Annotated in this window: 196 protein-coding genes, 6 tRNA genes and 4 pseudogenes (2 of these 206 cut by a window edge); 106 read left to right on the forward strand and 100 right to left on the reverse strand. The window is 43.1% G+C overall.

Annotated elements, in window-relative coordinates; translation table 11 throughout:
- The 9 genes from tssF to J4N43_RS19270 all read left to right on the forward strand — a co-directional run.
- On the forward strand, positions 1 to 1,655 hold the 3' portion of the coding sequence (tssF, locus tag J4N43_RS19230; protein WP_053349936.1) for a type VI secretion system baseplate subunit TssF. 169 nt of this gene lie to the left of the window's left edge; only the last 1,655 of its 1,824 coding nucleotides appear in the window; its start codon lies beyond the left edge, outside the window; it ends in the stop codon at positions 1,653 to 1,655.
- On the forward strand, positions 1,652 to 2,617 hold the full coding sequence (gene tssG / locus J4N43_RS19235; RefSeq protein WP_053349935.1) for a type VI secretion system baseplate subunit TssG: 966 nt from the start codon (positions 1,652 to 1,654) through the stop codon (positions 2,615 to 2,617). The genes tssF and tssG overlap by 4 nt, the downstream gene beginning before the upstream one ends.
- A 10-nt stretch (positions 2,618 to 2,627) precedes the next feature.
- A complete protein-coding gene (tssH, locus tag J4N43_RS19240) occupies positions 2,628 to 5,195 on the forward strand; it encodes a type VI secretion system ATPase TssH (protein WP_053349934.1) in 2,568 nt (855 codons plus the stop codon).
- Between the two features lie 208 nt (positions 5,196 to 5,403).
- Positions 5,404 to 5,883 (forward strand): Hcp family type VI secretion system effector, encoded by a 480-nt coding sequence (locus tag J4N43_RS19245; RefSeq protein ID WP_005375967.1) that lies wholly within the window; start codon positions 5,404 to 5,406, stop codon positions 5,881 to 5,883.
- A gap of 49 nt (positions 5,884 to 5,932) precedes the next feature.
- Complete coding sequence (gene tssI, locus J4N43_RS19250) at positions 5,933 to 7,768, forward strand: type VI secretion system tip protein TssI/VgrG (RefSeq protein ID WP_053349933.1); 1,836 nt, start codon at positions 5,933 to 5,935, stop codon at positions 7,766 to 7,768.
- A gap of 11 nt (positions 7,769 to 7,779) precedes the next feature.
- On the forward strand, positions 7,780 to 8,070 hold the full coding sequence (locus J4N43_RS19255; RefSeq protein WP_005375969.1) for a PAAR domain-containing protein: 291 nt from the start codon (positions 7,780 to 7,782) through the stop codon (positions 8,068 to 8,070).
- On the forward strand, positions 8,071 to 8,910 hold the full coding sequence (locus J4N43_RS19260) for a hypothetical protein (RefSeq protein ID WP_025767716.1): 840 nt from the start codon (positions 8,071 to 8,073) through the stop codon (positions 8,908 to 8,910).
- A gap of 361 nt (positions 8,911 to 9,271) precedes the next feature.
- A complete protein-coding gene (locus J4N43_RS19265; protein ID WP_025767717.1) occupies positions 9,272 to 10,405 on the forward strand; it encodes an exonuclease SbcCD subunit D in 1,134 nt (377 codons plus the stop codon).
- A gap of 9 nt (positions 10,406 to 10,414) precedes the next feature.
- Positions 10,415 to 13,471: an AAA family ATPase gene (locus J4N43_RS19270; protein WP_053349932.1), complete on the forward strand. Its 3,057-nt coding sequence runs from the start codon at positions 10,415 to 10,417 to the stop codon at positions 13,469 to 13,471.
- Between the two features lie 58 nt (positions 13,472 to 13,529).
- Here J4N43_RS19270 and J4N43_RS19275 read toward each other — a convergent pair whose 3' ends face one another.
- The gene (locus J4N43_RS19275) at positions 13,530 to 13,910 is read right to left on the reverse strand and encodes a cystatin domain-containing protein (protein ID WP_017633640.1); all 381 of its coding nucleotides are present in this window, start codon (positions 13,908 to 13,910) and stop codon (positions 13,530 to 13,532) included.
- Positions 13,911 to 14,217: 307 nt separating this feature from the next.
- Between J4N43_RS19275 and J4N43_RS19280 the strand changes: the two genes are divergently transcribed.
- The gene (locus J4N43_RS19280; protein WP_005375974.1) at positions 14,218 to 14,751 is read left to right on the forward strand and encodes a lipocalin family protein; all 534 of its coding nucleotides are present in this window, start codon (positions 14,218 to 14,220) and stop codon (positions 14,749 to 14,751) included.
- Positions 14,752 to 14,958: 207 nt separating this feature from the next.
- On the opposite strand, the gene J4N43_RS19285 is transcribed toward J4N43_RS19280, so the two are convergent.
- The 5 genes and pseudogenes from J4N43_RS19285 to J4N43_RS19305 all read right to left on the reverse strand — a co-directional run bounded on the left by J4N43_RS19285 (position 14,959) and on the right by J4N43_RS19305 (position 19,752).
- A complete protein-coding gene (locus J4N43_RS19285; protein WP_053349931.1) occupies positions 14,959 to 15,954 on the reverse strand; it encodes a succinylglutamate desuccinylase/aspartoacylase family protein in 996 nt (331 codons plus the stop codon).
- Positions 15,955 to 16,064: 110 nt separating this feature from the next.
- On the reverse strand, positions 16,065 to 17,597 hold the full coding sequence (yfcC, locus tag J4N43_RS19290; protein WP_080996834.1) for a putative basic amino acid antiporter YfcC: 1,533 nt from the start codon (positions 17,595 to 17,597) through the stop codon (positions 16,065 to 16,067).
- A gap of 211 nt (positions 17,598 to 17,808) precedes the next feature.
- Complete coding sequence (locus J4N43_RS19295) at positions 17,809 to 18,129, reverse strand: c-type cytochrome (RefSeq protein ID WP_005375977.1); 321 nt, start codon at positions 18,127 to 18,129, stop codon at positions 17,809 to 17,811.
- 78 nt (positions 18,130 to 18,207) lie between these two features.
- Entirely contained in the window at positions 18,208 to 19,212 is a 1,005-nt protein-coding gene (ltaE, locus tag J4N43_RS19300; protein ID WP_062730971.1) for a low-specificity L-threonine aldolase, read from the reverse strand.
- A gap of 22 nt (positions 19,213 to 19,234) precedes the next feature.
- Positions 19,235 to 19,752: pseudogene (locus tag J4N43_RS19305) on the reverse strand (NUDIX hydrolase).
- 269 nt (positions 19,753 to 20,021) lie between these two features.
- Between J4N43_RS19305 and J4N43_RS19310 the strand changes: the two are divergent.
- The 6 genes from J4N43_RS19310 (at position 20,022) to dld (ending at position 26,769) form a co-directional block, all read left to right on the forward strand.
- Positions 20,022 to 21,683 (forward strand): ATPase RavA domain-containing protein, encoded by a 1,662-nt coding sequence (locus J4N43_RS19310; protein WP_005375980.1) that lies wholly within the window; start codon positions 20,022 to 20,024, stop codon positions 21,681 to 21,683.
- A 9-nt stretch (positions 21,684 to 21,692) separates the two neighbouring features.
- The gene (gene viaA / locus J4N43_RS19315) at positions 21,693 to 23,147 is read left to right on the forward strand and encodes an ATPase RavA stimulator ViaA (RefSeq protein ID WP_005375981.1); all 1,455 of its coding nucleotides are present in this window, start codon (positions 21,693 to 21,695) and stop codon (positions 23,145 to 23,147) included.
- A 204-nt stretch (positions 23,148 to 23,351) separates the two neighbouring features.
- Positions 23,352 to 23,425: transfer RNA gene (locus tag J4N43_RS19320), tRNA-Cys, on the forward strand.
- A 37-nt stretch (positions 23,426 to 23,462) separates the two neighbouring features.
- Positions 23,463 to 23,538: transfer RNA gene (locus tag J4N43_RS19325), tRNA-Gly, on the forward strand.
- Between the two features lie 239 nt (positions 23,539 to 23,777).
- On the forward strand, positions 23,778 to 24,680 hold the full coding sequence (locus J4N43_RS19330; RefSeq protein WP_017633645.1) for a LysR family transcriptional regulator: 903 nt from the start codon (positions 23,778 to 23,780) through the stop codon (positions 24,678 to 24,680).
- Positions 24,681 to 25,062: 382 nt separating this feature from the next.
- Positions 25,063 to 26,769: a D-lactate dehydrogenase gene (dld, locus tag J4N43_RS19335; RefSeq protein ID WP_062730972.1), complete on the forward strand. Its 1,707-nt coding sequence runs from the start codon at positions 25,063 to 25,065 to the stop codon at positions 26,767 to 26,769.
- 140 nt (positions 26,770 to 26,909) lie between these two features.
- Here dld and J4N43_RS19340 read toward each other — a convergent pair whose 3' ends face one another.
- From J4N43_RS19340 to J4N43_RS19355, 4 genes are all read right to left on the reverse strand, one after another.
- Positions 26,910 to 27,218, reverse strand: coding sequence for an AzlD family protein (locus tag J4N43_RS19340; protein ID WP_017820198.1), 309 nt, complete (start codon positions 27,216 to 27,218; stop codon positions 26,910 to 26,912).
- Positions 27,215 to 27,946 (reverse strand): AzlC family ABC transporter permease, encoded by a 732-nt coding sequence (locus tag J4N43_RS19345; RefSeq protein WP_062730973.1) that lies wholly within the window; start codon positions 27,944 to 27,946, stop codon positions 27,215 to 27,217. The genes J4N43_RS19340 and J4N43_RS19345 overlap by 4 nt, the downstream gene beginning before the upstream one ends.
- Positions 27,947 to 28,257: 311 nt before the next feature.
- On the reverse strand, positions 28,258 to 29,487 hold the full coding sequence (alr, locus tag J4N43_RS19350) for an alanine racemase (protein ID WP_062730974.1): 1,230 nt from the start codon (positions 29,485 to 29,487) through the stop codon (positions 28,258 to 28,260).
- Between the two features lie 201 nt (positions 29,488 to 29,688).
- Positions 29,689 to 31,320: a methyl-accepting chemotaxis protein gene (locus J4N43_RS19355; RefSeq protein ID WP_005375988.1), complete on the reverse strand. Its 1,632-nt coding sequence runs from the start codon at positions 31,318 to 31,320 to the stop codon at positions 29,689 to 29,691.
- Positions 31,321 to 31,870: 550 nt separating this feature from the next.
- On the opposite strand from J4N43_RS19355, the gene J4N43_RS19360 reads away from it, so the two are divergent.
- The 4 genes from J4N43_RS19360 to J4N43_RS19375 all read left to right on the forward strand — a co-directional run bounded on the left by J4N43_RS19360 (position 31,871) and on the right by J4N43_RS19375 (position 34,271).
- Positions 31,871 to 31,957: transfer RNA gene (locus J4N43_RS19360), tRNA-Leu, on the forward strand.
- A gap of 36 nt (positions 31,958 to 31,993) precedes the next feature.
- Positions 31,994 to 32,067 (forward strand) — tRNA-Cys (locus J4N43_RS19365).
- A 295-nt stretch (positions 32,068 to 32,362) separates the two neighbouring features.
- Positions 32,363 to 33,886, forward strand: coding sequence for an alpha-amylase (gene amyS / locus J4N43_RS19370; protein WP_053350850.1), 1,524 nt, complete (start codon positions 32,363 to 32,365; stop codon positions 33,884 to 33,886).
- Positions 33,887 to 34,016: 130 nt separating this feature from the next.
- The gene (locus tag J4N43_RS19375; RefSeq protein WP_005375990.1) at positions 34,017 to 34,271 is read left to right on the forward strand and encodes a hypothetical protein; all 255 of its coding nucleotides are present in this window, start codon (positions 34,017 to 34,019) and stop codon (positions 34,269 to 34,271) included.
- 74 nt (positions 34,272 to 34,345) lie between these two features.
- Here the strand turns inward: J4N43_RS19375 and J4N43_RS19380 are convergent, their stop codons facing one another.
- Positions 34,346 to 35,134: a lipase family protein gene (locus J4N43_RS19380; RefSeq protein WP_005375991.1), complete on the reverse strand. Its 789-nt coding sequence runs from the start codon at positions 35,132 to 35,134 to the stop codon at positions 34,346 to 34,348.
- Positions 35,135 to 35,203: 69 nt separating this feature from the next.
- The gene (locus J4N43_RS19385; RefSeq protein WP_053350851.1) at positions 35,204 to 36,133 is read right to left on the reverse strand and encodes a CHAD domain-containing protein; all 930 of its coding nucleotides are present in this window, start codon (positions 36,131 to 36,133) and stop codon (positions 35,204 to 35,206) included.
- A gap of 301 nt (positions 36,134 to 36,434) precedes the next feature.
- On the opposite strand from J4N43_RS19385, the gene J4N43_RS19390 reads away from it, so the two are divergent.
- Together J4N43_RS19390 and J4N43_RS19395 are read left to right on the forward strand one after the other, a co-directional pair.
- Positions 36,435 to 36,521: transfer RNA gene (locus J4N43_RS19390), tRNA-Leu, on the forward strand.
- Between the two features lie 36 nt (positions 36,522 to 36,557).
- Positions 36,558 to 36,631 (forward strand) — tRNA-Cys (locus tag J4N43_RS19395).
- A gap of 5 nt (positions 36,632 to 36,636) precedes the next feature.
- Here the strand turns inward: J4N43_RS19395 and J4N43_RS19400 are convergent.
- The 5 genes from J4N43_RS19400 to rnk all read right to left on the reverse strand — a co-directional run bounded on the left by J4N43_RS19400 (position 36,637) and on the right by rnk (position 42,023).
- Positions 36,637 to 37,629, reverse strand: coding sequence for an LLM class flavin-dependent oxidoreductase (locus J4N43_RS19400; protein WP_005376038.1), 993 nt, complete (start codon positions 37,627 to 37,629; stop codon positions 36,637 to 36,639).
- Between the two features lie 235 nt (positions 37,630 to 37,864).
- Entirely contained in the window at positions 37,865 to 38,905 is a 1,041-nt protein-coding gene (locus J4N43_RS19405; RefSeq protein ID WP_252094204.1) for a diguanylate cyclase domain-containing protein, read from the reverse strand.
- A 298-nt stretch (positions 38,906 to 39,203) separates the two neighbouring features.
- Positions 39,204 to 40,190 carry an ABC transporter substrate-binding protein gene (locus J4N43_RS19410; protein WP_005376042.1) on the reverse strand — a complete coding sequence of 329 codons (987 nt, stop codon included), beginning with the start codon at positions 40,188 to 40,190 and terminating at the stop codon, positions 39,204 to 39,206.
- 227 nt (positions 40,191 to 40,417) lie between these two features.
- Positions 40,418 to 41,377 (reverse strand): GGDEF domain-containing protein, encoded by a 960-nt coding sequence (locus tag J4N43_RS19415; protein ID WP_025767735.1) that lies wholly within the window; start codon positions 41,375 to 41,377, stop codon positions 40,418 to 40,420.
- A 238-nt stretch (positions 41,378 to 41,615) separates the two neighbouring features.
- Positions 41,616 to 42,023, reverse strand: a complete 408-nt coding sequence (gene rnk, locus J4N43_RS19420; RefSeq protein ID WP_053349925.1) for a nucleoside diphosphate kinase regulator — start codon at positions 42,021 to 42,023, stop codon at positions 41,616 to 41,618.
- Positions 42,024 to 42,549: 526 nt separating this feature from the next.
- On the opposite strand from rnk, the gene nirB reads away from it, so the two are divergent.
- From nirB to cobA, 4 genes are all read left to right on the forward strand, one after another.
- On the forward strand, positions 42,550 to 45,114 hold the full coding sequence (gene nirB / locus J4N43_RS19425) for a nitrite reductase large subunit NirB (RefSeq protein ID WP_053349924.1): 2,565 nt from the start codon (positions 42,550 to 42,552) through the stop codon (positions 45,112 to 45,114).
- A gap of 13 nt (positions 45,115 to 45,127) precedes the next feature.
- On the forward strand, positions 45,128 to 45,451 hold the full coding sequence (gene nirD / locus J4N43_RS19430; RefSeq protein WP_005387969.1) for a nitrite reductase small subunit NirD: 324 nt from the start codon (positions 45,128 to 45,130) through the stop codon (positions 45,449 to 45,451).
- A gap of 195 nt (positions 45,452 to 45,646) precedes the next feature.
- Positions 45,647 to 46,495 (forward strand): formate/nitrite transporter family protein, encoded by an 849-nt coding sequence (locus J4N43_RS19435; protein WP_005387971.1) that lies wholly within the window; start codon positions 45,647 to 45,649, stop codon positions 46,493 to 46,495.
- Between the two features lie 206 nt (positions 46,496 to 46,701).
- Positions 46,702 to 47,460 (forward strand): uroporphyrinogen-III C-methyltransferase, encoded by a 759-nt coding sequence (cobA, locus tag J4N43_RS19440; protein ID WP_053349923.1) that lies wholly within the window; start codon positions 46,702 to 46,704, stop codon positions 47,458 to 47,460.
- A 16-nt stretch (positions 47,461 to 47,476) separates the two neighbouring features.
- On the opposite strand, the gene J4N43_RS19445 is transcribed toward cobA, so the two are convergent.
- The gene (locus tag J4N43_RS19445) at positions 47,477 to 47,917 is read right to left on the reverse strand and encodes a DUF4174 domain-containing protein (protein WP_017820187.1); all 441 of its coding nucleotides are present in this window, start codon (positions 47,915 to 47,917) and stop codon (positions 47,477 to 47,479) included.
- A 119-nt stretch (positions 47,918 to 48,036) separates the two neighbouring features.
- Here J4N43_RS19445 and J4N43_RS19450 point away from each other — a divergent pair, with 119 nt between their 5' ends.
- Entirely contained in the window at positions 48,037 to 48,525 is a 489-nt protein-coding gene (locus J4N43_RS19450) for a LabA-like NYN domain-containing protein (protein ID WP_005387978.1), read from the forward strand.
- 86 nt (positions 48,526 to 48,611) lie between these two features.
- On the opposite strand, the gene J4N43_RS19455 is transcribed toward J4N43_RS19450, so the two are convergent.
- Positions 48,612 to 49,943 carry an anaerobic C4-dicarboxylate transporter gene (locus J4N43_RS19455; protein ID WP_053349922.1) on the reverse strand — a complete coding sequence of 444 codons (1,332 nt, stop codon included), beginning with the start codon at positions 49,941 to 49,943 and terminating at the stop codon, positions 48,612 to 48,614.
- 399 nt (positions 49,944 to 50,342) lie between these two features.
- Between J4N43_RS19455 and J4N43_RS19460 the strand changes: the two genes are divergently transcribed.
- Both J4N43_RS19460 and J4N43_RS19465 read left to right on the forward strand, forming a co-directional pair.
- Positions 50,343 to 51,080 (forward strand): siderophore ferric iron reductase, encoded by a 738-nt coding sequence (locus tag J4N43_RS19460; protein WP_053349921.1) that lies wholly within the window; start codon positions 50,343 to 50,345, stop codon positions 51,078 to 51,080.
- Positions 51,081 to 51,169: 89 nt separating this feature from the next.
- Complete coding sequence (locus J4N43_RS19465) at positions 51,170 to 53,341, forward strand: TonB-dependent receptor (protein ID WP_062730977.1); 2,172 nt, start codon at positions 51,170 to 51,172, stop codon at positions 53,339 to 53,341.
- Between the two features lie 49 nt (positions 53,342 to 53,390).
- On the opposite strand, the gene J4N43_RS19470 is transcribed toward J4N43_RS19465, so the two are convergent.
- Positions 53,391 to 53,582 carry a DUF2986 domain-containing protein gene (locus tag J4N43_RS19470; protein ID WP_053349920.1) on the reverse strand — a complete coding sequence of 64 codons (192 nt, stop codon included), beginning with the start codon at positions 53,580 to 53,582 and terminating at the stop codon, positions 53,391 to 53,393.
- Between the two features lie 136 nt (positions 53,583 to 53,718).
- On the opposite strand from J4N43_RS19470, the gene J4N43_RS19475 reads away from it, so the two are divergent.
- Positions 53,719 to 54,228: a GNAT family N-acetyltransferase gene (locus tag J4N43_RS19475; protein WP_053349919.1), complete on the forward strand. Its 510-nt coding sequence runs from the start codon at positions 53,719 to 53,721 to the stop codon at positions 54,226 to 54,228.
- A 14-nt stretch (positions 54,229 to 54,242) separates the two neighbouring features.
- Positions 54,243 to 54,632, forward strand: a complete 390-nt coding sequence (locus J4N43_RS19480; RefSeq protein WP_005387988.1) for a nitrous oxide-stimulated promoter family protein — start codon at positions 54,243 to 54,245, stop codon at positions 54,630 to 54,632.
- 49 nt (positions 54,633 to 54,681) lie between these two features.
- On the opposite strand, the gene J4N43_RS19485 is transcribed toward J4N43_RS19480, so the two are convergent.
- A complete protein-coding gene (locus tag J4N43_RS19485) occupies positions 54,682 to 55,842 on the reverse strand; it encodes an MFS transporter (RefSeq protein ID WP_053349918.1) in 1,161 nt (386 codons plus the stop codon).
- 176 nt (positions 55,843 to 56,018) lie between these two features.
- Positions 56,019 to 56,453: a thioredoxin TrxC gene (gene trxC, locus J4N43_RS19490; RefSeq protein WP_005376074.1), complete on the reverse strand. Its 435-nt coding sequence runs from the start codon at positions 56,451 to 56,453 to the stop codon at positions 56,019 to 56,021.
- Positions 56,454 to 56,615: 162 nt separating this feature from the next.
- On the opposite strand from trxC, the gene J4N43_RS19495 reads away from it, so the two are divergent.
- A complete protein-coding gene (locus tag J4N43_RS19495) occupies positions 56,616 to 57,710 on the forward strand; it encodes a ketoacyl-ACP synthase III (RefSeq protein ID WP_053349917.1) in 1,095 nt (364 codons plus the stop codon).
- An 86-nt stretch (positions 57,711 to 57,796) separates the two neighbouring features.
- On the opposite strand, the gene J4N43_RS19500 is transcribed toward J4N43_RS19495, so the two are convergent.
- The 10 genes from J4N43_RS19500 to J4N43_RS19545 form a co-directional block, all read right to left on the reverse strand.
- Positions 57,797 to 59,122 carry a DUF1501 domain-containing protein gene (locus J4N43_RS19500; RefSeq protein ID WP_053349916.1) on the reverse strand — a complete coding sequence of 442 codons (1,326 nt, stop codon included), beginning with the start codon at positions 59,120 to 59,122 and terminating at the stop codon, positions 57,797 to 57,799.
- Between the two features lie 9 nt (positions 59,123 to 59,131).
- Positions 59,132 to 60,700 carry a DUF1800 domain-containing protein gene (locus J4N43_RS19505; RefSeq protein WP_053349915.1) on the reverse strand — a complete coding sequence of 523 codons (1,569 nt, stop codon included), beginning with the start codon at positions 60,698 to 60,700 and terminating at the stop codon, positions 59,132 to 59,134.
- Between the two features lie 407 nt (positions 60,701 to 61,107).
- On the reverse strand, positions 61,108 to 62,370 hold the full coding sequence (locus J4N43_RS19510) for a hydroxymethylglutaryl-CoA reductase (protein WP_025767748.1): 1,263 nt from the start codon (positions 62,368 to 62,370) through the stop codon (positions 61,108 to 61,110).
- A gap of 351 nt (positions 62,371 to 62,721) precedes the next feature.
- Complete coding sequence (gene manA / locus J4N43_RS19515; protein WP_053349914.1) at positions 62,722 to 63,939, reverse strand: mannose-6-phosphate isomerase, class I; 1,218 nt, start codon at positions 63,937 to 63,939, stop codon at positions 62,722 to 62,724.
- A gap of 124 nt (positions 63,940 to 64,063) precedes the next feature.
- A complete protein-coding gene (locus J4N43_RS19520; RefSeq protein ID WP_158159364.1) occupies positions 64,064 to 65,404 on the reverse strand; it encodes an MFS transporter in 1,341 nt (446 codons plus the stop codon).
- Between the two features lie 6 nt (positions 65,405 to 65,410).
- Positions 65,411 to 66,913: a signal transduction histidine-protein kinase/phosphatase UhpB gene (uhpB, locus tag J4N43_RS19525; protein WP_053349913.1), complete on the reverse strand. Its 1,503-nt coding sequence runs from the start codon at positions 66,911 to 66,913 to the stop codon at positions 65,411 to 65,413.
- On the reverse strand, positions 66,913 to 67,521 hold the full coding sequence (gene uhpA / locus J4N43_RS19530) for a response regulator transcription factor UhpA (RefSeq protein ID WP_005388005.1): 609 nt from the start codon (positions 67,519 to 67,521) through the stop codon (positions 66,913 to 66,915). The genes uhpB and uhpA overlap by 1 nt, the downstream gene beginning before the upstream one ends.
- A 138-nt stretch (positions 67,522 to 67,659) precedes the next feature.
- On the reverse strand, positions 67,660 to 69,054 hold the full coding sequence (uhpT, locus tag J4N43_RS19535) for a hexose-6-phosphate:phosphate antiporter UhpT (RefSeq protein WP_005479317.1): 1,395 nt from the start codon (positions 69,052 to 69,054) through the stop codon (positions 67,660 to 67,662).
- 406 nt (positions 69,055 to 69,460) lie between these two features.
- The gene (fdhD, locus tag J4N43_RS19540; RefSeq protein ID WP_053349912.1) at positions 69,461 to 70,291 is read right to left on the reverse strand and encodes a formate dehydrogenase accessory sulfurtransferase FdhD; all 831 of its coding nucleotides are present in this window, start codon (positions 70,289 to 70,291) and stop codon (positions 69,461 to 69,463) included.
- A 53-nt stretch (positions 70,292 to 70,344) separates the two neighbouring features.
- The gene (locus J4N43_RS19545; RefSeq protein WP_017820178.1) at positions 70,345 to 71,229 is read right to left on the reverse strand and encodes a LysR family global transcriptional regulator AcsS; all 885 of its coding nucleotides are present in this window, start codon (positions 71,227 to 71,229) and stop codon (positions 70,345 to 70,347) included.
- A 666-nt stretch (positions 71,230 to 71,895) separates the two neighbouring features.
- On the opposite strand from J4N43_RS19545, the gene J4N43_RS19550 reads away from it, so the two are divergent.
- Both J4N43_RS19550 and J4N43_RS19555 read left to right on the forward strand, forming a co-directional pair.
- Positions 71,896 to 74,220 (forward strand): FdhF/YdeP family oxidoreductase, encoded by a 2,325-nt coding sequence (locus tag J4N43_RS19550; RefSeq protein WP_158159363.1) that lies wholly within the window; start codon positions 71,896 to 71,898, stop codon positions 74,218 to 74,220.
- A gap of 195 nt (positions 74,221 to 74,415) precedes the next feature.
- Positions 74,416 to 74,892 carry a DM13 domain-containing protein gene (locus J4N43_RS19555; protein ID WP_005376099.1) on the forward strand — a complete coding sequence of 159 codons (477 nt, stop codon included), beginning with the start codon at positions 74,416 to 74,418 and terminating at the stop codon, positions 74,890 to 74,892.
- Between the two features lie 198 nt (positions 74,893 to 75,090).
- Here the strand turns inward: J4N43_RS19555 and J4N43_RS19560 are convergent, their stop codons facing one another.
- Entirely contained in the window at positions 75,091 to 75,540 is a 450-nt protein-coding gene (locus tag J4N43_RS19560; protein ID WP_005376100.1) for a YkgB family protein, read from the reverse strand.
- A gap of 147 nt (positions 75,541 to 75,687) precedes the next feature.
- Here J4N43_RS19560 and J4N43_RS19565 point away from each other — a divergent pair, with 147 nt between their 5' ends.
- Both J4N43_RS19565 and J4N43_RS19570 read left to right on the forward strand, forming a co-directional pair.
- Complete coding sequence (locus tag J4N43_RS19565; protein ID WP_053349910.1) at positions 75,688 to 76,488, forward strand: PhzF family phenazine biosynthesis protein; 801 nt, start codon at positions 75,688 to 75,690, stop codon at positions 76,486 to 76,488.
- Between the two features lie 136 nt (positions 76,489 to 76,624).
- Positions 76,625 to 77,323: an aspartate/glutamate racemase family protein gene (locus J4N43_RS19570; protein WP_158159362.1), complete on the forward strand. Its 699-nt coding sequence runs from the start codon at positions 76,625 to 76,627 to the stop codon at positions 77,321 to 77,323.
- Between the two features lie 67 nt (positions 77,324 to 77,390).
- Here J4N43_RS19570 and J4N43_RS19575 read toward each other — a convergent pair whose 3' ends face one another.
- Positions 77,391 to 79,094 (reverse strand): FAD-dependent oxidoreductase, encoded by a 1,704-nt coding sequence (locus J4N43_RS19575; RefSeq protein ID WP_053349908.1) that lies wholly within the window; start codon positions 79,092 to 79,094, stop codon positions 77,391 to 77,393.
- A 151-nt stretch (positions 79,095 to 79,245) separates the two neighbouring features.
- Here J4N43_RS19575 and J4N43_RS19580 point away from each other — a divergent pair, with 151 nt between their 5' ends.
- Genes J4N43_RS19580 through J4N43_RS19590 form a run of 3 tightly spaced genes read left to right on the forward strand, consistent with a single transcriptional unit; the run spans position 79,246 to position 80,410 of the window.
- Entirely contained in the window at positions 79,246 to 79,536 is a 291-nt protein-coding gene (locus J4N43_RS19580; RefSeq protein WP_005376206.1) for an ArsR/SmtB family transcription factor, read from the forward strand.
- A 5-nt stretch (positions 79,537 to 79,541) separates the two neighbouring features.
- Positions 79,542 to 79,955, forward strand: coding sequence for a YeeE/YedE family protein (locus tag J4N43_RS19585; RefSeq protein ID WP_373921096.1), 414 nt, complete (start codon positions 79,542 to 79,544; stop codon positions 79,953 to 79,955).
- A 14-nt stretch (positions 79,956 to 79,969) separates the two neighbouring features.
- Positions 79,970 to 80,410, forward strand: coding sequence for a YeeE/YedE family protein (locus J4N43_RS19590; RefSeq protein WP_053349906.1), 441 nt, complete (start codon positions 79,970 to 79,972; stop codon positions 80,408 to 80,410).
- A 53-nt stretch (positions 80,411 to 80,463) separates the two neighbouring features.
- Here J4N43_RS19590 and J4N43_RS19595 read toward each other — a convergent pair whose 3' ends face one another.
- Positions 80,464 to 81,327, reverse strand: coding sequence for an endonuclease/exonuclease/phosphatase family protein (locus tag J4N43_RS19595; RefSeq protein ID WP_062730979.1), 864 nt, complete (start codon positions 81,325 to 81,327; stop codon positions 80,464 to 80,466).
- Between the two features lie 309 nt (positions 81,328 to 81,636).
- On the opposite strand from J4N43_RS19595, the gene nrdD reads away from it, so the two are divergent.
- Together nrdD and nrdG are read left to right on the forward strand one after the other, a co-directional pair.
- Positions 81,637 to 83,757 (forward strand): anaerobic ribonucleoside-triphosphate reductase, encoded by a 2,121-nt coding sequence (gene nrdD, locus J4N43_RS19600; RefSeq protein ID WP_005388026.1) that lies wholly within the window; start codon positions 81,637 to 81,639, stop codon positions 83,755 to 83,757.
- A gap of 84 nt (positions 83,758 to 83,841) precedes the next feature.
- Positions 83,842 to 84,312: an anaerobic ribonucleoside-triphosphate reductase-activating protein gene (gene nrdG, locus J4N43_RS19605; protein WP_017634628.1), complete on the forward strand. Its 471-nt coding sequence runs from the start codon at positions 83,842 to 83,844 to the stop codon at positions 84,310 to 84,312.
- A gap of 84 nt (positions 84,313 to 84,396) precedes the next feature.
- Here the strand turns inward: nrdG and J4N43_RS19610 are convergent, their stop codons facing one another.
- On the reverse strand, positions 84,397 to 85,782 hold the full coding sequence (locus tag J4N43_RS19610) for an MATE family efflux transporter (protein ID WP_005388027.1): 1,386 nt from the start codon (positions 85,780 to 85,782) through the stop codon (positions 84,397 to 84,399).
- A 120-nt stretch (positions 85,783 to 85,902) separates the two neighbouring features.
- On the opposite strand from J4N43_RS19610, the gene J4N43_RS19615 reads away from it, so the two are divergent.
- The 3 genes from J4N43_RS19615 to J4N43_RS19625 all read left to right on the forward strand — a co-directional run bounded on the left by J4N43_RS19615 (position 85,903) and on the right by J4N43_RS19625 (position 88,798).
- A complete protein-coding gene (locus J4N43_RS19615) occupies positions 85,903 to 86,760 on the forward strand; it encodes an AraC family transcriptional regulator (protein WP_025767758.1) in 858 nt (285 codons plus the stop codon).
- Positions 86,761 to 86,915: 155 nt separating this feature from the next.
- Complete coding sequence (locus J4N43_RS19620; RefSeq protein WP_047101084.1) at positions 86,916 to 88,103, forward strand: amino acid aminotransferase; 1,188 nt, start codon at positions 86,916 to 86,918, stop codon at positions 88,101 to 88,103.
- 11 nt (positions 88,104 to 88,114) lie between these two features.
- Complete coding sequence (locus J4N43_RS19625; protein WP_005388032.1) at positions 88,115 to 88,798, forward strand: ATP-dependent zinc protease family protein; 684 nt, start codon at positions 88,115 to 88,117, stop codon at positions 88,796 to 88,798.
- A 129-nt stretch (positions 88,799 to 88,927) separates the two neighbouring features.
- Here J4N43_RS19625 and J4N43_RS19630 read toward each other — a convergent pair whose 3' ends face one another.
- A complete protein-coding gene (locus J4N43_RS19630) occupies positions 88,928 to 89,464 on the reverse strand; it encodes a hypothetical protein (RefSeq protein WP_017634623.1) in 537 nt (178 codons plus the stop codon).
- Positions 89,465 to 89,618: 154 nt separating this feature from the next.
- Positions 89,619 to 89,993, reverse strand: coding sequence for a YgiW/YdeI family stress tolerance OB fold protein (locus J4N43_RS19635; protein WP_005376220.1), 375 nt, complete (start codon positions 89,991 to 89,993; stop codon positions 89,619 to 89,621).
- A gap of 155 nt (positions 89,994 to 90,148) precedes the next feature.
- Here J4N43_RS19635 and J4N43_RS19640 point away from each other — a divergent pair, with 155 nt between their 5' ends.
- The 4 genes from J4N43_RS19640 to modC all read left to right on the forward strand — a co-directional run bounded on the left by J4N43_RS19640 (position 90,149) and on the right by modC (position 94,245).
- Positions 90,149 to 91,600: a cobyric acid synthase gene (locus J4N43_RS19640; protein ID WP_017820165.1), complete on the forward strand. Its 1,452-nt coding sequence runs from the start codon at positions 90,149 to 90,151 to the stop codon at positions 91,598 to 91,600.
- A gap of 69 nt (positions 91,601 to 91,669) precedes the next feature.
- Positions 91,670 to 92,425 (forward strand): molybdate ABC transporter substrate-binding protein, encoded by a 756-nt coding sequence (gene modA / locus J4N43_RS19645; RefSeq protein WP_053349904.1) that lies wholly within the window; start codon positions 91,670 to 91,672, stop codon positions 92,423 to 92,425.
- Positions 92,426 to 92,452: 27 nt separating this feature from the next.
- A complete protein-coding gene (gene modB, locus J4N43_RS19650; RefSeq protein WP_017820163.1) occupies positions 92,453 to 93,142 on the forward strand; it encodes a molybdate ABC transporter permease subunit in 690 nt (229 codons plus the stop codon).
- Positions 93,139 to 94,245: a molybdenum ABC transporter ATP-binding protein ModC gene (modC, locus tag J4N43_RS19655; protein ID WP_005388041.1), complete on the forward strand. Its 1,107-nt coding sequence runs from the start codon at positions 93,139 to 93,141 to the stop codon at positions 94,243 to 94,245. Before modB ends, modC begins: the two co-directional genes overlap by 4 nt.
- 76 nt (positions 94,246 to 94,321) lie before the next feature.
- Here the strand turns inward: modC and J4N43_RS19660 are convergent, their stop codons facing one another.
- Positions 94,322 to 94,759 (reverse strand): DUF3069 domain-containing protein, encoded by a 438-nt coding sequence (locus J4N43_RS19660; protein WP_005376232.1) that lies wholly within the window; start codon positions 94,757 to 94,759, stop codon positions 94,322 to 94,324.
- 273 nt (positions 94,760 to 95,032) lie between these two features.
- Here J4N43_RS19660 and J4N43_RS19665 point away from each other — a divergent pair, with 273 nt between their 5' ends.
- A complete protein-coding gene (locus tag J4N43_RS19665) occupies positions 95,033 to 95,992 on the forward strand; it encodes a GGDEF domain-containing response regulator (protein WP_017634619.1) in 960 nt (319 codons plus the stop codon).
- Between the two features lie 250 nt (positions 95,993 to 96,242).
- Here J4N43_RS19665 and J4N43_RS19670 read toward each other — a convergent pair whose 3' ends face one another.
- Positions 96,243 to 97,481, reverse strand: coding sequence for a GGDEF domain-containing protein (locus J4N43_RS19670; protein WP_053349903.1), 1,239 nt, complete (start codon positions 97,479 to 97,481; stop codon positions 96,243 to 96,245).
- A 253-nt stretch (positions 97,482 to 97,734) separates the two neighbouring features.
- On the opposite strand from J4N43_RS19670, the gene J4N43_RS19675 reads away from it, so the two are divergent.
- From J4N43_RS19675 to J4N43_RS19720, 10 genes and pseudogenes are all read left to right on the forward strand, one after another.
- Entirely contained in the window at positions 97,735 to 98,103 is a 369-nt protein-coding gene (locus J4N43_RS19675) for a late competence development ComFB family protein (protein WP_005376241.1), read from the forward strand.
- Positions 98,104 to 98,144: 41 nt separating this feature from the next.
- Positions 98,145 to 98,426 (forward strand): HlyU family transcriptional regulator, encoded by a 282-nt coding sequence (locus J4N43_RS19680; RefSeq protein ID WP_005376244.1) that lies wholly within the window; start codon positions 98,145 to 98,147, stop codon positions 98,424 to 98,426.
- 434 nt (positions 98,427 to 98,860) lie between these two features.
- Complete coding sequence (locus J4N43_RS19685; protein WP_252094205.1) at positions 98,861 to 100,417, forward strand: Re/Si-specific NAD(P)(+) transhydrogenase subunit alpha; 1,557 nt, start codon at positions 98,861 to 98,863, stop codon at positions 100,415 to 100,417.
- Between the two features lie 8 nt (positions 100,418 to 100,425).
- Positions 100,426 to 101,802 carry a Re/Si-specific NAD(P)(+) transhydrogenase subunit beta gene (gene pntB / locus J4N43_RS19690; protein WP_005376248.1) on the forward strand — a complete coding sequence of 459 codons (1,377 nt, stop codon included), beginning with the start codon at positions 100,426 to 100,428 and terminating at the stop codon, positions 101,800 to 101,802.
- Positions 101,803 to 101,957: 155 nt separating this feature from the next.
- A pseudogene (gene vxrA, locus J4N43_RS19695) lies at positions 101,958 to 103,413 on the forward strand (sensor histidine kinase VxrA).
- Complete coding sequence (vxrB, locus tag J4N43_RS19700) at positions 103,388 to 104,050, forward strand: response regulator transcription factor VxrB (RefSeq protein ID WP_005376251.1); 663 nt, start codon at positions 103,388 to 103,390, stop codon at positions 104,048 to 104,050. The pseudogene vxrA and the gene vxrB overlap by 26 nt, the downstream one beginning before the upstream one ends.
- 6 nt (positions 104,051 to 104,056) lie before the next feature.
- Positions 104,057 to 104,938 (forward strand): DUF2861 family protein, encoded by an 882-nt coding sequence (locus J4N43_RS19705; protein ID WP_033907061.1) that lies wholly within the window; start codon positions 104,057 to 104,059, stop codon positions 104,936 to 104,938.
- Positions 104,939 to 104,998: 60 nt separating this feature from the next.
- Positions 104,999 to 106,120, forward strand: a complete 1,122-nt coding sequence (locus J4N43_RS19710; protein ID WP_053349901.1) for a conjugal transfer protein TraF — start codon at positions 104,999 to 105,001, stop codon at positions 106,118 to 106,120.
- A gap of 41 nt (positions 106,121 to 106,161) precedes the next feature.
- Complete coding sequence (locus J4N43_RS19715) at positions 106,162 to 106,323, forward strand: YoaH family protein (protein WP_005376257.1); 162 nt, start codon at positions 106,162 to 106,164, stop codon at positions 106,321 to 106,323.
- An 807-nt stretch (positions 106,324 to 107,130) separates the two neighbouring features.
- Positions 107,131 to 107,520, forward strand: coding sequence for a universal stress protein (locus J4N43_RS19720; RefSeq protein WP_053349900.1), 390 nt, complete (start codon positions 107,131 to 107,133; stop codon positions 107,518 to 107,520).
- Between the two features lie 90 nt (positions 107,521 to 107,610).
- Here the strand turns inward: J4N43_RS19720 and J4N43_RS19725 are convergent, their stop codons facing one another.
- Complete coding sequence (locus J4N43_RS19725; protein ID WP_053349899.1) at positions 107,611 to 107,826, reverse strand: hypothetical protein; 216 nt, start codon at positions 107,824 to 107,826, stop codon at positions 107,611 to 107,613.
- Positions 107,827 to 108,122: 296 nt separating this feature from the next.
- The gene (locus J4N43_RS19730) at positions 108,123 to 108,962 is read right to left on the reverse strand and encodes a LysR family transcriptional regulator (protein WP_053349988.1); all 840 of its coding nucleotides are present in this window, start codon (positions 108,960 to 108,962) and stop codon (positions 108,123 to 108,125) included.
- Between the two features lie 667 nt (positions 108,963 to 109,629).
- Here J4N43_RS19730 and J4N43_RS19735 point away from each other — a divergent pair.
- Positions 109,630 to 109,824 (forward strand): hypothetical protein, encoded by a 195-nt coding sequence (locus J4N43_RS19735; RefSeq protein ID WP_226082992.1) that lies wholly within the window; start codon positions 109,630 to 109,632, stop codon positions 109,822 to 109,824.
- Between the two features lie 386 nt (positions 109,825 to 110,210).
- Here the strand turns inward: J4N43_RS19735 and J4N43_RS19740 are convergent, their stop codons facing one another.
- The 3 genes from J4N43_RS19740 to J4N43_RS19750 all read right to left on the reverse strand — a co-directional run bounded on the left by J4N43_RS19740 (position 110,211) and on the right by J4N43_RS19750 (position 115,176).
- Positions 110,211 to 111,797: a HEPN domain-containing protein gene (locus tag J4N43_RS19740; protein ID WP_053349897.1), complete on the reverse strand. Its 1,587-nt coding sequence runs from the start codon at positions 111,795 to 111,797 to the stop codon at positions 110,211 to 110,213.
- Between the two features lie 500 nt (positions 111,798 to 112,297).
- The gene (locus J4N43_RS19745; RefSeq protein WP_199266786.1) at positions 112,298 to 113,641 is read right to left on the reverse strand and encodes an ATP-binding protein; all 1,344 of its coding nucleotides are present in this window, start codon (positions 113,639 to 113,641) and stop codon (positions 112,298 to 112,300) included.
- Between the two features lie 368 nt (positions 113,642 to 114,009).
- Positions 114,010 to 115,176, reverse strand: a complete 1,167-nt coding sequence (locus J4N43_RS19750; RefSeq protein WP_053349890.1) for a hypothetical protein — start codon at positions 115,174 to 115,176, stop codon at positions 114,010 to 114,012.
- A gap of 179 nt (positions 115,177 to 115,355) precedes the next feature.
- Between J4N43_RS19750 and J4N43_RS19755 the strand changes: the two genes are divergently transcribed.
- The gene (locus J4N43_RS19755) at positions 115,356 to 116,579 is read left to right on the forward strand and encodes a chromosome partitioning protein ParB (RefSeq protein ID WP_053349889.1); all 1,224 of its coding nucleotides are present in this window, start codon (positions 115,356 to 115,358) and stop codon (positions 116,577 to 116,579) included.
- A 517-nt stretch (positions 116,580 to 117,096) separates the two neighbouring features.
- Here the strand turns inward: J4N43_RS19755 and J4N43_RS19760 are convergent.
- The 7 genes from J4N43_RS19760 to J4N43_RS19795 all read right to left on the reverse strand — a co-directional run bounded on the left by J4N43_RS19760 (position 117,097) and on the right by J4N43_RS19795 (position 123,685).
- Positions 117,097 to 117,243, reverse strand: coding sequence for a hypothetical protein (locus tag J4N43_RS19760; protein WP_155487281.1), 147 nt, complete (start codon positions 117,241 to 117,243; stop codon positions 117,097 to 117,099).
- Between the two features lie 204 nt (positions 117,244 to 117,447).
- A complete protein-coding gene (locus tag J4N43_RS19770) occupies positions 117,448 to 118,707 on the reverse strand; it encodes a hypothetical protein (RefSeq protein ID WP_053349886.1) in 1,260 nt (419 codons plus the stop codon).
- 142 nt (positions 118,708 to 118,849) lie between these two features.
- Complete coding sequence (locus J4N43_RS19775; RefSeq protein WP_053349885.1) at positions 118,850 to 120,058, reverse strand: hypothetical protein; 1,209 nt, start codon at positions 120,056 to 120,058, stop codon at positions 118,850 to 118,852.
- 1,090 nt (positions 120,059 to 121,148) lie between these two features.
- The gene (gene yciH / locus J4N43_RS19780; protein WP_005376292.1) at positions 121,149 to 121,460 is read right to left on the reverse strand and encodes a stress response translation initiation inhibitor YciH; all 312 of its coding nucleotides are present in this window, start codon (positions 121,458 to 121,460) and stop codon (positions 121,149 to 121,151) included.
- Position 121,461: 1 nt separating this feature from the next.
- On the reverse strand, positions 121,462 to 121,848 hold the full coding sequence (locus J4N43_RS19785; RefSeq protein WP_005376294.1) for a DUF3319 domain-containing protein: 387 nt from the start codon (positions 121,846 to 121,848) through the stop codon (positions 121,462 to 121,464).
- A gap of 128 nt (positions 121,849 to 121,976) precedes the next feature.
- Entirely contained in the window at positions 121,977 to 122,966 is a 990-nt protein-coding gene (locus tag J4N43_RS19790) for a D-alanine--D-alanine ligase (RefSeq protein ID WP_085569029.1), read from the reverse strand.
- Between the two features lie 149 nt (positions 122,967 to 123,115).
- Entirely contained in the window at positions 123,116 to 123,685 is a 570-nt protein-coding gene (locus tag J4N43_RS19795; RefSeq protein ID WP_252094171.1) for an SPOR domain-containing protein, read from the reverse strand.
- Positions 123,686 to 123,921: 236 nt separating this feature from the next.
- On the opposite strand from J4N43_RS19795, the gene J4N43_RS19800 reads away from it, so the two are divergent.
- Complete coding sequence (locus J4N43_RS19800; protein ID WP_085569030.1) at positions 123,922 to 126,555, forward strand: bifunctional acetate--CoA ligase family protein/GNAT family N-acetyltransferase; 2,634 nt, start codon at positions 123,922 to 123,924, stop codon at positions 126,553 to 126,555.
- Positions 126,556 to 126,632: 77 nt separating this feature from the next.
- Here the strand turns inward: J4N43_RS19800 and J4N43_RS19805 are convergent, their stop codons facing one another.
- Positions 126,633 to 127,520 carry a LysR family transcriptional regulator gene (locus J4N43_RS19805; protein WP_017634152.1) on the reverse strand — a complete coding sequence of 296 codons (888 nt, stop codon included), beginning with the start codon at positions 127,518 to 127,520 and terminating at the stop codon, positions 126,633 to 126,635.
- Between the two features lie 231 nt (positions 127,521 to 127,751).
- Between J4N43_RS19805 and J4N43_RS19810 the strand changes: the two genes are divergently transcribed.
- Positions 127,752 to 129,893, forward strand: coding sequence for a TonB-dependent hemoglobin/transferrin/lactoferrin family receptor (locus tag J4N43_RS19810; protein ID WP_053349881.1), 2,142 nt, complete (start codon positions 127,752 to 127,754; stop codon positions 129,891 to 129,893).
- A 335-nt stretch (positions 129,894 to 130,228) separates the two neighbouring features.
- Here J4N43_RS19810 and galE read toward each other — a convergent pair whose 3' ends face one another.
- On the reverse strand, positions 130,229 to 131,245 hold the full coding sequence (galE, locus tag J4N43_RS19815) for a UDP-glucose 4-epimerase GalE (protein ID WP_005376309.1): 1,017 nt from the start codon (positions 131,243 to 131,245) through the stop codon (positions 130,229 to 130,231).
- Positions 131,246 to 131,299: 54 nt separating this feature from the next.
- Positions 131,300 to 133,258, reverse strand: coding sequence for a diguanylate cyclase domain-containing protein (locus J4N43_RS19820; protein WP_025767774.1), 1,959 nt, complete (start codon positions 133,256 to 133,258; stop codon positions 131,300 to 131,302).
- A gap of 319 nt (positions 133,259 to 133,577) precedes the next feature.
- Here J4N43_RS19820 and J4N43_RS19825 point away from each other — a divergent pair, with 319 nt between their 5' ends.
- Genes J4N43_RS19825 through J4N43_RS19835 form a run of 3 tightly spaced genes read left to right on the forward strand, consistent with a single transcriptional unit; the run spans position 133,578 to position 135,948 of the window.
- Entirely contained in the window at positions 133,578 to 134,333 is a 756-nt protein-coding gene (locus J4N43_RS19825; RefSeq protein ID WP_005386314.1) for a 5-oxoprolinase subunit PxpA, read from the forward strand.
- Entirely contained in the window at positions 134,333 to 135,016 is a 684-nt protein-coding gene (locus tag J4N43_RS19830) for a 5-oxoprolinase subunit B family protein (RefSeq protein ID WP_053349880.1), read from the forward strand. The genes J4N43_RS19825 and J4N43_RS19830 overlap by 1 nt, the downstream gene beginning before the upstream one ends.
- Positions 135,013 to 135,948: a 5-oxoprolinase subunit C family protein gene (locus J4N43_RS19835; RefSeq protein ID WP_053349879.1), complete on the forward strand. Its 936-nt coding sequence runs from the start codon at positions 135,013 to 135,015 to the stop codon at positions 135,946 to 135,948. The genes J4N43_RS19830 and J4N43_RS19835 overlap by 4 nt, the downstream gene beginning before the upstream one ends.
- Before the next feature lie 28 nt (positions 135,949 to 135,976).
- Here J4N43_RS19835 and J4N43_RS19840 read toward each other — a convergent pair whose 3' ends face one another.
- The 3 genes from J4N43_RS19840 to J4N43_RS19850 form a co-directional block, all read right to left on the reverse strand.
- On the reverse strand, positions 135,977 to 137,416 hold the full coding sequence (locus J4N43_RS19840; RefSeq protein WP_005376318.1) for an FAD-dependent oxidoreductase: 1,440 nt from the start codon (positions 137,414 to 137,416) through the stop codon (positions 135,977 to 135,979).
- 352 nt (positions 137,417 to 137,768) lie between these two features.
- Positions 137,769 to 140,225: an ABC transporter permease gene (locus J4N43_RS19845; protein ID WP_033907075.1), complete on the reverse strand. Its 2,457-nt coding sequence runs from the start codon at positions 140,223 to 140,225 to the stop codon at positions 137,769 to 137,771.
- The gene (locus tag J4N43_RS19850; RefSeq protein ID WP_033907076.1) at positions 140,225 to 140,917 is read right to left on the reverse strand and encodes an ABC transporter ATP-binding protein; all 693 of its coding nucleotides are present in this window, start codon (positions 140,915 to 140,917) and stop codon (positions 140,225 to 140,227) included. The genes J4N43_RS19845 and J4N43_RS19850 overlap by 1 nt, the downstream gene beginning before the upstream one ends.
- On the opposite strand from J4N43_RS19850, the gene J4N43_RS19855 reads away from it, so the two are divergent.
- From J4N43_RS19855 to J4N43_RS19870, 4 genes and pseudogenes are all read left to right on the forward strand, one after another.
- The gene (locus J4N43_RS19855) at positions 140,916 to 141,518 is read left to right on the forward strand and encodes an arylesterase (protein WP_033907077.1); all 603 of its coding nucleotides are present in this window, start codon (positions 140,916 to 140,918) and stop codon (positions 141,516 to 141,518) included. The genes J4N43_RS19850 and J4N43_RS19855 overlap by 2 nt on opposite strands.
- Positions 141,519 to 141,600: 82 nt before the next feature.
- The gene (gene fabV, locus J4N43_RS19860) at positions 141,601 to 142,800 is read left to right on the forward strand and encodes an enoyl-ACP reductase FabV (RefSeq protein ID WP_033907078.1); all 1,200 of its coding nucleotides are present in this window, start codon (positions 141,601 to 141,603) and stop codon (positions 142,798 to 142,800) included.
- Between the two features lie 180 nt (positions 142,801 to 142,980).
- Positions 142,981 to 144,891: pseudogene (locus J4N43_RS19865) on the forward strand (bifunctional diguanylate cyclase/phosphodiesterase).
- A 71-nt stretch (positions 144,892 to 144,962) separates the two neighbouring features.
- Positions 144,963 to 146,618: an ABC-ATPase domain-containing protein gene (locus tag J4N43_RS19870; protein WP_053349878.1), complete on the forward strand. Its 1,656-nt coding sequence runs from the start codon at positions 144,963 to 144,965 to the stop codon at positions 146,616 to 146,618.
- A 79-nt stretch (positions 146,619 to 146,697) separates the two neighbouring features.
- On the opposite strand, the gene J4N43_RS19875 is transcribed toward J4N43_RS19870, so the two are convergent.
- Both J4N43_RS19875 and J4N43_RS19880 read right to left on the reverse strand, forming a co-directional pair.
- The gene (locus tag J4N43_RS19875) at positions 146,698 to 147,318 is read right to left on the reverse strand and encodes a DNA-J related domain-containing protein (RefSeq protein ID WP_005376328.1); all 621 of its coding nucleotides are present in this window, start codon (positions 147,316 to 147,318) and stop codon (positions 146,698 to 146,700) included.
- 128 nt (positions 147,319 to 147,446) lie between these two features.
- Positions 147,447 to 148,286 (reverse strand): isopenicillin N synthase family dioxygenase, encoded by an 840-nt coding sequence (locus J4N43_RS19880; RefSeq protein ID WP_005376329.1) that lies wholly within the window; start codon positions 148,284 to 148,286, stop codon positions 147,447 to 147,449.
- 242 nt (positions 148,287 to 148,528) lie between these two features.
- On the opposite strand from J4N43_RS19880, the gene J4N43_RS19885 reads away from it, so the two are divergent.
- Complete coding sequence (locus J4N43_RS19885; protein ID WP_005376330.1) at positions 148,529 to 149,125, forward strand: DUF2238 domain-containing protein; 597 nt, start codon at positions 148,529 to 148,531, stop codon at positions 149,123 to 149,125.
- On the opposite strand, the gene cutA is transcribed toward J4N43_RS19885, so the two are convergent.
- The 5 genes from cutA to J4N43_RS19910 all read right to left on the reverse strand — a co-directional run bounded on the left by cutA (position 149,087) and on the right by J4N43_RS19910 (position 152,132).
- Positions 149,087 to 149,419, reverse strand: a complete 333-nt coding sequence (gene cutA / locus J4N43_RS19890) for a divalent-cation tolerance protein CutA (RefSeq protein WP_031780471.1) — start codon at positions 149,417 to 149,419, stop codon at positions 149,087 to 149,089. The genes J4N43_RS19885 and cutA overlap by 39 nt on opposite strands.
- A gap of 14 nt (positions 149,420 to 149,433) precedes the next feature.
- Positions 149,434 to 149,685, reverse strand: a complete 252-nt coding sequence (locus J4N43_RS19895) for a hypothetical protein (protein WP_053349877.1) — start codon at positions 149,683 to 149,685, stop codon at positions 149,434 to 149,436.
- On the reverse strand, positions 149,669 to 151,378 hold the full coding sequence (locus tag J4N43_RS19900) for an SgrR family transcriptional regulator (RefSeq protein ID WP_053349876.1): 1,710 nt from the start codon (positions 151,376 to 151,378) through the stop codon (positions 149,669 to 149,671). The genes J4N43_RS19895 and J4N43_RS19900 overlap by 17 nt, the downstream gene beginning before the upstream one ends.
- Before the next feature lie 79 nt (positions 151,379 to 151,457).
- Positions 151,458 to 151,691 carry a DUF3389 domain-containing protein gene (locus tag J4N43_RS19905; protein WP_005386281.1) on the reverse strand — a complete coding sequence of 78 codons (234 nt, stop codon included), beginning with the start codon at positions 151,689 to 151,691 and terminating at the stop codon, positions 151,458 to 151,460.
- A 6-nt stretch (positions 151,692 to 151,697) separates the two neighbouring features.
- Positions 151,698 to 152,132: a hotdog fold thioesterase gene (locus tag J4N43_RS19910; protein WP_005376340.1), complete on the reverse strand. Its 435-nt coding sequence runs from the start codon at positions 152,130 to 152,132 to the stop codon at positions 151,698 to 151,700.
- 201 nt (positions 152,133 to 152,333) lie between these two features.
- On the opposite strand from J4N43_RS19910, the gene J4N43_RS19915 reads away from it, so the two are divergent.
- Positions 152,334 to 153,122 (forward strand): M48 family metallopeptidase, encoded by a 789-nt coding sequence (locus J4N43_RS19915; protein ID WP_017634168.1) that lies wholly within the window; start codon positions 152,334 to 152,336, stop codon positions 153,120 to 153,122.
- A 74-nt stretch (positions 153,123 to 153,196) separates the two neighbouring features.
- Here the strand turns inward: J4N43_RS19915 and J4N43_RS19920 are convergent, their stop codons facing one another.
- On the reverse strand, positions 153,197 to 154,225 hold the full coding sequence (locus J4N43_RS19920; RefSeq protein WP_062730981.1) for a site-2 protease family protein: 1,029 nt from the start codon (positions 154,223 to 154,225) through the stop codon (positions 153,197 to 153,199).
- A 422-nt stretch (positions 154,226 to 154,647) separates the two neighbouring features.
- Here J4N43_RS19920 and J4N43_RS19925 point away from each other — a divergent pair, with 422 nt between their 5' ends.
- The 4 genes from J4N43_RS19925 to J4N43_RS19940 all read left to right on the forward strand — a co-directional run bounded on the left by J4N43_RS19925 (position 154,648) and on the right by J4N43_RS19940 (position 159,505).
- The gene (locus J4N43_RS19925) at positions 154,648 to 155,883 is read left to right on the forward strand and encodes an outer membrane protein transport protein (RefSeq protein ID WP_005376347.1); all 1,236 of its coding nucleotides are present in this window, start codon (positions 154,648 to 154,650) and stop codon (positions 155,881 to 155,883) included.
- A 20-nt stretch (positions 155,884 to 155,903) separates the two neighbouring features.
- Entirely contained in the window at positions 155,904 to 158,312 is a 2,409-nt protein-coding gene (locus tag J4N43_RS19930) for a VolA/Pla-1 family phospholipase (protein WP_062730982.1), read from the forward strand.
- 136 nt (positions 158,313 to 158,448) lie between these two features.
- Positions 158,449 to 158,658, forward strand: a complete 210-nt coding sequence (locus J4N43_RS19935) for a YgdI/YgdR family lipoprotein (protein ID WP_017634171.1) — start codon at positions 158,449 to 158,451, stop codon at positions 158,656 to 158,658.
- A 289-nt stretch (positions 158,659 to 158,947) separates the two neighbouring features.
- The gene (locus tag J4N43_RS19940; RefSeq protein ID WP_005376350.1) at positions 158,948 to 159,505 is read left to right on the forward strand and encodes a PhnA domain-containing protein; all 558 of its coding nucleotides are present in this window, start codon (positions 158,948 to 158,950) and stop codon (positions 159,503 to 159,505) included.
- Positions 159,506 to 159,690: 185 nt separating this feature from the next.
- Here the strand turns inward: J4N43_RS19940 and J4N43_RS19945 are convergent, their stop codons facing one another.
- The 3 genes from J4N43_RS19945 to J4N43_RS19955 all read right to left on the reverse strand — a co-directional run bounded on the left by J4N43_RS19945 (position 159,691) and on the right by J4N43_RS19955 (position 163,547).
- Positions 159,691 to 159,882, reverse strand: coding sequence for a hypothetical protein (locus J4N43_RS19945; protein WP_005376351.1), 192 nt, complete (start codon positions 159,880 to 159,882; stop codon positions 159,691 to 159,693).
- Between the two features lie 279 nt (positions 159,883 to 160,161).
- A complete protein-coding gene (locus J4N43_RS19950) occupies positions 160,162 to 161,181 on the reverse strand; it encodes a TerC/Alx family metal homeostasis membrane protein (RefSeq protein ID WP_158159352.1) in 1,020 nt (339 codons plus the stop codon).
- Between the two features lie 623 nt (positions 161,182 to 161,804).
- The gene (locus J4N43_RS19955) at positions 161,805 to 163,547 is read right to left on the reverse strand and encodes a bifunctional metallophosphatase/5'-nucleotidase (protein ID WP_005376363.1); all 1,743 of its coding nucleotides are present in this window, start codon (positions 163,545 to 163,547) and stop codon (positions 161,805 to 161,807) included.
- Positions 163,548 to 163,815: 268 nt separating this feature from the next.
- On the opposite strand from J4N43_RS19955, the gene J4N43_RS19960 reads away from it, so the two are divergent.
- Positions 163,816 to 165,450 carry an ATP-dependent endonuclease gene (locus tag J4N43_RS19960; protein WP_047103581.1) on the forward strand — a complete coding sequence of 545 codons (1,635 nt, stop codon included), beginning with the start codon at positions 163,816 to 163,818 and terminating at the stop codon, positions 165,448 to 165,450.
- 153 nt (positions 165,451 to 165,603) lie between these two features.
- Here J4N43_RS19960 and J4N43_RS19965 read toward each other — a convergent pair whose 3' ends face one another.
- Together J4N43_RS19965 and J4N43_RS19970 are read right to left on the reverse strand one after the other, a co-directional pair.
- Positions 165,604 to 166,086, reverse strand: coding sequence for a DUF1097 domain-containing protein (locus J4N43_RS19965; protein WP_017634175.1), 483 nt, complete (start codon positions 166,084 to 166,086; stop codon positions 165,604 to 165,606).
- Positions 166,087 to 166,314: 228 nt separating this feature from the next.
- Complete coding sequence (locus tag J4N43_RS19970; RefSeq protein ID WP_005376369.1) at positions 166,315 to 167,220, reverse strand: LysR substrate-binding domain-containing protein; 906 nt, start codon at positions 167,218 to 167,220, stop codon at positions 166,315 to 166,317.
- 301 nt (positions 167,221 to 167,521) lie between these two features.
- Between J4N43_RS19970 and focA the strand changes: the two genes are divergently transcribed.
- On the forward strand, positions 167,522 to 168,973 hold the full coding sequence (gene focA / locus J4N43_RS19975) for a formate transporter FocA (RefSeq protein WP_158159351.1): 1,452 nt from the start codon (positions 167,522 to 167,524) through the stop codon (positions 168,971 to 168,973).
- A 137-nt stretch (positions 168,974 to 169,110) separates the two neighbouring features.
- Here focA and J4N43_RS19980 read toward each other — a convergent pair whose 3' ends face one another.
- The 3 genes from J4N43_RS19980 to J4N43_RS19990 all read right to left on the reverse strand — a co-directional run bounded on the left by J4N43_RS19980 (position 169,111) and on the right by J4N43_RS19990 (position 170,633).
- Complete coding sequence (locus J4N43_RS19980; RefSeq protein WP_017634178.1) at positions 169,111 to 169,680, reverse strand: YceI family protein; 570 nt, start codon at positions 169,678 to 169,680, stop codon at positions 169,111 to 169,113.
- Complete coding sequence (locus tag J4N43_RS19985) at positions 169,677 to 170,216, reverse strand: cytochrome b (RefSeq protein WP_025767789.1); 540 nt, start codon at positions 170,214 to 170,216, stop codon at positions 169,677 to 169,679. Before J4N43_RS19985 ends, J4N43_RS19980 begins: the two co-directional genes overlap by 4 nt.
- A gap of 174 nt (positions 170,217 to 170,390) precedes the next feature.
- Complete coding sequence (locus J4N43_RS19990; protein WP_005390155.1) at positions 170,391 to 170,633, reverse strand: DUF2164 domain-containing protein; 243 nt, start codon at positions 170,631 to 170,633, stop codon at positions 170,391 to 170,393.
- A gap of 183 nt (positions 170,634 to 170,816) precedes the next feature.
- Between J4N43_RS19990 and J4N43_RS19995 the strand changes: the two genes are divergently transcribed.
- Together J4N43_RS19995 and J4N43_RS20000 are read left to right on the forward strand one after the other, a co-directional pair.
- Positions 170,817 to 171,449 carry a hypothetical protein gene (locus tag J4N43_RS19995; RefSeq protein ID WP_252094172.1) on the forward strand — a complete coding sequence of 211 codons (633 nt, stop codon included), beginning with the start codon at positions 170,817 to 170,819 and terminating at the stop codon, positions 171,447 to 171,449.
- Positions 171,450 to 171,636: 187 nt separating this feature from the next.
- Entirely contained in the window at positions 171,637 to 172,425 is a 789-nt protein-coding gene (locus J4N43_RS20000; protein ID WP_158159350.1) for an EAL domain-containing protein, read from the forward strand.
- Between the two features lie 27 nt (positions 172,426 to 172,452).
- Here the strand turns inward: J4N43_RS20000 and J4N43_RS20005 are convergent, their stop codons facing one another.
- From J4N43_RS20005 to J4N43_RS20015, 3 genes are all read right to left on the reverse strand, one after another.
- A complete protein-coding gene (locus J4N43_RS20005; RefSeq protein WP_005376383.1) occupies positions 172,453 to 173,712 on the reverse strand; it encodes a DEAD/DEAH box helicase in 1,260 nt (419 codons plus the stop codon).
- A 67-nt stretch (positions 173,713 to 173,779) separates the two neighbouring features.
- Positions 173,780 to 174,382, reverse strand: a complete 603-nt coding sequence (locus tag J4N43_RS20010) for an acyl carrier protein phosphodiesterase (protein WP_053303599.1) — start codon at positions 174,380 to 174,382, stop codon at positions 173,780 to 173,782.
- Between the two features lie 81 nt (positions 174,383 to 174,463).
- On the reverse strand, positions 174,464 to 174,637 hold the full coding sequence (locus J4N43_RS20015; RefSeq protein WP_017820948.1) for a hypothetical protein: 174 nt from the start codon (positions 174,635 to 174,637) through the stop codon (positions 174,464 to 174,466).
- A gap of 314 nt (positions 174,638 to 174,951) precedes the next feature.
- Between J4N43_RS20015 and J4N43_RS20020 the strand changes: the two genes are divergently transcribed.
- Positions 174,952 to 176,382, forward strand: a complete 1,431-nt coding sequence (locus tag J4N43_RS20020) for a methyl-accepting chemotaxis protein (protein ID WP_005376380.1) — start codon at positions 174,952 to 174,954, stop codon at positions 176,380 to 176,382.
- Between the two features lie 430 nt (positions 176,383 to 176,812).
- On the opposite strand, the gene J4N43_RS20025 is transcribed toward J4N43_RS20020, so the two are convergent.
- Both J4N43_RS20025 and J4N43_RS20030 read right to left on the reverse strand, forming a co-directional pair.
- Entirely contained in the window at positions 176,813 to 177,481 is a 669-nt protein-coding gene (locus tag J4N43_RS20025; RefSeq protein ID WP_054575167.1) for an HAD-IA family hydrolase, read from the reverse strand.
- 195 nt (positions 177,482 to 177,676) lie between these two features.
- Positions 177,677 to 178,186, reverse strand: a complete 510-nt coding sequence (locus J4N43_RS20030; protein WP_005376378.1) for a hypothetical protein — start codon at positions 178,184 to 178,186, stop codon at positions 177,677 to 177,679.
- A 145-nt stretch (positions 178,187 to 178,331) separates the two neighbouring features.
- Here J4N43_RS20030 and J4N43_RS20035 point away from each other — a divergent pair, with 145 nt between their 5' ends.
- The 4 genes from J4N43_RS20035 (at position 178,332) to glgC (ending at position 184,080) form a co-directional block, all read left to right on the forward strand.
- A complete protein-coding gene (locus tag J4N43_RS20035; RefSeq protein WP_005397614.1) occupies positions 178,332 to 178,802 on the forward strand; it encodes a CreA family protein in 471 nt (156 codons plus the stop codon).
- Positions 178,803 to 179,035: 233 nt separating this feature from the next.
- The gene (locus J4N43_RS20040; RefSeq protein ID WP_005376376.1) at positions 179,036 to 180,340 is read left to right on the forward strand and encodes an inosine/guanosine kinase; all 1,305 of its coding nucleotides are present in this window, start codon (positions 179,036 to 179,038) and stop codon (positions 180,338 to 180,340) included.
- Between the two features lie 236 nt (positions 180,341 to 180,576).
- Entirely contained in the window at positions 180,577 to 182,325 is a 1,749-nt protein-coding gene (locus tag J4N43_RS20045; RefSeq protein ID WP_054575166.1) for a formate--tetrahydrofolate ligase, read from the forward strand.
- A 537-nt stretch (positions 182,326 to 182,862) separates the two neighbouring features.
- Positions 182,863 to 184,080 (forward strand): glucose-1-phosphate adenylyltransferase, encoded by a 1,218-nt coding sequence (gene glgC, locus J4N43_RS20050; RefSeq protein WP_033906540.1) that lies wholly within the window; start codon positions 182,863 to 182,865, stop codon positions 184,078 to 184,080.
- A gap of 77 nt (positions 184,081 to 184,157) precedes the next feature.
- On the opposite strand, the gene tnpA is transcribed toward glgC, so the two are convergent.
- From tnpA to J4N43_RS20065, 3 genes are all read right to left on the reverse strand, one after another.
- Complete coding sequence (gene tnpA / locus J4N43_RS20055; protein ID WP_017633711.1) at positions 184,158 to 184,592, reverse strand: IS200/IS605 family transposase; 435 nt, start codon at positions 184,590 to 184,592, stop codon at positions 184,158 to 184,160.
- A 149-nt stretch (positions 184,593 to 184,741) separates the two neighbouring features.
- Positions 184,742 to 187,903: a chitinase C-terminal domain-containing protein gene (locus J4N43_RS20060; RefSeq protein WP_158159348.1), complete on the reverse strand. Its 3,162-nt coding sequence runs from the start codon at positions 187,901 to 187,903 to the stop codon at positions 184,742 to 184,744.
- Positions 187,904 to 188,180: 277 nt separating this feature from the next.
- Positions 188,181 to 189,062, reverse strand: a complete 882-nt coding sequence (locus J4N43_RS20065) for an AraC family transcriptional regulator (RefSeq protein ID WP_062730986.1) — start codon at positions 189,060 to 189,062, stop codon at positions 188,181 to 188,183.
- 206 nt (positions 189,063 to 189,268) lie between these two features.
- On the opposite strand from J4N43_RS20065, the gene J4N43_RS20070 reads away from it, so the two are divergent.
- From J4N43_RS20070 to J4N43_RS20100, 7 genes are all read left to right on the forward strand, one after another.
- A complete protein-coding gene (locus tag J4N43_RS20070; protein ID WP_062730987.1) occupies positions 189,269 to 190,417 on the forward strand; it encodes an iron-containing alcohol dehydrogenase in 1,149 nt (382 codons plus the stop codon).
- 294 nt (positions 190,418 to 190,711) lie between these two features.
- A complete protein-coding gene (locus tag J4N43_RS20075) occupies positions 190,712 to 191,368 on the forward strand; it encodes a lysoplasmalogenase (RefSeq protein WP_005376394.1) in 657 nt (218 codons plus the stop codon).
- A 169-nt stretch (positions 191,369 to 191,537) separates the two neighbouring features.
- Positions 191,538 to 192,272, forward strand: a complete 735-nt coding sequence (locus J4N43_RS20080) for an amino acid ABC transporter ATP-binding protein (RefSeq protein ID WP_062730988.1) — start codon at positions 191,538 to 191,540, stop codon at positions 192,270 to 192,272.
- Entirely contained in the window at positions 192,272 to 193,069 is a 798-nt protein-coding gene (locus J4N43_RS20085) for an amino acid ABC transporter permease (protein WP_062730989.1), read from the forward strand. Before J4N43_RS20080 ends, J4N43_RS20085 begins: the two co-directional genes overlap by 1 nt.
- 9 nt (positions 193,070 to 193,078) lie before the next feature.
- Complete coding sequence (locus tag J4N43_RS20090; protein WP_062730990.1) at positions 193,079 to 193,897, forward strand: transporter substrate-binding domain-containing protein; 819 nt, start codon at positions 193,079 to 193,081, stop codon at positions 193,895 to 193,897.
- Positions 193,898 to 193,978: 81 nt separating this feature from the next.
- The gene (locus J4N43_RS20095) at positions 193,979 to 194,899 is read left to right on the forward strand and encodes an amino acid ABC transporter permease (protein WP_062730991.1); all 921 of its coding nucleotides are present in this window, start codon (positions 193,979 to 193,981) and stop codon (positions 194,897 to 194,899) included.
- 92 nt (positions 194,900 to 194,991) lie between these two features.
- On the forward strand, positions 194,992 to 195,810 hold the full coding sequence (locus J4N43_RS20100) for an EAL domain-containing protein (protein ID WP_062730992.1): 819 nt from the start codon (positions 194,992 to 194,994) through the stop codon (positions 195,808 to 195,810).
- Positions 195,811 to 195,916: 106 nt separating this feature from the next.
- Here J4N43_RS20100 and J4N43_RS20105 read toward each other — a convergent pair whose 3' ends face one another.
- Positions 195,917 to 196,450, reverse strand: a complete 534-nt coding sequence (locus J4N43_RS20105) for an RNA-binding S4 domain-containing protein (RefSeq protein WP_158159347.1) — start codon at positions 196,448 to 196,450, stop codon at positions 195,917 to 195,919.
- A 226-nt stretch (positions 196,451 to 196,676) separates the two neighbouring features.
- Here J4N43_RS20105 and J4N43_RS20110 point away from each other — a divergent pair, with 226 nt between their 5' ends.
- Positions 196,677 to 197,630 (forward strand): endonuclease/exonuclease/phosphatase family protein, encoded by a 954-nt coding sequence (locus tag J4N43_RS20110; protein ID WP_062730993.1) that lies wholly within the window; start codon positions 196,677 to 196,679, stop codon positions 197,628 to 197,630.
- Between the two features lie 17 nt (positions 197,631 to 197,647).
- Here J4N43_RS20110 and cra read toward each other — a convergent pair whose 3' ends face one another.
- On the reverse strand, positions 197,648 to 198,628 hold the full coding sequence (gene cra / locus J4N43_RS20115; protein ID WP_062730994.1) for a catabolite repressor/activator: 981 nt from the start codon (positions 198,626 to 198,628) through the stop codon (positions 197,648 to 197,650).
- A gap of 373 nt (positions 198,629 to 199,001) precedes the next feature.
- On the opposite strand from cra, the gene fruB reads away from it, so the two are divergent.
- The 3 genes from fruB to fruA are packed head-to-tail and all read left to right on the forward strand — an operon-like array spanning position 199,002 to position 202,874.
- Positions 199,002 to 200,135, forward strand: a complete 1,134-nt coding sequence (gene fruB / locus J4N43_RS20120; protein WP_042520800.1) for a fused PTS fructose transporter subunit IIA/HPr protein — start codon at positions 199,002 to 199,004, stop codon at positions 200,133 to 200,135.
- Positions 200,136 to 200,144: 9 nt separating this feature from the next.
- Positions 200,145 to 201,116 carry a 1-phosphofructokinase gene (gene pfkB / locus J4N43_RS20125; protein WP_042520798.1) on the forward strand — a complete coding sequence of 324 codons (972 nt, stop codon included), beginning with the start codon at positions 200,145 to 200,147 and terminating at the stop codon, positions 201,114 to 201,116.
- Between the two features lie 18 nt (positions 201,117 to 201,134).
- The gene (fruA, locus tag J4N43_RS20130) at positions 201,135 to 202,874 is read left to right on the forward strand and encodes a PTS fructose transporter subunit IIBC (protein WP_062730996.1); all 1,740 of its coding nucleotides are present in this window, start codon (positions 201,135 to 201,137) and stop codon (positions 202,872 to 202,874) included.
- A gap of 82 nt (positions 202,875 to 202,956) precedes the next feature.
- Here the strand turns inward: fruA and J4N43_RS20135 are convergent, their stop codons facing one another.
- From J4N43_RS20135 to J4N43_RS20150, 4 genes are all read right to left on the reverse strand, one after another.
- Positions 202,957 to 203,667 carry a COG3650 family protein gene (locus tag J4N43_RS20135; RefSeq protein ID WP_062730997.1) on the reverse strand — a complete coding sequence of 237 codons (711 nt, stop codon included), beginning with the start codon at positions 203,665 to 203,667 and terminating at the stop codon, positions 202,957 to 202,959.
- Between the two features lie 175 nt (positions 203,668 to 203,842).
- Entirely contained in the window at positions 203,843 to 206,902 is a 3,060-nt protein-coding gene (locus J4N43_RS20140) for an efflux RND transporter permease subunit (RefSeq protein ID WP_053349132.1), read from the reverse strand.
- Entirely contained in the window at positions 206,902 to 207,963 is a 1,062-nt protein-coding gene (locus tag J4N43_RS20145) for an efflux RND transporter periplasmic adaptor subunit (protein WP_062730998.1), read from the reverse strand. Before J4N43_RS20145 ends, J4N43_RS20140 begins: the two co-directional genes overlap by 1 nt.
- Positions 207,963 to 209,036, reverse strand: a complete 1,074-nt coding sequence (locus tag J4N43_RS20150; protein ID WP_053349134.1) for an efflux RND transporter periplasmic adaptor subunit — start codon at positions 209,034 to 209,036, stop codon at positions 207,963 to 207,965. Before J4N43_RS20150 ends, J4N43_RS20145 begins: the two co-directional genes overlap by 1 nt.
- A gap of 160 nt (positions 209,037 to 209,196) precedes the next feature.
- Here J4N43_RS20150 and vdeR point away from each other — a divergent pair, with 160 nt between their 5' ends.
- Complete coding sequence (gene vdeR, locus J4N43_RS20155; protein ID WP_005376423.1) at positions 209,197 to 209,925, forward strand: efflux transporter transcriptional repressor VdeR; 729 nt, start codon at positions 209,197 to 209,199, stop codon at positions 209,923 to 209,925.
- Between the two features lie 70 nt (positions 209,926 to 209,995).
- Here the strand turns inward: vdeR and gcvT are convergent, their stop codons facing one another.
- Both gcvT and J4N43_RS20165 read right to left on the reverse strand, forming a co-directional pair.
- The gene (gene gcvT / locus J4N43_RS20160) at positions 209,996 to 211,114 is read right to left on the reverse strand and encodes a glycine cleavage system aminomethyltransferase GcvT (protein WP_053349135.1); all 1,119 of its coding nucleotides are present in this window, start codon (positions 211,112 to 211,114) and stop codon (positions 209,996 to 209,998) included.
- Positions 211,115 to 211,374: 260 nt separating this feature from the next.
- Positions 211,375 to 211,998, reverse strand: coding sequence for a helix-turn-helix domain-containing protein (locus tag J4N43_RS20165; RefSeq protein WP_005376429.1), 624 nt, complete (start codon positions 211,996 to 211,998; stop codon positions 211,375 to 211,377).
- Between the two features lie 379 nt (positions 211,999 to 212,377).
- Between J4N43_RS20165 and J4N43_RS20170 the strand changes: the two genes are divergently transcribed.
- The 3 genes from J4N43_RS20170 to gcvP all read left to right on the forward strand — a co-directional run bounded on the left by J4N43_RS20170 (position 212,378) and on the right by gcvP (position 217,098).
- Complete coding sequence (locus J4N43_RS20170) at positions 212,378 to 213,673, forward strand: serine hydroxymethyltransferase (protein WP_158173486.1); 1,296 nt, start codon at positions 212,378 to 212,380, stop codon at positions 213,671 to 213,673.
- 53 nt (positions 213,674 to 213,726) lie between these two features.
- Complete coding sequence (gcvH, locus tag J4N43_RS20175; protein ID WP_005376432.1) at positions 213,727 to 214,107, forward strand: glycine cleavage system protein GcvH; 381 nt, start codon at positions 213,727 to 213,729, stop codon at positions 214,105 to 214,107.
- A gap of 126 nt (positions 214,108 to 214,233) precedes the next feature.
- Entirely contained in the window at positions 214,234 to 217,098 is a 2,865-nt protein-coding gene (gcvP, locus tag J4N43_RS20180; protein WP_017820968.1) for an aminomethyl-transferring glycine dehydrogenase, read from the forward strand.
- A gap of 239 nt (positions 217,099 to 217,337) precedes the next feature.
- Here the strand turns inward: gcvP and J4N43_RS20185 are convergent, their stop codons facing one another.
- The 3 genes from J4N43_RS20185 to J4N43_RS20195 all read right to left on the reverse strand — a co-directional run bounded on the left by J4N43_RS20185 (position 217,338) and on the right by J4N43_RS20195 (position 219,989).
- Entirely contained in the window at positions 217,338 to 217,739 is a 402-nt protein-coding gene (locus J4N43_RS20185) for a VOC family protein (protein ID WP_005388788.1), read from the reverse strand.
- 250 nt (positions 217,740 to 217,989) lie between these two features.
- Complete coding sequence (locus J4N43_RS20190) at positions 217,990 to 218,817, reverse strand: MBL fold metallo-hydrolase (protein ID WP_171053570.1); 828 nt, start codon at positions 218,815 to 218,817, stop codon at positions 217,990 to 217,992.
- Positions 218,818 to 219,083: 266 nt separating this feature from the next.
- The gene (locus J4N43_RS20195; RefSeq protein WP_033906526.1) at positions 219,084 to 219,989 is read right to left on the reverse strand and encodes a LysR family transcriptional regulator; all 906 of its coding nucleotides are present in this window, start codon (positions 219,987 to 219,989) and stop codon (positions 219,084 to 219,086) included.
- 93 nt (positions 219,990 to 220,082) lie between these two features.
- On the opposite strand from J4N43_RS20195, the gene J4N43_RS20200 reads away from it, so the two are divergent.
- The 3 genes from J4N43_RS20200 to J4N43_RS20210 all read left to right on the forward strand — a co-directional run bounded on the left by J4N43_RS20200 (position 220,083) and on the right by J4N43_RS20210 (position 222,497).
- Positions 220,083 to 220,994: a DMT family transporter gene (locus tag J4N43_RS20200; RefSeq protein WP_047104114.1), complete on the forward strand. Its 912-nt coding sequence runs from the start codon at positions 220,083 to 220,085 to the stop codon at positions 220,992 to 220,994.
- A 196-nt stretch (positions 220,995 to 221,190) separates the two neighbouring features.
- Positions 221,191 to 221,652, forward strand: a complete 462-nt coding sequence (locus J4N43_RS20205) for a carboxymuconolactone decarboxylase family protein (protein ID WP_047104117.1) — start codon at positions 221,191 to 221,193, stop codon at positions 221,650 to 221,652.
- A 104-nt stretch (positions 221,653 to 221,756) separates the two neighbouring features.
- Positions 221,757 to 222,497 (forward strand): helix-turn-helix domain-containing protein, encoded by a 741-nt coding sequence (locus tag J4N43_RS20210; protein ID WP_196363361.1) that lies wholly within the window; start codon positions 221,757 to 221,759, stop codon positions 222,495 to 222,497.
- A gap of 119 nt (positions 222,498 to 222,616) precedes the next feature.
- On the opposite strand, the gene J4N43_RS20215 is transcribed toward J4N43_RS20210, so the two are convergent.
- From J4N43_RS20215 to J4N43_RS20230, 4 genes and pseudogenes are all read right to left on the reverse strand, one after another.
- Entirely contained in the window at positions 222,617 to 223,111 is a 495-nt protein-coding gene (locus tag J4N43_RS20215; RefSeq protein WP_005388773.1) for a YcxB family protein, read from the reverse strand.
- 223 nt (positions 223,112 to 223,334) lie between these two features.
- Positions 223,335 to 223,595: a DUF5062 family protein gene (locus tag J4N43_RS20220; protein ID WP_005376453.1), complete on the reverse strand. Its 261-nt coding sequence runs from the start codon at positions 223,593 to 223,595 to the stop codon at positions 223,335 to 223,337.
- Positions 223,596 to 223,677: 82 nt separating this feature from the next.
- Positions 223,678 to 223,902 (reverse strand): annotated as a pseudogene (locus J4N43_RS20225) (Low-specificity L-threonine aldolase); the annotation flags it as partial.
- Between the two features lie 52 nt (positions 223,903 to 223,954).
- The gene (locus J4N43_RS20230) at positions 223,955 to 224,815 is read right to left on the reverse strand and encodes an immunity 49 family protein (protein ID WP_252094173.1); all 861 of its coding nucleotides are present in this window, start codon (positions 224,813 to 224,815) and stop codon (positions 223,955 to 223,957) included.
- Positions 224,816 to 225,171: 356 nt separating this feature from the next.
- On the opposite strand from J4N43_RS20230, the gene J4N43_RS20235 reads away from it, so the two are divergent.
- The 3 genes from J4N43_RS20235 to J4N43_RS20245 all read left to right on the forward strand — a co-directional run bounded on the left by J4N43_RS20235 (position 225,172) and on the right by J4N43_RS20245 (position 228,612).
- Positions 225,172 to 225,786: a 3'-5' exonuclease gene (locus J4N43_RS20235; RefSeq protein WP_062731003.1), complete on the forward strand. Its 615-nt coding sequence runs from the start codon at positions 225,172 to 225,174 to the stop codon at positions 225,784 to 225,786.
- Positions 225,787 to 225,959: 173 nt separating this feature from the next.
- On the forward strand, positions 225,960 to 227,720 hold the full coding sequence (locus tag J4N43_RS20240; RefSeq protein ID WP_062731004.1) for an ABC transporter ATP-binding protein/permease: 1,761 nt from the start codon (positions 225,960 to 225,962) through the stop codon (positions 227,718 to 227,720).
- A 499-nt stretch (positions 227,721 to 228,219) separates the two neighbouring features.
- A complete protein-coding gene (locus tag J4N43_RS20245) occupies positions 228,220 to 228,612 on the forward strand; it encodes a hypothetical protein (RefSeq protein WP_005376463.1) in 393 nt (130 codons plus the stop codon).
- 40 nt (positions 228,613 to 228,652) lie between these two features.
- On the opposite strand, the gene J4N43_RS20250 is transcribed toward J4N43_RS20245, so the two are convergent.
- From J4N43_RS20250 to J4N43_RS20260, 3 genes are all read right to left on the reverse strand, one after another.
- On the reverse strand, positions 228,653 to 229,657 hold the full coding sequence (locus J4N43_RS20250) for a metal-dependent hydrolase (RefSeq protein ID WP_062731005.1): 1,005 nt from the start codon (positions 229,655 to 229,657) through the stop codon (positions 228,653 to 228,655).
- Between the two features lie 328 nt (positions 229,658 to 229,985).
- The gene (locus J4N43_RS20255; protein WP_005388759.1) at positions 229,986 to 230,444 is read right to left on the reverse strand and encodes a hypothetical protein; all 459 of its coding nucleotides are present in this window, start codon (positions 230,442 to 230,444) and stop codon (positions 229,986 to 229,988) included.
- A gap of 93 nt (positions 230,445 to 230,537) precedes the next feature.
- A protein-coding gene (locus J4N43_RS20260; RefSeq protein WP_062731006.1) for a phospholipase A crosses the window boundary here: on the reverse strand, positions 230,538 to 230,686 show its final stretch. The gene runs 880 nt beyond the window's last position; 149 of the gene's 1,029 nt are visible here — the last part of the coding sequence; its start codon lies beyond the right edge, outside the window; it ends in the stop codon at positions 230,538 to 230,540.

The raw sequence follows: 230,686 nt of genomic DNA on the forward strand, positions 1-230,686 counted from the left end.
CAGCAAGGATTAGACAAAGCTTAGACAATAGTTACCCTCAGTTTACAGAGTCTTTGATGGGACAGTTATATCCGGATTTTCACGCCCCAATCCCGTCAATGTCAGTCATTAAAATGAGCTGTTCTAACTCCACTTCCTCTTATTTTGATGTAGAAGAAGGCGAGCGAGTTGTTATCGGTGCTACTGGATATCATGAATGCGAGTTTAGAACTTGTTATCCGGTCAGAATGTATCCTGTTGATGTGACCTCTGGCGTTTTTAAAAATGCGCCTTTCAAGCCAGTTGGCTCACGATGGGAAAGCAATGCTCATTCAGTTTTGAAAGTACAGCTCACGGCTCAAGATGAAGAGACTCCTCTTGGTGAAATGGGGATAGAACGGCTGCGCTTCTATTTAAACGGTCAATCTCAATTGACTTTTAAGCTCTACCAAATGCTGTTTCAAAACCTAATTGGTTTATCTGTTGTTGTGGATGGCAAAGAAGTTCGTCCTTTAACCCAAAGACATCTTTCTGAAGTAGGATTTTCAGAAGATGAGAAAGTTGTGCCATACAGTAAAAGAAGCTTTTCAGGAGCAAGATTACTTGTTGAGTATTTGCACTTTCCTGAGAAGTTTATGTTCTTTGATATCACCGAACTTGGATTATCTGAGCTAGATCTTGGAGAGCAAGTCGAGCTGTATTTTTACTTTGATACCAACGATGACTGGCTTCCAAAGCAAGTGGACGAAGAAAGCTTAATGGTAGGTTGTGTGCCTGTAATCAACTTATTTAAAAGTATTATGGAGCCTAAGCGTATTCTACCAACTGAATACGATTACCACTTGTCTCCACAATACCAAGAAGCTGAAAGTAATGAGGTTGTCTCAATTTCTGACGTAACGTTGAGAAACTGGAACAAAACGTACCACAATTTGCCATGTTATCACGCTGGTGAGCACACGCATTATACGAACACTAGTGAGATTTATTGGTTGATGAGACGTGAGGATAAGAACTGGGCTGGTGGGTATGATGAGCCAGGTAGAGAAACTTACATTTCTTTTGTTGATAAAAAACATCAATTGTTCAGCCCGGATAGCCGGGAAAACTGGTTAATGTACGTGGAAGCTGAGTGCTGTAACCGCAACTTAGCGCAGAAACTTCCATTTGGAGGTGGGCTGCCGCAAGTATCTTTACCGGAGGTAAATGACAATTTCGAATCTGTTCGTTGTTTAGTTTCTTTATCAGAAACCATTCGGCCAGAAATGGATGAAAGCACACGATGGCAGTTAACTAAGCTTTTAACTTTAAACCATTTTACCGAGGAAGATGGTTTAGCAACTTTGAAGCAGACCCTTAATCTCTATGCATTTTCTGGGACAGCAGAAACGAAAGCGGTAATCGATGCTTTAACTAAGTTAGAGTTTGAGCCTACTACAGGAAGAATTAGTCAGAAAGGTAAAGTTGGATTTGCGCACGGTATAAAAATTATTTTGACGGTTTCTGATCAAATTTTACCTAAAGAGCAGATCTTTCTCTTAGGTAGTGTTTTATCTGTTTACTTCTCGCAATATGCTGAAATTAACATTTTTACGCAGTTAGAAATAAGACTTAAGTCCACGGGAAAGTCTTTCCACGTATGGCCCGCATTAACTGGCGATAAGGTGTTGCTATGAGCGCGGAACAGTTTTATCGAGAATTAAAGCAACATCCATTGTTTGAAGCGATTCATCTTATTGAACACGAAGTTCTGCAAGCAGAGGCGCAAATAGGAACAGATGCGTTACCGAAGCATGAAAAGCTAAACTTAAAGGTTAATCCATCATTAGGTTTTGAAAATGCTCAGCTTTGTGAACTGAAAAATATAGATGACAACAAGTTAGAGATTGAGACCAATTTAATTGGCCTAACGGGTGAGCAAGGTGTGCTTCCCCAGCACTATAGTGAATTAGCTTTACATCGCCAAAAAGAAGGCGATACGGCTATGGTGGACTTCTACGATATTTTCAATCATCGCTTATTATCTCTTTATTATCGATGTTGGCAACTGAGTCAGCTGACTGTTCAGTCTCGTGCGCATGCGCAGGGCGCGCGTTCGCCGTTAGAAAGCTGTAAATCGGCATTAACTGGGGAAGGGAGTTCACTGTCCCGGCACTATGGTGGTGTGTTTGCTTCACCAATGAGAAGTAAAGGTGGACTAAAAAGTATTCTTGAATGTTTATCTGGATGCCAAGTAAAAGTTCATGAATTTCAAGGACAATGGTTACACCTTACGAAAGAAGAGCAAACACGCCTTGCATCCCGAACTATGCCTGAAGGGCAGTTTGCTCAACTTGGTTTAGGAGCTTCTTTGGGTTCGAAAGCATGGAATATCAACGCGGGGACAACAATAGAATTTCTGCCAAAAGATAAACAGCTAGTTAGTAAATTGCTTCCTAACCAACCCAATATAGCAATCATTAAGAACGCTGCTTATGAGTTGATTGGAAAACATAAACAACTGAAGTGGCAGCTCACCACCAAACATAGTTTGCTACCACAAGCTTGTTTATCGAAACAGCAGGGGCAGTTAGGTATTGGTTCTGTGCTTAAAAAACACGAACGTACAAAAGATCGAACTATAACAATTACTATTTAAAGGAAATGTAATGGCTTCACTCTCACTTTCAGCGTTGGTCGAAAGATTGTCTCCTCAGGCTAAGGAAACACTTGAACAGGCAGCTGCGATGGCAAGCTCCCGAACTCATCACAGTATTGAAATGTCTCACTGGTTAATGATGATTATCCGCCATCCTGACGATATTTACTCTGAAGTTTTTGACGAATTTGATGTCGATAAAATCAAGATTGAAACCGATATTCAAAAGGCATTAGAAAAATACAAAACAGGATGCCAGTCGGTGCCTGGGCTATCAGCTCATACGGTGACTGTTATGCAAAATGCTTTGTTATCTGCAACCATTGAATTCAATCAAGAACAGTTGGGGTGCATCCATCTTTTATTTGCCTACTTGTCTGATGATACGTTAGTCAACATGGCTGGTTCGATTAGTCCTGAACTAAACAAGATAGAACCATCTCGCTTATTGAACTTTAAAGAAAGTAATGCGCCTCAATCAAGATCGAATGACTTAGCGCAGTCAAACGCGAATTCCGCCTTGAATCAATTTACAACAGACCTTACTGAGCAAGCTAGGGAAGGTAAAATAGATCCGGTGATTGGTAGAGATAATGAAATTCGCCTAATGATCGATATTTTATTAAGACGCCGACAAAACAACCCGATTCTTACGGGAGAAGCTGGTGTTGGAAAAACAGCCGTTGTTGAAGGTTTGGCGCAAAAGATCATTGATGGCGATGTACCTCCCGCTCTGCAAAATGTGGCAATTAAGTCTCTGGATTTGGCGTTACTGCAAGCCGGCGCAGGCATGAAAGGTGAGTTTGAAAACAGGCTTAAGAACCTTGTTAAGGAAGTAAACGACGCTCCACAGCCTATTATATTGTTCATTGATGAAGCTCATGGCCTAATTGGCGGTGGTGGGCAAGCGGGCCAAGGTGATGCGGCGAATATTCTGAAGCCAGCATTAGCGAGAGGTGAACTCAGAACGATCGCAGCAACAACGTGGGCAGAGTATAAAAAGTATTTTGAAAAAGATGCAGCTTTAACTAGGCGTTTTCAAGTCGTAAAGGTTGATGAGCCTGCCCCTGAACTCGCGATCGAAATGTTACGAGGCTTACTTGATGTAATGGCACAACACCACGATGTTCATATCACTAACCAAGCTCTCAATGCAGCGGTCCAACTCTCAGCTCGATACATTAATGGTCGTCAACTGCCAGATAAAGCGGTTTCTGTTTTGGATACGGCCTGCTCTCGAGTTGCGTTAAGTCAGTCATCTACACCGGGAGGCCTAGATGCGAAAAGAAATAAACTTAAAGCAAAGCAAGCTGAGTATGAGCATCTTAGCCAAGAGAATCGATTAGGAGCATCTCTTGATGTGCAGCTCCAAGGTGTCCGAAAAGAGATTGATGCGCTATCTAATGACATTATTGAATTAGAGGTACTTTGGGAAAAAGAAAAAGAATGGGTAAGTGAAGCTAAGTCACTTAGAACCCAAATAATCCAGGAGGGTTCTGAAACTGCTAGAGACAAGTTACAAGAGCTTGAAAATAACCTTTCCGCTAACTCACAGCCGTTAGTTTTTTCGCATGTAAATGAAGCGCTAATCGCAGAAGTTATTTCGGATTGGACCGGTATACCGCTGGGTAAACTTCAGGATGATGAAATCCAAGCAGTATTGGGTTTGAAAGAAAGTTTGTGTAAGCGAGTTGTCGGGCAGGATCACGCTTTAGAGCTCATGTCTGAAGTGATAAAAACCGCGAGTGCGCAGCTCACGGATGAGACACGACCAAATGGTGTATTTCTCCTAACCGGACCAAGCGGAGTGGGTAAAACCGAATCGGCTTTGGCGATTGCAGAGAAAGTGTATGGTAGTGAAGAAAATGTCACGACTATCAATATGTCGGAATTTAAGGAAGAGCATAAAGTCTCATTGCTATTAGGTTCTCCTCCTGGTTATGTCGGTTATGGAGAAGGAGGTGTACTGACTGAAGCTGTTAGACGTAAACCTTATAGTGTAATTCTCCTCGATGAAATGGAAAAAGCGCACCCTGGTGTTCAAGATATTTTTTATCAGGTATTTGATAAAGGCTCAATTAAAGACGGTGAAGGTAGAGATATAGACTTTAAAAACACTATTATTATTATGACCGCGAACACAGGGACCGAAACGACGATGTCTTTGTATTCTGATCCTGATTTAGCTCCTGAGCCGTCAGCACTAAAAGATGCTTTACGCGATGATTTGTTGGTTGACTTTAAACCAGCATTTTTAGGGCGTGTGAATGTATTACCTTATTTGCCTCTATCAAGAAAAGTATTGATAGAAATAACAAAATTAAAGTTGGATAAAATTACGACTCGTATTCGTAAGCACTATAACGCTGACCTGTTTTTTGATGAGGAACTAATTAATGATATTGTAGACAATAGCAATGAGTCTGGGAGTGGTGCGCGTGTGGTACAAACAACCATAGAAAATACATTGCTTCCGAAGATTTCTCATGAAATATTGCATGCAATTCTTAATGATAAGACGTTTGATGAAATTATTGTTAAAGGTACAACTAGTGGACTTGATGTCTCAATAGTTTAACATCCTTTACACTCTCAATAATAATTGGGAGTTGGTTCATATTAACTATTATTTTTTATAAAAAACGCTTAAATTAAATCTTATTTAAAGATATAACAGGGCGTATTTAAAATGAAGTTTTTGATACATTAATCACTAATTATCACCAAACGTCAGATAATTAAATTATTACGATATATGTCAATTAATAATGCTATAGGAGATTAGCATGCAGTCTAATACGTATCTTAAATACGCAGATATTAAGGGTGAGGCAACAGCCGAGCAATACAAAGATTTGATTACACTACTATCTGTAGATTGGAGTGTAGGTCGTGAGATCTCATCATACACTGGTACAGCGATGGACCGTGAAGCGAGCGCTACTCGTCTATATGATTTGACTATCACTAAACTTCAAGACCGTTCTTCTCCTGACTTATTTAAAGAAGCGACGATTGGTAAAGGTAAACCAGCGGTTTTCCATATTACTAAGCAGGGTGAGAAGGTTGAAGAGATCATGAAGATCGAACTGACTGATGCGATGATTTCTAACTACTCAGTTTCTATCCAAGACGATCGTCCAGTTGAAACTATCACAATTTCTTACACAGAAATGATGATGACAGTGACTCCTACTGACGATAAGAACAACACTTCTGCTCCATTGGTATACGGCTACAGTGGTGTTAAAGGTCAACAAATGTAATTTTCATGCGGGGGAGTATTCCTCCGCATTTTTTTGAAAGAAGTATTTAATGAAAAGAGCAACTCAAGATAACAATTTCATCCGAATTTCTTCGCCATTCGGTAAAGATGCCATCATACTAAACTCGTTTGAGTATAGAGAAGAGATCTCAGAACTTTTTTCATTGCGTGCTAAAGCTTACTTTAATGATCAACGAAGTGAATTAAACGAAATTATTGGTAAGGAAGTTACCATTACCCTTGAAAATAATGAGGATGTTTCTTCAAATCCTCGTTATATGCATGGTTATGTTTCTGCTGCAAGATTAGAAGGGAAAAGGGTTTCTAATACACATAAAGGCGAAAATTATAAAAACATAGAATTATTAATAGAGCCTAAATTACGTTTCGCTGAATATCGAAAAAATTGCAGAATATTTCAGCATAAAGATATAAAGGAAATTATCTCTGAAGTACTATCGGAGCATAGTGTTGCCTTTAGTTTTGAGTTAACCAAGTCCTATCCTAAATACACATACAAAGTACAATATGAAGAATCAGATCTTGAATTTGTTCGACGTCTGTTATCGGAGGAGGGGCTATCATTTTGTTTTACACATACTAAGTCTGCCCATACGCTCAATATTTTTGATGACATCAGTTTTTATAAGCCGGGTACTGAGTTTTTAGTCGATTTTGATACAGGTACGGCGAAATCTAGCCACATTTCTTCTTGGCATGAAACGCAAATTCTGACTACTAAAGCGAGTCAAAAGTCAGGCTATAACATGCTCAAGCCTTCTTCGAATCCTAAAAATGCTGCAAAGGGTGAAAGTGATTTTTTTACAGTACCTGGAAGCGAGTATTTTGAATACATGGGTGAAATGGAGAGCAATGATCAATACGCACTGAGAAACACGCATGCAATAGAAGCACTACAGCAAAATGCATATTTGTGTCGTGGCGAGGCTACGTGCAGAACATTCAGTGTGGGCAAGTGCTTCAAGTTTAAAAAGCATGAAGATAAATCTCGAGTCGGCAAAGAATATGTACTGTCTTCTGTTTTTTTGTCTGCTGCTGTTTATAACCAGACTGGTCAAGGTGGGACCGGTGCGCAAGGTGTCAAAGTCTCGTTTAGTTGTGTTGACTCAAAGACAATCCTGCGTCCTTCAGTTAACTACCCGAAACCTCAGATGAAAGGTTTGCAAACCGCAGTAGTTACGGGGAACAAAGATGGTGAAATTTACATAGACAAACATGGCCGTATCAAAGTTCAGTTTCACTGGGACCGTGTTGGTAAATACGATGTAAATAGTTCATGTTGGATTCGTGTTGCGCAAAATATTGCAGGTAACGGATGGGGGTCGGTGTTTCACCCTAGAGTCGGACAAGAGGTCATCGTCGAGTTTGTTAACGGAGACCCTGATCAACCAATCGTTACGGGGTCACTATATAACGGTAGTCAACTCCCTCCTTACGCTTTACCAGAGCAAAGTTCTCAGAGTGGTTATAAATCACGCTCTGTACAAAAAGGTACATCCAATTTTAATGAGTTGCGCTTCGATGATAAGCCTGGTGAAGAGCACATTTATCTTCATGCTGAAAAACTGTTCCAAATGCTAGTTGAAGACTGTGTTGATATCGCTGTTGAAAACAGTAAAACCGAAAAAGTGACCAATGATGTTAATCAAGAGGTTGGTCAGAACGCGAGCTTGAAAGTAGGTAAAAACTTTTCGAATGAAACGGGTGAAGTACTGTCTTTTAATGCAGGAAAGAGCGTCGAGATCAAAGTAGGTGGTGCTTCTATTCAGATGTCTAGCTCTGGAGAAATCAATATCAAAGGTAATAAAATATCCATTAACGGCTCAGCTATTGCTCTTAAAGCTGGGCAAATTTCATTGAACTAAGGTGATTTAAAGTGGGTAAACCAGCCGCAATTTTGGGCAGCTTTCATCTTTGCCCTAAAAAAACAGGAAAGATACCGCATGTCGGTGGTCCCGTCGTTGTTGGTTCACCAAACGTAACGATTGGCGGGATACCTGCGGCAAGACAAGGCGACAAGCTTATTTGTATCGGTCCTCCGGATAGTATCTCAGCAGGTTCTTCTAGCGTAACAATCAACGGTAAACCAGCCGCAAGAGTCGGCGATTCAACGTCTCATGGTGGCAAAATTCTATCTGGTATGCCTACGGTTTTAATCGGAGGCTAGATGCCACTCGCATTTCAAACGCATCTTCTATCCTTTAATGGCCGTTCACACACCGTTCGCGAGATAGCTGATGATTCTTTTAGATTGTCCGAGGAAATCCGACCCCCTGACTTTGCTCAATCAATAGATGAGCATATATTAAGCCTCGTGCGCTCTGAGCGCGAGAGTCTTGAGCAAGCTGATATCAAAGGGAATCTCTGTGTTCTTTTACCCTCTTCGGTAGACAAAAGCTTGCTTAAAGCATTGATAAGCGAGCTTTCTATTTTCGTTGACCAAACTGTCAATACTGAAATTTACTTTTATCCTTATGGCCAAGCTGCATTTTTGATGGCACTAAATCGGATAAATCGTGAAGTTAATGAAACGCAAGCGACTTGGATACTGGCTATAGAGGTTACGAGTGATGTAGAAGGGCATGTCAAACCTCAAAGCTCTATCATTTTAACCAAGTGTTTTTTTCGACATTCAGGTCTTGTGCCTGATGTTGTTCGAATTGACTTAGATGCCAAACAACAACGCATCGCCGTGGACAAGGTGTTTAAGCAATTAGGAGTAAGTTGTGAACATCCACTCAGTCAATTGTATTTATCCGTTAATAAGGAAGAACCGCAATGGTTAAACTCAATGCAATTCTTGTCTCCGTGGGTGACCGATCAAACTCAGTATCAATTTGTTGATATCAAACTTGGCGGATTGGGTGCATGTGGCGGCGTTTTAAAAGCGTTAGTGATTGATGAGCTTCAAAGAAGCAGCCCCTGCCCAGACTTTCACGTGTTGCAAGCGGACATCGAGTCAGATGGCTATGCGGTAGGAGTAATATACAATTGGCGTAGTGAATAGGTCTGGCTATTGCTTTTCCTTCTAGTAGTAGCTGAGGTTTTAGTGATGCAAATGTTATGGGGGATTGACTCGAAACTGGCCCTTTAATGATGTTTGGACAATGACTAGGCGCAGCTTGCTTTTCAAAATAGCTTTGCTCACCGCGTTTTTACAGTGTTCTTCTCGCTTTCTGATTAAATAGCCAGCCATAGAACACAAACCACATGAAAAGCTGTTCGACTCAAGATATCCTTACCGAAATAAAATAACTTGAGTTTTGGCTTGTTCGAGATCCCACCCGTGACGCATTCCTTTTTATAAACGGTACATGGACTCTGACAGAAGCAAGCCTACTCATAGAATTGGCGGAAAGTGAATTCGAATGAAGTTTATCCACACCTCAGATTGGCATCTTGGTCGACAATTCCACAACGTATCACTACTCGAAGATCAACAAGCAGTACTCGAACAACTGATTAACTATATTGAACGCAACCCCGTCGATGCAGTTGTAGTGGCGGGAGATATCTATGACCGTTCGGTGCCACCAACGGTTGCAATAGAACTGTTAAATCGAGTCGTGAAACGCATTTGTACCGAGTTAGAAACACCAATGATATTGATATCTGGCAACCATGATGGTGCAGAAAGGTTAGGTTTCGGCTCAGAGCAAATGAAAAATGCAGGTCTCCATATTGTTAGCAACTTTGAAGATATGCTCACTCCCATCATCATAAAAACGGACTCTGCGGATGAGGTCGCGTTTTATGGTATGCCTTATAACGACCCTGAACAGGTCAGGTTTGCCTACAAAGCCTCGGTATCCACTCATGATGAGGCTCATCAATTGCTTGTTGAGCAAATTAAAGAGCGCTTTATCTCTACGCAAAAGCGCGTGCTCGTGAGTCATTGTTTTGTTGATGGGGCCATCGAGTCAGACTCTGAACGACCATTATCTATTGGTGGCTCTGATCGCGTGAGTCATGAACACTTCTTAGATTTTGACTACGTCGCACTTGGTCATTTGCATCAGCCTCAAAAGAAAGGCGCAGAGCATATCCGCTACTCTGGCTCACTCATGAAGTATAGCTTTGGTGAACAGAACCAGAGAAAAGGTTTCACGTTAGTTGAACTGGACAAGAAAGGATTTGTTTCTGCAGAGCATATTGATCTTACGGCTCCTCATGAAATGCGCATTGTAGAGGGCGAGCTGGATAAAGTTATTGATCAAGGCAAAACAGACCCTAAGAATGAAGATTATTTGTTAGTTCGTTTGATGGATAAACATGCGATTTTAAACCCAATGGAAAAACTTCGTTCAGTGTATCCAAACGTTTTACACCTTGAGAAACCTGGCATGTTAATTGGGGTAGAGCAGGAAATGGCGCAAGCAAAGTTGGCGCGAAGCGAAATTGATATGTTCCGAGATTTTTTTATTGAGGCGCAAGATAGCCAGTTGTCTAAAGAGCAAGAGCAAGCTGTTACTGACATTATTAAGCAATTATCACAGCAATAGGGACCAAAGATGAAACCAATTAAACTTACCATGCAAGCCTTTGGTCCGTTTGCAAAAACCGAAGTCATTGACTTTGAAAAGCTTGGCCGTAACCCTCTGTTTTTGATTAATGGTCCTACAGGCTCAGGTAAAACGTCGATCTTAGATGCCATTTGCTTCGCCCTTTATGGTGAAACCACAGGTAATGAGCGACAAGGTATTCAGATGCGGTGTGACTTATCCGCGCAAGATTTACCAACCGAAGTAGTTCTCGAATTTTCGTTACACGGCAAACAATACCGAGTTGTTCGATCCCCTGAGCAGGAAGCGCCCAAGGCCCGTGGTGAAGGGATGACGATTAAAAAGCACACTGCGGCTCTTTATGAACTCGGTGAGACTGAAACGCTTATCACCAGCAAGACGACTCAGGTTAAAACTGAAGTTAGCAATATTATTGGCTTGAATGAAACTCAATTTCGTCAAGTTATGGTGTTGCCTCAAGGAAAATTCCGAGAACTGTTGCTTGCTAGCTCTAAAGAGCGTGAAGAAATTTTTGGCCAGCTCTTTCAAACTGACATATATAAAAAAATTGAGTACGCGCTCAAAGATAAAGCGAGTGCAATTAGTAAAGCGAAAGGCGAATTTGATAATCAAATTCGAGGTGCTTTACAAGTTGCAGAAGCGAGTTCTGAACAAGAACTATTACAACAACTGGAACAAGTAACTAAGCAATTAGAGTCTGATAAAAAGAATGAGCAAGCAGCGTTAGATAAGCTCAATACTGCTAAATCTGAATTGCAAAAAGCGGAAACCTTGAATGGAGAGTTTTCGAAACGAGAGCAAGCAGAAAGCGCACTCAAGCTGCATCTAGAACACTCAGATTCGATAAAAGCTCGTCAACAGCAATTAGAAAACGCTAAAAATGCCAATAAGATAGAGTTGCCCTATATCTCATTACAAAATGCAAAAGCTCAAACGCAAGAGCTTAGGCAAAAAATCGTAGCTTTGAAAGAGAGTCTCGAAAAAGCTCATGTCGTTGCGAGAGAACAAGAAAACTTGCAGCAAAGTGCAAAAGAGGCCGCGGCAAAGGTCCCGCAGTTAACGCAACTGCAGTATCAGCTTGAAAGTACGAAAAACAAGTTGGTCGAGAAAGACAATTTGGAAAGTAAAATAACGGCGGGTTATCAACAAAAACAACAATTTGAAGCAACGTTAAAACAGTACATAGAACTAAAAGATAAGTTAACGTTACAGGCCCAGCAGGGACAGAAGGAGCTAGAGAAAGCACGAGTTGATGTTGCGCTTATTGGAAGCATCGATGCGGAAATAAAACAAAAACAACGGCTGCTACAGGATCTAAAAAAGCTGCATGATCTTACTTTAGAGCTCTCTAAACTCAATGCGCTAACTGTAGGTAAGCAGCAGTCACTAAACGAAGCCAGTCAGCGCTATATGCAGTGTCAACAAGACGCTGATACGATAGAGCTTAAGTGGCACAACGCTCAAGCAGCAGTATTAGCGCAGCGACTAAAAGCAGGTGAAGCATGCCCGGTGTGTGGTAGCGAAACGCATCCTAACCCCGCAACGTTTGTTGAAGAAGCCGTGACAAAAGAGCAAGTTCAGGCGGCTAGAGCGAAAGAGCGAGAAGCTCAAACCTTGTTGAACCAACTAAGCAATCAGCTAGAACAACATAACGTTGTCATTAGTCAGTATCAGAATCAGTGTAACCAGTTGAAAGAGGAGTTGGGTGAGTATGCTACATCTGAGATCTCGACGGTTCAAAATGATTTGCAAGCGCTTAATGCTCAACTCCTACGTCTACAAGCTATTGATATTGAAAAAATAGAAAGGAACGTTGAACAGCTTAATCAACGCTGCGTCGTGGGTGAAAATAAAATTCATGAGTTACAGAATAAAATTGCGGCAAATGAATCAACCGTTAAAGCGAACCAAGAACAATTGGCTCAATTACAAGCTTCTATTGACCCAAAATACAGTTCCGCTGACTTGCTTGAACGTGAAATTTTGCTGACAAAAGAGCAAATTCTGAGTTTGAACACAGGCTTAGAAAAGGCGCAAACCGCTTTGCAGCAAGCGATATTGGAGAAATCAAATGCGGAAAGTCACTTAGCGACGAACAAGCAGTGGTTATCTGAGTCAGAGCAAAAACTTAGCCAAGCAGAATTAGCGTGGAATGAGGCACTACAGGCGAGTAAATTTGAGGATGAAAGCCATTATCTAAGTAGTCGAGTGGGAGATGATGAACTTCAAGCCTGGCAGCAAGAAATAGACAGCTTCAAACAGGCACAAACCAAGCTTGAGCAAACACTACATGATTTAAATCATGCATTGAAAGATCTTGAAAGGCCTAATTTAGAGTTGTTTAATGACAGGTTAACCACTCTGCAGGCGCAATATATTGAAGTAAGGAATCAACTTGATACCACACGCTCAATATTTGAACGTCTTGAAAAGGTTCGTAAAGATATTGCCGTGTTGCATGAGAAAAATAGTAAGTTAGAAGAAGAATACAAAGTCTTTGGTACGTTGTACGACGTTGCTAGTGGTAAAACAGGCAGCAGGGTTAGCCTACATCGCTTTGTTCTTGGTGTACTGTTGGATGATGTGCTGATTCAGGCCTCCCAACGTTTAAGCCTTATGAGTAAAGGGCGCTATATTCTTGCTCGAAAAACAGAGGGCTTCAAAGGTGCTGCGGGTCGCGGCTTAGATTTAATGGTTGAAGATGGCTACACAGGAAAAACGCGTGATGTTGCGACACTTTCCGGCGGTGAATCATTTATGGCAGCGCTTGCTCTGGCACTTGGTTTGTCGGATGTTGTGCAATCCTATAGTGGCGGTATTCGTTTAGACACTTTATTTATTGATGAGGGCTTCGGTAGTTTAGACCCAGAGTCTTTAGATCTTGCTATTCAAACGCTAGTGGACCTGCAACAGACTGGGCGCATGATCGGTGTTATTTCTCACGTTTCTGAGTTGAAAGAACAAATGGCGCAGAGGATTGATGTAGAACCATCAAGACTTGGTTCAACGGTGTCGATTAAATCTCAATGTCGCTTCGCTGTCTAATTCAGTGACTACTGTTAGATCAAAAAGCCCTTAATGTTGGGGCTTTCTGACTAAGTCGCTACTGTTCGCAAAAGTGGCCTTCTTTTGGCGATTGGGTAATCGCATATTCGCCATCGAGGTTGCGATAAACAATCGTGTTCCAAACAGAGCCATCATCCAATTCAAACTCAATAGCATAGTTGACGCCGCTAACGATTTGCGCGTGAACATTCAGTATTTGTTTAAACGACGCTATTGTGTCCATTTTCTTTAAAACAAAGGCCATTGCCTTTTGTGCATCAGGGGTCGCGTTAAACTCATTCCACCCACCTGGCATGTTTCCTTGTGCATTACATACATCTGCCGAGGTCGTTAATTGTGTCGTTGCGCTCGGCTTTTCCTGCTGACAACCTGCAAGTAACACCAAAAGTGCACAAACTGACACTGTTTTTAATTTCATAACAATAACCTCTGTCTATAACGCAACGTATTATAGGAGGGTGATATGCCTACGAATGTCTATGTTGTGCAAAGTTTCTATATGCATAGGGTTAAATGCTGACAAAATGTACAAGCATGGTCAGCTTGTAAGTCAAAAATAGAGCAATCTTGTTATCGATTTGCTGAGATGACGAGGTTTCGGTGTTCAGCGCGCTATTGATGATGAAGAATTGTGATGTGTACCTATTAGGGCGATGGTGCGGCTTAGTGATCGATTTGTTATCTTCTAGAGTAAAATCAATCACTAATTAAAATTTAGGTGTTGTATGAAATCGATAAAAATATTTTTACTTTTGTCACTTGCAACTTTATTTGGTTGTACCTCGAAGCCGGATGGGGTGGAACCCGTCAATAATTTCGATTTAGAGCCATATCTAGGTAAGTGGTACGAAATTGCACGCCTAGACCATTCATTTGAGCGAGGCTTATCCAACGTTACCGCTGAGTATCAGGTTCGCGAGGATGGTGGGGTTAAGGTGATAAACCGTGGATATTCCGAAGAAGAGCGACAGTGGTCAGAAGCTGAAGGCAAAGCTTATTTTGTTGAAGATAAAACGGTTGGACACTTAAAGGTTTCCTTTTTTGGGCCAATATACTCTTCTTACATTGTTTTTGAGCTAGGTGAAAACTATAACTATGCGTTTGTTTCCGGTTACAACCACGACTATTTGTGGCTATTGTCTAGAACGCCTAACGTTGATGAGAAAGTAGTGGAGCGCTTTAAGTACGTAGCTAAAGAGAAAGGTTTCGCTATAGACGAGCTCATTTTTGTTGAACAAGAGAAACAAAGACAGCTTTAAGTTCATCAGCGTGGCTGAAAAAGCGGACAGAGGGGAAGCTTCCTAATTAAGAGCTCAGTTTGTCATTTCGCTTAACAGTAATTTGTTACCGCGTAACTTAATGTGGTCAAAATGGATATAGCCCCATCATTTGTGATTACTCGTGATGGGGCTTATATAAATTTGAGTGAGCGTCGAAAGGTTGATCTATCAACAAACGGTTATGGTTTACTTAATCAAACGAACGATCAGGGAGCCTGGTGCTCGAATAGATTCAACATTGTGGCTAAGTACTGTGCCGCTTGTTGGGGCGGTGTAGCGTTTAATCTCAGCGCCAAAGCTGTCGTATTGAATCGCAAGAAGTTGACCTTGCTCGACAAAATCCATCAAACTAACATGAGGCAGTACAAAGCCGCCGTGTGTCGCTTTCACACTGACGATTTCGTTTCCTTCCAAGCATGACGTAATAGTGTCCACATCACCTTCAACAATGTTATGCTCTTTCAGCACATTAAAAATGCCTGTTACAGTTCGACTGATGAGCTCTTGCTCGGTGTATCGCCCCATACCTACTTCAACTGTAATGCTTGGGACACCGTGGTTATTCCAAACCGTTTCAAGGACGCCAGCATCTCCAGGATCATTTAAAATCGCATCAGGATTAATGAGACGAGCCATTTCTAATGATTGCTCGATTCGGAAATCTGCAAACACGTAAAGCGGATAGGCCGCACCACTGGTTTGAGTGTGAAGGTCAATGGCTAAATCAGCATTTGGTTTGAGCAAATCATTCCACAATGCATATAAGTAGCGTTGGGCTTCATTGCCGTTTTGGTCACCAGGAAAAAAGCGGTTTAAGTTTGCAGGAGACGCATCAGGGTCTGCGGAATAGAAATCACGGCTATGGTTTAGCATACCTGGCATGTTAACGGTTGGAACAATAGTGACAGTACCAGCGACTTCAGTGCCGATGAGCTCTCGAGCAGTTTGCTGCGCTGCTAACACACCATTGTACTCATCACCATGAACCCCTGCGGTAATCATGATTTTCTTGCCAGGTTTTTCACCTTTGAACACTAGTACAGGTAAGTGTTGCCACTGAGAGAGAGCATTCGTTGCGATGCGAAACCAAAACTTATGCTCGCCCGAATTTAGGTCTGCTACATTGAGAGATTGAATCACTTGATGACCCTGAATCACGTCATCGAGAAATTGTGTTGCCATTAAAGTTACCACTCCAAAACCATAAGCTAATCTAAAACCTTAGCGTGGTCATACCATGAATATTAATAAGGCGAGAACATGTCTCGCCTTAATTACCAATTGGTTTCGTTTTACGCAAAACCCATAATATGAGCTGCGATAACGACGATACTTGATAGGGTAAAGAGTAATAGAATAAATCGCCAGCAGAATTTTGCCCAGTCACCCCAGTCGATACGGCAGACACCAAGCGTTGCCATGAGAGATGCCGAAGTAGGGACGATAACGTTAGTAAAGCCATCGCCAAGTTGGAATGACAAAACTGCGACTTGGCGCGTAACTCCTGCAATGTCTGCCAGAGGGGCCAGTAGAGGCATCGTTAGTGCCGCTTGTCCAGAGCCCGAAGTGACAAAGAAGTTGAAGATAGATTGGAATACATACATTAACCATGCTGCAGCTACGTCAGGAAGCCCACTGATCACGCCGCCAGCACTGTTTAGAATTGAGTTCAGTACACTCGCTTCATCAGTTGTACCACCACCAAGGATCAACAATACCCCTTTTGCACAACCCACTAATAGGGCAGGTGCAAGCATAATAGCTGCACCTTCTTTAAATGCATCAGCTGCGCAGTTTAGCGTCATACCGTTCAGGCGGAAAATCGTACCGATGATCGCGACAACAAAGCCCATAGTGAAAAATTGAGACGCGATTTCTGGGATGTACCATGCGTTAGCGACTACGCCCCAAACGACCCACACCGTGGTCGCAATAACCGTAAGGATAACGAGTGTGTCACCTAGGTTCCAACGAGAATCTTGATTGCCAAGCTCTTGCTGACGGAAATACTGGTCTGTGCGATGGCTGTAAGAAAGTTTAGGATTTGACTTCACACGAGCGGCGTAGATCATTGTGAAAGCGATACCGATTAACGTAAAGCCAGCCCATAACCCCATGCGTACTGTCATGCCGGATAAAACAGGTACACCCGCAATGCCTTGCGCAATAGCGACGGAAAAAGGGTTCATCCAAGAAGTAGCGAAGCCAATTTGAGTCGCAACATAGGTAACCATTACCGTAGTGATACCATCATAACCAAGGCGAACCATAAGCGGCGCGATAATAATCGCAAACGCTACGGCTTCTTCACCCATACCAAATACCGCACCGCCTAGCGAGAACAGCAAAAATAGCACTGGAATGAATAGCGCTTCGTTACCTTTGGTCTTATCGATAAGGCGCAGGATACCGTTATCGATTGTGCCTGTGCGCATTACAACGCCGAAAGCACCGCCGATAACCAACATGAACATAATCACGCCGATTGCGCTGCCCCATTTAGAGCCAGAAACTAGCCCTTCGAAAGGGAAGTTCATCAGACCAATGCCACCACCAGAAGCAAACAGGCCAACCTTGTTGTAAACCAATTCACCGTTTTCGTCGGTTGCATAAGAGAAAGAAGAAGGATCGATAACTGTGCGAGTTTTTTCTGCACCGTCGACCATGTAGGTCACCTGTTGGCTATCAAAATGACCAGCAGGAATTAAGTAGGTAAGAATCGCAGCAAGAATACCAACAATGAAGATCAAAATGAGGGTATCTGGCATCTGCCACGACTTAGGGGTAGCAACCGAGTCTGCTAGTTGCGCATGTGTGTGAGACATAACTTACTTCACGTCAAATTCAATAAAGCATGAAATATCGATAAAATAGAATAAAAAGTCAATATTAATGCTTATGTTGAACTATAAATTCATCAAATATTTGAAGTGAAGTTAATTTGATTGTTTTGTGGTCAAATGTTGGGTTAATGTTTCAATATGCGTTGAGTTTGGATGATTCACGAGCTTTCATAGTCATCTACAGGTGATCTAATTACTTGATTTCTGTCTGTTCTGCATAAAAAGCAGCGACATCACGAAGGTCTTCATCATTTAACATTTTTAACTGTGCTGCCATCATTTCTGCAAGCGGCCCTTTACGCTCACCGGCTTGATAAGATTTCATTGCATTGTAAAGGTACTGAGAATTTTGACCAGCAAGGCTTGGATAGGTGTTGTTCGTTGCGATGCCTTTAACACCGTGACAATAGACACAGCTAGGTGATTTGATTTTACCTTTATCAGCATCACCAAACGGCTCGGCATGGATAGCGGAAGAGAAAATAAAAGAGATTAGAAGTACAAACCTGAGCATGGAGGTTATCTATTCGCTAAAAATCATGGCGATACAATAAAGCTTCCCCTTAGGGGAAGCTCAATGATCAAAATCAAATTAAAGTAGAGATTTTATACTTGATAAGAAAGTGTCGATGTCTTTCGCTGAAATATCTTTATGAGTTACAAAACGAATTGGATTTCCAGGGGTTATCGTGATGTTTTGTTCCTTTAGTTTCGCAGCGATACTTACTATGTCCACTTGAGGATCAAGCTTCGCGAACACGATGTTCGTTTGAACAAATTCAGGGTTGACTGAAAAACCAGGCAGTTCTGCTAAACCTTCCGCTAAGGTTTTTGCGTTGATGTGGTCTTGTTTTAGCTGTTCCACTTGTTCGGTAAGGGCAAGTTTGCCTGCTGCGGCAAGAATACCCGCTTGACGCATACCACCGCCGACCATCTTTCTTAAGCGACGTGCTTTTGCGATGTAGTCTTTGCTACCAAGTAGTAGCGAGCCAACAGGGGCAGCCAGACCTTTCGACAGACAGATCGTCATTGAATCAAAGTACTGACCGATCTCTTTTACCGGAACATCAAGTGCAACGGCTGCGTTAAAAACGCGAGCGCCATCTAGATGCATCTGCAAGTTATGTTTATTCACGAAGTCACGTGCTTCTGCTAAGTAAGACAGAGGTAGTACTTTACCATTAATTGTGTTTTCTAAGCTGAGAAGCTTAGTGCGAGCAAAGTGACAATCATCTGGTTTAATCGCAGCAGTCAGTTTATCAAATGGTAGCGTGCCATCTGGGTTATTTTCGACTGGTTGAGGTTGAATTGATCCCAAAACCGCCGCGCCACCAGCTTCGTATTTGTAGTTATGTGCTTGTTGCCCACATAGATATTCATCTCCCCGCTCGCAATGCGCCATTAAACCGAGCAGATTGGCTTGAGTGCCTGAAGTGGTAAACAAAGCTGCTTCGAAACCAGCAAGCTGCGCAGCAAATTTTTCAAGCTCATTGACCGTAGGGTCATCACCATAAACATCATCCCCAACGGGGGCCTTAAACATGGCTTCTCGCATGGCTTGGGTGGGCTGTGTAACGGTATCTGATCGAAAATCCATGAATGTCTCCTTGGTCAAAGTCCTAAATATATCCGCAAAGGCGCGCTTTGCTTAAGCAAGCGATCGTTTTGGCATCGGTGATCGTGCCATCGACTATCTTTTCTTCGAGTTGCTTGATTGACAAGGTGACGACCTCAATCACTTCGTCTTCATCGCACTCGTAACGGTTTGTTTTGTTGAGCTTTTCGGCAACAAATAGATACTGTATCTCATCACAAAATCCGGCAAGAGGGGTGACTTGGCCGAGAGACGTGAATTTCTCTGCACTAAACCCAGTTTCTTCCTCTAACTCTCTTTTGGCGCAGCAGAGTGGCTCTTCGTTGCCTTCTCTCTGGTACCAGCAGGAAGTTCCAATAGCCATTTATTAAGTGAAGGCCGAAATTGGTGGACAAGGACAATGTGACCCTCCGCTGTAATAGGGAGAATCACCGCAGCACCCGGATGATGGATTGTGGTGTGCGTAATTGCCTGTCCTGTAGGAAGCACAACGTCTTCTTCAATCAGAGAAATTTGCTTCCATTTATGAATTATCTTGCTCATGCAGTTATAAACCCTAGCTGTTACCGCATTTTTGACGTTTTTCGACATTAACCACAAATGGTGGGAAACAAAAGCAAAAAATACTGCAACACGACGAAAGCGTTTGCACTTTAAGTGAGCAATGTCTCATAAATGGAAACTTTGATTGCTTCGTCAAGAAGGGGAAAAGCATCTGCTATAAGGGGAATTCGACAAAATACATTTGTAACAAAGTTATAACAAGTGTATAAAAATGTTAACACAATACCACTTCAGCAGCCGGAGAACGTATGACACAAACCTTATTTACCTCAAATGCCGAAAAAGCGCTTCTCTCAGAACGCATCAATAAATTAGCGAAAGCGTTAACGGATGGCGTTTATGAGCGTGAACATACGATCAAGCTCTGCCTTCTTGCTGCACTTGCTGGTGAAAGTGTTTTTCTTTTAGGTCCCCCTGGTATTGCAAAAAGCTTAATTGCCAAACGACTCATCCAAGCGTTCGATAACAGCAGTTACTTCGAATACCTGATGACGCGCTTCTCAACCCCTGAAGAGGTGTTTGGGCCACTGAGTATCCAAGAGCTAAAAGACAACGGCCGTTATGTTCGCTTAACTAAAGGGTATTTGCCAACTGCACAAGTCGTATTTTTGGATGAAATCTGGAAGGCGGGCCCTGCAATTCTTAATACATTGCTGACAGTGGTTAATGAGAAAACATTCAAAAATGGCAGCGATATCGAGCGTGTGCCAATGCGCTTGTTGGTATCGGCTTCCAATGAATTACCCGATGAAGATAGTGGATTGGATGCGCTCTACGACCGCATGTTGGTGCGTGTGTTTGTGAATCGAATTCAGAATAAACAAAACTTTAAGTCGATGTTGACTGTGGGCACATCGCAAGAGGCACAAGTACCAGAAGGCCTAGCGATAACTGATGAAGAATATCATCAATGGCAACAACAGCTCGACAAATTGACGTTAACCGACAATGCATTCGAAAAGCTTTTCCAGCTTAAAACGATGTTAGAAAGCAAAGTTGAAGCTCAGTTTGGTGATGTGGCCAATACCGATATGTATGTCTCTGACCGCCGCTGGAAGAAAGCCGTGAAGTTGTTAAAAGCGAGCGCGTTTTTTAATGGTCGCGATGAAATAAATCCGCTTGACCTTTTACTGCTGCAAGATTGTTTATGGAACAGTCCTGAATCGCGAGATGTGGTACGTGAAGTGGTTCAAGAGTTCGCCTTAAAACATGCATTTGATCAACAAGACGCGGAGCAGGAAATCGAGTACTGCCGTGAGTCTTTGGTTGATGTCCAACATGAACTAGAAGATGCCTACCGCATGACGTTAACGTCTGAAGCGGCCACGGGTATTTTGCGTAAAGAAACCATGCGCTTTGATACCTCTAAAGCCAAGATGTACAAAGTTGGCGCAGCCGTTAACTTAGTTAAATTGGTTGTCTTGCAAAGCAACATGTCGGTTTCAGAATCAGAAAAAGGTGATAGCCGCTGGGTTTATGTACCCAAAGATGAGTTAGATCGAGTCATTAAAGAGGGAAGCGGTGATGTGTATGGTTACGTCAATCAAAACACCAACATGTGCCGTTTACGATTTGATGTTGACGCGGCGAATAACCTAGTTATCCGTGATATCGCGAACCGAGGCATTTTGGTTAGCCTAGTGACTCAAGAGGGCTTGGATGTAGAGCTTTACCAAAAGTGGTTAACGCAGAGCGAAAAAGCCGTAAATCAGCTTAGTGAGGCAGAACACCATATGCGCAAGGTGAAAGCGAACTTTCATGATGCGCTTCCGCATAGCTTTGTTGATCCTGAACTACCCCGCCTTATGGAGTCGAGTCTACAACAGGTCAGTCAGAGACTTGAATCAATCCAAGCAGAAAGTGAAAAAGTTATCCAACGCTTTAAAAACTTAAATCAGTTTTTCTCATAAGGAGACGACATGCTAGGTGCAGACGGACTTAACCTCGCGCTGATGGTGGCCGACTCCGGCATCATCGATAGCGCAGTTAATGATTTGATGGCTCGTTCACAAGTCATGATGATGGCAGAAAACCGAGGTGTTAAATCTTCGGTCAAAGGTCACTTGTTAAAGTGGCGAGGCAGCGTCAAAAAACGGATCACCAAGGTATGTGAGACAGAGCGTTTCCAACAAGAGCTGTCTTTATATCAAGAGGTTATTCATTGGGATGAAGAGGCGTTTTTTGAAAACATCGAAGATGTGATTAAAAAGCTGGAATGGCACTCTGCGTTTTACATGCAAGCTCGCCGAATGATGGAAAAGAACAAAGGGATGAATAACCCTATGTTCCCTCATTACTTTTGTGATCAATGGTACAAAAGCCTCACCGATGCTATAAAACAAGCGCAAGTAAGCGAGCTTGAAGCCAATAAAGAAAAGGTGCTGAATGACCTGTATCAACGTATGGAAACCATGCGTAATATGGATAAAGTCACGGAGTCGGGTGACGCTGAAAGTGTAGGGCGCCTGTGGGATATGGCATCTGCCAAGTTGAGTAAAACAGACTTAACGGTGATGAAACGCCATGCTGAGTTTCTGAAGAAGCACCAAGGCTTGCAAGAAATTGCGGAGCAACTCGGTCGTATGGCGGGGCAAGTAAATGATCCTGAACTAAATCGTGCGCCCACTGAAGAACTTCAATTGGTCGAAGAGAAAAGTGATGAGGCGACGGATGATATTGTCGGTATTCACGAAAGCGATGATCTAAATAAGCTACTTCCCAACGAAACGATGTTTTTGGCGTATCCTGAACTTGAAGTTGTGTTCTATAAACACTTAGTTGATAAACGGCTCATGAACTATCGTACACAAGGCAAATCGCGCACGTTACGTAAAGTTAAAGCTCACCGACCTGACCATAAAGCGGTAGATATCGAAAAAGGCCCCTTCATTGTTTGTGTGGACGCGTCCGGTTCCATGAGTGGCTTTCCTGAGCAATGCGCCAAAGCCATGGCTTATGCTCTGATGCAAATCGCACTAGCGGAGCAACGTGATTGCTATGTCATTATTTTTTCTACGGAACACATTACCTACGAACTAACCAAACAAGATGGTCTGCGCGAGGCGGCGGACTTTCTAACTTATAGCTTCCATGGTGGTACAGACTTAGAGCCAACTTTGATTAAATCTATCGACTTGATGAGCGGTGATAAATATAAAAACGCAGACATGGTAGTCATTTCCGACTTTATCGCGCCAAAACAACAAGACGAGTTACTGGCCAAAGTGGATGCGCTCAAAGCGAAGAAAAACCGTTTTCACGCGATTAGCTTATCGAAATACGGAAATCCTGCATTAATGTCGATGTTTGATCACACTTGGTCTTATCACCCTAATGTTGTGGGAAGATTGCTAAAAAGGGTCAGCAACTATTAAACGCCTTAATGCTTCATGGGACAAAACGAACTGAAAGCGAGATTTATATTGCTTCGTTTTAAGCCAATAAGATCGAACTTTGGTCGAATTGACTTAAAAGAAATCAAACGAACAGAAAATGAAATGTTTTTGTTTGACTATCTTCTCTCAATCCGTAAAGTAGCCACCAACGCAACGGGGTAGAGCCCTGAAGCGTAATAAAAAGGCGCCTTGGCAGAGTGGCTATGCAGCGGATTGCAAATCCGTGGACCTCGGTTCGACTCCGGGAGGCGCCTCCATTATTCTTTTGAGAGCGAATGGCTTTCGAGAATAAATGCGACACTAGCTCAGTTGGTAGAGCGCAACCTTGCCAAGGTTGAGGTCACGAGTTCGAACCTCGTGTGTCGCTCCAAATTATTCAGATATGGCCATGGCGGTATCTCGATGCCAAGTGCATCAACTTAAAACCAGCGAAAGCTGGTTTTTTTGTATCTGAAGACTGATAAATTCACACCATCTCTTTTTCATTACCTGTGAGCTTAGCAACCCCATCTCTGTCACGAGTTTCTGATATTAAGTGTGACCCGATGTTTCGCACCTCAGCCAATTTCAGTTTACAATACGGGCTTCCAAAGGATTTGACGAAGACGCATGAGAAATACCGACGATTACATCATTTTTTATCACTTGATCGAGCAAGGTTCATTCAGTGCTGCCGCGAGACATATGTCACTGACCAAATCGGTCGTCAGTAAACGGATTGCCAAGCTTGAACAAGAGCTTGGTGTACAGCTTCTCTACCGAACAACGCGAACGCTAACGTTGACTGAAGCAGGACGAGCGTTTTTTACTCATGCAAAAGCGGTTTATCAAGCGGTGGCAACGGCGGAAGAATCCATTGTGGGTTTAGGTAAAAACTTATCTGGAAACATTAAAATTTCGGTGCCTACTATCTCTGGTGAATTAATTCTTCCTCAAGTGATTAATGAATTTAATCAGAAATACCCAGACATCAATATAGATATGGATCTAGATAATCGTTTCGTCGATATCGTGAATGAACGTTTTGATTTGGCAATTAGAACGGGTGTGTTGCCAGATTCTAGTCTGATTGCAAGAAAGCTGGTGGATGCAAATTGGATCATTTGCGCGTCACCCCAATACCTAGCTAAACATGGCATACCTAAACAACCTCAAGCCTTGGCTAAACACAATTGTTTAGTCTATTCCTACCAAGAAACCGGAGCGCATGAGTGGGCGTTTAAAGATGGAGACGAGGTATATCAAATCACCGTCGACGGTAACCTCTGTACTAACAATTCTTCTGTATTGAGAAATGTGGCGCTGTTAGGGCAGGGAATCATCTATGTGCCGCGTGTATTGGTTTATGAAGACTTAAAACAAGGCAGTCTGATTCAGTTATTTAAAGACGAAACAGCCAAATGTTTGGGTATTTATGCGGTGTACCCGTACACTCGTCAGCAACCAGAAAAAATTAAGATCTTTATCGATCATCTATACACAAGCTTTCAAAGTCAAAACCATCGATTTTAAGCCAATAACTCAACACCGATCGTTATGTTGGTGTTGAGCTTATGTTTCCATCTTCATTTCTAAGAGTCCTCTTAAATTTAGGAGCTTACGCTTCTCCTCGTTTTCTTCACTAATATTGATAACAAGATACCCCGCACAACTGTTAACAAATGGTTTTGCTATTGTTTCTTTTAAGAAACGGTCTGTTTCTTACGTTAAATTTCTCAAATGTGAAAGATAAGTAACAGAAAAATAAAGAATTATTTTGTTTGTTGTTTATTGATTACGTATTGTTCGTCCGCCTGACATAGACGCAGAGAAATGGACTGCTTATAGTGGCTCAAACGCCATGCCTGCCGCTAAGCGGTGTTGTGAGCGAAGTACAATAACTAGAGATACGGATATGAAACAAAAGCAGCTGATTGAAGAATTTAAAACCATCGTGGGGGAAGAAAATGTTCTAACCGACGAGGTTAAAACGAAATATTACCGCTCGGGGTTTCGTTCGGGTAGTGGTAATGCGCTTGCTATCGTGTTTCCTAACACTCTTCTAGAACAATGGAAGATTATTAAACAGTGTGTTGAAGCAAACTGCATCATTATCATGCAGGCGGCTAAAACAGGTTTAACAGAGGGCTCAGCTCCGAGTGGTAATGATTATGATCGCGATGTGGTTGTGATCAATATTACCAAAATCAAGAAGATTCACTTATTAGATGGTGGTAAGCAGGCGGTTTGCTTGCCTGGTGCGAGCTTACACTCTTTGGAGAAAGAGTTGAAGGCAGTGAACCGAGCACCGCATTCTATCATCGGCTCTTCATCGCTAGGTGCCACTGTGGTCGGTGGTATCGCCAATAACTCAGGCGGTGCGCTAGTTAAGCGTGGTCCTGCTTATACGGAACTGGCGCTCTACGCGCAGGTCGATAAGCAAGGCCAGTTACATTTGGTGAACCACCTTGGTATTGAAGGGTTAGGTGAAACGCCAGAAGAAATTCTAACAAACCTGCAAGAAGGGAACTTTGACCCAGCGAAGATCATTCATGATGAGCGAATGGCATCAGACAAAGAATACGATGAACGTGTTCGAGACGTGACTTCTGACATTCCTTCTCGTTTTAATGCCGATGAACGCCGATTATTTGAAGCCAGTGGCTGCGCTGGTAAGTTGGGGGTTTTTGCCGTTCGGGTTGACAGCTACTCAGTACCAGAAAAAGAGCAGGTTTTTTACCTTGGCACCAATGACCCTGCGAAACTAACGAAGTTGCGAAAAGACTTCTTATCTACGTTTCATAACTTGCCTGAGATGGGAGAATACTTGCATCGAGATATCTTTAACATGGCAGAGAAGTACGGCAAGGATGTGTTCTTATCCATCGACTTGTTAGGCACAGATAAGCTACCAAAAATGTTCGCACTTAAAGCTAAGGTAGAAAATTTCTTAGAGCGCATCCCGTTTGTCAGTAAATATCTGCCAGACACCATTTTGTACTACGCGAGCAAGTTGTTCCCACAACACTTACCAGAGCGAATGCTGGATTTCCGTGACAAGTATGAGCATCACCTGGTATTGAAAATGAGTGATGGTGGTATTACTGAAGCACAAAAATACCTCAAAGAAGTTTGGGCTGTTGAAGACGACTGTGATTTCTTCGAGTGTACGCCGGAAGAGGGTAAAAAAGCTTATTTACATCGCTTTGCAGCAGCAGGTGCAGCAATTCGTTACGAGACGATTCACCGAAAAGACGTAGAAGACATCGTTGCACTTGATATTGCATTGCGACGCAATGATGAAGAGTGGCTAGAAACTTTGCCTGAAGAGGTGAGTAAGAACCTTGTTCAAGCGCTCTATTATGGTCACTTTATGTGTTACGTCTTCCATCAAGATTACATTTTCAAAAAAGGGACTGACACGAAGTTGATGAAAAAGCTGATGCTAGAGCACCTCAATAGCCGTGGTGCCAAATACCCAGCAGAACATAACGTGGGTCACTTGTATGAAGCCGAAAACTCGTTGCAGAAGTTTTACCACGAATTAGACCCAACCAATACCTTTAACCCTGGTATTGGTAAAATGGACAAATATAAGCGCAATTGTAACTGCTGTGCGTGATGTGCTGTCTCACCATGATTAATAATCGTTGTTCATCGTTAAAATGATGAGCATAAGATAAGCCCTGATGATACTTGTGACATCAGGGCTTTGTGTTTTGGGTCTTTTATTGATGACTGGTATCGGTTTTGAAACAACGACTAAAGAGCACGTACTGCAGCGGCGGCGATGATGCCTGCTGCGATTGCGGGTAGAGGCTTTTTCACGATGAACATGACAACGGCAGTAGAAAACAGTGCTGCTCTAGCACCATTATCCCCCTCTACTGCTAGCGGAGCTAAAAGGGCAACCAGTACGGAGCCTGACATCGCAGTAATGAAACGTTGAACCCGTTCGCTAATTGGAATGAATGACATAACATACACTCCGCCCCAGCGGGTTATGAGCGTGACTAACGCCATAGCGATGATGATAAGCAGTGTGCCACCTAAGGTTGTTTCGATGTTCATGCTTTCTTCTCCTTCCAACAAGCACCCAATACTCCGCCAGTAATGGCGCCAACCACTACGTGGCTATTCTCTGGCAAATACCAATACGCCAACATAGAAGAGGCTGCTGCTATGGCCCAAATCGCAAAGATTCTTAAGTCTTTCGGCCCGGCCACCACCATAGACAGCAGGAAGCATCCCATAACCATATCGAGCCCGAGGCCCACCGGATCTTTGATTGCGCTACCAAAATAAATGCCGATCCAGGTGCCCACAATCCAAAAAGACCACATCGCTAAGCCGCCACCAATAAGCAAGCCAAAGCCTGGTTCTTTTCTACCAAATGCATTGAGTGCCATTGCCCAGTTAGCGTCTGATGCTACCAGCATTACACCGTAACGTTTTGTTGGTGGGAGTTGTCGTAACCATGGATAAAGTGTGGCTCCCATCAAGAGGTGACGAGCATTAATAGCAAATACAGTAATAAGAACTGGAATGAGAGGGACTTCTGCTCCCCACATTTCTAACGTGGCAAATTGTGAAGCACCGGCGAAGACCAGTGTGCTCATCAACATTGTGGGAAATACATCTAGTCCAGTCTGTACGGCAGCAACACCGAAAGCGAGGCCAAATATGACCACGAACATAGAGAGGGGTAAAAGTTGGGTGAATCCGTTCCAGACGTCAAGCCGATTAAATTCGTGCAACTCAGCGGAGGAGCGTTGAAGATGTTGAGTATTTTCTGTCATAGAGATACCTAGCTAGCAGGCAAAGGGGCAGTGCCATACGAGTGTGTTTGTTATTCTTTTGTAAACTTCATGTTTAACATCAATTGGAGGGGCTTTCAAACACTAAGTGCTATATAAAAATGAGCCATCCAAGCGGCTTTAAGAAACAGAGTGTAGAGAGTCGTACTTGGTAGTGCTAAAGGAGATTAAAACAACAGAAATAGTAAGTTCTGTTTAATTGATAACATCACGAGCTAGTACAGATTAGTAAATAAGAAAGAAAGCGAGCACCAGGCTCGCTTTTTCGCTCTGTTACGAATAACTGAGTAGGTTTATTTTACGTAGACACGAGGGTTCGCGCTTCCCCAAACCGTGTATAGTTCAGGGAAGATGACTTCTGCGTGTTTTTCCATCTCAGTAGCTGAAATCGTTTTGCCTTGTTGGGAGCCAAACAAAACAACTTCAGAACCAGGCTCAACATCTTTTATACCTGTAACATCTACCATTGTGGTGTTCATTGAAGCAACGCCCGCAACTTTTGCACGTTGGCCATTGATCAGAACTTCTGCTGTATTCCCCATTTTTCGTGGATAACCATCAGAGTAACCAACAGGAATGTTCGCCATTAAGCTTTCTTTGCTTGTTGTGTAGCTGCTGTCGTAACCGACTGTGCTATTTTTTGGCAGGTGGTGAACGGATGCCACGCGTGTTTTGAAAGACACGATAGAAGGGTACTCAGGGTTAGTTGGTAAGTCTCCGTATAAAACGCCACCAGGACGAACCATATCAAGCTGGGCCTCAGGAACATTAAGCGCGGTGTAAGAGTTTGCTACGTGCAGTAAAATGTTGTCGCGTTTTAGATTCGCTTCTTTAATCAGCCATGCAGAACTGTCTTTGAATGAAGCTAACTTTTGGCGCACGTCGTCTGCATTGTAGTTAGGGAAATGAGTCATGATACCAACAATATTAACGCCAGCTTGTTGAGCGATTTCTAGCGCTTCTTTCTTGCCCGCTTCTGTCGTCATATCAACACCATTACGCCCCATACCACCGTCGTTCAGAGCAAGGTGAACTTTGATTTCTTTACCAGCTTTCTCGGCTAGTTTAGACAGTGCTTTAGCTTGCTCTGCTGTGCCTATCAACTCTTCGACATTTAGGTCGATTACGGCTTCAATCTCGCCAATATCCGCTGAGCGTACACGCATAAGTTGGCCTTTAAAGCCACTGTCGCGAACAGTTTGTGCTTCGGCGTTACTTGCAACGGCAACGCAAGGAATTTGTTGCTCGATAATAGTCGGCATCAGGCCTGCGATACCATTACCGTATGCGTCGGCTTTCATCACGGCGCAGATTTTCGTTTTGCCATCCATGTGCGATTTAAACTGCTCAATATTATCGCGGAACTGACCTAAGTTTATTTCTAGCCAAGCGTTAGCACCTTGAACTTGCTCTGCTTTTGCTGCTGTATTGCTAATTTGAAGAGGAGCAGCAGTAGCTTGCATTACAGGAATCGCGATTGCAGCAGCGATAGTCAGTGATAGTAAGGTTTTATTTAAGCGCATAAAGTCTCCGTACGCGTTTTTTGTATTGGTTATGTTATTGAGTACTTGGGGAAAGTACCTGACGAAGTAAAACGCTCCAAGTGGTGCTTTGGAGCGTTTATTAAGATAGTGATTTAATATATACCTAAATATACCTCAGTGATGACATTCAATTTAAGCAAATCGGGATTGATTTGATATCTACTAAGGTATCCACTGAGTTTAACTCAGTTTAAAGCGGCTCATTACATCTTTAAGAGAAATGGATAGCTGGCTTAGTTCGCGGCACGCCTGTGCGGTTTGCTCCGAACCTTGCGAGACTTCTTGAGATGCCAAATGTATGTTTTCAATGCTGCGGTTAAGCTCTTCCGCAACAGAGTCTTGCTGGTTACAAGCCGTGGCGATTTGGGTACCCATGTCTGAGATGTCCGAAATCGAATGCTCAATGTCGCTCATCAGCTGTTTTGATTGAATGCCTTGTTCTGCACATTCTGAGATACTGGTTCTAGAAAGTTCAGTGGCTGATTTTGCGTCTTTTGCAAGTGATTGTAGCTGCTCAATGATCGAAGTGATTTCACTCGTTGAATCTTGCGTACGGCCGGCAAGAGTTCGAACTTCGTCTGCAACGACGGCAAAGCCACGACCAGACTCACCAGCACGCGCCGCTTCAATGGCTGCATTAAGTGCAAGTAGGTTGGTTTGATCGGCAATGTCGCGGATAACATCCACGATCACGTTAATTTTATTCGATTGCTGTTCAAGCTCTGCTACGGTATCGCCTGCAGCGCCAATTACGTTTGAAACTTCTTGAATCGCGTCAACCATACCTTGGGTTTCACGAACACCGTGTTGTGTGCGTCGGTTTGCTTCGTTAGCTTGGTTCGCTGAGTCTTCAGTGTTACGAGCAACATCGGCTACGGCCGCTTTCATTTCTGTCATTGCTGTTGCGATGTGCGTAATTTGCAGCTGTTGATCTTTCATACCAGACGCAGAAATATCGGAGATTTGGTTCATCTCTTCGACAGCGCTGCTTAACTGAGTAACTGCAGCAATCACGTTATCGATAACTTGGCGTAAGTCATCTTGCATCTTAGTGGTCGCGTCTGCCAGTTCACCAAGCTCGTCATTGCCGATTGCTTTACGGTCAATGTCACTTGATAGATCACCTGTCGCGATGGCATTTGCTTGCTCAACAACAAGTTTAAGTGGGCCACAAATTAGGCGAGTCAGCACGTATGTCATGCCTACCATGATCAGTAGAATAATCACGTTACTTGCAATTGAAGAATTACTCAATCCATTTACAGAGGACAGGATGTGAGTTTTGTTGCTGTCCATAGCTTCTTTAAGGAGACGGATTAGTTCGCCTAACTCTGAGTCAACCGCTTCGAAAGCAGACAAAGAGTTCGCCAAAATAGGGTGGGCCTTGCTTTTGTCGTTAGCTAGCATCGCTTCATTGTACTGGTCCATAGTAACCAAGTACTTTTTCCATTGACGCATAAGACGCTGGTAAGTTTGCTGCTCTTCGCCAGGCCAGATAGTTTCACCGTAAGCGTTGAGCTCTCTAGTGATCTTTTCGCGTTCTCTAATATTGTTAGAAATTTTAGTTTTGACTTGGTCTGCGTCTTCATAAGTGTACGCAGCAAATTGAGCTCGGCGCCAACGAGACAAGTGATCTCGAATCGAATCGACCCTTTCCATTGCAGGAAGCGTATCATCGGTATAGTTTAAAAGCTCAGATTTGATGCTTTTGAGCTCTGTAGATAAAAACACACCAAATGCAATGTTGACGATGGCAATGAGTAAAAACGATAGCGATATCTTTTTCGCTATAGAAAGATTCTTGATAGACATTAGTGATATACCTTGTTTTTCTTATGTTGTGTCGCCAAAGTAAACCACATCCTTATATGTGACATATGTCCATTAAATTACTGCAACTCGTGTAACGTACCATTATTTATTGATATTTTCGATAATGAATTGAGCTTTGTTTGAAAATAAAAAAAGTCAATGATTTTATAAAGGTACGACCACATTCGATATAAAGTTATCGGTAACAAAATATGATGTTCTGTACGCAGTCGTGCCAAGAGTAGGGAATCAAGTTGTTACAGATGTTACAACGATGAAAAGATCAGCGTTCATAACTTGATAGTCGCGTGTTTACCTCGAAGCAGTTACGGACACTAGTATGCGTATGACTTCATAGCTAATGAAAGGAAACGGGTGCTTATTGGTCTAATTGAATGCCAAACGTACTAGTCAGATCGCTTTTTAAGCACTTAAATCAAAAAGATAAAATTTATTGTTGACCAGATAAATTAATCCGTTAAAGTACGCCTCGTTCTCACGGCAAAGGTCGCTGAGACAGATGGTGTCTAACCCATCGCATGATTGCGTTGCCCTGGTGGTGGAATTGGTAGACACAAGGGATTTAAAATCCCTCGGCGTTCGCGCTGTGCCGGTTCAAGTCCGGCCCGGGGCACCATCAAAATCTTTGGTGACAGAGATACAAAATCAGAAAGGCGCCTTGGCAGAGTGGCTATGCAGCGGATTGCAAATCCGTGGACCTCGGTTCGACTCCGGGAGGCGCCTCCACTATTTCGAAAGCCAGTCTTAAATGACTGGCTTTTTTCGTTTTTAGTCTGCCTTTGCGCTTTCCTAAAGTCTCCCATGTTTTGATCACCATTCAATATTTTTAACGCGCTACTCATTGATTTTATAAATGTTAGGCAACTCAATAATTGTACAGTGTGATTGGTGATAGTTTCTCTTCGATTGTAATCCGAACTTTTTGTATTACAGGCAGCAGCCTAGCTAGCGTCATAGTTAGTATCGCTTGGTGCGTATATGCAGAAAGGAGGATTCTAGTCCTTAACGTGAGAGAAAAATAATGAAAACATTCAACCTTAAACCTACACTTTTACCCTTAACTTTGCTGCTCAGCTCGCCTGTAATGGCGGCACAAAATGGCACCATGATGCAGTATTTCCATTGGTATGTGCCAAATGACGGTGCACTCTGGACACAAGTTGAAAACAACGCGTCGGCACTATCTGACAACGGCTTTACTGCGTTATGGTTGCCGCCCGCCTATAAAGGTGCTGGTGGTAGCAACGACGTCGGTTATGGCGTTTATGATATGTACGATTTGGGAGAGTTTGATCAAAAAGGTTCGGTGCGCACCAAGTATGGCACCAAAGATCAGTACCTAAGCGCCATCAATGCTGCCCATAAAAACAATATCCAGATTTATGGCGATGTGGTGTTCAACCATCGCGGTGGTGCGGATGGAAAGTCTTGGGTTGATACCAAGCGCGTAGATTGGAACAACCGAAATATTGAACTTGGTGATAAATGGATTGAAGCGTGGGTAGAGTTTGATTTCCCTGGGCGCAACGACAAGTACTCAAACTTTCATTGGACGTGGTACCACTTTGATGGCGTGGATTGGGACGATGCTGGCGAAGAAAAAGCTATCTTCAAATTCAAAGGCGAGGGTAAGGCATGGGATTGGGAAGTGAGCTCGGAAAAAGGCAACTACGATTACCTTATGTACGCTGACCTAGACATGGATCACCCTGAAGTGAAGCAAGAGCTGAAAGACTGGGGTGAGTGGTATATCAACATGACTGGTGTTGATGGGTTTAGAATGGACGCGGTGAAGCACATCAAATATCAATACCTGCAAGAATGGATTGATCACCTACGTTGGAAAACAGGGAAAGAACTTTTCACGGTCGGAGAGTACTGGAACTACGATGTGAATCAGCTGCATAACTTTATCACCAAAACTTCTGGCAGCATGTCTCTATTCGACGCACCGTTACATATGAACTTCTACAATGCGTCTAAATCGGGTGGTAGCTACGATATGCGTCAAATCATGGATGGTACGCTGATGAAGGACAATCCAGTCAAAGCGGTAACCTTAGTAGAAAACCATGATACTCAACCTTTGCAGGCTTTGGAGTCGACGGTTGATTGGTGGTTTAAGCCGCTCGCTTACGCATTTATCTTATTGCGTGAAGAAGGTTATCCATCCGTGTTTTATGCAGATTACTACGGCGCGCAGTACAGTGATAAAGGGCATGACATCAATATGGTCAAAGTGCCTTACATTAAAGAGCTAGTAACACTGCGTAAAGATTATGCGTATGGCAAACAACATTCTTATCTCGACCACTGGGACGTAATTGGTTGGACTCGAGAAGGTGATGCAAATCATCCACATTCAATGGCCGTGATCATGAGTGATGGACCTGGCGGCTCGAAGTGGATGTATACGGGTAAACCAAGTGCTCGCTACGTAGACAAGTTGGGTATCCGAACTGAAGAAGTTTGGACTGATGCGAATGGTTGGGCTGAGTTCCCAGTAAACGGCGGATCTGTCTCGGTTTGGGTTGGCGTTGAATAATCCATTCCTGTGATTTTGATACAGAGTAGGCAATTCTTAATAAAACTTTTCAATGAATCAATGTGTTATTTGATATTCATTCGACAAATGAGTAACTTATATTTGAGCATAATCTAGAGGAAGATAAAGAATGGAATCTATTGCTGATGTATTGGTTGTGGCTATTGTGTTCGGTGCCATATTTGGGGGCGGGATAATAAAGTTAATCTTGAACCATCGTAAAGAAGTAAGAGCGTTGGAGATATCTGAACGTAATACGATGAGCCGAGAAGAACAAGATAACCTTAACAAGCAAATTGGTGACTTGAAGCGACGTGTTGAAGTGTTAGAGCGAATTGTCACAGATAACAAATATCAACTTGAAAAAGAAATTGCCTCTCTGTAGATCACCACTTAATCGTAAAGCCGGCGAAGTCCGGCTTTTTCGTGTCTATACTTCATACCTTTCGGATGTTTAACTCAACGTTCATCAAAAAAGTCTTTGTCGCGAATGTATTTACTCATAAAGTGATAAGAGAACGGTCGCATTAACCAACTAAATAAGGAGCGCCCAAGCCGTATGAGCGTTGGGGTGTTCTCGTATATTCTCCCGTTATATAACCATAGCATTTTGCCTACATGCCAATACAAAAAAGGTACGGGCGGCATAAAGGTCACGATGTCGATGTCGCAACAAATCCTGTATGTTTTGTGCCCCAAACGGTAGCGTTTCTTAAACGTCCAATCCCCGACAGCGGGCTGTCCGAAAGTGACCACGCGTTTAATGCTTTTTGGGTATTTTTTCTCAATATAGTCAGCAAAAACACTGCCAATCGCGCCACCTGAAGAGTGGCCAGTAATAGTGATTCTTTTCCCCCTGAGAATAAGTGGTACAACGATACCTTCGAGGCGTTCGATCACGGTCAACCCTAACCGATCTTCATTCCGGCTCGGTAAACTTTCTTGGAACAACAGATGATAGAAACCTGCGTGAATGCGATAGTTTAGTCCCAACCTTCGACAGCTTCTCGTCCACATCGCGAAGTTCAACAACCAATCACTGATACTGTGTGAGCCTTTAATCACTACGACCACTTCACTCTGTTTTTTACTCCAGAGCACGCGAATCATAATCTTACCGTGTTCATTTCTAATGACTCGTTGCCCATTAGGATCGAATCCATATTGAGTTTGTCTGAAGACGCGAGGGTAGGCGAGATTACAAAGCACCGCATAGCGCTCGTATTGGTATCGTTTTAATGGTTTCACGTTAACTTTCTTAGTGGAGCCTAACGGTTGACTGTAATTAATGAATATTAAAAATACGTGAACCTTGATTTAGGGTCGGTAGAGATTCTGTGTATTGGTATCGCGAATGAAAGACTCAAACTGGCTTAAATGCGTCAAGATGGTTTGGCGAGAGAGTTCATGATGTTCGCTAAGCACGTTAATTAGCTTTTTCAAAGCCTTACGATCTTGTTTATTGAGATTTGCTGTCTCTTTGAGTTGTGCGAAAAATTCAATTTGACTTGAAGTGTCGTTAAAGTCACCGAGTTTATCTTGCAATAGTTTTAGTTGTTTCACGTTGTTTTTGTGCTGTTGGGAAGGGTAGAGCGTGGAAAACCCTTCCAACAAATAACGCAGCGCTTTGCACTTTATCCGCATCGAATGAATCACGCTGTCACGACTTTTGTCCGAGATCTTGCGTCGTGCTTTATCAACTTTTTTAAATTGATCGGAGATTTTTTGGCTTGCGAAGAGTAACGCAGGTACGTTGCTATCCACTCGTTCGTGTTGCGTACTTCGCAGCAGACTATTCCTGACCAAAGTGCAGTGCGTTGTGTATTCTTCTGTAGCTAGCCAACGCGTAACTTTTGCCTGTTCGTAAGCACGTTCGGCTTCGATAAAGCCAAAAAGCTGCTCAAGAGACGATTTGTGATTTGGGAGCATTTCAATGTATTGGTTTTTGTCCAAGATAAATACGTCCAAATCACGCAGCTTATTTGTTTTCTTCATCATTATTTTTAAATGAGGTTTCAAAATACGCTGTTCAAAAGGAGGGATCAGTTCGCGAAGTAGTAAGCATAGTGAGCGTATGCGCCTTAGTGTGACGCGATACTGGTGAGTATATTCAGGATCCAAGTCTTCGATGACTCCCAGCTCCAGAGAGCGTGCATAATCAAATTCACTAAGGAAGAAGTAGGGCACTACGAAGTCGAGTTCGGAATCAGTATGTAGCGGTAATTGAAATGATGACTTTCGAAACATGATAAGCGCTTATTTGTCCCCTGCAGTACGAGTTAAGTTTATACGCATACTGCCAATTTGTGCGACTTGTCGATTCCTCATTGACATGAAGTGATGAAGCAAAGTAAACGAGAGCAAAGCATGCTGATGTTCTTGTGAGCAAAATGATCGCCCTTTGTTCGTTTGAGTTGGCTTTTTAACCATTTGAATAAAAGAGACTAATTTTTTGTTGACCAGATAAATTAATCCGTTAAAGTACGCCTCGTTCTCACGGCAAAGGCCGCAGAGACAGATGGTGTCTAACCCATCGCATAATTGCGTTGCCCTGGTGGTGGAATTGGTAGACACAAGGGATTTAAAATCCCTCGGCGTTCGCGCTGTGCCGGTTCAAGTCCGGCCCGGGGCACCATCAAAATCTTTGGTGACAGAGATACAAAATCAGAAAGGCGCCTTGGCAGAGTGGCTATGCAGCGGATTGCAAATCCGTGGACCTCGGTTCGACTCCGGGAGGCGCCTCCATTCTTTTACTTGTCCATGAGTTCCGATAGTAACCTGTAGGATCTCAACTTCTCAGATTGTTCAAACACCATCGTGTTTACCATAATTTCATCTGCCCCAGTGCGTTCCAAAAGTTTCTCAATTTTCTGTCTTACATATGTTTGATCACCATGGATAGATTCACGTAATTGAGTTTCAACGTGAAGCTTTTCCTGTGCTGACCATAGTGGTGCCATACTTTTCACTGGTGCGCGAAGTTTTTCGCGATTGCCGCGAATCATTTTTAAGAATTTTTGCTTCTCTGTTGTCGCGAGAAAATCTGCATGTGACTGAGTATCCGCTACGATAACGTTGGCACAAATCATCACATAGGGTTGAGCTAAATGCTCGGATGGGACAAACTCATCTCGATAAAAGTTTAGAGCACGAGACATTGCATCTGGAGCAAAGTGTGCAGCAAATGCGAAAGGTAAGCCTCTCTTAGCTGCTAAACGTGCGCTGTATGTACTCGACCCCAGAAGCCAAATCGGCAGAGATGTGTTGTTACCTGGATAAGCCGCGACTGGTTGATTTCGAGATACGGGACCAAGAAAGAAATTAAGTTCCTCCAACAGCTCTTCAAAGTCAGGATCCATATGCTCTGGTTCCCGCCTTAATGCATGCATTGTTTGGTAGTCGGTGCCTGGTGCGCGTCCTAATCCGAGGTCAATACGACCAGGGTATAATGCCTCTAACGTTCCGAATTGCTCTGCAATAACTAGTGGTGCATGGTTAGGTAACATGATTCCACCTGATCCTAAACGGATCGAGTTCGTGTGCGCTCCAATATGACTGAGTAATACACTGGTTGCGGCACTGGCGATGTCGGGCATGTTATGGTGTTCAGCCATCCAAAACCGATGATAGCCCCAGGACTCGATTGATTGAGCTAATTCAACGGAGCGTTCGAACGTTTCGGTGAAGTTTGTTCCGTCGGACACGGGTGCCAAATCCAGAACAGATAAACGAGGAAAAGACATAGGATAGTTATAGCCTGTTAATGAATCTTAACTATCATATGGTGGTGAAAGTTGACGTTTAAAAGGGGAGGATTAACCATTCACAATGGATTATTTTTCTTCAATGCCTGGAGAGCGTTTAGCTTACGAGTTTAGCTTTTGCTATGTGATAAAAGCGGCTTTATTACTGTAAGTGGCCACAGTGGTCGATGTCGTTGAATATTCGCATGTAGAACGTTTCCACAGCTACTTTAGATTAAAACATAGGCCTCTTTAACAGCGAACTGCTGTTGTCGACAATAGTGAACGAGCTAGCTTTAGAACGTTTTGACTGATACATAGACTTGTCTGCCGCTGTTAATAATTCATGTACATTCGACCCATGCTCAGGATAGAGTGCAATACCAATGCTAGCTCCGACGCATAACTCTTTACCTTTAAAATGAATTACTTTTTCTATTTCTTGGATATAACGTAGTGCACATGCAGACAGAGACGTACCTGTTGTGTGTGAACGATGAATAATAATAAATTCATCTCCACCAAAGCGGCCTACCATGTCTGATTCGTCGATAATACTTGATAATCTACTAGCTACAGATTTTAACACTGCATCACCTGCCTCATGGCCATGGCTATCGTTAATATCCTTAAATAAATTTAAATCTATAAAAAACAAACTAAAACTATTCTCATTGCCTCTGAAATTACGCGTAAGCTGGATCAAATGTTTTTCTATTGCTCGACGATTGTAGATATTAGTTAAGGAGTCGTGCTCAGACAAAAATACCAAACTTTCTTTTTGACGATTTAGAACTGAAGTTTGATTCTCTACTTCTTCTTTAAGTTTTGATTTTGATATTGTTGTGTGGTTTAACAATGCCGCCATTTTATTGAAGTAACAAGACAGATTTTCAAATTCCGTGAATTGATTTTCTGAAGGGATTTTATAGTCAAAATTTGACCTGCTTAATTGTTTTATTCCATTTATAAACCTTTGAAAGCTTCTCTTGAACTTTATTTTTATATAAAAACACAATAGCATAACAACCAGAGAGATAAAAATAATACCTGCTTGAGTGTAATAATTTAAATTTTGTAGTTTTGTAGACTTATTATTAAGTATTTTTTTATAAATATATATTATTTCATTATTCATATCCTGGGATACAATATTTATTCTGGATTGTATGGCAGGATTTGATTTATTATCATTTACGACTGAATCATTATGGCGATCTTTTTCTAGTAAATGATTATTTTCATATTGAACTAAAAAATACAGTTCGAGATTCATTTTTTTTAGGTCTTTAGTAAGGTATAAAACATCTTCATTTTGAGATAATAATTCGTTTAATTTGTTATGAGAAATCATGAATTGTGTGAAATTGTTTTTTCCCCTATTTTGAGTGTAAGCCCAAAGATAACTACTTAATGACTCTAATGATATTTGTATGTCCATTATTTGGTTTAATTGTTTCTTGGCTTTATAATCTTCTATTTTTATGAAGCTTATGTATACTATAACGCTGATACATAGTATTACGCTTAGACTGAATAGTGATGCTAAATAGTGGTTTAACGAACGATGCATTTTAATCTAGACCATCAAAATATGAATTGATATAGTTTTCTTTAAATATTTTTCTGTAATTTGGAATCTGTCCTTCTACATAGTTTTGTTTTAATGCCCAATTAGCTTCTGATTGTAATGTAAATAATAAAGAATTCGTTAAATTTAATCGAAAGTTATAATCATCCCAGCTCCAAGATATTTCTTCAACTGTTGTGTTAAGTTTTTGTGATAGTATTTTCATTGTTAAATGAGGGTTTTTATCCATCCAGTTAATTGAGTGATGAAGTGACTTTATTATTTTCATTACTTCTTGATCTGATTTTTCAATGTGTATTTCTTTTGATACAAGCAAAAAGTAAAGTTTATACACGCCAATAATTCCTATGTTCTTTACTTCTTCATTTATTCTATTCTTGGCCATAAATCCGTATGGCTCCCAAGTAGATATTGCATCGACGTTTCCTTGCATTAAATGATTTATAATAACCTGCGTTGTTGATGATATTTTTTCTACTTTTTCTAAATCAATGTCATTTACCTGTAGCAACAAGTCTAAGTAATATTCGCTAGCGCTCTTTTTTATTACACCAACCTTTTTTCCTGGTAATTTATCTATACTTTCTATGCCAGACCGCTTTTTAGTTAGCAGCTTAATATCATTCGTAGAAGATGCAAAAGAAGTGATTAATGCTAAATCTTTGTATTCAAAGCTTTTAAACATCAGTACGCTTTCAGAAAAAGTGGCGTAATTAACATGGTTTTCTAGAAGTAGGTTTGAACATTCGACCCCTCCAAAGCACATGATAAGTTCGACGTTTAAATCGTTTTCTTCAAACGCACCTATGTGCTCTGCAATGATAAAAGGGGCTGACAGAGGCGTCTTAGATATACCGATTGTTGTAGGTTTGTGGATAGCATTTGATACCGTTGTTAACTTTAAATAAGCAACTACTAATGCAGAAAGAACTAAAATTATGATAACTGTAGAAATCTGTTTTGTATCCATCAAAAACAACTCCCTTCATAATAGTAGTAATTAATCTATCAGTTAAATGAGTGTAGTTGCTTATTGGGTTGATGCTAGGAGAGGAGGGGATTTATTTGTATCGTGCCAAATTTATGAGTACCTAGGGGTAATTTCGGTAACTGGCTTAGATATAAAGAATTTATCTTTAGTTAGTTCAAGTTGTAGCAAATGACTGATTTCATAACATGATGATTTATGGAGAGATATCAACTTTTTAAGTTGAAAAATTGTACTCCATTTTTGCCATTTTTCTTTATCTCATACATTGCGTGATCGGCTTTTTGATACACTTCATTAAACGGTTGCTTTCCTTTGTTAAAGAGACAAACACCGATACTCATTCCTATCGTTACTTTATGTAAGTCTTGATTTATCGCTGGAATGATTGAATCTAAGAGTTGATTGCAAAGTTGGGATATTTCCTCTCGACTTGAATGCCAGTTTAAGATAACAAATTCATCGCCTCCTATGCGTCCAACTTGAGACTTGCTTGACGCAAGCTCTGTTAAGCTATTGGCGATATTGATGAGGAGGGTGTCGCCAGTATGATGGCCTAGCTGGTCGTTAACTGCTTTAAAATTATCTATATCAACAAACACTAAAGCAGACTGCTGAGACGGTTCGGTTTGAGGTTGATGATTAAAGTTTTCCTCAATTGCTTTTCTATTTAACAATCCAGTCAATGGATCACTCGAAGCCAACTTGGCCAGTTGCTGCTCATAACGCTTTTCTTTTGTAATATCGATATGAGTACCCATCATCCGTAGTGGTTCGCCATCAGAACCATACTCGACGATGCGCCCTCGATCGTAGACCCAACTATCACTGCCGTCTTTATGAATCATGCGATGAACTACCTCATAAAGGTCGGTTTTGCCAGCTAGGTGATCTTCAAATGCACCCACCGCAAGATCATAATCTTCAGGGTGGAGATTGTTTTTCCACGTTTCAACCGTCGCGGTTAACTCATGGGGCTGATAACCTAGCATTTTGCCCCACTGCATATTGAATATCGTCAAAGTACCTGAAGGAATATGCTGCTCCCACAAACACAGTCCATTACTGTCGAGTGCAGCATTCAACTTTTCTTGTAGTCGCGCATTCTTCCGCTTCAGCTCTTCATTTTCTTTTTCTAAGCAGGCAATTCGAGTTAGATATTCTTCCATTTTGCGCATAATTTACGTCGTTTTCGGAGCGACAATATACGAAAAATACTTTGCAATTTCTATGATTGAGCTTGGAGATATAAATATTGAATATGCGGTAAATAATAAAGAATCGGTGATGTTACTTAAGAGCAGCAAAGTAAATGCTTGGAAAACAAAGAAGGAAATAGGGGGTAAGCGAGGGGCTCTCCTGGTGCAAAGTCTTAAATGGAGGCCTTTGCACCGGGACTACTGAGGGCTAGCGGTTTAGTGCACCACAACGCTCAGGTTGGTATGTGATATCGACAATTTCAATTGTCTTCACTTGATTATTTGGCATTGGCCATTCAAGTTTTTGGCCGACAGACAAACCGATCAGTGCGCTGCCTACGGGCGCAAAAATAGAGATATCATCACTGCTTTTCAGTTCAGAAGGGTAAACCAGTGTCTTTGTCATGGTTCTATCTTCACCTGAAAATTTAAACTCTACAGTCGAGTTCATCGTGACCACGTTATCTGGCATTTGTTCTGGCTCAAGAACTGTTGCTCGGTCGAGCTCTGCTTCTAATTCCACAAGCTCCGCTGCGATGTTTGGCATTTTATCCAACAAGGCCGTGATTCGGTTCATATCTAAGCTTGAGATGTAGATAGAATTGTTTTCTGGCATTTTATGACTCCCAAATAAAAGGCCGCCTCACAAAAATGGGACGGCACTCTATATGTCAATTACGGTATCAATCATATGGACGCTATTCCATATGAACTAAACCCGATTTTAGTCTTTATAGTGCGACTTAGCTAGTAAAAAATTTTTGTTGTGAAGCTTGATTTTTCTAAATCTTTCAATCACTTCAGATATTGTTCTCTGATCACCTTGAAACGGTGAAGTCAAGTGAGTGCGTCGTTTAGAAGCAAAACAGGATTTATCGTAGGTGTGCTCGGTTTCGATGGTCAGCCTTACTTCATAAAGCAAAACGGTATAGTCCGTTGCTAGCATGGCTTCGGTTATCTCAGTTTGTTAAAACTACCAATATCCGTTAATAAATTACTTTTTATTTCGCAATAGTCAGATAAATACGTTCATCTACCCCTTTAGGGTAGTTTGAAATTGTAATTGATTTACATCATGTATTAATTTTCTTTCACAATTAACAATGAGCTCAGTGATAAGAACCTAACCCTTAGGAATTATAATGAGCAAGTTGAAGCTAGTAGTCATCGGTAACGGTATGGTAGGGCACCGTTATATTGAAGACTTAGTCGAGAAAGCTGATATGTCTAATATAGACATTACGGTTTTCTGTGAAGAACCTCGTGTCGCATACGACCGTGTGCACCTTTCCTCTTACTTTTCTCACCATACTGCAGATGAACTTTCTTTAGTAAAAGAAGGCTTCTACGAGAAACACGGTATTAACATGCTGATCGGCGAACGCGCGATTAACATCAACCGTGAAAACCGCATTGTTTACTCAAGCACTGGCCGTGAAGTTCAATACGACAAGCTGATTCTTGCTACTGGCTCATTCCCATTTGTTCCACCTATCAAAGGTCACGAAAGCAAAGACTGTTTTGTTTACCGTACTATCGAAGATCTTAAAGCGATCGAAGCGTGTGCGAAGAAGAGCAAATCAGGCGTTGTTGTCGGTGGTGGTCTGCTAGGCCTTGAAGCAGCTGGTGCATTGAAAGCACTGGGTGTAGAAACGCACGTTGTTGAGTTCGCACCGAAGCTAATGGCTGAGCAACTTGACCTTGCTGGTGGTAACCAACTTCGTCAAAAGATCGAGCGTATGGGCGTGAACGTTCACACCAGCAAAAACACGCTTGAGATTGCGCCAGAAGGCACAAACGCACGCAACGTTATGCGTTTTGCTGACGGTTCAGAGCTAGAAACAGACTTCATCGTATTCTCTGCAGGTATTCGTCCACAAGACAAACTAGCACGCCAAATGGAGCTAGAAGTGGCACCTCGTGGCGGTGTTGCTATTAACGACCACTGTCAGACTTCTGATGAGAACATCTACGCTATCGGTGAATGTGCGTCTTGGAACGAAATGTTCTACGGCCTTGTTGCTCCTGGCTACAAGATGGCGACAGTTGCCGTTGATCACCTACTAGGTAACACAGAAAGCAAATTCGAAGGCGCTGATATGTCTGCGAAGCTGAAACTTCTGGGTGTAAAAGTAGGTTCAATCGGTGACGCGAACGGTCGTACTGAAGGCTGTAAGAGTTACGTTTACCAGAACGAAGAACAAGAAGTTTACAAACGTCTTATCGTTTCTAAAGACAACAAGAAACTGCTTGGCGCGGTTATGGTTGGCGATACGTCTGACTACGGCGACCTGCTTCAACTTATGTTGAACGAAATCGACCTACCAGAACACCCGGATGCGTTGATCCTTCCTGCACACGCAGGCGCTGAGAAACCAGCACTAGGTGCAGACGCTCTACCAGAAAGCGCAGTGATCTGTTCTTGTTTCGACGTGACAAAAGGCAAGGTCGCACAAGCGGTCGCTAATGGTCACCACACGTTGGGCGACATCAAAGCAGTGACGGGCGCGGGTACAGGCTGTGGTGGTTGTATTCCTCTAGTGACCTCTGTTCTAAATGCTGAGCTTGCTAAATCTGGTATCGAAGTGAAGAACGACGTGTGTGAGCACTTTGCATACTCACGCCAAGAGCTGTTCCACCTAATCCGCATTGAAGAGATCAAAACGTTTGATGAGCTTCTAGAGAAATACGGCAAAGGTTACGGCTGTGAAGTTTGTAAACCACTGGCTGGTTCTATCTTGGCTTCTTGCTGGGGTGAGCACATTCTTAAGCCACAACTGGTTAAGCTGCACGACACGAACGATAACTTCCTAGGTAACATCCAAAAAGACGGTACTTACTCTGTTATCCCACGTATGGCGGGTGGCGAAGTAACACCTCAAGCACTGAGTGCACTAGCGAACGTTGCAGCAGAATACAACCTATACACCAAAGTAACCGGTGCTCAACGTATTGGTCTGTTTGGTGCTCAAAAAGACGATCTTCCAGAGATCTGGCGCAAGCTTATCGACGCTGGTTTCGAAACAGGTCAAGCGTACGCAAAAGCACTTCGTATGGCGAAGACATGTGTGGGCTCAACTTGGTGTCGTTACGGCGTTCAAGACTCTGTTGGTCTGGGTTCTTACATCGAGAACCGTTACAAAGGCATTCGTACACCTCATAAGATGAAGTTCGGTGTTTCTGGTTGTACTCGTGAGTGTGCGGAAGCACAAGGTAAAGACCTTGGCATCATCGCGACTGACGCAGGTTGGAACATGTACGTATGTGGTAACGGCGGCATGAAACCTCGTCACGCAGACCTACTTGCAAGTGACCTAGATAAAGAAACACTAATCAAGTACATCGACCGCTTCATGATGTTCTACATCCGTACTGCTGCGCCACTACAACGCACATCAGTTTGGATGGAAAACATGGAAGGTGGCGTTGACTACCTACGCGAAGTGATTGTTAACGACAAGCTTGGTATCAACTCTCAACTAGAGGCAGACGTAGCGAAGCTTGTAGACGAGTACGAGTGTGAGTGGACTGCGACCATCAACGACGAATCACAACTGACTCGTTTCGCGCACTTCATCAACTCTGACAAGCGCGATGACAACGTTGTGTTTGTACAAGAGCGTGAACAGCACCGCCCAGCAACCTTCACGGAAAAGCACCCTGAAGCGAAAGGCGACATCCTACACGTAGCGATCACTGAAGCATAAGGGAAGGTTGATTATGTCATTTGAAAAGATTTGCCAAATCAGCGACATCGTACCGGGCACAGGTGTTTGTGCACTGGTTGATGGTCAGCAAGTTGCGGTATTCCGCCCAACACAAGCAGAAGAAGTGCTGGCGATCAGCAACACAGACCCGTTCTTCCAATCAAACGTGCTTTCTCGCGGTTTGATCTGTGAGCACCAAGGCGAGCTTTGGGTGGCTAGCCCACTTAAGAAGCAACGCTTTAACCTGACAACAGGTGCGTGCATGGAAGACGAGCGTTTTAGCGTGAAAGCGTACAAAACCCGCGTAACCAACGGCGAAGTAGAAATCTCTGCGTAAGCTTGGTTTTCATTCCCTCCTCTTAGGGGGAGGGAATGAACTGAAACCTAGATTTAATAGACAAAGGCTTTCCAAGCATCAACTCAGGGGAACAGGGAAGCGAGGTGTTGTAGACAGCGTTCAGGTGTCAACGGGAAGCCTTTCTCTATTCAATCTTTAACTTTTTAACTTTCAATTTTGGATAAGGACACATTCATGTCTACTGATTTTAAGCCTGCAGAATTCGTGCAAACCATGATCAATGTTGGTGAAGCGAAAACCAATACAAGCACGCGAGATCTTCTGCTTCGCGGTACGATGGCTGGCGTTATTCTTTCGCTTGCGGTGGTGGTTGCTATTACCGCGATTGTACAAACGGGTATCGGCCTTGTAGGAGCACTTGTTTTCCCCGTTGGTTTCGTAATTCTAAGTGTGATGGGGTATGACCTAGTAACCGGTGTTTTTGGTCTAGCGCCTCTGGCTAAGTTTGCGAACCGTCCGGGCATCACTTGGGGTCGTATCTTCCGTTGTTGGGGTCTTGTAGGCTTGGGTAACCTTATCGGTTCTCTGATCGTTGCTTACCTAGTGGCTATCTCTCTAACAGGTAACTTTTCTCTAGAACTGAACGCAGTAGCGAAGAAATTTGTCGCTGTTTCTACCGCGCGTAGCCTTGGTTTTGAAAACATGGGTATGGACGGATGGATCACATGTTTCGTACGCGGCATCTTCTGTAACCTAATGGTGTGTCTAGGCGTTATCGGCAACATGACGGCACGTTCGGTGTCTGGTCGCGTAGCAATGATGTGGTTCCCAATCTTCATCTTCTTTGCGCTAGTATTTGAACACACCGTAGTAAACATGTTCCTATTCCCACTAGGTATGATTCTAGGTGCGGATTTTGGTATCGCGACTTGGTTGAACTTCAACCTTATCCCAACCATCCTAGGTAACATTGTTGGTGGTCTAGTAATGACTTGTATTCCACTGTACCTAACTCACGCTAAAACTGCGCCTTCTATCAATGCTGAAGAAGAAGTAAAAGCGCAACCTGCAATGGCTAAATAACCATTAACGGGTAATTCGCTTAATATGGTCCCGCTTCTGGATGGGCGGGACTATTCTCTAACTAGATTTCAATTTTTAACTTTCACTTTCGCGACATATTTTATTGATTTAGCTATAAAAAGTAATAACTCCTTAGAGTGGTTTTAGCCCTAAGTGCATAACGCGAGTGTTACTCTTTATATCTAAATTTTTCGATAGGCGTTGATATGACAACTGTTAACTCATCTTTAAACAGCGGCTTTGTTTCTCTTGTTGGTGCAGGTCCTGGTGATCCTGATTTACTCACAGTAAAAGGCTTAAAAGCCATTCAAGCGGCTGAAGTTGTTGTGTACGACCGATTGGTATCAAAAGAGATTCTTGAGTTGGCCCATGCATCAGCAGAGATGATTTATGTTGGGAAAAAGCTCGATTTTCACTGTGTACCTCAAGATCAAATCAACCAAATCTTGGTGCAGAAAGCGCAAGAAGGTAAACGCGTTGTGCGCCTAAAAGGTGGGGACTCATTTATCTTTGGCCGTGGTGGTGAAGAGCTAGAAGAGCTAGCGGAATTTGGTATCAAATACGAAGTGGTTCCGGGTATCACAGCAGCAGCGGGTGCAACGGCTTATGCTGGTATTCCATTAACGCACCGTGACCATGCTCAAAGTGTTCAATTTATCACTGGTCATGTACAAAAAGATGGTCGTGAAATTGAGTGGCATTCACTAGCTCAGTCTAATAACACGCTTGTATTCTACATGGGTTTGAAGCAAAGCGGCCATATTATGGATAAGCTGATCACACATGGGTTAGATCCTGAGATATCATGCGCCATTATTGAAAACGGTACGCGCCCAGAGCAGCGCGTGTTCCAAGGAAAGTTGAACGAGCTATCGATCATGGCAGAGCAAGCCGTGAGTCCAGCATTGATTGTGGTTGGCAGCGTGACTCAACTTCACAACAAGTTGGATTGGTTCGCAAAGTAATACTGCCCAGAAGTGACTATATTTTACAGGGGCTTTGTTGCCTCTGCATTTCTTGCTTACGCATAGGCATTTGATCAATGAGGTTGTTGATAAACGGCCAGTCTGTTTCTGCGCCCCAACGGTGCTTTTCTAGACCATCTTTACCAAGCAAAATAGCAGTATGAGAGCCTTTTTCGACCGCATAAAGACGAGCTAGCATTTTTAGGTCGAACTCTTCTTTAAGCCAAGCAGGAAAGGTATAACCTTGTTCTGTAATGACCAGTGTGACTACATCTCTGTCTTCCAACTCACACTCATTCATAAGTGTTTCTAGCAAGAATTGTTTGACGTATTCATCATTTTCCGGCGCAAAGTAGAGCACACTTCTATGTGGCCAGTATTTGGAGTGCGCTGGATAACCAAATGCTGTCGATGACAAGATACAAGAAAGCAGTATCACTAGTAACTTTCCGCCCATGACAGTTCCCCTAGAAACCCAAATAACTTTTTATACGTTAAGTTTAGTGGAATTGGCTCATTGTGCTTTTTCCAAAACTGGCATAGGGTAGGCAGCAAATAAATTGAGCGTAGAAATAGATGAGTTCGGAAAGCAAACAAAAAATCGCCATTTTGGTTGATGTACAGAATGTGTATTACACCTGTCGCGAAGCGTATCGAAGCAATTTTGATTACAACCAGTTTTGGTATGTCGCCACACAAGGGAAAGAGGTGGTAAGTGCTCGTGCTTATGCCATCGCGAGTAACGATCCAAAACAACGTCAGTTTCATCACATTTTACGCGGTGTTGGATTTGAGGTGATGCTTAAACCCTACATCCAGCGTCGTGATGGCAGCTCGAAAGGCGATTGGGATGTGGGTATTACTCTCGATGCAATTGAAATTGCTCCCGAAGTTGAGGAAGTGATTCTAGTTTCGGGAGATGGAGACTTTAGTCTGCTAGTAGAGAGAATTCAGCAGCGCTTCAATAAAACGGTGACCGTTTATGGTGTACCTAAACTTACATCTCAAACTCTGATTGATTGTGCCGACAATTTTGTCGCGATTGATGACGATTTCTTGCTGTAGTGAATAGTGCAATAAAGAAAGGCGAGTCACTCAGGCTGTACGAAACGTACAATGACTCGCCTCTAATTTATCCTTGATTTGGCTAGTTACGAAGGAATGATCATTTGCCCTAGCAAGTAACCCAAGCAACACGCACCAATCACGCCGATTAAGCCCACAGACATGAATGAGTGGTTGAAGTACCACTTACCAATCTTAGTTGTGCCCGAGGTATCGAAGTTCACAGTCGCGATATCTGAAGGGTAGTTTGGAATAAAGAAGTAGCCGTATACCGCTGGCATCAAGCCGATAAGCAGCGCAGGTTCCAAACCTAAGCCGAGACCAACAGGCAACATCATGCGAGCCGTTGCAGCTTGAGAGTTCACCACAACCGACACAATGAATAACGCAAGCGCGAATGTCCAAGGATAGTTGGTTACCATCTCTACGATGCCAGATTTAAATTGAGGCATAGCGTACTGGAAGTAGGTATCTGACATCCATGCAATACCGAAGATAGCAATCGCCGCCACCATACCAGATTTAAATACCACCCCATTTGGTACGTCGCGCGGGTCAGTTTTGGTCGCAAGCAAAATGATACCGCCGAAGCAGAGCATCATCATTTGAATCACAACTGCCATGCTGATTGGCTTCGAGCCATCTACGATGGTACGAATGTCTGGCCACATTGCGATAACGACGATAACCAAGATAGAAGCAATGAACAGCAATACAGAGTTACGAGCACTTGTTGGTAGTACTTCATCAAGAGACGTTGCAGTTGTGTTGAAGATTTTTTCTCTCCACACAGGATCTTTCAAACGCTCTTGGTATTCTTCATCGTCGTCTAGTTCTTTACCACGCTTTAGGCTGTAAAGTGACATCAACAACGTACCGAATAAGGTTGCAGGTACAGTAACGAGCAGAATTGAGAGCAGAGTGATCTCGTGTTGAATATCAGAGAGTTGCGCCAAGTAGTAAACTACGGCCGCTGAAATTGGTGATGCCGTGATTGCGATTTGAGAGGCGACAGAAGCGGCAGCCATAGGACGCTCAGGACGAATGCCGTTTTTAAGTGCAACGTCGCCAATGATTGGCATGATAGAGTAAACCGCGTGACCAGTACCAAGTAGGAAGGTCATAAAGTAAGTCACGAACGGAGCAATAAGGGTGACGCGTTTTGGGTTCTTACGAAGCACACGCTCGGCAACTTGCAGCATGTATTTCAAACCGCCAGCGGCTTCAAGAATGGAAGCACATGTTACCACCGCTAAAATGATCAACATGACGGTGACAGGAGGAGAGGTTGGCGGCATCTTAAAGATGAAGACTTCAATCACCAAGCCAATTCCGGATACGACCCCAAGGCCTATACCGCCATACCGTGAGCCGATATACAGCATCACGAGCAAAAACAGAAACTCAAGATACAACATGTTTAATTTCCTTATTAGAAACAGGGACTTCTATTGTTTCGATATTGAAGGAAAAAATACTTAGCCTTGTTCACATTCCGTTTTATAAGAAACAGCAATGTCCAATAATTGGGAATAACTCACGCTACACAGGGAAACTGTTAACACAGTTTTATCAGGGTGTTTTTATGCTGTGTATTTTTGCGATCATCTGAGCGTTAAATGCGAAGAGGTTTAAGAGTTTGTTGCTATTCATCGCATACGTAACCAGACCTTACAGCTTCACAGAACTCGGAAATACATTCATAACTAACCCTAAGAGTGCTTCTTTGTTATGAAAACGCAAAGGATAATAGTTTGCATTGCGATTGGTGCTTGGGTATAAAGGTGTCAGAGTGACTACACCAACAATAAGCCATCATGTCTGAGCAATTTTTCCCGCAACTGTTTCAAACTTCGAGTGAGATTACACCTTACCTACACGGTGATATCGGCGAGATAGGGCAAGAAGCTATCCATATCGAGAATGATATCAACCCGATCATCCAAGGCCTTTACCAGCAAATCTCGGAGGCTCATCCGGAAGCGGGAAAAGCATATTGGTTGACAAGAACGTGGGATTTACTTTGTTGGCAGCCAGTTTATGTCGCATTCATCTCTATTTACGGTTACCACACGTTGCCAAACATTCGCGAGATAGCGCAGCACCTCAAACCTTGTTTTGTTTCTGGGTACCGATTCGCCGACGAAGCGCATATACATGGCGAGCCAGAAGCGTTGATAAAAGAGGCGGGGCGTCAAATCCGAGAACTGTTCGACTTCTATCAACAAGAGATGAGTCAATGGACACGCATTCGTCCTGGCTTCACCCATCAATTGATGTCGGACGGAATCATGGCTTGTTTAATTCGTCTCCAACGGCGCTTTCCGCAAATGACTAACTCGACACTTCAGGAGCATGCGGTCTTGTGGCTAAGCGCAATGGGTTTGGATGTTGATAATAGCCGCTCACTTCATGAGACGGAATCTGATCAGCCGCTAAAGTTAGTAAGAAAAAGCTGTTGTTTAGTCTATAAGTGTGAAGGCAGAAAGCTTTGTGCAGATTGTCCTCGTTTAGAGGAAAATCGACAGCTTATGAGCAAGAAGGTGCTTAATTAACATTTATTTAACTTGTGTAACAATGCTCGATTTGAGAGTGAGAATAAGTATCATTGCATGCTCTTGTTGACAACAAAAAGATAAATACAATGATGAAAAGGACGTTTTCTTTCAATCTCATCGTACTTGCGATGAGCAGTGGATACGCAGTTAGCTCAATAGCAGCAGAAGATCTTAAACAAACATCGACTCCGAGCGATGAGCAATTGGTTGTTGTAGGCAGTGTGATGCCGAAATCGATCTCCGATATTCCAGGAACGGTTTGGTTTGTTGGCCAAGAAGAGATTGCTCAGCAATATCGTGCGGGCAAGACACTGGGTGATATTCTTTCTGCAACCATCCCTTCTTTAGACGTCGGCACCGGTGGTCGAACTAATTATGGTCAGAACCTTCGCGGTAGAGCAATGTTGGTAATGATTGATGGTGTCTCGTTACAGTCTTCTCGCCCGATTAGTCGTCAGTTAGATGCAATAGACCCATTCAACATCGAGCGAATTGAAGTACTATCTGGTGCAACCTCCATTTATGGTGCAGGCGCTACTGGTGGTGTTATTAACATTATCACCAAGAAAGCGTACTCGGATGACTTGTCGTTTGAATCCTACGTGAGTGGCACTACAGGTTTTAATAGCAGCGATGATTTTGATTACAAACTCGCTCAGTCTATCTCGGGTGGTAATGAACGAATTGCCGCTAGAGGTTCGGTTGTGTACACCGAGACACAAGGTGCATTTGACGCAAATGGCGACATTGTCACCCCAGACATTTCACAGGGCTCTTTGCAGTATAATTCAACGCTCGATGTTATGGGATCGACCGAGATTCAAATCTCCGATGCCAGCAAGTTAAACCTTGTCGCACAATACTATGACAGCCAGCAAGACTCGCCATACGGTTTGTACATTGTTAACAATAAATTTGTTGATGTACGAGAGGGGTTCGATTCCGACCGCGAACATGGTACAGAGCGAGTTCTCTTAAGTGCGAACTACGCTCACGACAGCGTATTCGGTCATCAACTGATAGGCGAGTTATCTTACCGTAGTGAAGACCAAACCTTTACTCCTTATTACCAAAGTGCCTCTCAACAAAAAACAGAAGTTTTTGCTGGGCGCTTAGCGTTAGCTAAAAGCTGGGAGTCATTCAAACTTGTTTATGGTGTCGATGCGTACTTAGACCGTTTTGAAAGTAACCAGGCTCTGTTCGATCCAACCATTGCGAACAGCTCTGGGAACTTAATTAATCGAACCTATGCCGAAGTGGGGCGTTACCCTGATGTTGATGTGGCGTCTTACGCAATGTTTGTCCAGGGGGATTACCAAATCAATCAAGATTGGTCAGTACAAGCAGGCTACCGCTACCAATACATGGACAATAAGATTGATGATTTTGTTGCCTATAGTATACAAAAGAAGATCGCATCGGGTAATGGTGTATCAGCGGATGCGGTACCAGGTGGCAGCACCGACTACTCTGTGAGCTTATTTAATTTGGGCACTATTTATCAGCTTAACGATGAATCTCAGCTTTGGGCGAACTTCTCTCAAGGTTTCGAACTCGCTGATCCTGCAAAGTACTACGGCCAAGGTAGCTACGATGCCGCGGATGCAAATGGTCACTACGAGTTGAACAATAGCATTAATGTATCTGACTCAAAAATGTCGGGCATCAAAACGGACAGCTATGAAATTGGTTACCGATTAGATACCGATACTGTCGCACTGCAAGCGGCGGGTTACTACTCGGTTTCGGATAACTCAATCAAGTATGACAAGAAGACGCTCCTAATCACCAATGTTGATGACGAGCAACGTGTATACGGTGCCGAAGCAAACATTAACTACTGGGTAAACCGTGATATTTTGTTAGGTGCATCAGGTCACTATGTGGTTTCTGAGCTTAAAACCAACGGTAAGTGGGAAGATCTAAGCGCGGGTAAAGCAAGTACATCAAAAGCGAACGCGTGGGCGGCTTACTATCAGGATGGCTATTCAGTACGTTTACAAAGCCAGACGATGTTTGATTACGAAGATGACGCAAACAATAAACTAGATGGATACACTACGTTTGATCTTCTTGGTAACATAACACTACCTATCGGGCAGTTAGGTTTTGGTATTCAAAACCTATTTGACGAAGACTACACAACCGCTTGGGGACAACGTGCGCAGATTCTTTATGCAGCACACTACGATGCAGCAGCGTACGACTACAAAGGAAGAGGTCGCACATTCACACTGAACTACAGTGTTGAATACTAAAGCTAACTCGCTCCAAATATCAAAAAAGCCGCTTGAAGCGGCTTTTCTTTTAGACTTGATCTGTCTGCGCTGTGTCTACAACGTTTTCCGTGTGTTCTGAAGCTTGGTTTTGTTCTTCAGCTTCCATTTTCGCGCGTTCAGCTTTGGAGATATAACGCGGCTTATTGCTCTTATGTAGCTTAGCGTTATGCTTCTTCTGCTTCGCTTTCAAGATCTGATTGATTTTCTTCTTGCGGTTCATGGTGGTGGTCCTTTAATTTAGCGAGGCAGGATAGTTACTTTTTTATCAAGTTACAACTAAATAAGCGCCGGTATCGGTCGCAAAATTCAAGTACGTTCCTATGTCCAATCATCTATCTCGTTTTAATGGAGCCCAAATGAAAACACTGTACACCGAACGTTTGATACTGCGTCTTGTGAGTGTAGATGATGCACCATTTATACTAGAACTTTATAACCACCCAGACTTCTACCGTTTTGTCGGAGACAAACAAATTCGTACCGAATATGAAGCGGCGCGTTACATAAAAGAAAACATGCTACGCATGCAAAAAATTAGAGGCGTGAGTTTACTCGTTGTAGAGAAGAAAGAAGATGGACAACCCATCGGGATTTGTGGGTTGGTTAAACGTGACACATTACAACACTATGATCTCGGATATGGATTTTTACCTTCCGCTTATGGCTTCGGCTACGGAACGGAGTCTGCAACCGCAGTGCTGGAATACGCTAGAGAGGAAATGAAACTCGATAATTTGGTTGCCATCACCAACAATGACAATATTCGTAGTATAAGTTTGCTCAAAAAACTGGGCTTTGAGTTTGAACGAGTTGAGCAGCAATATGATAATGGCCGCACGTTAGAACTTTACACAATGATGTTGTGATTTTTGGATAGCGCATGAGCGATATTTTACTTGGCAAACTCGCCACTGAATTTAAGACAGTAAAAGCCATGGTAGAGGTTTACTGTCATGACCATCATGGAACAAAACGTGACTTATGCTCAGAATGTCGTGAGCTGCTTGAATACGCAGAAGTGCGCCTCGACCGCTGTCCTTATGGAGAGAATAAACCGACGTGTAATAAATGTCCGATTCACTGCTACAAACCAGAGCCGAAAGAACAAATGCGTTTGGTCATGCGTTACTCTGGCCCCAGAATGTTACTGAAACATCCCATCTTGGCGGTTCGTCATTTGCTTCATGAAAAGCGCATGGTACCGGAAAAGCCTGCAGCGAACGCGTCAAACCGTCACAAGCGTTTATCTAAACAAAAATGCGAAGAATAAAAAAACGAGGGCGACATGCCCTCGTTTTCGTTGAGTAGAAGCGGCGTGATTAGAGGCCAGCGGCCATACGCTGCTTGGTTTTGCTCGCAGCAAGTAGCATGTATACGCCAGTCGCAACCAAAGCGGCAAACAAGTAGCCTAGTAAGCCGTGTTCTTGGCCCATAAATTTATCAGCGACAACTGGGCCAGCAACAGAGCCGATGCTGTAGCTAAACAGCATGACTTGTGTCGCAGAGACAATAAAGCGTTCATCAAGTCCTTCGCAACCTAAGTTGATTGCAATCGGGTACAAGGCAAAAGTAGCTGCACCTAAAAAGAATAATGCAGCAGCCAATACCACGGCTGACGAGGAAATAAACGTCATACCGATCGAAAAAATACCCAAAATACAGAAAAACGCCATTAGCACTGTGCGGCTCATGTATTTGTTTAACGCGGTCACCATTGGTTGAACTAGCATGCCACCTAGAATCACTAGCGCCATCAATGTACCAATGTCTTGATGGCTAATTTTACGGTTAGTTAACTCAACTGGCATTAATCCGTAGATCGCACCTAAGGTCAAACCTGAAACAACACAACCAATAATTGCTGCATGGTTTAGTTTGGCAATTTGCTTAAATGATAAAGCGGTTGATTCATGGCTGTTTGGCTGCTCACACTCAATGAACATTAGCACCAGCATCGCCATTAGGATCAACGTCGTGATCGCAATAAACGGAACGCCGCCACTTACGCCAAGCACGCCAATACCAAACTGGCCTAATGCTGAACCACCATAAAGCGATAGCATGTACAAGCTCAAACGTCTCGCACGCGATGCTTCGTCTCCAGACATTAGCCAAGATTCAACAATGACAAAAACACCAGCAACCGCGATACCCGCAATAAAGCGAGCGGCAAGCCACATCAATCCGTTAGCAAACACGGGTAGTGTGACGATAGTTAGCGAAAATACGGCCAAGCAACCAATAAACGCGTTACGGTGACCAACTTGACGTACGATACGTTCAATAAAAATAGCACCGGTTAATAAGCCGCCATAAAACACACTCGCCAACCAACTCGCGTAATCTGCTGAGATGTTGTATTCACCGAGCATGAGAGGGATCAAGCTCATTAAATAGCCCGAAGCCACCGCATAAAGAGACAGTGCGACGACTGGAGCTGTAACTCGTGGTGATGCTGCAGGAACGACTGTGTTTTCCACTGTTTTGCGCCTATAAGTTAAATGAAATCTAAGGGTTATTCGGCGCGAATATGAGGCTAATAGTTAGGCAAGTAAAATGATAAATTTAAGTCGTTTCGACAAATAATATTTGTTAACTAGATAGGTTGATAAGTTGCATAAAAACGCCAACCTACAAACAAGGTTGGCGTGGAAGATTATTTAGTAAGTGCTTGATTTAACCATTGATCGAATTGAGTTTTAGGTAACGCACCATTGATCATATCAACGCGTTGACCATTCTTGAAAACCATAATGGTAGGAATACTGCGAATACCAAATTGCGCCGCAAGTTGTTGTTGAGCTTCGGTATCAATCTTAACAAAACGAGCCGTTCCGGCTTGCTCATGAGCAACATCAGAGAAAACAGGAGCAAAACCAACGCACGGGTTGCACCATGGGGCCCAAAAATCTACTACAACAGGCATATCACTTTGTAATAGAGCAGAAAAGTTATCTTGTGTACCTTCGATAGGCGAGCCGTCTAAAAGTGCACTTTTACATTTACCGCAAGTTGCAGATTCGGCAACGCGCTCATTAGGGACACGATTTAGACCGCCGCACGAAGGGCAGCGAGTTTTAAACGATGACATGACTTCTTCCTTTATTACGTATTGATGAAAACATGACTTACCAGTCAGCCTCATTATTTGTATACTTATTTTTTAACCTGCCGAAATAACGCAGCGCAGGTTTGTATTTGAGCCTAAGGTTCTAAGAAATTTTATTAAAATACAACAATAAATAGGTCTGCGATGACAAATTACTACGCTGAAATTACAGGTTGGGGGAAATGTGTTCCGCCAGCCGTGCTCTCTAACGATGATCTTAGCACTTTCCTCGATACTTCCGATGAGTGGATTCGTACCCGCACTGGTATCGAAAACCGCCGTATTAGTCATGTAAACACGTCAGACATGGCGACCGTTGCTGCTAAACATGCATTAGCTCGAGCAGGCGTCGATGCAACAGACGTGGATTTAATCATTGTGGCGACTTGTTCACCAGATTCATTGATTCCAAATATCGCGTCTAAGGTACAGCAGAACCTAGGTATTCGTGCAGCCGCTGCCTTTGACTTAAATGCCGCATGTACGGGATTTGTCTATGGCCTAGAAACGGGCACACGTTTGATTCAATCAGGTAACTATCGTAACGCGATCATTATTGGTGCGGAAAGATTGTCTTTCTACATCGATTGGGCAATGCGAGATACCGCTGTTCTATTTGGTGATGGTGCGGGCGCCGTTGTGTTATCAAGAACGGAAAAAGAAACGGGTTTACTGCAGTCTCAAATCGGTTGTGACGCAAAAGGCCGCGATATTCTGTCCGTACCAAAGTTTGGTACTTGTATGGATCGCTTTGCGGAAGACAACGGTTACTGGGATTTCAACTTTGTAGGACAAGAAATTTTCAAACGTGCAGTAAAAGGCATGGGGCTAGCTGCGAAAACCGTACTGAAAGCATCACAGTTAACGACGGAACAAATCGATGTTGTGATTCCGCATCAAGCGAATATTCGTATTATTCAAACCTTGTGTGACCTGTCTGGAATTCCGCACGACAAAGCGTTTGTTAACATTCAAAACTATGGCAATACTTCAGCTGCGACGGTGCCAATTGCATTGTGTGAAGCGGTAGAGCAAGGTCGAGTTAACCCAGGTGATAATATGCTTCTTGCTGCGTTTGGTGCAGGTTTGACATGGGGTGCGGCAGTATTGAAATGGGGTGACCGCGTAACGCCAGTTTCTGAAAGTGATGCGGTTCTGCCTGAATGTGAGCAATCCGCGTTAGAATTACTTGAGCGTGCCATTAAGCTGTGTAACGAACGCCGTCGCGACGAGGTGTAACGGACACTCTGCAAACATAAGATGGGTAAGGGAGCGCGAGGCTCCCTTATTTGATGATGCGTTCTACAGCTAACCTGAAAAATATCTTAAGCCATAAAACCCAGGTTTGAATGAGTAAAATTACGGATGTTCGGGAAGACGTATTCCAGTGCAGCGTTATCACTCACGCCCATCCACTGTGCTAGTGTTGAACCAACTTGATCAGCGGCAATTTTGGGTATGAGTCGGCCTTGAGAGTAATCATCGTTTCCGCCCAGTATTAGTTCCGGCCATGTACCGATAGGTTGTTTCCCATTTACCGCGCCTCCAATTAATAGTTGATGGCCACCCCAGCCATGATCGGTACCATTTCCGTTGCTCATCATCCGTCGACCGAAGTCAGACATAGTGAAAGAGGTGACTTGCTTGTTTAGCCCTAACCGTTCGACCGCACGATACATTGCTAAAAGGTTTGTCGCGAGATCCTCAAGTAACACTGGATGACGTGCCAATTGCGAATCGTGCAGGTCATACCCAGAGTGTTTAACGAAAAAGACTTGTCGTTGCTGCTTCAGGACATCTTGGCTTGCTATCAATTTGTACACGGTTTGCATCTGCTTGCCGAGCGTCGATGACGTAAACAGCGGCTCGTCAGCAATGTGGTTGAGTTGCTCGCTCAGTACACTACTCATTACCATCGACTCATCAACCATCAAATTAAAATGACCATTAAATGGATTGTCAGTTTGATGAGAGAGAAGGCGATCATAGATCCCCTTGTATAGCGGGTTATCAATCGCGGTAAGCTGAACTGCGCGATCTTTTTTCAGGACGGTTTGGCGGTGTTCCATTGCCCGTAACCAAAGCGAGTTGCCATGCACACTGTATAGCGGTGTTATTTCTGATTCAGAGTTTAATACATCCAACATTCTGCCAGCCCAACCAAGATTTTTAGACTCGCTCATTCCACCAAGTAACCAAGCGTCTGTTTGAGAATTATGAGAAAACAGTTGCTCGGGAAGTGATGCTTCACCTTGCTCAATAGCTTGTTTGGTGACGGGATGGTTGAGAATGCCACTATTGAGCACGATGCTGGCATCGCCTTGTTCGAAAACGGAAGTTAACGCATTTAACTTTGGGTGTAAGCCGAGCTTCACTGGGTGATTTGAGCTATCGACAGCACTTAAATTGATAGGGAGTATGTCTTCTTTGGCGACAGAGAGTGGCCCTCTGACTTTGGAATATTGACGATAGTGCGCCTCCGATAATGGCAGTATGGTGTTGAATGCATCGTTTCCGCCTGCTAAATACACACATATTAATGCTCGAAAGTCATTGGATGGCGCTGCGAGAGAGTAACCTGGCAGACTAAGAGAGGCTAGTGCGCCCATCGATAGCGTGCTTTGTATAAAATGTCGTCGTGAAATATCCATAATTCACTCCTAATCCTGAATATAGAATTCGTCGCCAGAAATGGCGGTAAATATCACTAGAGCGAGTTTTGTTGTTGGCACATAGTCCCCACGATAATCATTCAGGGCGGTGAGCATGAGCTCTTTCAATTCAGCAGAAGCCGTTCCAGCAAAGAAACGCTCGTTAACCAATTCGACTAAGGCACGGTGATCGTCCAGAAGAAGATAAAACTCGTTAAGATCGAAGTGGTAGGAATCACCACCTCCTCTACGAGTGCTGGTTAACATATAGTTGACCAAATCGGTATAAACAGACCAATTGAGAAGTTCATACTCTGGAGAGTTAATACCAGACTCCGTAAACTCGTTAGACGGCTGATAGTCTGGAGAGTAAAAATTAAACACGGAAGGAGAACGAAGCGGCCCTTGATTAGCGATGTTCATCATCGTTGTTGCGTCTTCGTAACGTGATCCTTTAATCGTAAAACCTGATGCTCGATGAAAATTAGTCAGGACCAGTATCGGTTCTTTCACTTTTATAGGCGGGGTATCCGTCATCCCTAATGCTTCAGGGTCGAGCAATATGGCTCGAACAACGGCGGTTAGATCGCCTTTTTCTCCTTCCCCGTTGTTGTTAAATATCGTAGCAACACGCGCGACGTACTCTGGGCTTGGATTTGAACTGACCAAACGTTGGATAAGTAACTTTGAAACAAATGGAGCAACATTTGGGTGAGACATCAACATATCAATCACTTTTGAAAGCTCTTCTTGTGCGGTTAGACCCGATGGGATCACGTTCCCTAGAAATCGCTTCTCGCCGGTGTCGTGTCTTTGACTGATAACTCGCATCGGTTTCACGAATGCGATGTCGGAATTTTTCCATCCAGTTAATGCTCGCGCGAGCTCTTGAATATCAGTTTGATTGTACGTGGGGATAGGTTTGCCTGTTGCGTGGTTTAGCTTTTTACTGCCATCTAAATTGAGTTCATACAAACCGATAGTGAATAACTGCATTAACTCTCGAGCAAAGTTCTCATCGGGAAGCGTTCCTGTCGCACTATTTTCTTTTGCACTACCGAGCATAGACAAATAGCTCCCCATGACTGGATGGATGGAAACGTCATACAACAGGTCTCGGTAGTTGCCAAACGCATGCTCAACCAACAGATCGTAGTAATTCACTAACCCTGTAGGTTTGCTGGAAAGAACGCCGCCATAACGAGAAACGACTACGATCTGACTCAATGCATAAGCCGTTCGCTGTCTGAGCTGATCTTCAGCAGTAACAACAATTTGATACCAAGCATTTTCTCGGTTTGACTGTAGGCCTTTAGAAAAAGGCGTTTGATAAAGTGGTTGATGGTAGGTTGCTGGCAGGTTGATTTGCTTCTGTATCCAATCCTCTAACCCGTTTTCCCTAACCTCATTAATTAACGCAGGTGTTGGTCCAAAAGAGGTTTGATAGAGAAAACGCGCAACGGTTTGATCGGATGGGGATTGCTGTATTTGTGCTGATACATTAGACACATGGCTCAGCAATAAGATAGCCAATCCTAGTACCCAAGCAGAGATTTTATTTAGCTTCTGACGTCTCATAGTTAACTCGCTTACCCGAAGTAACGATTTAAGTCCATTTAACGGGAGTTATTAAGCTCTTTTGAGCTGTTTAGTAAATTTATGAAAATCAAGCAGCTGCATAGGCGAGTATAGTAGCTATAAGTGGTGAACAAAAAACTCAAACGGTGAATTTGGTACTATAGTGCTAGAAGTTTTTGATGCTATTTTTTCTAAGATACTGATATTAAATATGGCCAGTGAAGAGTAATAAGCAGAGATATCGCAATGGATATAGAAGGGGGACAGCTAAAGTACTGTTAACAAGAGATTGGTATGTTTGTTAAGGCTTAAGTTAGTTTCAAGAAATTATTGAGCCAATAAATAAAGTCCATTGGTTTGCACAAGAGAAAACCACACGGATGTTCTCTTGTACAAAGCAACAAAGGTTATTTTCGGGCAAGCTTATGGTGAGCACGAGAAAAGTGATCGGCACAAAATGCGCCCACGATCGAGAGTTCGCCAGCCAGACAAAGCGCAGCTGCGACTTCGGCTAACGCTTTCGCATTGCCGTTGCCGTGCAAACCCAAAATATCCAAACATGCTTTTTGCGTTGGAAGGCCAGTACCACCACCAACCGTCCCCACCATGATGTTTGGCAAGGTCACGCACGCGTACAAGTTGCCTTGAGCGTCCACATCCATACGAGTGATTCCAATGGCAGACTCTGCAACGCAAGCGGCATCTTGACCACAAGCAATGTACAGCGCGGCAAGCGCGTTTGCGTAATGCGCGTTGACGCCAATTGTCCCGCTGAGTAAACCGCCCACTGTGGTCATTTTGCCAAATTGAACCATAGACTCCGGCGTCGTATGCAGATATTTTTCCACCAACTCAGCAGGAATGGTCACTTCGGCGGATACTTTCTTACCGCGTACCGAGCGCAGTGTGTGCGCGTTTGGTTTTTTGTCGCCTGATAAGTTGCCATCCAAGAATGCTTGAGTTGGTTTGATTGGGCTGGTCGCCAAAATATGATGGAACACTTCGTTTGTTGCGATGGTCACCATGTTTTGTCCGGAAGCGTCACCAGTCACGTATTCAAAGACCAAATAAACGTGGTTTCCTTCGATATTTACATTGATGTCTTTGAGTTTGCCATGTGAGGTGGTGGATTCCGCAATTTGACGAAATACGTCAAACTGGGTCACAACCCAACTGACGAACTGGCCGGCGTCAGCAAGGTGATTAAAGGCGAATACTGGTGTTCGGCTCACCCCTTCACTTAGTAACAATGCGCTCGCGCCACCAGCGGCGGTGATAAGATTTGCGCCACGGTTGTAGGAAGCGACTAACGCGGCTTCTGTCGTTGCGAGCGGAACCAAAAAGTCATCGTTCGCATACAAACCGTTGACGCGCAAAGGGCCTGCGATGCCGACCGGCACATTGACAGTACCAATGAAGTGCTCGATGTTGTTGGAGTAAGCGTCGCAATGTGACTGTGTGAAAGGATCAAGAAGATGATCTTTATTGGTCACGTGTTCCAATACTTGCCAACGGCGCGCCAAATGCTTATCCGATAGGCCAGGGCTTAAGCAGAGACGTTTCTCTGGCTTGTGAAACTTCGGTTCTAATGCCGATTGAATCTTACTGCTGGTTTCGATATCGGAAAGGGCGGAGCTTTGAACAGGGTTATCTTGGTTTAACTTCGGCATACAAACGTTAACTGAAAAATCGAACCAGAGATTGTAGTGATTGAGGCTTTGATTACAACGTTGATTATACGTTTTGCAACAAATACCACTGTGCAAGCGCTTTTATTATCCAAGTGATTTGATATTGGAGCGACGAATTTATCGGACATAAATGGGTTTTGACAATGAATGTTGAGTAAATGGTAGATCCGGGAGGTTATGGCTTTTAGAGAAACTGGCCTGTAGGTGTTTGGATTCGACAAGGTGTAAGCATGAGTGCCTTAAGAGCGGAATGGTTCAATCTATGAAAGGAATAAATTGTCTAACCCAGTCCCTTGGGTCAGACGTTAGTTTGAATCGGTTGTTCAAAAACTAGTTGAAGGCGCGAGCCACACGTCCCGCACTTTGAATACGGTAATGGCCAACGTAAGCAGGAACAAATACAGATTGTCCCTTCGCGGCGGTTAACGTCTCACCGTTATCACTGATGAGTGTCAGGTCGGCATCAATCGCTATCAAAATCTCTGCGCTGTTTGCCTCAACCACGTCGTGATTCGGTTGGTTAAGAATGCTGAAACTAAAGTCTTCCACTGGAACGGGGTAAAGGCTTTGGCAACCATTGGCATTGGGTTCTAGAACAAGGCTGTCAAAAGGCTTAGGCACAAAATCTGTGCATTTAACCAGTTCTTCAACATCCATATGTTTCGGCGTGAGTCCTGCACGTAAAACGTTATCTGAGTTCGCCATGATCTCTAATCCCGTACCTTTAATGTAAGCGTGTGGCGTTCTTGCGCTCAGGAACATCGCTTCGCCAGGTTGCAGCGTGATGACATTCAACAGTAATGGCGCAAACAAGCCGACATCGCCGGGGTATTGAGTGGATAGATCCAAGATGAGCTGGAAAACGTCGCTGCCAGTGCCTTGCTCCGATTGACGTGAAGCGTGGGCAAGAAGCTGTTTCAGTGCTCGCTCTTTTGTTTCTCCTTCCATGGTAAGAATGTGCACAAAGAAATCGCGTAAACCTTGTGAGTTGATTTCGCGTTTGAATGCATCTAGCGGTGTGCGTAGCTCATCGATATCGCAAAGGCCAAATGCCTCAATAATCTCGTCATACGAACGAAAACCGTTCATGGCTTGGTAACTTGTCAGCGCGTACACCAACTCAGGTTTATGGTTTGGATCCTTGTAGTTACGATGGCTTGCGTTTAGTGGGATCCCGGCACTTTGTTCTTTTTCGAAGCCTATTTCGGCATTTTGTTTGCTTGGGTGAACTTGAATCGACAGTGCATGTTCGGCCGCTAAGATCTTAAACAGAAAGGGCAGGTCGCCAAATTTCGCTGCGGTTTCTGCTGATAAGTAAGCGGGTTGGTTTTGTTTGATCAGTTCAGACAAAGGCAGCGTGTTTTGCTCAATCTGAACTTCAGAGCAGCCGTTTGGGTGAGTACCCATCCATACTTCTGCTTGAGGCTCATTCGTTTCGTTAGAAAAGCCAAACAAATCTTGAATAGAAGAGGTGCTTCCCCAAGCGTAGTTTTGGATTTTGTTGTTCATTTGAAAGAAGCTATGCGATGAAATAGTGTTCAAATTCATGAATTTTTCCCATAGTTAACCCTCCGAACTGAATCGGAAGAAAAATTGAGCAGAGATACGTTAAATAAGGAGGGCGAGCGCGGTTAGGTCACTCGCCAATTTGCCCGAAGGGCGATAAGTCGATTTATAACCGAGGTTTTGGTTCGAGTGGTTTTCGTGATGGTTGCGCTTGCAAAAATGGCAGCAACAAAAGGCCAATGACGGCTGCACAAACTGAAATGGTGATGAAGAAACCCGTCCAATGATATTCTTCAAGAATTAACGCCAGTGGATAACCAGACAATGCTGCGCCCATGTAGGCGAACAAGCCCACGAATCCTGTTGCCGCGCCGGCAGAGTCTTTGTGAGAGCACTCCGCCGCCGCCATACCGATCAGCATTTGTGGTCCAAAGACAAAGAAGCCGATGGAGAACAATCCCGCCGCTTGGAATGCAAAGTTGGTCAGAGGCATCAGCCAAAGCGCAGAGACAGATAAGAAAATCCCAATCGCGAACAGCAAGTTCATTGGCCCACGGTTACCGCCAAAGAGTTTGTCTGAGCCCCAACCCGCAACCAATGAACCAACAAAACCGCCGATTTCAAACATAGACAGAGCAGCGTTGGCGTTAATCAGGCTATAGTGATGCTGCTCGGTCAAGTACAGGTTTCCCCAGTCATTGATTGCGGTACGAACGATGTAAACCAACACATAACTGAACGCGAGCAGCCAGATGTATTTGTTGTTAAATACGTACGATTTCAGAATTTCGCGGTAGGTGAGGCCACGTCCGTAATTTTCTTGCGCAAGTTCTAGCGCGTCGTTGCGCCATTGTCCGACACTTGGTAAACCCATTGTTGTGGGTTTGTCGCGCAATCGCCAACAAACGAATAGACCGAGCAATACCCCGATGATGCCGGGTAGAATAAAGCCTTCACGCCAGCTGTAGTGCAACGTTAAATAGCCCACCCAAATAGGGATCAGCGCGCCACCAACGTTGTGTGCGGTGTTCCAAATGGCCCATAAGAAGCCACGCTCGGAGCGTGAATACCAAGTGGTTAACAGCTTGGAGCATGAAGGCCAGCCCCAGCCTTGGAACCACGCGTTTAAGCTCCACAGAGTAATGAAAGCCGCGAGTGAGCTAGAAAAACCGAACGCGATATTGACCAGACCTGTCGCAATCAATCCTAATCCCATGAAATAACGAGGATTAGAGCGATCCGAAATCGTGCCAGAAATAAACTTCGAACAGCCGTAAGTAATGTAGAAAAGTGTACCGATAAGACCCAAATCGCCTTTATCTAAGCCAAGATCGGTAATCATCGCTGGTGCGGCGTAGTTAAAGGTCTTACGGGTAAAGTAGAAACCTGCGTAGCCGATGTACATCCCCAACATAATGTGCAAACGCCAATGGTGGTAACGCTGGTCGATTTGCTCGTTGCTCAGGCTCGGTTGAGTAAATTTAGGTGAACGTAAAAATCCAAACATCTTGAGTTACACCTTAGGTAAAGTAATGCTGATTTGTGTGCCGATCACTTGATCGCTGGTGGAGTAGATAACCATTTTTCCACCTAACGCGTGCACACGTTCTTGCATGCCGCGAACGCCCATGCCTTTCATGCTGTCCTGAACTTTGAAACCGATACCATCATCGTGAATCATCAGTGACACCGCAGCTTCTCCAATTGTCAGTTCAATATTGATCAACTGCGCTTCTGCGTACTTGGCTGCGTTATTTAATGACTCTTGGCATAAACGGAATAGGGTTACTTTGAGTGTGTCACTCAGGCTGGTGTAATCGCCTTGCCAGTTCAGTTGAACAGTTGTTCCGTGATTGGCGAATTCCATCTCTCGCGTCAGTTGCTCGACGGATTCTTTTAAGTCCAAATCATCCAGCATTTTGGGTCTTAGTTTGCTCAACAGTCGCTTAGTGGTGTCGTACACGTTGAGCGAAAGCCCTTCGATCATGTCCGCGCAACCAACGCGTGTTTCTGCGTTGTTCACTCGTTTAATGATGTTGGCTTGTGTGCGGATTGCCGTGATGTTCTGTCCAATTTCGTCATGTAGCTCGCGCGCAATATCGCGTCTTACGGACTCTTCAGCTTTGATAAGCTGGCGAGACAAATTCTGATTGCGCGCAAGTTCACCGCGCAGTTTGTGATTGAGGTCTTTTTGTTTCTGAACCCCTAAACCGAGCATAATGCCAGTAATGGTTTGCGCCGAGAGAGATAATAACAAATCGGTGATTTCTAGATTCGATACGCCGCTACGAGCCGCAATCAGCGCTATGCTGTTGAGCATGGTGGCGAGCAGAGCACCTTGCCAACCGTAACGCAGAGCAAGCACGATGATTGGAATCGCCATACAAAACGGCGCAAATCGTTTTAGCTCTTCAGGCAAACTGGTTTGCACCAAAATACTGCCGATCAAAAGCAGCGCATAAAGCACGATATGACGCACCTGAAATACAACGGCATTACTAAGTAGGAGAGAGCTAAGCGGAGACCAACGACTTTGGAACAAGTAGCTCCACAACAGGTAGCACATAGGCACCACGAGCAAGCCTCCAGAAATGCTAGCCAGCCATACCATGTAAACAGAAGGCACGTGAAATCCGACCGCCATTACGTTGATGAAGGCGGTAATGATGATCACAATGCCCATGACGGCTAAGTGGCGGTTTTGGTCACCGTAGTAGTATTTTTTCGCAATCAGTGTGACCGGGATACTGGCAATGCTCGCAATCAGCACGGTAAGCCACTGCGGTTGACCCAGTAACATCGCAAGTGCGATGGAAAGTCCCCACTCCGAAAGGTAAATCGTCGGCCAATAAGCGGTGCGAGTGTGAAGGGCGACACCTAATCGTAAAGCGAAAGGAAACAATAAGATCGCCAGCTCGGGATCATTGACAAAGTAATAGGCAATCACCCATAAGCAGAACCAGGCGCAAGCCATAACAAAAAGTCCGCAAATGGTGGTAACAGCATAAGCTCGCATTAAAAGGACTCTTGAGAAAATAGTTTGGCGAGCTCAACGTTGTTTTTCACGCCGAGTTTGTCGATGGCATTCGCACGATGAACATGCACGGTCTTGTGGCTCAAGCCAAGCTCTGCCGCGACAGACTTCACATCCAACCCATTGGCAAGTAGCTGACATACCTCGTTTTCACGTTTTGTCAGTTGGCATAGAGAGGTGGTGTTGTCGCTAGGCGTTGCAAGTTTAAGTGCAATATCTGATGTGAGGTAACAGCCGCCAGAAGCACTGGTTCTCACGGCTTGAATAAGTTCGTCTGGGCTACAGCGTTTACTAAGATAGCCTTTTGCACCTAGCTTTAGTGATTTTTCCACCATCGCAGGGGAGTCATGCACGCTAAGCATCACGCAGGCAATGCCAGTTGGTATTTCGCTGAGAAAGTTTAAGCCGCTTTCATCTGGCATGGAAATATCTAGGATGACGACGTGTGGGTGTACCGCAGGCAACCCTTTTCGCGCTTCGGCGACAGAGCCGAATTCACCAACAACGGTAATATCACTTTCTAAATTTAATAATTGTGCGAAACCCGAACGCACGATGACGTGATCATCAACTAGAGCAACATGAATCATTATTACAACCAAATAGAGCAGACGACTAACAACAATAAGCTCCAACAGGAGCCAATAGAAAAACCTTTAATGATACTGAATTGATCAACTCATTTTAATGATCTTGCGCGCTTTACCGAAGTAAAGCGCGCAGAGAAGTTAGGCTTGGTTTTGTGCAAGTTGAAGCTTCTTCGCGTGTCGAATCTTCTTCTCTTCCGCGATAGCAACGAAAGCAAGCAAAACAATACAAATCATGGCGGAGGTATCTAGGGCTGCGAAGGTACCTTTCCAGCCTGTTAGACCGAAGATTGGTGTACCGTCTGCAATCATACCGAGACCAAGTTTCGCGAAGCTGTCACCGATTAGGTAAGCGAATGTACCTTTCACACCGTCAGCCACACTGATTGCCTTTTTAGGAACAAAACCAACCGCTGCAACACCGATAAGAAGTTGCGGACCAAACACCAAGAAACCAAGTACGAATAGAGATGACAAGTACATGAATTCATTTGTTGCGTGTTGGTAGAACTCAAGCGATACGATGATCAAACCAAGAGACACACAAGCAACCAATGCGCGGCGACCGTTTGCTAAGTCAGATAAGTAACCCCACATCAAAGTACCGACAAGCGCACCGACTTCGAACAGAGTAAAGCCAGAGATTGCCGTTTCTTTTGACAGACCAAGCTCTTGGTACGCGTATACCGTTGACCATTGGTCGATACCAATACGCACGATGTAAAGGAAGATGTTGGCAAAGCAAAGTAGCCAGATAACTTTGTTTTTAAGAACGTATTCAACAAAGATTTCTTTTTTGGTCATCTGGTTTTCTTCAGCGGCGGTGTCTTCTTCACTCACTGCTTCATCGAAAAGTTCTTCTACTTTACCTAGACCGTAAGCTTCTGGTGAGTCGCTACCAAAGCGCATACCGATAAAGCCAACGATGATCGCGATAATAGAAGGGAACACGAACATGCCGATTACGTGGCCGTCGAATAGGTAGTTAGCACCGAAAAGAGCAACACCCGCTGCGCCTGCACCACCAACGTTGTGTGACATGTTCCACAAGCCTAGGTAAGAGCCGCGTTTGTTACGAGGTGTCCATTTTGTAATGGTTGAGTAACTAGAAGGGCCACCAGTACTTTGGAAGAAACCACTTAGAGCGTAGAAAGCCACCATCAAGAACAGGCTTGCACTACCGCCGCCCATGCTGAAGCTAAAACCAAGCATTGCAAGACCAGAAAGGATCAGCATAAAAGGGAGGAATTGCTTGGTGTTCTTACCGTCAGCGTAGTAAGACACAACGGTTTTACCGATGCCGTATGTGATGGAGAAGCCAAGGCCAATAAGACCTAGGTCTGTCATGCTCAAACCGTAAGTTGAGATCATGTCGTTTTGCGCGACATTGAAGTTCTTACGAATCAAGTACATGGTTAGGTAGCCGATGAATACGACCAAGTAAGATTGGATGAACGGTTTAAACCACATCTTTCTTCTAACTTCGACAGGAAGATCGAGGGTCGGCTTCCGCACCTGTTCGAGGAATTTTAACATGATGAACTCTCTTGTAATTGTTTTAGAAACACAACGGCGGCCGTTATGCGCTCTTGTTACCTTTGACTGAGCGGAATTCTAGAGAGTGGTTTTGTAAGGCACATGAGATGGTTGCCTAGATCGGCTAGGAAAAATTCCTAGAAATGCCTAGGAAGGCGGAAAAGCGTGAAAAGAGTCACACAAAATCCTTACTAATTTATGGGTTTTTGACAGGGTTCTTATCGGGTTGGAAAGCGTTCAAATGCAAGCAGGTTAATATACGCAAGCTTAGTGCTGACAAGGGGTGAGCACGTTTGGTTGGAGAGAATAGTGTCTTGTCGCTAAGTATCAATTGGGAACGAGAAGCAAACAACAGAGACCCAGAGGTCTCCGTTAGAAATATTATGAATTCGATTAGGTTGACGTGTTAAGGCGCGGGGCTGTATAGACGCGGCGAGCCGTGTTTTGGCAAGTGAATTAGGTTCAAATGGTTTCTTCTTGCCCATTCGACAGTTAACGCTGTAGGCGCAGATAAGCAAACCAGAGTGGGGATACGCGCGCGAACGGCTTTGTGGATCAACTCCAAGCTGCAACGGCTTGTCATGATTGCGAAGCCACTTTGAGGCTCGATGTGATTGTTGGTCAATGCGCCAATCAACTTATCTAGCGCGTTGTGACGGCCGATGTCCTCTCGGCACAACTTGATGTTGCCTTGTAAATCTGCAAATAAAGCGGCGTGTAACGCGCCAGATTCACGTGCGGCTTCTTGATGCAGTGCGACTTTGTCTCGCAGCCCTTCGAATACATCGGAGCGCGGAGGAAGAGACGGTGTTAGCGGTGCCAAATCAGGCAAAGCTTGTTCCAGAGCCTCTACACCACAAATGCCGCATCCGGTTGTGCCAGCAAGATTTCGGCGCTGTGTTTTTAACGCCCAGAAAGCGCGGTTGCTGATTTCCACTTCCGCATAGTGAGATTCGTGATCGCCACCAATTTCAATGTCTTTAATCTCTTTGAAATCGTGGACGATGCCTGTGCTTAGGCTAAATCCTTTCACGAAGTCTTCCAGATGGCCTGGCGTCACCATCATGACCGCTTGGCTAATGCCGTTATAGCTGATAGCTAAGGCGGATTCACTCGCCAGCGACATTTGTTGCACTGGGCGGCCATCAATCAATTCTCGGTAATTGAACGCACTTGGTTGAGGTGGTGCTTGATTGAAATCGGACAGTTCTAAATAAGATTGAGTAGTACATCTCATGAAATCACCTCATAAGCCGTTATGTATGCCAAAAATTGACGTGTGGATTCTTGTTATCGATTGAATATGTTTTTTGCTTCTGCGAAGCACTGATCGGTTAGCGCGGAGAAGGGTTCTTGTTTTCGCTTTAACAAACCTAGCGGGGCGTGAACGGCGGCTTCTTCGATAGGGATAATGCGAAGCGTATCGTTCAACTCTTCCAATCCACAATTCAGCGGCATAATGGCGCAACAAAGGCCACTGGCTACTGCTTGGATCAAGTGAAAGGTGGAGTTACTTTCAATGACGGTTTGCGGAACCAGCCCTTTACTCACAAAGCTAAGATCAATGGAGTGGCGATAGTGCATGCCCTTCGAAAGCAGCCCTAGCGGAATGTTATTGAGTGACTCCCACAACACTTCAGATTCGGCAAAATCAAAATGACGCTCATCGAATAAAACGCCAAGTTTGGTTGAATCTAGTTCGATAACATCGAAGTAAGCGGTGTTGACTTGATCGACATAACACATCCCCAAATCAAGTTGATTGCGATTGAGTTGGTCTATGATCTGTTCGGTCGTCATGGAGAGTATTTGAAAGCGTAACTCAGGGAACTGTTGAGCTAATGGTTTAAGCAATTGCATAGGGTTTTGGCTGGCGAGTGGCACCATTCCAAGCCGAAGAGAGCCTACCAACTGACCACGGCAGTTGGCGGCTTCGGCTTGCAATCCATCATGAGCTGCTAAGACGGTTTTTGCCCAAGCTAAAATGCGTTCTCCGGCTTCAGTAAATCCTTCAAATCTTTGACTTCTTTGGATTAATTCGAGATCGAGCTCTTCCTCTAAGCTTCGGATTCTCATGGACAAAGTAGGCTGCGTAATGTGGCACAATGCGGCGGCTTGACCAAAGTGTTTGGTCTGTTCAAGTGCGATGAGATATTTAAGTTGTTTGATATCCATAATGGCTTGTTAACCTTGCGTTGTGAGTCACATGTACGGGGGAACTCCCTAAAAAGGGCACAGCACTACCGTACTTTTTAAGCGCTGGAGCGTTTTAACTGGGGAATGAAAAACCAAAACCAAGTCAAGAATAAAACCACACTCAAAATTGATCTGAATCAAGGCTATTCCTGATATTAATTAGGGTCAAATTTAAAGTATCTATAGTGTGATAGATATTATCTATTATCAAGAGTGCCGATTTTATTGAGCTCGTTAAGCGAACTAGGTGGAATCGGATGGGAAAACGATTAACCTCATAAATTGTATTGATTAAAAATGTTATGACCGTCAGTGGAAAAATTCGTCATAGATTTTGTTTATCACTCGGTCAGGATTATCAATTGGACGCATATTGAATAACGACTTAATCTTTGATTTAGATCAAGACGCAACAATGCGAATTGAATCTACCAGTCTTAGAAACAGTAGGCGGGTATCCGATATCAAGAATCTAGATAAGTAAACGCTCGGACAAGCGAGAGCATGTTGAGTGGTTACTTATTTGGATTAAAAAATACATGGATTAGAAACTAAGCCCTTCAATACTTCCGCATTATCTCAATAAATAACGCGCTTGTTTTCACGGGCACCCTGCTTGCTGGTATATCTGCGAGGAGTAAAGTCGTGAGCCAAAAAGAACAAATAAAAACATACAAAGGTCCAGCTGGTGGTTGGGGTGCACTGAAAGCCGTAACCAGAAGTTGGTGGGGCAGTGAAAATGCAGTTAAAAACATTCGCACTATGCTCAAAACCAACCAAAATGGCGGTTTCGACTGCCCGGGATGTGCATGGGGTGAGTCGCCAGATAGTGGTAAAGTCAATTTCTGTGAGAATGGCGCGAAAGCGGTAAACTGGGAGGCGACTAATCGTCTGGTTGATCCTGAGTTTTTTTCCAATCACAGCGTTTCTTCTCTCTCAACTCAAACCGATTACTGGTTGGAATACCAAGGCCGTATCACGCACCCAATGCGATACGATGCTGAATCCGACCACTATGTGCCTGTCTCTTGGGATGAGGCTTTTTCTCTTGTGGCTAAACATCTCAACCAATTGGATTCACCACACCAAGCGGAGTTTTATACCTCTGGCCGTGCAAGCAACGAAGCGGCGTTTTTATATCAGCTATTTGTGCGCGCATTCGGTACCAACAACTTCCCAGATTGTTCCAACATGTGTCACGAAGCCAGTGCAATCGGGATGAAAGACACCATTGGCGTTGGTAAAGGCACAGTGATCTTTGATGATTTTGAAGAAGCCGACGCGATTTTTGTGATTGGTCAAAACCCGGGCACGAATCACCCACGAATGCTTGAACCTCTGCGCGAAGCGGTAAAACGTGGTGCTCAGGTTATCTGTCTAAACCCGCTGAAAGAGCGCGGATTAGAGCGTTTCCAAAACCCACAAATGCCGATTGAGATGTTGAGTAACGGCTCAGAGCCTACAAACACGGCGTACCTGCGTCCTGCTTTAGGTGGAGACATGGCAGTGTTTCGTGGCATCGCGAAATTCTTGTTGCAATGGGAACGCGAGGCATTGCAAAACGGTGGCAAAGCGGTATTTGACCGCGAATTCATCAAACAACACACGATAGGTATTGATAAGTATTTGGCTGAAGTGGATGCAACGTCTTGGGAACACATCACGGAACAATCGGGTCTTGATTTAAGTGAAATCGAGATGGTGGCGAGCATGTATCGACGTGCAGAACGTGTGATCATGTGTTGGGCGATGGGGTTGACTCAGCATCGTCACTCTGTGCCAACCATTAAAGAAGTCGCAAACGTGCAAATGTTACGAGGTAACGTTGGTAAGCCGGGCGCGGGTCTTTCACCTGTGCGAGGTCACAGTAACGTTCAGGGCGACCGTACGATGGGCATTGATGAAAAACCTTCAGATCTGTTGTTGGATCGCATTGAAAGTCGATTTAACTTTGCCGTCCCGCGTGGTGAAGGCCACAACACTGTGCAAGCCATTAAAGCGATGGAAGAAGGGCAAGCGAAAGTATTTATCGGTTTGGGCGGTAACTTTGCACAAGCAACGCCAGACACAGAACGTACGCACAACGCGATGCGAAACTGTAATTTAACCGTACACATTTCGACGAAGTTAAATCGTTCTCACCTTGTCACAGGTAAAGAAGCGCTTATTCTTCCATGCTTAGGCCGTACCGAGATTGATCAGCAAGCGACTGGCCCACAAGGCGTGACGGTTGAAGATACCTTCAGCATGGTACATATCTCATTTGGTCAGCTAAAACCGCGTTCGGAGCATTTGCGTTCAGAACCAGCGATTATTGCTGGTATTGCCAATGCGACACTCGGGGCAAAACCAATTGATTGGTTGTGGGCAATTGAAGATTACGACCGTATTCGCGATTTGATTGCCGACACGATTCCGGGCTTTACCGACTTTAACCATAAGCTTAAACACCCAGGTGGATTCCACTTGGTAAACCCAGCTGCTGAGCGTCGATGGAATACGCCAAGCGGCAAAGCACAGTTCAGCTCTAGCGAGTTGCCGAAGCAGTTGATCAGCGAAGCGATACTCGAAAAAGGCCAAAAGCCAGATTTGATTTTGCAAACCATGCGCTCACACGACCAATACAATACGACACTTTACGGCTTGAATGACCGTTATCGTGGAGTATTTGGTATGCGCGAAGTGCTGTTTATCAATGAAGCGGATATTCGTAAACTCGGTTTTGAACCGGGCGACAAAGTGGACATGGTGTCATTGTGGGAAGATGGCGTTGAGCGCCGTGTGAGCGGATTTACGCTTGTTGCCTATGATGTACCAGCAGGTCAGGCGGCGGCTTACTATCCAGAAACAAACCCATTAGTTCCTTTGGACAGTTATGGGGATAGAACGTTTACGCCAACCTCTAAGTTTATTGCGATAAAATTGGAAAAATCGACATCCGATAAGATCGCTTTGGTGGAAGCGGAATAGTGACCAAACCGGCACAACGACATTTCCGATAAGCAAACGGCTGATATTAATTATCAGCCGTTTTTAATTGCGCTCAGTCTGCATTTAGTGCGCATAGCTTGTGTATAATGTTAATGACATTATGCTGCTCGATAATAGACAGATAAGGCCGATTTGAATCTAATTTCAAGTAGTAAAACTAATAAGAAGATGCTTATGACCTTGAAAAATATAATTAAATTAACAATCAGTCACTTAGTGGCAGTTTCTATTGGCATTGCGATAGGTATCTATACTTTACCGATCCTTATTGCACCACCTGCGCCGACCGATGAACAAGTTGCTAAGAGCAAGCAAGGTGCAGAATACAGCGCAGTGTTTAAGAGGGAACTTAAAGGTAGCGATGCTTTTCATTGGGGAGAGGGAGAGATTCATTTGAGTTCTGAAGTCATTACGTTGGTAGGAAAACTCGCTCCCGGACCAGACTATAAACTCTATCTATCTCCTAAGTTTGTCGAAACGGAACAAGAGTTTAATGACCTTAAATCTGAGATGAGCTTAATTGGTGATGTCAAAACGTTCGATAACTTCGTTGTTGAGGTTCCTCAAAGCACTTCAATTTCTGAATACAATACGGTTGTTGTATGGTGCGAGACATTCGGTGAGTTCATTACTTCGGCAAAGTATCAATAAACCTTAGCAGTAGAGTGAAAGGCTTTTCTTTTCACTTTACGCTAGGATGTTGTTTCGCATCATTAGAAGGCAAAGACTCTTAAACATTCTAAATTTAAGAGTCTTTGTTTAGAGTTATTGACAGAACCATTCGACTTGTAAGTCGTTTGCACCTTTCAGGCTACGTTCTGGAAAAACAAGATTTCGAACTATTTAGAGTTATTCTCTGTTTGGCTTGTTTCGTTCGATGACGCTAATCGCAATGGCTAAAAATAGAATATCTTTTACTAAAAAGAAGTTTGTCACCAAAACCCCATCAGACACTTTCCATGTATTCGGTGTCGTAATTAGAAAGCTGAGTGTCGCAAGAAAAATAATTGCGGCGGCTATGCCAGAAAAATAAGCGACTCGTGTGTTTTTAAGGCCAACGATTAATCCAATAGCGACAATGATTTCTGTTGCGCCAATGATGTTTGATACGGCTTGAACTGACATCACATCATACAACCAACTCATCAGAAAATGATTTTCAACGAGCGGTTGTATAAGCTTGGCCTCTGTAGGTGTGAATTTATAAATACCAATCCATATTAGAACTAAAGAAACGCCGAAAACTCCGATAAGATATCCAATTGAGTCACATTGATGATGGCTTTTTACGTTTTGCATAATTAACTACATTCTCCTGTTTGTTAGCGCTTCCAACAAGACCTATAAGGTTGGTAGAAAATTTCATAGGTTTTTTTCGCTCAAACAACAGATATTAAAAATCACGTGATACAGAATTACGTGTTTGATAGAACTTAAGGATATTTCGTGGAAGTTAAAATTTTTCAGGTTGACTCGTTTACATCAGAGGTTTTCAAAGGTAATCCCGCGGGTGTTTGTATCACAGAGTCAAGCCTTGATGAGGAAACGATGTTGGCCATCGCGGCCGAGATGTCGTTATCTGAAACGGCATTTCTGTCACTCAATACAATGCAACTTCGTTGGTTTACACCGAGGACGGAAGTTGCTTTGTGTGGACACGGCACACTTGCAACGGCGCACGTTCTGAAAGAGCAGGGGTTATATAATACTGGAGATACGATTGAGTTCGTTACGCTATCTGGGGTTTTAACTGCACAACTCGATCATGAAGAAATTCATTTGGTGTTTCCTGCGCCAACTTTAGATATGAGAGCGAGTATTAACAAAGACTTACTTCATGGCTTGGGGCTAGATGCCGCCAATGTAGTCGCCTACGGTCAGTTTGATAATAAGCAGTTGATCGTCATTAATGATGAATTTGTGCTTGAACAGCTCGACTCTGATTTTGGTGCGCTGCTTAAACAAAAGGGCCGTGGCGTCGTCATCACTGCTCAATCAAGTACTGACGCCGATTTTGTCTCTCGATACTTCGCGCCTTGGGTGGGTGTTAACGAGGACCCAGTTACAGGCTCTGCACATTGCGCTTTATGTGTTTACTGGGCTAAAAAGCTCAACAAAAAGCAACTGAAAGGCTTCCAAGCCTCCAAGAGAAGTGGGGTCGTCCATACAGAGTTGTTAAGCACTGAGCACGTTAAGCTTTCTGGAAATGCGGTAACGATATTGCGAGGATATATGAGAATCGCGTAGCGGTCCTTGTGGGAATGATTTTATTTTCGTGTTACCCAATGCTCAATAGTGAATACGCTTGAATGCTTCTTATTTAAGTGGTTAATTTTGTTTGTAACCCCCCTGACACGGTGGTGTATAACGATTGGAGAGTTATATGAAAACTATCGGCCTTCTAGGTGGTATGAGCTGGGAGTCGACGCTTAGTTATTACAAATTGATCAACGAAGGAGTCAAAGAGGCGTTAGGCGGCCTAAATTCCGCAAAAATTTGTATGTATAGCGTGAATTTTTCGGAGATAGAGAAACTTCAACATCAAGGTAAATGGGAAGAAACGGCAAGCATTCTATCTGATGCTGCATCTTTAATAGAAAAAGGGGGCGCTGACTTCATTCTTATTTGTACTAACACAATGCACAAAGTTGCGCCTCAAATTGAAGCCAGTATTAATATCCCCATACTACATATCGCAGACGCGACTGCTGAGTTACTTCGTGAGAAAGGGGTTCAAAAGGTCGGACTCCTTGGTACTCAATTCACAATGGAGCAAGACTTTTATAAAGGAAGGCTTTCCGACCGTTATGGGCTTGATGTCGTCATTCCCGATCAAGACGACCGCTCTAAAGTACATAACATTATTTATAAAGAGTTATGCCAAGGTGAAATCAAAGAGAAGTCAAGGACGATATACTTGCAAATTATTGAAAAACTAAAAGAGCACGGAGCTGAAGCTGTGATTCTCGGGTGCACTGAAATTGCCTTACTTGTAAACCAAAGTCACACCGATGTTACACTACTCGATACCACTTCTATCCATGCTCAAGCAGCAGTCCGTTTGGCAATTGAAGGTGAATGATCTACGCTTTCTTTCCTGCAAAAAAAGAGAAAACCAAGCACAAGGTTTTCTCTTTTTTATTATCAAGTTATAAGCGAGCAAATTTGAGTGTTCTGTATCCACCAATCAAGTTGCGGGCTTTGTAACCATTGTTGACCAGCTGACGGTATGCTACGTTACCGCGTAACCCAACTTGACAGTAAATCACGATCTCTTTGTCTTTAGGAAGTTCGTGCATGCGACGACGTAGTTGATCGACAGGAATATTAATTGCACCTTCAAGATAACCAACGGACTCCAATTCACCAGGATTACGAACATCAAGTAACAGTTGGTCTTCTGTCAGTGAATCCATTTCATCATAATGAATCGCGGTCGCATCGCCTTTGATGATGTTATTTGCCACAAACGCCGCTTGGTTAATTACATCTTTAGCAGAGCCATAAGGTGGCGCGTAAGTTAGCTCGAGGTGTTGCAGTTGCTCTACCGTCATACCAGCACGCTGAGCAACTGCCATTACGTCGATACGTTTATCAACACCGTCTTTACCTACTGCTTGCGCACCTAGTATTTTACCTGTTACTGGATCAAACAACATTTTGAACGACACAGTTTCTGCACCTGGGTAGTAACTCGCGTGACTTGCTGTATGCACATACACTTTTTCATAAGCGATGTTTTCACGTTTCAGCTGTTTCTCGTTTTTACCAGTAGAAGCGACGGCTAAATCAAAGATCTTACAGATCGCCGTGCCTTGCGTACCTTGGTAAGTTTCTTGGCGGCCAAGCATGTTGTCTGCTGCCATTCGGCCTTGACGGTTTGCCGGGCCCGCAAGTGGCACTAGAGTTTGCTCGCCAGTCACGAAGTCTTTCTCTTCTACCGCGTCGCCGACAGCGTAGATCGAAGGATCGCTGGTTTGCATGTATTCATTGGTATAAATACCACCAAGAGCGCCGATTTCTAAGCCAGCTTCTTTTGCTAATTTGGTCTCGGGGCGAACACCAATTGCCATAATCAAAATATCGGTGGTGAGTCTTTCACCATTGTTTAGTGTTAATTCCAATTCACCTTCTAGATGTTGGTGTTTTTCGCTTTCACCAGAGTCGAAACTTGCCACGTGCTCGTTAGGTACGAATTTCACCGACTCAAGTGCGACGCCAAGTTTAAGGTCGATGCCTTTCTCACGAATTTCAGCATGTGCGAAGCCAGCCATTTCACGGTCAACGGGCGTCATCACTTGATCCGCCATTTCGACTAATGTGGTTTTTATGCCTAGCTGGTGGAAGGCTTCCATCATTTCCAAACCGATAAAACCACCACCAACGACCGTAGCGTGTTCAACTTTGTTGGTTTCGATCGTTTTAATGATGCGATCCATATCTGGAATATTGCGCAGCGAGTGCGTTAACGGGTTATCAATACCCGGAATAGCTGGCACAACTGGACCTGCGCCAGGGCTGAGTAGAAGAAAGTCGTAGCTCTCTTGGTATTCCGAGCCATCAAGCAAATTGTTAACCGTAACCGTTTTGTCTTGACGGTTAATAGAAACCACTTCGTTCATCACACGGACATCAACATTGAAACGCGCTAGAAAGCTCTCAGGCGTTTGAAGAAGCAGTTTGCTGCGCTCTTGGATATCGCCACCAATGTGATAGGGTAAGCCACAGTTTGCAAATGACACAAATGGACCGCGTTCAAACATAATGATTTCTGCGTCTTCACTAAGACGACGAGCGCGAGCTGCTGCAGATGCACCGCCAGCAACCCCACCAATAATCACGATTTTGCTCATGGATTTCTCCTGCTGAATGATCGAAAACGCCTACACCTTACTTAAATAAATTAGCTAAGTCTAATGTTATTTAATCTACATTAGCATTGACTTAATAATATTAATTAGTAATATCTAATAAAATGTAATGTAGTAATGAAGAGGCATAAGAATGGGCGACAGTATGCTACAAAGTGCGACCGAAGCGAGTGAGCTGCTTAAAATTATGGCTCATCCAGAGCGCCTAATCGTGATGTGTAAGCTGATTGAAGGCGAGAAAGGGGTCGGTGAACTGTTTGAAGGTTCATCATTAAGCCAATCTGCTTTTTCACAACATCTCACCGTATTGAGAAAGCACGACATCATTAAAGCTAGGAAGGTTTCTCAGCAGGTATTTTATTCAATTTCTGATGAAAGAGTTGGTCCGCTGGTTGAGGCGTTTAAGCAAGTTTTCTGTAAGTAATTAGTTTGGCGGTTGCTATGTTTGAAGTTCCTTGGATGTCGCTGTTGGGCGGCATAATAGTTGGCGTATCAGCGATAACACTGATGCTATTTACTGGCAAGACTGCTGGGATCAGTGGGATCTTGAACGGTGCCGTTGAGAGCGCAGACCGCGTTTGGCGAATTGTTTTTTTAATTGCGATGGTATTAGGTGGCTTGTTTGCTGTTTATGTTCTTGGCGGGCATGTACCAGATCAGTACAGCGGTTCTCTTATTTTAGTTATCGCTGCTGGCTTGTTAGTCGGTGTTGGTACGCGTATCGGCAATGGTTGTACTAGTGGCCATGGCATTTGTGGGATAGGGCGTTTCTCAATCCGTTCTGTGGTCGCGACGTGTACTTTTATGGCCACAGCCATGTTAACCGTCTTGCTAGTATCGTGAGGAATAGTGTCGTTATGAAAACTCACGTAATGAAAAGTATTAAGCAAATGTCCGTTGTTGCATTTTCTGGTGTGCTCTTTGGTATTGGTATGGTGGTCTCTGGTATGGCTGATCCGGCAAAAGTGATTGGCTTTCTCGATATTACTGGGGCATGGGATCCAAGCTTAGCCTTCGTAATGGGCGGAGCACTTGTTGTGTTCGTTCCTGCTTATCTTTTATTAATAAAGCCAAGAAGCGAATCTGTGTTTGGTGATGAGATTGTCTGTCCGACTTCTAAAACGATAGACAAAAAGTTAGTCGGTGGTGCAGCACTGTTTGGTATTGGTTGGGGCTTACTGGGTGTGTGTCCTGGTCCTGCGGTTGCCAGCTTTTTTACTGGCAACACACAAGTTCTGCTCTTTATAGCGGCAATGTTGGTTGGGTCATTCACCGCTAAAAGAATGGTTCGTGGCTAAAGAGTTCTTCAACGCAAAAAAGAGTATCTCAACGTTAACAGAGAACTTAAACGCTAAAAAGTGAGTGTCGTAGAAACCGGGCAATGGTCACTCAGTTTATAGTCGAGTACATCTTGTGTTTTGAAAACGGTTTGAACACCAGACGACGCCTTTAAATCACCACTCACAATAATGTGGTCTATCACCGAGCGGAATTGGTGGGTTTTATTCGGATTACGATTAGAACGCACTTTACATTCCGCTTTAGTGTCTTTAGTCACTAGCTTTGCACTAGTATTGTCCGATATCACGTCCCATAACCAATCTCCTTGATAACCCAAGTTGTGGTTAAAATCGCCAAGCACCACATATTGTTGTTTGTTGTCCTCGCGCGCCTTTATCCACTTAGCTAGTGCCTGTCCTTGTTGTTTCACTATCTTACAATCGCGGTTATTGCGATACGCGCCACTGCAACCCGCTTTCAGATGTACAGAGAGTAGGTGAGTCTCGTTTTCTTGGTTTGGATTTAAAACAAGGTAGCTCGCGAAGCGCAGCTTGCTGTTGCCTCGTGTGATAGAGAAGTCTGGCGTGTCTAATACGCTTACGCCATTGCGCACGGCAAAGCCTGTGTATTGGTTGGTGTCGTTAAACTGAAGGTGTCGGTTGGAGGCGTTTGAACGATCGGAAAGATAGATAGTGAAGTCATTGCCAACAGCTTTTTGCATTGCAGCGACGCTTTCGACTTCTTGAAAAGCAAGAATGTCGGCTTGTGTTTTATCCACATAGTGGGTCAGTTTTTCAAAATCTTGTGGTGTTCTCGACACTTTTCCACCATCTATAGATAACCATTCTATGTTCCAACTGGTTAGATTGATGGAGTTTTGAGCAAATGAAAGAGAACTAAAAAGTAATATTAACGTAACAAAAAGTGATCGCATTTTGGCCTGTTGCACTCCTATCTTTTAGCGTATTCCTTTCCATCCTTTATCCTACAAGACCTCCAAAAATAGCAAGTAGATTTAGTACCAATTTTGCAATTTTCATGGTTTTCTTCGCAACTGAGATCAACGCCAATAAGATCGATTTCTTCTTGTTCGCTAGCCAATCTTTATTGATCAAAATCAATGTTTTCGAGTGGTGCTTCTCGTTAAATACGCCACAATATATTGTGTCGCTAGAATAAAAAATAACCCCATATAGTGTGTTTGTGGATAACTCTGTGAGTATGCTCGGGTAAGGAGAACAAGGTGAAACCAATCGTAATCAAACGCGACGGATCAAGAGCTCCGTTCAACAGGGATCGTATCCAAGCAGCAGTTGAAGCAGCAGCGGAAAACAAAGATAAAGATGTCGCTATTTATGCTCTTAATGTGGCTCTTGCTGTCGAGTTACAGTTAAGAGAACACGATGAAGTTCACATCCATGAGATTCAAGACTTAGTCGAAAATGAACTCATGCAAGGTCCTTACAAAGCCCTAGCGCGTTCTTACATTGAATATCGCCACGATCGCGACATCGCTCGTGAGAAGCAAAGTGCACTAACTCGCGAAATCGAAGGTTTGATTGAAGAAAGTAATCTGGATCTAATCAACGAGAACGCGAACAAAGACGGCAAAGTAATTCCGACTCAACGTGACTTGTTGGCTGGTATCGTAGCGAAACACTACGCGAAGACGCACATTCTTCCTCGCGATGTGGTTCAAGCGCACGAAGTGGGTGACATTCACTACCACGATTTAGACTACGCACCGTTCTTCCCAATGTTTAACTGTATGCTTATCGATCTTAAAGGCATGCTGACGCATGGTTTTAAAATGGGTAACGCTGAGATTGATACGCCAAAATCAATTTCGACTGCAACAGCGGTAACAGCGCAAATCATTGCTCAAGTCGCGAGCCACATTTACGGCGGTACAACCATCAACCGTATTGATGAGGTTCTAGAACCGTACGTAATCACAAGCTACGAGAAACACCTAGAGATCGCAAAAGAGTGGAACATTGCTGAGCCAGAAGAGTTCGCAAAAGCACGCACTGAGAAAGAGTGTTACGACGCGTTCCAATCTCTAGAGTACGAGGTAAACACGCTACACACGGCGAACGGTCAAACACCATTCGTTACGTTTGGTTTTGGTCTTGGTACAAGCTGGGCATCACGCCTTATCCAGAAATCGATTCTGAAGAATCGTATTGCAGGTCTAGGCAAGAACCGTAAAACAGCGGTATTCCCTAAACTTGTATTCGGCATCAAAGATGGTTTGAACCACAAATCAGAAGATCCAAACTACGACATCAAGCAACTTGCGCTTGAGTGTGCGTCTAAGCGTATGTACCCAGACATTCTTAACTACGACAAAGTAGTGGAAGTAACCGGTTCATTCAAAACGCCAATGGGTTGCCGTAGCTTCCTTGGTACTTACGAAGAAAACGGTGAGCTGATTCACGAAGGTCGTAACAACCTTGGCGTCGTGAGCTTGAACCTTCCTCGTATCGCTATCCGTGCAAACGGAAGCGAAGAGAAATTCTACGAGCTTCTAAATGACCGCCTACGTCTTGCTCGTAAAGCACTAGAGACACGTATCTCTCGCCTTGAAAACGTGAAAGCACGTGTGGCCCCAATCCTATACATGGAAGGCGCATGTGGTGTTCGCTTGAAAGCAGACGACTCAATCGCAGATATCTTCAAGAACGGTCGTGCGTCTATTTCTCTTGGTTACATCGGTGTACACGAGACAATTAACGCGCTATTCGGTACAGAAGCGCACGTTTATGATGACGCTGTTTTGCGTGAAAAAGCGGTCGCGATCATCAAGCATCTAAAAGATGCTGTGAATCAATGGGCTGACGAAACAGGTTATGGCTTCAGCTTATATGCAACGCCAAGTGAAAACCTATGTAGCCGTTTCTGCCGCATCGATGCGAAAGAGTTCGGCGTAATTGAAGGCGTAACAGACAAAGGTTACTACACCAACAGCTTCCACCTAGATGTTGAGAAGAAGGTGAACCCATACGACAAGATCGACTTTGAGATGCCTTACCCAGAAATCTCAAGCGGCGGCTTTATCTGTTACGGCGAGTTCCCGAACATGCAACGTAACGTTGAAGCACTAGAAAACGTATGGGACTACAGTTACACCCGAGTGCCTTACTACGGTACAAACACGCCAATTGATGAGTGCTACGAGTGTGGCTACAACGGCGAGTTTGACTGTACAAGTAAAGGCTTCACTTGCCCAAGCTGTGGTAACCATGACTCAACTAAAGTATCAGTAACACGTCGAGTTTGTGGCTACCTAGGCAGCCCAGATGCACGCCCGTTTAACTTCGGTAAGCAAGAAGAAGTGAAGCGCCGAGTTAAACACCTGTAAGGTTTACTACCACTCGTTTTAACACTTTGAAAATCAACTTTAAACAGGTTGATTTTCTCTTTCGCGATAACACAGAGACGCATTATGAATTACCACCAATACTATCCAATTGACGTTGTTAACGGACCGGGTACGCGCTGCACGCTGTTTGTGTCGGGTTGTGTGCATCAGTGCCGTGGGTGTTATAACCAGTCGACGCAACGTTTGGATTCTGGTGTACTTTTCACGCAAGAAGCGGAAGACAAAATCATCGCTGACTTAAACGACACGCGTATCAAACGCCGTGGCTTGTCGTTGTCGGGTGGAGATCCGCTTCACCCTGCTAATGTGCCTCATATTTTGAAGATAGTGAAAAGGGTGAGAGAGGAGTGCCCAGGTAAAGACATTTGGGTTTGGACTGGCTACACGCTGACGGAACTGAATAACGCGCAAAGGGAGGTGGTGCAATACATCGATGTTTTGATTGATGGTAAGTTTGAACAAGACAAGAAAGACCTCAATCTCGAATGGCGTGGCAGTTCAAACCAAATCATTCATCGCTTTACGGACATCTAATCAAGCATTCTCCGCACATAAAAAGGGCTCACGCGTGCATAACGGGTGAGCCCTTTTGGTGTGAGTTCGTTAATGTCTTTTTGGTTACGCCGTCACCGATTGGTCATCTTCAACCATATTATTTATCCAACGTTTAGATTGAATACGGTAAGTCGTCAGTACGCCTTTCACTAACTCTTCCGCGAGCAGAGACATCAAGACAAAATGCAAAGGCAGCCCTAACACCATGCCTGTGTAATAAGTAAGGGGGATGCCAATAGCCCACTGACCGAACGTGTCGATGAAAATGCTATAGCGAATATCAGCGCCACTCTTTAGTACGCCGCCAATCCCAACCATGTTAAACACCCTCAAAATCATACCTAGCGCCATGACTAAACATACGTTAAGTGCCATGTCTGCATCGGTTAACGGGCTCAGTACCAATAGGTGATGAATCATGGGCGAGCTCAACCACACTAGGAAAAACAGCAAGGTGGCTAAGATTGCGCTGGTTAACACATACCACCACGCCGTTTTCTCGACTCGGTCATAATGTTTTGCACCAATATCATTCCCAAGAAGAACGGATGCAGCGACCGCAAATCCCATAAAGGTTGAAATCAGTACCCCTTCAATCGGTGATAAGAATGAGATGATCGCCAGTTCTGAAACGCCCAATTGACCATAGATGATGCTGTAAACGATCAATCCACCAGTCCAAAGCGCATCGTGGACCAACATGGGTAAAGAAACCTTAAAGTACTTTTTTCGATACTGTTTTAAGCGGCCTTGTACCCAATCGAACTTAGTCGGAATTAGGTAAGCATATCGTTTGTAGAAAAAATAAATCAAGACGGCGGTTTGGAAAAATCGAGAAACAAAACTACCTACGGCTGCACCAAATACGCCCCATTGAGGGAAACCAAATAAACCAAAAATCAAAACATAATTAAGCGCGACGTTAACGACAATGGCGGAGATACTAACGTTGGTTGCCAGTTTGGTTTGGCCCACGGAGCGCAATACCGCTTCAATCGGTACTACTATCGCCGTAGCAATGAGGCTAAAGCCCGTAACCACAAGATAATCACGTGCATAAGTGACGTATTCAGGATCGTCTGACATAAAAGAGACGATCTCTTCATCAAAAATCGCATAAAGAACGATAAACGGCAGCGTCACCAAAATGGAAATAAACCAAGATTGCGCCAACGTTCTGCGAATTCCGGCTAGGTTTCCTGAGCCGTAGTATTGAGAAGCAAGTACGGTAACTGCACCGCACAGGCCAAAGACAACCGCTAGGTTGAAGAAAAAGATACGATTTCCAACTCCAACTGCTGCCGTTGCAGATTCTCCGAGTAGGCTTACCATGAAAATATCCACGACGCCGAGCAAAGCAAAAAGCATGGACTGAAGTGAAACAGGTAGGCCAATCGTAATCAGCTTTTGCCAAAATGCTTTATCGATGTATTCGCGTGTTAAGAGCATCGCATTTCTCCTTAAAGATTAATGCGAGTAGTTTATCCTCATGATTTGGCAGTGTATTTTTCAAAGGAATCCAAAACCTTTGTAAAACTTTCTACTAACGCACATGTGAGCCAATAAATCATGGAAGATAAACAAGAACGCTACGCGATTTCAGAAAAAACTTATCAAGAGTTTATTGATCACAGTCGAGTATTAGCACTTGAGGAGAGAGGCATTGTGCAGTGCGGCATTGCCACTTGTCGTGACTTCTTCTCTGTTTATCGTAAAAACCAAAAGAAACACATGCTGCTCTATACGGTGCGTGGTAAAGGGTGGCTAGAGAGTGGGACTTATCGATACGATTTGGAACCGGGCTCGTTGATTACAGTACCCGCAGGTGTTGAAAACGGTTTTGGTATAGAAGAAGAACCTTGGCAGATCGCGTGGCTTTTTCTTGCTCCTGATAGAGAGTGGCCGATATTAGAATGCGATGTTCGCTACCAGCTTTCATCTACACCTGAAGTGATGTATGCATGTATCCAAACGTTACTACGCAGCATTAACCTTCCAATCGATTATGGTGGTGCGGTAGGTGAGCATAGTGTGGCTCAGTTAGAGCTGATGTTAAACATGCCGCCCTCAGAGTCGATATCACGCAGCCAATTGAGGCTTCGGCGTGTATTTGACCTTGTCCAACGTCAGCTCCATAAGGATTGGAGCGTTGAGCAGGTGGCGGCTCTATATCCATGTTCGGAGCCTCATTTGCATCGACTGACTCAAAAGCAGTTTGGTCGAAGCCCAATGGCACATTTAACGCGTATGCGCATGGAATATGCTGCTAGGTTACTTCGTTCAACAGAATGGCCAATTCAGCATATTGGAGAAATAGTCGGATATCCGACCAGCGCTAACTTTAGTACACGTTTTAAAGCGTGGTCGACCATGACACCAAGAGAGTTTAGAAAAAACGGTAGAGTGGATTGGTACAACGAGGAGTGAATCGTTCTTTTTCTGAACGATAGAGCGCACAAAACTCACCGCAATCCAGAATTTTGTTCTCTAATTGATGAAATAAGTGAAAAATCATTTCGTCATTTTTTGCGATGGTGTTAACGTGAGGTTCGGTACTTGAATTTCAAAGGGTTATGACTTTCATGTTTTCTAATCTCCCAACTCCCGTATTAGATCCTATTTTATCTCTATCCGTTGCATACCGTAACGATGAACGTCCAAACAAGGTTGACCTTGGCATTGGCGTATACAAAAACAGCGCAGGCGAAACGCCGATTATGAAAGCCATTCAAATGGCGCAGGATGTCGTTGTTGAAACTCAAAAAACCAAGTCTTATGTTGGTCTTGCAGGTTGCGAAGAATTTAATAAAAGCATGATCGATTTGCTACTGACGGGAACGTCTGCAATGGATCGTGTTGCAGCTATTCAAACGCCAGGTGCAAGTGGTGCGCTGCGTATGCTCGGTGATCTAATGAAGATCGCACAGCCAGATACGACGGTTTGGATTTCCAACCCAAGCTACGTAAACCACAAGCCAGTGATGGAAGCAGCAGGCCTTAAAGTTAAGTTCTACCACTATTTCTCTTCGGAAACGAAACAAGTAGACACCGAAAAAATGATGGATGATCTTGCGAAAGCTGGGCCTTCAGATGTGGTACTTCTTCATGGTTGTTGCCACAACCCAACTGGTGCGGATATTGACTTCTCTGCTTGGCAAGCCATTACAGAATTGTCGCAGAAGAACGGTTTCATCCCATTTGTGGACATTGCTTACCAAGGCTTCGGTGATGGCCTAGAAGAAGACGCAAAAGGCCTTCGTTTTATGGCAGATAACGTTGAAGAGATGTTGATTACTACTTCATGTTCGAAGAACTTTGGTCTGTACCGTGAACGAACTGGTGCAGCGATTGTGGTTGGTAAGAACATGCATGATGTAACCAATGCAAAAGGTAAACTCCTCACTCTAGCTCGATCGACTTACACGATGCCACCCGACCATGGTGCAGCTTTAGTTAAGACCATTCTGCAAGATGACAATCTCACTTCCGTTTGGAAGCAAGAATTGAGTGAAATGCAACATCGTTTGGTTAGCCTTCGTCAAAGTTTGTGTAACGAGTTGAGAAACAACCATAATACAGATCAATTTGATTTCATTGAGGGTCACAAAGGCATGTTTACTGTGCTAGGCTTTAGTGGAAACCAAATGGCGCAACTGCGTGAAGATTATGGCATTTATGGTGTTGGCGATGGTCGAATTAACATTGCCGGACTTACCGAAACTCATATTCCATACGTAGCGGACGCAATTAAGAAAGTATCTCAAGCTTAATTGGAGTGTGGATGAAAAACTGGAAACTGATTCTGCCGCTTATGATGAGCGGCAGTTTAATTGCTTGTACGTCAACTCAAACGACGCAGGAACCTGTTGAGCCAGAGTCGCCAAAGGTCGAAGAGCCCGTTAAAGTCGAGCCAGAAGTGAAACCTGATGTAGATCCAAAGCCAGAGGTGGAGCCCAAACCAGAAGCGAAACCTGAGAAAAAGCCGGAACCAAAGCCTAAGAAGCCAGTCAAGGTCACAAAAACACCCGATGGCATGTTAATTCTTGGTTCTGAAGAATGGGTTTATGTTCCTGAAATTGACCAGACTTTCAAGGCTAGAGTTGATACAGGTGCGACAACATCATCAATTAGTGCGACTGACATTGTTCCGTTTGAGCGTGATGGTAAAGACTGGGTTAAATTTAAGATAGATTTAGGTGACAAAGACACCAAAGAATTTAAAGTACCCGTTGAGCGCTGGGCTAAAGTTAAGCAGTCTTCGTCAGAAGAGGTGGATAAACGAGCGGTGGTAAAAGCCTACATTACCGTTGGGGATCACAAAGAAAAGACAGAGTTTACGTTAGCGGATCGCGGACATATGACGTTTCCAATTTTGCTTGGTCGAAGCTTTTTTAGAGATATCGCCGTTGTAGATGTATCGAAAAAATATGTGCAAGATAAACCTAAAAAAACCGCTAAAAACTGATGTATTACAGCTAGTTTCTGCTACAAGCTAATAATTCGTGATTAACAAAAAATGGCCTCCAAAATTGGAGGCCATTTTTATTGAATCATATGCTTGCTTGTGATGCCCTGGTAGTCATAGTCATGTCCACTAAAATGCAAAACGAGCAGACATTACAATTTGCTGGCCATAGACACCATTATTTTTGAAATCTGCACCAAGCGATAGTTGCTGAGTTGAGTGGAATCGTGCGCCCAGATTGTAAATGGTGTTCGAATCGTCATTATCTATGATTTGGCCGATACGGCCATGTAGCTCAACATTTTGCATAAACCAAATACGAGTGCCAATATTCACTTCCGTGCGCCACTCGTCGCCCACTTTATCACTGCCGTTCTCTTTAATGTTGTGTACCAACATTTGGCCATAAATATCTGCAAATTGGCCTGCTGGCCCATTAAAGCCTATACCACCAGCAATGTCCCAGTCTCCGCTGAATTCACTGTCTGCGCGAGCAATGAAATGGGTATTCTCTGTAAAGTAGGTATTGAACTCGCCACCAAATGTACCAGGGCTAGTGCCCATGCGAAATTCCATCGTGTTGTAGTTGAAATTATTTGCGTGTGCGGAAAGTGGCAAAATAGCACACAAACCAAAGGCTGCAACCTTTAGAGCTTTACCTAGCATGGTGTCTCCGGGCAAGATGATTAAAATGAACAAAAAAATGGTCTGCAAAAAGCAGACCAAGATTGATAAAGCTATCATTTTAAGTGCTTGCCGTCACTATTTAGCTGTAATCGTCACTACATCATGTTGATATGCACAGCAATCGGGGTTTGTTTTACATGACCACGAGTTGTTCGACTTCAATCTCTGGTTTGTTCCCGCCTTCAAATTCGCCAAACAGACGGACTTTAGTCGTGTGATCAATCGGAGTATTTAGCTGAATATCGTCATCGAGTTCGACCATCACTTCACCGGAACCATCGCTAAAGACAAACTTATCCGCGCGAACTTGACGCAATAAGTTACCTTCAACGACCACATCTTTTTCAGTAAACATATTGGAGTCGTTTAGCAAGGCATCCAATTTTTCCACAGTGACAGGACCGTTAAACTGCAAGTTTGATTGGTTTTGAGCGTTATCTTTCGCGAACGCGATAGAAGGAGCAATAGCTAAGGCGGCGATTGTTGCGATAATTGTATTCTTTTTCATGTTACATCCTCATCGGTTTGTTTTGATGGGGTCATTAAAACAGGGCTTGTTTGAACCAATGATGATTTCAACATTCATATTCTATTCATTTGCTTGAGTAAGTGGGGACGATGACGTTATGATTGTTCATCTTCCTCTATTCCTTACAAACATTCATGAAATCAGCGATCCCATCTTTAATGGTTCAAGGCACCACTTCGGATGCCGGAAAAAGTGTCCTTGTGGCAGGTTTATGCCGTGTATTAGCACGAAAAGGGATAAATGTTGCCCCATTTAAGCCACAAAACATGGCACTAAATAGTGCGGTAACCAAAGATGGCGGTGAAATAGGTCGAGCACAGGCCGTTCAGGCACAGGCGTGTAATATTGAGCCAACTGTACATATGAATCCGGTTTTAATTAAACCTAACAGTGATACAGGTGCTCAGATCATTTTGCAGGGTAAGGCGATTTCCAATATGGATGCGGCTGGCTTTCATGATTACAAGAAAGTGGCGATGGATACGGTGTTAGATTCCTTCTCTCGTCTGACTCAAGAATTTGATTCGATCATTATCGAGGGCGCGGGGAGTCCTGCTGAAATCAATTTACGAGAAGGCGATATTGCAAACATGGGTTTTGCTGAGGCCGCTGATGTACCAGTGATCATTGTTGCTGATATTGATCGTGGTGGAGTGTTTGCACATTTGTACGGAACACTTGCGCTACTTTCTGAATCTGAACAAGCGCGAGTAAAAGGATTTGTTATCAACCGTTTTCGAGGTGATATTCGTTTATTGCAATCGGGCCTCGATTGGCTAGAAGAAAAAACAGGTAAACCTGTACTTGGTGTACTTCCTTTTCTCCATGGTTTGAATTTAGAAGCAGAAGACGCGATCACTGCGCAGCAAGAGTTGCACTCTGAGGTAAAACTGAATGTTGTTGTGCCTGTTTTAACCCGGATTAGTAATCATACTGATTTTGATGTGCTGCGATTGAATCCAGACATCAATCTACGTTATGTAGGTAAAGGCGAAAAAATAGATAAAGCCGACCTGGTTATTTTGCCTGGGACCAAATCAGTGAGAGACGATCTGGATTATCTAAGAAGCCAGGGGTGGGATAAAGATATCTTGCGTCATATTCGTCTTGGTGGAAAAGTGATTGGTATCTGTGGCGGCTACCAGATGCTTGGAAACTTGATTGATGATCCAAACGGCGTCGAAGGCCAACCAGGTCAAAGAGAAGGACTTGGCTTGCTTGATATCACTACGACACTAACTAACAGCAAACAGCTTACAAACACACAAGCACAGCTTTCTCTTAACGGCAAAACAGCCAATGTAAAGGGTTATGAAATCCACGTAGGGCGAAGTGAAGTACGGGGCCTGCAACCTCTTACATTCAGCTCCGGTGAAGCGGAGGGGGCGATCAGCGAGTGTGGCCAAATCATGGGAACCTACCTTCACGGGTTCTTTGACGAGGCAGATGTCTTAAGCCTGGTATCAGAATGGGTAAACGGCACCCAAATCAAACAACAAGACTTTGAAGAGTTAAAGGAGCAAGGCATTAATCGCATCGCAGATGCGATAGAACAACATGTGCGCCTTGATTTTTTGTTTAAATAGCCCATTAACTGATTGAACTTTATATTTAAATAACCTGTTCTTTCGCTTGCCTTGTATTGGAGTATCTCTATGAAAGCATGGAAACAGTATGCTTGCCTTACGGTAGTATTAAGCATTTCATTTTCAGCAAACGCAGCAACGAACCTAAAAGTGTATGCAGCCTCTTCTATGACGAATGCGATTAACGAGATCGCGCAAAACTTTGAAGAAAAGTATGACGTTTCTATCACTCCCGTTTATGGTGGTTCTTCTTCTATCGCTCGACAAATTATCAATGGCGCACCAGCGGATGTATTCATTTCTGCGAACACGAAATGGATGGATTATTTGGTCGATAAAGACGTCATTTATCGTGACAATGTCACAAATCTAGTGCGCAATAGCTTAGTGTTGATTGCTCCTCAGTCTTCAGAATTAACCTCATTTAACTTTTCTGATGCAAAGGCATGGGAGAAGGCATTGCATGGAAATCGTCTTGCTTTAGGCAATCCGACGTCAGTACCTGCTGGTATGTACGCGAAAGAGTCATTGACTACACTGGGTGTATGGAAAGCGGTTCAAACTCACGTCGCACCAGCAAAGAATGTGCGCTTAGCTTTGGCGTTGGTTGAACGTGGAGAAGCGCCTTTAGGTGTGGTCTACAAAACCGATGCTCAGTTAACTGATAAAGTCAAAATTCTCGGCGAATTTGCAAGTGATACGCATGCGGCTATTGTTTACCCGGCTGCAATTGTGAATGATTCTACTGAGTCAGAGCAGTTCTTCCAGTACCTAAAATCGGACGAAGCCGCACGCGTTTTTGCTCAATATGGCTTTCAGCAATAAACCGGCCTTCAATTATAGGAACGAAGCGTGACAGAACTGGAATACCAAGCCTTAATGTTAAGCCTCAAAGTAGGCGCGTACGCAGTACTTTGGCTGATTCCTCTCGGCGTTTTTCTTGCTTGGCTACTTTCTCGAAAAACGTTCATTGGTAAATCGATTCTCGATAGCTTAATTCATTTACCACTGGTATTGCCGCCAGTGGTAATCGGCTATTTATTGTTGATTTCTTTAGGACGACAAGGGTTCCTTGGAAAGTGGCTCTATGAAAACTTAGGGGTAGTATTTAGCTTTAATTGGAAAGGGGCAGTAGTCGCTTGTATTGTCGTGGCTTTGCCTTTGATGGTTCGTTCAGTACGCTTAAGCTTAGATAGCGTCGACCCTAAATTGGAGCACGCAGCCTCTACGTTAGGCGCTTCTCCTTTAAAAGTGTTTCTCACCGTCACGTTACCACTGACCATTCCCGGAATTATTACGGGCACGATGCTGTCATTTGCTCGTAGTCTTGGCGAATTCGGGGCGACGATCAGTTTCGTCTCTAACATTCCGGGTGAGACCCAAACGATTCCGCTGGCAATGTACAACTTTATTGAAACGCCAGGTGCAGAAATGCAGGCGGCTCGTCTGTGTATCATTTCTATCGCGTTAGCCTTGTCTACATTAATGATCTCTGAATGGCTAAATCGTAAAGCGGCAAGCAGATTGGGTGCGAAGCAATGACGATTAAAGTCCAATTTAAACAAATGCTTGGTGAGACTGACTTCGACATTAAACTTAAGTTACCCTGTAACGGAATTAGTGCCTTGTTTGGACGATCTGGTGCTGGTAAAACGACGTTGATTAACATCATCAGCGGATTGGTAACTCCAAGGCAAGGGTATGTTGCGGTTGGTGAGCATGTTTTGTTTGACAGTGAACAGGGAATCAACCTACCAACGCACAAGCGTGGTATTGGTTATGTGTTTCAGGATTCACGTTTGTTTCCTCACTATTCGGTTCAAGGCAATTTGTTATATGGCGTTAAAGAAAAAGATGACGAGTATTTTGATGCAGTCACCGAACTCTTGTCTATCAAACCGTTACTAAAGCGCTTTCCGGTGTCACTTTCTGGTGGTGAAAAGCAACGTGTTGCGATTGCGCGCGCATTGCTATCTAAACCCAATTTGCTTTTGATGGATGAGCCACTTGCCTCACTCGATATGCCAAGAAAGCGTGAGGTAATGCCTTTTCTCGAGGAGTTGTCGGAGAAGGTAAATATCCCTATTATCTATGTCACACACAGTCTCCAGGAAATTTTAAGGCTTGCTCAGCACCTTGCAATTATTGACCAAGGTAAAATTTCGAGTTCAGGTAAGCTTGAGGAAGTGTGGGCTTCTCATGCTATGCGTCCATGGCAATCTTTCTCAGATCAAAGCAGCTTATTTGAAGGCCGGATTGCTGAACATCATGAACGTTATGCACTGACTTGTATCAGCCTTGCACCTAATGTATTCCTGTGGGTGCAAAAGATTGACGGAACACCAGACACGCCAATACGCTTGCAAGTGCGTGCCAACGACGTTTCTATCACGCTCGAGCAACCCAAGGCGACGTCGATTCGAAATATTTTGCCTGCTATTGTCGATTCCATTGAGGCGTTTAACGCAGCCGATGACAAGCAGAGTATTAATGTATCACTCAAGCTAGACGAGAAATGTTATTTGTGGGCAACGATCACACCGTGGGCCCTTGATGATCTCAACCTAAAAGTTGGTAGCCGTGTTTTTGCACAAATTAAAGGTGTCAGTGTGACACAAAAAGATATGGCACTAGCGCCTCATTAACCGTTTAGACTGATTTACGCTTCATGATCAAAAAAGGCCGCAAAGTGCGGCCTTTGTTACTAGAAGAATGTCGGAATTACTTCGCGAATACTTCTTTGAATTCACGCTTAAGAAGTGGGTCACGACGTGCTTTCTTAAGTTGCTTAACCATGTCTTTCACACAGTTGTGAAGCACATTATCAAGTAGTTGAGCACGGTATTCTTCTTTATCTTCATCTGTCATGTTTTCTGGCAGATTAAGAGTCGGAAACTCTTCCATCACATTAATACCAGCGAATGCTTGGCCTACAGAAACTAGAGCATGAAACTGTTCAAAGTTGTCTAGAATGTTCTGTGCACTTGCTGGCATTTCGTCCCATGATTCACGTACCGCTTCTTCAGACACTTCATGGATAGAGGTAACCATTTCGAACATTTGCTCTGGAACTTCGTCAAATTCGATAACTTTACGTAGCTCTGGAGAAATGCTGGCTAGATCGATTTTTTTGCTTTCGCTGTTAGTTGCTTCTGACATGGTGTGTCTCTCATTACAAAAAGGCGGGAATATTAATACCAAATGCATCAAATAGCTATACCCATTAATCCACAAGATGACCAAAGTGAATGAGTTTGTTGAACTTCTGCTCACAGGCCATGATTAGATAGGGTAACGTCCAGTCTAACTGCTTTATGCAATGGATTCCGTGATATTCAAACAAAAATATAGCACTTAATTATGAGTCGAATGCAACAACTCTATGAGTATGGTATATGTTTAATAAAGACATAATTAAAAATGGAACGCGTTATGCAACCGACAGGGACATCGATGCGAATCCTTCTGGTTGACGATGTTCAGCTAGACAGGATGCAGTTGGCTATTCGTCTAAAGCAACTTGGACATATTGTAAAAGCCGTAGGTAGTGGACTAGAGGCGTTAAATACCTACGAGAGTTTTGATCCGGAACTGGTGTTACTCGATATATCAATGCCAGATATGAACGGTTTTGAAGTCTCTCTTCATATAAGAGAAACGTTTCCGGATTGGATCCCTATTATTTTTTTGAGTAGTCACGAAGAGCCAGAAATGATTGCTAAAGCCATAGACGCGGGCGGTGATGACTATTTAATTAAGCCGGTAGATAAACTGGTACTGAACTCTAAACTTATCGCAATGCAGCGTATTGCTCATATGAGACGAGAGCTTAAGCAAGCGACAGCTCAATTGGAGCAAGTTAATCAACTTTTGACTCAGCAAGCGAATGAAGATGGCCTAACCAAACTCTATAACCGCCGTTATATCGACCATAAGTTGGAATCGATGGTTGCATGGCATGGCCGTCACAATATGCCAATGGCTTTGATTCTATTGGACGTCGATTTTTTTAAACCGTTTAATGATAATTACGGTCATATTGAAGGCGACCGTTGCTTGCAAGCGATTGCGAATCAACTAAAGGCGACGTTTTGTCGCTCTGGGGAATATGTAGGTCGATATGGTGGGGAAGAGTTTGTCGTGTTGCTAGGGTGTACCGACACTCAAACAGCAGAAAGAGAAGCCGAGCGTATACAAGAGGCTATGTATTTTCTCGATTACCCACATGAGTATTCTAGTGTGTCAAATAGAGTGACAGTGTCACAGGGTGTTTTTGTTTTTCAACCGACAGGGAAAGAAGTGCAATCAGACTTGTATGCAACCGTTGATAAAGCACTATATACATCGAAGTCTTTGGGAAGAAACACACATACTGTAGTTAATTCTTTTTAAAAACAAAATCTTATGAATGCCATTCTTTTTGTTGCGTTGTCACTTTTGGTGGTTATTTTAAAGCTAACTCAAAGTAAGATAGGCAAACAGTGCGAACGGAATGTCGCAATCGGGCGTATACCTTATACCTTTGATTAGATAGATGACATCGGGATAGTGGCAACGATGAGTGCAGTTATTATGCTGATGGGGAAGTTCGGTTTTGTTTTAAACCCAGACAAGCTTGTTAACTTTCACGATTGGTGAGGGTCTAACGAAGCTTTATGCAGTTACGTCCGGCCTTTTTCGCTTTGTAAAGTGCTTCGTCCGCTGATTTAATAACGTCCAGAGGAGCTTGCCCATTCCGGCTATCAGCAACTCCGAAACTTGCGGTAACAAAAACCGACTTTCTTTTCGAACTGTTGCTACCACGACGTTTTTGTCCTTGTTTATGGTTCTCAGGGCGAGATTCTTCATCGCGTAATATCATCTCGTATTCTGCAATCGATTTGCGAGCTTCTTCCAAAAAGTTCTTACATTCGTCAGCGTATTTGCCTTTAAAAACGATGGTAAATTCTTCTCCGCCAAATCGATAAACTTTTGCGCCGCCTGGGGTTTTAGTGAGGCGCGAAGCGACCATTTTTAGAACGTCATCACCAGTATCGTGACCGTAGGTGTCGTTAAACTTTTTAAAATGGTCAACATCAAGCATTGCGATCGTGAACTTCTTACCCATGTGTTTTAGATCGAGATCAAGTGCACGTCTGCTCGGAATCAGCGTTAGGCTATCGGTGAAAGCCAGTTGATGGCTAGCGGAAGCGGCATAAATAATGATAAGCAGCCCTGTTAGAGTAAACATGGTGCTTGATATGTACTGCACATCAAAGAAAATGAACGTCGCAGACGCCAATACCATGGCAGAGTAGGTCATCGCATGGATAATTTCATTCTTCTTTAAAACAAGAATTCCAAGAAAACAGACAATACCCACGCAATATAAAACAAGAATGAAAGGCAGTTTAGAGACCGTCGGTACAATAAATAAAATACCGCTTGTCCATTGTTCAAACCCTCCTTCAACGTAATATGCTAGCGTTAGATAAGACCAAAGAACGAACATTGCTAACATCAAGATGTAAGTCAACATGGCTCTGGAGTCAAAACCTTCTTTACTAAACAAAAATACCGTAAGAAACGAGACAGGAAGTAACGTGGCTAAAATGGTTAGCTCAAGTAAAGCGGTACCACTTTGAAGCGGGACTTGTAGGCGGTGCTGTATCACGAAATAGGCTAGCAACATTGCCAAGCACACCATGGACTCTCTGCCTTGCTTAAATGAATAACAAAGGAGTAGCGCACAACCTAATAGTATGTACGGCAAGTTTGCGGCAATGCCCCAGTTTGCCTGAGTCATCTGAATAATGCTGTCCATGCCCGAACTCACTATGCCCAGTAGCAAAAAAGGGAATAAGAATCTGAAGCCTGATGAAGTCATTGACGATGAGGACATCTATTACAAACTGCCTGAAAATAGTTGACTATATAATTGGTTAGGTAAATCGTTTTATCAATATGGATATTTATCCGTTATTGAATTTCGAACTTTGAGAACTAGCAAGAATACGTCTATTTGTTCCTTTTCCCAAGTATTTTGGAAGACATTACCGCAAAAAGAGAGAGATTGATTAAATTAAGAGCAATCAATAAGTTGTTATAAACAAGTCGTTGCTATACTCATTTCATAGGAAAAAGGAGATTTACAGATGCAGATAAGCTCAGATGTGCACAATTACATGGAAACATTAGTAGGTCAGGTTCTCAGTTTGCCCGAATTTTTAGAACAGTATGACAACGAACAGTTAGCCGATATTGCTTGCCTTGCGCTTATCCAGCTCAAGCCTGTCTATATCCGTCATGATATTGATTTTTTGTCTTCACTTCCTGAACAAAAATTAAGCCAGTTTAAGCAAAGCGCGGATATAGCGGTGAAAAACGCCGCAGAAATGGTGAAAGAAGACAGGCGTAAGAACCGAGAGTATGATGTGCCTGTAATTTTTTCCCATACTAGTTATGATGATGACAAAGAGTTGGATTGGTATGAAAAACCGATCCTTAACGTTAATATTAAGTAAGAGTCGCTCAGTTGACTAGTGAGCTGACCCAAGGAGGAATCGTGGGATTTTTTTCGCGTTTGTTTGGTGGTAGTGAGAAAACGGTTGAAGCCAAAAATATCGAACCAGTTGAGTATAAAGGTTTCCTTATTTACCCAGAGAGCCTTTCAGAGGGCGGACAATATCGCATCGCTGGTCGAATAGAAAAGCATGACAATGATGAAGTGAAAACACATCGGTTTATTCGCTCCGATTTACTTGGCTCAGAGCAAGATGCCAATGACCTTATGTTGAAGAAATCTCAAATGTTTATTGATCAAATGGGCGATAAAATCTTCGACTAGCAATTTACTGCAATTTGATTCCAGTCATCTTAAAAAGAGCCATTAGTGTATATGCTAGTGGCTCTTTCTTTTTAACGCTTAAATCTCTGTTAAGTCAGTATTTAATCGTCACCTGGTTAGACCTCAGTCTAGTACGGTGTTGCGTTGTTATTTTTCGTGCACAGAGCGACAATCATTCATTACTTAGCGTTATATGTAATGAAATTTAGTATTTAAATTACAAAACACTTGAAGTAATGAGACGCGTTCGATACAAACAGAATAATAACAGGGCTGTTAGTCAAGGTGTTATTGTGCAAATGGGTGTCCCCAAACATCATCTTTCGTTTGCAATTGTCTTGCGTGGTAAACAGATAGAAATAAAAAAGAATTAGAGTAGAGCGACGCTCTGTTTTGGGACTAATTTATTGATATGTATACAAGGAGTATGCGTTTTGCAAATCGGTGTACCTAAAGAGATACTCGCGGGTGAATCGCGAGTGGCTGCATCGCCGAAGTCGGTTGAGCAGTTAATAAAATTGGGATTCGATGTCGCGATTGAATCCCAAGCGGGGGTGCTAGCGAGTTTCGATGATGCCGCTTATGAAGCAGCTGGTGCGAAAATCCTTTCTAGTGAAGAAGTTTGGGCATCTGGCCTTATTTTAAAAGTTAATGCGCCAATTGTGGATGATGATCAAGGCATTGACGAAATTGCGTTACTGCAAGATGGAGCAACACTGGTTAGCTTTATTTGGCCGGCTCAAAATGCTGAGTTGATGGAACAACTTTCAAGTAAGAACATTAACGTTCTTGCCATGGATTCCGTTCCTCGTATCTCACGTGCACAAGCCTTAGACGCGCTATCTTCGATGGCTAATATCGCTGGTTATCGTGCAGTGGTTGAGGCAGCTCATGAGTTTGGTCGTTTCTTTACAGGTCAAATTACGGCTGCCGGTAAAGTACCTCCAGCGAAAGTATTGGTTGCGGGTGCTGGCGTCGCTGGCTTGGCGGCTATCGGTGCTGCAGGTAGCTTAGGTGCTATTGTCCGTGCGTTTGACGTCCGCCCAGAAGTAAAAGAGCAAGTTGAATCGATGGGCGCTGAGTTCCTGACCGTTGACTTTCAAGAAGAGTCTGGCTCTGGGGATGGCTACGCAAAAGAAATGTCTGATGACTTCAACAAAAAAGCGGCAGAGTTATACGCAGAGCAAGCTAAAGATGTTGATATCATTATTACGACCGCGCTCATCCCTGGTAAACCTGCGCCGAAGTTGATCACCAAAGAAATGGTCGACAGCATGAAAGCGGGCAGTGTAATTGTCGACTTGGCAGCCGCTAATGGCGGTAACTGTGAATATACAGTGAAAGACCAAGTTATCATGACGGATAACGGGGTAAAAATTGTTGGTTACACTGACATGGTTGGTCGTTTGCCTACACAATCTTCTCAGCTTTACGCGACAAACCTTGTTAACCTTCTAAAACTGCTGTGTAAAGAGAAAGATGGCAACATCAATATTGATTTTGAAGATGTTGTTATCCGTGGTGTTACCGTGGTGAAAGAAGGTGAAGTTACTTGGCCAGCGCCACCAATTCAGGTTTCAGCTCAGCCGCAAGTGAAACAAGAACAGCCTGTAAAGCCAGAACCTAAAGTAGAAGAACCTACGTCTCCAACAAAGAAAATTATTGGTGTGGCAGCGGCTGTTGGAGCCTTTGCATGGGTTGCATCGGTTGCTCCGGCAGCGTTTCTTTCTCACTTTACTGTATTTGTTCTAGCGTGTGTTGTCGGATACTACGTAGTATGGAATGTTACCCATGCACTTCATACTCCACTAATGTCAGTAACGAATGCTATCTCTGGCATTATTGTCGTTGGTGCATTACTGCAAATTGGACAAGGTAATGGCGTCGTTTCATTCCTATCTTTTATTGCCGTATTGATCGCGAGTATCAATATCTTCGGTGGTTTCACCGTCACCAAGCGTATGCTTGAAATGTTCCGCAAAGATAAATAGGAGTCACAATGTCTGCAGGATTAGTACAAGCAGCTTACATTGTTGCTGCATTATTTTTCATCATGAGTTTGGCGGGACTTTCAAAGCAAGAGTCTGCTCGTAATGGTAACTACTACGGTATCGCTGGTATGACGATCGCGCTGATAGCGACGATCTTTAGCCCAGATGCGCAAGGTTTTGGTTGGATCATTATCGCGATGGCGATAGGTGGTGCGATCGGTATTTTCTATGCGAAGAAAGTAGAAATGACCGAGATGCCAGAACTGGTTGCGATTCTACACAGCTTTGTAGGTTTAGCTGCGGTTTTAGTTGGCTACAACAGTTACCTAGATGCGCCAGAAGCAGCAACACATGCTGAGCATGTTATCCACCTTGTAGAAGTATTCTTGGGTGTGTTCATCGGTGCCGTAACTTTCACCGGTTCAATTGTCGCATTTGGTAAGCTGCGTGGTGTGATTTCTTCGTCGCCACTTAACCTGCCTCATAAGCACAAAATGAACCTCGCAGCGGTTGTTATTTCTACGCTTCTTATGATCTACTTCGTAAAAGCAGATGGCAGCATGTTCGCTCTTATTGTGATGACTTTGATCGCGTTCGCATTCGGCTACCATTTAGTCGCTTCAATCGGTGGTGCTGATATGCCAGTTGTTGTCTCTATGTTGAACTCATACTCAGGTTGGGCAGCAGCGGCAGCAGGTTTCATGCTCGCAAATGATCTATTGATTGTAACAGGTGCTTTGGTAGGTTCATCAGGTGCGATTCTTTCTTACATCATGTGTAAAGCAATGAACCGTTCGTTTATCAGTGTTATTGCCGGTGGTTTTGGTCAAGAGATAGTGATTTCAGGTGACGAAGAGCAGGGCGAATATCGTGAAACAACGGCTGAAGAAGTTGCAGAGATGTTGAAGAATTCAAAATCAGTAATCATCACTCCAGGATATGGCATGGCAGTAGCTCAGGCACAATACCCTGTTCATGAAATTACTGATGTACTTCGTTCACAAGGTATTGAAGTTCGCTTTGGGATTCACCCAGTAGCGGGTCGTCTACCGGGGCATATGAATGTGTTACTCGCTGAAGCAAAAGTACCGTATGATATCGTTCTTGAAATGGATGAAATCAATGATGACTTTGCAGAAACCGATACCGTATTGGTTATCGGTGCTAACGATACGGTCAACCCAGCCGCACTGGAAGATCCGAACAGCCCAATCGCTGGTATGCCCGTATTGGAGGTATGGAACGCGAAAAACGTAGTGGTATTCAAGCGCTCAATGAATACTGGTTACGCAGGAGTACAGAACCCACTGTTCTTCAAAGAAAATACATCAATGCTATTTGGTGATGCGAAAGAAAGTGTTGAGTCTATTTTTAAAGCACTTTAACCATTCTTGATTTAAAACTATACAGGGTCAGCAATCGCTGGCCCTTTTTTGTTCCGTTTCAATGTTATAGTAATGCAAATCCTTCTGTTAGCAGATGTCAATTGCTTGTAGATTGATGTATAGTTTTGGCTAATGTAACAAGTGACGGTAACAGTTTGATTAAAAAGTTTTTGCTCGGTTTTGCAACTGTATTGCCGCTTTTTTCGGCACCTGCATTTTCCGATTCACTACCAGAAAGAATAGATACGTTTACAGAGCTATTTAACTATGAAGTAGCTCTTAAGTCGTACGATATTCGTATTCTGCAATCAAATTATCCTACCAAGTTACTTGCGCCAGATTCGCTTCTGCCGCAAACGTCTGACTATCCGTTAAAAGATATCCAACAGCTTTACAGCTTGGCGAATACTTGTCGTGGCAAATTACCATTAAGTCCTTTAATTACTGAGCCTTTAGTATTTACAAGAGCGATTTGTAAAGGGACGCAGCTGACACCTCGTTGGTTCTCGCGTAGTGGTCTCATTCACCCTGGTGGTGGGACGTACGCGGCACGTTATGTGGATAAGTATCCAGAACTCAAACCCAAACTATCTCAGTACATGCATATAAAAGAGCGTGATAACGAGGAAGGGGATGAGTTGCTAGAAAGCTTGAAAAACATGGATGACGACGCCATTAATGCTTTGATTGCAGGCGCGAGCATGTTTATTGAAGGTAACGAACTTTGGTTAAGACGTGGTGACCGTTACTTTGTTTTCGAGAAAGATATCTGGCAAGAGAACGTAGCGAATGCGGGTCTGTCATACGCTCTAGCGTCTCAAAGCAAAAGTTGCTTTGTTAAACGAGGTAATATTTGTTGGGATGTAGAAGATCACTCGCAAGTTTTGCGGATCAGTATGATCATACTGGTAATCGCCAATATTCTTTTGGTGATTGGTTGGGCGGTGTACCGTTGGAATAGTAAGCGAGAAGAACTACGTAGTAGAATGCTCGTGTTGCAAATTTTAACGCATGAGCTCAGAACACCGATTGCATCTCTGTCACTAACGGTTGAGGGCTTTCGTCGAGAGTTCGAGCATTTGCCTGAAAGTGTGTATGACGAATTCCGCAGATTGTGTGAAGATACGCGCCGCCTGCGTCAATTGGCAGAAGCGAGTAAAGATTATTTGCAATCTGATAACCAAAATGCTTGCAACAGACTGGGTACCATCCGTTGCAGATTGGTTAGAATTTAAGATCGAAGAAGAATTTGATAGTGCCGTGCTTTTTAACATCAATGAAGATGTGGCTGCTAAAGTTAATGTGTACTGGTTAGGAACTTGTATCGATAACTTGCTTCGTAATGCGCTTAAGTACGGTGTCGCACCGGTTGAATTGGATGTCTCAACTAGTGAAGAAAAAATAGTATTCCAAGTCCGAGATGCAGGAGGCCTAACGGCTAAAGATTGGGCAAATTTGAAGAAACCGTTCGTAAGTAAGAGCGGGTTAGGACTTGGATTAACAATCGTTGAATCTATGGTAGGCCGCATGGGCGGAAAAATGTCCTTAATGGGACCACCTACAACTTTTATATTGGAGATACCTTGTGAAACAGACACTGCTTCTCGTTGAGGACGATAAAAACTTGGCTGACGGCCTGTTAGTAAGCCTGGAACAAGCAGGATATGAGTGTTTACATGTGGAGCGTATTGCAGACGTAGAGCCACAATGGAAAAAAGCTGACTTGGTAATTCTCGATCGCCAACTCCCAGATGGTGACTCTGTACAATGTCTCCCAGAATGGAAACAGATTAAAGACGTACCAGTTATCTTGTTAACGGCACTTGTTACCGTAAAAGATAAAGTTGCAGGCCTTGATTCCGGCGCGAACGACTACTTAACAAAGCCTTTTGCTGAGGCGGAGCTTTTTGCGAGAATCCGTGCACAGCTACGAGCACCGGATTCAGCAGAACAAAGCAACGCTGATAAAGTGATTACAAAAGACTTAGAGATTGACCGCTCGACTCGTGAAGTGACTTATAAAGACGAGCTAATTACGCTTACTCGAACAGAGTTTGATTTGCTGCTATTTTTGGCGTCAAACTTAGGTCGCGTGTTTACTCGTGATGAGCTACTTGACCACGTTTGGGGTTACAATCACTTCCCGACAACACGTACGGTTGATACACATGTACTACAGCTTCGTCAAAAACTGCCAGGACTGGAAATTGAAACACTTCGTGGTGTTGGCTACAAGATGAAAGCATAAGTCGTAATGAAAATACTACTCCCTGTAGTTGTCTCATTAGCGTTAGTGAAACCAGTCCATGCGATGGACTGGTTTCAAACTAACACGCCTTTAACACAGGCACATCAACACTTACTTGAAGATGATCTTGCGGGTATGTTCAACTCTCTTGTTGAACTCTGGCAAACGGAACCAAGTAAAGATTTGACTCCTCACCTTAATGATCTTCTTGGTCAGTCACTATCTAAAAACTGTGGCAAGGCTCTCACTGGTGTAACGCTGCCTGATTGGATAAGTGGTGTGAACGTTATTCGTCAGACTATTCAAAGCCCTGGGCGAGATACATTTAGATTGGTGATCAAGCTAAGAGCTACAACTGACATCGAAAATATTTCATTTAATCGATGGGTGGATGATTCTATATCCGCGGACAGTTCATTCAGCTATGAACAACAGCCGAGCGGGACAGAACTTGCCAACGAGCGTAGCTACTCGAAACGCTATAACTTAACAGGTAAACTTGAAGCTGGTTTATATCACTTAACCGTTGTTTCTACTGATAAACAAGAGTATCGAACTTGGGTAATACTTGGAGATTCAAACTCTTCTCAATATGTTCGTTGGACATCTAAAGAGAATTGGAAAGTAGAAAAGAGCGCACTTCGTAATCCCCATTGTCCATTACCGCAACTTGAAGTCGGTTTGTATGACTACATTGATGGCCAGTACGAGCAAATGTGGAAAAAGACTTACGAGTCTAACTATCCAAATTCATTGGAGCTAGCGGGTGTCCCAAACGATAGATACGTATTGGCGGTAAGTATCAATAGTCGCCGTTGGCAGGGCGATATAATTGTTGAGCAGGCTCAAACTATTAGCCGAACCTATGATCTTTCCCAGGAAGAATAGTTAAAGAAATACTACTTGTGCCGATAAAGGTTCAGGACGAACTAAAATCACAAGTGTAGTATGAAAAACAAATATAAAATTCTTGCCACTTCTGTTGCTACTATTCTTTTCGCTAATGCTGCTTCTGCTGCTACTTATGCGATAGAGGCTCGTAGTGATGCAATGGGTGGCGTTGGTACCGTATCAGCAACTTATCTAACTGCGCCTTTTTTCAACCCCGCTCTTACTGCGATTTATCGCCGAAATGACGATGCAGGCATGATCGTGCCAAGTTTTGGTGGCAGCTACGATGATCAATATGATCTAGTTGATGAGATCGAACGCATCAGCAAATTGACAGACGTCGATGAAATCAAAAAATCGATGGATGCTATCGATGGGAAAAAGACAGACTTTGATCTTGGTGGTGTCGTTGCCATTGGTATTCCCAACAAATTCTTATCTGCAACTGCATACGGTAAGTTATACACTGAATCATTCGTACAACCAAATGTTGATACCTCAGGTACTAATCCATTAGATGATAGCTATGTACAAGGTGTTTCTATTGGCGTGGCTGAAGCTGGTATTTCACTTGCTAAATACACTAATTTCATGAACCAACACCTTTCTTTTGGTGTTACTCCTAAACTTCAGCGTATATACACGTACTCATACGCCACGAGTTTTCAGAATTTTGATACTAAAGACTTACGTGAAAATGAGACCGCGGAAACGATGTTTAACTTAGACGCAGGCGCACTTTGGTTCTTTGGCCCATATCGTCTCGGTATTTCAGCGAAAAATTTGATCGGAAGAGACGTTAAAACAAAATCATTCCAATATGGCAGCGATACGATAAAATCATACGAATATAGCATGCGTCCTGTATACACCGTTGGGGCAGGGATTGTTGCCGATTACTTTACGATGAGTGTTGACTACGATCTTAACGAAGAAAAACGTTTTTCATCCTTTGATGATAATACGCAAATGATTCGAGCTGGTATTGAATTTGATATTTTGCGTCAAATGGCATTACGAGCAGGGTATATGAAGAACTTAGCTCGAAGTAAGGACGAAGGAACCATTACTGCTGGTATCGGGTTGTCTCCACTTAAGTTGTTCGAATTGGATATCGCAGCTCAGTACACAAACGAGAACGCTATGGGTGCATCCATTAATTTCCTTGCTACCTATTAATTGAATCGTTATAGTCAGCTCCTCAAAATGAGGAGCTTTTTATGTTTGACGATTTACCCCCTCTATCTCACCAAGAACAACAACAAGCTGTAGAGAGAATTCAAGAATTGATGGCGAAGGGCACAAGTACTGCAGAAGCTATCAAAATTGTTGCCGAACGGATTCGTTCTGAGTACGCAGAAAAACAACAGCAACAAAACTAATCAATTCATGGACAGGGCATACGCCCTGTTTTTTTGCCTTTCTATTTTCTATTCCTTTACACTCCCAAACACCACCCTGGTTACGCTGTAACTAAAATTTACTATACCTCTATGATTGTAATCTTGTGCAATTACCTTTAAAACTAAATAGCGGGTTAGTAAAATTTTACCTCATCATATTAACCTTGGCTTACACAGTGCAGGTAGTTAGGCATTTTTTAAAGAACTTATAAGTTAAACTCTATTATATCAATTGTTTACCTCGGTCTTTTAATCTGCCAACCATATTGGTCGCGATTGATCTTGTAATTTAATTACAAAGCCCAAGAGAGCTTCGTTCTCAGACAGAAGATTATGCTAAAAAAAGAAAAAAGAGACACCGTAACTTATAACGATAATTAAACTAGAGTTATTAAATAAGCGATATAAGAACAGTAAGCACTCGCAGACATATGTAATAGATGAATCGAAATTCATCTTATTGAGCTGCTTTTTTAGCCGAAATACGTCTCCTGGATTTGAGCGGAGCGTTACATATTGAATATGCTTAATCTAAAGTAGTTTTACTAAACTAGGCGACGTTGAAGTGGGTAATATGAATCCTCAAGAGTAGTAGAAATCAAGAGCAGTAACGCGCATTACAACGTAACGTTTCCTGGCATCCTTCCTGTTAAATAGTCCGATAATTAGAGAAGAAATTTGAAAAACATCGTTGATCTTTGGATGAGTAGCAGTAGTTTTGATGTTGTGTTCGCTCTATGTGGACTAGACTTAATATGAGAACAAAAACTAACCAAGGGAGGAATGATGGGTTACAAGCACGTTTTGGTTGCAGTCGACTTATCTAAATCTAGCCAAGCCGTTATCGAAAAAGCAATAATGCAAGCAGATAACTCAAGCAGCAAACTCTCATTTGTTTACGTAGATGTTGATCGCATAGTCATGGAAGCGAAGGAAGAGCAAGAATTGGAAAGAAGGCTGCAAGAGCTCGCTGATAAATGCTTATACCCAGTAAACGAGACCATGGTAGTAATCGGCGATCTTCATATAAAACTATCGGGAATCGTCAAAAAAGAGGGGATAGATTTAGTTGTCTGTGGTCATCATCACAACTTATTGAGTCGCTTTTTTTCATCGATACCAAAGGTTGTGAACGAAGTTGAAGCTGATTTATTAATCGTCTATTTAGACGAGTGATCGACAACTCTTGTTCGCACTCATCATTTTTTGTCACTAAAAAGCCGAACGTTTATGTTCGGCTTGGTGTATCGGTGATAATAAAAGTTTTTAGCCAGGAATGATTGATGCCTCATGATGAGATAAAACAGATGCAGACTCCGCGTTTGACTGCAGATCAAAATGTACGTTAACTTGCACGCCTTCTCGCTCAAAAGTGACATCATCAAAATCGGTCATAGCGATTTTGAATCCATTTCTAGCAAAAAAGCCAGTCACCATAGTTCGCTGCTTAATTTCTAATGCAGACGCGAGTAGCTTATCCATGGCATTCTCCTTGGTTATTGTGGGGATATGGGTAGAAGATACACATAGATTGGTATGAAATCAATTTTATATAAAGTTGCTTTTGATGAAAATTTTAATGTAAGTCAATCTATCGTTTACCCCACGTGATTTATTCCACGCAAAACCTTGATAACAAGACGGCAGAGCATCTCACATTGTGATAGCAAGCATAAAGATGGGGGTGTTAATAAATACCTCTGAAACAATATGTTACAAAGATTAGCGTTAGGCCTAGTTGAGTAGACAACGCAAAATTCTAAATCTGAACAACCGCCCTAAAATGACTCACTCTTCAATACTTGTGATAACTCAGACCTAATAAAAGTAGATATCTCAGCTAGCTTTCTTGGCAAAGGGTTTTGATAAGGGTAGGCAATATACATGGAACGTTCTATATCAAAAGTTTGCGATATTCGGATGTTTTTGTCTATATAGTTACTTTTAATAAGATAGTTTGGAATGACACCAACCCCAACTCCCTCAGAAACAAAGTTTATTAAAATAGAGGTGTTATCAACTTCGATAACATCAGTATATTGATTTTTAATTGATTCCTTATTCGAATGATGTTTGTAGATTAATAGTGTTTTGTTGTTGGCATTACTTACCCTAGATATCAAAACATCACTATAATCACCAATTTTATGTGCAATAAGAGTGTCATCAATAACATTATTAAGCCTAATCGCTAAATCTACATTGCTTTCTAATAAATTTTCTACATTGTTACTTGACGATATTTCAAAATCAACTTTTGGATATCGTTCTTTTAAGTCTTTAAGAACAGAACCAAAAATAGAAGAGGCTATAGAGTTGGGCATTGTGATTTTAAACTTTCCATCAATGCATTCACTCAACGAGCTAGCTCTGTAATTTAACTCGTGCAAACTCTCTAACGTCTTGATAGCAAGCTCTCTAATGCTTTCGCCATGATCAGTTAAAACGAGTTTCCTTGTTGTTCTGTGGACGAGTGTTACGCCAAGTTGTTTTTCTAATGCTGCTAGCTGCCTGCTGACTTGAGCCTTCGACTTTCCAAGTTCTTTTGATGCCTCAGTAAGAGAGAGGTGTTTACAAATGGCTGCAAAGCAGATCAGCTCATTGTTCATCAATTCCATGATTGTTACCTTTTTGCAACTCTGAGTCACGTTGTCTTTTAACTGGTGGAAAAGTATAACTTGCATCATCGGAGGGGACAATGATATTTAAAAGCCGCCATGAAATAATGGCAGACTACTATCTTAATAAAACCATATTGGATATTAAGTTAAACCGATATCCTGAAGGAATTAACTCAATCGGATTAAATATAGAAAATAAAGATTTAAAAATAAAAAATTGTCTCGCAAAATTACTAAGTTGGATTCGGGTGATTTAATGTTGATTGTGCATCATTGATAAAGACTCATTTCATATCGGAAAAAGTAATAATAAAAGTTGAAATTGATTATTTAAATTATAAAGTTAAACGTGTGAGGATATTTAAATATGAAGACTGCAACACAAAATTCGAAAAGATCTGTTTATCAGAAAGATACATTGTATAGAATTATAAATAATATTAGTACTTTGTATACCAAATCACTAGTAAAATTATTTGGTGAAGAGTTGAGAGTCCATCATTGCAAACATAAGATTAATGTAAGAACCACTAACGAGTTGAGTGAACATATGAAGAAAGATCTAGGTATAGATTGAAAAGTAGCGAGTTTACACTTGTTAGATTCCTTGTTCCTATAAAGATAATCTAGTACTTACACTTTTGGGTTAAGCAAATGCGTGTCCATGTTGACTCATATTGAACGAGCAAGATGCAAAACCAACGTGCATGGTGTCGGACGTAACCAAAGATACAGTTCAAGTGGTCGCTGTGGTGGAATCGAAGTTCATGGCCCATACAAGACAGCTGATGAAGCTTGCAAAGCAGCAACAGCCAAATACGGTGTAACTAAACTGACTTCACCAATGCTAATCTTCTAACCCTTAAGTTCGTATTATATGTGTTATGTTAAATATGGTGGGTTTTAAGTTAACTTCATAAGAAGCCTACTTTCAATCAGTTATAGGTCTTGTTTTATTAGTGAGCAGTTTAAGTTTTGGGTTTACCATAAGTTCATATACCAACAGTTTTGGTTTTTTCATAAGTTCACTAATGTTTTCTATTTAACAGTACACTGATTTACCATAATTAGGTCTCAGCTATTTCACATAAAATAGCTAATATGGATCTTAATAATCTACGATTTTTAAGATCCATATTAGGTTTAATCTAGTATAAACAAAGGCTTGCATTGGATCTTTACCCATTCTTGATTGCTCTCGACCAAGTTTCTAAATTTCTATACTTTTTCTGCTTATTCAGTGACTCAAGAAAGAGCCAAGATTTTAGATCTATTGGTACTATTCATATCTTCAATCAATTCAACTCTTTCCAAGTAAAGTTTCCTTACCGCCTTTAGAGCTATGTCCAAACAACGGTCTCTACAATCAACGGCCTGCTCATGCGTCAACTCTTTTACTCCATGAACTAATTTGCTTCGTATGTTGTAGTGCTCATTTACGAATTTTTGAAGATTGTTTCTCTGCTCATCTGTTTCACCTAGCAACTTTGCTATAGAAACAGATATCCTAAAACTCAGTTCAGCATTTCCTCCAAATAGATTTTCCCAAGCAATGATGGTGTCAACAAAACCATCTATTGGGTCTTGTCTTTGATTTATTGCAGATAAAATCCGCCGTATTGCTAACCTGATCGTAGTATCTTCAACCTCTTTTAAGTTTTTGCACCAATCGATTATTCCTTCACTATCAGCCAATATATGAAAGTTTACTGGTGATCTTGGCTCAGAAATCCATGATAAGTTAGTACCTTGACTTATTGGATCAAAAATCATTGTCCACGCCAAAGACATTCCCACAGGAGGTGTCCTATCACAAGCTAAAGAAAAGCATAGGGATACGTTTTCTGTTATTTCACTGAGTCGATTTCTGGCACTATCAAGTTCTTTCGGCCATATGTTTTTCTTACCATCATCTCCAAAGTTAATCTGATATGGATACTCAGACTCTACGACAAAACCAAGTTTGTATTGTTTCCCGTCAATATTCGTTATAGATGTATTGTTAGGTGCTAGTTCTGATATTCCTTCACTAACTGGACGAAGTGTTCCCCACTCAGTTTTAATTTCACCCACGTCATCTAATGATATATTGTTGAACCCTAGGAATACTGGCACATTCACAACATCTCCACTTATGCAACGTCGAATTGTATCAACAGTAGATTCCGCAGCGTTTGAGAACGCTTTTAAACTAAGCTCTCCTCTCATTCTCATCAGTTCAAATGAATTTACCACCAATGTTGCTGGTAAAGTGGCTAGTTGGACTCCACCGCCGTGGCCTGTTGAGGTCGTATATGACCCCCACGTTTCGCATTCATTTGTACCTACTTGATCAAAAACAGAAGAGATAACATCATCTTTCATCAATTCTTCGCAAAGCTCTTTATATTCAGGAAGTTGGTAAATTGTAGAGCTGATATTGTGATGCATTTTGTTATAAAAGCTTGGTTTATTAGTAACCTTAATAAGAAATAGAGGGTATAACTTTGACGCCACGCGGTTTATTATTTGTACAATCAGATCATTACTCTTATATACATTCACAGTTCCTCCCATTTGTTCATGCCAAACATTAAATATATGTTTATCACTTACGAAAATATTTGGAAGACTGTGGAAGACTGCAAAGTCAACGTCGCCTTGATCAATACCTTGCATGCGAAGTTGCCTACAAATTTTAATGAATTGCTGTAGGATCTGAGCCTTATCCTCTTTAAGCTCAAGGTTTGAGTTCAAAACATTTACTGCATCTTCTTCGGAAATGTTTAGAATGTATGAAACAATTCGGTGTCCCATATTTTTAACAAATAGTGGCACATTTACTTTAGGCATTCAGACACCTCATACTTATCCAACGTTTTATTAGGCTGAATCCTCATTAAGTTCTCTGAGTCTTCACTCTAGCTATCAAGTAATCTTCTCGCGTAACTTCAAAATAATCAACAGATCTTATTATTTAGGTATCTAGGCTTGGACCTATTTGAGATTCTTAACCTCTAACTCAAAACTAAAATGTTAACTTTACTAATACTCCACCTACAGGCGTGACCAAAAACATCTCTGAATTTTATATTTAAGCAAAAGGACTAAGGTTTAATAGCTAAGCAGGATTGGCGCTAGAACTTTATCCAGTGTAATACGGACTGTCTTTAGAATAGGTAGAAAATGAGTGATGAAAAACAGCTTCAAGATCTGTTACCCATTTTTGATAACGAGTACGTTTTCGATGTCCACTGTAGAGCTTATTGTAGGTAACGGAGAAAGTTGGTCGCATCGTGTAAACGATATATTCAACGGGTTTGCCATCCAAAACAGTATAAGGTGAACCGTCCTTACGCCATTTCATGTTCCAGTAAGATTATCTTTTCTGCAAAAAAGAGTTCTGCTGATTCAATTGTTAAGTATTGGTTGAGAAACTTGAAATTTTTCTTCTCTATTTTATCAATTTCTTCATCATTCTCATCGGCATATCTTGACTGTAACTCTATGTAGAAATTTCGTATCTCTGTATTAGTTCCGTCCTTTGAGGAGCGAAAGTAACGAATATCCCTGAAATTACATTTTTTGACGATATGGGCAGAGTGAGTGGAGATGAAAGTTTGAAGTCCTCTAATTCCTTTTAGAGTTTTTGTAATTTGATCAATGAATACATACTGTAATTGTGGGTGAGTATGAGCTTCAGGTTCTTCAATAAATAGAACGTTTATATCTCGCTGAGACTTTTCAAAATCAGCCTTCTCTATCTCTATATTTAAAAGAAGGTAGAGGATATTCATATACCCTAATCCATTTTGATGCTCAGGAAGTTCGGTACCATTGTTCCCATAGGTAATTTTAGAATGACTTGCCATGATCTCCTTGGACTGGAGATCAGATATAACATTTAAGTTAGTAAGCCCAAGAAAGGACTTCGCATTTTTAAGGAATGGCTTAAAAAAGGTTTTGTAGTTGCTGCTAAGTTGGCTATCGGCCTCAATAATAGAGGAGTTGATCCCATCTAGCTCATCATGAGAAATCTTGACCTTACTGTTGTAGAACTGTGTTGTGAGGTGTGAAAGAATTTTTCGTTCTTGAGGTTTTGCATCCGAACTCGTTACATTTCTATTTGCTTGAATTATCTTTAAATTGATTAGGTTATTAACGTGAGATGCATCTTTTAGGATTAGGTTTGAGCGATGCTTCAGTTCAAAATCACTATGCTCATTAAAGATGTAATGATTAATTTGGATGTAATCAGAAAGGTTCTTTTTGATGAACTCATCTTTTCTTTTTGTAACATCACCAAGAGCCTTTAGGAGCTTTGATTTATTGATCGTGGCTTCAAAGGAAATTCGTGCTGTATTGCATTTCGGATCAAGGTCTACAATGAATTCAGAAAGGTTCTGTAGGTTATCTTCTTCGCCATATTTAATACAAAGGGATAGCCTAATTGCTAGCGAGAATTCATCTGTCTGTTGACTGATCTTAAGGATGTCGCCACGCAGACTCAATGGGAAGTCATCGTAGTAAAACTTCTTTGACTTCAGAAATTTTTCAAATAGTACTATGAAAGATGTCTTACCAGAGTTATTTTTTCCTATCAGAAGAGATAGCTCGTTATTTAACTCATCTGATAGATCTAATGTTGTGTCTTTAAGTAACCTGAAATTCTGTATTCGTATATTGCTTATGTGCATCTGTACTCCTTGTGAAAAGAGAGACGCTATAGTTCCCTCCCCCTAAAAACCAGTCGTTAATTTATTGCTAAAAACACAATACGAGTTAGGTTTCATATTTTCAGTGAGATGGGTCAAACTTAAACGAAACTTCTCTACCCCCTGACAATTTCATAAGGTTAATGAAGCCCACTCCGCTTGCTGCTACGGAGGCAGGTGACATCAATGTGCCAATCGTTCCTATATCCCCCGTGACGGATAAAGAAAATAACTTACGCCTGAGGGCGAGCACAGGCGAACGTGAATAGGCTAGAGTTTTGAACTGATTTAACGCAACTACGCCCCACTTTCGCCCTGATTGACATTAAAAAACATTTACTTTCAATGTGCTACATTGATTGATTTGTGATTTTCAGGAAATATTCCTGCAAACCTATTCTAAATAAACGTGTTGAGTTTGCAGCATTTTTATAAATGCGACCTTTGGTGTCCAATTCCATAACCGGACAATTTTTCCAGTGTTTTGCATTCTTGCTGTAGTCAAGCTTCCCAAGTTCTAGCCCTGCATTTTGAAGTACTTTGGGCGACATACCATCCTTTACTAGTTGGTGGATAACTAGACCTAATGCTTGCCAAACTTGAGGGGACAGTTGATATCCAGAACGATTGCTGACAAACGATTCTTTCAAAGGTTTCAGCCACCCTCCCATGAATGCAGAGATGTTATTCATATAACCACCTGCAAGTATCGATGTTAGGCTCTCTCCCGACTCCAATACTATGTCTTTAGGCATCTTACTGTATTCTTGTGTGCCAGCTCCTGCTACCGCACCGACGAGCAACTTAAACAAGATAAATTGGGTTGTAATAGCCCTCTCAGATACCCTGACGTGCTTAGCATCAAAGTTGACGCCACCATAAGCCTCGATATTAGTGTCTTCGATTAACTGAAGAATAAATGGACGTAACGGGAAGTCACCTTCACCAGGTAGGTTATTACCTTCACTAACATGAGGCAGATTTAGAGCTGTGTCGAAGAGTGCACTTTTTTTAAATAAATGAACGATATCTGCGACATTCAACCCTTTCTCATCATCAAAAATAACTCGAATCTCAACATTTTCCATTGCCAATCGTTGTCGAGCTAGGCTTTTTTGATTGATTTCTTTGGCACTTAACCTTGAGCTAAACAAGAAAGTCTTAATTCCTAACATTCTACATATGGCAACGAAAGTAAGCACATTACCAACAATATGGGTACTGCTTGAATTAAAAGCCAAAGATGACAAGCTGCGAGAAGTACCATCCAAGAAAGGCTTCCCCTCAATAGCAAACGTGATAGAAAGCGGTGCAAAAGCCTCGCCTTTAACCACTCGTTCTTCAAGCTCTGCTTGAATAGCTTTTACTTTATCTAAGTTTGTAGCATTGGTTGCTGCATCAATGATCCATTTCAACTCCGATCTAACATTCTCAGCGGAAAAATATGCATCAATCTCAACCATCTGCATAGTTGTAATGAGGGTTTTACAAGTTTTTCCCTTAGCCGAAAGCAACATGCCAGTGATTTTTTGTTCTAAGGCTTTCAATTCTTTATGTCCAACATCGTGTTTATCGCAGTTTAATTTACAAATAAAAATTGATCCGACATGCTTGTCGGATCAATAATGTTCACTGGGTACTACCTAATTCGCACTCAGAGCACTATGTTGCCACATACAGAGCAAAGGAAGAAAACATGACAGAATCACGTATCGGGGATACCGATGAAATTTCAAATGCAGATCTAGAGAACTCTATTGTAAGCAGTCTAGTAAGTCGCTTTGACGAAAGTGAACGAACAAGCTACCTAGCCAGTTCAACTAATCTGCTAAAAAACTCGAACGAAACAGTTACCCCAGCTCAGCTAGAAGAGATCTTCAAAGCGAATGCTAAATATTATGCAGGGGTAAAAGTCGTACAAACTACACTTAAACATACCACCATTTTCATTAGCCCTCAGTTGGCGAGAGATATGTTGACTTTTTCTAGTCGAGGGACGGTAAACAAAAAAAATAAAAATAGGCGACTTAGTAAGCCCAAAGTCAAAAAGTATGCAGAAGCAATGAAAAATCGGGAGTGGTGCCTAACTGGCGAGCCGATCATAATTTCTCATGAGGGGGAAATTCTTAACGGCCACCATAGATTGGAAGCCGCGTGTGAAGCTCGTGTAGGTTTTATAGCGCCTATAACTTATGGCGTTACTGATGATTTAAGTTTTGCACATATTGATGTGGGAAACATACGTTCACGATCACAAGTATTAGAGATGGCAGGAGTTAAAGTTAGTGCTTCAGTACTCTCTCGCGTCGCCATGTTAGCCAAAGCGTTTGACATGACTAAGAACCCATTCGCTTTTCGTGGGACGCAAGGTACGTCGTTTCAACCCGCAGAGATTTTGGCATACGTAGAAGATCATAACGAGCTGGCACTATCTGTGCATTTCATCTCAGAGATATTTAAAAAACACCGACTCGAAAGCCAAGCTTCTGAAACAATCTATGCGTTTGCACATTACCTAATAAAAAAACAGCTTTCTGCTTGTGAATATGAGAATTTGCCTCTTTGTCCAGAAACCTATCTCACCCGTATAATCTCATCGTTAGGATTAAGCTCTGAAGACGATATTGAATATCAGGTTAGGAACTACCTTCAATCAATCGTTCACGAATCAACATCGTATTCGCTACTTTGCAAACTATCAGCGATCTTTAAGGGCTGGAACTCGCATCTCGGTCTTACGATTTCGGGCAACAGGATTGCAGTGCGTCGAGTTGCTCGCTATAAAAAAGATGAAAGTGGAAACAAAATCCCACTGACCGCTGCTGGTAATATTAACGAACCATTTACTGTACCATGCGTATCCAAAGGCCCTACCCCAAAACGAATTCAGAAACAAAGCAATGTGCAAATAAAACAATAAAGATAGTTAGGCAGGCATGCCTGCCTTCTGTAAGGTGAAACCTATGAAAGAGCTTATCCACGAACTGAGTCTGTTGAATGATAACGCTTTGTATCTGTTTACGGTTGACAATGTAAGGCTACAAGGAGACTTTGCCGAGTTTTCTCTAACTATTCATACGTCATCCCAGCTTTTGAGTCGATGGCGTATTACATGTAGGGACTGCCTTAAAGCCCACATAGATCGAACAAACCTAGCCCGAGAAGTGATGATTAAATACGACATATTTATTATTGGGAGCACCTATTTTTCTGGATCAAATTTTGATGCTATGAAATTAAGGTAGTTGCATTTATCAATTTACGTTGAAGATATAAACATGACCACAGAAGACATACTGCACACAATACACGAAGAAGTGGGAGGGAAAATTATAGCATCGGTCACACTAACTGATTCTGGAAATCTTATAGTCCAGTATGGCGATAAAGTGGTGGTCTATAAAAATGCTACATCAGCTATGCCTGCCTCGGAACTTTTAAAAATAGTGGCTGATTTCATCAACTGATTTCGTTTCTAAAAAGGGAAGTTCGTTTTGTTTGCCACATCCTAGCACTACTTTCACTAACTTTTTGTCATCAAGAGCAGTTTGCTTTGCACCTGCTATAAAATCATCAATAGGCATAGGTACATACAGTAAGGGAACGAAATGTTAACATGCTCTTCCTACTTCATTTTTATCAAAAGCTATACCAGTTTTCCTCTAAGCACATAACACAGCGTTAAGTGGTGAGCAACACAATACAGAAGCTTCCACAGACCACCTTAAACGCTAAACGCAACACATAGTAAAAAATGCCATGCGTTGCGGATCACTCTTAAATGCTTGTTAGGCATTTATAGGTTGACTATTGGCTATTAGTATCCTCTTTGCAATAAACTCTATTAACTTTAAATCTGGGCTTATATGTTTAGTCTCATTAGATAATGGATGGAGTGTTTCAACATTATCCTGAACTCCCTTGGTATGTACAATCCGACATCTTATTTCATAGATACGTTTTGCTATTTCAGAGTAAAGAACATCACTATCTTCAAATTGAAGATTTATTGCTTGGTTTGCTAATTTCTTTATTTTTTGGTTGTTGAATGTATCCTTACCAAACTCCTGTTCAGTAAAAAAACCTTCTACTTCCTCGATATCAACGCAGTGCTTCAAGGTAGCTTTTAGCTGCTCAAGTTCATTACCAAACGCGTTGCTGTTGGCATTATATTTAACTATGTTTAGTATCTTAGATAAGTCTTTATCTTTTGACACGTCAAATTTTGGATCTTTCAGTAGATTCTTAATTCTCAGTTGAGCATCTCTATTTGAATACACCGTATAATAAAATTCAATGGTTTGATAATATGCTAAGTATTGTCCTAGGGGCATACCTATAAGTGACCGTGCATTCCAATATAATGACAGAGCTTCTACATCATATTTATAATCAAAGTTAGGAATAACAATGCAATCCTCGGTATAACCATTATGCCGCTTCCCTATCGGTTTTTGCTCTGAGATTAATTGTAATGGCAACCCTGTAACTTCATCGAGCTGAAAGCAAACTGAAGACATTAATTCTCTTACAAGCTTCAATGCCTCACCATGTTTTTTTATATTTAAACCACTAATTTTAAGTGTAGTAGGATATACTTTTCTAATGCGAACTCGTCTCGGTTGTTGGAAACTATAAAAGTCAGCAAACGTTTCAGATGCAGGTGAGATCTCAATTCTACATTTCTCATCATCTTTTAGAACAATTTTAAACTCTCTATTTCGGATTGAACCTAGATCCTCAATCCTGATGTGACGAGCTAATATCATTTCCCATAGCCCTGTATCTCGTGGACAATCAATCTGACATTCCACAATACCTAATTCGCTTGACCAAATTGCTTCATAACCAGAGACAAAACGATACTTATAAAAGTCGTCTTTATTAAACTGTTCAGCAATTCTTCCACTTCTAATATAGAGTTCAGTGTAACCCCGTTCACGCTTTATTTTTAAAATGAGACGGGAAATTTCATCCTTCTCATCAAACTCATATTCAACGCCATTCTGATCACAAAGATCAATTATTTTTTTAATATTATCGTCCATGACACCTCCAAATTTTAGTATGCCTAACGCCGCATTAAGGTGTGAGCAACACTACCACAAACCGAAACCATATCACCTTAAACACAAAAACTGACGTGGAATGAAAAATGCCACAATTTGTGAATACCTCTTGAACAGTTCGCTAAGGCTGTTCTACAACTTCTTCTACTTTTACAATAGCGTACACAATAGTTTTAGTTGCATCTTGGGTATTCAACTCTTTACACATATATATGCACTGTTCAGCCATAACAGCGCTTTTCCACATATCCCAGTTTTCTGTGGATTGAACAATGCCTGTTTTTACAGAACTAAATGGGACATCTGGTTCTAATAAATCATGTACAGTTATGTAGGTTTTAGCTCCTTTTCTCACTATCGTTGCACTAGCACGAGAAGAAAAGCTGTTAACTAGTACAGCTTTTTCAATTGACATCGAAAACTCTTCTAGGCCATGTGGAGCATTTTCACCACAGATAAGTGGGTACATTTCATCACCAGCACCAAGTGTTACAATTTGCATTTTACCATCACGTACACTTACTCTAGACACGTCATGCTTTGGGAAGCCTGTTAGTTGCAACTCCTGTTTGCCTACTTTAACAACACCCTTATTGGGATATAACCATGGGTTATGCGCCCTCTGGCGACCTTTGTGAGTTACATGGTCTATTTTTGAAGAGTTCGGATTAAATCTTAATTCCCCATGCTTCTTCTCTAACTCGCAACCTATTTCTTTTTTTATAAATTTAAGTGCTCGACTTACAGCCTTACTGGAAGGGCTTCCCAAGAAGCTAATTAGAATAAAAGAGTATGAATTTATCGTAACGGAATGGCATAATGAAAACTGAACACCTAGTTCCAATTCTGGCAATCTTAAATCAGAAACTCTGATATCTCTTGCTTTTACTTCCTCACCATTTACCCAACCATTTTTCATTACGCAACCAAGCAAATAAATTTGGTTAGGGCAGCCTGAGTCGCCAATCATGAACTTCTTATATGGAAGAAAGACTTGTGATGGTGTTTTAAAACTTCTTGCTGAATTGTAAAGGACTTTTAGCAACCACCTAACTAATAACTCTCTATCAAATTGAATATTTTTTACAGACAACAACTCTTCATTAAAAAACTTGCTAAACAATATTGAAGCGTAGTTATCTAAGTTACTTAAATGAACATTATTGCATTCTGCACATACATCTTTTACTACCGGAGCTGATGGAAGATATTTCTTCGTAGATGCACTATAATACAAGCCCTCTTTTTCTCGTTTTTTCTCAAAGAAATCTGGGAAAACATGTTCCCTTGTAAGTTTCTTATCCAAATCACAAAATGCACAAATAGCCATACTTTTTTCTCCAAAGCCCTAACACCACTGTTAAGTGGTAAACAACGCTACCACCAAGCCAAAACCATTGCACCGTAAACACGAAACCCAACTTTGAACTGATAATGCCATGGTTGCGAATCACTCTTAAACAGTTTGTTAAATTCCTAAAAACTAGCCCTAGCCGTTCCCAATATTTCCCCACCTTTCATATGAACTCGTATATATGAGCAGTTCACGCTGTGCGTTAGTAAACATTTCTTGATTGGGGTTAACAACATCTCACAGTGCTTTTAGAGCCAAAATGTTTATAAACATTGCACTTTTTTGAAGTCTGCGCCAAGTGGTCGAGGCTACCCATTTAATGGACACTCTACATCAAGATGCTCAACATACTGCTTAATAAGGTGGAGATAGGTCTTGTAAACGAACTCTGGGCCTTGTAACAAACGACCAGCATCAATTATGTCCTCTATATAAGTTATGCCATTTGGAGGGAAGCTTAACTGTCAACCAAACAGCATCAGTTTGAGTAGTACAAACTCAGGTTAACAAGATATGAATGAGTAAAAGCCCTAGCTCATCCTTGTTATCTATCTTGGGGCATTTACTCTTTTTTAATGCTATAGGTTGCAGGTTTCTATGCTTCACTTCATGAACCTTATTCTCAGAATTTTCGGTTTTTTTGTTCTTCAGGGGCTACTTATGAAGCAAAAATTGCTTCATAATTTGAATTTTGAGTACGCCATGCAATTAAACTCAATAAATACATGCGCTTATATTACATCATGTGTTGTGAACGAGGTACAAACCCAGAATTGTTAAATGTTATGGGTTTATGGTTAGGTTCATGACTATGCTTAAATCAACCACTTACCAACCAGATCACGTACTTGCCAATTTATTATGATGAGTCTACGATAACTTCATAAGTAAAAATTATGTGGTTTTCGTTAGGTTCATAAATAAGTTTATTTAACAGTATTCTGATTTACCATAAAATAGCTAATATCGATCTATCAATCTACGATTGCTTGCTCTTCAATTAGCAACTTATAAAAAATGGCGTCTATTTCTTTAGACGCCATTTTTGTTTACTGGAAATATTAAATTAGCCACCGGCTAATTTGACTGTCATGCCTTTCTTTTCAAGATGTGCCTTGATCTTGTCTCTAGCATCACCTTGAATCTCGATATTGCCATCTTTTACAGAGCCACCACAGCCACAGACTTTTTTGAGTTCTGCCGCTAATAACTTTAAAGGTGCATCATCCAAGTCTAAACCTGTAACAATGCATACGCCTTTACCTTTACGGCCTTTCGTTTGGCGCTGAATCCGAACAACACCATCGCCTTTAGGGCGAGATACTTTTTCTTCTTCCGGTTTAATTCGACCGGTTTCTGTTGAATATACCAGAGTCATTCTATTGTTTCTTTTGTTGTTGAGCTTGCATCGCTTTTTGCTTTGCAACCAAATAAGCTTCGATATGGCGTTGAATAGCGGCTTTGCTGCCCTTAATCAGTTTACCATTAAACATACAGTACCAAGAGTTAGGTTGGCCTGTATCGTTTTGAATAGTATAGCCGTTAAAGACCTCTGATTTTGCAACACCAGTTTGCTGCACTCTTTGTCCGAGTGAAGCAAACTCTTTGGGATCAATAATCGATGCGGTGTCGCACCACCAATCAATGCTTTTCTTTACCGCCGTCAAACTGCCCTGTAAAACGTGGTTCTTGATTTTAACCTTCCAAACACTGCCATCTGATCCGACTGACTGCAGGTTAAAACCTCTATAATTTGAAATCGCCATACCACTGAGTCATCTGTTTAATGCGTTGATATAATCATAATTGCTACTGAGCAATATTCAAATACGGCTTGAATAATCCTTGCTCTAGAAAACAACTTGTATCATAAAACGCGTCTCGATAACGTTAATCACTTTGCACTGTTTATACAATCTTCCAAGAACTCATGAAATTTGTGCCCGTTGTTTTGAAGCATTTTAGGGAACATTGAGATTGGAGTCATTCCTGGAAATGTGTTTACTTCGTTTAAGTAAATCTCATCATCTTCCGTTAGGAAAAAGTCGATACGAGATAAATGACGAAGATTCATTTGTTTAAATACCGTCTCTGACGCATGTTGGATGGAATCTAATTGTACTTGAGTTAGATTCTTCGCCTCAACTTCTGTGAGCGAGTGACTTGAACTGCTGTACTTTTCATCGTAAGAGTAAAAAGCACCATCAGGCGCGATGACCTCGCCTGGCTTAGTGATATGTAGTTGGCCATTCATCTCATATACAGCAACTTCAAGTTCTCGAGGTTTTACTGCTTTCTCAACCAACACTTGGTCAGAAAACCCAAAAGCATCATTTACTGCATTAGAAAGTTTGTCTTTTGCTGTGACACTGTAACAGCCAACGGAAGAGCCTTGACGAGCGGCTTTAACAAAAACTTTCCCCCATTTTTCAAAGGCTTTATGAGCTTGAGCGTGAGCTTCTTCATCGTTTCGCGTTAAGAATAAGTATGGCGTATTGGGTATGCCGATAGCGTCGTACCAAAGCTTAGATGTGATTTTATTGAAACTATTGCTACTCGCTTCTGGCCCGCAGCCAAGATAAGGAATACCTGCGATTTCAAACAGAGATTGAATGTCGCCTGTTTCGCCAGGAAAACCATGTATACAAGGCACGATGAAATCAATGGTTTGATTAGATCCACTTGAGCACAACTGCTTGGTATTGAGATCCAAGTAAACCAACTCACCTTGGTTGGTCATCCAACCTTCGTTTTTTATTTCTACGCGTGTAACGTGAACGTCTTCAATAAGATTTAGTTGTTGTTCGACAAAGTTTGCAGACAATAATGAAATCTCGTGCTCAGAAGAGCCACCGCCGCATAGTAAAAGAATATTTTTAATCATGAATCCATCTTTCCGTGACCTACAAAAGATACTATTTATTATGATAAACCTTTGAAGTGTGACGTACAGTAATTTTAATGTGAGGAATGTTGTTCGAATAGGATTTGAGCAAATAAATAAGGGAGCTATTCGCTCCCTTATTTGATGTGTTAATTTAATTTGTTAAGCGTTGGGTAAGCTGAGTTTTTGATTGCATCAATGCTTTTAACAAATGGTCTTAACTGCTGAAATTGAGCTGGCAAAGTCGAAATCGCTTGCTTGGCTTCTGCGCTTGTTGCGTAGTCTCCGTATAAAACTGAGAACCACTTAGTACCGTTTACAACTTTGTAGTTTTCCCAAATTGGCTGACCGTTCTGTGGCAGCTTATTTGCAAACTGATCGACTTTAGCTTGGCTACCCACAGCTGCGACTTGAATGGTATAGCCGAATCGTTGAATGCCAGCTTGCTTTTTACTTGGTGGTACGATCTTAACTGGCTTCGCCTGCTCTTTTGGCGTTAGCTTGACTACTTTCTTTTCTTCAGGCTTTGCCGTCATTTTCACAACAGTTGGTTGTACGTCTTTTTCTACTACAGCGTTTTCAGACGCCATAATTGGTTTAGAGATACGATCTGATTTGTAGTTCTCTCGGTAACTTTCTGAGGTCACATCCGTGATGTAAGTTTCAGATGCACAAGCAGAAAGCAGAACTGACAAGCCGATGATTGCGATTTTTTTCATGAAGTAACAAATGCTCTGGATAAATATTACGATAAATCATGCCGATAGCAGGGCCGTTTATCAAGCATCAAATACAATAATCTGTGATTTTGATGTGATGAATAACACAAACTCCATAAGCATCGTACACATTTTCTGCAATGTCTGGTCTGAAGATGTTTTATCAGTAAATTATTCGTTTATGATTGATATGAAACCGAGAAGCCAACGTGACTTACAAACGGCCAGGAGTCAGCATGAATAAACTACATAAACTCTTTAAACCCAACTCTGTGGCCGTTATTGGGGCATCTCAAAAAGCATTGCGAGCAGGACATGTTGTGATGCGCAACCTTCTACAAAGTGGATTTGGTGGCGCGATTATGCCAGTAACGCCGCGATATAAAGCCGTATCTGGCGTGATCGCTTACCCTGATGTAGCTTCCCTGCCCTATACGCCAGATATTGCAATTTTGTGTACGAACGTTTCACGTAACGAGCAATTGCTTAAAGAGCTAGATGAGAGAGGCACACCGTTTGCGATTGTTATCTCTGATGACCCTAATCCTTTAGATATCTCATCATTGAACATTCGAGTCTTAGGCCCAAACAGCTTAGGTATCATCCTTCCTTGGCACAATTTTAACTGCACGTTTTCCCCTGTTGCAGCTAAACCCGGAAAAATTGCTTTCATCTCACAATCCGCGGCGGTTTGTACCACGGTTTTAGACTGGGCAAATGATAAGAACATTGGTTTTTCTTCGTTCATTTCGATTGGGCGCGGACAAGATATCGATTTTGCAGATTTGCTCGACTATTTGAGTATGGATGGAAACACTGAAGCTATTCTGCTTTATGTTGATAATATCCAAGACGCTCGCCGATTTATGTCTGCTGCGCGCGCCGCTTCACGTAACCGACGTATATTGGTGCTAAAAGCGGGCCGCTCTAAAGAGATGAATACTTTTGAGCAGCAAGACGGAGATACACTTGACGTAATTTACGATTCTGCTATTCGCAGAACTGGTATGTTACGAGTCAGCAATACGCATGAGCTTTTTGCCGCGGTAGAAACACTCACGCATTCTGTGCCACTTCGTGGAGAGCGTTTAGCGATCATCACCAATGGCGGCGGCCCTGCTGTTATGTCCGTTGATACTTTGATTGAACGTGGTGGCCAACTCGCAACGCTTGATGACGCTTCCATTGAGCAATTACAAGCAGTACTTCCATCCAACTGGCGTGCTCGAAATCCAATTGATCTGTCTGGTGACGCAACCCAAAAACGCTATATTGATACCATTAACGCACTGATGAATAACGACTGTGCAGATGCGATATTGATTATGCATAGTCCTTCTGCTGTTTCTGATCCTCTTGAAACTGCTCAAGTCGTTATTAATGCCATCAAATCTCACCCTCGGCATAAGCATTTTAATATCTTGACCAACTGGTCAGGAGAACAAACGTCGAGAGAAGCGCGACTGGCCTTTACTCAAGCAGGCATTCCAACCTATAGAACACCTGAAAGTGCGGTTGTAGCATACATGCACTTGGTCGAATACAGACGAAACCAGAAACAACTAATGGAAACGCCAACGACGGCAGAGCCATTACATTCTGGAAGTGTGAGTTCAGCAAAAGAATGGGTAAACGAACGACTACTGGATAAAAACACAGTCACCTTGGATACGCATCAAACCAGCCCATTATTTAAGCTGTTCGGGTTTAACGTTTTGCCTACGTGGATTGCATCTGACGACATTGAAGCCGTTCATATGGCAGAAAATATTGGATATCCTGTTGCGGTTAAATTGCGTTCTCCAGACATTCCTCATAAATCGGATGTTCACGGTGTTGCTCTAAATTTAAGAAACAGTCGAGAAGTTTCCAACGCAGCGCTATCCATTTTAGATACCGTAAAGCTCAGTTACCCTTCCGCCAATGTACATGGGCTGTTAGTACAAGGGATGGCAAAGCTCGGCAGCGCTGAAGAGCTACGGATTAGTATTGCAGTAGATAAAGTCTTTGGACCAGTGATCTTGCTTGGTCAAGGCGGCTCTGAGTGGAATATCGCCCAAGATGCCGTCGCTGCACTTCCTCCTTTGAACATGACGCTTGCGCGCTACCTTGTCGTTGTTGCCCTAAAGTCTGGAAAGATTCGCCTGCAGAAACACAAAGATGCGCTCGATATTACTGAGTTGTCGAAGTTCTTGGTTCGTATCTCCCAAATGGCAGTTGAGTTACCAGAAATACAAAAACTGGATATCCATCCAGTACTGGTGTCCGGAAGCGATTTAACTATCCTTGATGCAGATGTCACACTGTGTAAGTACGAAGGAGACGCCCAAAAACGGCTAGCGATTCGCCCTTTCCCGGCAGAGTTTGTCGAAACGGTGACGCTTCGAGATGGCCAACCTATCCTGCTTCGCCCTATCTTGCCTGAGGATGAGCCGCTGCATGCTCAATTCATTAATAGCGTATCGAAAGAAGATCTCTATAAGCGTTTCTTTTCTGAAGTTGGAGAGTTCAACCATGAGGCTTTGGCAAACTTTACTCAAATCGACTACGACCGCGAAATGGCGTTTGTTGCGGTAGCGTTTAATACTGACGGACCGTCTATCATAGGGGTAGCCCGCGCATTGATTACACCAGACAATAGTGACGCTGAGTTTGCTATTTTGGTTCGTTCAGATTTGAAAGGAAAAGGTTTAGGCAAAGTGCTGATGCAGAAAATAATCAGCTATTGCAAAATTAAAGGCACAAAGCAAATGTCTGGAATGACCATGCCAACAAACAGAGGAATGTTGATGTTGGCTCAGAACTTGGGGTTTGAGATCGATGTCCAGTTTGCAGACGGTACGGCAGATATGGTGCTCCCTTTAAATTGAAAAGCGCAGCATTAGCGATGACTTTTACTTCTTACATTCGATAATCAATGGGAATCTAAGAAGTAAAAGTTACGTTGTTACTTTAGTTTCCAATTCTTTTTTAAGTACTGAATACACCAGGATTTTGCCTCACCCATAGTGTTCCGGCGCCATGCCAAAATAATATCCATCGGCTGTTCTTCAGTGCCTTCGATTCGTTTCAATACACCACTATCAATAAGAGGTTGTGCAATTTGGCTTGGTAATGTACCAATGCCTAAACCTGCAGTTAGCGCTTCTACTTTTGCCGTAAAGTTGGTGACGGTCAAGCGAGGTTGTTTTTGAATGATATTAATTGAGAGCGCGGGTTGCTCACGTGCGGTATCTGCAATAGCAATAATCCGATACTTTTCTCGCGCTGCTTCATCAAACTTACCACTACGCTTGTGAACATAGTGATCAGCGGAAGCTACCCAATACATACTCATTTTACCAATTTTTTCTGACTTAACTTCTTGAGGAAGCGTATCCAGTGATGGGCAAATCAGTAAATCAGCTCTCCCCGTATTCAAAGACTCCCAGCTACCAGCCAGAATCTCCTCTTGCAGCCTGACTCGAGTTGAGCTGACCTCGGCCAACGCATCAACCATCGGGAAAAAATTGGATATAGGAATAATGCCATCAAAGGCAATGGTAATATCCAGTTCCCAACCATTCGCCAATAACGTTGCATCGTTCACTAACTTTTCACTGGCTTGTAAAATGGCTCTTCCTCTTTCAAGAATAAGCTTACCTGCTTCAGTAAAATGGGCTTTGTGACCAGAGCGATCGAAGATAATAATGTCTAAATCTTGCTCGAGTTTCTGGATTTGATAGCTCAGCGATGACGGGGCTCTGTCTAACTCATTCGCAGCAGCAGCAAAACTCCCTCTTCGATCAATAGCATCTAGAATATGGAGTGCTTCTAACGTAATTGGACTCTGCACATGGCCTCTCTTAATGTGACATTTATCACATTCGTTGTATTTGGATGAACTTATCAAGAACTAACGACAAATTATATAACATATTGATAACTAAAGACTAGGAATGCTAATAGCCTAAGAAGAAGATTCAATACAAATCAATAAATGACAATGGTAATGATAGTAATTACCATTTGGATCCATTAATATCCGCGTGTTGTTACCTATTATGGATCTAAGGTATTGAAGCCAATGTATAAAAAATCAATTTTGTCAGCCTCCATTTTAGTTGCCCTTTCCCATACTGCTTATGCGGAAGAAGCTTCTAAGTTTGAAGAAGTCGTTGTGTCGGCCACCCGTACCAACCAAACCATAAACACTGTTGCTGCTTCTGTTGCTGTTGTATCAGAGAAAGACATCGAAGAAAACATGGTAAAGGACTTGAATGATCTATTCGAGTATACGCCAGGTGTTACTGTTAATGGCACTCAACGCCAAGGCGTCCAAAGTATTAACATTCGCGGGATGGAAGGTAAACGAGTTAAAATCTTAGTAGACGGTGCATCTCAACCAGGTGTATTCAGCGGTGGACCATATTCGTTTATCAATTCTAGTGCCGTTACTGTCGACCCCGATATGCTAAAGAGTGTCGAAATTGTTAAAGGAGCAGCTTCTAGCCTACATGGTAGTGATGCAATTGGCGGTGTTGTCGCATTCGAAACAAAAGATCCGAAGGATTTCCTCAAAGATGATGGCAAAGACTTTGGTGGTCAAGCTAAACTCTCTTATTCATCGGAAGATAACTCTTTTAGTGAGCATGTAGCTTTAGCAAAGCGTTTCGGTAGTACAGAAGCACTTGTAGCCTTTACACGCCGTGATGGTGCAGAGCTACAAAATTTCTCTAAGGCGCCTTACGATAACTATTCTGTGGACAACCAAGATTATTACAAAAACGATCTATTGGTAAAACTTCAATCTCAATTGAATGACGCTCATCGCTTGGAGTTTTTGGGAGAAGTTATTTACAACGAGACTGACTCAGAGATCGCACATAAAAGTTACAAAAACTTCAACGCTGAAGACACAACCAAGCAAAATCGCATTGGGCTCAAGCACATTTGGTTTGCAGATGCAGCTATCTCGGATACGATCACGTCCAAGCTTACATGGATTGGTAAAGAAGAAAACGGCGTCTCTAATCGCTTTATCGAAGCTAGCCCTGGTTACCCACCTTACGTACCGCCTAGTGGTGACAACCAACAGAAAAAAGATTACGAATATACTGAAGACAAATTTGAATTCGAAACTCAGTTAGATAAAGAGATTCAAAATCACTATATTGTTTACGGAATATCGTACAAACATAGTGACATCAGTAATACCAATCGCGAGTTTAATTCCGATCCTGGCACGCCAGATACTGTTTACGTTTACACACCGGATGCAAAAGAAGAAAGCTTTGGTTTATTCTTGCAAGATGAAATTTCGCTTCTTAATGACAAGCTAATTCTGACTCCAGGTGTGCGTTACGATTACTTCTCTACTAATCCTTCAAATACTTCTGAAGAGTCATTCGAGAAGTTTAGCGACTCTGCATTAACTGGTCGTTTAGGAGCAACTTACTCTATATCGCAACCAGGCACGATCTTCGCGCAAGTGAGCCAAGGGTTCCGAGCGCCATCGTTCGACGAGCTTTACTACACCTACGATAATCCGGCTCATGGCTATACCAACCGCCCTAACCCAAATTTGGGATCTGAAAAGAGTTTGTCTTATGAGCTTGGTTACCGTCATAACACTGCAGCGTCGGCAACTGAAGTAGCGTTCTACTACAGTGATTACAGTGACTTTATTGAGCAAACGTCATCAAACAATGGTGGTTTAACTGAATTCACAAATATCAATATTAGTGAAGCAAACATTAAAGGGGTTGAGCTCTCTAACCGTCTTGATTGGCATGCCATTGCTGGTCTTCCATCAGGCGTGACAACTCGCTTTGTTGCAGCATACACAGAAGGTGAAGATGGTGATGGTAATCCTTTGAACAGTGTAAACCCATGGAATGCCGTAGCTGCTGTAAATTACGATTCACCAAATGCACTTTGGGGGACAAGCCTAAAAGTAAACTACACGGCTAAGAAATCGAACAGTGATATCAACTCTGATGGTGATAAAGGCGGAATCAAAGACCAAGTTGCTTTGCCGTCTGCGACAGTCGTTGACTTAACGGCGTACTACAAACCAATGAAAGATATAACCATTCGTGCTGGTGTTATGAATCTAACGAATGAAGAATACCATCTTTGGAACGATGTTCGCGGTAAGACTGAGTTAAGTCGAGACAAAACGCAAGCTGAGCGTAATTATAACATTAGTGTTAAATACGAGTTCTAAACCTTAAAAACACAAAAGCCAGCGTAATGCTGGCTTTTTTTATGGCTTTCATTTCAAAAATGTAAAGAAAAGTATGAAAAATGAAAGTTTACTGTTTTGCCATCTCTTTTTTCACCATTACTGCTGCTGCAATGATGAAAGTGATGATCAGACCGAGTTCCATGAACTACCCCAATAGCTATGAGAAAATTTATAACCCAAATTAAGAGTCGGGCATAGTTTAACAGCTCTATATATACTTGCTACCTTTTAACCAGTAATTTACGATTTTTTCCGATTTGGATCAAAAAAGACGCAATCACGCGCCTTTTTGTTACTATTATGTAAATTAAAGATTAGGCATCTGGATAACCTTGAGGGTTAGTAGACTGCCAGCGCCATGTATCGCCAGTCATTTCTTCTAGAGTGCGAGTTGCTTTCCAACCTAACTCATTCATCGCTTTTGATGGATCCGCCCAACACTCTGCAATATCACCTGGACGACGCTCAACAAGTTGGTATGGGACATCTTTACCACTTGCGGCTTCAAATGCTTTCACCATGTCCAGTACACTGTAGCCGTTACCAGTACCGAGGTTATAGATATGAAGGCCAGCTTTGCTACCTACTTTTTCTAATGCAGCAACGTGACCATCGGATAAGTCCATTACATGAATATAATCACGTACGCCTGTGCCATCTTTGGTCGGATAATCACTACCAAACACAGAAAGGAACTCTCTTCGCCCTACCGCAACTTGAGAAACAAACGGCATTAAGTTGTTTGGAATACCTTGAGGATCTTCACCTAGCTCGCCTGTTGGATGTGAACCTACCGGGTTAAAGTAACGAAGAAGTGTAATGCTCCAGTCAGGGTTCGCATTTTGGAAGTCGGTTAAACACTCTTCCACCATTAACTTGCTGCGACCATATGGGTTAGTTGCGCTAGTTGGAAAGTCCTCAGTGATGGGTACAGATGCAGGATCACCGTATACAGTCGCTGATGAACTAAATACCAACGATTTAACTCCGGCTTCACGCATTGCATCAACCAATACTAAAGTGCCATTAACGTTGTTGTCGTAATACTCTAAAGGTTTTGCTACAGACTCACCGACGGCCTTTAAACCTGCAAAATGGATAACAGCTTCAATATTGTGCGACTTTAGTGCTTCTACCATCGCCAATTTATCTCTGATATCGGCTTTAATGAAGGTTGGCTTTACACCACATACCTTTTCAATTCGATCTAATACCGTAGATTTACTGTTGTACAGGTTGTCTAGAATCACTGGCGTCATGCCAGCTTCGATCATTTGAATACACGTATGACTACCGATATAGCCCATACCACCCGTAACGAGTACTTTCATTTTATTATTCCTTCTGACGCGAATTGGGTTAGTTTAAAGCTTTGACGTTACGATTTAAACTGTCTCTTGTAATTCGCATCCCATTAATATTGCTTGGCCTTTTCCGGCTTTCTTTGCTTGATACATTGCCGTATCCGCACTTTTTAAAACTCGAGTAGCATCGCGCTCATTTACGCCGACTAATTTTACGCCGATACTAACGCCAACTTTGAGTAAGTGACCTTTGTACTCAATTGGAGCACATATGCTCTCGAGCAACTGTTCTGCTATTCGGGTGACCACTTTTTGATTGGCGGGATTTACCAACATGACAAATTCATCACCAGAAAGTCTTGCGATTAAATCACTATGTCTCGTCGCAGATGTTAGACGCTCGGAAACTTTTTTCAAAACTTCATCACCTGCATCATGACCGTAGGTATCGTTAACTTCTTTAAATCCATCCAGATCGAGGTACAAAACTGCAAATTCGTCACGCAAGTATCCAGAGCGTTGTACTAGTTGTTCCAACTCTAAATGGAACTTAGATCGATTGGCTAACCCCGTTAAAGCATCGTGATGAGCTAAATGCTCCAATCGTTCCATCTCTTTTGCGCCGGAAAGGTCGGTAAGAACAATAACCAGATCATAGAAACCATAGTCTTCACACTTAACGATACGATTGACTCGAGCAAACATCGGTACAAACTGACCAATATGGTTCTTCTCGATAACTTCACCTTGCCAAACGCCATAATTTTCTATCGACTCGATGATACTAGGCATCATTTCCTGTAACTTGCGCCACTTTAGCGTTTGGATGAATGATTTCCCAATAAGCTGATCCACCTCTAAGCCGACTAACTTAGTGACGGCAGGGTTTGCCATCGTAATGACACCGCGATGATTAAGAACAATGAGACCATCTTGGCTGCTTTCAAAAACACGCCCCGCAACACGTTGCCGGTTTATGGCTTCTTCAATTTCGGTGATATCTTGAATCGAAAACAGTAAGTATTCATGTGTCGAGAGGCGACGACTGGTTAGGCTCAACTGCTGTTCGTTATCTGCATTTTTGAGGTGAATATCATCGCACTCTAGGCCTCGACTCAGGATCTGACTCAGCTCATTCGGTGTTTTGGTTTTAATTAGATCACGAATATTGGCATATTTAAGTTCATCTAATTTTTTTTGAAATATTTGCTGGGTCGCCGTATTACAATGAATAACACGTCCGGAATTGTCGGTAATAACTAATGCATGCTGAACAGATTCGATAACCTCTTCTGAAAATGCGCGCTTTTGTTCTAGTGTGTCTAGCGAATGTTGCCGCTGCTTCTCACGTACTGTTAACCTATTCATCATTTGATTGAAAGAGCGCGCGAGGTCTCCAATTTCATCCTTGGCGTAATAGCGAGCTTGATTTTCCGTGTTTCGTCCGTGTGTCACATTCTCTATTACGCGGTTGAGTTCCATCACGGGCCTGAGAACAAGCCTCTCGATACTTATGTAAAAAACAGTGCCACCAGCGATCAGAAACAGAAGAAGTAAAGCGCCATCTTGAAGTAAAGATTGTATGGCTTCTACAATTGGGCGATGAGAAAGCGTAACTCTCATGCTACCAATGACATAGCCATCATGGATAATCGGCTCTAGAACATAAAGAAATTTGGTTGATAAGGCATAGCCTAGAGCGTGCAACCTACTTCTTTCGGTTTGACTTGGAACGGGTGCCAGTGCCCCACTTATCTCCATAACAGCGAATGGTTGGTCATCTTGGTCATAAAGTTTGACCCGAGTTACATTTGGCTGGTTTAAAAAGTTGGCGAGAATAGTTTGAGCTTTTTGCTTGTCCTTTGTCGTCAGCGCATCTTTAATTGAGAAAGAAACGTTGTTAATCAACTTTCTTGTCTGCTCGACCAGTTCATGCTTAGACGATTGGTATACAGTATACGAGGTGTAACCTTTTGAGATAACAAAGATAGCCGTTAAAAAGACCAGAAGAGGCCAAATAAGCTTCGCTCGTAATGACATATATATTCCTGTCGCAGACAACCACAAAAATGACAGAAGAACCATTATGCAATCTATCACCCATGAAGGGCGACAAGATTAACACGATGCTAATGCAAAATAACCTTAAATTCTCAAAAATTGGATGGAAAAGAAACGAAATACCTTAAAATTCGGATCAACTCAAATAACGGCAACATCTTTATGGACTAACGTGATCTTTTTCGCCAGCTATCTGCTCAAAAAGCTTCGTTTTCATGATAGAAGAATGAAGTGAGTCACTGAACCTAGATGCATTTTCCTGCATCGTAAACCCATTGCTTGTGTAGAAATAAAACGTATGACATTGAATAAACAGCAACTTACATTGAACTGTGATATGGGCGAGAGCTTTGGCTCTTGGAGTATGGGCGCAGATGAAGACGTGATGCCCCATGTTGATATGGCGAACATCGCGTGTGGTTTTCATGCCTCCGACCCTAATGTCATGCACGACACCATCACCCTAGCGAATGACAACGATGTTGATATTGGCGCACACCCAGGTTACGCCGACCTACAAGGCTTTGGCAGACGAAGCATAAGCATGACGGGTGATGAAATTACGAACATGGTTATATATCAGGTTGGTGCTTTACAAGCATTATGCCGGGCGCAATACACAGACATCAGTTACATAAAGCCTCATGGCGCTCTATACAACGACATGATGAAAAGTGATGCGATATTTAGAGCGGTAGTTAAGGCGGCAGCACTGTTCAAAGTACCGTTAATGATCCTAGCTTCACAGGAAAACGAAAAATACTTAGAAATCGCAGACGATTATGATGTTCCCTTGCTATTTGAAGCATTTGCAGATCGTTTGTACCAAGATGACGGCTTACTGACTCCTAGAACACAGCCCAATGCCGTGTTAAAAAGCGAGCACGCGATACTTGAGCAAGTCCGGACCTTAGCTGACTCTGGGCGTGTCAAAACCGCTTCAGGCGGTTACATATTATTGGAAGCCGACACAATTTGTGTTCATGGTGACAATGAAGAGTCGATCGCGCTGATCCAAAAGATCCGCCAAAGCCTATACGCTGGAGGAAATTAATGCATAAAGAGAAATTTAATATCTCTTTGATCTCCGAGTGCAGTATTTTCATTAAGTTTGATGAGAGTATTTCTGAAAATGCAGTAGGAGAGCTTGCTCGCAGCATAAGAGAAACTTTCGCTTCAATTGTTATGAACGTTGTCCCCTCCTATCAAACTATTCTCATTGATTACTTACCTTTTCGAATCAACGAAAAGAACTTAGCCAATGAGCTGCAACAAATCGTGAGCCAGTTTGATACTCAATCACTTAAGCTTTCCCAGCCAAATCACATTGCTATCCCTGTATATTACTCTGAAGAAACCGCGTTAGATCTATCTCGTTTTAAAATGCGAGGTCTGTCATTAGACGATCTTATTACCCTGCATACGAAAACCGAGTACGCGGTTTCTGCAATTGGCTTTGCTCCAGGCTTTGCATTTCTCTCGGACGTTGATACTCAATTGCACATGGCAAGGCTTGCCACACCAAGAACTCAAGTGTCGGCCGGAAGTGTAGGAATCGCAGACTCTAAAACGGCCGTCTATCCATCAGATAGTCCTGGCGGATGGAACATTATTGGTAAAAGCCCGCTTGCGCTCTTCTCCGACTCTCCTCCTTTTATACCGTTTGAAGTGGGTGACAAGGTCACCTTTAATGCTATTTCAAAACAAGAGTTTATCGATTTAGGAGGCGTACTATGAGTTACGGTGGATTACTGGTGGAAAAGCCAGGACCGCTCTCTTTAGTTCAAGACTTTGGTCGTTTTGGCTTAGCGCATGTCGGTGTGACTCAAGGTGGCCCGGTCGACGACTATGCTTACAGTTGGGCCAACCATTTGCTTGGTAACGTAGTCAATTGCGTTGCGATTGAAATTACTCTGGGTAACGCTTGTTTTATTGCATTGCATAACTGCCACCTTGCTATATGTGGCGGTGATTTAAATGCAAAAATAGATGGTGAACCTATTTCAAATTGGTCTGACTTTACGTTGAAAAAAGGACAGAAGCTTCAGTTCGGAGTCGCAAGGAATGGACTTCGCTCCTACCTAGCGGTTAAAGGTGGATTCAATGTTGCTCAGCACTTAGGAAGCGCATCGACCGTCTTGCGAGAATCTCTAGGTGGTTATGATTCAAATGGTGGCGCTTTGAAAGCTGGTGATATTCTTCCCTTTGTCCCTCATAACTTACCGAAACGTAAACCAAGGCAAATGACGTTTCGCTTTAAGCCAGATTACAACTTACCCATTAAGCTGAGAGTGATTGAAGGCTATCAGAACGAGGACTTTGATGAAGACGCTCGCCAAGCATTTTATAACAAAGCATTCATCATCTCCCCCAATTCGAATCGCATGGGCTACCGTCTTGAGGGCAATAACATTCGTCCACCTTACGAAGGCGTACTATCAGAGGGAATTGCGTTAGGTTCAATTCAAATACCTAGCGATGGTAACCCTATTGTGCTACTCAACGATCACCAGACTATTGGCGGGTATCCTAAATTTGGCTGCGTAGCTCGTATTGACTTACCTAGACTGGCACAGGCGAAACCCGGACAAAAAGTCAATTTTGTGAAAGGAGATAGAATAGGCTTGCAAGAAGTATGGTGCCAATGGGCTCAGTTTTTTGGGTATTAATACAACCACTGAGCCCAAACACAGCCGATTATGCAGGCATACCATAACGCACTGCTAAAGCTTGTGGATAGCCTCGCTCTTGAGTGAGTTTAATCGCGTACTGCTCGACCTCTTGTTCAGACCACTTTACAGCGACCGGATGCTGTGTTTCCACATTTTGGTTAGGATCGATGTCAAACCAGAATTGAAGCATTTTTTGCGCTGCGAGTAGTGTCGATGACGCTTTTACCACCTCTATTCTCGCGTAGTGGTTATCTTCAAAAGTCACATCTGCCGCTCTGAGTACTGGATCTGTGCCGGGAATTTGCTGAGCGCCAAATAATGCTTTTCCTCCTTTTACAGCAGAGTGATAGTCGGGAATGAACTGTGCCATGTGTTTGATGGCGTTGTTCGTTCGCTCTTCTAACACTTCTTCTCTCCAGCCGTTACGGATCTTCGAGAGTAAAGGCATAGGCAGTTCAGGTTGAGCAGATGAGTTCGTGCTCTCCACTAAACCATCTTCAAACAGCGTGATTCCTTTTGTCATACCATGAAGTTGAAAGTAACCATCGCCATAAGGCGTCAATTGAGCCATTCCTTTATCGGTTCCACGCGGGCCATGAAAAATAACTTCTGGCCATTGTTGTTGACAGTCTGCCCACCTCGTAACGTAAGCGGCTTTAAACTCCACCAACCTGTCTCGCTTGGCACCAACTGTGTTGTCAATTGAGCCTGTTTCAAAGCCACACGCGTTAACCAAGTAGTCGCATGTCATAAGGTAATCGATACCTTCACGTTCATAGCCAAGTTGCCAGTGTTCCCCCATCCAATCGGCTTGCTTGAACGTTGCTTGTGTGAAGACTGAAGCATTAGGAAGCGTATCTAGTGTTAAGTTGGCAATTGCGGCGAGGCGAAAAACACTCCAACCATATTCTTGAACTGCGACAACAGGATACTTTAGCGCTTCAAGATCAGCATGTTGAGCAAAAGGAATACACCACTCATCGAAGTTTGTAGGATGACTTGGTTGAGTACGTTGCGCGAGAGCTTCTAGCTCCGCTTTTGAATACAGTTTGTAGTATTCGCTTGGTTCGCCGAGCACTTTATTACTCTCATCTTTATCAACGAGCGTCTGATAAGCACTTTTCACAACCTCTAATCGCGGAATTAGTGTGGATGGGTCTCCACCATCGGAATGAGGAACCGCGATGATTGTCGGACGAATATTCAGTGAAAGCGGATACAGGCGAACAGTATCAATAGATTGTGCTAACAAGTCTAAGCATTGTTGCTCGGAAATCTCTCGATATAAATTACCACCAGCATGCAAATGACAAATGGGTGGACCATTTACTAGTGATACGCCCTTCTCTATTACGGAAACTTTAAAACCCAGCTCCGCAAAATGAATTGCTGCTGTTGCACCTGCTACACCGCCACCAACAACAGCGATATGCTTATCTTTATAACTTGGAAACTCAGACTTCATTGCTTCACTAAAAATTTTATAAGGAAAATTCTTTACTAACGGTGGATTCTACTCGTGTTTGAACTTGATTAAAATCACAAAAAGTTCATGGGTTTGCGAAATATCCAACAGCGCCTGTAAAGTGCATTAAAGTAGAAAAAATTTGCGAAAAAGTACTTGACGACATGGTTAAGAAGACACTTTTTTGTGTCTATGTGAATAAGAATTTCACTGTAAGACCCATGGCGCAAAGCCTGCAGAAACACCCCACTTTTTACCCCATTTAGTTATCCCAAAAGTTATCCACTGTTTTTGTGGATAACTAAAATAAAAGTGTCATGGAGTGTTCCAAACTTGATAACACTCGCTGCGATTAAGTGTTTACTGGCGTTAACAATCTTTTCAACAAACTCATCACTACAAGTGCCAACGTAACAAATGTTACAAGCGGTAAAGCTATCCACAATTCGGGGTGAATTTGTGCATTGAGATCGAATCCATATGTCATGACTGCGGCCACACAAACTTCCGCAGCAAATACCGCAACACCACTAGCAATCAACGCCATAATTCCGTACTCGGCCCACAGGGTTGTGTTGATCCGTTTCTTACTTGAACCTAATGTGCGATACAAACGAATCTCTTGTTGGCGTTGGGACAAGCTTAACCTCAGTAGCGTAAAGATGAGCAGCAGACCAGCAACAACGCCTAAAAGAGCAAGGATGGTGATTGCTGATACGATTTGCTGAATCAAAGCCTGAATTTTCTCGCCCATAGTTCGGATATCTAAAACAGAGACCGTTGGGTGAGCACGTGACATTGACGTCAACAACGCTTCATTTCCTTCTTCAATCCTATAACTGATGAGGTAAGAACCAGGTAAATTAGCCATCACGTCAGATGAGAAAATAAAATAAAAGTTAGGCTTCATGTCACGCCATTCGACATAACGGATGGTATCTACTACTGCATCGTAATTCTGGCTGTTTATTACAAAGCGCAGCGTATCACCGAGTTTTATGCCTAAGTCATTTGCTACATCCGCTTCTACAGATACACTCCCTTTGTTTGTCCATTCACCCGAAAGCACATCATTATATTCTGGTAGGGTATCTCCCCATGTCAGGTTTAGCTCTCGACGTATCGCGTCAGAACCTTCTCCTTCGTAATCAATCTCTTTGACGTTTTGACCGTTAATCTCTGTTAGTCGTCCACGAATTATTGGATAAGCTTGTGACCGCGTAACTCCATTTTTATCTAGGTTTTCTAGGTAGTTATCGAGCTCATAATCACCAATGTTCAAAGCGAACACATTTGGCGCGTCTGCAGGTAAGGTTCTCTCCCAATCCGCGAGAATATCGCTGCGCACAAGCCAAATGATAGACAGCAACATCAAAGATAATGCCAAAGCACCAAACTGTAGGCCGCTGGTTACTGGCGTCCGGTTGATACGACTCAACGCAAGCTTCATTGCAGGATGGGTTGACACACGTGCAAACAGCTTTGTGAGTGTGACGCTAACTGCTGCGAGTACCACAAACTGTACCGCTATACCAGTGAGCACGATCCAAACTAAGGTGTTATCTGCATACAGTAAAAGCAGTGGAACAACGGGAACTAGAACAAGTAACATTCGCTTCCAAGAACGTTGCGCTTTACCCTGCTGTAGCACTTCTAACGCGGGAGTTTTAATCAAGCCTAACAATGGTATACCGAGAGCAGGCACCGTAATCAAGACTGCTGAGATAAATGCCACCAAAAATGGTGTGACGCCGTAACTAGGGAGTGGCTCGGGTAATAAGTCTTTGAGTGGAATGCGTAATAAATATTCCAGCCCGCTCCCTAACAATAGACCGACGACACTGGCACTAATGAGAAGGATTGTGACTTGAATAAATAACCACTTTTCAATCCATCGGCGGCTCGCACCAAGACTTTTCAACATCGCGATAGTTTGTGTCCGGCTGTTCACGTAATTTTGACAAGTAAGAACCAATGTTGTCGCCGCCATAATGATGACAATTGCTACTGTCAACGACAGATACTGCGTCGTGCGTTCAAAAACCTCATTACTACGACTGGCAGTATCTTGCGTGCGCCAGCGATCGCTCGGAGAAAGCTGCGTATCATCTTGTAAGCTCTTTAGTGTTTTATCATCGGCTTGTAAAAATAGACGGTATTGAACTCGACTCCCAACTTGAATTGCTCCTGTTTTATCTACGTCACTTTGATGAATGTATGCAGAAGGCATTTGCTGAAATGGATTAAAGCTCAAGCCTGGTTCCATCAATACTGCGCCTGATACAGTAAACTCGGCATCGCCTATCGTGACACTGTCACCTGGCTTTACGCTTAGTTGAGTCATAATCCGCTCATCAAGCCAGAGTTGGTTCTCTTTAACGCGACCGGCTGGATTATTTTCAAGAACGAGCTCTCCCATTAAAGGGTAATTATCATCCACCGCCCTTACAGAAATAAGCTGCATACCATTATCGCTAAATGCCATAGTGGCAAAGCGTGTCATCGTCGAACGTTCAAGGCTTTCAGTCGAGGCTAACAACGTGTCCGGAATGGGATTAGCAGACACAAACACCGCATCTGCCGTTAATGCGTCCTTCCCCTGCTTGACGATCACCTGCTCCATTCGTTCTGCTAATGCAGAAAGCGCAAAGATACTCGCAATCACGAGAATAAGAGCAACGCTAATAGGCCAAAGATTCCCCTGCCTTATTTCGCCGAAACTCCAGCGTATCAAGCTTTTATTCGACGAGTGCTGTGTTGTACTGTTTTGCTCTGTGGATGTTGCTTCACTTGATGATACTGCAGACATTACATCTCCTCCTTAAGCTCACCCGCCTCCATACGATAAATACGGTCACATCGGCTTGCTAGATGACCATCGTGTGTTACTAAAATCAGAGTTGTCCCGTGCTGTTCATTAAGATCGAATAGCAGCTCAATCACTTTGTCTGCGGTTTGATGGTCAAGATTACCGGTAGGTTCGTCTGCGAACAACAGTTCAGGTTGTGTCATAAATGCGCGCGCTAGTGCAACTCGCTGTTGTTCACCACCAGATAACTGGCTTGGTAGATGGTCGACACGTTTTTCCAATCCAACAGAAGCTAATAATTCCGCTGCTCTTGCTTCATCTTCGGCTTCACCACGTAAAAGACAAGGAAGCGTGACATTACGTAATGCACTCAAACTCGGGATTAACAAGAAACTTTGGAAAACGAAACCTAAAGAGTCAGCCCGAACTTTCGCACGTGCTTCATCATCCAGTTTTGATAATTCATGACCTAATAAAGTAATTTCGCCTGATGTCGGAGTATCAAGACCAGCTAGCAACGTCATCAATGTTGACTTACCTGCACCGGAAGTTCCGACGATGGCGATTTTTTCTCCTTTTCGGATGTCAACATTTACGTCTTTGAGGATTGTTAATTGTTCTTGATTAGTAGAGACTTGTTTAGAAACCAAATTGGCTTGAACAATAGGTGCATTAAGTACAGGTGTTTGCATGATTCGTATACTTTCCTTAGTTCTATTTTTTTGTTTTTCCGCTACTGCACATGCGAGCGAAAAGCTACTTGTCTTGGGTGATAGCTTGAGTGCAGGCTATCAGATGCCGATCGAAGAGAGTTGGCCTAGCTTACTCCCTGATGCGTTGTCAGAACATGGTCAAGATGTAACAGTTATTAATGCCAGTATTTCTGGCGATACCACTGGCAATGGCTTAGCACGGTTACCTCAGTTGCTAACTCAGCATAGCCCTGACATGGTACTTATTGAGTTAGGTGCCAACGATGGCCTAAGAGGTTTCCCTCCTAAACTTATTACGTCGAATCTTTCAAAAATGATTACCATGATAAAAGATTCTGGTGCGGACGTTGTCATGATGCAAATTCGGGTTCCACCTAATTATGGTAAGCGCTATAGCGATATGTTTTACGATATCTACCCTAAGCTTGCACAGCATCAACAAGTTGCCTTGATGCCATTCTTCTTAGAGCATGTTGTCACCAAACCAGAATGGATGATGGATGATGGCCTTCACCCAAAACCAGATGCACAACCTTGGATCGCAGGTTTCGTTGCTCAAGAATTAATTAAACATCTCTAATTTTAATGGTCTAGCTCAATAAGTTTTACGTAACTTTACGTTAATCTATTTTCAATTCCACTCATCGAGGATAGATAACAACATGCGAATAGAACCGTTAATTCAAGGTGTTGTTGCTCGCTCTGCGCACCCCAAAGGGTGTCATGCATCTATTAAAGAGCAAATTGAATACGTAAAACGCGCCCCACAGATCAAAAAAGGCCCAAAACGGGTTTTGATTATTGGTGCCTCCTCTGGTTTCGGCCTAGCGGCCCGAATCGCCCTAACGTTCGGTGGCGCTAACGCCGATACCATTGGCGTCTCATTTGAGCGTGGCCCTTCAGAGAAAGGGGTTGGGAGTGCGGGTTGGTATAACAACGTCTTTTTTAAGCAAGAAGCAAATCAAGCCGGGCATACCGCAATAAATATTGTTGGTGATGCATTCTCTGGTTCGGTGCGCAATCAAGTGATTGAAGCCATTGAAACGTACTTTGAGGGTGAAGTTGACTTAGTCATCTATAGCTTGGCAACCGGTGTTCGACCTAAACCTAAATCTGATGAGTTTTGGCGCAGTGTCATTAAACCGATTGGTGAGCCTGTCACTGGCGCTTCTATCATGCTGGAGAACGATAAGTGGATAGAAACCACCTTAACGCCAGCAACAGAAGAAGAAGCCAACGCCACCATTAAAGTAATGGGCGGCGAAGACTGGGAAAGCTGGATTGACACACTCATCAATAACGACTCTATTGCAAACGGCTGCAAAACCATCGCCTTTTCTTACATGGGCCCTGACATTACGCACCCAATTTATCTCGATGGTACGTTAGGTCGAGCGAAAATCGATTTACACCAAACCAGTCATTCATTAAACCTCAAACTCGCCAACTTTGACGGCGGTGCTTACGCAACCGTGTGTAAGGCGTTGGTGACGAAAGCCAGTGTATTCATCCCTGCGCTAAGTCCCTACCTGTTAGCGCTTTATCGAGTGATGAAGGAAAAAGGTACTCACGAACGCTGTATTGAACAAATGCAGCGGCTGTTTACTACGAAGTTATACGATCAAGAGAAAGTGCCAGTTGACGGTGAACGCTTGATTCGAATAGATGACTTGGAACTTGAACCGCAAGTTCAACAAGAAGTCCACGCTCTTTTAGAACAAATGAATGCTGATAACTTTAAAGAGATTGGTGATTACCAAGGTTTTAAAGATGAGTTTATGAAGCTCAATGGCTTTAACTTTGAGGATGTCGACTATTCGCAAGACATTTCTATTGAATCGTTAATGTCGCTTAAGCCTTGATGCTTGTTATCTGTTTCAAGGATGAGATATGTGACAACTATTCCTAGTCCTGAACACTTTTCAGGACTTTTTTTTGTTTCGAGCCCTAGCCACCCTATACTTAATTAAAAAGCGAGAACAAAATAGAGCAGTCTGCATTTTTAATTCACAGGAAGTGAAACCACGTAAAGGATGACCTATATGGGGAGATTGCAAACATTAGACTACGAAATCCCTGAGTCTATGCGAAGAAGTTGGCAAGAAATCGTCAACTTACTGGCTCAAATAACACACGTACCCACCACATTAATTATGCGTATCCATCCGGATCGCATAGAAGTAAATACATCTAGCGAAACTCTAGGTAATCCTTATCGTACTGGCGATGCAGAGCAGCTTGGTAACGGTTTGTATTGCGAGCAAGTTATAGAACAGAAAGGCGAGCTTGTAATCCCCAATGCGCTTGAAGATGAAGAATGGCAAAATAACCCAGACATCAAACTAGGCATGATTTCTTATTGCGGCTTACCGCTATTCTGGCCAAATGGGGAGACATTTGGAACAATCTGTATGCTTGACTCTGAGAGAAACGAGTACAACGATAGTTACCGTCAGTTGCTTGAAACTTTCAAAGATTCAATCGAAGCACAGCTTTCAGTTGTGTACCAACAACATAAACTTCAGCGACTTAACACCGAGCTAAAGAGTCGAATTGAAAATCGTACCACGGATTTAGCCCAGTTAAGTTACTCCTTAACACAAGAGATTGATCGCCGTAAAGCCGCGGAAAAACAAGTGAGCTACCAAAAAACCACATGATCAGGGAACTGGATTTCTAAATCGTTCTGCACTTACATTGTCCAATACACCTTACAGTCCCTTGATAGTGATCAGCAATCGCTTGTGGTCATCAACATTGGTTTTAGTAACGCTCGCAGTATTCAGACCAGGCACGGGTTCGAGGTCTTTGACAACATTTTAAAAGAATTTCACTCCAGATTAACCAGACACGGTGCTAGCGGATTTATCACTGGTAGACCAAGTTCGAATGACATGGTTTTATTGATTTGGGGAGAGGATATTGAAGCTCGGTTAAATCAACTATTAGATGATATCACTAAAATTAGCGTAGATGGATTTGTCTTCAACAAAACAGAAATACATTTGCACACGTATATCGGTATAGTTCAAGCTTACAAAGATTGCAGCAATGCTAAGCGTATCCTTCAACATGCATGTTACGCGATGCTTCTATGTAAAGAATCCGGCGAACCTTTTAGTTATTTTAGAGAAAATCATTCGGCTGATCTCAATAGTCACAATGAACTGGAAAGTTACCTTTTACAAGCAGTGCGTAACGACGATTTAGTGTTGTACTTTCAACCTCAAGTAGACTCCAAAACACGTAAATGGATTGGCGCAGAAGCCTTGCTTCGCTGGAGACATCCAATACTTGGCGACGTTTCCAACGAAGCATTGATACATATGGCCGAACAAAACGGGCTTATCTTTGAAGTTGGCTCTTTTGTTCTGCGTACCGCGATAGACAAAGCGAAACAATGGTCTGAGTTAATCGATAACTTCAAAATTGCCGTCAACGTTTCTCCCATTCAATTACAAAACGTAAATTTTGCAGAACAAGTGCAACACCTACTCGACACTTTCCATTTGCCAGCACACTTTCTCGAACTCGAAGTAACCGAGAGCGCTCTAATTGCTGATGAAATAGTAGCACGCACAACGTTAAATAAGTTGCATAAACTAGGTGTGACATTGTCACTTGATGACTTTGGTACAGGATATGCTTCGTTCAGCTATTTAAAGAAATATCCGTTTGATGCCATCAAAATTGATAAAAGCTTCGTCCAGCAAATGGAAAAGTCAGATGATGATCGCGAGATCATTTGTTCAATCATACACATTGCAAAAAAACTGGAACTCCAAGTAGTGATCGAGGGCATTGAATCCCACCAACAAGAGCAGTTTCTTATTGGTGAGGGTTGTGATATCGGACAAGGTTTTCTTTATGGTAAACCTATGCCTTGTAATGAATTTGAGCAAAGTTTGTTTAATCAGCGCCTTTCTGGCGGGCAATACGCCTACTCTTCCTAAGCATTCTCTTTACTATGAGGGCGGTGGTTTCTATAATCGCCGCCCGCTTCTATTAAAAGGCCAATATCTTCATGGATCAGTTGACTGCCACGCTTAAGAAAATTGAAAAGCAGAACTACCGAGCTTATCAGCAAATCAAAGGTCAATACGACTTCACTGATTTCACTTTGTTTGTCGATCATGTACAGGGTGACCCTTATGCATCGGCGTCACGTTTTCGTGCGACTCGCGCATGGTCTTTGACTGGTCTTGAGTGGCTAAGAGACGAGTCTCCTGCATTTCAAAGAGGTGCACGTGATTTTATTGCGCGTAGTTTTGAACAGTTTGCTAAACAAGAAAACTCAGTATCAATTTCACTGACAGGCCAAACTGTACTGGATAGCACCGCGGTGTTGTTTACTGAAGAAGGTATTGAACTGCGTTTTCGAGTTAACTTACCGGCTGAAGGTCGTTCAGTATTGGGGAAAAAAGCCAACAACATACTGACTTTCCACCTGCCTAAGTTTATCCGTCGAGCAACTTTAGAGCGTGAACTCGACAAAGCCGCTTTAATTAAGCACTGCCAAGTTGTTGAAGACCAAGATGCCCTGCGAGAACAGTTAGAGGCCAATAACTTAGTCGCGTTTGTCGCAAACGGCAGTATTCTTCCTCGAATTGCAGGTAATTGCGACCTTCCAATGAAAGAAGCCGTTGAGTTTAAAGCCCCTGAATCTCTACAAGTCACTTTACATGCGCCAAACAAGGGCCATGTCACAGGATTAGGAATTCCAAAAGGTATCACACTGATCGTAGGTGGCGGCTTCCACGGTAAATCTACCTTATTAAATGCAATAGAGCGTTCAATTTACGATCATATTCCAGGAGATGGCCGCGAATACATTGTTGCCGATAACAAGGCTATGAAGATTCGTGCCGAAGATGGCCGATGCGTACACCACTTGAACCTGTCGAACTACATCAACCATTTACCGATGGGTAAAGATACGGCGGACTTTTCTACTCAAGACGCATCAGGCTCAACGTCGCAAGCCGCTTGGCTTCAAGAGTCTATTGAAGCGGGTGCAAGCACATTATTGATTGATGAAGATACTTCTGCTACCAACTTCATGATTAGAGATGAGCGTATGCAGGCATTGGTGGCAAAAGGTGATGAGCCAATTACTCCTCTCGTCGACCGCATTGGTCAATTACGAGATGATCTTGATATCTCTACCATTATCGTTATGGGTGGGTCGGGCGACTACTTAGACGTTGCCGATACCGTCATTCAAATGCACGACTACCAAGCCGTTGATGTGACTGAAAAAGCGAAAGAAGTTATCGCTCAGCACCCTACTCAACGCCATAACGAGTCAGAAGAACGTTTACAGACCTTCCCACCTCGAGCACTGAACCGCGTTGCGTTGATGAATATTCTGACTGACGGCAAGTTCCGTGTGAATGCGAAAGGCAAAGAGTCACTTCGATTTGGTAAAGAGTTTACTGATCTTAGCGCTTTGGAACAGATAGAGTCAGCCGATGAAGTCAACACAATTGGCTGGTTATGGTTCCAAATTGCTCAACTTCCAGGTTGGTGTAATCATCCGGCGAAGGAGATTGAAGAAATGCTGTCTGGTGAGTGGCATGCCGCTCTTCCTAAACAAGGCGACTTAGCCAAACCACGCACACTAGACGTTATGGCAGCCCTCAACCGCATGCGAAAATCTCAGTTTAAGTCATCATGCTAGTTTTGATACGCTGACAGAGACAGTTCAATCAAAAGGCAGCTATAGTTAGCTGCCTTCCTTTATCTTTATTCTTAGCGAATCATTCGTTTCTCAGTACATTCCACGCTTCACAAAGAACTCTAAATCTTTCTGCATCGCCATTTTCTCGATCAGGATGCCAACGAAGCGCGAGTTTTCGCCATTGTTTTCTAATTTCCGCAGGCGTAGCGTCAGTGTTAAGTTCAAATAGTGACAGTGCCTTTGTCTTATCTACGCTGGCTACTGACGAACCACCGATGAACTTTTGATAAGTTGTCCAAAATTCATTCAACAGTCGACGCACTTCATCTTCGTCCGCTTCGTAATTGCGCCAATCTAAATAATACTCACGCAAAGGATCATGAATATCGATCTTATGCCTCAAAGCTTCCATCGAAGACATGAGCTGAATATCCATGGCTTCGACTTGAAGCCAGCTATCCGGATACAGAGTGTCTTGCAGTTGATATAATGCATTCATGATCAGGAAGTTTCTTTTGAATAAATCCTTATCGGGAGAGTCGTCCAGCTTTGAAATATAACCTTGTTCACCCAACGAGCTTGCCAAGGTGTGCACTTTCCAATTAGAGGGCTGTTTTCTCAGAATTTCTAACATTGGCCAAAGCAGCGGATTTTCTATTGCATGAGGCTCAATACTATTGACAGTACGTTGTCCTTCCATTCATCCTCTCTGACACGAGTTTAGGGCCCCATTCACGGCACAAAAAACATAGTTTCCACTTTGTAGCATAAATGCAAAAAGGCCGATAGTCATTCACCATCGGCCTTTGTAAGGAGATCACGTAAAGGTTAAATAACCCCTAGCTCACGTAAACGTTCCATAAGGTAGCTATGTGCAGTGTAGCGCTCAGATAACACCACTTCCGGCTTTGGATGCAGGAACAACGGTAATGAGATACGTGACTTTTCTTGACGGCCACCCGTAGGGTTGATTACACGGTGAGTCGTTGAAGGGAAATAACCACCTGACGCTTCTTGAAGCATATCACCAATGTTGATGATTAAGTTCCCGAAGTCACATGGTACATCGATCCAATCACCCTCTTTACTCTTTACTTGCAGTCCAGGTTCATTAGCAGCAGGCAAAACCGTTAACAGGTTAATGTCTTCATGCGCAGCAGCACGAATAGCGCCTGGCTCTTCTTCGCCTGTCATCGGTGGGTAGTGAAGCACGCGTAGTAATGTTTTGTCACTGTTATTGATCATTTCTGACAACGCGATAGAGAACTTCTCTTGAACGTCCTTAGGTGCGTACGCTTCAACCCAACCTAATAGCTCTTGAGCAAATGCATTGGCACGCTCGTAGTACTCTAAGATTTCAGCTTTAAGCTGCTCTGGGATCTGCCCCCAAGGGTAAACATGAAAGTACTCTTTGATGTCTTTCACTTTGTGCCCTTTCGCCACTTCAGACACAGAAGGTGGGAAGTAGCCATCTTGGGTGTCTACGTTAAAGTGAAAATCATTCTTTTGATCTGAACAGAAAAACTCATGCCAGTTTTTGTAAATTGACTCTACAAGCTCTTGTGGAATCGGGTGGTTTTTCAACACACCAAACCCCGTTTCTCGTAGAGAGGTAACGAACTGTTGAGCAGCATCGTCAGCAAGATAATCGACAGTTTCCAGTTTCATGGCTTTACTTCTTTTTTATTAGACTGAATCATGGATTCTATGGATGGGCATGTTGTAAATCAAACTTTAATGAAAAGTGCACGCGCAAACGTTTTAATGTTGAGCAGTTTGCCAATAAATCAACATTTTCAGTGATCAAAAAACCCATTAAAATATCAATTGCACACCGTTCAATTAAGTGCAATCATTAACACAATCTATGGATTCCCACTGTAAGATAAATTGAAGGATCAAATAACTCTATGAAAAGCACCTCGACACTCTTAGGATTAACGATTTTTTATGCCATCGTGTTTTTATTTTCTGCGTTGGAACCTAACTCACGTGCAGTTTGGTTTGCGGAGATTATCCCGGCGATTGGTATTCTTGTTGCTATTTGGGCGATTTCGATTCGCTATCAGTTCAGTAATACGGCTTACTTTTTAATGTTCATCTGGCTCTGTTTGCACACTATCGGTGCGAAATATACGTTCTCCGAAGTGCCGTTTGACTGGTTTAACGACATGATTGGTTCAGAGCGAAATAATTTTGATCGCGTTGCGCACTTTTCAATTGGCCTTTACGCATATCCGATCGCTGAATACTTGATAAACAAAAAACGGTTCAACAAAGCGTTCTCTTGCTGGTTTGCTTTGTTTGCTATCATGTCACTTGCTGCTGGCTATGAGATTATCGAATGGTGGTATGCGGAGTTGGCTGGTGGCGATGAGGGAATTGCCTTTCTGGGCTCGCAAGGTGACATATGGGACGCCCAGAAAGATATGTTGTGCGATACCGTTGGTGCAGTGTTGTCGTTATTCTTAATGTCGGCTCAACGTCGATTCTCTCAACCATTCTAAATAAGGGTTAAACCCATCAACAATTGGAACCTGTACGATTTGAGCGACCTCGTATTCGTGCAGGTTTTCTATTTTCTCTTCCACCAATTCATAAAGTTCTCGACGAGTTTTGATCACCAGCAACCATTCGTTGTCAGTACAAATCTCCCCTTTCCACACATAGTGACTTTCAATAGGCATCGTTTGAATACACGCGGCTAATTGGGCATCTAGCAAACCTTTAATGATCTGATCTCGATTTTTTTCGTTGCTGGTTGTGCTTAACACCATGCAGTAGTCATGTTTTATACTCATTTTCTAGCCCTTCATTATTTCATTGTCACTTTGCCGCCAATCATTTTGTAAGCAGGCGTTCCTCTCACTAGGGTATCTCTTGCAAATTCTTGCCCGCAACTGGGACAGATGCATGGGGTTTGTGTGAAATCGTCAACAATGCGCTCTTTGAAGCACTTGACCAGTGCGCCTTTTCCGCCTTTACGGTACTTAAATAGTTGAGTTTTACACTTTGAGCAATAGATATCGACGGTTTTCGTCGGCTGCTTCTTATTCGGTTTCGCCATGGTTACTTTCTATATCCGGTTTGACCCATACATTATTAAAATCAAACCAACCTAAGGCATTACACTTTGCATTTTGTAACGCACCGCTGTGGTCTTTATTCACGCCTAGCCAACAGTGAAACATAGGAATCACCTGACAGCTTTTTACTAACTGTCGTCCTAGCTCACGCGCAGGAAAGTCTGTATGCATCCCAGCACGCCATTGATCGACAAGTTTAGCCCATTCACTAAAATCGTAACCTGAACTGAACTTCTCAATATCACTGTAATCCAGAAGCCAGCCCGCTAACGCGTCATTTCGGTTCGTTGCAATGCCCATAGCTTTCACCCATATATCCACCTCCTCCGGTGCGGGCGGTTGAGCATCATAACGAATAAACTCAACCTCTATACCGTGCGGTTTTAAGAGTGTCTTGATGGCCTTGGCAACTACTGGAAACATCGGATGCTTTTTCTGATACGCTACGGAAATTACCTTATTAACCTGTGGTACGCTGCCCGCTTCTGCTGGCCTAAGATCAATCCAACCGGGCTTAAGGCCAAACGCTTGCAATACTCCCAGTTCCATCACTTTATCTTGTGGAACATGCGCGTAAATCTGGTGACTGTTGAGGGTTTGCGAGAGGAACTCTGCCCAACGTGGATCTTTTGCAATCCCGGTGTTTTTGTTTAGTAATAGGAATGTACAGCCAGGGTCCAGCTCGACTTCATCGGATGAACCTTGTTTATCCATCTTCGGTTTTGACAGGCTTGGATAAACCATTGAGGAATAGGCTTCATCGATTACCCACACCTCCACTTGGTCAAGTAAAGGGCGAAAACCAAAGTAGCCATCAAAAGCAGTCAAAATAAGACGCTTATCATCATTCATTTTAACTTGGAACGGCCCTGTCCCTATCGGTTGTCTATCGAAGCTTTCAGAACGCAAAGCACTCGGTAGCAAAATTTTTGCTTGCGACTCACTCAGAGCCAGAGGAAGGTAGCGATCAGGACGGACGAGCTCAATATCAACGGTCCACTCTTGTGGTGAAGACACCCGCTTTATGTGAGAAAACAAGTTCAAGCTATTTAACGCAAGCACACTTTCAAGAACACAACTGGTTGTTAACGGTTCACCGTTATGAAAGCGTACTCCACGACGAAGATAAAAACGCCAATGTGTATCAGAAATTGCTTCCCACGTGTGGGCTAAATCTGGTTGAAGTTGTTCATTTTCATCAAGGCGAGTGAGTCCGCTAAAAATTTGTCTGGCGATGTGCTGTTCAGAACGCCGCATCGGTTTCTGCGGGTTTAACATCGACAATGGTCGATAATAAGGCAAACGCACGACCTGCTCGCCCTGTCGATGCTGAAGCCCTAAATAACCTTGGATAACCTGCGTCAATCGTGCCGCATCGTTATCAAGCGCATCTAGAGCCTGACCGATTTTCCCTTCATCGAGATAACGCCTGGCGAGGTTTTCGCTGACGTCGCTTCGATTACGTTTAAAAACGAGTTTCGAAAGTTTTCCTCGACCCGCTGCCGGATGCCACTCAATCCAGCCCTCTTCTTCAAGTTTATTTAGAACAATACGAGCATTACGACGTGTACAAAACAACGCTTCCGTGATGTCTTCGAGCTGAACGTCCGTATCGTGACCGGAAAATTTTTCAAACAGTGTTTCGAACTGAACACGTAAACGAGGGCTACTCATAAAGAGGAAATTCTTATCTTGTTGTCGATAAGCTAAGTTTCCTCATTTTTTCCAAAAAGTGCAAACATCACACTATAAATTATTGAATATCGATACCAATTTCTCGCGAAAGTTCAGCCAGTTGTACCTCGTTGTCCAGCTTGATAGACCATTTGCACTCTGCTCCATGAGATAAAACAACGTTCGCTCCTCTACCCAGCAACTGAATTGCATCGGTTTGCGCTTGCAAGGTTACCATTGCACTGCCGGAGAGCTTAATCACTATTTCACGCTGGGTTGCAATGATTTTTCCTAATGAAAACTCAATCACCATCTTAGTTTATACCGACTTTGTTTTGTGTTGTTTCACAGCGATGGTCAAGCGACTGGTACACACTAAACGGCCTCGCTCATCAGTGATATCGATTTGCCACACTTGCGTTGAAATACCCAGATGAAGCGGTTTTGCCGTACCAATCACATGACCACTTCGCATGGCTCGCACATGGTTCGCGTTAATATCTAAACCGACGCAGTAGCTGCCCTCATCGACAGAGAAGTTTGCAGCCAATGAGCCTAATGTTTCTGCGAGCACGACTGATGCACCACCGTGAAGCATTCCTAAAGGTTGATGAGTAAAGCTGCATACGGGCATGGTTGCTGTAAGGGAGTCGTCAGTGAAATCTGTATATTTAATTTGTAGGTGCTCGATCAGGGTATTTTTTGACGTGGCATTCAGAATCTCTATGCTTACGGGCTTTTTCCATATACTCATTGTTTTACTCTTAGTTTCACAAACTGGTTTGTTAGGTTGTAACGATGTGCTAGGAAGCTAGCATAGACGCTACTTGGGCATAACTTCAAGACGTAACATCTCACCTTCTTTATTAAGCAGATGAATAACTTGATCCATGCATCATGTTACTATTTGGGTATATACTATTGCTTCAAAACAAAAAATTAAATGGAGCCTGTTATGAAGGTATGGATGAAAGCCTCTGCTCTTTTAACTATCGCGGGTTTAACAGCGTGTAGCGCATCACCGACGGGTCGCAACCAGATCCTGATGTTTTCAGATCAGGAAATGTCATCGCTTGGAGCTAAATCTTTCGAACAAATGAAGAAAGATATCCCAATCAGCAAAGACCGCAAAACGAATGCCTACGTTCAATGCGTTGCCAAACACATCACTGACACCATTCCCGCTCAATCTGGATTTAAAGACTGGGAAGTCGTTGTTTTTGATAGTGAACAAGTCAATGCGTTTGCTCTACCAGGTGGGAAGATCGGCGTGTATACCGGGCTTTTAGATGTCGCGAAAAACCAAGATCAGTTGGCAACAGTTATTGGTCACGAAGTCGCTCACGTCCTCGCTGACCACAGTAATGAACGTCTTTCACAAAGTCAGTTAGCAAATGCAGGGTTGTCTCTAGCAAACGTTGCCATTGGCGCTTCCGAGTACAAACAGTATCAACAAATGACGATGGCGGCACTTGGTGTCGGTGTTCAATACGGTGTTATCTTGCCATACGGTCGTACTCAGGAATCCGAGGCTGATATTGTCGGGCTGGAATTCATGGCAAAAGCAGGTTTCGACCCACGTCAAAGTGTCGATTTATGGAAAAATATGAGTGCTGCATCAGGTGGTTCTCAACCACCTGAATTCTTCTCAACCCACCCATCGCACAGTACGCGCATTAAAGATTTACAAGCAACCATAAATAAGCTGCCTGCGTATAACGCGAAAGCACCAAGATGTGGCTAATTCATTGCTACTATCGTCTACTACTTAAGCTTGCCAAATAAAAAAGCTCCCTAGGGAGCTTTTAATGATTCTAATCAAGTGCCCAATATCTGTAGCGGCAAACTTAACAAACTATCTCCGAGAGTGGCAAAATACCAGATGATAGAAACAAAACCTCCGACAGAGACCAAGTACCAAGCAAGTGAAAATAGTTGCCCATAACGGGTTAATGGCAATAAATGGCTTTGATGTCGAGCTCTCCATTCCATCACCACTTCCAACATTCCCATTAACAATAAAAACCCTAGCAACGTCAGACCGAAATAGTAACTGATAAAAATGCCTAATAAAGCGGTCGCAATACTGCCAACTAACCCGACCCAAGTATTCATTGAGAAGGTAATACTTTTGAGCACATGGCCACCATCTAATGGTAAAATAGGCAGCAGATTAAATAGGTTTAGCAAGGCGTTAAACACAGCAAGCCCAGCGAAGATCACCTCACCAGTCATCCAATAAAGCAAAGTAAAAACTATACTAAGTACTAAACCGAAAAATGGTCCCATGATTGAGATAACCACATCCTGCCAGCGCGTGTTTATCTTTTCGTCACTTAGCGCCAAACCACCTAGGAATGGAATCAAATAGATCCCTTTGGTCTTCATTCCAAAATACTTCATCGCTCTAATGTGACCATATTCATGAAAAACCAAGCAAGCGATCAACGCTAGCGCGAACTCGATGGAAAATAGCCAAGAATATGCAGCGAGACTTGCAGACGCTAACGCCACTTTAATAACTTTCGCACTTTTAAGTGCTTTCATCCCAAGAGATACGAGGCCTATTACACTTAAACGCTTTTCGGATGGTGGCGTAACTTCTGGCACTTGGCGCTCGATGTCTTTTTCATTTCGACAACCTTCGTTGACGAGCTCACCGTTAATTGTGACCTTGTAACTCAATTCAAACGGTTGCCATGTTAAAGAACACTCTAAATGACAGTTCAGGATTTCCTCACCCGTAGAGAGCTTAAACTGGTGTAGACAAGTCTCTGCGGTATTGTCACTGGCATCGATTTGAGACACCAACGTATTATCCCAATATAACTGCTGCCACCCAGCCATCGATCCTTCGAGCCTTAGCGAACGACCTAAAAATTCAACATTCAGTAATTCCAATGCGGTTCCTATTGCGTCTATTGAATAACTACATAGCGAGCGCGAATTATGCCTGTGAAGTGAAGAAACAGCAAAGCGAGCTATCTCTTGATTTGATCGTTATTTAACTATAAAGCTCGCAAAACAATTCTGGTCGTACCATTCTCTTCAAAAATATAACGATAATACATGCCCTTACAAGCCATCGTTTGACCTATGCATCATATTTAAAACGCAAAATACGCTCAAACTTTGACAAGTTATTAAACATACAATTAACATTACATTTACATCACCGTTGTATTTCGCGTATTAACAATTGGTGTAAGTACCACACAACAATTACAAGGACTTCGGTCCAGCATTATGACACCCTAGGAGGGTCAAGGATGAACAAGAAGCACTGCTCTCTGCTTACAATTTCAATATTGTTTGCGTGTAATGCCCACTCAGCGGGCTTCCAGGTAGCTGAACATTCGGCATCTGGTCTTGGTCGAGCATTTTCAGGTGAAGGGGCTGTCGCAGATAATGCCAGCGTCCTTGCTCGTAACCCTGCAGCAATGACACTTTTCAAAGAAGCTCAATTTTCGGGCGCGTTATCTATCATCGACCCTGAAGTCGATGTGTACGACACTGTAAACAATGAACACGCGAAAGATGTCGCCCCTTTACAGATCGTGCCAGCAGGTTATTACATCAGCCCTATCAATGATAACTGGGCTTGGGGTATCGGTATGTTCACAACATACGGTGTTGCTACTGACTATCCAAATGATATTTCCGCAGGTGATATGGCGGGTGACACTTCCCTACTTTCAGTAAACATCAACCCTAATGTCGCTTACCGTATCAACGAGTCTTTCAGTGTCGGTGGTGGTATCAACCTCGTATACGCTGAAGCAGAGCTGACTCGCCACAAAGGCGCACTCGCCGGTATTTTAGGTGGTAATAAGTCCGATAACCTTGTCGGCATGGAAGGTGAAACTTTCGCTTGGGGTTGGAATGTCGGCGCTTTATTTGAGCTAAATGAAAACAACCGTTTTGGCTTTGGCTACCGCTCTAAGGTTGATCTAGATTTTGATGACGGTGAGTTTAGTAGTTACGACTCTGGTCGAGCTTCATCACCAAAAGTTGATGGCCGTTTAAAAATCTCTCTCCCTTCAATTATCGAATTATCGGCTTTCCATCAACTGAATGAACAATGGGCTGTACATTACGGCTGGCAACAAACCGACTGGAGCACATTTAAAGAACTAAAAGCGACCAGTAACGAATGTAATGACGGAGTATGTTTCTTTAAACCTGAGAAATATGAAGACAACAATCGCTACTCCATTGGTGCAACTTACATACTTAATACAGACTGGACATTCCGTGCAGGCTTTGCGTACGACGAACAAGCAGGTGAAGCGACATTGAGTATCCCTGACAGTGACCGTTTTTGGTACAGCGCGGGCCTAACTTACGCAATGAGTGAGAATTTAACTTTCGATGCAGGCTTTGCACTTGTTAAGAGTAAATCAGGCTCTTTCACTGAGACAAATGCTCTGGGTGAAGAGATTAAGTTTGACTCAGAAGGTACTGCTTACATCAGCGCGGTACAGATGAACTACACCTTCAAATAATGGGATTACGGAGTAAACCAATGAAACACACGTTTAAATTATCAATGCTTTGTTCTGCAATCCTTCTTGCTGGTTGTGGTGATGATACCTCCAGCTCTGGTACTTCCGACAAAGTTCAATTTGAAGATGAAGTCCAAGCATTGCTTGATCGCGAAACATCCATCAGTTTTACGCTTCAAGGAGCGAACGCAGATGTACCGGCACCGTCTTACTTATTAATGGACACAAGCGATGGTACGCTTGGTCTGCCAACTGATGGCGATGATGCTTTAACCAACCCTAGAGCCTCAATGAACACGATGGATGGATGGTCAACGTCTATGCCAATCGTTCTTAACTTCAACGGCGACGGTTTTGCAACGGGCATGCTGTCGTCTGGTGTTAAAGTCATCAAGATTAATCAACGCTTAACCGAGTGGGACCGCAAATCTAACCCAATCGAAGAAGAGCTTGTTCAGAACCAAGACTACGTAGTTCAAGCAAAAGGTAACTCTCTATACATCCAGTTCTTGGCTGCACTTGATGAGTCAAGCGAGTACATTTTTGCGGTCACACAAGATGTTACTGACGTAAATGGTGAGCCAATTGGTACATCTGCAAGCTATGCAACTGGTAAATCGAAAGAGATCGTTTATGAAACTGGCGACCTTGCTTCTGTTCAAGCAGTCACTCAGGCGGTTGAAGGAATTTTTGGTATTGCCAAAGTAAACCCTGCAGACATCGTTTATTCTTCATGGTTCAGCACCCAGTCAGTAGGTGATACGTTAGCGGCAGTCAAAGGAGTAACCGCTACTGGTTTTTCTACTGGCGCAAACACACTAAATACCGTTTACAAAAATGACTCAAACGAAGGTTCAGTTGACTTATCAACGGCCTACACAATAACGCTCGGTGAAACCCAAGACTTTAGCACTGCGCTAGACTCTGACGATGACTTTAGTAAATACATTAGCGATCTAGACGCAGCTAAAACGGCAATTAAAGGCCTTTACATGCAATCAGGTGCTGATGTAAGCGTGACACAAGGTGTGGTAAGACTGCCTCATTACCTGGAAAAAGGCGCAAGCTGGAACATGCAACCAATGGTATCTGCGATGCCAAGCCTAGCGAAGCTAAGCGCAGCATTAGCGGATCCGAACGAGCAAGCAAACATGGTTCAGCAGCTATCAACAGGCGTTTTTGCAAATGATCCTGTTGATGTGACAAAGCTTGCTACAGATCCTACAGAGCAGCTAAAACTTGTTGGAGCTAAGCTTACTCTTACCGATGGTACCCAGCTTGATAGTGAGCGTATTATTACTCGCTACTCGCCTGTTCCCGTAGTGAAATCGGTTGAAGATGTCGAAGTACTGGTCTTCACACCTAAATCTGGCGTCGCGACAGACGTTGTGATTTATCAACACGGCATCACCTCAGCGAAAGAGAATGCGTACGCGTTCGCGTTCAATATGGTAAAAGCAGGTGTGGCAGTTATCGCTATTGACTTACCTATTCATGGTACGCGCAGCTTAGATGAACAACGTTCCGCAAATGCGAATGTACTGGCTTATCTAAATCTTTCCAACTTAGCCGTTGCGCGTGACAACCTACGTCAGAGTGTTCTGGATGTGTTAGGTTTGCGCGCTAGCTTAGTAGTATCTGCTCAAGGCGGTCTTTTAGCTGGAGGTCCTCTGCAAGGCTTCAACCCAATGACGGGTTCAAAAGTCAAAATGCTAGGTCATTCACTTGGCGGTATTGTAGCTACATCTGCCGTCGCAGCAGCAAACAATACACTGGGCAGCCCTTCTGCGGATGCGCTGTACACCTTTAGTTCTGCATCAGTACAGAACTCTGGTGGACAAATTGGTAATTTGTTACTGGGTTCAGACAATTACGGCCCTCAGATCAAACATAACCTCGCTTATGCAGCATCAAAAGACTATGCGAATTACGCTGATGCATCATGTGCGGATCTAGAAGATAAAACATGTTACGAAGCTTTTGAGGCTGCGGCAACGGAAGCTCAAGTAGCAGCGCTAGAAGCAGGTTTTTCACAATTTATCTATGCAGCACAGACTACACTAGACACTGTCGATCCGTTCACAAACGCTTCAGATTTAGTGGCATCTGGTTCGCTAACGACACCATTCTTTATGACAGAAGTGGATGGCGATAGCACAGTACCAAACAGCGTTCCAAATGCACCATTCGCGGGTACTGAACCGCTCGCTAATAAGCTAGGGTTGAAGACTGTGAACAGTACGGACACTACTGTGAATGCAACTGCGAGCTTTGTACAGTTTAATGCTACTGCATCGCACAGTACTTTTGCTTCGCCAAATGGCACTTTGTCTGATATTGATCATCATGTAGAGATGCAGATGGAAAACACTGACTTCTTAATGGATGACGCATTAACAGGTGCCACTAACACTTCTGTTTTGAAGTAATCGCAACATCCTTCCTACCAAAGCCCAGTTTCTACTGGGCTTTTTCATTTCAATTCTATTCAAACCCACTCATATTTCCTCTGCTATAGTTAAATCGATGTCTTTGCCTAACTCACTTGTTTAAAAGGAAAACTCTATGCGCGTATTGACTGTTATTGCCACTGTATTACTTCTTTCTGCATGCGGAAGTAGCCAATATCTGATGTCGACAAATGAAGGGAAAATTATTACCTCTTACGGTAAACCAGACCTGAACGAGGAAACGGGTATGTACGAATATGAAGACATGGATGGTAAAGAAATGAGTATTTCAAAAGAGCAAATTGTCCAGATTGTCGAACGTTAACGACAGGCCCTCTGTAAATTAGAGGGCTATGTTCTAGCCACCCTCTCTCTACATTTACCTCTTTTAGGCTTGTAATCGTTGTAGAAATTGACACAACTAATTCATAAGCCAAAACAATTAATAGTGTCTTTTATACTTCCGTATTATTTATTTAGCGAATATTTTACATCTTCACCTTAATCAGGTTGGAGTATTGTAAAATCTAGTCTTTAATTCGCTAACACCCTTTTATTTCTCAGGATAAAGTGGATAATACCGCCACAAAATAACATTACTAAGGTGAGTCCTTATGTCTATTGAAGCTACTCTGCTTGCGCGCTGCGAGTCAAAATGTGAACTGTGTTCTTCTGAATCTCAACTAACTGCATACGCTGTCCCACCTCACGGTAATGTGACGGTTGATACTGCCATCATGGTTTGTGATAAGTGTCTGGGTGAGATCGATGAGCCAAAAGACATTAACCACTGGCGTTGTCTAAACGAAAGCATGTGGAGCCAGGTTCCTGCTGTACAAGTGACTGCATGGCGCCAACTCACTCGCCTAAACACAGAAAGCTGGGCTCAAGATGCTCTTGACATGATGTACATGGAAGAAGAGCAAATGAACTGGGCAATGAAAGGGATGTCTGCTGACGATAAAACGGTTGACTGTAACGGCACTGAACTTAAGAAAGGTGACGATGTAACAGTAATTAAAGACCTACCAGTAAAAGGCACTAACCAAGTAATCAAACAAGGTACAGTGATTCGTGGTATTAGCCTTGGCGATGATCCAAAGCTAGTTTCGGGTAAGGCAAATGGTGGTCAGTCGATGTACGTGATCGCAGAATACTGCCGCAAGAAGTAATATCTCACTTCAGTCAAGTCAAAACGGGGCACCAATGGTGCTCCGTTTTTCTATACAACACTTAATCTACTATCATGTCTACCTCCTCTAGAGTGTTTCTTTTCTAAGGCGTAGGTTGAGTAGGCATGTTATACAAATAAAAAAATACCGGCTCATAGGCCGGTATTTCTTACACTATTTCAATATTAACGGTACATACCGATGTCTTTTTGAATATGTGCTGACAAGTCTTCTGCGTAGTAACTGCGTGGCGCAGTATTGTCTACAAATAGAATGTCCAGTAAGTGAGCAATCAGTCCTTTGAAGTTAACCGCGTAGGTTTTCTTATCCATAGAGGTTGGTAAAGCTACATTTGTCATTTGCATTGCTTGTGCCATGATTGCCTCTCTTTAAAAGCAGTAGTCTGTTTAGTTGGTTGTATATTAGTCAGTTTCTTATTGTTTAAGAAATGACAAATTTTACCCATTCAAATTAGAATTTCTAATAAAACAAACTCATTACAAAACTCAAAAATACAAATGAATAATAACGGCATAAATAATCACAATTGCTGTAATTACATTGAATAACTGAACATTACCTGCATAATCGCCCCTTAAGCAACAACATATATTTAACAATATTTTTCGTTATTTCTTTTGATTTTAGTGCTTACTTTATATTTTTTGATTAGTAATATTAACGCTAGTTTGACGCTTCGCTTTATTTTTTAGGAGTGATGCAACCACTGCCGATGTCATCACAACAACTAAAAATGTGAGAGACCATGCTGTCGGAATCTCATATTCTGTTCCAACCAATAGCATTTTTACCCCGATAAACATCATGATTACTGATAATGCTGGTTTTAAGTATACAAACTTGTCTAACATTGCTTGAAGAACAAAGTACAGCGATCGCAAACCCAGTAATGCAAATACGTTCGCGGCTAAGACTAAAAATGGCTCTCGTGTTACCGCGAATATAGCTGGTATAGAATCCAACGCAAACATAACGTCCATTACTGCAATGACACCAACAACGATCAGCATCGGTGTTGCCACCCACTTACCAGCTTGCTTTAAGATTAAGCGATTTCCTTGGTAGTCATCTGTAACTGGCAATACCTTTCGAATCAACTGCTCCGGATATGGATTAACCTCTTCTGCTTCGCCTTTGTCGCGAGCTAGCTTAACACCCGTCCAAATAAGAAAAGCAGCAAATAAGTACAATACCCAGTGATACTGTGAAAGTAACTGAGCACCAACCACAATCATGACAGCGCGTAAAACTAGCGCACCTATCACCCCCCAAAGCAATGCTCTCGGACGCAAGTGCTCCGGCACACTGTATTGTGCAAAGATGATGGCAAACACAAACAAGTTATCCACGCTTAGCGACTTCTCTAGTAAGTAACCAGTTAAGAATGAAATCGTTGCTTTGTCGTTCGTATAAGCGCTATGTGGCGCGTAAAAGTCCCAGAATAAATAAATAGAACCTGCAAAAACAAAGGCAAGCAAGAACCAAAAAACACTCCAAACGATGGCTTTTTTCATCGTGATAACGCCACCACGTGTTTGATAGATATCAAGCGTAACAAGAACAAGGGTAAATAAACCAAAAGCACCATACATCGCTAATGATTCTTGAAGAGGCACCGATTGGCTCAATTGGGTGGTATTTTCGATAAGAGACATATTTCCTCCCATGGCGGAAGGACTTCGTTTGGTGACCTTCCGCAGACAATAACAACCAACAGCCACATAACGATTATGTGCTGCTAGTCAATGAATGCGTTGGTCTCGTTGAAGTGTTGACGTGAATGAACCACGTAACACCTTTACTTACCGGATAAGCTGATGCTTAACGAGATGACGATAAGTAAACTTGCGCTAACTACTCCCCAAACGTCGACATAATAACGCCGAGCGTCAGGCTTTCCAACAAAAAAAACCTTGTCTTATCGAAATAAAATTCTTATTAAAAATCAAGAAGCACTATAAAAAGAAAGAAATGGATTCAACCACCGCAACTATAGTAAACAGACAAAAAGCAGCAAATGGCTCAAGACAAACTCTTCATTGGTTAGAGGCCTAACGGGGAAGATAGATACAAAAAAGGAGCATTACTGCTCCCTTTTGTAGCATCCACATTCTTAGCAATTCAAAAGCCGCTTAGAGGCACAAAGTAGACCAGTGTTGACCAAATTGCGATCCAGGCAACCACGACTGCCGTATCTGCCCAATCTTTATTCCACATACTGCCATCCTCATCAACCCATGTAGTAAGTGGAGAGCAGCAAAATCAATACCAATATCTATTATCGACGTCGCTTTGTGTAAAGTTTGTGACTTTGATTCAAACAGTTTGGCTCATCGGTCAGGAGTTCAATAAAACAATCAGCCATGGACAAACTGGTCACACGCCCTTCTCCTTTCATCTCCTGCAATGCGTCGTACCCCTCTTTCCCTTTCATCGTATAGGCAGAAGAAGTCCCTCGATACCAAACATCATCTTGAACACCTACCCATTGTTTACCATCAAAAATCACTAATGATTGAACTCTTTCACCTTTTGGGGCATCTGCGTGGTACTCGAAGTTTAAATTGTAAGTGTACGGATAACTGCCAGATCCAGTGCCTTCTACGCCATTGTTGAGTGCATTATTTATCGCGCCTTCAAGTGCACGGCGAATAGCGCTGCCTTTTACATCGTAAAAGCCGATAGGAACGGCAAAAGGCAACAGCCGTCCGGCAATGTCTGCCACTGTAATGTTGCCAGGGTTCAAAGAGGTTCGCACGCCACCCGCATTATGAATTGCAAATTGAACGTCATATCCACGTTTGTTTAAACAGTGCAGAAATGATCGGGCAACGGAGGAAGCCAACTCACTCTCACCAAATTCATCGGGAATTCTCACATGACGCTTTTTGGTGTCAACACTAGCAATGACTTGTGACTGTAACTGCCTGACCTGAGGAATATATTTATCGCTCAGGATCGCTTGAGTTTCCGGGTGTTTCTTACAAACCACGACATTCGGTTGACCATGGATGAAGTCGCACGCGGTTTCGAATACACCTTGGTCGAGCTGTTGGTTTAGCGTCGAGTCCCAAAAAATACGTCGACCCAGCAACAGTTCATTTTGTCCACTCAACATCGTTGCTTTACCGTGTTCATCAAACTCAATGACACAGTGCCCCATTGTCAAAGCATGGAAACCCGCTTGCACCACATAGGTATCATTAATTTTGATACCGTAGGGATCGTCTTGTCCTAACCCTATTGATGAAAAATCACCTTGCAACCGGTGGCTGTGTCCACCAACAATTATTCCAATACCTGCGACTTGCTCAGCTAACTCTAAATCACCTTCATAACCTAAGTGGCTCAGAAGAATAATATTTTTTATACCTGATGAATGGATTTGTTTTACGGTCGCCTTGGCGGTTTCAATTGCTGAGTGAAAAGGCGTGTCTGCATCAGGGTTTGCGATGTCGCTCATTTTATCTATGGATAATCCGAAAATCGCGACCCGCTCACCATGGAATTCTTTAACAATGTATTGAGCGCTCTGTGTATCCGGTTGGTAACTATATACATCCTTGCAATCACTGATACGGTGAGGTTTTTTAAGTGATTCATTGGATAAATCCCAGTTGCCAGCAAGCAATGGGAACTGAGTACGTTGGCAAAACAATGCAACTGGCTCATTCCCCATATCTAATTCATGGTTACCTAACGCCATTGCATCAATCTTTAATGCGTTCAATAAGTCGGCATTGGCTTTGCCTTTAAATAGTGAGAAATACAGCGTGCCTTGGAAGCAATCTCCGGCATGGAGGAACAACATCCCATGACCTTGGCGCTGAGCATCATCTCTTAACTGCTCGACTCTGGTTGCGATACGAGAAAAGCCGCCAGCACTGACATAGGGTTCTAGCGTGAGTTCATTGTTTATCTTAAGCTTTAACTGTAATGACGTTGGTTCAAAGTAGGAATGTGTGTCATTGATGTGTGCCAGTTTGATTCTCACTGGCTTATGATTGTTATTCATCTTCATCTTCTCTTTTTTCATTCCTTATAATAATAAGAAGTGAATCATGACAGAATCATGAATTTTATGAAACTGCGATTTAGGATTTCATGTTTAAGTGATCACGATGCTGTCCCCCGGCTTTGAAAGCAAGCCTCGCTTGTAACGGTCTCTATTCAGTAAGAGGCTCTCGTAATTTTGTGAACTGAGCTTAACTCAAAAATTCCGAATTCATATATGCTTAGGAGTAGCAAAATAACTCTCGATAATTCAAATAATTGCAAGGAGGATTGAGATGAGACTAGAACGCATCGAAATCTCCGGGTTTAGAGGCATCAAACGCCTTTCACTCTCTTTTGACGAACTCACCACGCTCATCGGTGAAAACACGTGGGGCAAATCATCATTGCTCGATGCCCTTTCCATCGCACTACCTGCCAATGGCTCATTGTATCAATTCAAACTGAAAGATTTTCACGTTGACTACTCAATTTCTCATCCACAAACACAACACTTACAGATCATTGTTTGTTTTAAAGCACAGGATAAAAACGAAGTAAAAGCGGGACGCTACAGACGCATAAAGCCTACATGGTGCACCAACGAAGATGGTGAGCAAGTCATTTACTACCGTATTAGTGCGTCTCGCGATGAGCACGGCATTAATACAGAGTACGCGTTTTTGGATCATAACGGCAAACCCAAAAAGCTTCACCACTCAGAGAAACTCGCTATTGAGTTAATGACACTTCATCCTGTAATCCGACTACGTGACTCCCGACGCTTCCCAGATTTAAACCATGTCAACGGCGATGGTAAAAATGCTCGGATTGAAAAACGAATCAACAACACCTGTCGACGCTTATTGGCTATGCCTGGCCATGTGAATAAAGGTGAGATTCGTAGTAGCCTCGACTCAATGCAAACGCTTGTTGAACACTATTTTGCATTCAGAAGTGTCAGTAAAGGTAACCCACGCAAACCTCGTGATGGTCTTTTCTATACAAGCCCTTCCTCTGATAAAGGTTTGAGTCAGTTCTTGAAAGAAACCAATGACAAACAAAGCCGCTTGCTCTTAATGGGGTTACTCAATGCCTATCTTCAAGCTAAAGGCCCCACCGATTTAAGGCGCTGTGCGAGACCAATACTGATCATTGAAGATCCAGAAGGTCGACTGCATCCAACTCATCTAGCGAGAGCGTGGTCCTTATTGCAATTGTTGCCAATGCAAAAGATATTAACCACCAACAGTGGCACGTTACTCGGTTCTGTTCCACTGTATTCAATTCGACGTTTAATTCGGCTATCAGACAGAACCATCGCTAAGAGTTTAAACTCAACAAAGTTTGGTCGAGACGAGTTGCGCCGAATTGGTTTCCATATTCGTTTTCATCGTTCAGGAGCATTATTTGCGCGGTGCTGGTTACTTGTTGAAGGCGAAACCGAAGTTTGGCTTTTTCATGAACTGGCTCGTCAATGCGGGTATGACTTGGCTGCCGAAGGGGTTCAAATCGTTGAGTTTGCTCAATCAGGTCTAAAATCACTCATCAAAGTAGCAAAAGAGTTTGGTATTGATTGGCATGTCGTTACCGATGGCGACCCAGCAGGGAAAAAGTACGCGCATGCAGTGCGAGCACAGCTCGACCATGATCAGGAAAGGCATCGACTTACGGAGTTACCCGACCGAGACATCGAGCACTTTCTGTACAACAATGGTTTTGAACTTTTCTTTAAGGACATCATCAAAGTTCCTCATGACCACCCTATCCCTGCTAAAAAAGTCGTAAATCGTGTTTTGAAAAAACATGCAAAACCGGACTTAGCTTTGGCTATTGTTTCTCATTGTGAAGAGAAAGGCATGGAGTGTATTCCTGTTCTTCTGCGCTGGACACTTAAACGCGTTGTTACCATGGCCAACGGCAATACATGAGTTAGGCGTATTTTGCACTCAGCGTATTGTCTTGTAATACAAAAAAAGCACACCAATTTGGTGTGCTTGTATCAAACATCATTAATTTTGATTAAGGGTATTGGGAGGGATAAAACTCAATACACAGTGGATACCAATAAGATCGGGGGTTCACTACTGTGCTTGCTCAGCAAGCGAAGATGAAGTAGCGGTTGATTTCGTATGCAACCATAGCCCTGTCGCTTTCATTAGATAGCCAAACACACCACCTAGCAACAACGATGGAATAACAAGTTGCCAGTTTCCATCAGCCGCAAATGTTGCGCATGAACCAATAAAAGTACCAGGGATGTACGCGAGCCAAGCCTGTTTAGCTTGAATACACATGAAGAATGCCACAATAGCGGTAATCACATAGCCAATAATTTCCAACCCAACGTAAGTGGAACCGTGAATAATTACCATTGCCCAGAATACGCCTGTCATATTGGTGATTAAGCTGATGCCTAGTCCTTTCAATCCGCTCGTTGGCGCTGCAAAGTAGCTCGTGCAACCTAAAAAACCAGCCCAAGAAAGCAAACCTAAAGAGATGGCGATCCAACCCCATACGCCAGATAAAATTCCAGTAGTGATAGAAATAGCTAAAAGTGTCGTCATGGTAGTCATACCTGCTCGGCTATTATCGTACCTATATGGTTCAATAACTGCCTTCATACATTGAAATCAAGGACACATGTTAGATACATCAGCTCAGCTTATCGGTGATATTGATCACAATAAGATATTATTATTTTCACAATTTACATTAAAAGTTTGACGCAACCGATAAATCAACAGATTTAGGGAATAAACCCAACTCATCTCGTAGGCATGTTTAATCAACCTTTAAAGAACTGAAGGCTTCCCTTTCATCATTCGCAGTCCCTCTCTTTTAATGCAGTCGACTAATGGGTTTTCTGCCATATCTGAGCGCCATATAAATGAAAGCGTCCTTTCCATTTTTAACTCAGGTACATTTAATGCCACAAGATGACCTGCTTCTATATATCGCTCTACATCTAAATACGGTAAGCAAGTAAGGTACTGACCATTAGCAACTAAACTACGTAACACCGGAACGTGTTCATACTCGCGCCACACATCCAAATCTTCAATAAGGTGGTGAATGGAACTATCAAATGTTTTTCGTGTGCCAGAGCCATGCTCTCTTAGTACCCACTTCGCTTGCTCTAACTGCGCAAGGCTAACAGACTGATTACGCGCAAAAGGATGATGAGAAGCTGCGACAACAGTAAGATGATCACGACACCATACTTCTTGGTGTAAACGGTTATCATCACAGCGCCCTTCAATAATCCCTAAGTCATACTTGTAATCTAATACCCCATCAATCACCCCTTTTGTACTTTGTACACCGAGAGAAATACGCATTTCTGGAAAGTCATTATCAATGATACTGATAAGATCGGGAACTAAGTGCTCTGCTGGGGTTTGACTCGCTCCCATACGAATCTCACCACTCAATAAATGTTGCTCATAGAAGCCCATTTCAATCTGCAATGCATCTTGTAGCAAGCGTTTTGCTTTTGGTCGTAACCACATCCCCCAATGGGTTAACGCCATTTGCTTGCCTTGCCTCTCAAACAACGGCCTGCCAAGCATCTTCTCTAATTGCGCAAGCGACATACTCGTCGCTGATTGTGTCAAAGCCAATTTTTCTGCGGCTTGGCTTACACTGCCGGTATCTGCAACTGCGTCGAAAACCGCTAATTGCTTAAGTGAGTAGCGCAAAGTGTCCTCCATTATTAGTGGGTATTTCCCAATCCCCACAATTGTTAAAGCATGCCCCAATAAGCAATAGAGTTCATTTTACCTGGCCCCGTAAAGTTATCAATTAATTTGATGAGGTTTCTAAATATTATCAATTTTACCTTACTAACCGTTCTCCCTATTCTGATTACGCGGTTCGGGAACACCGCAAGCCTCAATGGTTTTGAAACCGAAGTCGTTGAGGCTCTTAATAAAAACAACAATTTCATTTTTGAGTTAATAACCAAGGATTTTTTATGCGATTACAAATTAAGGAGTCAATATGGCGGTGACCAGTTCTCAAAATCACCAGTATTTTTCTCCAAAAGAGATGATGGTTGAAGCGGAAAAATTTGCGTTAAGTAAGGCAAACAAAACCAGCAGTATGACATTAAGCCTCGCGATTATGGCCGGCGCGTTCATCGGGTTAGCATTCTTGTTTTACATCACGGTGACCACCGGCAGTACGGGCGCTGGTTGGGGCTTGAGCCGCCTAGCTGGTGGACTCTCATTTAGCATGGGATTGATCCTCATCGTGATCTGCGGTGGTGAATTATTTACCAGCTCCGTCCTATCCAGTATTTCTTGGGCCAATAAACAAATCTCGTTCGGTAAGATGCTTTCGATCTGGGGCAAAGTTTACGTTGGTAACTTTATTGGTGCGATGTTCCTACTTGCGCTGGTTACTGCTGCTGGTCTTTATCAGATGGATGGCGGTCAATGGGGATTAAATGCGCTTAACATCGCACAACACAAACTTCACCACACTCTCATTCAAGCGTTTGCACTCGGTATTCTCTGTAACCTGTTGGTCTGCCTAGCGATTTGGCTGACATTTAGTTCTGCAAATGCAATGACAAAAGCAGCAATGACAATTTTGCCTGTGGCAATGTTTGTCAGCAGCGGTTTTGAGCACTGTGTTGCGAACATGTTTATGGTTCCACTTGGTATTGTTATCGCGAATTTTGCACCTGAATCTTTTTGGGCATCTGTCGGTGTGCCCGCGTCACAATACACAGACCTAAACATTAGCCACTTTATTACCGCTAACTTAATTCCTGTCACGCTTGGCAACATCGTCGGCGGAGCGGTATTAGTTGGCCTTTCAAACTGGTGTATTTTTCGCCGACCAGAACTAAAAGCAGCGAATATTTCTTCTATCACTACAACTACAACACTGTCGTCAGTTAAGGATTTCACCATGAAAAATGCCTCTTTTGTTAAAGACATTATGAACCCAAAACCAATCACCATTCGTGCAGAAACGCCAATTGCAGCCGCGCTGGATGTGTTACTTGATAACAACGTAACTAGCGCACCTGTTGTAGACGTACAAAATCGATTAGTTGGCTTCTTCTCTGCTCACGATGTGATGGTAGAACTATGGTGTGAGGACTACATTCCGGTGAAAGACCAAAAAGTCGTCGACATCATGAGCCGAGATGTGGTCGCAATTGACGCTGGTGATCGCCTCGTTGATGTTGTGGAATTCCTATGTATCGATAAAGAGCAGTTGTACCCAGCGAGCAGTATGGGTATTGCTACTCGCTTGACGTCTTTGTCTCTCGAAGAACGCGCTAAAAGTATCAAAGTAAGTAAGCCACAAGTGCTTCCTGTGCTTGAAAATGGGCAGATGGTCGGGGTGGTTACTCGTACTGAAGTATTAAAAGCACTACGCCCGATTTTTGGTGAGCGTTTAAACCTAGTGGAAAAAAGCGAGTTAGAAACAGCGTAATTCGCTAAACATTTACAACGTTTATTGGCTTTCAATCGCTATCACTGACGGGTTTATCGATGTTAGTGATGTGATTAAGATAATAAAAAAGCGCTCTTCAAGTGAAGAGCGCTTTTAGTGTATCTAAAAGGAACTAATTACTTCTTAATACCTTCGATATGAAGTTCCATATCGACGTAGCTTGAAGCACCCATTACTGGGATGTCAAAGTCAGCAAGCTCTAGGCGAGTGTTGCCAACAAAGCCAGCGCGCTCGCCGCCCCATGGGTCACTGCCAGCACCAACGAATTCAGCCTCAATAGTAATAGGCTTAGTAACACCGTGTAGCGTTAGATCACCAGTTACATCTAGTTTGCCATTGCCTTTATCAACCACTTTTGTGCTCGTAAAGGTTGCTTCACTGTATTTACCAGCATCGATGAAGTCACCACTACGAATGTGTTTGTCACGTTCAGCATGGTTTGAATCTAGGCTGGTTGTATCAACAACAACATTTACTTTTGAGTCAGCAATGTTGTTTTCATCAAAAGAAAAGTCACCAGAAAATGTATTGAAACGACCTTTGATGAAACTGTAACCCAAGTGGCTAACTTTAAAGTTGATTGAAGCGTGAGCACCTTTGGTATCGATGACATAATCTGCAGCTTGCGCACCAAATGGCAGTGCCATAGCGATAGCTAATCCTGTAGCGAAAAGTGACTTTTTCATTTTGAAGCTCCTAACATTTTTCTTAATGTGTTGTCTTTATCGATAAAGTGGTGTTTTAGTGCAGCAATAGCATGTAAGCCTGCAATCAGGATGACTGCCCAAGCTGCATAGAAGTGAATCTCACCTGCAATATCTGATTGGCCTGGGAATAACTCTCCCGCTCCTGGCACGGTGAACCAATTAAACACTTCGATGCCGCGTCCATCAGACGTTGAAATGAGGTAACCTGAAACAAAGATGGTGATCAATAGTAGGTACATGACACCATGCGCTGCTTTAGCAGCAAGCACTTCGTAACGTTTGCCTTCTACCTTTGGTGACGCCGTCACATGTTTCCATACGATGCGTGCCAAAGTTAAAATAGCGAGTAAAATACCGACAGAGCGATGGTAATGCGGCGCAGTTCGATACCATTCGCTGTAATAGCTAAGGTCGACCATCCACAAACCCACTGCAAATAGACCAATAATGCACAGCGCTGATAACCAATGCATCACGCGTGCAGTAAGGTTGTAATTCTTTACCAGTGTATCCATCTCAAGTTCCTAGATATATTCCTAAGTTAATGCTGAGCAAGAAACACTACATTAACCTATTTACGTCATATGAAACAGATTATTTACCATCATTTACATCTAGCCAATGGTACCGTATCTATCAAGTTGTTCGAATTTTTTGAAGGAACTTTAAATCGTTTGTAAAACTGAAACTTACAGCTTAACTTCTTGTTCTATCTCATACAGCTCTTCGGAAACTTCTAACATTCTGCGTTCAACCAGTAACTTAGCATCTTCAACACCCTTGTTATAATAAATTGGTCCTAGTTTTTCTGTAATAAAATCAATTAGAAACTCACTATCGAACTGTCCAATTTCAACATCTAGCTCGTCTTGCATGTAATCTTGAATGGCGGTGGCCAACGCCTCTTTTTGTGCGCGTTCTAGCTTTATCATTTTTTCCCTTTCAAATTTTTGTTCAACTTCTGCTTCTTTCGTGTTGCTCTATTAAAGATTAGACACGGTCATTTGTGAGAAATTTGGTGTTTAGATCAAGAAGTTGCCGAAGTAAATTAGTCTATTCTCAAAAGACTATGCTAACCTTTTGCAGTTCGTTTTGTAATTATTAAGGGATATTCTTTGCTACTCGACCTAGTTATTCAAAGTGTTAATGATTTTCAAAACGACTGTCTTAAGCTGTGTGAAAAGCATTACCCTGCGGTGCATAACCAAGGCATGAGTGAGCATCATCTTGGTCTCGCGTTTTCAAGAAGGATGGAACATACTTTTCGTCACTTTGGATACAACTGCGTGATAAAGCCAATCGAAGTGTTGGATTCTCCAGACCTTCCCCATCACTATCGAATTTCATCCGACATCGGCACTGTCTGGGTTCTGAGTCACCATATGGTCAGTGCCGGAAAATCTTGCCGGGAAAACTTACTCTCATCAATTACGGAATGGCAGAGTGAATATGGCTATGCCTTACAGCCTAATGACCTACTCTTTTTGGTTTGTGATCATTGGATAAGTCGCAGCAAAACGAGCCGAGAATTGCTTCATTGGTGGATGGGGGAACTACCCGATCAGATCAACGAATACACAGAACAAGGAATCACACTGTACACCAGCGAGTCGCAACTCACGCAATCGTTGGACACTCGATTCGGTATTAGCCCTTGTTACATTAAGTTTGGGCATCCTTTACGGCGTTCGAACAAACAGCAGTTAGTCAGAAAATATTTGCAGTTGTATGCCGTACTGCAATGGTAGCATCAAATTGAAGTGCTGAGATTATCAATTATTTCATCAATTTGTTTGATGTCACTCGACAAACCTACCCATCCATTACCATCGTTCTTGCTTGAGTTAATGAGCACACTTAGATTCATTGCCAATGAAATAGAAAAATTAGCGCGATAACGCTGATGTTGAGACATTGATTTAGGTTGTGGTAACAATGATGAGCATCTCGCAACTACTTAGTTGCATCCGGAAACAAGCCGACGGGCAGTATATTGCGAAATACGCGAACTTCACTCTCCGCAGTGTCTTTCAACCCATATATAAGAACGATATTTCCATCGTTGGCCTTGAAGCACTGGTAAGAATTAGCAATGCCAATGGCAACATGGTTAGGCCAGATCAGTTTTTCCAATCCAAAGCGACTCCCACTCAAGATTTGCTCAATGTTGAACGCTTAAGTCGCCTAATCCATATCAAAAATTTCTCTCAGTCTCGCTTTCACACAAAACAATTGTTTCTCAATGTATTACCGGTAGCGGCAGAGATACTAGTCAAAGACATCACGTATAACCGACTGCTAAAACAAACCATTTATGAATCGCATTTGATGAATGAACAAATCGTCATGGAGTTACTTGAATTGAAGGTGGAGGATGAACTCTCTTTGTCTCAAGCTGCTCGGGAGTTAAGTCTTGAAGGATTTAAATTAGCGATTGACGATTATGGCGTCAATGCATCGACAACTGAGCGAGTGAGAAGCGTTTGCCCAGATATAATCAAGATGGATCGCTCTTTATTGCTAAGGTATGAAAACGGTGATTTTAAAGCGTTTAACGATGCATTATCACTCGCAAAAGCGTTATGCTCTAAAACCGTTATCGAAGGAATTGAAACCGAGCATCAACTTCGCTTAATGAAAAAGCTCGGTTTCGATATGTATCAAGGGTACCTACTTGCTATCCCCCAAACGTTAGACGCCTATGAAGAGGCAAAAACAGCCTGACTATGTAAGAACAAAAGTTTGCGCGGTTTAGCGAGAGCTACGTGATTTACCACGATTCTTATGAATCGCCAATTTTGCTTTTAGCTTACGCTTCTCAGATGAACGACTACGACGACGCCCACCCCCATTTTGTTCAGGCTCAACTTCTTCTACAAGACTTGGTTCGAAACCTGCCAGCCATTCTTGGGGTAAGCGTTGATCAAGCAGATTCTCGATAGCTTGCAACAAGTACTCCTCATCTCTACTCATCAGAGAAACCGCCAAACCTGACTTTCCTGCTCTTCCAGTGCGGCCAATTCGATGGACATAATCTTCTGCTTTGAATGGCATATCAAAGTTCACGACTTGTTCTAGCTCTTGAATGTCTAACCCTCGTGCTGCCACATCGGTTGCAATCAAAGCACGTACCTTACCTTGTTTAAATTCATCCAAAGCTCTTTGGCGGGCACCTTGTGATTTATCGCCGTTGATAGAAACCGCTTTGATGCCATCTAACTTGAGCTCTTTCGCTAACTCATCACTGCCTTGCTTCGTTTTTGTAAATACAAGCACTTGCTGCCAATTCCGCGAGCCAATTAAGTACGCTAGCAATTCACGTTTCCGTTTTTTATCCACTGGATAAACCATTTGTGTTACCGTTTCAGCAGTCGTATTTGCTGGTGAAACTTCGACTTCAACTGGCGATTCCATGAGTTTATACGCTATAGTTTTGATTCGCTTCTCAAATGTCGCAGAGAACAATAGGATCTGTTTCTCAGCAGGCAAACGTCGGAAGATGCGCTGCAAGTCAGGCCAAAATCCCATATCTAACATACGGTCGGCTTCGTCTAACACGAGCATACCGGTTTTAGAGATGTTTACGTTACCATTAAACAGGTGATCCAAAAGGCGGCCTGGCGTGGCAATCAAAATATCAGCGCCCTCTTCTAACTTTCTCTTTTGTACGCCAATGCTTGTACCACCATAAACACACACGATGCGAAGTTCTGTTTCTGCCGAGTACTGATTCAAATTATCAAATACCTGCTGTGCAAGCTCGCGTGTTGGAACCAAAATCAATGCTTGAGGTGTGCCGTTAAGTTTCTTTTGCTGAACGGTTTGTATGATAGGTAAACCAAACGCAGCCGTTTTTCCCGTACCAGTTTGTGCAGCAGCAAGTAAGTTTTTTCCTGCAAGGACGTGTGGAATTGACTTTTCTTGCACTGGTGTTGGCGTCACGATATTTAGATTGCCTAGCGTCTCGATTAGCTTTTGTTCGATGCCTAAATCAGCAAAATTAACAGACATGTGTAACCTCATTATTTTTGGAGCGCAGAGTTTACCAGAGCCCCTAAAGCCATACTACTTTTCTATCTCATTGAGTTGAGTCATTAAGCTGTTGCTGAAAATCATACGACTGGCGCAAAACATCTCGATAAAGTGACGAGAACTTCTCTTCTAATTCAGTGTAATCACTTTCAATCACTTTAAATGTTGTGGTTAAGTCTGCCATTCTAGGACTTCTTTGCGACATCCGATGTAGTGCAAATTCTATATTGTCTAGATCTTGATAGGATTGAAGCCATCGGCCATGCCACATTCTGCTGTGGAGCACCAAAAAACGTGGCGGCAAATGTTCATGAACCTCTCGGTTTACTCGCTCGTATGCCGTTTTTACAAAGTGTTCGAGAGACACGGAATGAAAGTCGTTCCAGTGTTTTGCGAGGCAATGATCCCAAAACATATCTAAAGCGATAGGTGCAAAACGTCTCGCAACACCAGTGAAATGAGGCTTACATTCGTTGACGATTGGATGATGGTCAGTAATACGGTCAACAAATCTATGTAATCTGATGCCATTTGAGATATCGCGATCATACAGCTTGCTTGGATCTCCTTTTACGAAGTCTCCAAGCAAGTTTCCCAATAAATGGCTGTTACTGTGTTCTGCGATATGCAGGTGGGCTAGAAAGTTCATTCGACGCCAGTTTTGGCCTCTAGGGCTTGGTGTGACATGAACCTAGTATAACGTCAATTACGACGAGATGAGAGTGTTCCGCTATTCGGCTTCGTTGTCTGAGCCAACGTATTCCGACAAGATAATGCCAATTTCAAGCGCATCTAGCAGCTCTAGGCTCTCATCGTTTTGGTATTGGTCGCTCATTGTGACCTCCTTTATTTTAAGCTCTCTTGCTTTTACTTGCTGACGGCCTGGCTCTTGCCATATCCACATCAGCAACTCCTTTTTATAGTCTTTATATGACACATTCATGACAGCGAGAAGTAAAGATTTAAAAACCTATGAGCATAATCAAAAGTAAACGATTGCAATTAGATTTCATATCCGCTTAACACTTTAGAGAAATGACTCTTTTATCAACATTCATGTCAATTTAAAGATATAACATACTGTTATAGGCGTCCTTAGATCTCATTTCTTAAACTAAATTTAGTATTCGTTACATATTTTGCTGATTAACTTCGCATATTTTGTTTCGATATAGCAATAGATTTGGTCAATATCTTTTATCTCTAATGGAGCTTTAAATGAGAGAAGTTGAGTTTAGAACGATAGACAGGCTGTTTATCAAGATGTCTATCAACGACAAAATGTGGGTTATATTCCTACTATTTTTAGTAGCCCTCACTTCAGTGGCTGGAAGCCGCTACTTCAATGAAATACAACAATTTGAGCAGCAAGCCATCTCGGCGAGCGAAGCGAAGCTTTCTGGTATCGTTGATGCTCAATCAAACCGCGCTACAGAAATTGACGGCGTATCGAAATCGAACCGCGTAAGCGAGAGTTCTTTTGTCGATGGGTCTGTGACCGCTTATGCCAAGTTGCATTCTGGAGAAGTGATTAAGCTGACTCAAAATGTGTCCACACAATACGAATCGTTAAAATCATCAGCTCTATCGTCACTATTACTCAGCTTCTTATGGGTTATTCCTTTTGCCCTATTCTCTTACTGGGTGGCAACGTTTATCGGAGGAGCTCTGTGGGTTTTATATACAACAACCGAAAAAATTGGTGACGGTGACTTAACCTCTCGTCTTGGTTTCCATCCAGGTCGAGATGAATTCGGTACCATCGGCTGTGCGCTAGACAAGTCTATGGATACCTTAAGTGAACTGGTTAATAGTGTTAAAAATAATGCAACGATGTTGAGCGAGACATCTTCTGCATTCGAAAAAGATATGCAGTTGAGTGAAACCCAGATATCTCATCAATATCAAACGCTTGATTCAGTCGCGACGGCAATGGAAGAAATGACAGCCTCTGCAAAGGAGGTATCAAGTATTTCTCAACAAGCAACGACGCAGTCAGACCAAGATGCCCAGAAGATCGAACTAAGCAGAAGCCGTGTACAAAACGTGATTGGCGAGATAGAGACGTTATCTAGCTATATTGAACAAGCCTCTACGTCAGTAACCAATTTAAACGAGAATACGACGCAGATTAATGACGTGATCACAACGATTAACGCCATTTCAGAACAAACTAATCTGTTGGCACTAAACGCAGCAATCGAAGCAGCCCGTGCTGGTGAACAAGGTCGTGGATTTGCAGTGGTTGCCGATGAAGTACGTACATTAGCAAGCAGAACTCAACAGGCAACAGTAGAGATCCAAGCCATGATTGAGAAGCTTCAAATAGAGAGTCAGAACATTGCTTCAATCACCAACCGAACCGTTCAGCAAGCTCAAACCAGCAGCCAGCTTATTGATGAAATCGGCCATGATGTTACCTCTATTGCCGAGTCAGCACGCTCATTAATGGACATGAGCATTCAGATTTCCACATCTGCTGAAGAACAAAGCGCAGTGGCTAACGATATTGCATCGGAACTTTCAGAAATTCGTAGTCAATCAAGCACAATCAGAGAAGTGGCGGAGCAATCTACCGCTGGCGTCGCTAATCTCACGCAAGCCTCCGTTTCTCTTGGTGAGATATTACAACGCTACCGCACCGCATAACGTTGTGGAACTCATGATCAACAAGGGCTCCTTAAGGAGCCCTTTTCTTTAAACCGTGTTCAACTATTACCTTCGATATTTCCTACGACATCCAAGTGGATATTTGAAGTGAATCTCAAGTTCTCGCTGTACCGGATGAAATAATGTTCTTAAACAAAGCGTTCCGCTATGCTTGATCTTGCCAATTCCAATTTGCTGCTGGAAAACAATATGAATAATTACAAAGACACAAAAGACATAGAGAACCTGAATTGCCCACTCTGCCAAGGAGATGAATATCTCATTTCATCGGATGGCGAGAAATTCACATGCGCTGCTTGCGGATTTCATACAAAAAACTTCTCATCTATCCAATGTCTACATCAAACGCCTTACCTACAGTCTAAACTTAAGCACATCCACAGCTTGAGTCCGGTTTGCCATTAGTAGGTCAAACAGAGCAGCCACACAGCTGCTCTTTTAATTCATCTAAATGATGGATGCGAATTACACGCTCGTCATCAACACGATTGATAGCTTCACCATTAAATAACTGTACCGTTTTGATACCGGCGTTTAATCCCGCCTCAACTCCTTTAGGAGTGTCATCAATATAAAGACAGTCACTTGGTAAAAAGCCCATACTCATAGCACTGTACATGATTAAATCGGGCTCAGGCTTCCAACTATTCGCATCGAATGCCGAGAACACTTTCCCTCGGAAAGCATCGAGTAAACCGGTTAACTCCAAAGCGTATTCAATTTTATCTTTAGGTCCATTAGACGCCACACAATATTCGATACTATGCGAATCTAAAAACTGAATTAATCGTTTTGCTCCATCCATCGGCTGTAAGTGACGCACAAAAAGGGACTGGACTTCTTCTCGGTATTGCGGCTCTAAAACATCAATTGGGACTTTGATATCTTTCAATTCTTTAGTATCTAAAAGGATGTCAGCGAGCTTTCCTCCTTTAAAGTGAGAAACGCACTCTTCCATCGTTAACTCAGCTCCATGCTGGTTAAATACATTGACGAGCGCTTGGCAACACAGCCTTTCACTGTCGACCAACGTACCATCACAGTCAAATATCACGCACTTAATATTGGTAATTGCCATAGCCATCTCCAGACGTCTTAAAGGCTCAAGCCCAAGCTGATTTTAAGAATGTTTGGATTAATCTTATTTGAGTTTGGGATTGTTGAAACGACGAGCTTGGCATTTCATGGAAATAGAAGGGAGCAATTACAGTTTTTCTAAGCAAGATCACCCAACGTCATCTTGCTTTACTTTTTATGCACATTGATGTGTAAGTTAGTTTTCGATAACCACTGAGTCTAACAGTTTTTGCTCGGTGCTTAGTCTTTTAGCCAGATCAGCCACAAACGAGCTTTTGTATTTTGATTCAGAAACAGCAACATCAGAGATGAGTGTATTTCCTTCGAGATGGCTAACAATAGCAGCACCAATTGGGACTCCTGATTTAAAACCAACATATAATTCAAAATCTGGCGTGAGGATAATCTGTGTCAGATATTCAATGATCATATCTTTATCATACTGCTGTTCCCAGCGCTGAGATTGCAAGATAGAGAACATAATGGTCAGTCGATGAAAATCGACCAGAAAAATGTCGTCGGGGTTAAATTCAGAGTCACTTTCCAGTAGTGTGTCTTTGTCGACTACTTGATACGTTGCTTTTTCTAGCGTTTTGAAATAGACATCGCGCCCTTTCAAACTCTCTGGTGTCGGAAATTCAACTTCGACCAGATCATACAGCCATGTATTTTTACGCTCGATACTGGCTAACTGTTGTTCATTCATCTTGATACCTTCGTTTAGAGCAGTACATTAGCATGAAGCCCGCAACAAACCTAGCGCACATAGACCTTTCCGTGGCTAAATTTTGTTTTAGGTGCAAACCTCTGATAGATTTCATCAATATCTTTCCTAGTTAAGGACAAAAATAATGAAAAAGATGCTGTTAAGTGCATTGCTTGCTACTACTCTAGTTGGTTGTTCAGATAACGATGTTGCTGACGTGGGGCTCGGTTGGTTTACTTTGAAAGACATCAAAGTCGGTGAGTTGAAAGACGAGGTGGTAACAGGTGTCACATGTCACATCGCCTCTATCGAAGCGGATTTCAGCTTAGCAGATCCAAGTGATAGCTCAATATCATGTCGTCAGACTGGCGAAATCACACCGGAAATGATTGCAAAAATAGATAAGAGTAAGTCCGGTGAAATTGTATTTAAGAAGTCAAAAAGCATTTTCTTCAAAACAATGAAGGTTCGCCGTATTTATGATGCCGATAACCAAACCTTACTCTACTTGTCTTATACAACAAAAGAGACCGATGGTAGTTTTAAGCATAGCCTTTCGACAGTCCCACTTTGGGGTACCAAGGCTTACGTTGAGCCAACTGAAGTGAAAAAGTAACGCGGGTAAATTTAGTTAGCGCGGAGCAGGCTCTTTCCGGGCGCTGCTGAGCAACAAGTTTAAAAAACAACCCATTGCAATGCGACAAGCGTCATAAATTGCAGCTGCTTTGGTTGCTATTTACTCAGCTCGCTGATTTTTTCAGCGAGCAGACTTCTTTGTAATAAATCGCCACGATTTTCATTTTTTTGTGATACAATCCCGCCTCTTTTTTTTCTCACTCAAGAACAAGCATGAAGTTTCCTGGTCAGCGTAAATCTAAACACTACTTCCCAACTCACGCTCGAGATCCATTAGTAAACCAAATCCGACAGGCACCTAAGCTATATCGCCCAACTATTGTTGGTGTCGGTCAAACCATTGTAGATATCGAAGCACGTGTAGATGACGCGTTTTTAGAGAAATACAACCTGAGTAAAGGACATTCGCTCGTTCTTGAAGAAAGCAAAGCAGATGCACTTTACGAAGAACTGGTTGAGCAAGGCCTGATCACACACCAATACCCAGGTGACACGATTGGCAATACTCTTCACAACTACTCAGTTTTAGCCGATAGCAAATCCGTTTTGCTCGGTGTGATGTCTAAGAACATTCAAGTCGGTTCTTTTGCTTACCGCTACCTTTGCCGTACGTCTTCACGCATGAACCTTAACCATTTACAAACGGTAGATGGCCCTATTGGTCGCTGCTACACCCTAATTTCTCAAGACGGTGAGCGTACATTTGCTATCAACGAAGGTCATATGAATCAACTACTTCCGGAAAGCATTCCTGAAGAGATCTTTGAGAAAGCATCAGCCCTGGTTGTTTCTTCTTACCTAATGCGTGGTAAAGAAGAAGATCCAATGCCTAAAGCGGTACAAAGAGCGATCGACTTTGCTAAGAAGCACGATGTCCCTGTTGTACTTACGTTAGGGACAAAGTACGTTATCGAAGGTAACGCACAGTGGTGGCAAGAATACATTCGCGAAAACATTTCTGTTGTCGCTATGAATGAAGAAGAAGGTGCGGCGCTAACAGGTGAAACAGAGCCGCTAGCTGCTGCTGATAAAGCACTTGAATGGGTTGATCTCGTACTGTGTACGGCAGGACCAAATGGTCTGTACATGGCTGGTTACACCGACGAGAAAGTAAAACGAGAAACCACACACGACATCCTTGAAAGCTCCCTCGAAGCCTTTAACCAGTACGAGTTTAGTCGTGCGATGCGTAAAGAAGACTGTCAAAACCCAATGAAGGTCTACTCTCACATCGGCCCTTACCTTGGTGGACCATTAGAGATTAAGAACACTAACGGTGCGGGTGATGCAGCCCTTTCAGCCTTACTGCATGACATGGCAGCAAACTCTTTCCACCAAAAAGAAGTGCCTAACTCAGAAAAGCACGAAGTACGATGCTTAACCTACTCCTCGCTTTCTCAGATCTGTAAATACGCAAACCGAGTAAGCTATGAAGTGTTGACGCAGCACTCTCCTCGCCTATCGCGAGCGCTTCCTGAACGAGAAGATAGCTTAGAAGAGACTTATTGGGATCGTTAAAACGACAGCTTTAAAGCTGAAAATATATCAAGGTCACCATTTGGTGGCCTTTTTGTTTTTACCTAGCACTGTAACGAGTAGATTTTGTTAGTATGTCGCACAATACGAAGCAGTAAACTCTTTACAAGCCTAACCGAAACAGTACCATCACCAAGCAGACCTTTGCCTCACAATAATACTCGTTATAACTCAGGTAGTTTTTCAACGCTACCTGTGTGCCACTTTGGGGATTCTCCATGCAGTCAGATATCGAAATTTGCCGAAACACACCACTTTCTTCTATTGATGTTATCGCGGAAAAAGTAGGACTATCGCCCGAAGAGTATGACACTCACGGGAAGCACAAAGCCAAAGTCCACCCAAAATGTTTGGAACGACTCAAAGCAAATGATGACGGTAAACTTGTACTCGTCACTGCGATCACGCCGACTCCTCTTGGCGAAGGAAAAACCGTTACGACGATAGGCCTGGCGCAAGGTTTAGCAAAGCTTAATCAATCTGTTATTGCATGTATAAGGCAACCTTCGATGGGACCTGTCTTCGGTATTAAAGGTGGCGCTGCGGGCGGCGGTTATTCTCAAGTAGCTCCAATGGAAGAGTTAAACTTACACCTTACTGGTGACATTCACGCAGTGACAGCGGCGCACAACCTTGCTTCAGCCGCTCTTGACGCTCGCTTGTTCCATGAACAACGCGAGGGTTATGATGCCTTTGAATCACGCACCGGGTTAAGAGCACTTAAAATCGACACGGCCAGTATTACTTGGAAACGAGTGATGGACCATAATGATCGTGCACTACGTAAAGTCAAAATTGGCCTCAATGATGCAGGAAAAACCATCAATGGTTTCGAGCGTGACGAAGGGTTCGATATTTCAGCCGCTTCTGAGTTAATGGCTATCATTGCACTAGCCAAAGATTTAAAAGATTTACGTCAACGTATTGGGAAAGTTGTCGTAGCGTACGATTTGAACGGAAACCCCGTCACTACGGAAGATCTACAAGTTGCAGGAGCAATGGCAGTAACACTAAAAGAGGCGATTGCACCAACACTGATGCAAACTCTAGAAGGTGTTCCTACGTTGATCCATGCAGGTCCATTTGCAAACATCGCCCATGGAAATTCATCCATTATCGCGGACGATATTGCGCTAAAACTGTCAGGTTACACGGTAACTGAAGCCGGTTTTGGTTCGGATATGGGATTTGAGAAAGCGTGTAACATTAAAGCTGCTGCCGCCAACAAAGCTCCTGACTGTGTAGTGATCGTAGCAACATTACGCGGCCTCAAAGCGAATTCCGGACACTACGATTTACGGCCAGGTATGGCTGTTTCAGATTCCATTTTTAATCCGGACCAAGCAGCATTGGAGGCTGGGTTTGAAAATTTAAAATGGCACATAAATAACGTTCATAAATACGGTTTACCTGCTGTCGTTGCCATTAACCAGTTTCCACAAGATTGTGTGAAAGAACTTAAAGCTCTTGAAGATCTGATTCACCAATTTAATCCCGAAGTTAAAGTAGCCATCAGCACCGCTTTTTCGCAAGGCGGACAAGGCGCAACGGAACTAGCTCAACATGTTATTGATGCGTGTACCACGCCTGTAGAGTTTTGTCCGTTATACAACAAAGAGCAATCATTACTCGAAAAGCTCATGGCAGTATGTGAAGCGGGCTATGGAGCAACCAATATAGAAATGACTCCTATCGCGACTGAACAGCTCAAACATTTTGAAAATCTAGGTTTTAACAACTTAGCGGTTTGCATCGCGAAGACACCACTATCTATAACCACGGACTCCGCAGTCAAAGGCGCACCAACTGGTTTTACCGTCCCAATCCGCGAGCTGCGCTTGTGTGCGGGCGCAGGATTCGTTTATGCATTATCTGGTACCGTGATGACGATGCCAGGCTTACCTGATAAACCCGCATTTATGAATTTAGATCTTGATGATGAAGGAAATATCATCGGTCTCTCTTAGTGCAGTGATAACGTATCGCTATCAGTGAAGTGAGCATATTCATTAAGTGAGTGGTCTACTTACCTATCCACTCACTCTCAACAACTGTGAAAAGAGTTGTCTCAGGCCTTCTACTCTTGAATTGTTGATACAAAGCTCTCCTGCCTTACATCAACGCGCCTGTTTTAGACCTTTAGAGTTAAGACGCTAACCCTAAGCCTTGTTTAGCCATAGTTATTAAGCTAGAAAACCCTATTTATCTTCTTGTTTTGTCGCCACTTTACATTGTAAATCCATACTTGTTGACTTCTCCTTTCTACAATTTTGCGCCAATTTGATGCACGGGCTATTTAGCGCTTCACTAATATGGTGCAGTTGTCTTACAGTGAAATTTTAACCTCCTTGATTTTTAAGGAGATATTCTATGGCTCGATTCTTGTAGTAGACTTTTCACTAATAAGCACATTAGCACATGCTTTTCAAAACCTCTGCGTTGCATACCACCTCCTTCAGGTTAGCACCGTTTTGATGCATGTCAGAAAAGGGAAAGGGAATACTATGGAAGACGCACTCGCCGTAATTTTAGCAGGAGGGATGGGGTCTAGACTCAGCCCACTCACCGATGACAGAACCAAGCCAGCCGTACCTTTTGGCGGAAAATATAGAATTATAGATTTCACACTAACCAATTGTTTACATTCGGGTTTACGCAAGATCCTTGTTTTAACCCAATATAAATCTCATTCACTTCAAAAACACTTACGAGACGGCTGGTCGATATTCAATCCAGAGCTAGGCGAGTACATTACTGCTGTTCCACCACAAATGCGCAAAGGTGGTGCATGGTATGAAGGAACCGCCGATGCGATTTATCACAACATGTGGTTGCTATCGCGAAATGATGCAAAGTATGTGGTTGTGTTATCCGGCGATCATATCTATCGAATGGACTACGCCGCAATGCTTGAAGAGCATAAAGAGAAAGGTGCTAAGCTCACCGTTGCCTGTATGGATGTTCCCGTAGAGGATGCTTCAGCATTCGGTGTAATGGGCACCGCAGAAAACGGGCTCGTTACTTCGTTTATAGAGAAACCTGAAACCCCACCTACTCTTCCTGGAAGCGCGACCAGAAGCCTTGTTTCTATGGGAATATATATCTTTGATATGGATGTTTTGAAAGAAGCGCTTGAAGAAGACTCAAAACTCGATTCATCAAGCCATGACTTCGGAAAAGACATCATACCTAAGCTGATTGATACCGAATCCGTTTACGCTTATCAATTCTGTGGCAGTAAAGGGCGCGTCGATAAAGATTGCTATTGGCGCGACGTGGGTACCATTGACTCCTTCTATGAAGCGAATATGGATCTACTAGAACCTGTGCCGCCAATGAACCTTTATCAGTCCAATTGGGCGATTCGTACTTACGAGCCGCAGTTTCCACCAGCTCGTACTGTATCGTCGGCCACGGGTAATGAAGGCATTTTTATTAACTCCATCATTGCTACCGGTGTCATCAATTCCGGAGGCTCGGTACAGCACTCCATTATTTCCTCTAATGTACGCATTCAAGATAGTGCAACGGTAGTCGATTCCATCATTTTTGATGACGTAGAAGTCGGTGAAGGAAGTCAGTTGGTCAACTGCATAGTTGATAAACATGTTCGTATTCCGCCACATACTCAAATTGGCATCAACAAACTTGAAGATGCGAAGCGATTTAAAATCTCAGACAAAGGTATTGTCGTCATACCTGAAAGTTACCAATTCGATTAAACGACAAACTATCACAGTAAATTACCACCTTCTAAAGAAGGTGGCTTTGTGTGAGCCCCCTAAAAGGGGGCCTTTGTTTAGTCCAGCGCCAATTGCTGCTGCTCTACTCGCTCTTGCTTCTCTTGATGTCTTACATATCGGCGTATTATTTCTTCATTGATTCCAACACTATCGACAAAATAGCCTCTTTGCCAAAAGTGATTACCCCAAAGCCTGTTCTTCCTAAGGTGAGGAAACTTGCTAAATAGCTTTAAGGCTATTTTGCCTTTCAATACCCCCATCAACTTGGATATCGAAAGCTTTGGTGGGACCTTTACAACTAAATGTACGTGGTCAACTTGTACGTTTAGCTCTACGACTTCACATCCAAGTTGATTACAGTAAACATAAATACATCGATAAACTTCTTTACCTATATTGTTCTTCAAGATCCTAAATCGATACTTTGGCGTCCACACTATATGGTATTGACAACGCCAAAATACGTGGGAAGCTTGATTGTATCTACTCATGTTATTTGTCCTCTTTGACTTCTGGAAAAATCAAAGACGCATTTAGCATGAGTAGTTTTACAGGCAAAGCCAAAACGGATGATAACCACCTACTGAAGTAGGTGGTTTAGGGCTGAAAACATTAGGCTATAACAAATAATCCATAATAATTAGATGTTACATACCGTTGACCAGCTACCATCTGTACCCGGTTCAGCCGCTGTCCACCAGTTCGCTTGGTAAACCACACCGTTGTGGATGATCTTATCGCCTTGGTTAGCGTGGCTTGGATTACCTGCCCAATCCGTTTGTGGCAGAGCTGGGTATGTCACTAAACCTGTCGTATCACACGTACCTGGTTCAGTGGTACCACCACCCGTGCCCGCATTGAGATCACCAATTGGTAGATCTGGCTGTTCAAACTTAAACGCAAACTCTTTACCACCAGAAATCACTGAGTAGTTAGCCGGACCAGAGATTGGTAGGTAGTAAACCATATCAAGCTCGTAAGTGCCGCCCGCTGGCAAGTCTTTCCATGCTGGTAGAGAGAACGACACACGGTGCATTACGCCATCTAAGCCACCAATGTTGTTTGCACGAGTATGTCCAGAAGCAATGACTTTCAAACCACCACCTGATTGGTCTTTCGCGTTGTCCGGCGCAGATACTGGGATATCGAATTGGAATTCAGTACCGCCAGGGATCGCTTGACCAGTGTTGTTCGTAAACGTGATTTTCGGGTTAATTGGGTAGTTTTGATCGCCAACTTTGAAGCCGCCAACACTAACAGTAATGTCTACTGCTTCAGTTGGTGTTGGACCAGTCGCTACTTTATTACCGTAAGGCGTCGCAGACTTAAACTTGTCGTAGATAGCTTTGGTCATAGTGTTACCCATGTGGTATTCACCATTACCTGCCGCACAAGCTTGTTCAGTGGCATCTACTGCCGTACGATTACCATTTGCATCCAGTACGTAACAGTTGTAATCACCGGCTAGTTCCCAGAACATGATACCGCCGATCTCTTTATCGATAACGTAATCGGCTTTCACCTCGATAGAAGCTTTATCTTCCGTAGATAGGAATACGCTCTTCTCTGCGTTCCACAACCAAGGTGCCACAGCAACGCTATCGTAATGACGGGTATAAGTACCAACAAACTTATCTGAAGGATCGTTGACAGGGTCGAGACCGTAAGCAGCTGCGTAAGAGCCCCAAATACCGTTTTCTAGGTTCTTAGCATGCCACATTGGGTTAGAACCAGCGCCCATTTCGTTTCCTTTAGGGTCGGTATCATGCCACATGTTGTCGATACCAATAGCGCCGTGACCACAGTTGTTCTTCTCACCTTCACCTGTGCCCGGTTGGCACTCTGCTTGGTTTGGTAGTGCCGCTCGGCCCCAAAGACCATTGTCGCCACCAGTAACACCTTGCCAACCACGGGTGTAGTAAGGAACACCAATGTTGATACGACCTGCTGGCATAGAGCCACGGAAGTAATGGTAAGCCCAGTCTGTGTTCAAGTAACCGATACCACCGTATGCAGCAGTGCCGTATACGTTCCACTGCGCTAGCTCAGAGTCTTTACCTGTATCGAATAAAGCCGCGTTATGACCAACGTGATCATTCCAAGCCCCATGCAAGTCGTAAGACATGATGTTTACGTAGTCTAGGTACTGAGTTACATCGAAGGTTTCCATCCCACGTAGCAAGTAACCTGAAGATGGTGCTGCGATAGTCAGCATATAATGAATACCATCTTGCGCGGATGCCGCATCAAGTTTCTCACGCAATACTTTCATCAGCTCTTGGTAAGACGCCCATAAATACTGACGACGTGGTTCCATGAAGTCTTTGTCGTAAGGGTTACCAGCACCAGCCATTGACGTCGGGTATTCATAGTCAATATCCAGGCCATCGAACTTGTACTGACGCATCATTTCAACGGCAGAAGTTGCGAACTTCTCAATACCAGCATGATTAATAGAACCGTCCGCATTCGTCGTCATGGTGTAGAAGCCACCATCAGCTACACGATCGCCGTTCGTATCGAAGTGACCGCCCGTTTCAGCCCAACCACCAATCGAGATTAGCGTTTTAACATCATGTTTTTGCTTGTAAGTTGCTAGTGCACCAAAATGACCTTTAAAACCAAGAGCAGGATCTACCTCAACGCCTGGCCAAGTTTTACCTGTAGCAGGGTTGTTAGGATCATTAACGTCGCCAACGTTTACTTTGCCGTCAGAACCAATGCTCACAAACGCGTAGTTAATGTGAGTAAGTTGTTCCCAAGGAATGTCTTTAACAAGGTAAGTCGCTTGTGGGTCGTCACCTGATCGCCAACTGGTGAAGTAGCCGATTACACGACGTGGGTGATCAGCCCCCATTTTCTCACGACCTTCTTCATCATAAATAGAACAGTAAGGAACATCTACACCCGTTGTTTGATAAAGACCATCAGGACGACAATTAGATGTCACTGCGCCGCCGTTTACTGTTAACGTCGCAATTGCAGAATCTGCTGTTGCTCCAGCATCATCGGTTGCTCTCGCATAAACACTTAATGAGCCAGCTTGTGAAGGGGTTACATCCAGCGTGTATGGCGCTGTTGTAGCAGTGCCAGCAAGCACACCTGCAACATAAAAATCAACTTTAGCAACGGTACCATCCGCATCCGTAGCATTTGCAGTCAGTGTTACGGAACCACCCAGGTCAATAGAGCTCGCAGAAAGCGCGACATCCACTGTCGGCGCTTCGTTACCAGGTTGCGCTGATGCCACAGTTAACGTCACAACACTTGCCGTACTAACGGCACCTGCATCGTCATAGGCCTTGGTAGAGAACTCGTGCTGTCCTTCAGTTGCTGTCCACGATGCAGCATACGGCGCAGACGTTGCCTGACCAACTAATACACCATCAACAAAGAACTCTACTTTGCTAACAGTCCCATCAGTATCTGCCGCATCTGCAGCTAGGTTAACAACATCACCCGCAGTCACAGAAGCCGACGCAGAAGGCGATGTCAGAGTAACCGTCGGGACTTCATTCTGAGGTGGTTCAACCGGTCCAGTGCCATCACAAGCGCCAAGTGTTTCCCACTCGCCCCACTCACCAGATTGCGCTGGATTGTTGTTTTGCGTCCAGTAACGCGCTTTATAAGCATTACCTTCATGCTGAACTTGGTCGCCACCGTTATAAACTTTTGATGATTGCCAAGTTTCTAGAGGGGCACAGTCAACTGCTGCGTAGCTATTGAAGGCCATAAGACAAGAAGCGGTGAGTGTGCTTAGTGTGAACACGTTTTTCACTGCGTTGCCGTTTTTAAGGTGCATAATCGCTCTTCCTTAAGTTATTGTTAAAACAATACTAAATGCGCTAAACGAAGCGCATCTTTACTTTTATTTCGACGTAAAATAACTTAAGTACAAGTTGGTGATTTCACACTATCTATTTACGAGTTTTCCACACCGCCTCGCAACAATCCACTAAATGATTGCAACAACGTACCTATTATTTGGCACCAGTAACTAATTTTATAACTCAAATAAATATGTCACTCGCAAATTAATAAAAAAGGTAAAAAAAGTCGCCATTTTGAAATAAAGATCACTAAGCCTTTGTTGACCTTGGCGTTTCATTAAAATGCCGCTTGTACTCGCGACTAAACTGTGATGGGCTCGTGTACCCGACCATTCTCGCTGCATCATTAACACGTCTCCCCTCTAACTGGATCAATTCGCGCGCTTTGTTAAGTCGAACTTTCTTAATATATTGCAACGGAGATTCAAGCGTGACATTGCGAAATGCTTGATGGAAAGCAGACACACTCATGTTGGCTTCTTCAGCCAATGCTTGTACGTTCAACTGTTCATGATACGCTTGATGTACACGATTTAGTGCTTTAGCTACCCTCGCGTAAGAACCTTCTTGATGTGCTAGGTCAAATAAAACATACCCCTCTTTGCTCACCAAAGTACGATACACAATTTCCTCAAGAAGCAACTCGCCAAGCATGATGACATCAAGCTCGTTACACATTGCTTTCATTAACCGTTTGCACGCATCCAACATACCTTCATTCATACGTACCGACTTAAGGCCGCAACGGGTAGCATCCAGACACTTATTACTGAATTTTTCAGCCTCTAATTTTTTAACGAGTTTATGAAGAAGCGTTGGCGAAATATCTATCGAAATGCCAAGTAAAGGCTGATTGTTTGTCGCAAACGCTTCGCACTCTAGTGGCATGGGAACCCCGACAACAAGGTAATCATCGGGCCCATATTGCACTGGTGTATCACCAATATGAATGTTCTTATGCCCTTGACCCAATACGATGATGCCGGACTGATAGACAAACGGCTGGCGATGATTCCCTTTGCTACTGCGATAAAACCATACGCCATCTATCGCTGTTTTCTTCATACCTTCTAGGTCATGCAGCCCCTGCTTTTCAACATATTGCTGCATGATATTTGCGAGAGTGTGCATTAGAGCGCTCCATCAATGACCAACGAGTTTGGTCTCTATTATCGTTTCGAGCACTATACTTCCTCTCGACTTTAACTTTCTAGCTCAAGAGCATTAATTTTGTAGAAATAGGCAAATTATTTGCAGAAATCGACCTGTTAACCATCATTAATCAGGACTAATATGCATGTATTCAATCTCCTTCACTGGAAGCAAGAGGGCTAATAATGAACTTTTCTTATGTAAACCCAACCAAGATTTTCTTTGGTCAAAAACAAATCGCAGCAATCAAAGAAGCTATCCCATCCGACCAAAAAGTTTTAGTGGTATACGGTGGTGGCTCCATCAAAAAAAATGGCGTGTACGACCAAGTAGCAGAAGCTCTTGAGGGACATGAATGGCTAGAGTTTTCAGGTGTTGAACCAAACCCAACCAAAGAAACACTCGATAAAGCAGTCGCAATGGTAAAAGAGCATGGTGTTGATTTTATTCTAGCGGTAGGTGGTGGTTCAGTCATCGATGGTTCCAAATACGTAGCAGCGGCATCAATGTATGATGGTGATGGTTGGGATATCATGATTGGTAAGCACCAAGTCACTGAAGCGACGCCTCTAGCTGCAATTTTGACATTGCCAGCAACAGGCTCAGAGTCAAACATGGGCGCAGTTATCACTAAAAAAGAAACTCAAGACAAACTTCCGTTCATGTCTCCAGCAGTGCAGCCAAAATTTGCCGTGTTAGACCCAGATGTAATGAAAACACTGCCAGAACGCCAGCTTATCAACGGCATTGTTGACGCATGGGTGCACGTATGTGAGCAATACTTGACGCTTCCTACCGGTGCAATGGTTCAAGATGGTTACGCAGAAACACTGCTGAAAACTTTAAAAACACTCGGAGAACAGTTTGCGGAACGAGACGACGATATGTGGCGCGCAAACTTAATGTGGTCTGCTAACCAAGCATTGAATGGGTTAATTGGTAGTGGCGTTCCACAAGACTGGGCGACACATATGATCGGCCATGAATTAACCGCTCTATGGGGCGTTGATCATGCGCGTTCTCTTGCAATTGTCCAACCATCGTTACTTCGTAACCAAATGCAGTTTAAGCGCCCTAAGTTAGAACAAATGGGTCGCAACGTATTTGGTCTTGAAGCAGGTGAGGATTTAGCAGAGCGCACAATAGAATCTATCGAAGCGTTTTATCATCAACTTGATGTCGCAACTAAGCTCGAAAACTATGGTGAGAGCCGTGAACAAGCTATCGATGCCATCATTGATCAACTAAACAAACACGGCATGACTGTTTTAGGTGAAAACCAGGCGATCACACTTGAACGTAGCCGAGAAATCTTAGAGTTAGCTGTCTCATAACTGCAACAATTCTTCACTGCCCTTCCTAGGGTTTAACGGTATTGTGACTTAACAGTCACAATACCGTTTTTTTATGCTATTTTGTAAGCCACATCACGTTCAAAACGAGGAGGCTTCTAAAAACAACGATTCCCTCCAGACAAAAAATCGGCCGTGTTGGTTAGTAAAGAGACAACTGTCCAGCTTTACACAAATAAAAATAATTGAGATCAAAGAACGAGTTAACTCGTTAATTAAGTTTTGATTTGTTGTAGTGATGTACTACATAATTTTGTCTGTTCGAGAAAACACTTTATGTGGCTAGTTGTTGTCGTATTAGCATTCATACATATCATCAGTATCCGTAAAGGCTCTAAATGGCTCTTTTACGTTTCTAAACCATTACCAGTGCTCTGTATGCTTGGTATTTTAATTCAGTCCCCAGCTTACCCAATGCCATATGCGCATTGGATTTTGATTGGCTTATCGCTCTCGTTGCTTGGTGACGTGTTATTAATGCTCCCTCGAGACAAGTTCATTACAGGATTAGTGCTCTTTTGCTCTGCCCATCTCTCCTATAGTTATGGTTTTGCCATCATGTCAGCGTGGCATTTTACACCTTGGCTCCCAATTGCCTTGTTCGGACTCGGTATATGCGTCTACTGGTTGTTCCGACCGGATCTCGGTAAAGAGAAACGGCCAGTTGCCAGTTATATATTGGTACTGATGACTATGTGCTGGGCTTCGATCGAGTATTATTTGAGTGGGAAAACACAATCCTCCTCTTTTGCAGTGCTCGGAAGCTTTATCTTTATTATCTCTGGCATCGTATTGGCTTTCGAACGCTTTGGAGGACGGTCAATATTTTCACGACAAGTTGTCATGGTGACCTACTATTCTGCACAGACACTAATGGTTATGTCTGTTGTTGCGATTGTTGTTCGTTATCCGTATCTCGTTGAACTGAGTTAGTCATACTCTAGACTCTAGACTGCACCAACATTAAAGAAACATGGATGTATCTTGTAAGCGATCTGAATAGAGTCTTAAAATCATCGCCTAAACATTAGCTTATTCTTAATGAAATTACGCGCACAACTTGCTATTGTAAAAGGATATTTTTCCGTTATAGCGTGCCCCTTTGAAAGAGAATACTCCCGTCGTTGAGTTTAGCGACGTAAATAAGTGGTATGGCGATTACCACGCTCTAAAAGACATCAACTTCTCCGTGCATTCTGGCGAGATCGTCGTGGTGTGTGGCCCTTCAGGTTCCGGAAAATCAACGCTCATTCGTTGCATCAATCATCTTGAATCGATTCAAGAAGGCCAGCTTCATGTGTTCGACCAGCCTTCTCACGCAAAATCTCTCAAGCCCGGTAAAATCGGCATGGTGTTCCAACACTTTCACCTTTTTCCTCATTTGACTGTACTGGAAAACCTCACCTTAGCGCCGATTCGCACACACAAATTATCAAAACAAGAAGCTGAAAAACGCGCAAGACATTACCTAAAGCGAGTCAATATTGAAGAGCAAGTGAGTAAGTATCCTATCCAGCTTTCTGGCGGTCAGCAGCAACGCGTCGCGATTGCCCGCTCCTTGTGTATGGAACCGGATTTACTCCTGTTTGACGAGCCAACTTCAGCGCTTGATCCGGAAATGATCAACGAAGTGTTGGATGTCATGGTTGAGCTGGCTCAAAGCGGAATGACGATGATTTGCGTCACGCATGAAATGGGATTTGCCAAAAAAGTAGCGAACCGCGTGGTATTTATGGATGAAGGCCAAATCGTGGAAATGAACTCTCCAGTCGCCTTATTTGAGACACCACAGCATCCACGCACCCAAGCATTTTTGAACCAAATTTTAAGTTACTGATGATAGTTCGCGTAATCAAACCTGTCCTTCAAGCTTTACTGCAAATGACGCTCCTCTTCATAGCGATTGTGTGGGTGTTGGACTCTGGTGCCGACGCTATGGGCTATCAATGGCAATGGGAGCGCGTACCTGATTACATCGCTTTTTATGAAGATGGCGAATGGTGGCCGGCAGAACTTATTGATGGGCTATTGGTAACGCTTAACATCTCGGCTATTAGTCTATTTTTTACCTTAGTATTAGGGTTGGTTACCGCGTTACTAAGGCTTAGCGATTCGAAAGTCGGCAATGTTATTGGTACCACTTATGTCGAAGTAATACGTAACACGCCGTTGTTGGTGCAAATCTATTTACTCTACTTCGTGTTTGGCCCCGTGATTGGTTTGGACCGATTCAGCACCGCCGTTTTGGCATTATCCCTTTTCCAAGGTGCCTACACCGCGGAAATATTCCGTGCAGGTTTAAACAGTATTCCTAAAGGGCAATTCGAAGCAGCACAAACTCTCGGACTATCACCGTTTTACACCTACAAAGACGTAATTTTGCCTCAGGTTTTACAGCGCACATTACCGCCATTAACCAATGAAGTGGTTTCTTTGATCAAAAACTCTTCCATTGTAAGCGTGATGGCGATTTTTGATCTAACAACACAGGCACGCAACACCGTCTCAGAGACGGCGATGCCGTTCGAAATTTGGTTTACCGTGGCAGCAATTTATCTTGCTCTCACTCTGTCACTTTCTGGCTTGTCTGCATGGCTAGAACACAAACTCGGAGCCAGTTGGCGCAAATTATAAGGAGATAACATGAAGTTATTCAAAGCGACCATTACTGCATTATTAGGGCTAGCCATCGCTATGCCTACAATCGCGAAAGAAGATGTCGCCACACCCAATGTAGATCAAATCAAAGAACGAGGCACTTTGCGCGTTGGTATGTCAACATTTGTACCTTGGGCAATGCGTAACAAGCAAGGTGAGTTAATCGGTTTTGAAATCGATGTTGCCAAACGCTTAGCACAAGATTCAGGTTTGAAAGTGGAATTCGTACCGACTGCGTGGGATGGCATTATTCCCGCACTACTGGCGAAAAAGTTCGACGTGATCATCGGCGGCATGTCGGTTACGCCTGAGCGTTCCAAAAGCGTCTTGTTTACTGAGCCCTACTCGCACTCAGGCGTTCAAGTAGCAGCAAACAAAGAACTCGCCTCTGGTTTTAGCGAATTTTCGGATTTTGATTCACGACGCGTAAAAATAGCGGCTCGTCGCGGCGCATTCACCGTTCAAGTCGCCAGAGAAACCTTCCCGAAAGCGAAGATCCTGCAATTTGATGACGACGCGCAAGCGTTCCAAGAGGTACTGAATGGTAACGCCCATGCGGTAATTGCTTCTAGCCCAAAACCAGAACATGAGACAGTGAAACACAGCGACAAACTATTCCTTCCATTCTCTGAGCGACTATCAAAAGGTAACGAAGCCTTTGCAGTTCGCTTGGGGGAAGAAGATAAAAAGGCCTTTTTCAATAAATGGATTGAAGCAAGAACCCAAGATGGATGGTTAAAACAACGTTATGAATACTGGTTCTCGACATTAGATTGGCAAGATCAAGTCGCGCAAGGCCAGTAATCTAAATGGCTCGTGGACGCCGCGAGCCTATACTCTCCAATCATCCATTTTACTTTTCCATAACTTATCGGAGTCAAATTTTTGGGCGAACACACTACCACTCGCACAGCACCCGCGAAATCCAGCACAGGCTACCTTTTACCGCAATTAAACACACTAGACTGGGTACTACTTGTCATGTGCGGTATCGGTGGTGTTTGGCTGTACCATCGGTCCACTATTGGTGTGCATTATTTGTGGCAGTGGAAAGAGGCGCTTGAATTACTTTTCACGCCTGGAGCAGATGGTGGTTTGCCCTACTTCTTCCAAGGTTTGATTTCGACGTTAAGGCTCAGTGTTTGGGGCATCAGCTTCGCATTAGCGTTTGGCACTTTGTTAGGCTTAGCACGCTTCTCTCGTTCCGTTTGGTTGCGCACACCTGCCAATGCGTTTATCCAGTTAGTGAGAAACATCCCTCCGTTGGTATTTGTTTTTATTTTCTACTTTTTCATTTCTAACCAATTGATCCCGTTACTTGGTTTGGAAGATCTTCTACGAAACTACAACGGCGAACCAAATGCGCTACAGCACTTTCTGTTTGGGCCTTCGAACCTTTGGGAAAACCTTGCCTCTGGCGTGTTATGTGTCGGCTTACTCTCTTCTGCCTACATTGCAGAAGTTGTGCGCGGTGGTTTACAAAGTATCGACCAAGGTCAGTGGGAAGCGGCTGACTCATTGGGCTTGTCTCGATGGGTGAAATACCGATTTGTTATCGCGCCACAGGTGCTTAAATCAATCACACCTGCACTTGCCGGTCAAACCATCTCTTTGGTGAAAGACACCTCTATTGTTTCACTGATTTCGATACAAGAAATGACGTTTGTTGGGACAGAGATGGCAAATTCATCAGGGTATATATTTGAAATTTGGTTGATTGTCGGCCTTGCTTACTTCTTAATTTGTTTTGGTCTGTCACTTATTTTTCGCCATATTGAAGCAAAATCGGAAGCCATTTCAAATTAACTCAACCGCATATGTAATTAGGCACATTTGATTCTTCAAATCAGAATTGCACCCTGTTACATTGACAAGATGCTAAATTTTCGGCGTTTTTCATGGAGTTAAAGAATCAATCCGACTACGAGCGATACATAAAACAAGATAATCTTGGTGAATATTACGTAGTTCTCAATCAATTCACTTTTCACAGTGTTTATCAGCCAATTTTTGATAGACGCCAACGTATTATTGGTATGGAAGCCTTACTGCGTATTCGTGGCATTGATGGTTCCCTAATTCGTCCTGACGTGTTTCTGGCCAATAATGGTCTTGATCCCTACTTTCGCTTATGTGTAGAGTTTTTATCCAGAGCAATGCACATTCGAAATTTTGCACGCTATTTCGCAGGGACACCGATAAAACTGTTTCTTAACGTCATGCCTCAAACGCTACTCACGCTAACCAAAGACATGGGCTTTAAAGATAACGGCCTGCTTTACAAACGCCTTTCCGAACTTGGTATGAGCCCATCAGACGTAGTTTTTGAAGTAGTCGAAGAGTCATGCGGAAATACGGATTTATTAATCAAAGCCGTACAGTTAATGAAAGCGAATGGTTTTATCTTTGCTATCGATGATTTTGGCGCCCAACATTCTGATATCGCACGTGTTCAGCAGCTCTGCCCTGACATCATCAAAATCGATCGTTCCTATTTGCTAGACTACTGCGCCGGAGAAACCTTTTCCATACATAGCGCCGTTGATCTAGCGGATCATATGGGAGCAAAAGTCATTATAGAAGGGGTTGAAGAAGACGTGCAGCTAAAAGCTATGTATCAACTTAATTTGGATTATTACCAAGGCTTTTACTTAGGAAAGCCTTGCGCCATTCATCACTGGACAGATAGCCTAAACATCGAGACGACAGTGCATTAACACTGCCCACTTACAGCACAGTGAAACCAAAAAAGCGCCGATATAATATGCTCGGCGCTTTTTAGTTTTACTCAGATGTCACTTATTTAGTTAAGCGTTCATTTCCCTAGAAAAAATCAATAGAATTACGACCGCTCTTCGGATCACGAGTGGCTTGCGGTTTGTCTTCTTTTTTGCCTTTCTTAGCAGACTGAGACAACGCTTCTTTCTGCGCTTTACGCTCTTTATGTGCCGCTTTACGGCCTGTTGATTTAGGCCCAGAGGCTTTAGGTGACTTACTTTGACGAGACTTATCTTTACGAGAAGACTGCGCTTCTTTTTTCGCTTTCTTTTCTGCTTTTTGCTCTGCCGTTTCAGGTTCGGTTACTGGCGCATCGCAAACCACAACATAATATTCCTGGTTAAACTCAAAAAAGTCACCATCATACATCTTGCGGCGCTTACGTGTTTCTAGTTCACCATTCACCGCGACGTAGCCTTTCTCGATGATATGTTTTGCTTCGCCGCCACCGCTGACCAAGTTTGCGATTTTGAAAAGCTTGTATAGTTCGATTGGATGCGCATCAACATCGATGCCAATCGCTTCGATCTCAATCTCTTCGCCTTCTAAATACTCTTCGTGGTCGTAATCTTGGGTCATGTTACTTACTCTTACTATTTGATGCCCTGAAGTTTAAACGCAATGCTTAAAAATAGAAACCTCTGGCGATGTTCAATCACCGATTCGCCTTGGCATTTGAGCACCTCTTAACCCATTTAAATTGTCGCTCGTTAGCTTGTATATCGATGCGTAGCTCAAACGAAGATGCAATTACGCAACCTGAAGGTATATACTCTCTAAGTTATTGTTGAAAAGAGCGAATACTTTGTCTCAACCAAGTAGAATTACCTTTGTCACTGCGAACTTGTTTAATTTTGTCGCACCGCCTAACGCCTACTATGATTTCGAGAACATATACTCGTTAGAGCAATGGCGAGACAAACTTTCGTGGACGCAACGTCAAGTTGAAAAACTGGAAGGCGACGTGATTGGCTTACAAGAAGTATTCAGTATCGAGAAGACCCAGGCATTCTTTTCAACCATCGGCTACCCCTACTTTGCGACCGTTGACACCCCACATGTTGAGGATGAGTACATTTACTCAAGCCCTGTTGTGGCAATCGCATCTCGGTTTCCAATAGAAAAAGTACAAGCGGTAGAGTTTGACTTAGCAACGCTTGAGCCTTTTGGAGTAAGTGTTGTTCCAGAGTTCAGTCGCAAACCTATCTATGCCCAAGTAATACATCCTGTACTTGGTCATATCGCCGTTTACGTAACGCACCTGAAATCTCAACGCCCGGCCGACTCAGAACAACCAGAAACGTCTAGCACGATTATTGGGCGCTGGTTATCCACCCAGCAAAGAGGCTGGGAAGCAGCGATGTTAAGAGACGCGATGCAAAAGAGGTATCGAAAAGAACCAATGCCGACAGTGTTAATGGGCGATATGAATCAGCCTATCACTCCTATCAGCGTTAACAGCACATTGGTATCCAATACTGGTGACAGCGTCACTGAATTACAACTCAAAGATGGTTGGTTATTGCAAAGTGACCCCCTGAAGGATGAACGCCCAGCCACGCACTATCATTTTTCCACTGGGAATGTACTCGACTATATCTTGCTCTCACAAGAGTTTGACACCTTATCAGATATATCGGTTGCCGAGGTTGTTGACTATCAGGTGTCTAACCAACATCTGATCAACCCGATTTATGACAGAGATAAAAACGCCAGCGACCACGCATTTGTGGCACTGACGGCTGAAGTAAAGCTTTGAGCAACCTATTTAGTTACTTAGTGACGTTTCACAATTTTACGCGGGATAAGTTCTACGCCAGGCTTGTAACGCTTGGCGGAAGCATTGAGTGCTAACTCCATTGCGCTGTCCGCGATCAACTCAAACTGTTGAGGCAAAGAGTTGATTTTCACAGGCAAAAAGTCCAGCAGTCGATTATCACCAAATGTCGCTAAACGCACCTTTCCCATCAGTTCTGGTTTTTCTAGCATTACATCCAACACACCTTCTAACAGTGTGTATGACGTTGTAACAATGGCATCTGGCAATGCGTTCTCTGTTAACCATCTCTCTAAGACTTTCTTGCCTTCTTCCCGGGAGAAGTGTTGTCCATAACCCACTGTTGCCGTTTTACCACCTTGTTGAGAAGCAGATAGAAAACCAAGCTCACGCTCTTTTGAGACTTGAAGATCTTGCAATGCACCGATTAAGCCAATGGACTTAATATCCTCTGACAGTACTGACTGAGTGAGTTCAAGTGCGGCATCAAAATCTTCGCTGATGACACAACAAAAGTGCTCATCATCCATTGGACGGTCTAGCGCGATAACTGGCGTACCAGAATTTTGCAACTTAAGATAATACTCGTTTGCAGTGGGCATACCACTTGCCACAAACAACGCATCAATACGACGACTGACTAATGCTTCCGCCACCTTTTGCTCTGTATCAGGATCATCATCAGAGCAGCCAATCAAAATTTGGTACCCCGCTTTCCGAGAGTTTTGCTCTATCAGCTTTGCAAGACGCGCATAACTGGTGTTCTCTAAGTCTGGGATGATAAGCCCAAATGAGCGTGAATTACCTGCCCGCAAGGAAGACGCCGCATGATCTGGCTTATAATTGTACTCTTCTACAACGGCCATCACCTTTTTCTGAGTCTTCTCGCTGATGCGGTATTTCTGCGCTTTTCCGTTAATCACATAGCTTGCAGTTGTCTTAGAAACACCCGCTAATTTGGCTATTTCATCCAGTGTCATATTCTAAACCTTATTCTGTGCGCGCGATCATATTAATACATCAACGATCTTTCGATAAGTTGAATTATAAGCTGAACCGATTCAGTATAAAAGCTGAAAGGATTCAGCAAAACTTAAAAATTGACGTAAATCACCCGAACACGCAACAAACCAATTTGTGAGCTAGGCTATAGGACAGCGGCAAATGCTCGTTTGTTAACGTCAGTTTTTAAAACAGTTTTTCTGAGTCTTTTAAAAAATTTACCAACAAGCTGAATCGATTTAGCTTGAAATATAAAAGGTTTGAGGAGTGATAAGCGCTCAGAAGAAGCGGCGTTCAACTTCTCACACAGAATACATTTTTAAATTGATACCTTAAGGCTGGAGAAGCACCATGCTTAAGCTAAATAAGAACGACATTACCCTCTCGCAATCAGCGACAGATAAGTTTGAAGCAATAAAGAGTATTGCTCATAGCCTGACTGATAAAGGCCTAGTTGAGCAAGGTTACGTTGAAGGCATGCTAAACCGTGAAAACCAAAACTCTACGTTTTTGGGGAACGGTATTGCCATACCGCACGGTACAACCGACACTCGTGCAATGGTGAAAACAACGGGTGTTGCTGTGCACCACTTCCCACAAGGTGTCGACTGGGGTGATGGCAATACTGTGTTCGTCGCTATCGGTATCGCAGCTAAATCTGATGAGCACCTTGGCATTCTTAAACAGCTCACCAAAGTGCTAGGCGCAGATGGCGTAGAAGAACGTCTGCGTAATGCAAAAAATGAAGACGAAATCATCGCCCTACTGCACGGTGATGTTCAGCTTGAAGCAGACTTTGACGCTTCTTTAATTCAACTGATGTTCCCTGCGAGCGACATGCTACAGATGAGTGCTGTTGCTGGTGGTCTGTTGAAAAATACGGGATGTGCTGATAACGAATTCGTTGCAGATCTCGTTACCAAACAACCAACTCACTTAGGTAATGGCCTGTGGTTAATTGGCAGTGACAAACATGTCACTCGCACAGGTGTGTCATTTGTCTCGACGGCAAACGACTGCGAATATGAAGGTCAAAAAGTGCGTGCACTTTTCGCGTTCGCAGCATGTAACAATGCTCACCAACCTATCCTAAAAACGCTTTCTAATATTGTGTTTAACAATGAACACGGCAAGCTTTTAGATGCATCAGTAGAACAGATTCTTGCTTTGTTCAAAGGTGAAGAAGTCACAGCCGCATCTTCAGAAGAAGGCAATACCGCTGTATTTAAAATCAAAAACTCTCACGGCCTACATGCTCGTCCGGGGGCAATGTTAGTCGCAGAAGCGAAAAAGTTTGAATCCACTATACGTGTTGCCAACCTAGACGGAGATGGAAAAGCAGTAAACGCGAAGAGCCTAATGAAAGTTATCGCGCTGGGCGTTAAGCACGGTCACCAACTTCAATTTACAGCAGAAGGCCCTGATGCCCCGCAAGCCTTGGAGTCTATCGGAAATGCAATCGCTTCTGGCCTTGGTGAAGGTTAAGGATCCGATATGACAAACAAAACAAATAAGGTTGTCACTATTACGCTCAACCCGGCATTGGATTTAACAGGTTCAGTAAATGAACTAAACGTTGGTTCCGTGAGCTTAGTACAGCAAAGCAATCTCCACGCTGCAGGTAAAGGTGTCAACGTAGCAAAAGTGTTGAGCGATTTAGGCGCAGATGTCACGGTTACCGGCTTTCTTGGTAAAGATAACCCTGAGCTATTCCATCAGCTTTTCAATGACATCGGCGTTAAGAATGAGTTTGTAGAAGTACAAGGTGCAACTCGTATCAACGTCAAGCTCGTTGAGGCTAATGGAAACGTTAGTGACATTAACTTCCCTGGTGTTCAAGTTACGGCAGAAGAAATCGCGCGCTTTGAAGAAACCCTATTCCGCCTTGCTGAAACACACGATTACTTTGTATTGGCAGGCAGCCTACCGGGCGGTGTTACTGCAGAGCAATGCGCTGCATGGATAGAAGCACTGCATCAACAAGGCAAAAAGGTGTTGTTCGACAGTAGCAAAGCCGCATTGAAGTCAGGTATTGATGCTCACCCATGGTTAATTAAACCTAACGATGAAGAACTTGGTGATTTTGTTGGCGAACATCTAGCAACACCTGAACAGTGCCAAGCTGCAGCGCAAACACTGAGCGACAAAGGCATAGAAAACATCGTGGTTTCTATGGGACCTGACGGTGTTATGTGGCTCAACCAAGGCGAATGGCTTAGTGCAAAACCGCCTCGAATGCATGTCGTGAGCACCGTTGGCGCAGGCGATACGCTGGTCGCTGGCTTGTGTTGGGGCCACATGCAACTGATGCCTAAAAACGATTTATTGCGCTTCGCTACGGCACTTTCTGCTTTGGCAGTTAGTCAAGTTGGCGTAGGGCTAACCAGTCAGGAAGAACTGGAAAATATCAAGCGACAAACTGAAGTTAGCGCGCTTTACCCTATTACAAACTTAGAACAAAACTAAGGAACAGAAGGTTATCGTATGAATATTGCCATTATTACTGCCTGTCCGAGCGGTGTAGCAAATAGCATCCTTGCGGCAGGATTACTAGAACAAGCCGCCGCAAAATTAAACTGGAATGCCAAAATAGAATGTCAATCAAGTGTGGTTGAACCAACACTATTGACGGAAGCTGACGTTGAACAAGCAGAAGTCATTGTCATTGCGGCAAATACTAGCGTCGACACTTCACGTTTTGTAGGAAAAAAGGTTTACCAAGCGGAAATTAGCGAAGTAGCAAAAGACGCAACTGCGTTTCTCCAGCAAGCGGTTGAAAACGCCACTTTACTTGAAAAAGCAACCACACTTGCAGCCCCTATCACTACAGATACAACATCAGCATCAAAGAAGATTGTTGCAATCACGGCATGCCCTACTGGCGTTGCGCATACCTTTATGGCGGCAGAAGCTTTAGAAGAAGAAGGCAAGCGTCGTGGCCATCAAATCAAGGTGGAAACTCGTGGTTCAGTTGGCGCTAAAAACCAACTGACTGAGCAAGAAATTGCAGATGCCGATCTGGTGATCATTGCTGCGGATATTGAAGTGCCACTTGATCGCTTTAACGGAAAAAAGATGTACCGCACGAAAACAGGCCCAGCTCTGAAAAAAACAGCCGAAGAGATGGACAAAGCATTCGAGCAAGCCACGATTTACCAACATTCAGGTTCTGCAAATTCTGCTTCGGCAGCAGACGAGAAGAAAGGCGCTTACAAACACTTGATGACAGGGGTATCGCACATGCTGCCTGTGGTTGTCGCTGGTGGTTTGATCATCGCCCTATCGTTCGTGTTTGGTATTGAAGCATTTAAAGAAGAAGGCACACTAGCAGCAGCCTTGATGAACATTGGTGGTGGCTCTGCATTCGCATTGATGATTCCTGTACTTGCTGGCTATATTGCGTTTTCAATCGCTGACCGTCCTGGTCTGGCTCCTGGTCTTGTTGGTGGTATGCTAGCAAGTTCAACGGGTGCTGGTTTCCTAGGTGGTATCGCAGCTGGCTTCATTGCCGGTTACGCAGCGAAACTCCTCGCAGATAAGGTGAAACTGCCACAATCGATGGAGGCGCTTAAACCGATTCTGATCATTCCATTTGTAGCAACATTGTTCACTGGTCTTGTGATGATCTACATCGTAGGCGGCCCAGTTTCAGGCATCATGAACGGCCTGACTGACTTCCTAAACAACATGGGATCTGACAGTGCAGTACTACTGGGTATTATCCTTGGCGCAATGATGTGTTTCGACCTAGGAGGCCCGGTAAACAAAGCCGCTTACGCATTTGGTGTTGGCCTTTTGGCTTCACAAACTTACGCGCCAATGGCGGCAATCATGGCCGCAGGTATGGTTCCTGCGCTAGGTATGGGTTTAGCGACCTTCATTGCGAAGAACAAATTTGAACAAAATGAACGTGAGGCAGGTAAAGCATCATTTGTCTTGGGCCTTTGTTTCATCTCTGAAGGCGCAATTCCATTTGCTGCGAAAGATCCAATGCGCGTGATTCCATCTTGTATGGCAGGTGGCGCACTTACTGGTGCCCTATCGATGCTATTCGGTGCGAAATTAATGGCCCCACACGGCGGTCTATTCGCGCTGCTAATTCCTAACGCAATTTCACCAGTATTAATGTATTTAGTGGCTATTGCAGCAGGTACAGCGGTAACTGGATTTACTTACGCATTCTTAAAAAGCAAAGCAGAAGCGAAACAAGAAGTCGCAGCTTAATTAGAGCGACTCCGGTTAACAATGCCACCCTCGAATTTGGCATTTAACACCTCCCTTTAATTCCGGTTAAGGGAGGTGTTTTTTATTCCACAGCCGGAACGGCTACAATGTCTACTTCCCCACTGCTCATATCCACCGTTGCTTGATAAGCGCTATGCGGGTCACCGTAGTGCTTGAAGGTAAAGTGGTAAACGTTAGCTGGCGTCCACAAGGTTTTTGATTCTGCGGGCAGAATGTCATAGCCGTCTTGCTGATAAAGCTCTGTCGCCATTACATTTGCGATTGCCGCCTGCTGGTTAGCGTCTCGATCCACCTTTGGCTCTAGTGACGGGTTACTTGGATAAGACTCACCGTTGTAACTCATGAGTCGATATGAGCCATTACTCCAAACGATAAAGTCCTGCCAACCATTACTGTAACTGTTGGCTAGTACAATAGGCGTGCGAGTTACCGACATTCGATTAATAACGTTTCCCTCATTATCAAACATATATGCAGAGCAGCCACCACTACCACAGAAATAGCGATCTTGAAGCAACACTATGTGTTCTGTCTTTCCGTCGCTGTTTAGGTCGGCGCTACCCGATAGATAACGTAGATTGTCTTGCTCGAGCGACAACCCTTCAGGGGCTAAAACCTTACTATCAATCCAACTGGAAATGACTTCAGCACTAACACTGTTGATTTTAGGGGCAGGTTGTTTGGTTTCTGTCGGCATGCTATCCGTCGCGGTGCAGCCAACCAAGGTGAAAGAACCAACGAAGAAGAGTCCGTTTAATATGCGCTTATTCATGTAATCTCAATCTTTGATGTGTCGTTACATCAGTATACGCATGATTTGCATTGTAATCGTAAGAAAATCATTAAAATCAAGCAAATGAATGGTTTGGTATATATTAGTAAGATCAAAAAAGCCCCGAAGAAAACCTTCAGGGCTAGGCAGGAAGCTGGCAAATAGCCAGGAGTCCCTATGCAGTGGTCGGTTTTACCCTAAACAGAATTGCAAACATCACTGGCACCACTATCAGTGTCAGTACAGTAGCAAAACCAAGACCTGCCATAATCGTTATTGCCATCGAGCCAAAGAAGGCGTCGAAGACCAGTGGAATCATCCCCAAGATAGTTGTTAGCGCAGCCATACTTACCGGACGAACGCGGCTTATCGCACTATCGACAATCGCGAGGTAAGGATCTTTACCTGACTCCAACTCAAGGTTAATTTGGTCAAGCAACACAATACCGTTTTTCAAAATCATGCCACTTAGGCTTAACAAACCAAGGAATGCTGTAAAACTGAACGGCATGTTCGTGGTAAGCAAACCAAAAGCAACGCCAATGATCGCTAACGGAACGGTGAACCAAATGACCAACGGCTTTTTGATTGAGTTAAACAGTAAAATAGTAATGATGAACATCAACAAGTAACCCATCGGCAATGAACCGAATAGGCCTTCTTGTGCATCTTTGGATGATTCGTACTCACCACCCCATGTGATTTCGTACCCTTCTGGAACATGCAATGCCATCACTTTAGGCTGTACACGAGCAAATAAGCTTGCTGCCGTGTCGTCACTCAACACATCATGGTCCGCGAGAACGGTTAACGTACGCTTACGGTCACGACGCTGAATTAGCGGCTCACTCCAATCCAGTTGAACGCCATCAATCACTTGATCAACCGGAATATAAGTTTGCAACGAAGGACTCCAAATGGTCACGTTTTGTAGTGATTCAAAATCTACGCGTTCTTCTTCAGGAAGGCGTGTCATAATTGGCAACGTATGTGTACCATCACGCAAGTAACCTAAGGTGCTACCACCAAACGCCATTTGCAGTGTGCTTGAAAGATCTTCTTTCGAAATACCTAAGCGACGAGCTTTAGACTCATTGAAAACGGGTACAAGTTCCTTGGTGCGCTCTCGCCAATCGTGACGAATGTTTCGGGCACCAGGATCGGTATGAAGGATGTCTTCAACTTGCACCGCCAAGTCACGTAAAACTTGTGGATCAGGGCCAGTAATACGCGCTTCGATCTTAGACGCTGGTGATGGACCAAATTCCATCAATTTAAACTGGAACGTAGGCGCATCAAATGTTTTCGCCAGATTCTCATCTAACTTATGCAGTAAACCAAACATTTTCTCACGATCAGTCGCGCGAACTTGGAACTGCGCGTACGCTTCGTAACTTTTTTCTGGTTGATAGGTTAAAGCAAAACGCTGTAGGCCCTGCCCAATCGAAGCAGAAACAAAGTCAATATCATCTTGCTGACGAATGTAGCTTTCGACCTCTTCAGCTTTTTTAATCGTTTCACGGATGTCAGTACCCTCTGGCATCCACATATCCACGTAGAACATCGGCGTATTCGATGGTGGGAAGAACTGCTGTTTTACATTACCAAATGCCACGACAGCACCCACTAATAGCGCCACCATGCCAGCAACGGTAAGCCAGCGGAATCGCAATGCAAATTTCAGTGATGCCCCAAATACGACAAACAACCAGCCTTTATAAGGATCATCTTCGCTAGTACCCTGCTCTTTGTTTTCCTCTTTCAACAAAAGATCGGCAAGGAAAGGCGTCAGTGTAATAGCGGTAATCCAGCTTAAAAATAGTGAGAAACACAGCACCCAGAATAGAGAGCCCATGAACTCACCTGTCGCATCTTGCGACAAACCGATAGGTGCAAAAGCCGTAATTGCAATAACAGTTGCGCCCAGCAAAGGCCATTGTGTTTGCTTTACAATATCGACAGCCGCTTGAACTTTGGTACGCCCTTTCTTTAGGCCAACCAATATGCCTTCCACGACAACAATCGCGTTATCAACCAGCATACCTAAGGCAATAATTAACGCGCCAAGAGAAATACGATGCAGTTCGATGTTGTTGTAATTCATCAAAATGAAGGTACCAAATACCGTCAATAACAACACAACTCCAATGATGACACCACTGCGTAAACCCATAGTAAACAGCAACACAATGATTACGATCGCCACTGCCTCCGCTAGACTAATTACAAACGCTTTAACAGATTCATCCACCTCATTGGCTTGGTTGTAAAAGTAGTTCATATCGATGCCAGCAGGCTTGATAGACTCAAGGCTCGCGAGCTCCGCATCCAAACGTTCACCAACCTCAACCACGTTCACACCCGATGCAAACGAGATACCGATATTAATCGCTTTTTGACCGTTAAAGAGTACGACGTTGCTTGGCTTCTCTTGAATACCGCGAGAAATCGTTGCTACGTCTTTTAGACGAATTAGATTTCCTGTGTCACGGCCATGAATGATCAGATTTTCTAGTGCTTCTACAGTGTTTAAGGTGCCGCTTGGGCGAATAACAAGGCTTTCGCCATTGACCATCACTTCACCTGCTGAAACCACATTGTTTTGCTGGTTCAACAAGCTCGAAACCACATTCATGTCTAAGTTCAGTGCAGCAAGGCGATCAAGTGAGATCTCAACGAATAGCATTTCTTGCTGATCGCCCGTGATGTCTACCTTACCAACACCATCAACAAGCTCGATTTCACGGGTCAGGTAATCCGCATAACGTTTCAGCTCTACATAGTCGTAATCGTCACCAGTGAGCATTAACATCACGCCATAAACGTCACCGAAATCATCAATGATCTGTAAAGACTGAACACCTTGAGGCAATGATGGTCGTAAATCATTAATTTTACGGCGCATTTCATCCCAAATTTGCGGCAGTTCATCAGGACCATAGTCCATTTCCATGCTCACCGTTATTTGAGACATACCATTAGAAGACGTAGAGGTAATTTTGTCGATATAAGGGAGTTTTCGAATCTCTTTTTCTAGAGGATACGTCAGCTCTTCTTCAACTTCTTTTGACGTCGCGCCAGGGTATGTTGAGATGATCATGGCATCTTTGATCGTAAATGCCGGGTCTTCTAATCGTCCAAGCTCCAAAAATGACGTTAAACCACCAACAGCAAGGATAATAATGAACAACCAGCTGATGACTTTGTTTTTTATTGAATACTCAGCAATGTTCATTATTGGTTATTCTCCACAACATCCACATGTTTACCTTCGCGTAATTTACGCAGATTTGAATTAATCAGAATATCGCCCTGGCTAACACCTGACGACACAATGGCTCCATTGCCATTCACTTGAGAAATCATGACAGGCACTCGTGTGACAATGTCACCTTCTTTTTTCCACACAAAGAACTCATTCCCTTCACTGCCTGCTTGAAGCGCCGTGACAGGAACACTGTAACCATCAATAGAGGTAATGCCCGCCTTCACCATATCGACCAAAACGCTTACGCTGGTTCCCGGCAATATCTCTGTTTTTGGCTGTGGCATCGTCAAGTACATTTCGTAGGTTTGAGTTTCAGCGTTGGGTTCACTTGTGTGCTCTAAATAGTCCAAAGCAAATCTGCCATCGATGCCGGAGAAGGTTGCTCTAGGCTTGTAGCTCATGCTGTCTGAGTTTGGGTCTACCATCGCTAAAACATTGTCGGAAAGCTCAATACGCACGTAAACCAAATCGTTTTGGTATAGATTTAACACGGGTTCACCAATTGCCACACGCTCAAAACGTTCTTTGAAAACATCAGATACTTTACCGGCGAACGGGGCGAATAAACGGGTGTAATTCAATTGATTGGTCGCGTTATAGAAAGTAGCCTCAGCTAGCTCTTTATTGGCGGTTAGCTCATCAAGTTCCGCTTTTGAAATCATTTGACGTGCATGCAAGTCTTCACCGCGTTTAAGCTGACGAATTGCAAGTGTGTATTGTGCTTCTGCGTCATTCACGGCTTGCTTCTCTTTGCTATCATCTAGCTTTGCGATCATTTGCCCCTGCTTCACAACGTCACCCGCTTTAACCAATACGTGCTGAACTTCCCCAGCGCGGCGAAATGCCATTGGCGTTTGCTCTGCAGGCACTACTATGCCTTTGAACGCGCGATGTTGACTTTGTACTGGTGCATCCACCGAGATAGTCGACACAAAAAGTGACTGCTCGACGATAGCTTGGTTTTCATTTTTGCACCCTGTTAAAACTGCAAGTGCAATCGCAGAGATCGTAAGTAGAGAACGTTTCATTAAATGCCTCCCTCACGAACCCAAGCTTTCACCACTTGTCCTTCAACCAGTCTCTCAACACCAGCAATAACAACGTAATCATTGTTATCAAGCCCGGCTTTCACACCACCTGCTGCGTCAAGTGACACAGTGACTTTATTGACCTGCTGCGTGCTTCTGTCCATTACCCAAACTTCACCTTGCGTCCCATTTTTGTTGACCCAAGCAGACTGAGGTAACGTCATCGCGTCCGATACATGTTGTTTAGCAATGTGTACCTGCCCTGTCATACCTGTCAGCAAATTGCGATCTTCTGGTCGAGTGATGGTCACGATCGCCTCATAACTATTGGTATCGATGTTTGGCTGCGTCGAAATTTCTTTAAATTGCCCAGGAATACGTTTTCTTGGCTCGCTATCCATCGTCACCCACATATCGGAGTTTTGCAGTGACTCAAGTGATACAGATTCCGCATAACTTACTGGCAAGGTGAACGACACATCCAACGTCGTGTTATCAATGAGATTCAAGATCTCCTGCTTCTCTGCTACTACCTGAAACGGGTTGACATAGGTATATGACACAATGCCATCAAACGGTGCATGAATTTTGGTATAGCTCAAATCGGTTTTAGCTTGTTCGTAGTTCGCCAATGCCGCTTTATATTGAGTTTCTTTCTGATCGTACTCATCAGTACTAATGAGTTTTTTTCCGTAAAGGTTTTTCGCGCGGTCCCATTGTGTTTTCGCTAACGCGTACTGCGCTTGAGCGGCATCTAACGCAAGCTGAAGATCTTTAGGGTCTAACGTTGCGAGCACTTCACCTTTTTGGACCTTTTGACCCATGCGTACACGTAATTCATCTACCTCTCCACCAACCTGAAAAGAAAGCTGCGCGCGATGTGTTGCATCAATACGCGCTAAAAAGGCGTGCGAGTCTTCAAGTTCTAGGTCTTTCACCGCCAGTAATTTTACAGGTTTGATTAAAGGTTCAGACGGCTCAGAAATGGCTTTATTACACCCAGTTAGCATCCCAGAAAGACTTAATGTCACCACTGCGCCAACTAAAGTGCGCCTTAAATATTGTTTTCGCACCCGCTTTCTCCGTAGGTTTTATATATTACACAGCCGTGCAGTATAAGCACAATTTGAAATTGATCAACATATTTTCCAGGTGGATAGCAAATTAATTAGTCAAAGCGTTCGGTTTCTGGTAAAAGTAAGCGCGTGATTAATATTCGGGAAAATTCGAACTATGAATGAAAGAAAGCAGGGGCGTAGAAGTGCTGAAGCAGCAGAACAAACTAAGTGTCTGATCCTTAAAGTGGCAGCAGATATGTTTTGTGAACTTGGTTACGAGCGTGTCTCGCTGCGCAATATCAGTGAAAAGGCTGGTGTTTCACATAGTTTGATCCGTCACCACTTCGGCAGCAAAGAGAAAATCTGGCAAGCGGTTAGCGATGCAATGGACGAGTTCATGCAGTGCTATATGGCTGAACTCATCAATGAAATGCCGGAGAACACACCTTCGAATAGAAAAATTTATCTGTTTATGGTTCGCATGCTAGCATTTGCTCTCGTCAATCCTCATCCAGTACAGATGATCGCCGATGCCATTCGACAAGGCGATGACGGTGCTCTACTGCAGTATTTCTTAAAGTCAAAAGATGAGTTCGCTGCAATATTTACCGGAATTTTCGAGCAGTACAACAGCGAAAACCCTAATGCACAATTTGATCAGTGGGAATCAAAGTGGCAAATGTTGATCTTCGCACATGGTGCTGTCAGTCTCGCGCCAATGATGCAAGAAACATGGCCGGATATTGCAGATAATCGCGAAAAACTGCTGATCAAGCATTGGGAATTGTTTAATACCATTATGGCCTCTCAATTTGGGATCCCAAAAGAAGAGATGATTCATCCGGAAAAGCTTGAAGATATCGTTATTGATATGTGCTGTACTATTGATGAAGCAGTAAACTAAAAGCAAACAAGCGAAAAGAAGACATAAAAATGCCGAGCTACAAAGCTCGGCATTTTTGTTTCAATTCGTTTTAACCACGGTAGTAGCGTTGTGGTACGAACGGCATTTTTTCAACTGTCATTGGTAGCATTTTGCCACGCACTTCAGCGAACACTTCAGTACCAATCGCCGCCAAATCCGCACGAACATACCCCATTGAGACTGGCTTACCTGCATTCGGGCCCGCCGTACCACTGGTTACAACGCCAATTTTAACGCCGTCAGCATCAAACAGTTCAACACCTTCACGCACTGGCGCTTTGGTTTGACCTACTAGACCCACACGCTTACGCGCCACATCTTTAGTCTCAATCTGCTTAAGAATAATGTCTGCGCCAGGGAAACCACCTTCACGTTCGCCACCAATACGACGAACTTTTTGGATACCCCATAGCAAGCTCGCTTCAACAGGTGTTGTTGTTGTGTCTAGGTCATGACCGTATAGACAAAGGCCACACTCAAGACGAAGCGAATCACGAGCACCAAGGCCAATCCATTCAACTTCATCTTCCGCAGTCAGTTTCCGTGCTAGCTCTTCCGCTTTGTCAGCAGGAACCGAAATTTCGTAACCGTCTTCGCCTGTATAACCACTACGAGAAACAATGCACTCGGCGCCTAAAATATCGACTTTACGAATATCCATGAACAGCATTTCAGAAACTTCTGGTTCAAAACGCGCCAATACAGCCGCCGCTTTAGGGCCTTGGATTGCAAGTAGAGCTCGGTCTTCGATAGTTTCTAGCTCAACACCAGATGGTAAATGCGCTTGTAGGTGTGCGATATCTTGCACTTTACATGCTGCGTTCACAACCACAAACAGATGATCACCTAGGTTAGCCACCATCAAGTCGTCCATGATGCCGCCCTCTTCATTAGTGAAAAAAGCGTAACGCTGTTTACCAGACTCAAGATCCACAATATCCACTGGGACTAATGTTTCTAGGAACGCAGCTGCACCGTCACCAATTAGGCGAAGCTGTCCCATGTGAGAAACATCAAACAGACCTGCCGCATCACGAGTATGTAAGTGTTCCTTCTTTACGCCTAGAGGATACTGAACAGGCATATCGTAACCCGCGAACGGGACCATTTTGGCACCAACTTCAACGTGAAGTGCGTGTAGTGGTGTTTTCAGTAGTTCTTGAGTCATTTTCGTCTCCATTTAGATAGACCCGAGAATGCTGTCGGCATTCGATGTGTTTCCAATAATAAACATGGCTCATTCTATTTTGCACGAACAAGACGTAGATCGACTTGCAAAAGTGTGACTCTTAACATTTTAATCACAACAAATCGTACAAAAAAAGCGCTTTAATGAGCAAGTTCTCATCAAAAAAGCGCCTTTTCATCATAACGACCACCAACAGCAATCGTTTGCTTTCACTATAGGAAATTTACAAGTATTTATCACTATTTGGCTGTCACCCACAAAATGAGCGCATCTTCCTCGCTAACACTGGTCAACATATGTCCCATATTTGCATCGTAATAAACGCTGTCTCCCTCGCTTAAAACAACAGGTTCGTAAAACTCAGAATAGAACATGACCTCACCAGATAAGATAAGCAGAAATTCTTCGCCATCATGACGAACCCAGTCTTTATATTCATCAAAACTACGAGCTCGAATTTGGCTCTTAAACGGCATCATTTTCTTATTGGAAAGTTGTGTCGCGAGCAGTTCATGTTCATAAGTTTGTGTTGGGTGTGGTTTACCTTCATTCTTCTTGGTAACATCCCTACGCCCTGTCGCTACCTTTTTTCTAGGTGGCTCAAAGAGTTGTGGCATGTCAATTTGTAAGCCAAGTGCCAATTTTTGCATCGCTTGAAACGTCGGGGAGATCTGCTCATTTTCTATTTTGCTCAGTGTAGATCGAGCAAGCCCGGTTCGCTGACTGGCCTCTTCTAATGTGATACCGAGTTTCGAGCGGATATCCTTAATACGCTGGCCCAGTTTTAACGGCTCGATATTTTGGTCATGTTGCTCTTTTGCCAACGTCATCGATGGGTATTCATCGTAAATACTTTCTGCCATAAATCCCTCTATAGATATCCATATTTTTTGTCTTACTCGCATTGTGCATGAAGCACATAGTGGATAGAAGTCCACCAAGTGAATTAAAGCGTGCTCTTGTTAACAAATTTTGAAATCTTGTTTCCTATAGGAAATTTTTGGTTGATTGTTCCCGTCACAGGCGCTATGTTACCAACTTGTTAGATGTAGAGATGCATATTTCCGTAAGAGATTGGTAAAGGAAACACGCAATCCAACGGAGTTTTTGCCCAAATTTAGGGCCGGATGTTCACTCTGTTCTGCTACGCAGTTCAGCTGTTTTTGAGGACAAATGAACCACAACCGCAAATCATAACTCATCTATTGCGGGTTCATTTTCAGATTTGGAAGGTCAACTACCATGAATAAGAGTTACCCTAACCACAGCTTGGAAAACTTTTTCTCTACCAACCTCTCTGCGACAGATGATGCTGTCTTTGCTGGAATTCAAGCGGAATCCGCTCGCCAAAACGAACAAATCGAACTTATCGCTTCTGAGAACATTGTTTCTAAAGCGGTAATGCAAGCTCAAGGCACATGCCTAACAAACAAATACGCTGAAGGTTACCCAGGTCGCCGTTACTATGGTGGTTGTGAGCACGTAGATACAGTGGAAGCCATTGCTATCGAACGCGCAAAAAAACTTTTTAATTGTGAATACGCAAACGTTCAACCACACTCAGGCGCGCAAGCAAACGGCGCAGTAAAACTGGCACTGCTTCAACCTGGTGACACCATTCTTGGTATGTCTTTAGACGCAGGTGGTCACCTGACGCACGGCGCACGCCCTGCACTTTCTGGTAAATGGTTTAATGCAGTTCAATACGGTGTTGATCGCGAAACACTAGAAATTAACTACGAAGATGTTCGTGAGCTTGCACTTGAGCACCAACCTAAAATGATCATCGCAGGTGGTAGCGCTATTCCACGTACTATCGACTTTGCAAAATTCCGTGAAATCGCAGACGAAGTAAATGCAATTCTTATGGTCGACATGGCGCACATCGCTGGTCTTATCGCAACAGGCGCACACCCTAGCCCACTGCCACACGCACACGTTGTTACGACTACAACACACAAAACATTGCGTGGCCCTCGCGGCGGTATGATTCTTACTAACCACGAAGACATCATTAAGAAAATCAACTCAGCCGTATTCCCTGGCCTACAAGGTGGCCCACTGATGCACGTTATCGCAGCCAAAGCGGTCGCATTTGGTGAAGCGCTTGGCCCTGAATTTAAAACTTATATTGATTCGGTGATCAATAACGCAAAAGTCCTAGCGGAAGTATTGCAAACTCGCGGTTGCGACATCGTAACTGGTGGCACAGACACGCACCTAATGCTGGTTGACCTTCGTCCGAAAGGGTTGAAAGGCAATAAAGCAGAAGAAGCTCTAGAGCGTGCTCGGATCACATGTAACAAAAATGGCATCCCATTCGATACAGAGAAGCCTATGATTACATCGGGCATCCGTTTAGGAACGCCTGCGGGTACAAGCCGCGGCTTTGGCGCTGAAGAATTCAAACTCATCGGTAATTGGATTGGTGACGTACTGGACGGTTTAGTGAACAACCCTGAAGGTGACGCAGAAGTTGAAAAACGCGTTCGCAAAGAAGTAAAAGAACTTTGCAGTCGCTTTCCTCTATACCAGTAAACGATTTTTTTGAAATCATAATAATTCCTGACAAGTTATTCGGAGATTAAGCAATGGACAAAACACTGAAGTTTGCAGATAGCCACGAGTGGGTACGTGACAACGGTGACGGCACAGTAACAATTGGTATTTCTGAGCATGCACAAGAAATGCTAGGTGACGTGGTATTCGTTGACCTACCAGACGTAGAAGACGAAGTTGAAGCAGGTGAAAGCTTCTCTCTCGTTGAATCTGTAAAAGCAGCGTCAGACATCTACGCACCAATCACTGGTGAAATCGTAGAAATCAATGAAGAACTAGAAGACAGCCCAGAGCTAATTAACGAAGAGCCGTACGAAGGTGGCTGGATCGTAAAAGTGAAGATGTCTGATGTATCTGAACTAGATAACCTGAAAGACGCAGACGAATACCTAAACTCTATCGAAGAAGAGTAATTAGGATGTGACGAAAGCTGTTCCCTAGCCTGTTTAGAGAACAGCTTTTTTTCTAGGTTCGGACGTATAATTTAATTTATCAGTAACGCAAATCCGTTACCCGAACCAAGGAGTAGGTAAAGGACAATGACTGAATTACTTCAAAGCCTCAGCACACAAAACGAGTTCGTTGCTCGCCACAATGGACCAAACAAATCTGACCAACAGAAAATGTTGGAAGCGATCAACGCAGTTAGCCTAGATTCGCTTATCGACGAAACCGTACCAGCACAAATTCGCCTAGAGCAACCAATGAGCTTGGCTGAAGCGAAAAGCGAAGCAGACATGCTGGCAGCCATGCGTAAGTTCGCCGATCAGAACCAAGTTAAACGTACATTCATTGGTCAGGGTTACTACAACACCTTCACGCCGAACGTGATTCTACGCAACGTGATGGAAAACCCGGGCTGGTACACTGCTTACACCCCTTACCAACCAGAGATCTCACAAGGTCGTTTAGAAGCACTTCTAAACTACCAACAAATGGTGATGGATCTTACTGGTATGGAAATCGCGAACGCGTCATTGCTTGATGAAGCAACGGCAGCAGCAGAAGCGATGACACTTTGTAAGCGTGCGGGTAAAAGCAAGAGCAACGTATTCTTCGTTGCTGACGACGTTCACCCACAAACCATCGAAGTGGTAAAAACTCGTGCGAAATTCATCGGCTTTGAAGTCTTGGTTGGTTCTTTAGAATCACTACCAGAGCAAGACGTGTTCGGCGCACTAGTTCAATACCCAAGTACAACAGGTGAAGTTCGTGACCTAACGGACATCATCGCTAAAGCGCAAGCAAACAAAACACTAGTGACTGTAGCAACGGACCTTCTTGCTTCTACCCTGCTTAAACCTGCAGGTGAAATGGGCGCAGACGTAGCAATCGGTTCAGCACAACGTTTTGGCGTGCCGATGGGTTACGGCGGTCCACACGCTGCTTTCATGGCAACTCGTGATAAGCACAAGCGTACAATGCCTGGGCGTGTTATCGGTGTTTCTATCGATACCAACGGTAACCAAGCACTGCGTATGGCAATGCAAACGCGTGAACAGCACATCCGTCGTGAAAAAGCGACTTCAAACATCTGTACTGCTCAAGCACTGCTAGCGAACATGGCGTCTTTCTACGCGGTTTACCACGGCGCAGAAGGTCTACGCACGATTGCTCGTCGTACGCACCACATGACAGCCATCCTAGCCGCTGGCCTAACTAAAGGCGGCTTCGAGCTTGCTCACAACAGCTTCTTCGACACCATCACTATCAACACAGGTGCACAAACTGAAGACCTATACGCGAAAGCACTAGCCGCAGACATCAACCTACGTAAGTTGGGTACTCAGCTAGGTGTGAGCTTCGACGAAACCACAACCGTGGCAGATGTAGAAGCCCTATTCGCAGTATTCGGTGTGAAAGAAGAAGTCGCAGCACTATCAACTGAAATCGCAGGCAACGAGTTTGCAGCCATTCCAGAAGCATTGCGCCGCACAACAGAATATCTAACACACCCTGTGTTTAACACGCACCACAGCGAAACACAGATGATGCGTTACCTAAAACAGCTAGAGAACAAAGACTTCTCACTCACGCACGGCATGATCCCACTGGGCAGCTGTACGATGAAGCTGAACGCAGCAGCAGAGATGATTCCAGTAACTTGGCCTGAGTTTGGTTCGATCCACCCGTTCGCACCAGCAGAACAAGCAGCTGGTTACGCAGCACTCGCAAAAGATCTTAAAGAAAAGCTATGTGAAATCACTGGCTATGACGCATTCTCACTACAACCAAACTCTGGTGCATCGGGTGAGTACGCTGGTCTTATCGCGATTCAACGCTACCACGAAAGCCGTGGCGAAGGTCACCGCAACGTATGTTTGATCCCAAGCTCTGCGCACGGTACTAACCCTGCGACAGCATCTATGGTGTCAATGAAAGTGGTTGTGGTTAAGTGTGATGAAGAAGGCAACATCGACATCGACGACCTAGCAGCGAAAATCGAGAAACACAAAGACAACCTATCAAGCATTATGATCACTTACCCTTCTACGCACGGCGTTTACGAAGAGAAAGTGAAAGAAGTGTGTGAAATGGTTCATGCCGCTGGTGGTCAGGTTTACCTAGACGGCGCTAACATGAACGCGCAGGTTGGTCTAACATCACCAGGCTTCATCGGTTCAGACGTTTCTCACCTAAACCTACACAAAACCTTCTGCATCCCGCACGGTGGTGGCGGTCCGGGTATGGGTCCTATCGGTGTGAAATCTCACCTAGCTCCTTTCCTACCAGGGCATATTGAAGACGGTGTAGAAGGCGCAGATTTCGCAGTATCAGCAGCAGATATGGGTAGCGCTTCTATCCTACCTATCTCTTGGGCTTACATCGCAATGATGGGCGAAGCTGGCCTAACAGATGCTACAAAAGTAGCTATTCTGAACGCAAACTACGTGATGGAAACACTTCGCCAACACTACCCTGTTCTTTACCGTGGCAAAAATGGCCGCGTAGCGCACGAATGTATTATCGACATTCGTCCGCTGAAAGAAGAAACAGGTATCAGCGAAGAAGACATCGCGAAGCGTCTAATGGACTACGGTTTCCACGCACCAACTATGTCGTTCCCTGTAGCGGGCACGCTAATGGTTGAGCCAACGGAATCGGAAGATCTAGAAGAGCTGGACCGCTTCTGTGATGCGATGATCGCTATCCGCGAAGAAATGGAGAAAGTGAAAAACGGTGAATGGCCACTGGATAACAACCCACTTGTTAACGCGCCACACACTCAAGTTGATCTTTCAGCTGAAGATTGGGACCGCCCTTACTCTCGCGAGATTGGCTGCTTCCCGTCTAAAGCGACCAAATCTTGGAAGTACTGGCCAACGGTAAACCGCGTAGATAACGTATACGGCGACCGTAACCTAATCTGTTCATGCCCAAGCATCGATAACTACGAAGATTAATTTTTGTAGAATCTAAATAAACAAAGGCGAACCGATTGGTTCGCCTTTGTTTTTGGTGTGCCGCCCTAACACTTGTTGATACATCGAGAAGGAATGATGGCTAGTTATTGTTTGCACAAAAGTGATTTAGAAATACAGTAACTTCTGAGAACCTTTGAATTAGCACTAATATCTCAGAGCCTTAAAGGCTTGTTGGAAACTCCTCATGAACACTATGCTATGCAGGTGCTATGTAGTTTCTAGTTCAGTTGCAGTAAGTCCCATTTATTACCATAGAGATCTTGGAACACCACCACTGTCCCGTATTCTTCTACACGAGGCTCTTCATTAAATACAACACCATTTTTCTTCATCAACTCGTAGTCACGCCAAAAATCATTAGTTTGCAGAAACAGGAAAACACGACCACCTGTTTGATTTCCTACTGCATGCGTTTGCTCCGGTGTACTCGCTTGAGCTAAAAGTAGGTTTGTACCATTGGAGTTTGGAGGAGAAACTTGAACCCAGCGTTTACCACCACCTAGGTTGGTATCTTCAACCAGAGTGAATTGAAGTTTTTGAGTATAGAATTCGATAGCATCGTCGTAATTTTCAACGACTAGAGCAATGTTTCCGATTTGCTGCTGAACAGTTTTGGCCATGATGATTTCCGCTGTGTCAAAACGCTAATTGTACGCTATTTTGAGACTTTTCTAGAAAGCACGTAACGCCTTGCAAAGGTTTAAGGCACACAATACGAATGTTTACGCACAGCGCCTTTGCCACTAGAACCTACAAACAATATAGCTACCACAAGTGTCGAATCTTGATTGAGCAACTCATCAAAGCCTTAGCTATAACTCAAGAGCAAATCTCTAACCTAATAACGAAGGCTGCTCGTATACCACGGTATTATAGTTCTTCTAGTTTTCCCTTAGCTAAATCTTCTTGTTGCTTAAGGAACATGAAGAAGTTTGCCTCACTGATAAACGGGTTACCGCTTGTACCGAGCTTCTTCCTATTTTCAAAAAGGAAATTTTTATGTGGATGGTTCGAAAGGTTAACGTTCACAATAGGTGCCTGTAGTGAAATTTTTCTAATTTTCTCCATGCTAGTCAGGAACTGGCCAATAACTTCTGGATCATTGCTACTTACGCTATGCCCACCAACGATAAAAGCACGATATTGTTCGCCATTATCTTCAACAGTGAAGTCTAAGGAATAATCACCTTCCGTGTGGCCAGGTGTGAGATAGAACTTAAACTCATGTCCACCAATAGCCATAGAGCTATCGCTTTTTATCTCTATGTCTAAATTTGGAGGAAGGAACTTGTTCTCACCTTCGCTTTTGTTTGATTGCTGTATAGATAGTTCATGAGCGCTTTTGGTCATCACGACTTTGGAACCATACTTCTCTTGAAGTAACTGGGCGCCCCCAACGTGGTCAGAATGCCCATGAGTTACCAATATGTGCGTTATTGGCTTATCTTTTAGCCCTAGCTTCTCTAGGTTGATAGGTATCCACTTAGAGTAAGGGAAGTCAAGCGTATCAATGATAACAAGTCCGTCGTCTGTAGCAATGGCATATGATGAGACCCACTTGTCTCCTACATAATAGACATTATCAAACATCTGAAATGGTTCTACATAACCGTTCTTATCATTCATTGCTGGAACATATTGACTTAAGGAAGCAAAAGACGAAGCACTGAAAAGTAAACCTACAATAATTTTTTTCACGAAATCACACACAAATATATCCTTAATAATTTCTTATAGAACCTCGCGGATGAGAAAGCTCTAAACGATTTTCAGAGGCAAATACAACTGCAAATACTTTCTACTTAGCTTGAGTTTTAGCTGACCGAATCACTTGTAAACTCGAATCCCATTAACTGCCTATGTATTCATGATTCTTTTAGAGGTTAAATAAATGAACTCAATTGAAGCAGAGTCATGAAGCTTCACTTGAGGTTACCGGCACAGCACAATGTGATAAACCTCTTTCAAGCAAACATTTGAATGCGATTTTTCCAATTTAAGACATGTTCAATAAATGCATCAACTCTTGCAGGCCTTTTATCGCGGTCTCGATACATAATGAATACTTCTTTACCCGAGCATTGCCATTCTGGCAACAAAGGCAGCAGGTTATGTTGATCATGATTTAGCTCATGAAAGTAATAGGTTGGAATCCACGCAATTCCTAAACCATGGATGACGGCGTCTCTAACTAGCAGTACATCATTTGAAGTGAATTGAAACTTTAGCGGATGATCAAATGTTTCATTGGTGATTTGATTAACTAATTTCCATTGGCTGTCGTTGTTTACCGTAATTAGGCGATGATGAACAAGTTGTTCTGGATGGGTAATCGGTTGGTGTTGTTCTAAATAGCTTCGTGATGCACAAAGCGCAAATGGAATCGACCATAATTTCTGAGCAATCCAGTCTTGTTCAATAAGATCACCAAGACGAAAACTAACATCGACACGGTTAGATACAAGATTGATTTTTTCATTCTGTACATCTAAATCGATACATATCTTCGGATGTTGCTCTGCAAATTCATAAACGCACCGCTTTAACCACATCTGTGTCATGTTAATTGGCGCTGATATTTTGATCGTTCCGCTTAAAGACTGACGCTCAGTCGCAATTCTCGATGTCACATTATTTAAGCTAAGAAGTAACGGCTCACAGAGTTGATAATATTTTTCGCCATCAGTTGTTAACGCAAAGTGGTGTGCACTGCGATTAAATAGTCTGCAATTTAAGTTTATTTCCAGCCTTTTTAACTTCCGGCTTAGCGTGGCTAACGGGACATTAAGACGCTCAGATGCTTGTGTTAGGCTTTGATAGCGAGCAACAGAAACGAATAACAAAAGGTCATCCAAAGAGTGACGTTCCATATTTGGGATTAACCCTCTTAAATTTGGCTATTAAAAATCAAATATGAAATATATAGCATTATCGCGTCAAGTTAATTTTTATCAGGAAGATCTATGTCTAAGCATTTATCAATTTGGTGCGGTGTTGTTGTCGCTATCTTTTTTTGGTCTAGTAACTTTAACGTAATAAAGGCTATTAATAGCGATGTCTCTCCTTTGGATTCAGCGACGTTACGATTTTCCGTTGCAGCTTTAATACTCTTACTGATAAGAGGAACTAAACGCTCTCCATATGGAGCCAAACTCACACGAAAAAGTATGTTGTCGTTGTTTGTTATAGCAACCGTGGGTGTAACTATCCAAAACTTCTCTATTTTCTCTGCAATGAGCTTTACTACCCCAGTTAACGCAGCGGTTGTTCAGGCAAATCTACCACTTGTCACTATCTTGTTGTCGGGCTTTATTCTCAAAACTTCCATTTCGGTTAAAACTATTTTAGGTGCACTAATCAGTTTTTGTGGAGTGGTAATCGTCATTACAGGGGGAAATATTCATTCTATTAGCAGCAATAGTAATATTGGTGATCTATACATGTTATTTGCTTTAATTAGTGGGTGTTTATACACAATTCTAGCGAAGCGTTTAACATCTCATATCCCAGTAACTCAGCAGTTACGTTGGGTGTTAAGTATTGGTGCCATTCAAATGGTCGCTATAGCGATGTACCACGGCGACTTTAGCCGTAGCTTAAATGCCATAACATTTAAAGACCTATCACTAATAGCGTACATGAGCCTGTTTGGCACTTTGATCGCTTATTACTTTTGGATGAAAGGTGCTATCGTTCTTGGTCCAGATAAAATGTCTCCATTATTTAATATTATGCCGGTATTCACTCTACTGATTTCGTTCATTTCTGGTGAGCAGGCTCAATGGGAAAATGTTTTAGGCGTCTTTATCGTTGCGGCTGGCGTGTATATAGGTAACTCAGCACCTTTTGCTCGTTTACGGAAGGTGGTGGAGTAAAAATAGACGCCAACCTTAAGTCGCATTATTTAGAGCAATACTTTGTTAATTGGCATAAGTTTTCTTGGTTTCCAATAGGTACACTTTTCGCTTTCGTCGTTCACTCTTTTATCTAACTTTATTGAGTGCATGTCGAAAATCTTCAATCTTTTGCTAAGAGCGTTTTTTACTATGTAAAAAACAGAGGAGAATGACCATGAAAAAACGACTCAACTATATTGAAGTAGCGCCAAAAGCAATAGAAATCCTATACGCTCAGGAAGCTTACTTCCATGAACAATTTAGCCAATCAGAAACCATGAACATGATCATATGGGAACTGGTTAAGTTACGCATATCGCAAATCAATCAATGTGCATTTTGTATCGACATGCATAGTAAAGATGCGCTTAAGTTAGGTGAAAAGCCGGAACGCATATGGGGGCTTAGTGCATGGAAAGATATGCCATTCTACAGCGATGCAGAACACGTTGCACTAGGTTGGGCTGAATTACTAACTGCTGGCCTACCAGTAGATGATGATAGCTATCAGCTGACCTTGAATACCTTTGGAGAAGAAGCTATGGTCAACCTAACAATTGCGATCAACGCGATCAATAGTTGGAACCGAATAGTTAAGGCATTTAAGCCAAAGGTTGGAGTCTATAAACCTCGATAATTCTATTTGACGGTTCTTACTTGTAAGCCACTGCTTATACCTCAACTTAATAGGATGAAAAGTACATGTGTATCACTTTCTCATTTAAGTTGAGGTTAAATAGGATGATTCATTTGAACTTAGAATTTGATATTTTAAAACCTCAAAAGGCTTTAGCTGGCTATGTTCAAGCCATTTGGTCAGCATCCGTCAAACCTGATACGACGCAAACCGTACGTAAACAATTACTCAGTGATGCTGGTACAGGTGTGGTATTCATTTTACAGAATGAAGTACAAATAGATGGTGAGTGGCAGACGCCGGGGGTTGTCCTACTGCCTATAAGCATTCTGGCACATCAGGTCTGCCTACCGCCAGGCGCGGTGATGACTGGCGTACGCTTTCATCCTGCTGTTGGTTATCAACTATTTGGTAAACGTCTAGAACAGCTATTGCGGATTCAAGACGACCACCCTTTGGCTTCTTCTGCACTAGCAACATTTGAGTCTCTGCAAACAGCTCGTTCGCCATATGCAAGGATTTCTACGTTATATCGCTGGGTTCAAACACTGATTGAGGAATATGAACCGCAGTATGTCGGCCACATTATTGAACAACCTACAGGGACCATCAGTCAGCGCCAGAGAGAGCGCAATTTTCAGAAATGGTTGGGGATTACTCCTAAACATTACCAACGCATTAAACGAGTGAAGCACACTTTAGAGCAACTCCGAGCGCAACCCGATCTTACTTTATCGGAGTTGGCGCTGGAGCAAGGTTTTTCCGATCAAGCACACATGACTAGAGAGTGTAAGCAGATTGCGCGCATGACACCGAAGCAGTATGTCCGAAAGAGAAACCTCTAAGCCTTATTAGCTTTCTACATCAAACCCAATTGATTCAGAATCGACGATATACTTGCTACAATGTTCGATCATATATCACCTACTTTTTAGAACGCTCATTCCAGCTTGATATGAGCTGGTTAGCTCGCTTTTGATGCCGCGTGCTGCTCTACCATAAACGCGATCACTTCTTCGTTTAAGCAAGATTTGCTGATGTATTGGCGTTGTTTACCAAGGTGAAGGATAAAGCCCAAATCAGTTTGTTCGAGTTGGTCGATTTCATTCCAAGCGAGGCTGCGGTCAACTTTACCGCTTTTGTAGCGCACGCCATCTGCATTCACTTCAAACACCACTTTACTGCCGCGGCTTGAGCTGATGGTTTGACGCCACAGCCACCAAGTTCTTTTGAAGTAAACGCTGCACGCTTCAATCACACTCAATACGATAAAGAACCAACCGACGTAACCGTTAGGTAGCAGTTCAAACTCCAATAAAACCACACCAAAAATTAGAAAGAGGATCCCTTTCAAATACGCTTGCGGGAACTTAACTGGCTGGCTAGTTTGATCATAACACTCAGCAAAAAATGGCTTGTCGAGTGTGTATTCTGTAGTGAATTCGAAATCTTTAGACATGTATGGTTACTTCAAGGCTTCTGTAAATGAGTATTCTTGGTTGCACTCTTGCAACGCGAGCATTGTAGCGCTTCTCTGGCTTTATCTTTAGCCCTTTTGATGCTGTTTTGTAAATCAATGATAACGAAACATTAGAAGACCTCGGTGCACTCGCCAAGATCAAACAAGGCGAACCATTTGGCTCGCCTTGTTAATTAATGACCTATATGACTTATGAGGTTTTCTACTTTAGAGGGTCGTTGTCTGGCAATGCACTGTGTATCCAGACTGCCAGTCGGTGTTTGATGCTTGCGCCGTCTAGCTTGCTTTCCGGTAATGGGGTGATCTGTTTGGCATCAACCAAGAATAGGTAAATCGCTTTTACTCTTAGAGGTTGTGGTGACTGAGGAAGGTCAAAGCCTTGTAGCTTCGCCATCTTCCCACCAATCTCTAGTGCCTTCTTAACCAGTTTGTCTTCATTGTGAAGTTTGGAGCTTTTTGACATTGATAAATCCTCTTCTTCGCTTCAATTAAGAATACATGAAGTGTCGCGTATGGCGTGTTAGTAAGCTCGCATATTGATAAGTTTATGCCTTCTTACCGAGTAACTGATTGAAAAACGACCTTAATTCGTCATCACCAAGATTGAGCAGGTAGTCACCAATATACCATTCAACAATCGATTGATTTGGATGTACCGTGACTTGCGGGTTACCAAACCAAATGCCCTTTTCCGTGGCAAACGTGTGTTGGAGTTCTTTCAACTCTTCGCAGCTAAATGGCAGGATAAGGTGCAACATGTTTGCTCGAGGTGCTGCCGAACGGCATTGCTGCAGACACTACATAAGGTGTTCTATTAATGATTTATTTAGAACAAAGATCCTGTTCACCGTAAACGAGCCATTTCGGCAAATATGCGGTTTCTGGAATTGTCCAGCCATACTTATCGTATGCCAATGCAGCAAGACCAATCAGTTTCAAAGAAACATTCCCTTTTGGCGAATAACGAACATCTTCATTCATGTAGAACTGGTAATGCGCCTCTAACGCATCTCTCAGTGCTTCTTGATAATGCGCCTCATCGCCATCGATAATGGCAACAAACACATTCACAAATGGAATAAACAAAGAATGTACATAGGGCACTCTGGTTGATTCTAAGTATTGCGGGGAGGATTTCTCCATCACAGTTTGCAATAACTCAGGTAACGCTGATGAATTGCTAAATACACCGTTAACGAACTCGACTAGCGCAACATCGAATGGATCTTTTAAACGCACTAACGACTCATCCATGATGGTCATCAGCTCTACGCCGCGCCAATCTCTCGCTGCCATCGCTAAACAGATTTCATCCAACCATGCATCCATTGTTCCTCCTGCAACAGAACGGTTACCCACTTCCGAAAAGTGTCGGTGCCCAACGGAGAATTCAACAACTTGGTCTGAATGATTGGCCAGTAAGTATACGTTATTCAGTAACTCGAGTGCTCTTTTTATATAAGCTGGCGAGGCCTGATGTTGTCCGTATTCTGAAGCAGTGAAGAATGCATCAAGCGAATACCAAGCGTCGCCTTTCATTCTTTTGAGAGGTTGTTGATAAAAGGACTGCTTTTCATCAAGCATTTTTTCCCAAAAGCTGTAGAAACGTTCGTCTTCTTCACGAAAAATACGCAATTTTCTTTCTTCAGGTATCTCTAAATAGTGATTTTTCATTTGTTCCATCGTTCCCTAGCCTCGCATTATAAGTTGTTCTAATTTTTTGCCGTGATGACATTCATCTTTAAAATCAAGCCGTGAATGATGCCGAAGTGGATTTATAAAATCAATTTATAATCAGTATTTTATATCGAAAGTTAATGCTTAATTGAAACGAATCGAAAAGCCGAAAAACATTTGAAATATAAGGCTACCGCACAAGCCGCGATGGGTAAGCCAGAACGTGCCTGTCCATAAACAGTGGACGACGAACACTGACTTTGTGGAGTAAAGATAGACAGATATTCACCATTGTGTTCGCCTTTCTTTTTCTGTCGCTTTCAATAATACTCTTGCGCAATATTACTCAGCTGGAAAATTTTATGCCTCAAGCAAACTCTGTGGTCGTACTCGACTTTGAAACCACAGGTCTCTCTCCTACTTTAGGTGATCGCGCAATAGAAATTGGTGCAGTAAAGTTAGTCAATGGCGAGGTTGTCGATAGTTTTCAGCAACTCATGAATCCCGGTTTCAGAGTGAGTTCTTTCATTGAGAACTACACCGGCATTACCAACAATATGTTGCGATCGGCACCAAGCTGCGAAGAGGTAATGGCGTCATTTAGTGAGTTCATTGCTGGCGAGAACCTTGTCGCTCACAACGCGTCCTTCGATAAACGATTTTTAGATGCAGAGCTTGAGCGAATCAACTGTGGTTATTCAGGTGAGTTTGCTTGCTCCTTACTGGTGGCAAGACGGCTCATTCAAGATGCTCCGTCACACAAGCTAGGTGAACTTGTTCGCTATAAAAATATCGACAACGACGGCGTTTTTCACCGCGCACTAGCCGATGCACAAATGACGGCCAAGCTTTGGATCTTAATGGTAGAAGGATTAGAAAACTCAGGTATCGTTAAGCCAAGTTTTCAGTTGATGCAAGCAGTTAGCAAAACAGCCAAAGGAAAAGTCGACCTGCTACTCGCCAAAAGCCGTGCGTAACACCCTCCGAACTAAAAGCTGATTCTAGTCTCTTCGACGTTTAAGTGATTTTCGATATACATGCGATATTGGTTATCCCAGTGAATTTCCTAATCCGAACGCGGTAGTTCGCTGGTCTCACCAACCAAACTGGCTTACTATGCCAGGTACCTAAAACGCTTTGTGAGTCACTCATGAGCAGAAAAAATAACAAAAATCTCAGCATTCTTCTTAAACTCAACACCTTTATTGCACCGTATAAATGGCGGGTTGCGGCGGCCTTGGTTGCCCTTGTCGCGACAGCAAGTTTGACGTTATCCGTTGGCTATGGAGTACGCATACTTATCGACCAAGGCTTTGCTCAGCAATCATTGCAAGAGCTTACCAATGCGATTCAGTTTATTGTCGGTGTCACATTGTGTATTGCCATTGGGACTTTCTTTCGCTTTTACCTTGTCTCTTCCGTAGGTGAGCGCGTTAGTGCGGATATTCGCCTTGCGGTGTTTAACCATGTGATTACGCTGCATCCGAGCTATTTTGAGACCAACAGTAGTGGCGATATTATGTCACGCCTGACTACCGATACCACATTGCTGCAAAGCATTATTGGTTCATCGTTCTCGATGGCGATGCGTAGCGCTTTGATGTGTTTTGGTGCCATCATTATGTTATTCGCTACCAACGTTAAGCTCACGCTGATTGTGCTTGCTTCTGTGCCTTTGGTTCTGGTTCCGATTTTGTTTTATGGACGACGCGTGCGTGCTCTCTCTCGCCAAAGTCAGGACTCAATGGCCGATGTTGGCAGCTACGCTGGAGAAGCGATAGAACATATTAAAACCGTGCAAAGTTTTAGCTCAGAGTCGCATGAACGAGCGGCTTTCGCTGTCGAGGTGGAAAAAGCTTATGAAGTAGGTAGACAGAGAGTAAAACAGCGCGCGATCCTGATATCAGGCGTTATTGTGATTGTGTTCAGCGCGATTGCAGGCATGCTTTGGGTAGGCGGCAGCGATGTGATTCAGGGAAAAATGTCTGCGGGTGACCTAGCCGCATTTGTGTTTTATGCCATTATGGTTGCCTCATCGACTGCAACCATTTCCGAAGTCATGGGTGAATTGCAAAGAGCCGCAGGTGCTACCGAACGGCTGATTGAGATCCTTCAAGTAGACAGTGATATTAAAGCGCCAAGCAACCATTTGCCTGTCCGTGCCGACATGCCTGCTGAGGTTAACTTTAATTCGGTGAGTTTCAACTACCCTTCTCGCCCAAATCAACCAGCAATCAAAGAATTAAATCTAACCGCTGAACAAGGAAAAGTACTGGCGTTGGTCGGCCCTTCTGGTGCAGGTAAAACAACACTATTCGAACTGCTGCAACGATTTTATGACCCACAGCAAGGGCAAGTGTTGTTTGGTGGTGAAGATATTCGACAGTTCGACCCAAACGAGCTTCGACGTCAAATGGCGCTCGTACCACAACAACCAGCGCTGTTTAGCCATGATGTTTTTCATAATATTCGCTACGGTAATCCTGAAGCGACGGATGTACAAGTTATCGAAGCCGCGAAAAAAGCCCATGCCCATGAGTTTATTGAGAAGCTTCCCGAAGGCTATCACAGCTTTTTAGGGGAGCGCGGCGTTAGGCTATCAGGCGGACAAAAGCAGCGCATTGCGATTGCTCGCGCGATTCTAAAAGATCCAAAAATCTTACTGCTAGACGAAGCTACCAGCGCCCTTGATAGTGAAAGTGAACATCACGTTCAGCAAGCACTTGAAGCTCTAATGAAAGGACGCACAACGCTGATCATTGCTCATCGTCTTTCGACTATCCAACATGCGGATAAAATTGCGGTGCTCGACAATGGCGAATTAGTCGATGTTGGTAACCACCAATCATTAATGCAAAGCTGTGAGTTGTATCAGCGACTTGTGGCATTGCAATTTAAGCACTTGGAGTAACGCCTAGTTAAGCGCTCAAAAATAAGCAAAGGCGGACCAAATAATTTAATAACAGGAGTTTAACGATGTTTTTGTGTCAGTCCAGCGAGCCCTTGCGAGACTAGGAATCTAATAGCAGCGCTCTGAGTGGTTAATGAGATAATTTAGACCATGAAAAGCTAGGATAGAAGATCCCACATCATATCCCATCGTCGCTGTACAAGGTGACGAAATACAAAAGATGCCACTCGCAGTTAAACGAGCGGCATTAAACCAAGCAGCTCGCCTTTTAACAAAGGAATTCCAGTAAGAATCCAGTAACCAGCGTATTCTTCCTTCAACTAGAAACACCGTTCACAACCACCATATAAAAACCATTCAACTTCATTTGTAACAATCTAGGTTTCAAAAATAGGAAATCATTGCTGAAAAAGTTTACCGCGTTTTGTGTTGCTATCTATGGTTACAATGTTTGAGACATCAATGCCTTTAAACCAAGCAACACAAAAGCGGCACCGATATGAACAGCGAAGCGAAACAACTATTTTCTTATCTATGTCAGCGATACGATGCGCTTTCTCAAGAGCTTGAGTCTCGCCCTTTTCCTGAATTTTCTGAGACTATTACTCATCCTCTTGGGCACTGTTTAGTCCGTTGCCCAGCAGGTAGCCAACGCTTTTCTATTGTAGCAGTCAACTTTGCACCCTCCGTTCGCGGGCAAGGCGTGCTTACTGCATTTATCGACTACATCAAAAGCAATCCTTACCACTACCAAGGTGTTGAGGTTGCAATCATTGAAAACAAGAACTTAGCTAAACGGCTTTTGTCTCTTGGCTGGAAGTACAAGTCCCTGTTTGGCAAGATTTTCTTCGCTAGCAAGCCGACCCTAGTAAAGGACTTTCAGTCTGCGTAATAGTTATTACGAAACCGCATCGACATCCAAAGTAAAACCATCACTCAAAATCCGTAAGCATGTTGAAAAAAACTTGGCGATCTTCTGCAGTACTTCCTCGATGAGCAGTGTATTCAACGTGCGCGTCTGCGCTGGCTTTTGGGGATAGATTGATGCCCCATAACGCATTAATTTGGTTTGGTACGATGGAATAACGCATATCAACAATTCGCATTTCATTATTCGGATCCGTCGCTACAAAACCGTTTGAAAACCAACGGAAACGTTCGATGTCTCTTGCTTGTTGCGATTGCGGGTTTAGCCACGGAAATTGCTCTTTTATATTTAACTTTGGAGTTGATTCGCCAGGGTAAATTTTTATTGAACGCCCCACCCTTACGGCATCTACATAGTAGCTCTCTTCCGTTTCATAAATTAGTTTCCAAACCAAAAGATTGCTAAAGCTTGGTTTGGCTTTTAATTGTATAGCGTTGTGTTGTCGCTCTTTGACGATTTCCCAACCAACTGCTTCTGCTCTATCTCGTTGGATCATTCCAAGGCTTAGGTAAGCCAGACACCATAAAAATGCAATGCGGGCATAGTTTGGGCTTCGCTTCAGTGCAGCAAACAAAAGCAATATTAAAATAGGGAGTGTGAACGCGGGGTCGATTACCGAAATAGTGTTCCAAGCATAACGCGTGTTGCTTATCGGCCATAGAAGCTGTGTTCCATAACTGGTGCATGCGTCTAATAACGCATGGGTACTATAACCAAGCGCGCAGTAAAACCAACTCTGCCGGAAGCTTAGTCCTCGCTTTTTTGCGAACAATGGATACAACACCAAAGCACAAATGAAACTACCAAACGGGATAAACAAGAGCGAGTGAGTAAATTGGCGATGGTATTCCAAATACAGCAAAGGATCAGTTGAAGAACGGATGAGCACATCTAAATCCGGAGCCATCCCAGAGACCACGCCCAACACGCCAACAACTGCAAGGTTTCGCTTGTTGCTCACGGCCAGTGGCAAAGCTGCACCCAATAAACCTTGCGTTAACGGATCCATCGTTCACTTCCTTTAGATAGATGAAGCTCAGCTGGAAAGCGTACACGCTCAATAGTCGGTTCCAATTTAAAAACCAGAAGGTTCTTCGACATAAATTATCCGCATTTAAGTGGAAAACAATACACGACTTAGTCATGCATTTGCTTGTTTAGCAACAAACACCTTGATTTAGTGTAAGAAGGAATCACGCCGTTCGCTAGTGAACGAACAAATCTGAGTCTAGGCTTGTTTGGTATTTCAAACCCGAAGGTTTATCTGACGCGAAAAAACAAGGCGAACCAAATGGCTCGCCTTGTTTCTAATTTACTGAACGATAAACGACAGGTGTTTAGTCTTGAGGATTCTCTTTCGCGTTGATTTCAGCGTAAGTGTGCAGCAGCTCCGTCAATGTTTTTACCCACGCAAAAACATCCGAAGGTGCATTTTCGATTAGTTTTTCCACTAGAGCACAGTGTGTTTCTAGCGTGATGGCCTCTTCCAAACGGAATGAGATCGCGTAGAAATGCCAAAGCACCAATCGCGTCATTCGCTCGCTATTTTGCTTTGCGTTGTCTGAGTCATCAAACGCTTGTTGAATTTCACTCAGTGCGATTGCTGTCATGCGTAGCATTGCATCAAGACGTGCAGACAACATGCGGTCTTCACTATCCACTTCTTCTTGATCAAAAGTGAACAGCTCATTCATCACGTCTTCTGGCACCATTTTACTGATCATACGAGCACTAAACTCTTCCAGCTCATGGCGAGGCATAGTTACAAGACAATCGAAGGTGTAATCACGAAGCATAAAATCACTCTAGGTTAGAAATCAATTTCAGCCTCGCATTCTAAATATTGAAATTTCAATTGCCAGTGTTAATTTCTATCCATCTACGAAAAACTACAAAACACCGTTGATTGCAATACCAACACCAATCCGCTGCTGATTATGATCATAGTCGATCAAGCTCTTACCATAACCCGCTGAGTATTGTGCGTACCCCTGAACTTTGCCCCAAATCGGAAATGACACACCCAGTTCTGCAAAAC

This window comes from Vibrio sp. SCSIO 43009 (assembly GCF_023716525.1).
GTDB lineage: Bacteria > Pseudomonadota > Gammaproteobacteria > Enterobacterales > Vibrionaceae > Vibrio > Vibrio alginolyticus.

Coding starts and splice junctions, on each gene's coding strand:
- tssG (WP_053349935.1), top strand. CDS start 1,652: ATGAGCGCGGAACAGTTTTATCGAGAATTAAAGCAACATCCATTGTTT.
- tssH (WP_053349934.1), top strand. CDS start 2,628: ATGGCTTCACTCTCACTTTCAGCGTTGGTCGAAAGATTGTCTCCTCAG.
- J4N43_RS19245 (WP_005375967.1), top strand. CDS start 5,404: ATGCAGTCTAATACGTATCTTAAATACGCAGATATTAAGGGTGAGGCA.
- tssI (WP_053349933.1), top strand. CDS start 5,933: ATGAAAAGAGCAACTCAAGATAACAATTTCATCCGAATTTCTTCGCCA.
- J4N43_RS19260 (WP_025767716.1), top strand. CDS start 8,071: ATGCCACTCGCATTTCAAACGCATCTTCTATCCTTTAATGGCCGTTCA.
- J4N43_RS19265 (WP_025767717.1), top strand. CDS start 9,272: ATGAAGTTTATCCACACCTCAGATTGGCATCTTGGTCGACAATTCCAC.
- J4N43_RS19270 (WP_053349932.1), top strand. CDS start 10,415: ATGAAACCAATTAAACTTACCATGCAAGCCTTTGGTCCGTTTGCAAAA.
- J4N43_RS19275 (WP_017633640.1), bottom strand. CDS start 13,910: ATGAAATTAAAAACAGTGTCAGTTTGTGCACTTTTGGTGTTACTTGCA.
- J4N43_RS19280 (WP_005375974.1), top strand. CDS start 14,218: ATGAAATCGATAAAAATATTTTTACTTTTGTCACTTGCAACTTTATTT.
- J4N43_RS19285 (WP_053349931.1), bottom strand. CDS start 15,954: ATGGCAACACAATTTCTCGATGACGTGATTCAGGGTCATCAAGTGATT.
- yfcC (WP_080996834.1), bottom strand. CDS start 17,597: ATGTCTCACACACATGCGCAACTAGCAGACTCGGTTGCTACCCCTAAG.
- J4N43_RS19295 (WP_005375977.1), bottom strand. CDS start 18,129: ATGCTCAGGTTTGTACTTCTAATCTCTTTTATTTTCTCTTCCGCTATC.
- ltaE (WP_062730971.1), bottom strand. CDS start 19,212: ATGGATTTTCGATCAGATACCGTTACACAGCCCACCCAAGCCATGCGA.
- J4N43_RS19310 (WP_005375980.1), top strand. CDS start 20,022: ATGACACAAACCTTATTTACCTCAAATGCCGAAAAAGCGCTTCTCTCA.
- viaA (WP_005375981.1), top strand. CDS start 21,693: ATGCTAGGTGCAGACGGACTTAACCTCGCGCTGATGGTGGCCGACTCC.
- J4N43_RS19330 (WP_017633645.1), top strand. CDS start 23,778: ATGAGAAATACCGACGATTACATCATTTTTTATCACTTGATCGAGCAA.
- dld (WP_062730972.1), top strand. CDS start 25,063: ATGAAACAAAAGCAGCTGATTGAAGAATTTAAAACCATCGTGGGGGAA.
- J4N43_RS19340 (WP_017820198.1), bottom strand. CDS start 27,218: ATGAACATCGAAACAACCTTAGGTGGCACACTGCTTATCATCATCGCT.
- J4N43_RS19345 (WP_062730973.1), bottom strand. CDS start 27,946: ATGACAGAAAATACTCAACATCTTCAACGCTCCTCCGCTGAGTTGCAC.
- alr (WP_062730974.1), bottom strand. CDS start 29,487: ATGCGCTTAAATAAAACCTTACTATCACTGACTATCGCTGCTGCAATC.
- J4N43_RS19355 (WP_005375988.1), bottom strand. CDS start 31,320: ATGTCTATCAAGAATCTTTCTATAGCGAAAAAGATATCGCTATCGTTT.
- amyS (WP_053350850.1), top strand. CDS start 32,363: ATGAAAACATTCAACCTTAAACCTACACTTTTACCCTTAACTTTGCTG.
- J4N43_RS19375 (WP_005375990.1), top strand. CDS start 34,017: ATGGAATCTATTGCTGATGTATTGGTTGTGGCTATTGTGTTCGGTGCC.
- J4N43_RS19385 (WP_053350851.1), bottom strand. CDS start 36,133: ATGTTTCGAAAGTCATCATTTCAATTACCGCTACATACTGATTCCGAA.
- J4N43_RS19400 (WP_005376038.1), bottom strand. CDS start 37,629: ATGTCTTTTCCTCGTTTATCTGTTCTGGATTTGGCACCCGTGTCCGAC.
- J4N43_RS19405 (WP_252094204.1), bottom strand. CDS start 38,905: ATGAATCTCGAACTGTATTTTTTAGTTCAATATGAAAATAATCATTTA.
- J4N43_RS19410 (WP_005376042.1), bottom strand. CDS start 40,190: ATGGATACAAAACAGATTTCTACAGTTATCATAATTTTAGTTCTTTCT.
- J4N43_RS19415 (WP_025767735.1), bottom strand. CDS start 41,377: ATGGAAGAATATCTAACTCGAATTGCCTGCTTAGAAAAAGAAAATGAA.
- rnk (WP_053349925.1), bottom strand. CDS start 42,023: ATGCCAGAAAACAATTCTATCTACATCTCAAGCTTAGATATGAACCGA.
- nirB (WP_053349924.1), top strand. CDS start 42,550: ATGAGCAAGTTGAAGCTAGTAGTCATCGGTAACGGTATGGTAGGGCAC.
- nirD (WP_005387969.1), top strand. CDS start 45,128: ATGTCATTTGAAAAGATTTGCCAAATCAGCGACATCGTACCGGGCACA.
- J4N43_RS19435 (WP_005387971.1), top strand. CDS start 45,647: ATGTCTACTGATTTTAAGCCTGCAGAATTCGTGCAAACCATGATCAAT.
- cobA (WP_053349923.1), top strand. CDS start 46,702: ATGACAACTGTTAACTCATCTTTAAACAGCGGCTTTGTTTCTCTTGTT.
- J4N43_RS19445 (WP_017820187.1), bottom strand. CDS start 47,917: ATGGGCGGAAAGTTACTAGTGATACTGCTTTCTTGTATCTTGTCATCG.
- J4N43_RS19450 (WP_005387978.1), top strand. CDS start 48,037: ATGAGTTCGGAAAGCAAACAAAAAATCGCCATTTTGGTTGATGTACAG.
- J4N43_RS19455 (WP_053349922.1), bottom strand. CDS start 49,943: ATGTTGTATCTTGAGTTTCTGTTTTTGCTCGTGATGCTGTATATCGGC.
- J4N43_RS19460 (WP_053349921.1), top strand. CDS start 50,343: ATGTCTGAGCAATTTTTCCCGCAACTGTTTCAAACTTCGAGTGAGATT.
- J4N43_RS19465 (WP_062730977.1), top strand. CDS start 51,170: ATGATGAAAAGGACGTTTTCTTTCAATCTCATCGTACTTGCGATGAGC.
- J4N43_RS19470 (WP_053349920.1), bottom strand. CDS start 53,582: ATGAACCGCAAGAAGAAAATCAATCAGATCTTGAAAGCGAAGCAGAAG.
- J4N43_RS19475 (WP_053349919.1), top strand. CDS start 53,719: ATGAAAACACTGTACACCGAACGTTTGATACTGCGTCTTGTGAGTGTA.
- J4N43_RS19480 (WP_005387988.1), top strand. CDS start 54,243: ATGAGCGATATTTTACTTGGCAAACTCGCCACTGAATTTAAGACAGTA.
- trxC (WP_005376074.1), bottom strand. CDS start 56,453: ATGTCATCGTTTAAAACTCGCTGCCCTTCGTGCGGCGGTCTAAATCGT.
- J4N43_RS19495 (WP_053349917.1), top strand. CDS start 56,616: ATGACAAATTACTACGCTGAAATTACAGGTTGGGGGAAATGTGTTCCG.
- J4N43_RS19500 (WP_053349916.1), bottom strand. CDS start 59,122: ATGGATATTTCACGACGACATTTTATACAAAGCACGCTATCGATGGGC.
- J4N43_RS19505 (WP_053349915.1), bottom strand. CDS start 60,700: ATGAGACGTCAGAAGCTAAATAAAATCTCTGCTTGGGTACTAGGATTG.
- J4N43_RS19510 (WP_025767748.1), bottom strand. CDS start 62,370: ATGCCGAAGTTAAACCAAGATAACCCTGTTCAAAGCTCCGCCCTTTCC.
- manA (WP_053349914.1), bottom strand. CDS start 63,939: ATGAATTTGAACACTATTTCATCGCATAGCTTCTTTCAAATGAACAAC.
- J4N43_RS19520 (WP_158159364.1), bottom strand. CDS start 65,404: ATGTTTGGATTTTTACGTTCACCTAAATTTACTCAACCGAGCCTGAGC.
- uhpB (WP_053349913.1), bottom strand. CDS start 66,913: ATGCGAGCTTATGCTGTTACCACCATTTGCGGACTTTTTGTTATGGCT.
- uhpA (WP_005388005.1), bottom strand. CDS start 67,521: ATGATTCATGTTGCTCTAGTTGATGATCACGTCATCGTGCGTTCGGGT.
- uhpT (WP_005479317.1), bottom strand. CDS start 69,054: ATGTTAAAATTCCTCGAACAGGTGCGGAAGCCGACCCTCGATCTTCCT.
- fdhD (WP_053349912.1), bottom strand. CDS start 70,291: ATGAGATGTACTACTCAATCTTATTTAGAACTGTCCGATTTCAATCAA.
- J4N43_RS19545 (WP_017820178.1), bottom strand. CDS start 71,229: ATGGATATCAAACAACTTAAATATCTCATCGCACTTGAACAGACCAAA.
- J4N43_RS19555 (WP_005376099.1), top strand. CDS start 74,416: ATGACCTTGAAAAATATAATTAAATTAACAATCAGTCACTTAGTGGCA.
- J4N43_RS19560 (WP_005376100.1), bottom strand. CDS start 75,540: ATGCAAAACGTAAAAAGCCATCATCAATGTGACTCAATTGGATATCTT.
- J4N43_RS19570 (WP_158159362.1), top strand. CDS start 76,625: ATGAAAACTATCGGCCTTCTAGGTGGTATGAGCTGGGAGTCGACGCTT.
- J4N43_RS19575 (WP_053349908.1), bottom strand. CDS start 79,094: ATGAGCAAAATCGTGATTATTGGTGGGGTTGCTGGCGGTGCATCTGCA.
- J4N43_RS19580 (WP_005376206.1), top strand. CDS start 79,246: ATGGGCGACAGTATGCTACAAAGTGCGACCGAAGCGAGTGAGCTGCTT.
- J4N43_RS19590 (WP_053349906.1), top strand. CDS start 79,970: ATGAAAACTCACGTAATGAAAAGTATTAAGCAAATGTCCGTTGTTGCA.
- J4N43_RS19595 (WP_062730979.1), bottom strand. CDS start 81,327: ATGCGATCACTTTTTGTTACGTTAATATTACTTTTTAGTTCTCTTTCA.
- nrdG (WP_017634628.1), top strand. CDS start 83,842: ATGAATTACCACCAATACTATCCAATTGACGTTGTTAACGGACCGGGT.
- J4N43_RS19610 (WP_005388027.1), bottom strand. CDS start 85,782: ATGCTCTTAACACGCGAATACATCGATAAAGCATTTTGGCAAAAGCTG.
- J4N43_RS19615 (WP_025767758.1), top strand. CDS start 85,903: ATGGAAGATAAACAAGAACGCTACGCGATTTCAGAAAAAACTTATCAA.
- J4N43_RS19620 (WP_047101084.1), top strand. CDS start 86,916: ATGTTTTCTAATCTCCCAACTCCCGTATTAGATCCTATTTTATCTCTA.
- J4N43_RS19625 (WP_005388032.1), top strand. CDS start 88,115: ATGAAAAACTGGAAACTGATTCTGCCGCTTATGATGAGCGGCAGTTTA.
- J4N43_RS19630 (WP_017634623.1), bottom strand. CDS start 89,464: ATGCTAGGTAAAGCTCTAAAGGTTGCAGCCTTTGGTTTGTGTGCTATT.
- J4N43_RS19635 (WP_005376220.1), bottom strand. CDS start 89,993: ATGAAAAAGAATACAATTATCGCAACAATCGCCGCCTTAGCTATTGCT.
- J4N43_RS19640 (WP_017820165.1), top strand. CDS start 90,149: ATGAAATCAGCGATCCCATCTTTAATGGTTCAAGGCACCACTTCGGAT.
- modA (WP_053349904.1), top strand. CDS start 91,670: ATGAAAGCATGGAAACAGTATGCTTGCCTTACGGTAGTATTAAGCATT.
- modC (WP_005388041.1), top strand. CDS start 93,139: ATGACGATTAAAGTCCAATTTAAACAAATGCTTGGTGAGACTGACTTC.
- J4N43_RS19660 (WP_005376232.1), bottom strand. CDS start 94,759: ATGTCAGAAGCAACTAACAGCGAAAGCAAAAAAATCGATCTAGCCAGC.
- J4N43_RS19665 (WP_017634619.1), top strand. CDS start 95,033: ATGCAACCGACAGGGACATCGATGCGAATCCTTCTGGTTGACGATGTT.
- J4N43_RS19670 (WP_053349903.1), bottom strand. CDS start 97,481: ATGTCCTCATCGTCAATGACTTCATCAGGCTTCAGATTCTTATTCCCT.
- J4N43_RS19675 (WP_005376241.1), top strand. CDS start 97,735: ATGCAGATAAGCTCAGATGTGCACAATTACATGGAAACATTAGTAGGT.
- pntB (WP_005376248.1), top strand. CDS start 100,426: ATGTCTGCAGGATTAGTACAAGCAGCTTACATTGTTGCTGCATTATTT.
- J4N43_RS19705 (WP_033907061.1), top strand. CDS start 104,057: ATGAAAATACTACTCCCTGTAGTTGTCTCATTAGCGTTAGTGAAACCA.
- J4N43_RS19710 (WP_053349901.1), top strand. CDS start 104,999: ATGAAAAACAAATATAAAATTCTTGCCACTTCTGTTGCTACTATTCTT.
- J4N43_RS19715 (WP_005376257.1), top strand. CDS start 106,162: ATGTTTGACGATTTACCCCCTCTATCTCACCAAGAACAACAACAAGCT.
- J4N43_RS19720 (WP_053349900.1), top strand. CDS start 107,131: ATGGGTTACAAGCACGTTTTGGTTGCAGTCGACTTATCTAAATCTAGC.
- J4N43_RS19725 (WP_053349899.1), bottom strand. CDS start 107,826: ATGGATAAGCTACTCGCGTCTGCATTAGAAATTAAGCAGCGAACTATG.
- J4N43_RS19730 (WP_053349988.1), bottom strand. CDS start 108,962: ATGGAATTGATGAACAATGAGCTGATCTGCTTTGCAGCCATTTGTAAA.
- J4N43_RS19735 (WP_226082992.1), top strand. CDS start 109,630: ATGTTGACTCATATTGAACGAGCAAGATGCAAAACCAACGTGCATGGT.
- J4N43_RS19740 (WP_053349897.1), bottom strand. CDS start 111,797: ATGCCTAAAGTAAATGTGCCACTATTTGTTAAAAATATGGGACACCGA.
- J4N43_RS19745 (WP_199266786.1), bottom strand. CDS start 113,641: ATGCACATAAGCAATATACGAATACAGAATTTCAGGTTACTTAAAGAC.
- J4N43_RS19750 (WP_053349890.1), bottom strand. CDS start 115,176: ATGTTGCTTTCGGCTAAGGGAAAAACTTGTAAAACCCTCATTACAACT.
- J4N43_RS19755 (WP_053349889.1), top strand. CDS start 115,356: ATGACAGAATCACGTATCGGGGATACCGATGAAATTTCAAATGCAGAT.
- J4N43_RS19760 (WP_155487281.1), bottom strand. CDS start 117,243: ATGCCTATTGATGATTTTATAGCAGGTGCAAAGCAAACTGCTCTTGAT.
- J4N43_RS19770 (WP_053349886.1), bottom strand. CDS start 118,707: ATGGACGATAATATTAAAAAAATAATTGATCTTTGTGATCAGAATGGC.
- J4N43_RS19775 (WP_053349885.1), bottom strand. CDS start 120,058: ATGGCTATTTGTGCATTTTGTGATTTGGATAAGAAACTTACAAGGGAA.
- yciH (WP_005376292.1), bottom strand. CDS start 121,460: ATGACTCTGGTATATTCAACAGAAACCGGTCGAATTAAACCGGAAGAA.
- J4N43_RS19785 (WP_005376294.1), bottom strand. CDS start 121,848: ATGGCGATTTCAAATTATAGAGGTTTTAACCTGCAGTCAGTCGGATCA.
- J4N43_RS19790 (WP_085569029.1), bottom strand. CDS start 122,966: ATGATTAAAAATATTCTTTTACTATGCGGCGGTGGCTCTTCTGAGCAC.
- J4N43_RS19795 (WP_252094171.1), bottom strand. CDS start 123,685: ATGAAAAAAATCGCAATCATCGGCTTGTCAGTTCTGCTTTCTGCTTGT.
- J4N43_RS19800 (WP_085569030.1), top strand. CDS start 123,922: ATGAATAAACTACATAAACTCTTTAAACCCAACTCTGTGGCCGTTATT.
- J4N43_RS19810 (WP_053349881.1), top strand. CDS start 127,752: ATGTATAAAAAATCAATTTTGTCAGCCTCCATTTTAGTTGCCCTTTCC.
- galE (WP_005376309.1), bottom strand. CDS start 131,245: ATGAAAGTACTCGTTACGGGTGGTATGGGCTATATCGGTAGTCATACG.
- J4N43_RS19820 (WP_025767774.1), bottom strand. CDS start 133,258: ATGTCATTACGAGCGAAGCTTATTTGGCCTCTTCTGGTCTTTTTAACG.
- J4N43_RS19825 (WP_005386314.1), top strand. CDS start 133,578: ATGACATTGAATAAACAGCAACTTACATTGAACTGTGATATGGGCGAG.
- J4N43_RS19830 (WP_053349880.1), top strand. CDS start 134,333: ATGCATAAAGAGAAATTTAATATCTCTTTGATCTCCGAGTGCAGTATT.
- J4N43_RS19835 (WP_053349879.1), top strand. CDS start 135,013: ATGAGTTACGGTGGATTACTGGTGGAAAAGCCAGGACCGCTCTCTTTA.
- J4N43_RS19840 (WP_005376318.1), bottom strand. CDS start 137,416: ATGAAGTCTGAGTTTCCAAGTTATAAAGATAAGCATATCGCTGTTGTT.
- J4N43_RS19845 (WP_033907075.1), bottom strand. CDS start 140,225: ATGTCTGCAGTATCATCAAGTGAAGCAACATCCACAGAGCAAAACAGT.
- J4N43_RS19855 (WP_033907077.1), top strand. CDS start 140,916: ATGATTCGTATACTTTCCTTAGTTCTATTTTTTTGTTTTTCCGCTACT.
- J4N43_RS19850 (WP_033907076.1), bottom strand. CDS start 140,917: ATGCAAACACCTGTACTTAATGCACCTATTGTTCAAGCCAATTTGGTT.
- fabV (WP_033907078.1), top strand. CDS start 141,601: ATGCGAATAGAACCGTTAATTCAAGGTGTTGTTGCTCGCTCTGCGCAC.
- J4N43_RS19870 (WP_053349878.1), top strand. CDS start 144,963: ATGGATCAGTTGACTGCCACGCTTAAGAAAATTGAAAAGCAGAACTAC.
- J4N43_RS19875 (WP_005376328.1), bottom strand. CDS start 147,318: ATGGAAGGACAACGTACTGTCAATAGTATTGAGCCTCATGCAATAGAA.
- J4N43_RS19880 (WP_005376329.1), bottom strand. CDS start 148,286: ATGAAACTGGAAACTGTCGATTATCTTGCTGACGATGCTGCTCAACAG.
- J4N43_RS19885 (WP_005376330.1), top strand. CDS start 148,529: ATGAAAAGCACCTCGACACTCTTAGGATTAACGATTTTTTATGCCATC.
- cutA (WP_031780471.1), bottom strand. CDS start 149,419: ATGAGTATAAAACATGACTACTGCATGGTGTTAAGCACAACCAGCAAC.
- J4N43_RS19895 (WP_053349877.1), bottom strand. CDS start 149,685: ATGGCGAAACCGAATAAGAAGCAGCCGACGAAAACCGTCGATATCTAT.
- J4N43_RS19900 (WP_053349876.1), bottom strand. CDS start 151,378: ATGAGTAGCCCTCGTTTACGTGTTCAGTTCGAAACACTGTTTGAAAAA.
- J4N43_RS19905 (WP_005386281.1), bottom strand. CDS start 151,691: ATGGTGATTGAGTTTTCATTAGGAAAAATCATTGCAACCCAGCGTGAA.
- J4N43_RS19910 (WP_005376340.1), bottom strand. CDS start 152,132: ATGAGTATATGGAAAAAGCCCGTAAGCATAGAGATTCTGAATGCCACG.
- J4N43_RS19915 (WP_017634168.1), top strand. CDS start 152,334: ATGAAGGTATGGATGAAAGCCTCTGCTCTTTTAACTATCGCGGGTTTA.
- J4N43_RS19920 (WP_062730981.1), bottom strand. CDS start 154,225: ATGGCTGGGTGGCAGCAGTTATATTGGGATAATACGTTGGTGTCTCAA.
- J4N43_RS19925 (WP_005376347.1), top strand. CDS start 154,648: ATGAACAAGAAGCACTGCTCTCTGCTTACAATTTCAATATTGTTTGCG.
- J4N43_RS19930 (WP_062730982.1), top strand. CDS start 155,904: ATGAAACACACGTTTAAATTATCAATGCTTTGTTCTGCAATCCTTCTT.
- J4N43_RS19935 (WP_017634171.1), top strand. CDS start 158,449: ATGCGCGTATTGACTGTTATTGCCACTGTATTACTTCTTTCTGCATGC.
- J4N43_RS19940 (WP_005376350.1), top strand. CDS start 158,948: ATGTCTATTGAAGCTACTCTGCTTGCGCGCTGCGAGTCAAAATGTGAA.
- J4N43_RS19945 (WP_005376351.1), bottom strand. CDS start 159,882: ATGGCACAAGCAATGCAAATGACAAATGTAGCTTTACCAACCTCTATG.
- J4N43_RS19950 (WP_158159352.1), bottom strand. CDS start 161,181: ATGTCTCTTATCGAAAATACCACCCAATTGAGCCAATCGGTGCCTCTT.
- J4N43_RS19955 (WP_005376363.1), bottom strand. CDS start 163,547: ATGAAGATGAATAACAATCATAAGCCAGTGAGAATCAAACTGGCACAC.
- J4N43_RS19960 (WP_047103581.1), top strand. CDS start 163,816: ATGAGACTAGAACGCATCGAAATCTCCGGGTTTAGAGGCATCAAACGC.
- J4N43_RS19965 (WP_017634175.1), bottom strand. CDS start 166,086: ATGACGACACTTTTAGCTATTTCTATCACTACTGGAATTTTATCTGGC.
- focA (WP_158159351.1), top strand. CDS start 167,522: ATGGCGGTGACCAGTTCTCAAAATCACCAGTATTTTTCTCCAAAAGAG.
- J4N43_RS19980 (WP_017634178.1), bottom strand. CDS start 169,680: ATGAAAAAGTCACTTTTCGCTACAGGATTAGCTATCGCTATGGCACTG.
- J4N43_RS19985 (WP_025767789.1), bottom strand. CDS start 170,216: ATGGATACACTGGTAAAGAATTACAACCTTACTGCACGCGTGATGCAT.
- J4N43_RS19990 (WP_005390155.1), bottom strand. CDS start 170,633: ATGATAAAGCTAGAACGCGCACAAAAAGAGGCGTTGGCCACCGCCATT.
- J4N43_RS20000 (WP_158159350.1), top strand. CDS start 171,637: ATGATGAGCATCTCGCAACTACTTAGTTGCATCCGGAAACAAGCCGAC.
- J4N43_RS20005 (WP_005376383.1), bottom strand. CDS start 173,712: ATGTCTGTTAATTTTGCTGATTTAGGCATCGAACAAAAGCTAATCGAG.
- J4N43_RS20010 (WP_053303599.1), bottom strand. CDS start 174,382: ATGAACTTTCTAGCCCACCTGCATATCGCAGAACACAGTAACAGCCAT.
- J4N43_RS20015 (WP_017820948.1), bottom strand. CDS start 174,637: ATGTGGATATGGCAAGAGCCAGGCCGTCAGCAAGTAAAAGCAAGAGAG.
- J4N43_RS20020 (WP_005376380.1), top strand. CDS start 174,952: ATGAGAGAAGTTGAGTTTAGAACGATAGACAGGCTGTTTATCAAGATG.
- J4N43_RS20025 (WP_054575167.1), bottom strand. CDS start 177,481: ATGGCAATTACCAATATTAAGTGCGTGATATTTGACTGTGATGGTACG.
- J4N43_RS20030 (WP_005376378.1), bottom strand. CDS start 178,186: ATGAATGAACAACAGTTAGCCAGTATCGAGCGTAAAAATACATGGCTG.
- J4N43_RS20035 (WP_005397614.1), top strand. CDS start 178,332: ATGAAAAAGATGCTGTTAAGTGCATTGCTTGCTACTACTCTAGTTGGT.
- J4N43_RS20040 (WP_005376376.1), top strand. CDS start 179,036: ATGAAGTTTCCTGGTCAGCGTAAATCTAAACACTACTTCCCAACTCAC.
- J4N43_RS20045 (WP_054575166.1), top strand. CDS start 180,577: ATGCAGTCAGATATCGAAATTTGCCGAAACACACCACTTTCTTCTATT.
- glgC (WP_033906540.1), top strand. CDS start 182,863: ATGGAAGACGCACTCGCCGTAATTTTAGCAGGAGGGATGGGGTCTAGA.
- tnpA (WP_017633711.1), bottom strand. CDS start 184,592: ATGAGTAGATACAATCAAGCTTCCCACGTATTTTGGCGTTGTCAATAC.
- J4N43_RS20060 (WP_158159348.1), bottom strand. CDS start 187,903: ATGCACCTTAAAAACGGCAACGCAGTGAAAAACGTGTTCACACTAAGC.
- J4N43_RS20065 (WP_062730986.1), bottom strand. CDS start 189,062: ATGCACACTCTCGCAAATATCATGCAGCAATATGTTGAAAAGCAGGGG.
- J4N43_RS20070 (WP_062730987.1), top strand. CDS start 189,269: ATGAACTTTTCTTATGTAAACCCAACCAAGATTTTCTTTGGTCAAAAA.
- J4N43_RS20075 (WP_005376394.1), top strand. CDS start 190,712: ATGTGGCTAGTTGTTGTCGTATTAGCATTCATACATATCATCAGTATC.
- J4N43_RS20085 (WP_062730989.1), top strand. CDS start 192,272: ATGATAGTTCGCGTAATCAAACCTGTCCTTCAAGCTTTACTGCAAATG.
- J4N43_RS20090 (WP_062730990.1), top strand. CDS start 193,079: ATGAAGTTATTCAAAGCGACCATTACTGCATTATTAGGGCTAGCCATC.
- J4N43_RS20100 (WP_062730992.1), top strand. CDS start 194,992: ATGGAGTTAAAGAATCAATCCGACTACGAGCGATACATAAAACAAGAT.
- J4N43_RS20105 (WP_158159347.1), bottom strand. CDS start 196,450: ATGACCCAAGATTACGACCACGAAGAGTATTTAGAAGGCGAAGAGATT.
- cra (WP_062730994.1), bottom strand. CDS start 198,628: ATGACACTGGATGAAATAGCCAAATTAGCGGGTGTTTCTAAGACAACT.
- fruB (WP_042520800.1), top strand. CDS start 199,002: ATGCTTAAGCTAAATAAGAACGACATTACCCTCTCGCAATCAGCGACA.
- pfkB (WP_042520798.1), top strand. CDS start 200,145: ATGACAAACAAAACAAATAAGGTTGTCACTATTACGCTCAACCCGGCA.
- fruA (WP_062730996.1), top strand. CDS start 201,135: ATGAATATTGCCATTATTACTGCCTGTCCGAGCGGTGTAGCAAATAGC.
- J4N43_RS20135 (WP_062730997.1), bottom strand. CDS start 203,667: ATGAATAAGCGCATATTAAACGGACTCTTCTTCGTTGGTTCTTTCACC.
- J4N43_RS20140 (WP_053349132.1), bottom strand. CDS start 206,902: ATGAACATTGCTGAGTATTCAATAAAAAACAAAGTCATCAGCTGGTTG.
- J4N43_RS20145 (WP_062730998.1), bottom strand. CDS start 207,963: ATGAAACGTTCTCTACTTACGATCTCTGCGATTGCACTTGCAGTTTTA.
- vdeR (WP_005376423.1), top strand. CDS start 209,197: ATGAATGAAAGAAAGCAGGGGCGTAGAAGTGCTGAAGCAGCAGAACAA.
- gcvT (WP_053349135.1), bottom strand. CDS start 211,114: ATGACTCAAGAACTACTGAAAACACCACTACACGCACTTCACGTTGAA.
- J4N43_RS20165 (WP_005376429.1), bottom strand. CDS start 211,998: ATGGCAGAAAGTATTTACGATGAATACCCATCGATGACGTTGGCAAAA.
- J4N43_RS20170 (WP_158173486.1), top strand. CDS start 212,378: ATGAATAAGAGTTACCCTAACCACAGCTTGGAAAACTTTTTCTCTACC.
- gcvH (WP_005376432.1), top strand. CDS start 213,727: ATGGACAAAACACTGAAGTTTGCAGATAGCCACGAGTGGGTACGTGAC.
- gcvP (WP_017820968.1), top strand. CDS start 214,234: ATGACTGAATTACTTCAAAGCCTCAGCACACAAAACGAGTTCGTTGCT.
- J4N43_RS20185 (WP_005388788.1), bottom strand. CDS start 217,739: ATGGCCAAAACTGTTCAGCAGCAAATCGGAAACATTGCTCTAGTCGTT.
- J4N43_RS20195 (WP_033906526.1), bottom strand. CDS start 219,989: ATGGAACGTCACTCTTTGGATGACCTTTTGTTATTCGTTTCTGTTGCT.
- J4N43_RS20200 (WP_047104114.1), top strand. CDS start 220,083: ATGTCTAAGCATTTATCAATTTGGTGCGGTGTTGTTGTCGCTATCTTT.
- J4N43_RS20205 (WP_047104117.1), top strand. CDS start 221,191: ATGAAAAAACGACTCAACTATATTGAAGTAGCGCCAAAAGCAATAGAA.
- J4N43_RS20210 (WP_196363361.1), top strand. CDS start 221,757: ATGATTCATTTGAACTTAGAATTTGATATTTTAAAACCTCAAAAGGCT.
- J4N43_RS20215 (WP_005388773.1), bottom strand. CDS start 223,111: ATGTCTAAAGATTTCGAATTCACTACAGAATACACACTCGACAAGCCA.
- J4N43_RS20220 (WP_005376453.1), bottom strand. CDS start 223,595: ATGTCAAAAAGCTCCAAACTTCACAATGAAGACAAACTGGTTAAGAAG.
- J4N43_RS20230 (WP_252094173.1), bottom strand. CDS start 224,815: ATGGAACAAATGAAAAATCACTATTTAGAGATACCTGAAGAAAGAAAA.
- J4N43_RS20235 (WP_062731003.1), top strand. CDS start 225,172: ATGCCTCAAGCAAACTCTGTGGTCGTACTCGACTTTGAAACCACAGGT.
- J4N43_RS20240 (WP_062731004.1), top strand. CDS start 225,960: ATGAGCAGAAAAAATAACAAAAATCTCAGCATTCTTCTTAAACTCAAC.
- J4N43_RS20245 (WP_005376463.1), top strand. CDS start 228,220: ATGAACAGCGAAGCGAAACAACTATTTTCTTATCTATGTCAGCGATAC.
- J4N43_RS20250 (WP_062731005.1), bottom strand. CDS start 229,657: ATGGATCCGTTAACGCAAGGTTTATTGGGTGCAGCTTTGCCACTGGCC.
- J4N43_RS20255 (WP_005388759.1), bottom strand. CDS start 230,444: ATGCTTCGTGATTACACCTTCGATTGTCTTGTAACTATGCCTCGCCAT.